The 174,399-nt window shown below is 68.9% G+C and carries 156 protein-coding genes and 3 pseudogenes; 107 read left to right on the top strand and 52 right to left on the bottom strand.

What is annotated here, in order from left to right; all coding sequences use genetic code 11:
• Positions 1-159 precede the first annotated feature (159 nt).
• Genes aroC through aroQ form a run of 4 tightly spaced genes read left to right on the top strand, consistent with a single transcriptional unit; the run spans position 160 to position 3,395 of the window.
• Entirely contained in the window at positions 160-1,365 is a 1,206-nt protein-coding gene (gene aroC / locus A5696_RS15760) for a chorismate synthase (RefSeq protein WP_067881046.1), read from the top strand.
• Positions 1,365-1,889: a shikimate kinase gene (locus tag A5696_RS15765; RefSeq protein WP_067880632.1), complete on the top strand. Its 525-nt coding sequence runs from the start codon at positions 1,365-1,367 to the stop codon at positions 1,887-1,889. The genes aroC and A5696_RS15765 overlap by 1 nt, the downstream gene beginning before the upstream one ends.
• Positions 1,886-2,974, top strand: a complete 1,089-nt coding sequence (gene aroB / locus A5696_RS15770) for a 3-dehydroquinate synthase (RefSeq protein WP_067880636.1) — start codon at positions 1,886-1,888, stop codon at positions 2,972-2,974. Before A5696_RS15765 ends, aroB begins: the two co-directional genes overlap by 4 nt.
• Positions 2,967-3,395, top strand: coding sequence for a type II 3-dehydroquinate dehydratase (gene aroQ, locus A5696_RS15775; protein WP_067880639.1), 429 nt, complete (start codon positions 2,967-2,969; stop codon positions 3,393-3,395). Before aroB ends, aroQ begins: the two co-directional genes overlap by 8 nt.
• Here aroQ and A5696_RS15780 read toward each other — a convergent pair.
• A complete protein-coding gene (locus A5696_RS15780) occupies positions 3,392-4,114 on the bottom strand; it encodes a B-4DMT family transporter (RefSeq protein WP_197516991.1) in 723 nt (240 codons plus the stop codon). The two genes, aroQ and A5696_RS15780, sit on opposite strands and share 4 nt — an antisense overlap.
• Before the next feature lie 33 nt (positions 4,115-4,147).
• On the opposite strand from A5696_RS15780, the gene A5696_RS15785 reads away from it, so the two are divergent.
• The 6 genes from A5696_RS15785 to A5696_RS15810 all read left to right on the top strand — a co-directional run bounded on the left by A5696_RS15785 (position 4,148) and on the right by A5696_RS15810 (position 10,270).
• Positions 4,148-5,248: a Xaa-Pro peptidase family protein gene (locus tag A5696_RS15785; RefSeq protein WP_067880644.1), complete on the top strand. Its 1,101-nt coding sequence runs from the start codon at positions 4,148-4,150 to the stop codon at positions 5,246-5,248.
• Positions 5,249-5,365: 117 nt separating this feature from the next.
• Positions 5,366-5,890: a PE family protein gene (locus A5696_RS28905; protein ID WP_067880647.1), complete on the top strand. Its 525-nt coding sequence runs from the start codon at positions 5,366-5,368 to the stop codon at positions 5,888-5,890.
• Between the two features lie 120 nt (positions 5,891-6,010).
• Positions 6,011-6,574 carry an elongation factor P gene (gene efp, locus A5696_RS15795; RefSeq protein ID WP_067880650.1) on the top strand — a complete coding sequence of 188 codons (564 nt, stop codon included), beginning with the start codon at positions 6,011-6,013 and terminating at the stop codon, positions 6,572-6,574.
• The gene (gene nusB, locus A5696_RS15800) at positions 6,571-7,035 is read left to right on the top strand and encodes a transcription antitermination factor NusB (RefSeq protein ID WP_067880652.1); all 465 of its coding nucleotides are present in this window, start codon (positions 6,571-6,573) and stop codon (positions 7,033-7,035) included. The genes efp and nusB overlap by 4 nt, the downstream gene beginning before the upstream one ends.
• Complete coding sequence (locus tag A5696_RS15805) at positions 7,032-7,430, top strand: antitermination protein NusB (RefSeq protein ID WP_067880655.1); 399 nt, start codon at positions 7,032-7,034, stop codon at positions 7,428-7,430. Before nusB ends, A5696_RS15805 begins: the two co-directional genes overlap by 4 nt.
• Before the next feature lie 5 nt (positions 7,431-7,435).
• On the top strand, positions 7,436-10,270 hold the full coding sequence (locus tag A5696_RS15810; protein WP_067880658.1) for an aminotransferase class I/II-fold pyridoxal phosphate-dependent enzyme: 2,835 nt from the start codon (positions 7,436-7,438) through the stop codon (positions 10,268-10,270).
• 5 nt (positions 10,271-10,275) lie between these two features.
• Here A5696_RS15810 and A5696_RS15815 read toward each other — a convergent pair whose 3' ends face one another.
• Complete coding sequence (locus A5696_RS15815; protein WP_067881048.1) at positions 10,276-10,482, bottom strand: hypothetical protein; 207 nt, start codon at positions 10,480-10,482, stop codon at positions 10,276-10,278.
• A gap of 17 nt (positions 10,483-10,499) precedes the next feature.
• Positions 10,500-10,808, bottom strand: a complete 309-nt coding sequence (locus tag A5696_RS15820; protein WP_067880661.1) for a hypothetical protein — start codon at positions 10,806-10,808, stop codon at positions 10,500-10,502.
• A 100-nt stretch (positions 10,809-10,908) separates the two neighbouring features.
• On the opposite strand from A5696_RS15820, the gene A5696_RS15825 reads away from it, so the two are divergent.
• Positions 10,909-12,294 carry an ATP-binding protein gene (locus A5696_RS15825; protein WP_231964344.1) on the top strand — a complete coding sequence of 462 codons (1,386 nt, stop codon included), beginning with the start codon at positions 10,909-10,911 and terminating at the stop codon, positions 12,292-12,294.
• On the opposite strand, the gene A5696_RS15830 is transcribed toward A5696_RS15825, so the two are convergent.
• Positions 12,276-12,944 carry a response regulator transcription factor gene (locus A5696_RS15830; RefSeq protein ID WP_067880667.1) on the bottom strand — a complete coding sequence of 223 codons (669 nt, stop codon included), beginning with the start codon at positions 12,942-12,944 and terminating at the stop codon, positions 12,276-12,278. The genes A5696_RS15825 and A5696_RS15830 overlap by 19 nt on opposite strands.
• A gap of 4 nt (positions 12,945-12,948) precedes the next feature.
• Positions 12,949-13,734 carry a hypothetical protein gene (locus A5696_RS15835; protein ID WP_067880670.1) on the bottom strand — a complete coding sequence of 262 codons (786 nt, stop codon included), beginning with the start codon at positions 13,732-13,734 and terminating at the stop codon, positions 12,949-12,951.
• Between the two features lie 259 nt (positions 13,735-13,993).
• On the opposite strand from A5696_RS15835, the gene A5696_RS15840 reads away from it, so the two are divergent.
• The 7 genes from A5696_RS15840 to A5696_RS15870 all read left to right on the top strand — a co-directional run bounded on the left by A5696_RS15840 (position 13,994) and on the right by A5696_RS15870 (position 22,003).
• Positions 13,994-15,226, top strand: coding sequence for an MFS transporter (locus A5696_RS15840; RefSeq protein WP_082969042.1), 1,233 nt, complete (start codon positions 13,994-13,996; stop codon positions 15,224-15,226).
• Between the two features lie 123 nt (positions 15,227-15,349).
• Positions 15,350-16,099 carry a GntR family transcriptional regulator gene (locus A5696_RS15845; protein WP_067880677.1) on the top strand — a complete coding sequence of 250 codons (750 nt, stop codon included), beginning with the start codon at positions 15,350-15,352 and terminating at the stop codon, positions 16,097-16,099.
• Entirely contained in the window at positions 16,096-16,323 is a 228-nt protein-coding gene (locus A5696_RS15850) for a ferredoxin family protein (protein ID WP_066972033.1), read from the top strand. Before A5696_RS15845 ends, A5696_RS15850 begins: the two co-directional genes overlap by 4 nt.
• A gap of 16 nt (positions 16,324-16,339) precedes the next feature.
• Positions 16,340-17,728: an ABC transporter substrate-binding protein gene (locus A5696_RS15855; RefSeq protein WP_067880680.1), complete on the top strand. Its 1,389-nt coding sequence runs from the start codon at positions 16,340-16,342 to the stop codon at positions 17,726-17,728.
• Positions 17,725-18,591, top strand: a complete 867-nt coding sequence (locus A5696_RS15860; protein ID WP_067880683.1) for an ABC transporter permease — start codon at positions 17,725-17,727, stop codon at positions 18,589-18,591. Before A5696_RS15855 ends, A5696_RS15860 begins: the two co-directional genes overlap by 4 nt.
• Complete coding sequence (locus tag A5696_RS15865; RefSeq protein ID WP_067880687.1) at positions 18,588-19,328, top strand: ABC transporter ATP-binding protein; 741 nt, start codon at positions 18,588-18,590, stop codon at positions 19,326-19,328. Before A5696_RS15860 ends, A5696_RS15865 begins: the two co-directional genes overlap by 4 nt.
• Positions 19,325-22,003 carry a fumarate reductase/succinate dehydrogenase flavoprotein subunit gene (locus A5696_RS15870; protein WP_067880690.1) on the top strand — a complete coding sequence of 893 codons (2,679 nt, stop codon included), beginning with the start codon at positions 19,325-19,327 and terminating at the stop codon, positions 22,001-22,003. The genes A5696_RS15865 and A5696_RS15870 overlap by 4 nt, the downstream gene beginning before the upstream one ends.
• Positions 22,004-22,009: 6 nt before the next feature.
• On the opposite strand, the gene A5696_RS15875 is transcribed toward A5696_RS15870, so the two are convergent.
• The gene (locus A5696_RS15875; RefSeq protein ID WP_067880693.1) at positions 22,010-22,549 is read right to left on the bottom strand and encodes a GNAT family N-acetyltransferase; all 540 of its coding nucleotides are present in this window, start codon (positions 22,547-22,549) and stop codon (positions 22,010-22,012) included.
• 4 nt (positions 22,550-22,553) lie between these two features.
• Positions 22,554-23,759: a serine hydrolase gene (locus tag A5696_RS15880; RefSeq protein ID WP_067881052.1), complete on the bottom strand. Its 1,206-nt coding sequence runs from the start codon at positions 23,757-23,759 to the stop codon at positions 22,554-22,556.
• 310 nt (positions 23,760-24,069) lie between these two features.
• Here A5696_RS15880 and A5696_RS15885 point away from each other — a divergent pair, with 310 nt between their 5' ends.
• The gene (locus A5696_RS15885; RefSeq protein ID WP_067880696.1) at positions 24,070-24,498 is read left to right on the top strand and encodes a cellulose-binding domain-containing protein; all 429 of its coding nucleotides are present in this window, start codon (positions 24,070-24,072) and stop codon (positions 24,496-24,498) included.
• 21 nt (positions 24,499-24,519) lie between these two features.
• On the opposite strand, the gene A5696_RS15890 is transcribed toward A5696_RS15885, so the two are convergent.
• Positions 24,520-25,797, bottom strand: a complete 1,278-nt coding sequence (locus A5696_RS15890; protein ID WP_067880699.1) for a DUF222 domain-containing protein — start codon at positions 25,795-25,797, stop codon at positions 24,520-24,522.
• A gap of 134 nt (positions 25,798-25,931) precedes the next feature.
• On the opposite strand from A5696_RS15890, the gene pyrR reads away from it, so the two are divergent.
• The 7 genes from pyrR (at position 25,932) to pyrF (ending at position 34,645) form a co-directional block, all read left to right on the top strand.
• Positions 25,932-26,489: a bifunctional pyr operon transcriptional regulator/uracil phosphoribosyltransferase PyrR gene (pyrR, locus tag A5696_RS15895; RefSeq protein ID WP_067880702.1), complete on the top strand. Its 558-nt coding sequence runs from the start codon at positions 25,932-25,934 to the stop codon at positions 26,487-26,489.
• The gene (locus A5696_RS15900) at positions 26,486-27,445 is read left to right on the top strand and encodes an aspartate carbamoyltransferase catalytic subunit (protein ID WP_067880705.1); all 960 of its coding nucleotides are present in this window, start codon (positions 26,486-26,488) and stop codon (positions 27,443-27,445) included. Before pyrR ends, A5696_RS15900 begins: the two co-directional genes overlap by 4 nt.
• A complete protein-coding gene (locus A5696_RS15905; protein WP_067880709.1) occupies positions 27,442-28,734 on the top strand; it encodes a dihydroorotase in 1,293 nt (430 codons plus the stop codon). The genes A5696_RS15900 and A5696_RS15905 overlap by 4 nt, the downstream gene beginning before the upstream one ends.
• A complete protein-coding gene (locus A5696_RS15910; RefSeq protein ID WP_067880712.1) occupies positions 28,731-29,228 on the top strand; it encodes a transporter in 498 nt (165 codons plus the stop codon). Before A5696_RS15905 ends, A5696_RS15910 begins: the two co-directional genes overlap by 4 nt.
• Positions 29,225-30,346: a glutamine-hydrolyzing carbamoyl-phosphate synthase small subunit gene (carA, locus tag A5696_RS15915; protein ID WP_067880715.1), complete on the top strand. Its 1,122-nt coding sequence runs from the start codon at positions 29,225-29,227 to the stop codon at positions 30,344-30,346. The genes A5696_RS15910 and carA overlap by 4 nt, the downstream gene beginning before the upstream one ends.
• Positions 30,347-30,443: 97 nt before the next feature.
• The gene (gene carB, locus A5696_RS15920) at positions 30,444-33,821 is read left to right on the top strand and encodes a carbamoyl-phosphate synthase large subunit (RefSeq protein ID WP_067880717.1); all 3,378 of its coding nucleotides are present in this window, start codon (positions 30,444-30,446) and stop codon (positions 33,819-33,821) included.
• Positions 33,818-34,645: an orotidine-5'-phosphate decarboxylase gene (pyrF, locus tag A5696_RS15925; protein WP_067880720.1), complete on the top strand. Its 828-nt coding sequence runs from the start codon at positions 33,818-33,820 to the stop codon at positions 34,643-34,645. The genes carB and pyrF overlap by 4 nt, the downstream gene beginning before the upstream one ends.
• Before the next feature lie 5 nt (positions 34,646-34,650).
• On the opposite strand, the gene A5696_RS15930 is transcribed toward pyrF, so the two are convergent.
• Entirely contained in the window at positions 34,651-35,073 is a 423-nt protein-coding gene (locus tag A5696_RS15930; protein WP_067880723.1) for a molybdopterin-binding protein, read from the bottom strand.
• A gap of 424 nt (positions 35,074-35,497) precedes the next feature.
• On the opposite strand from A5696_RS15930, the gene mihF reads away from it, so the two are divergent.
• From mihF to metK, 5 genes are all read left to right on the top strand, one after another.
• The gene (gene mihF / locus A5696_RS15935) at positions 35,498-35,815 is read left to right on the top strand and encodes an integration host factor, actinobacterial type (RefSeq protein ID WP_067880726.1); all 318 of its coding nucleotides are present in this window, start codon (positions 35,498-35,500) and stop codon (positions 35,813-35,815) included.
• Positions 35,816-35,873: 58 nt separating this feature from the next.
• Positions 35,874-36,497 carry a guanylate kinase gene (gene gmk, locus A5696_RS15940; protein ID WP_197516996.1) on the top strand — a complete coding sequence of 208 codons (624 nt, stop codon included), beginning with the start codon at positions 35,874-35,876 and terminating at the stop codon, positions 36,495-36,497.
• A gap of 67 nt (positions 36,498-36,564) precedes the next feature.
• Positions 36,565-36,888 carry a DNA-directed RNA polymerase subunit omega gene (gene rpoZ, locus A5696_RS15945; protein ID WP_067880732.1) on the top strand — a complete coding sequence of 108 codons (324 nt, stop codon included), beginning with the start codon at positions 36,565-36,567 and terminating at the stop codon, positions 36,886-36,888.
• Positions 36,889-36,902: 14 nt separating this feature from the next.
• Entirely contained in the window at positions 36,903-38,180 is a 1,278-nt protein-coding gene (coaBC, locus tag A5696_RS15950; protein WP_067880735.1) for a bifunctional phosphopantothenoylcysteine decarboxylase/phosphopantothenate--cysteine ligase CoaBC, read from the top strand.
• Positions 38,181-38,249: 69 nt separating this feature from the next.
• Complete coding sequence (gene metK, locus A5696_RS15955; protein WP_067880738.1) at positions 38,250-39,461, top strand: methionine adenosyltransferase; 1,212 nt, start codon at positions 38,250-38,252, stop codon at positions 39,459-39,461.
• A 12-nt stretch (positions 39,462-39,473) separates the two neighbouring features.
• Here metK and A5696_RS15960 read toward each other — a convergent pair whose 3' ends face one another.
• Both A5696_RS15960 and A5696_RS15965 read right to left on the bottom strand, forming a co-directional pair.
• Positions 39,474-40,952: an NAD(P)/FAD-dependent oxidoreductase gene (locus A5696_RS15960; RefSeq protein WP_067880741.1), complete on the bottom strand. Its 1,479-nt coding sequence runs from the start codon at positions 40,950-40,952 to the stop codon at positions 39,474-39,476.
• Positions 40,949-42,337 (bottom strand): cytochrome P450, encoded by a 1,389-nt coding sequence (locus tag A5696_RS15965; RefSeq protein ID WP_067880744.1) that lies wholly within the window; start codon positions 42,335-42,337, stop codon positions 40,949-40,951. The genes A5696_RS15960 and A5696_RS15965 overlap by 4 nt, the downstream gene beginning before the upstream one ends.
• A gap of 75 nt (positions 42,338-42,412) precedes the next feature.
• On the opposite strand from A5696_RS15965, the gene A5696_RS15970 reads away from it, so the two are divergent.
• The gene (locus A5696_RS15970; RefSeq protein ID WP_067880747.1) at positions 42,413-43,441 is read left to right on the top strand and encodes an AraC family transcriptional regulator; all 1,029 of its coding nucleotides are present in this window, start codon (positions 42,413-42,415) and stop codon (positions 43,439-43,441) included.
• 4 nt (positions 43,442-43,445) lie between these two features.
• On the opposite strand, the gene A5696_RS15975 is transcribed toward A5696_RS15970, so the two are convergent.
• Both A5696_RS15975 and A5696_RS15980 read right to left on the bottom strand, forming a co-directional pair.
• Positions 43,446-44,408 (bottom strand): alpha/beta hydrolase, encoded by a 963-nt coding sequence (locus A5696_RS15975; protein ID WP_067880750.1) that lies wholly within the window; start codon positions 44,406-44,408, stop codon positions 43,446-43,448.
• Positions 44,409-44,430: 22 nt separating this feature from the next.
• The gene (locus tag A5696_RS15980; RefSeq protein WP_067880753.1) at positions 44,431-45,387 is read right to left on the bottom strand and encodes an alpha/beta hydrolase; all 957 of its coding nucleotides are present in this window, start codon (positions 45,385-45,387) and stop codon (positions 44,431-44,433) included.
• Here A5696_RS15980 and A5696_RS15985 point away from each other — a divergent pair.
• From A5696_RS15985 to A5696_RS15995, 3 genes are all read left to right on the top strand, one after another.
• On the top strand, positions 45,386-46,141 hold the full coding sequence (locus A5696_RS15985) for a lysoplasmalogenase (RefSeq protein ID WP_067880756.1): 756 nt from the start codon (positions 45,386-45,388) through the stop codon (positions 46,139-46,141). The two genes, A5696_RS15980 and A5696_RS15985, sit on opposite strands and share 2 nt — an antisense overlap.
• A 63-nt stretch (positions 46,142-46,204) precedes the next feature.
• Positions 46,205-48,148, top strand: a complete 1,944-nt coding sequence (locus tag A5696_RS15990) for a primosomal protein N' (protein WP_067881054.1) — start codon at positions 46,205-46,207, stop codon at positions 48,146-48,148.
• 123 nt (positions 48,149-48,271) lie between these two features.
• Positions 48,272-48,760: a MarR family transcriptional regulator gene (locus tag A5696_RS15995; RefSeq protein ID WP_067880759.1), complete on the top strand. Its 489-nt coding sequence runs from the start codon at positions 48,272-48,274 to the stop codon at positions 48,758-48,760.
• A 9-nt stretch (positions 48,761-48,769) separates the two neighbouring features.
• On the opposite strand, the gene A5696_RS16000 is transcribed toward A5696_RS15995, so the two are convergent.
• Positions 48,770-49,597 (bottom strand): class I SAM-dependent methyltransferase, encoded by an 828-nt coding sequence (locus A5696_RS16000; protein ID WP_067880762.1) that lies wholly within the window; start codon positions 49,595-49,597, stop codon positions 48,770-48,772.
• Between the two features lie 223 nt (positions 49,598-49,820).
• Here A5696_RS16000 and fmt point away from each other — a divergent pair, with 223 nt between their 5' ends.
• The 4 genes from fmt to ribD are packed head-to-tail and all read left to right on the top strand — an operon-like array spanning position 49,821 to position 53,881.
• Entirely contained in the window at positions 49,821-50,753 is a 933-nt protein-coding gene (gene fmt, locus A5696_RS16005) for a methionyl-tRNA formyltransferase (RefSeq protein ID WP_067881056.1), read from the top strand.
• Positions 50,750-52,117 carry an RsmB/NOP family class I SAM-dependent RNA methyltransferase gene (locus A5696_RS16010; RefSeq protein WP_067880765.1) on the top strand — a complete coding sequence of 456 codons (1,368 nt, stop codon included), beginning with the start codon at positions 50,750-50,752 and terminating at the stop codon, positions 52,115-52,117. The genes fmt and A5696_RS16010 overlap by 4 nt, the downstream gene beginning before the upstream one ends.
• A 37-nt stretch (positions 52,118-52,154) precedes the next feature.
• The gene (gene rpe / locus A5696_RS16015; RefSeq protein WP_067880768.1) at positions 52,155-52,844 is read left to right on the top strand and encodes a ribulose-phosphate 3-epimerase; all 690 of its coding nucleotides are present in this window, start codon (positions 52,155-52,157) and stop codon (positions 52,842-52,844) included.
• Entirely contained in the window at positions 52,841-53,881 is a 1,041-nt protein-coding gene (ribD, locus tag A5696_RS16020; RefSeq protein ID WP_067880770.1) for a bifunctional diaminohydroxyphosphoribosylaminopyrimidine deaminase/5-amino-6-(5-phosphoribosylamino)uracil reductase RibD, read from the top strand. The genes rpe and ribD overlap by 4 nt, the downstream gene beginning before the upstream one ends.
• A 25-nt stretch (positions 53,882-53,906) precedes the next feature.
• Here the strand turns inward: ribD and A5696_RS16025 are convergent, their stop codons facing one another.
• Both A5696_RS16025 and A5696_RS16030 read right to left on the bottom strand, forming a co-directional pair.
• Positions 53,907-55,592 carry an MFS transporter gene (locus tag A5696_RS16025; RefSeq protein ID WP_067880773.1) on the bottom strand — a complete coding sequence of 562 codons (1,686 nt, stop codon included), beginning with the start codon at positions 55,590-55,592 and terminating at the stop codon, positions 53,907-53,909.
• Positions 55,589-56,302: an LppX_LprAFG lipoprotein gene (locus A5696_RS16030; protein WP_067880777.1), complete on the bottom strand. Its 714-nt coding sequence runs from the start codon at positions 56,300-56,302 to the stop codon at positions 55,589-55,591. Before A5696_RS16030 ends, A5696_RS16025 begins: the two co-directional genes overlap by 4 nt.
• 84 nt (positions 56,303-56,386) lie before the next feature.
• Between A5696_RS16030 and A5696_RS16035 the strand changes: the two genes are divergently transcribed.
• Complete coding sequence (locus tag A5696_RS16035) at positions 56,387-56,992, top strand: riboflavin synthase (RefSeq protein WP_067880780.1); 606 nt, start codon at positions 56,387-56,389, stop codon at positions 56,990-56,992.
• Positions 56,993-57,016: 24 nt separating this feature from the next.
• Here the strand turns inward: A5696_RS16035 and A5696_RS16040 are convergent, their stop codons facing one another.
• A complete protein-coding gene (locus A5696_RS16040; protein WP_156738422.1) occupies positions 57,017-57,310 on the bottom strand; it encodes a hypothetical protein in 294 nt (97 codons plus the stop codon).
• A 315-nt stretch (positions 57,311-57,625) separates the two neighbouring features.
• Here A5696_RS16040 and A5696_RS16045 point away from each other — a divergent pair, with 315 nt between their 5' ends.
• The 3 genes from A5696_RS16045 to A5696_RS16055 are packed head-to-tail and all read left to right on the top strand — an operon-like array spanning position 57,626 to position 59,834.
• Entirely contained in the window at positions 57,626-58,903 is a 1,278-nt protein-coding gene (locus A5696_RS16045) for a bifunctional 3,4-dihydroxy-2-butanone-4-phosphate synthase/GTP cyclohydrolase II (protein WP_067880786.1), read from the top strand.
• Complete coding sequence (ribH, locus tag A5696_RS16050; protein ID WP_067880789.1) at positions 58,900-59,379, top strand: 6,7-dimethyl-8-ribityllumazine synthase; 480 nt, start codon at positions 58,900-58,902, stop codon at positions 59,377-59,379. Before A5696_RS16045 ends, ribH begins: the two co-directional genes overlap by 4 nt.
• Complete coding sequence (locus tag A5696_RS16055; protein ID WP_067880792.1) at positions 59,376-59,834, top strand: PH domain-containing protein; 459 nt, start codon at positions 59,376-59,378, stop codon at positions 59,832-59,834. The genes ribH and A5696_RS16055 overlap by 4 nt, the downstream gene beginning before the upstream one ends.
• A 120-nt stretch (positions 59,835-59,954) precedes the next feature.
• Here the strand turns inward: A5696_RS16055 and A5696_RS16060 are convergent, their stop codons facing one another.
• Both A5696_RS16060 and A5696_RS16065 read right to left on the bottom strand, forming a co-directional pair.
• Entirely contained in the window at positions 59,955-60,164 is a 210-nt protein-coding gene (locus A5696_RS16060; RefSeq protein ID WP_369803357.1) for an excalibur calcium-binding domain-containing protein, read from the bottom strand.
• Between the two features lie 293 nt (positions 60,165-60,457).
• Positions 60,458-62,152, bottom strand: coding sequence for a PecA family PE domain-processing aspartic protease (locus A5696_RS16065; protein ID WP_067880795.1), 1,695 nt, complete (start codon positions 62,150-62,152; stop codon positions 60,458-60,460).
• Between the two features lie 133 nt (positions 62,153-62,285).
• Here A5696_RS16065 and uvrC point away from each other — a divergent pair, with 133 nt between their 5' ends.
• The 7 genes from uvrC to A5696_RS16100 all read left to right on the top strand — a co-directional run bounded on the left by uvrC (position 62,286) and on the right by A5696_RS16100 (position 71,251).
• Positions 62,286-64,229: an excinuclease ABC subunit UvrC gene (gene uvrC / locus A5696_RS16070; protein WP_067880799.1), complete on the top strand. Its 1,944-nt coding sequence runs from the start codon at positions 62,286-62,288 to the stop codon at positions 64,227-64,229.
• Positions 64,226-65,149, top strand: a complete 924-nt coding sequence (rapZ, locus tag A5696_RS16075; RefSeq protein WP_067880802.1) for an RNase adapter RapZ — start codon at positions 64,226-64,228, stop codon at positions 65,147-65,149. The genes uvrC and rapZ overlap by 4 nt, the downstream gene beginning before the upstream one ends.
• Entirely contained in the window at positions 65,146-66,204 is a 1,059-nt protein-coding gene (gene yvcK / locus A5696_RS16080; RefSeq protein ID WP_067880805.1) for a uridine diphosphate-N-acetylglucosamine-binding protein YvcK, read from the top strand. Before rapZ ends, yvcK begins: the two co-directional genes overlap by 4 nt.
• Positions 66,201-67,178: a DNA-binding protein WhiA gene (whiA, locus tag A5696_RS16085; protein WP_156738429.1), complete on the top strand. Its 978-nt coding sequence runs from the start codon at positions 66,201-66,203 to the stop codon at positions 67,176-67,178. The genes yvcK and whiA overlap by 4 nt, the downstream gene beginning before the upstream one ends.
• A gap of 21 nt (positions 67,179-67,199) precedes the next feature.
• Positions 67,200-68,588, top strand: coding sequence for a wax ester/triacylglycerol synthase family O-acyltransferase (locus tag A5696_RS16090; RefSeq protein ID WP_067880811.1), 1,389 nt, complete (start codon positions 67,200-67,202; stop codon positions 68,586-68,588).
• Between the two features lie 209 nt (positions 68,589-68,797).
• Entirely contained in the window at positions 68,798-69,982 is a 1,185-nt protein-coding gene (hsaA, locus tag A5696_RS16095) for a 3-hydroxy-9,10-secoandrosta-1,3,5(10)-triene-9,17-dione monooxygenase oxygenase subunit (protein ID WP_067880814.1), read from the top strand.
• Positions 69,983-70,000: 18 nt separating this feature from the next.
• Positions 70,001-71,251, top strand: coding sequence for a cytochrome P450 (locus A5696_RS16100; protein ID WP_067880817.1), 1,251 nt, complete (start codon positions 70,001-70,003; stop codon positions 71,249-71,251).
• 9 nt (positions 71,252-71,260) lie between these two features.
• Here A5696_RS16100 and A5696_RS16105 read toward each other — a convergent pair whose 3' ends face one another.
• From A5696_RS16105 to A5696_RS16120, 4 genes are all read right to left on the bottom strand, one after another.
• Positions 71,261-72,406 (bottom strand): Rieske 2Fe-2S domain-containing protein, encoded by a 1,146-nt coding sequence (locus tag A5696_RS16105; RefSeq protein ID WP_067880820.1) that lies wholly within the window; start codon positions 72,404-72,406, stop codon positions 71,261-71,263.
• Positions 72,407-72,617: 211 nt separating this feature from the next.
• Positions 72,618-73,883: an alpha/beta hydrolase gene (locus A5696_RS16110; protein WP_067880823.1), complete on the bottom strand. Its 1,266-nt coding sequence runs from the start codon at positions 73,881-73,883 to the stop codon at positions 72,618-72,620.
• A complete protein-coding gene (gene fadD12, locus A5696_RS16115) occupies positions 73,883-75,505 on the bottom strand; it encodes an acyl-CoA ligase FadD12 (RefSeq protein ID WP_067880826.1) in 1,623 nt (540 codons plus the stop codon). Before fadD12 ends, A5696_RS16110 begins: the two co-directional genes overlap by 1 nt.
• 3 nt (positions 75,506-75,508) lie before the next feature.
• Positions 75,509-76,318, bottom strand: coding sequence for a 1-acyl-sn-glycerol-3-phosphate acyltransferase (locus A5696_RS16120; RefSeq protein ID WP_067880829.1), 810 nt, complete (start codon positions 76,316-76,318; stop codon positions 75,509-75,511).
• Positions 76,319-76,777: 459 nt separating this feature from the next.
• On the opposite strand from A5696_RS16120, the gene A5696_RS16125 reads away from it, so the two are divergent.
• From A5696_RS16125 to A5696_RS16135, 3 genes are all read left to right on the top strand, one after another.
• Complete coding sequence (locus A5696_RS16125) at positions 76,778-77,083, top strand: hypothetical protein (RefSeq protein WP_231964345.1); 306 nt, start codon at positions 76,778-76,780, stop codon at positions 77,081-77,083.
• Between the two features lie 130 nt (positions 77,084-77,213).
• Entirely contained in the window at positions 77,214-78,932 is a 1,719-nt protein-coding gene (locus A5696_RS16130; RefSeq protein WP_067880835.1) for a DUF3556 domain-containing protein, read from the top strand.
• Positions 78,933-79,074: 142 nt separating this feature from the next.
• Positions 79,075-79,953, top strand: a complete 879-nt coding sequence (locus A5696_RS16135) for a L,D-transpeptidase family protein (protein ID WP_082969034.1) — start codon at positions 79,075-79,077, stop codon at positions 79,951-79,953.
• A gap of 87 nt (positions 79,954-80,040) precedes the next feature.
• Here the strand turns inward: A5696_RS16135 and A5696_RS16140 are convergent, their stop codons facing one another.
• Positions 80,041-80,793: a beta-xylosidase gene (locus A5696_RS16140; protein ID WP_067880838.1), complete on the bottom strand. Its 753-nt coding sequence runs from the start codon at positions 80,791-80,793 to the stop codon at positions 80,041-80,043.
• A 296-nt stretch (positions 80,794-81,089) separates the two neighbouring features.
• Here A5696_RS16140 and gap point away from each other — a divergent pair, with 296 nt between their 5' ends.
• From gap to secG, 4 genes are read left to right on the top strand one after another with little or no spacing between them, the layout of a single operon-like run.
• Positions 81,090-82,121: a type I glyceraldehyde-3-phosphate dehydrogenase gene (gene gap, locus A5696_RS16145; RefSeq protein WP_067880841.1), complete on the top strand. Its 1,032-nt coding sequence runs from the start codon at positions 81,090-81,092 to the stop codon at positions 82,119-82,121.
• Between the two features lie 2 nt (positions 82,122-82,123).
• Positions 82,124-83,350 carry a phosphoglycerate kinase gene (pgk, locus tag A5696_RS16150; RefSeq protein ID WP_067880844.1) on the top strand — a complete coding sequence of 409 codons (1,227 nt, stop codon included), beginning with the start codon at positions 82,124-82,126 and terminating at the stop codon, positions 83,348-83,350.
• Positions 83,351-83,379: 29 nt separating this feature from the next.
• Positions 83,380-84,165 carry a triose-phosphate isomerase gene (gene tpiA, locus A5696_RS16155; RefSeq protein ID WP_067880847.1) on the top strand — a complete coding sequence of 262 codons (786 nt, stop codon included), beginning with the start codon at positions 83,380-83,382 and terminating at the stop codon, positions 84,163-84,165.
• A 30-nt stretch (positions 84,166-84,195) separates the two neighbouring features.
• A complete protein-coding gene (secG, locus tag A5696_RS16160; protein WP_066929551.1) occupies positions 84,196-84,429 on the top strand; it encodes a preprotein translocase subunit SecG in 234 nt (77 codons plus the stop codon).
• On the opposite strand, the gene A5696_RS16165 is transcribed toward secG, so the two are convergent.
• Positions 84,416-86,452 carry an APC family permease gene (locus tag A5696_RS16165; RefSeq protein WP_067880850.1) on the bottom strand — a complete coding sequence of 679 codons (2,037 nt, stop codon included), beginning with the start codon at positions 86,450-86,452 and terminating at the stop codon, positions 84,416-84,418. The two genes, secG and A5696_RS16165, sit on opposite strands and share 14 nt — an antisense overlap.
• A 176-nt stretch (positions 86,453-86,628) precedes the next feature.
• On the opposite strand from A5696_RS16165, the gene ppc reads away from it, so the two are divergent.
• Both ppc and A5696_RS16175 read left to right on the top strand, forming a co-directional pair.
• Positions 86,629-89,439, top strand: a complete 2,811-nt coding sequence (ppc, locus tag A5696_RS16170) for a phosphoenolpyruvate carboxylase (RefSeq protein ID WP_067880853.1) — start codon at positions 86,629-86,631, stop codon at positions 89,437-89,439.
• Between the two features lie 16 nt (positions 89,440-89,455).
• The gene (locus tag A5696_RS16175) at positions 89,456-90,247 is read left to right on the top strand and encodes a DUF1206 domain-containing protein (RefSeq protein ID WP_067880856.1); all 792 of its coding nucleotides are present in this window, start codon (positions 89,456-89,458) and stop codon (positions 90,245-90,247) included.
• Positions 90,248-90,249: 2 nt separating this feature from the next.
• Here A5696_RS16175 and A5696_RS16180 read toward each other — a convergent pair whose 3' ends face one another.
• The 6 genes from A5696_RS16180 to tkt are packed head-to-tail and all read right to left on the bottom strand — an operon-like array spanning position 90,250 to position 97,138.
• Positions 90,250-90,630: an ATPase gene (locus A5696_RS16180; RefSeq protein WP_067880859.1), complete on the bottom strand. Its 381-nt coding sequence runs from the start codon at positions 90,628-90,630 to the stop codon at positions 90,250-90,252.
• A 23-nt stretch (positions 90,631-90,653) separates the two neighbouring features.
• Positions 90,654-91,391 carry a 6-phosphogluconolactonase gene (pgl, locus tag A5696_RS16185; RefSeq protein ID WP_067880862.1) on the bottom strand — a complete coding sequence of 246 codons (738 nt, stop codon included), beginning with the start codon at positions 91,389-91,391 and terminating at the stop codon, positions 90,654-90,656.
• Positions 91,388-92,299: a glucose-6-phosphate dehydrogenase assembly protein OpcA gene (opcA, locus tag A5696_RS16190; RefSeq protein ID WP_067880864.1), complete on the bottom strand. Its 912-nt coding sequence runs from the start codon at positions 92,297-92,299 to the stop codon at positions 91,388-91,390. Before opcA ends, pgl begins: the two co-directional genes overlap by 4 nt.
• A gap of 49 nt (positions 92,300-92,348) precedes the next feature.
• Positions 92,349-93,914 carry a glucose-6-phosphate dehydrogenase gene (zwf, locus tag A5696_RS16195; RefSeq protein ID WP_067880867.1) on the bottom strand — a complete coding sequence of 522 codons (1,566 nt, stop codon included), beginning with the start codon at positions 93,912-93,914 and terminating at the stop codon, positions 92,349-92,351.
• Complete coding sequence (gene tal / locus A5696_RS16200) at positions 93,911-95,032, bottom strand: transaldolase (RefSeq protein ID WP_067880870.1); 1,122 nt, start codon at positions 95,030-95,032, stop codon at positions 93,911-93,913. Before tal ends, zwf begins: the two co-directional genes overlap by 4 nt.
• Positions 95,033-95,047: 15 nt before the next feature.
• A complete protein-coding gene (gene tkt, locus A5696_RS16205) occupies positions 95,048-97,138 on the bottom strand; it encodes a transketolase (RefSeq protein ID WP_067880873.1) in 2,091 nt (696 codons plus the stop codon).
• 254 nt (positions 97,139-97,392) lie between these two features.
• Between tkt and A5696_RS16210 the strand changes: the two genes are divergently transcribed.
• The gene (locus tag A5696_RS16210; protein WP_082969035.1) at positions 97,393-98,379 is read left to right on the top strand and encodes a heme o synthase; all 987 of its coding nucleotides are present in this window, start codon (positions 97,393-97,395) and stop codon (positions 98,377-98,379) included.
• 77 nt (positions 98,380-98,456) lie between these two features.
• Here A5696_RS16210 and A5696_RS16215 read toward each other — a convergent pair whose 3' ends face one another.
• The gene (locus A5696_RS16215) at positions 98,457-99,434 is read right to left on the bottom strand and encodes a quinone oxidoreductase (RefSeq protein ID WP_067880879.1); all 978 of its coding nucleotides are present in this window, start codon (positions 99,432-99,434) and stop codon (positions 98,457-98,459) included.
• Positions 99,435-99,453: 19 nt separating this feature from the next.
• Here A5696_RS16215 and A5696_RS16220 point away from each other — a divergent pair, with 19 nt between their 5' ends.
• On the top strand, positions 99,454-100,098 hold the full coding sequence (locus A5696_RS16220; protein WP_067880882.1) for a hypothetical protein: 645 nt from the start codon (positions 99,454-99,456) through the stop codon (positions 100,096-100,098).
• On the opposite strand, the gene A5696_RS16225 is transcribed toward A5696_RS16220, so the two are convergent.
• The 4 genes from A5696_RS16225 to mptB form a co-directional block, all read right to left on the bottom strand.
• Positions 100,048-101,001, bottom strand: a complete 954-nt coding sequence (locus A5696_RS16225) for a heme A synthase (protein WP_067880886.1) — start codon at positions 100,999-101,001, stop codon at positions 100,048-100,050. The genes A5696_RS16220 and A5696_RS16225 overlap by 51 nt on opposite strands.
• Before the next feature lie 133 nt (positions 101,002-101,134).
• Positions 101,135-101,845 carry an ABC transporter permease gene (locus A5696_RS16230; RefSeq protein WP_231964353.1) on the bottom strand — a complete coding sequence of 237 codons (711 nt, stop codon included), beginning with the start codon at positions 101,843-101,845 and terminating at the stop codon, positions 101,135-101,137.
• A 77-nt stretch (positions 101,846-101,922) separates the two neighbouring features.
• Positions 101,923-102,876, bottom strand: coding sequence for an ABC transporter ATP-binding protein (locus A5696_RS16235; RefSeq protein ID WP_156738424.1), 954 nt, complete (start codon positions 102,874-102,876; stop codon positions 101,923-101,925).
• Complete coding sequence (gene mptB / locus A5696_RS16240; protein ID WP_067880893.1) at positions 102,873-104,573, bottom strand: polyprenol phosphomannose-dependent alpha 1,6 mannosyltransferase MptB; 1,701 nt, start codon at positions 104,571-104,573, stop codon at positions 102,873-102,875. Before mptB ends, A5696_RS16235 begins: the two co-directional genes overlap by 4 nt.
• A 114-nt stretch (positions 104,574-104,687) precedes the next feature.
• Here mptB and A5696_RS16245 point away from each other — a divergent pair, with 114 nt between their 5' ends.
• From A5696_RS16245 to A5696_RS16275, 7 genes and pseudogenes are all read left to right on the top strand, one after another.
• Positions 104,688-105,482, top strand: coding sequence for a metalloregulator ArsR/SmtB family transcription factor (locus A5696_RS16245; RefSeq protein WP_082956295.1), 795 nt, complete (start codon positions 104,688-104,690; stop codon positions 105,480-105,482).
• Positions 105,479-106,927 (top strand): Fe-S cluster assembly protein SufB, encoded by a 1,449-nt coding sequence (gene sufB / locus A5696_RS16250; RefSeq protein WP_067880900.1) that lies wholly within the window; start codon positions 105,479-105,481, stop codon positions 106,925-106,927. The genes A5696_RS16245 and sufB overlap by 4 nt, the downstream gene beginning before the upstream one ends.
• The gene (sufD, locus tag A5696_RS16255; RefSeq protein WP_067880903.1) at positions 106,924-108,075 is read left to right on the top strand and encodes a Fe-S cluster assembly protein SufD; all 1,152 of its coding nucleotides are present in this window, start codon (positions 106,924-106,926) and stop codon (positions 108,073-108,075) included. Before sufB ends, sufD begins: the two co-directional genes overlap by 4 nt.
• Entirely contained in the window at positions 108,072-108,878 is an 807-nt protein-coding gene (gene sufC, locus A5696_RS16260; RefSeq protein WP_067880906.1) for a Fe-S cluster assembly ATPase SufC, read from the top strand. Before sufD ends, sufC begins: the two co-directional genes overlap by 4 nt.
• A 2-nt stretch (positions 108,879-108,880) precedes the next feature.
• Positions 108,881-110,116 carry a cysteine desulfurase gene (locus A5696_RS16265; RefSeq protein WP_067880909.1) on the top strand — a complete coding sequence of 412 codons (1,236 nt, stop codon included), beginning with the start codon at positions 108,881-108,883 and terminating at the stop codon, positions 110,114-110,116.
• Positions 110,113-110,599, top strand: a pseudogene (gene sufU, locus A5696_RS16270) (Fe-S cluster assembly sulfur transfer protein SufU); the annotation flags it as partial. The gene A5696_RS16265 and the pseudogene sufU, both read left to right, overlap by 4 nt.
• Positions 110,577-110,924, top strand: a complete 348-nt coding sequence (locus A5696_RS16275) for a metal-sulfur cluster assembly factor (RefSeq protein ID WP_067880915.1) — start codon at positions 110,577-110,579, stop codon at positions 110,922-110,924. The pseudogene sufU and the gene A5696_RS16275, both read left to right, overlap by 23 nt.
• A 58-nt stretch (positions 110,925-110,982) precedes the next feature.
• On the opposite strand, the gene A5696_RS16280 is transcribed toward A5696_RS16275, so the two are convergent.
• A complete protein-coding gene (locus A5696_RS16280; RefSeq protein ID WP_067880918.1) occupies positions 110,983-111,723 on the bottom strand; it encodes a DUF5666 domain-containing protein in 741 nt (246 codons plus the stop codon).
• 211 nt (positions 111,724-111,934) lie between these two features.
• Between A5696_RS16280 and A5696_RS16285 the strand changes: the two genes are divergently transcribed.
• Positions 111,935-113,326, top strand: a complete 1,392-nt coding sequence (locus A5696_RS16285) for an APC family permease (protein ID WP_231964346.1) — start codon at positions 111,935-111,937, stop codon at positions 113,324-113,326.
• Positions 113,327-113,359: 33 nt separating this feature from the next.
• On the opposite strand, the gene A5696_RS16290 is transcribed toward A5696_RS16285, so the two are convergent.
• The 3 genes from A5696_RS16290 to A5696_RS16300 all read right to left on the bottom strand — a co-directional run bounded on the left by A5696_RS16290 (position 113,360) and on the right by A5696_RS16300 (position 117,070).
• A complete protein-coding gene (locus tag A5696_RS16290) occupies positions 113,360-114,157 on the bottom strand; it encodes a DUF5666 domain-containing protein (RefSeq protein ID WP_231964347.1) in 798 nt (265 codons plus the stop codon).
• Positions 114,158-114,220: 63 nt separating this feature from the next.
• Entirely contained in the window at positions 114,221-116,050 is a 1,830-nt protein-coding gene (locus A5696_RS16295; protein WP_067880920.1) for an acyl-CoA dehydrogenase, read from the bottom strand.
• An 81-nt stretch (positions 116,051-116,131) separates the two neighbouring features.
• On the bottom strand, positions 116,132-117,070 hold the full coding sequence (locus tag A5696_RS16300) for a PE family protein (protein WP_067880923.1): 939 nt from the start codon (positions 117,068-117,070) through the stop codon (positions 116,132-116,134).
• A 286-nt stretch (positions 117,071-117,356) separates the two neighbouring features.
• Between A5696_RS16300 and trxA the strand changes: the two genes are divergently transcribed.
• Positions 117,357-117,707 (top strand): thioredoxin, encoded by a 351-nt coding sequence (gene trxA / locus A5696_RS16305; protein WP_067880925.1) that lies wholly within the window; start codon positions 117,357-117,359, stop codon positions 117,705-117,707.
• A 9-nt stretch (positions 117,708-117,716) separates the two neighbouring features.
• On the opposite strand, the gene A5696_RS16310 is transcribed toward trxA, so the two are convergent.
• Positions 117,717-119,147, bottom strand: coding sequence for a condensation domain-containing protein (locus A5696_RS16310; protein ID WP_231964348.1), 1,431 nt, complete (start codon positions 119,145-119,147; stop codon positions 117,717-117,719).
• A 358-nt stretch (positions 119,148-119,505) separates the two neighbouring features.
• Here A5696_RS16310 and A5696_RS16315 point away from each other — a divergent pair, with 358 nt between their 5' ends.
• The 3 genes from A5696_RS16315 to A5696_RS16325 are packed head-to-tail and all read left to right on the top strand — an operon-like array spanning position 119,506 to position 122,709.
• Positions 119,506-120,216 (top strand): GAP family protein, encoded by a 711-nt coding sequence (locus tag A5696_RS16315; protein ID WP_067880931.1) that lies wholly within the window; start codon positions 119,506-119,508, stop codon positions 120,214-120,216.
• A 36-nt stretch (positions 120,217-120,252) separates the two neighbouring features.
• Positions 120,253-121,062: an enoyl-CoA hydratase gene (locus A5696_RS16320; RefSeq protein ID WP_067880934.1), complete on the top strand. Its 810-nt coding sequence runs from the start codon at positions 120,253-120,255 to the stop codon at positions 121,060-121,062.
• Positions 121,063-121,080: 18 nt separating this feature from the next.
• Positions 121,081-122,709: an ABC-F family ATP-binding cassette domain-containing protein gene (locus A5696_RS16325; protein WP_067880936.1), complete on the top strand. Its 1,629-nt coding sequence runs from the start codon at positions 121,081-121,083 to the stop codon at positions 122,707-122,709.
• Between the two features lie 140 nt (positions 122,710-122,849).
• On the opposite strand, the gene A5696_RS16330 is transcribed toward A5696_RS16325, so the two are convergent.
• The gene (locus A5696_RS16330; protein ID WP_067880939.1) at positions 122,850-123,464 is read right to left on the bottom strand and encodes a TetR/AcrR family transcriptional regulator; all 615 of its coding nucleotides are present in this window, start codon (positions 123,462-123,464) and stop codon (positions 122,850-122,852) included.
• Positions 123,465-123,476: 12 nt separating this feature from the next.
• Complete coding sequence (gene acnA / locus A5696_RS16335) at positions 123,477-126,287, bottom strand: aconitate hydratase AcnA (protein WP_067880942.1); 2,811 nt, start codon at positions 126,285-126,287, stop codon at positions 123,477-123,479.
• Positions 126,288-126,595: 308 nt separating this feature from the next.
• On the opposite strand from acnA, the gene A5696_RS16340 reads away from it, so the two are divergent.
• From A5696_RS16340 to A5696_RS16365, 6 genes are all read left to right on the top strand, one after another.
• Positions 126,596-127,144, top strand: a complete 549-nt coding sequence (locus A5696_RS16340) for a DUF6676 family protein (protein ID WP_067880945.1) — start codon at positions 126,596-126,598, stop codon at positions 127,142-127,144.
• A 239-nt stretch (positions 127,145-127,383) separates the two neighbouring features.
• The gene (gene ripA, locus A5696_RS16345; protein ID WP_067880948.1) at positions 127,384-128,817 is read left to right on the top strand and encodes an NlpC/P60 family peptidoglycan endopeptidase RipA; all 1,434 of its coding nucleotides are present in this window, start codon (positions 127,384-127,386) and stop codon (positions 128,815-128,817) included.
• A 24-nt stretch (positions 128,818-128,841) separates the two neighbouring features.
• Positions 128,842-129,576 carry an NlpC/P60 family peptidoglycan endopeptidase RipB gene (gene ripB, locus A5696_RS16350; protein WP_067880952.1) on the top strand — a complete coding sequence of 245 codons (735 nt, stop codon included), beginning with the start codon at positions 128,842-128,844 and terminating at the stop codon, positions 129,574-129,576.
• Between the two features lie 121 nt (positions 129,577-129,697).
• A complete protein-coding gene (locus A5696_RS16355; protein ID WP_067880955.1) occupies positions 129,698-130,828 on the top strand; it encodes a MoxR family ATPase in 1,131 nt (376 codons plus the stop codon).
• Complete coding sequence (locus A5696_RS16360) at positions 130,825-131,775, top strand: DUF58 domain-containing protein (protein WP_067880958.1); 951 nt, start codon at positions 130,825-130,827, stop codon at positions 131,773-131,775. Before A5696_RS16355 ends, A5696_RS16360 begins: the two co-directional genes overlap by 4 nt.
• Complete coding sequence (locus A5696_RS16365; RefSeq protein WP_067880961.1) at positions 131,772-132,779, top strand: VWA domain-containing protein; 1,008 nt, start codon at positions 131,772-131,774, stop codon at positions 132,777-132,779. Before A5696_RS16360 ends, A5696_RS16365 begins: the two co-directional genes overlap by 4 nt.
• Positions 132,780-132,861: 82 nt before the next feature.
• Here the strand turns inward: A5696_RS16365 and A5696_RS16370 are convergent, their stop codons facing one another.
• On the bottom strand, positions 132,862-133,704 hold the full coding sequence (locus A5696_RS16370; protein ID WP_067880964.1) for a hypothetical protein: 843 nt from the start codon (positions 133,702-133,704) through the stop codon (positions 132,862-132,864).
• A 149-nt stretch (positions 133,705-133,853) separates the two neighbouring features.
• Here A5696_RS16370 and fabG1 point away from each other — a divergent pair, with 149 nt between their 5' ends.
• From fabG1 to A5696_RS16385, 3 genes are all read left to right on the top strand, one after another.
• Positions 133,854-134,621, top strand: a complete 768-nt coding sequence (gene fabG1 / locus A5696_RS16375; RefSeq protein WP_067880967.1) for a 3-oxoacyl-ACP reductase FabG1 — start codon at positions 133,854-133,856, stop codon at positions 134,619-134,621.
• Positions 134,622-134,693: 72 nt separating this feature from the next.
• Positions 134,694-135,503 (top strand): NADH-dependent enoyl-ACP reductase InhA, encoded by an 810-nt coding sequence (inhA, locus tag A5696_RS16380; RefSeq protein WP_067880970.1) that lies wholly within the window; start codon positions 134,694-134,696, stop codon positions 135,501-135,503.
• 6 nt (positions 135,504-135,509) lie between these two features.
• Positions 135,510-136,526, top strand: a complete 1,017-nt coding sequence (locus A5696_RS16385; protein ID WP_067880973.1) for a ferrochelatase — start codon at positions 135,510-135,512, stop codon at positions 136,524-136,526.
• Positions 136,527-136,577: 51 nt separating this feature from the next.
• Here A5696_RS16385 and A5696_RS16390 read toward each other — a convergent pair whose 3' ends face one another.
• The gene (locus A5696_RS16390) at positions 136,578-137,495 is read right to left on the bottom strand and encodes a hypothetical protein (protein ID WP_067880975.1); all 918 of its coding nucleotides are present in this window, start codon (positions 137,493-137,495) and stop codon (positions 136,578-136,580) included.
• Positions 137,496-137,552: 57 nt separating this feature from the next.
• On the opposite strand from A5696_RS16390, the gene A5696_RS16395 reads away from it, so the two are divergent.
• From A5696_RS16395 to A5696_RS16405, 3 genes are read left to right on the top strand one after another with little or no spacing between them, the layout of a single operon-like run.
• Positions 137,553-137,987, top strand: a complete 435-nt coding sequence (locus A5696_RS16395) for an NfeD family protein (protein WP_067880977.1) — start codon at positions 137,553-137,555, stop codon at positions 137,985-137,987.
• A gap of 27 nt (positions 137,988-138,014) precedes the next feature.
• Entirely contained in the window at positions 138,015-139,154 is a 1,140-nt protein-coding gene (locus A5696_RS16400) for an SPFH domain-containing protein (protein WP_067880980.1), read from the top strand.
• 9 nt (positions 139,155-139,163) lie between these two features.
• Complete coding sequence (locus A5696_RS16405; protein WP_067880983.1) at positions 139,164-139,520, top strand: DoxX family protein; 357 nt, start codon at positions 139,164-139,166, stop codon at positions 139,518-139,520.
• Positions 139,521-139,559: 39 nt separating this feature from the next.
• Here the strand turns inward: A5696_RS16405 and A5696_RS16410 are convergent, their stop codons facing one another.
• Positions 139,560-140,057 (bottom strand): nitroreductase family deazaflavin-dependent oxidoreductase, encoded by a 498-nt coding sequence (locus A5696_RS16410; RefSeq protein ID WP_067880986.1) that lies wholly within the window; start codon positions 140,055-140,057, stop codon positions 139,560-139,562.
• A gap of 71 nt (positions 140,058-140,128) precedes the next feature.
• On the opposite strand from A5696_RS16410, the gene A5696_RS16415 reads away from it, so the two are divergent.
• The 6 genes and pseudogenes from A5696_RS16415 to A5696_RS27165 all read left to right on the top strand — a co-directional run bounded on the left by A5696_RS16415 (position 140,129) and on the right by A5696_RS27165 (position 144,272).
• Entirely contained in the window at positions 140,129-141,550 is a 1,422-nt protein-coding gene (locus A5696_RS16415) for an MFS transporter (RefSeq protein ID WP_082969036.1), read from the top strand.
• A gap of 59 nt (positions 141,551-141,609) precedes the next feature.
• Complete coding sequence (locus A5696_RS16420) at positions 141,610-142,170, top strand: hypothetical protein (protein ID WP_231964349.1); 561 nt, start codon at positions 141,610-141,612, stop codon at positions 142,168-142,170.
• Positions 142,167-142,826 (top strand): RES family NAD+ phosphorylase, encoded by a 660-nt coding sequence (locus A5696_RS16425; RefSeq protein ID WP_067880995.1) that lies wholly within the window; start codon positions 142,167-142,169, stop codon positions 142,824-142,826. Before A5696_RS16420 ends, A5696_RS16425 begins: the two co-directional genes overlap by 4 nt.
• 51 nt (positions 142,827-142,877) lie before the next feature.
• Positions 142,878-143,588 (top strand): response regulator transcription factor, encoded by a 711-nt coding sequence (locus A5696_RS16430; protein ID WP_067881000.1) that lies wholly within the window; start codon positions 142,878-142,880, stop codon positions 143,586-143,588.
• Positions 143,585-143,992, top strand: a pseudogene (locus A5696_RS16435) (two-component sensor histidine kinase); the annotation flags it as partial. The gene A5696_RS16430 and the pseudogene A5696_RS16435, both read left to right, overlap by 4 nt.
• Before the next feature lie 28 nt (positions 143,993-144,020).
• Positions 144,021-144,272: a hypothetical protein gene (locus tag A5696_RS27165; protein ID WP_082969037.1), complete on the top strand. Its 252-nt coding sequence runs from the start codon at positions 144,021-144,023 to the stop codon at positions 144,270-144,272.
• Here the strand turns inward: A5696_RS27165 and A5696_RS16440 are convergent.
• Both A5696_RS16440 and A5696_RS16445 read right to left on the bottom strand, forming a co-directional pair.
• The gene (locus A5696_RS16440) at positions 144,269-145,576 is read right to left on the bottom strand and encodes a HAMP domain-containing sensor histidine kinase (protein ID WP_197516993.1); all 1,308 of its coding nucleotides are present in this window, start codon (positions 145,574-145,576) and stop codon (positions 144,269-144,271) included. The two genes, A5696_RS27165 and A5696_RS16440, sit on opposite strands and share 4 nt — an antisense overlap.
• Before the next feature lie 99 nt (positions 145,577-145,675).
• Complete coding sequence (locus A5696_RS16445) at positions 145,676-146,416, bottom strand: TVP38/TMEM64 family protein (protein ID WP_067881009.1); 741 nt, start codon at positions 146,414-146,416, stop codon at positions 145,676-145,678.
• A gap of 179 nt (positions 146,417-146,595) precedes the next feature.
• Between A5696_RS16445 and mutA the strand changes: the two genes are divergently transcribed.
• The 3 genes from mutA to meaB all read left to right on the top strand — a co-directional run bounded on the left by mutA (position 146,596) and on the right by meaB (position 151,758).
• Positions 146,596-148,431 (top strand): methylmalonyl-CoA mutase small subunit, encoded by a 1,836-nt coding sequence (gene mutA, locus A5696_RS16450; protein WP_067881012.1) that lies wholly within the window; start codon positions 146,596-146,598, stop codon positions 148,429-148,431.
• Positions 148,432-148,436: 5 nt separating this feature from the next.
• A complete protein-coding gene (gene scpA / locus A5696_RS16455) occupies positions 148,437-150,692 on the top strand; it encodes a methylmalonyl-CoA mutase (protein WP_067881015.1) in 2,256 nt (751 codons plus the stop codon).
• Positions 150,693-150,777: 85 nt separating this feature from the next.
• Positions 150,778-151,758 carry a methylmalonyl Co-A mutase-associated GTPase MeaB gene (gene meaB, locus A5696_RS16460; protein WP_067881071.1) on the top strand — a complete coding sequence of 327 codons (981 nt, stop codon included), beginning with the start codon at positions 150,778-150,780 and terminating at the stop codon, positions 151,756-151,758.
• Between the two features lie 11 nt (positions 151,759-151,769).
• Here meaB and A5696_RS16465 read toward each other — a convergent pair whose 3' ends face one another.
• Positions 151,770-151,958: a hypothetical protein gene (locus A5696_RS16465; RefSeq protein ID WP_067881017.1), complete on the bottom strand. Its 189-nt coding sequence runs from the start codon at positions 151,956-151,958 to the stop codon at positions 151,770-151,772.
• Between the two features lie 251 nt (positions 151,959-152,209).
• On the opposite strand from A5696_RS16465, the gene A5696_RS16470 reads away from it, so the two are divergent.
• Positions 152,210-153,490 carry a serine hydrolase domain-containing protein gene (locus tag A5696_RS16470; RefSeq protein WP_369803359.1) on the top strand — a complete coding sequence of 427 codons (1,281 nt, stop codon included), beginning with the start codon at positions 152,210-152,212 and terminating at the stop codon, positions 153,488-153,490.
• 11 nt (positions 153,491-153,501) lie between these two features.
• Here the strand turns inward: A5696_RS16470 and A5696_RS29195 are convergent.
• Positions 153,502-153,713, bottom strand: a pseudogene (locus A5696_RS29195) (dodecin family protein).
• Between the two features lie 302 nt (positions 153,714-154,015).
• Between A5696_RS29195 and A5696_RS27700 the strand changes: the two are divergent.
• The 10 genes from A5696_RS27700 to A5696_RS16520 all read left to right on the top strand — a co-directional run bounded on the left by A5696_RS27700 (position 154,016) and on the right by A5696_RS16520 (position 166,454).
• Positions 154,016-157,228: a hypothetical protein gene (locus A5696_RS27700; protein WP_156738426.1), complete on the top strand. Its 3,213-nt coding sequence runs from the start codon at positions 154,016-154,018 to the stop codon at positions 157,226-157,228.
• Positions 157,229-157,504: 276 nt separating this feature from the next.
• Positions 157,505-158,422 carry a 2OG-Fe(II) oxygenase gene (locus A5696_RS16480; protein WP_082969038.1) on the top strand — a complete coding sequence of 306 codons (918 nt, stop codon included), beginning with the start codon at positions 157,505-157,507 and terminating at the stop codon, positions 158,420-158,422.
• Between the two features lie 127 nt (positions 158,423-158,549).
• A complete protein-coding gene (locus A5696_RS16485; RefSeq protein WP_067881025.1) occupies positions 158,550-159,551 on the top strand; it encodes a glycosyltransferase family 2 protein in 1,002 nt (333 codons plus the stop codon).
• Between the two features lie 11 nt (positions 159,552-159,562).
• Positions 159,563-160,060 (top strand): GtrA family protein, encoded by a 498-nt coding sequence (locus A5696_RS16490; protein ID WP_231964350.1) that lies wholly within the window; start codon positions 159,563-159,565, stop codon positions 160,058-160,060.
• Positions 160,061-160,062: 2 nt separating this feature from the next.
• On the top strand, positions 160,063-160,938 hold the full coding sequence (locus tag A5696_RS16495) for a glycosyltransferase family A protein (RefSeq protein ID WP_067881029.1): 876 nt from the start codon (positions 160,063-160,065) through the stop codon (positions 160,936-160,938).
• 300 nt (positions 160,939-161,238) lie between these two features.
• Positions 161,239-162,756: a glycosyltransferase family 87 protein gene (locus tag A5696_RS16500; RefSeq protein ID WP_067881031.1), complete on the top strand. Its 1,518-nt coding sequence runs from the start codon at positions 161,239-161,241 to the stop codon at positions 162,754-162,756.
• Positions 162,757-162,804: 48 nt separating this feature from the next.
• The gene (locus A5696_RS16505) at positions 162,805-163,809 is read left to right on the top strand and encodes a rhamnan synthesis F family protein (protein WP_156738427.1); all 1,005 of its coding nucleotides are present in this window, start codon (positions 162,805-162,807) and stop codon (positions 163,807-163,809) included.
• Between the two features lie 35 nt (positions 163,810-163,844).
• Positions 163,845-164,615 carry a methyltransferase domain-containing protein gene (locus A5696_RS16510; protein ID WP_231964355.1) on the top strand — a complete coding sequence of 257 codons (771 nt, stop codon included), beginning with the start codon at positions 163,845-163,847 and terminating at the stop codon, positions 164,613-164,615.
• A 77-nt stretch (positions 164,616-164,692) separates the two neighbouring features.
• The gene (locus tag A5696_RS16515; protein WP_067881077.1) at positions 164,693-165,454 is read left to right on the top strand and encodes a GAP family protein; all 762 of its coding nucleotides are present in this window, start codon (positions 164,693-164,695) and stop codon (positions 165,452-165,454) included.
• Positions 165,441-166,454 carry a glycosyltransferase family 2 protein gene (locus tag A5696_RS16520; protein WP_082969040.1) on the top strand — a complete coding sequence of 338 codons (1,014 nt, stop codon included), beginning with the start codon at positions 165,441-165,443 and terminating at the stop codon, positions 166,452-166,454. Before A5696_RS16515 ends, A5696_RS16520 begins: the two co-directional genes overlap by 14 nt.
• Here A5696_RS16520 and A5696_RS16525 read toward each other — a convergent pair.
• Entirely contained in the window at positions 166,407-167,744 is a 1,338-nt protein-coding gene (locus A5696_RS16525; RefSeq protein WP_231964351.1) for a hypothetical protein, read from the bottom strand. The two genes, A5696_RS16520 and A5696_RS16525, sit on opposite strands and share 48 nt — an antisense overlap.
• Positions 167,745-167,866: 122 nt before the next feature.
• On the opposite strand from A5696_RS16525, the gene A5696_RS16530 reads away from it, so the two are divergent.
• Complete coding sequence (locus A5696_RS16530) at positions 167,867-169,621, top strand: AMP-binding protein (protein ID WP_067881080.1); 1,755 nt, start codon at positions 167,867-167,869, stop codon at positions 169,619-169,621.
• 6 nt (positions 169,622-169,627) lie between these two features.
• On the opposite strand, the gene A5696_RS16535 is transcribed toward A5696_RS16530, so the two are convergent.
• Positions 169,628-173,329 carry an RND family transporter gene (locus tag A5696_RS16535; RefSeq protein WP_082969041.1) on the bottom strand — a complete coding sequence of 1,234 codons (3,702 nt, stop codon included), beginning with the start codon at positions 173,327-173,329 and terminating at the stop codon, positions 169,628-169,630.
• Positions 173,330-173,534: 205 nt separating this feature from the next.
• Between A5696_RS16535 and A5696_RS16540 the strand changes: the two genes are divergently transcribed.
• Positions 173,535-174,320 (top strand): phthiotriol/phenolphthiotriol dimycocerosates methyltransferase, encoded by a 786-nt coding sequence (locus tag A5696_RS16540; protein ID WP_082956413.1) that lies wholly within the window; start codon positions 173,535-173,537, stop codon positions 174,318-174,320.
• Positions 174,321-174,399 lie beyond the last annotated feature (79 nt).

Below are 174,399 nucleotides of genomic sequence, written 5' to 3' on the forward strand. Positions count from 1 at the left end.
GACCTCGCAATCGGATGACCACGCGGCATAGCAACCTCCAAAATCAGTGGATGTTGCGTTGACCGTATGAATCCGCGCGAGTAGGTCGCACGCTCACGTCGATCTCAATGCGACCTCTCGGATTTAAGTCCCCACTTGAGCCCGTGGGAGAATGACCGGGTGTTGCGCTGGATCACCGCCGGAGAATCCCATGGCCGCGCGCTGGTGGCCGTGGTGGAAGGCATGGTCGCCGGCGTGGGGGTCACCTCCACCGACATCGCCGACCAGCTGGCCCGGCGCCGCCTCGGCTACGGCCGCGGCGCGCGGATGAAGTTCGAGCGCGACGCGGTGACCATCCTGTCCGGCATACGCCACGGCGTCACGCTCGGCGGGCCCATCGCCGTCGAGATCGGCAACACCGAGTGGCCGAAGTGGGAAACCGTGATGGCCACCGACCCGGTCGACCCGGCGCAACTGGAACACAGCGCGCGCAACGAACCGCTCACCCGGCCGCGGCCCGGCCACGCCGACTACGCCGGCATGCTCAAGTACGGCTTCGACGACGCCCGGCCGGTCCTGGAGCGGGCCAGCGCGCGGGAGACGGCCGCGCGCGTCGCGGCCGGGACCGTCGCCCGGTCGTTCCTGCGCCAGGCGCTGGGCGTCGAGGTGCTCTCGCACGTCGTCGCGATCGGCCCGTCGGCGCCGTACGACGGCCCGCCGCCGCGCGTCGAGGACCTGCCCGCCATCGACGACAGCCCCGTGCGGGCGTTCGACAAGGCAGCCGAGGCGGCCATGATCGCCGAGATCGAGGCGGCCAAGAAGGACGGCGACACCCTCGGCGGCGTGGTCGAGGTCGTCGCGCTGGGCGTGCCGGTGGGGCTGGGGTCGTTCACCAGCGGCGACAACCGGCTGGACAGCCAGCTGGCCGCCGCCGTCATGGGCATCCAGGCGATCAAGGGCGTCGAGATCGGCGACGGCTTCGAGACCGCGCGCCGCCGCGGCAGCCGGGCGCACGACGAGATGTACCCGGGGCCCGACGGCGTCGTCCGCTCGACCAACCGGGCCGGCGGGCTGGAAGGTGGCATGACCAACGGGCAGCCGCTGCGGGTGCGGGCCGCGATGAAGCCCATCTCCACCGTGCCCCGGGCGCTGGCCACCGTCGACATGGCGACCGGCGACGAGGCCGTCGCGATCCACCAGCGCTCGGACGTGTGCGCGGTGCCGGCCGCCGGGGTCGTCGTCGAGACGATGGTGGCGCTGGTGTTGGCCCGCGCGGCGCTGGAGAAGTTCGGCGGCGACTCGCTGGCCGAAACCCGCCGCAACATCGAGTCCTACCGGCGCGCGGTCGCCGACCGGGAAGCGCCGGCCGCGCGCGGTACCGCGTGATGGCGCCCAAGGCGGTGCTCGTCGGGCTGCCCGGCTCGGGCAAGTCCACCATCGGGCGGCGGCTGGCCAAGGCCCTCGGCGTCGGCCTGCTCGACACCGACGCCGCCATCGAGCAGCGCACCGGCCGCACCATCGCCGACATCTTCGCCGCCGACGGGGAGCCGGAGTTCCGCCGCATCGAGGAGGAGGTGGTGCGCGCGGCCCTGGCGGAGCACGACGGCGTCGTCTCGCTCGGCGGCGGCGCCGTCACCACCGCCGGCGTGCGCGACGCGCTGGCCGGCCACACCGTCGTCTACCTGGAGATCGGCGCCCGCGAGGGGGTGCGGCGCACCGGCGGCGGCGCCGTGCGGCCCCTGCTGGCCGGGCCCGACCGCGCCGAGAAGTACCGCGCCCTGCTGACCGAGCGGGCCCCACTGTACCGGCGTGTCGCGACCATCCGGGTCGACACCAACCGCCGCAACCCCGGGGCGGTGGTCCGCCAGATCGTGTCGCGTCTGCAGGCGCCCAGCGAGGCCGCCCGGTGACCGACGACAGCGGACCCGTCACCGTGCACGTGGCCGTCGACGAGCCGTACCCGGTGATCATCGGCACCGGGCTGACCGGCGAGCTGGAACGCGTGCTGGCCGGCCGGCACCGGGTCGCGATCCTGCATCAACCGGTGCTGGCCGACACCGCCGAGGCCATCCGAAACGGGTTGGCCGACAAGGGGATTGACGCGCACCGCATCGAGATCCCGGACGCCGAGGCCGGCAAGGACCTGCCCGTGGTGGGGTTCATCTGGGAAGTGCTGGGCCGCATCGGAATCGGCCGCAAGGACGCCCTGGTCAGCCTCGGCGGCGGCGCGGCCACCGACGTCGCCGGCTTCGCGGCGGCCACCTGGCTGCGCGGCGTCGACATCGTCCACGTGCCCACCACCCTGCTCGGCATGGTCGACGCGGCCGTCGGCGGCAAGACCGGCATCAACACCGAGGCGGGCAAGAACCTGGTCGGGGCGTTTCACCAGCCGCTGGCGGTCCTCGTCGACCTGGCGACGCTGAAAACCCTGCCGCGCAACGAACTCGTCGCCGGCATGGCCGAGGTGGTCAAGGCGGGGTTCATCGCCGACCCGGTGATCCTGGACCTCATCGAGGCCGACCCGCAGGCCGCGCTGGACCCGCAGGGGAAGGTGCTGCCGGAGCTGATCCGGCGCGCGATCGCGGTCAAGGCCGAGGTCGTGGCCGCCGACGAGAGGGAGTCGGAGCTGCGCGAAATCCTGAACTACGGCCACACGTTGGGGCACGCCATCGAGCGCCGGGAGCGCTACCGCTGGCGGCACGGCGCCGCGGTGTCGGTGGGCCTGGTGTTCGCCGCCGAGCTGGCCCGGCTCGCCGGCCGGCTAGACGACGCTACCGCGGCGCGCCACCGCGCCATCCTCACCTCGCTCGGCCTGCCGGTCAGCTACGACGCCGACGCGCTGCCGCAGTTGCTGGAATACATGGCCGGCGACAAGAAGACCCGCGCCGGCGTGCTGCGGTTCGTCGTCCTGGACGGGCTCGCAAAGCCGGGCCGGCTGACCGGACCGGACCCCGCGCTACTGGCGGCGGCCTACGCGGCGGTGGCCCATGAGTAAGACCGTGCAGGTCATCAACGGCCCCAACCTGGGCCGGCTGGGCAGGCGCGAGCCCGACGTCTACGGGGACACCACGCACGACCAGCTGGCCGCGCTGATCGAACGCGAGGCCACCGCGCTCGGGCTCAAAGCGGTTGTGCGGCAAAGCGATAACGAGGCGCAGCTGCTGGACTGGATCCATGCGGCCGCCGACTCCGGCGAGCCGGTGATCCTCAACGCCGGCGGCCTGACCCACACGTCGGTGGCGCTGCGCGACGCGTGCGCCGAGCTGAGCGCGCCCCTGATCGAAGTGCACATCTCCAATGTGCATGCGCGCGAGGAGTTCCGGCGCCACTCCTACATCAGCCCGGTCGCGACCGGCGTGATCGTGGGGCTGGGAATCCAGGGCTACCTGCTGGCCCTGCGCTACCTGGCCGGCTAGCCCTTTTCCGGCTCCTCGCCCGGCTTGCCGTGCCTGGCGTCGTCGGTGCGGATCACCTCGGTCTTGGCGTCGTCGCCGGCGGTCGGGATGGCTTCGGTACGCGTCTCCCGCCCGGCGGTCGGGATGGTTTCCGTCGGCGCATCGCGTTCCGCGGTCGCGACCGAACCGGTGCGCTCCTCGGCCCGTGCCCCCGCGGCCGTCTGCGCGGGGATCTCGCCGGTGGGCGTCTCGTCGCCGCGGACGGCGGAGAAGACGTCGGTGTCGGCGCGCTCGTCGTCCGCGCCGCGCGGGCGGGGCGGCGGGTTGCGGTCGACGCGCCAGCGGCCCACCGCCACCCCGATGATCCCGGGCACGAAGACGAGCAGCGCGGTGAACGCCGCGAACGTCGTCACCTCGTTGATCAGCCCCCCGGTGTACAGGCCCTGGTAGAACAGCGCGATGAGCCAGCACACCGCGCCGCTGACGATGCCCGCGAACAGGCCGGCCAGCAGCCAGGTCATCGCCAGGTCCTGGCGGCGGTCCGGGTCCGGCTGCGCCTTGGCGTCGGCCCGGCCGTCCAGCACGCCCCAGATCACGACGCCGATCACGTACAAGATCAGCAGCACGACGCTGATCAGTCCCGCCTGCGTCTGCCACGCGTTGATGAGCGCACCTTGGAGCAGTCGAAGTACCACCATGGCCGCGGCGAACACCAATCCGCGCAGCATCCACGTCCTCATGGAGGAAAAGCGTAGCGAGTACCGTCAAGGGTCGTGACACATTCCCAGCGTCGAGACAATCTGAGAGCGCAAATCGGGGCCGCCGGCCTGGACGCGATGCTGATCACGGACCTGATCAACGTTCGCTACCTGTCGGGTTTCTCCGGGTCGAACGGCGCGTTGCTGGTTTTTGCCGACGAGCGCGGCCCCGTGCTGGCCACCGATGGCCGCTACCGGACGCAGGCGGCCGAGCAGGCACCCGATCTGGAGGTCGCCATCGAGCGGGCCGTCGGGCGCTACCTGGTCGGCCGGGCCGCCGAGGCGGCGGTCGGCAAGCTGGGCTTCGAGAGCAACGTGGTGACCGTCGACGGCTTCGACGCGCTGACCGGCGAGCTGGCCGAGCGCGGCGCGAACACCGAGCTGGTGCGGGCCGCGGGGACGGTCGAGGCGCTGCGCGAGGTCAAGGACGCCGGCGAGGTGGCGCTGCTGCGGCTGGCCTGCGAGGCGGCCGACGCCGCGCTGGCCGACCTGGTGGAGCGCGGCGGCCTGCGGCCCGGCCGGACCGAACGCGAGGTCAGCCGCGAGCTGGAGTCGCTGATGCTCGACCACGGCGCGGACGCGATCTCGTTCGACACCATCGTGGCCGCCGGGCCGAACTCCGCCATCCCGCACCACCGCCCGACCGACGCGGTGCTGGCCGACGGCGACTTCGTCAAGATCGACTTCGGCGCCCTGGTCGCGGGCTACCACTCCGACATGACCCGCACATTCGTGCTGGGCAGGGCCGCCGAGTGGCAGCTGGAGATCTATCAGCTGGTCGCCGAGGCGCAGCGGGCCGGCCGGGAGGCGCTGGAGCCCGGCGCCGACCTGCGCGACGTGGACGCCGCCGCCCGCCGGCTGATCGCCGACGCCGGCTACGGCGAGCAGTTCGGCCACGGTCTGGGGCACGGGGTGGGCCTGCAGATCCACGAAGCCCCGGGAATAGGGGCCACGTCGGCCGGAAAGCTGCTCGCCGGCTCCGTGGTCACCGTGGAACCCGGCGTCTACCTGCCCGGCCGCGGCGGTGTCCGCATCGAGGACACGCTGTTCGTGGCGGACGGCCGGCTCCCCGAACTGCTGACCCGATACCCGAAGGAGCTGGCCATTCTGACTTGACGGCGGATCCCGGGCCCCCGCCGGTGCTGAGGCGCACTGCGAATGCCCAAAAGTTAGCTTCCTGTTCAGTCGCGTCCGCGTAGCCGCGCGCTATGCTCACCGGATGAACGGGCCGACATGTTGAACCTGATCGCGACACCGGAATTAATCTCAAGTGCCGCAACCGATTTGGGCACTATCGGCGCGAACCTCAGCGCGGCGCACACGGCGGCGGCCGCCCCGACCCTTGCGTTGAACCCGGCCGCCGCCGACGAGGTCTCGGTCACCGTCGCGCACCTCTTCTCCCGGCATGCCCAGGAATATCAGGGGTGGGCCGGGCAGGCGGCGGCGTTTCAGGAACAGTTCGTCCAGCACCTGAGCGCGGGCGCCGGCTCGTATGCTTCCGCCGAGGCGGGCAACGCCGCGGCGCTGCAGCCCCTGGCCGCGAGCGCGGGCCCGATCGCCAACGTCATCGCCACCGTGGGGGGCGAGATTCAGAGTTTCCTCGACAACGCCCTCGCTTCATTCACCCAGTTGCTCAGTTCGTTGTCGGGCTTCTTGCTTCCGCTGATCCGCGAGGCGATCGCCTTGTCGGCCGCGTTGTTTTTCGTCTTCGTTCTTCCCACGATAGAAATCGCGCTCAATATTCTTGTGGCCCTCTAGGGAGGGCGGACGCGAGGCCGTCGGCGGCCGCGGCACGGGTAATCTCTACGGGGTGCCCAGGTCTGGGCAGGCAATCCCGGTTCCGGTGGAACCGGCCATCCCGTAGGAGATACACCGACCGTGGCAAGTACTGCCGACTTCAAGAACGGACTGGTGCTGGTCATCGACGGCCAGCTGTGGCAGATCGTCGAATTCCAGCACGTCAAACCCGGCAAGGGGCCGGCTTTCGTGCGCACCAAGCTCAAGAACGTCGTGTCGGGCAAGGTGGTCGACAAGACCTACAACGCGGGCGTCAAGGTCGAGACCGCCACGGTCGACCGCCGCGACACCACCTACCTGTACCGGGACGGCTCGGACTTCGTCTTCATGGACAGCCAGGACTACGAGCAGCACCACCTGCCGGAGTCCCTGGTCGGCGACGCCTCGCGGTTCCTGCTGGAGAGCCTGCCGGTGCAGGTGGCGTTCCACAACGGCGCGCCGCTGTACATCGAGCTGCCGGTGTCCGTCGAGCTGGAGGTCACCCACACCGAGCCGGGCCTGCAGGGCGACCGGTCGAGCGCCGGCACCAAGCCCGCCACGCTGGAGACCGGCGCGGAGATCCAGGTGCCGCTGTTCATCAACACCGGGGACAAGCTGAAGGTGGACACCCGGGACGGCAGCTACCTGGGCCGCGTCAACGCGTGAGCCGGGCCGCCAAGGGACGACATCAGGCGCGCAAGCGCGCCGTCGACCTGCTGTTCGAGGCGGAGGCCCGCGGCCTGAGCCCCGCGGAGGTGGTCGACGTGCGCGCCGCCCTGGCCGACGCGAACCAGGACGTCGCGCCGCTGCACCCGTACACGGCCGCGGCGGCCCGGGGGGTCAGCGAGCACGCCGCCCACATCGACGACCTGATCAGCTCGCACCTGCAGGGCTGGGCGCTGGACCGGCTGCCCGCGGTGGACCGGGCCGTCCTGCGGGTCGCGGTGTGGGAGCTGCTCTACGCCGACGACGTCCCGGAGCCGGTCGCCGTCGACGAGGCCGTGCAGCTGGCCAAGGAGCTGTCCACCGACGAGTCACCGGGCTTCGTGAACGGCGTGCTGGGCCAGGTGATGCTGGTGACGCCGCAGATCCGGGCGGCCGCCCGCGCGGTCCGCGACGAGTCATGACGCGGCTGGAGCTGCGCGTCGCCGTCGCCGCGTTCCTGGCGGCGACGGTGGTGCTGGGTGCCGTGGTGTGCGCCGCCTACGGGTGGACCATCGCCGCGTCGGCGCTGGCGATCTACGCGCTGGGCGTGGGCGCCTGGCTGTACCACTCGATCGAACGGCTGATCGTGGCCCGCCGCATCAGCACCGTCCGCTCGGCGGCCAGGCCGCTGCAGCCGCTGCTGCCGGTGATGGCCGCCATCATGGGCCTGACGCAGGCGGTGGTGCGGTCACTGACCGACGTCACCGAGCTGCCGGCCCGCAGCTGGGAGCTGCCGGTGCTGCGCTGGATGGACGCGACGCGGCCGAATCGGCGAACTCTGAACGGCGACGACGGAGGGGACGAGCGGGCACAATAGTCCAGATGGATCGAGACAGCGCCCGTCCGCGCCGGCTTCGTGTGTCGGCGCTGGCGGCAGTGGCCAACCCGTCCTACACGCGCCTGGACACGTGGAACCTGCTCGACGACGCCTGCCGTCACCTCGGCGAGGTCAGTCGCGCCGGGCTGGACATCGAACACGATGTGTGTCGGGTGCGGCGGCTGATGGATCGGCTCCGCGCTTACGAGCGGTACTGGCTATACCCGGGCGCAGCGAATCTGGCGAAGTTCCGCGGTCTCCTCGACAAGCTCTTGCCGTTGCGGCTGGCAGAGGAGGTGTCGCTGGCCGTGCGGCTGCTTAGTGAGTATGGCGACCGCGCAGGGCTTTTCGACACCTCGGCGCCGCTGGCCGAGCAGGAGCTGGTGGCGCAGGCCAAGCGGCAGCAGTTCTACACGGTGCTGCTCGCCGACGACGCCCCGGAGAACGCGCCCGACAGCCTGGCCGAGTGCCTGCGCGCCCTGCGCGACCCGTCCGACGGCGTGCAATACGAGCTGCTGGTGGTTCCCAGCATCGAGGACGCCATCACCGCGGTCGCGCTGAACGGAGAGATTCAGGCGGCGATCATCCGCCACGACCTGCCGCTGCGGTCGCGCGACCGGGTGCCGCTGATGAACACGCTGCTCGGTGCCGCCGAACACGACGACGTGCTGGCGACGGACCACCAGGACTGGGTGGAATGCGCCGAATGGATGCGGGAGCTGCGGCCACACATCGACCTCTACCTGCTCACCGACGAGTCGATCGCGGCGGAGACCGAGGACGAACCCGACGTCTACGACCGCACGTTCTACCGGCTCAACGACGTCACCGACCTGAACAGCACCGTCCTGGCGGGCCTGCGAAACCGTTTCGGCACACCGTTTTTCGACGCCCTGTGCGCCTACGCGGCGGCCCCGGTCGGCCAGTTCCACGCGCTGCCCGTCGCGCGCGGCGCCAGCATCTTCAACTCCAAGTCCCTGCAGGACATGGGCGAGTTCTACGGCCGCAACATCTTCATGGCCGAGACGTCGACCACCTCCGGCGGGCTGGACTCGCTGCTGGACCCGCACGGCAACATCAAAAAGGCGATGGACAAGGCGGCCGTGACCTGGAACGCCAGGCGCACGTATTTCGTCACCAACGGCACGTCGACGGCCAACAAGATCGTCGTGCAGGCCCTGACCCGCCCGGGCGACATCGTCCTCATCGACCGCAACTGCCACAAGTCACACCACTACGGCCTGGTGCTCGCCGGGGCCTACCCGCTGTACCTGGACGCCTACCCGCTGCCCGAGTATGCGATCTACGGGGCCGTGCCGCTGCGCACGATCAAGCAGGCGCTGCTGGACCTCGAGGCCGCCGGCCAGCTGGACCGGGTGCGCATGCTGCTGCTGACCAACTGCACCTTCGACGGCGTCGTCTACAACCCTCGGCAGGTGATGGAGGAGGTGCTGGCGATCAAGCCCGACATCTGTTTCCTGTGGGACGAGGCGTGGTACGCGTTCGCCACCGCGGTGCCGTGGGCGCGGCAGCGCACCGCGATGGTGTCCGCCGATCGCCTCGAGCAGATGCTGGCGTCACCGGAATACGCCGCGGAATACCGCGATTGGGTGGCATCCATGGAAGGGGTGGACCGGTCCGAGTGGGTCGAGCGGCGGCTGCTTCCCGACCCCGCCCGGGCGCGGGTGCGGGTGTATGCGACGCACTCCACGCACAAGTCGCTCTCGGCGTTCCGGCAGGCGTCGATGGTCCACGTCCGCGACCAGGATTTCCGGGCTCTGACCCGCGACGCGTTCGCCGAAGCATTTCTGACCCACACCTCGACCTCACCCAACCAGCAGCTGCTGGCGTCGCTGGACCTGGCGCGCCGCCAGGTCGACATCGAGGGCTTCGAGCTGGTCCGCAACACGTACAACATGGCGCTGGTGTTCCGGCACCGGGTCCGCAAGGACCGGCTGATCGGCAAGTGGTTCCGCATCCTCGACGAGTCCGACCTGGTGCCCGACGAATTCCGCGCCTCGTCGGTCAGCTCCTACCGCCAGGTCCGCCAGGGCGCGCTGGCCGAGTGGAACGAGGCGTGGCGCTCCGACCAGTTCGTGCTCGACGCCACGCGGGTCACCCTGTTCATCGGTAAGACCGGAATGAACGGCTACGACTTCCGCGAGAAGATCCTGATGGACCGCTTCGGTATTCAGATCAACAAGACCTCCATCAACAGCGTGTTGCTGATCTTCACCATCGGGGTCACCTGGTCGAGCGTGCACTACCTGCTCGACGTGCTGCGCCGCATCGCCACCGACTTCGAGCGCACCGAAAGCATCAGCGGCAAGGAGGATCGCGCCCTGCAACGGCGCCGGGTCGAGGAGATCACCGAGGACCTGCCGCACCTGCCCGACTTCAGCGAATTCGACGTCGCCTTCCGCACGGTCGACGCGTGCAAGTTCGGCGACATGCGGTCGGCCTTCTACGCCGGATACGAGGAGTCCGACCGCGAGCACGTCCTGATCGGCATGGCCGGGCGGCGGCTCGCCGAGGGCAGGACGCTGGTGTCCACCACGTTCGTGGTGCCCTACCCGCCCGGTTTCCCGGTGCTGGTCCCAGGCCAGGTGGTGAGCAAGGAGATCGTCTACTTCCTGGCCCAGCTGGACGTCAAGGAGATCCACGGGTACAACCCCGACCTCGGGCTGTCGGTCTTCACCGATGCCGCGCTGGCGCGGATGGAGGCCCAGCGCAACGCGGCTACGGCCGCGGTCGGCTCGGCGTTCCCGGCCTTCGAGCTGCCGGCCGACGCTTCGGCGCTCAACGGCGACGCCGCGCAGCCGGCCGCCGAACGCGCCTGACGGCGCTATCCGGTGACGGCGGGGAAGTCCGACAGGCCCTGCCGGATTCCGCGGGCGATCGCGTCCTTCTTGACGGGGCTTGCGGTCGGCGCCGCCTGCTGGCAGCTGCAGCTCAGCGTGCTGAACACGCTGGGGTCCGCGGCCGCCGACGCCGATGCGACGACGCCGGCGCCGACGGCGGCGGCCAGTGCGATCAGGATTTTGGTGGTCAAATTCGGCAAGCTGGGTATCACGGCGTCTCCTCGGCGCGGCTCGGCGCATCTTCGGCGTCGATCACCGTCGGCCACGCCGGCTCGGGACTGATGCCGACGACGCAGTCGTCGGATTGATGAAGGCTGCTGATCAGCAGCGCCTGGCAGTTGTCGGCGCCGTCGCGATGACAGGCGTAGAGGTAGCTGCCGGAGACCCGCCGGTCGATGTGCGCGGGCGCCAGGTACAGCGCGGCGTTCTCCATCCAGCCCATCGTGGAATCCTCGACGGCGATGGGCAGTTCGCCCGGAAGATCGGCGAGTACGCGACGCAATTCCTCGACGTTCATGGCGCCCCCAAGGCTAGGAGCGGGTCGCTGAGAAGCCGCTGAGAAACCCGCTGACCTGCGCGGTTTCCCGGCCCGCCCGCGGCTTGGAAGAATCGGGGACGTGCGGTGGTCTGCCGTGTGGCCGGTTCGGCGAAGCTTGGGCATCTCCGCTCGCTCGGCCGCGGTGTCCGCGGTCGTCGTCCTGCTGGCGCTGACGCTCGCCGGCGCGGGGCTGGACGCGCTGCTGTACCGGACGTTGCTGGGCGGCGTCGACGACGCCGCCGCGGGCCGGGTCCGCAGCCTCGCGGCGGCCCTGCGGTCGGGCACCGTCGACGACATCGACAGCGCGTTGCTGACCACCGGCCAGCGCATCGTCGCGATCCAGGTGATCGGCCCCGACGGCAGGGTGCTGCTGCGGTCCGGCTCCGCGCCGAAAACACCGCTGGTGCCCCCGGGCCAGTTCGACTTTCGGTTGCGCAGCGCCCTGCCCGACGACGCGGTGGCGGGCGACGACATGCGGGTCAGCGGTCAACGGGTCGCGACCCCGTCCGGTGACTACACGGTGATCGTCGGAGGGGGCAGCGAGGCGGTCGAGGCGACCGCGTGGGCCGTCGCGCTGCTGCTGGCGTGCGGCGCGCCGATCGTCGTCGGGGTGGCGGCGGGCGCGAGCTACTGGCTCGTCCGCCGCTCGCTGAACTCGGTGGACGCGATCCGCAGCCGGGTGGCCGAAATCTCCACCTCCGACCTGGCCGAAAGGGTTCCGGTGCCCAACAGCCGCGACGAGATCGCGGCCCTGGCGGTCACCATGAACGAGATGCTGTCCCGCCTGGAAGCCGGCCACCGCGCGCAACAACGGTTCCTCGGCGACGCCTCCCACGAACTGCGCAGCCCGCTGGCCACCATCATCTCCGGGCTCGAGGTCGGTGAGGCGCACCCCGAACTGCTCAACGCGGAGCTGACCGTCGACACCCTGCTGCCCGAGGCGCACCGCATGCGCACGCTCATCGAGGATCTGTTCCTGCTGGCCCAGGCGGACGAACGAAACCTGTTGCGGCACAAGGAGGAGATGGCCCTCGATGACCTTGCCGAGGTCGAGGCCGCCCGCGCGCGGCGGGCGACGGGGTGCGCGGTCCACACCGACATTCGCCCGGCGCGGCTGACCGGCGACCCGGCCGCCGTGTCCCGGATGATCCGCAACCTGGTGGACAACGCCGTCCGCCACGCCAACTCGAGCGTCGCGATCGAGGTCGGCAGCAGAAACGGAACCGCCACGCTCACCGTCAGCGACGACGGCCCCGGCATCGCCCCGGCCGAACGGACCCGCGTGTTCGAGCGCTTCGTGCGCCTGGACGCCGACCGCTCGCGCAGCGGCGGCGGCGGGGCCGGCCTGGGCCTGGCGATCGTCGCGGAGATCGTCGCCGCGCACGGCGGCACCATCACCATCGACGACCGGCCCGGCGGCGGAACCAGGATGATCGTGCAGCTCCCTCAGCACAACAGCCGGTAGCCGACGCCCCGGACCGTCTCGATGGTGTTGGTGCCGAACGGGACGTCGATCTTGCGGCGCACGTATCCCACATACACCTCGACGACGTTGTCCGGGCCCTGATGGTGCTCGTCCCACACGTTGCGCAGGATCTCGGCCTTCGTCACCACCACGTCCTTGTTCCGCATGAGGAACTCGAGCACCCCGTACTCGCGGGGGGTCAGCGCGATCGGGGTCGAGCCGCGCTGGACGGTGTGCCGGGCGGGATCGAGCAACAGCGATCCGGCCGTCAGCACCGCCGGGCGCTCGGGGGCGCCGCGCCGCACCAGCGCCCGCAGGCGCGCCACCAGCACGCGGAACGAAAACGGTTTGGTCAGATAGTCATCCGCCCCGAGGTCGAACGCATCGGTCTCGTCGAACTCGCCGTCTTTGGCGGTCAGCATCAGCACCGGCGTCCACACTTCCCGCGCCCGCATCCGGCGCAGCACCTCGTATCCGTTGTGGCCGGGCAACATGATGTCGAGGACCACGACGTCGAAGCCGTTCTCCGTCGCCAGCTGCAGGCCCTCGATGCCGGTGCCGGCGGTCACCACGGCGAAGCCCTCGGCCTTCAGCCCCATGGCCAGCGTCGCGGACAGTCGCGGCTCGTCCTCGACGATCAGGACTCGCATATCGTCACGCTACGTCGTGCGCGGCCTCCGCCTGGCCCGGGTGACGTCCGGGGCGCTGCGGCAGGACGATGAGCAGCGCCACGATGATCGCCGCGATGACCGCCGAGGCCAGCGGGCGGCTCAGGGCCAGGCCGCCGTCGGCGACGGGCTTGTCGAGGAAGTCGCCCACCGTCGCGCCCAGCGGGCGCGTCAGGATGAACGCGACCCAGAACAGGGTGACCCGCGACACCGGCGTCCAGAAATACAGGGCCACGACGACGGCCAGCGCCGCGGTGAACACCAGCGCGCCGCGTTCGTAGCCGAATCCGCGGGTATCGGCGAGCCAATCGCCCAGCGCGGTGCCCAGCGTCTGCGAGAACGTGATCGTCGCCCAGTAGAACGCCTCCACCCGGGGCGTCGACACGGTGTTCACCGACACCGTTCCCTCCGACCAGCGCCACAGCCCCAACGTGGCCAGCAGGCAGGCGAGCAGCAGCAGCGAACCGCCCGTGTATCCGATCCCCAGCTGCCGGTCGGCGAAATCGGCCAGCGTGGTGCCGAACGTCGTGGAGGCCACGATCGTCGCCCAGTACAGGGCCGCGTGGAAACGCTTGGCCAGGATCTGCGCGGCGACCAGCACTATCAGCGCGACGCCGAACAGCGCGACGCCGGCCAGGTAACCCCAATTCAGTGTCATCGTGACGGTGTCGCCGCCCGTCTCGCCCAGCGTCGTCGCCAGCACCTTGATCACCCAAAAGCCCAGCGTGACCGCCGGCACTTTGGTCAAGGCATGTTTCGCAACGTCATTCACAGGTATCGATCTTCCGGTGTCGTTGCTGTCCATGTCTACGGCAGCCCCGCTGAGAAATCGCTGAGATCGTCGCTGGGAGGCCGTTAAGCGTTGGCTGTGAACTCCGCTCATCGGCGGTTGCCCAGAAGTGGCACGCGCTCAACACGTTTCGCACGTCACGCCACGTCACGCCGATGACCGGATCTGATCGCCGTCTCGCAAATGCCTGAGATTTCAATAAGTTAAGCCGTTTTTGCGGTGCCACCATGTATGGATGTCGATGGAAACGGACCGCACGTTCGAACTCGGCGCGGGGGCGCGGTGGGCGATCATGGCCATCTCGTTGGGGGTGACGGCAAGCTCGTTCCTGTTCATCAATGGCGTTGCCTTCCTTATCCCTTCGCTGCAGGGTCGTGGCATCCCGCTGGCCGAGGCCGCGCTGCTGGCGTCCATGCCCAGTTGGGGCATGGTGGTCACGCTGGTGCTGTGGGGTTATGTGCTGGACCACGTCGGCGAGCGGATCGTGCTCACCGCGGGCTCGGCACTCACCGCGGCCGCGGCTTACGCTGCGGCGTCGGCCCATTCGCTGCCGATGACCGGCGTCTTTCTCTTCATGGGCGGGATGTCCGCGGCGAGTTGCAACACGGCCGGCGGGCGGCTGGTGTCCGCCTGGTTCCCCGCGCGGCAACGCGGGCTGGCGATGGGAATCCGCCAGACCGCGCAGCCGCTGGGAATCGCTTTGGGCGCGTTGATGATTCCCGAACTCTCCGAACGCGGCCCGCACCGCGCGCTGATGTTCCTCGCGGCGATGTGCACGCTGGCGGCGGTGGCCAGCGCGATCGGGATCGTCGATCCGCCCCGCAAACCCCGCGCGGCGGCCGCCCGCGCGGAACTCGCCAGCCCGTATCGCGGTTCGTTGGTGCTGTGGCGGATCCACGCGGTGGCCGGCCTGCTGATGATGCCCCAGACCGTGACCGTCACCTTCATGCTCGTGTGGCTGATCAACCGGCACGGCTGGTCGGTGGCGGCCGCGGGCGCCGTGGTCACGCTCACCCAACTGCTCGGCGCGGTGGGGCGAATCGCGGTGGGCCGCTGGTCCGACCGCGTGGGCTTGCGGATGCGTCCGGTGCGCACCATCGCGATCGCCGCCGCGCTGGCCCTGTTCCTGCTCGCCGTCACCGACGGCACCGGTTCGGGCTACGACGTGTTGCTCATGATCGCCGTGTCGGTGCTCGCGGTGCTCGACAACGGGCTGGAGGCCACCGCGATCACCGAGGTCGCCGGGCCCTACTGGAGCGGGCGCGCGCTGGGGCTGCAGAACACCACCCAGCGGCTGACGGCCGCCGCCGGGCCGCCGCTGTTCGGCGCGCTGATCATGGCGGCCCACTACCCGGCGGCCTGGGCGCTGTGCGCGCTGTTCCCGTTGGCGGCGGTGCCGCTGGTGCCGGCCGACCCCGAGCATTCGGCTCAGCCGGATCGCAAAGACGAATCTCTCGTCGGGGTGGCGCAATAGCGCTAGGGGCGCGGGTTTTTGCTGGTCGGCCCGCAAGGGTGCCCGGCGCAATACCCTGACCTGCCCCGACGGCCCCGGCTCGGCCGCCCGGAGGGGGCCGGTGAGCCGCGTTAGCGTGACGGCGTGGCGCACCCGATACCGATTCACGGGCCGCGGGCCGACCGGGCCCGCCGTGTCGCCGACGTGCTACGCCACCAGATCCACGCCGGCGCCTACCCCGACGGGCTGCCGGACGAACGCGAGTTGGCCACCGAATTCTCGGTGTCGCGCAACACCGTTCGCGAGGCCCTCGGCGTCCTGAAACACGAGGGGTTGATCGACCGCGGGCCCAAGGTGGGCACCCACGTCGCCCAGCGCAAGTACCCGCACGGACTCGACGCGCTGCTGGGGCTGAAGGAAACCTTCAAGGACCTCGGCGAAGTGCGCAACGAGGTGCGCGCCGCCATGTCGGTGACCGCCCCGCCCTCGGTCGCCCGCCGACTGCGGCTGCAACCGGGGGAGCCGGCGGTGTTCGTGGAGCGCCTGCGCTACCTGGGCGACCTGCCGCTCAGCCTCGACCTCACCTATCTGGTCCCGGATATCGGCAGCCAGATCCTGGACCAAGCGTTGGAGAACTCCCTGGAAAAGGAAGACATCTTCGCGCTCATCGAACAGGTGAGCGGGCGGCCGCTGGGCTCGGCGGCGCTGGCGCTGGAGGCCATCCCCGCCGACGCGCACTCCGCGGCCACTTTGCAGGTGCCCGACGGGGCGGCGCTGCTCATGCTGGAGCGGCTCACCAGCCTCGACGACGGCAGGCCCGTCGACCTGGAATACATCCGGATGCGCGGCGATCGAATCACCATGCGCGGGAGCCTGATAAGGAGCAAGCCATGACGCTCGTCAACAACCGCGCCGATGTGCCGGTCACCATCGACGAGTCGCTGTGCATCGACGGTTGCACGCTCTGTGTCGAGGTCTGCCCGCTGGATGCGCTGGCCATCAACCCGGACACCGGCAAGGCCTTCATGCATGTCGACGAGTGCTGGTACTGCGGGCCGTGCGCGGCCCGCTGTCCCACCGGCGCCGTCACCGTCAACATGCCGTATCTCTTGCGCTGAAACACAAAGGCCCACAATGAAAAAGCACGTCCCCCGGCTGCTTTCGGTCCTCGTCCTCGTCGTCGCGACGGTGTCCGGCTGCTCGCTCGAGTCCCTGTCCCAGTCCTCCGGCGTGGTCAACGTCGTGGTCGGCTACCAGTCCAAGACCATCAACACCGTCACGGCCGGCACGCTGCTGCGCGCGCAGGGCTACCTGGAGCGCCGGCTGGCCGACATCACCACCCGCACGGGGACCAGGTACGCGGTGCGCTGGCAGGACTACGACACCGGCGCCCCGATCACCGCGCAGATGCTCGCCGAGAAGATCGACATCGGCTCGATGGGCGACTACCCGATGCTGATCAACGGATCCAAGACGCAGGCGAACCCGCTGGCGCGCACCGAGATGGTGTCGATCACCGGCTACAACCCCAAAGGTGCGCTGAACATGGTTGTCGTGGCGCCGGATTCGCCGGCGACCACGTTGGCCGACCTGGCCGGTGCGAGGGTGTCGGCCAGCGTCGGCTCGGCCGGCCACGGCACGCTGGTGCGCGCCCTGAGCAAGGGCGGTGTCGCCGGCGTGGAGGTGCTGAACCAGCAGCCGCAGGTCGGCGCCTCCGCGCTGGAATCCGGTCAGGTGCAGGGCCTTTCGCAATTCGTCGCCTGGCCCGGGCTGCTGGTCTACCAGGGCAAGGCCAAGTTGCTCTACGACGGCGCCGAGCTGAACCTGCCCACCCTGCACGGCGTGGTGGTGCGGCGCAACTATGCGGCGGCGCACCCGGAGGTGCTCGGCGCCTTCCTGCAGGCGCAGCTGGACGCCACCGATTTCCTCAACGAACGGCCGCTGGAGGCCGCCCGCATCGTCGCCCAGGCGAGCGGGCTGCCGCAGGAGGTGGTGTACCTCTACAACGGACCCGGCGGCACGTCGTTCGACGCCACGCTGAAGCCGTCGCTGATCGATGCGCTGAAAAGCGATGTGCCCTACCTGAAATCGATCGGCGACTTCGCCGACCTCGACGTCGCAAAGTTCGCCGTCGACGAGCCGCTGCGCGCCGTGTTCGCCGCCCGCGGGCTGGACTACGACGCGGTGCGGGCGCGCGCCGCCAACCCGTCGACCCTGCGCGGTGACCCGGCTCTGGCGAGCGAGCTGTGGCTGGACGGCTCGGACGCGACGCAGACGATCGCGGATCCCACCGGCCTGCTGCAGGCGATCCGGGACGCGACCGCCCGCGGCGCCAGGGTCCGGGCGGCCTACGTCCCGGACGCCGAGCTGGGCACCCGGTGGTTCGCCGACAAGGCCGTCTGGGTGCGCGACGGGCAGGCGTATCACCCGTTCGCCACGGTGGCGGGCGCTCGTCGTTACGTCGCCGCACATCAAGGCAGCGTCGCCGTGGATTACCAACAAGCACTGGGAGGTTCGGTATGACCGCCGAGTTGAGCGAACTGGTTGCCGGGCCCGGCCTGCCCGCGCCCGCCACGGTGCCGGGGGCCGCCCCGCGACGACCGGTGTCGCCGTGGCGATCGCGGGTCGTGCGGCTGGTGTCGGTGGCCGCCGCCGTCGGACTGTGGCAGCTACTCACCGCCGGCAAGGTGCGGCTGCTGCTGCGATTCGACACGCTGCCCACCGTCACGCAGATCGTGCACGCGCTGCAGCGGCGGCTGGGCGCCTACGACTACTGGCTCGACCTGGCTCAGTCATTGCTGCGCATCCTCACCGGCTTCGGGCTGGCCGCGGTGGTCGGCGTGGCGACCGGTGTGCTGCTGGGCCGCTCGCGGGTGTTCGCCGACGTGCTCGGCCCGCTGACCGAGCTGGCCAGACCCGTCCCCGCGATCGCGCTGGTGCCGGTGGCGATCCTGTTGTTCCCCACCGACGAGGCCGGCATCGTGTTCATCACCTTCCTGGCGGCCTACTTCCCGATCATGGTCAGCACCCGGCACGCGGTGCGCGCGCTGCCCACGCTGTGGGAGGACTCGGTGCGCACCCTGGGCGGCGGCCGGTGGGCAGTGCTGAGCCAGGTGGTGCTGCCCGGCATCCTGCCCGGGGTGTTCGGCGGGCTGTCGGTCGGCATGGGGGTGGCGTGGATCTGCGTGATCTCCGCCGAGATGATCTCGGGCCGTCTCGGCGTCGGCTACCGCACCTGGCAGGACTACACCGTGCTGGCGTACCCCAAGGTATTCGTCGGCATCATCACCATCGGCGTGCTGGGGCTCGTGACGTCGGCGGCCGTCGAGCTGGTGGGCCGCCGCGTGACCCGGTGGCTGCCGCGCGCGGAGGAGAACCAGCGATGACCGTCGGAATGAGCCTCGAACTGGACCGGGTTCGCCTGTCCTACACCGGAAAACCCGTGATCGACGGGCTGAGCCTGGCCGTGCGGCCGGGAGAGATCCTGGTGCTCACCGGGCCGTCGGGCTGCGGCAAGTCCACGGTGCTGCGGGCCCTGGCAGGCCTGCTGTCGCCCGACGACGGCCGGGTGCTGGCCGACGGCCTGCCGGTGACCACCACCTCCGGCGACCGCGGCATGGTGTTCCAGGACAACGCGCTGCTGCCGTGGCGCACGGTGCGGTCCAACATCGAACTGGCGCTGCGGCTGCGCGGCGAGCCGCGCGCCACCCGGCGCGCCGCGGCCGAACGCTGGATCGACGAGCTCGGACTCGCCGGCTTCGGGCACTACCTGCCCAAGAGTCTGTCCGGCGGGATGCGCCAGCGCGTCCAGCTGGCGCGCGGCCTGGCCGGGGCGCCGCGCGCGGTGCTGATGGACGAGCCGTTCGGGGCGCTGGACAGCCGGACCCGCGCCGCCATGCAGCGGCTGCTGATCGACACCTGGCGCACCCATCCCACCACGATCGTGTTCGTCACCCACGACGTCGACGAGGCGCTGGTGCTGGGGGACCGGGTCGTCGTGCTGGGCCGGGCGGGCGAACCGGCGCGCGCGTCGCTGGACGTGCCCGATCCCCGCGGCGAAGGACCGCGTGCGGAATTGCGCGCGGAAATCATTGCCGCACTGACTGATTCGGTGGCCGCATGATGGACATCCCGGATCCGGCCGTTCCGCTTCGCCTGGACTGCGACGTGCTGGTCATCGGGGGCGGCACCGCAGGCACCATGGCGGCGCTGTCGGCCGCCGAGCGCGGGGCACAGGTGCTGCTGCTGGAGAAGGCCCACGTCCGGCACTCCGGTGCGCTGGCGATGGGCATGGACGGCGTCAACAACGCCGTCATCCCCGGCAAGGCCGAGCCTGAGGACTACGTCGCCGAGATCACCCGCGCCAACGACGGAATCGTCAACCAGCGCACCGTGTATCAGACCGCCAGCCGCGGCTTTGCGATGGTGCAGCGCCTCGAGCGCTACGGGGTGAAGTTCGAGAAGGACGAGCACGGCGAATACGCGGTGCGCCGGGTGCACCGCTCGGGCTCCTACGTCCTGCCCATGCCCGAGGGCAAGGACGTCAAGAAGGCGCTGTACCGCGTGTTGCGGCAACGATCGATGCGGGAGAAGATCCGCATCGAGAACCGGCTGATGCCGGTGCGGGTCCTGACCGATGACGGTCGCGCGGTGGGCGCCGCGGCCCTGCACACCCGCACCGGTGAATTCGTCGCGGTCGGAGCCAAGGCGGTGATCCTGGCGACCGGCGCGTGCGGGCGACTCGGCCTGCCGGCGTCGGGCTACCTGTACGGCACCTACGAGAACCCGACCAACGCCGGCGACGGGTACGCGATGGCCTACCACGCCGGCGCGGAGCTGTCGGGAATCGAGTGCTTCCAGGTCAATCCGCTGATCAAGGATTACAACGGGCCGGCCTGCGCCTATGTGGCCAACCCGTTCGGCGGCTACCAGGTCAACGCGCACGGCGAGCGGTTCGTCGACTCCGACTACTGGTCGGGGCAGATGATGGCCGAGGTGAAGAGCGAGATCGACTCCGCCCGCGGGCCGATCTACCTCAAGGTGTCGCACCTGCCCGACGAAACGCTGACCGCGCTGGAGAACATCCTGCACACCACCGAACGCCCGACCCGCGGCACCTTCCATGCCAACCGGGGCCACGACTACCGCACCCACGACGTGGAGATGCACATCTCCGAGATCGGCCTGTGCAGCGGCCATTCCGCGTCCGGGGTGTGGGTCGACGAGCACGCCCGCACCACGGTGCCGGGCCTGTACGCCGCGGGGGACCTGGCCTGCGTGCCGCACAACTACATGATCGGGGCGTTCGTGTTCGGCGACCTCGCCGGCACCCACGCCGCCGCGTCGCTGCCCGATGTCGTTGCCCCGCAAGCACTCCCGGAAGACCAGTTGTGCGCCTCGCACGAGCTGATCTACCGCCCGCTGCAGCACCCGGACGGGCCCCCGCAACCGCAGGTCGAATACAAGCTGCGGCGCTTCGTCAACGACTATGTGGCGCCGCCGAAGACGGCGGCCAAGCTGTCGATCGCGGTGCGTACCTTCGACCGGATGCGCGACGAGATCGCCGCGATGGGCGCCCGGAACCCGCACGAGCTGATGCGCGCCGTCGAGGTGTCGTTCATCCGCGACTGCGCCGAGATGGCCGCCCGATCCTCGCTCACCCGCACCGAATCGCGTTGGGGCCTCTACCACGATCGCGCCGACCTACCCGTGCGCGACGACCACCGGTGGGGTTATCACCTCAACCTGCGCAAGGGGCCCAACGGCGAGATGGCGTTCCTCAAGCGGCCCGTCGCACCCTATTTCGTGCCCGTCCCGGAGCTGGACGGTCTGCCCCCCGTCGACCAGACCGTGCAGGAGGTGGAGCAGCCGCCGCTCGTCGGCGGCCAGGCCCCGGCCACCGCCGGCTCCCGGATTCCCTCGGCCGCACCGGCTTTCGAGCCGCCGTCGCCGCGCATCGCCGAGGTGCTGGCCCTGGAGGAGCCTACGATCGCCGACCTGGAGCCGTATCTGGCCGACCCCGATCCCGGCGTGCGGCGCACCGCGGTGGCCACGCTGACCGAGCACATTCCCGACGGCTACGCCCCGGCCCTGTTCGCGGCGCTGGACGACGCCGACGCCGCGGTGCGACGCACCGGCGCCGAAGGCATCCGCGAACTGGTGGAGGTGCTGCCGGACCCCGCCGGCGCCCGCGCCCGCCTGGGCTCCCGCGACGCGGTGGTGCGCGCCGCCGCGGTTCACGTGCTGGCCGCGCGCCGGGCCGGCGATGCGGCCGAATACCGCCGCGCGCTGGCCGATCCGGAGCACCGGGTGCGGATCGAGGCGGTGCGGGCGCTGGTGTCGGTCGACGACGTGGCCGGGGTCGTCAAGGCCACGGGCGACGAGAGCCGGGAGGTCCGCATCGCGGCGGTCGCCGGCCTGGCGACGCTGGGTGACGGCGCGGGGACGGTGAGCGCTCTGCTCGCCGACCCCGACCCGCTGGTGCGCGCGGCCGCGCTGGCCGCGCTGGGCGAATTGGGTTGGGGGCCCGGCGATATCGCGGCCGTCGAGGCGGCGCTGCGGGCGCCGGCCTGGCAGGTGCGGGAGGGCGCGGCGAGGGCGCTGTCGGGTGCGGCGGCCGGCGTCGCCGTGCCGCTGCTGGCCGAGGCGCTGGGCGATGCCCATCTCGACGTGCGCAAGGCGGCCGTGCTGAGCCTGACCCGGTTCGCCGGCGAGCCGGTCGCCCGCGATGCGCTGGGCATCGCGCTCAAGGACGGCGACGCCGACGTGCGGGCCTACGCGCGGCGGGCGCTGGAGTAGGGCCGGTCAGCGCAGGATCTTCGCGTACAGCAGGGCGTCCCGGGGCTCGGGCCCGATGGTGGGATAGACGGCGTGGCGGGCCAGCCGCCCCTCCAACTCGAAACCGGCGCGCTCCAGCGACCGCGCCGACCGCTCGTTGTCCGGGCTGCACGTCGCCCAGACGCGATAGACCCTGCGGTCGGCATCCAGCGCGGCGAGCAAAAGATCGAGCACCTCGGACATGTAGCCCTTGCCCCACCACTTGCGGCCGAGGCAGTAACCGATCTCGACCGAGTGCGGCACCGGGCGCCGGCAGCTGGTCAGCCCGATGACGTCGCCGCTGTGCTTGAGCGTGATGGCCCAGGTCCGCTCGTCGCCGCCGACGTTGAGCTTCTCGGTGATCACCCGCCGCGTCGCCGCCACGTCGGGATGCGGCGCCCACAGCAGGTACTTGGTGACCTCGGCGTCGCGGGCGACCCGTTGGAAGAGCGCGCCCGCGTCGTCCAGCGTCGGCGGGCGCAGCACCAGCCGCGGGCCGGTCATGCGGTCGGGCGGGTAGTCCACCATCGCGCTACAGGCCGAGCGCCTGATAGGTGCGGCGGACAAACTTCGGTTGCGCCGTGCGGAGTTTCGCAAGCGACGTGTTGCCCGCGACGGCGGTGGCGGCGTCCACGGTCAGATCGGGCAGGTTCTGGATCAGATACAGCAGGATCAGGTCGTCCGACGGGTCGGCCTGCCACCATGTCCCATAGGCGCCGGGCCAACTGAACGTCCCGGGCCCGCCCGGCCCGAACAACGGGGCCGACCTCGCCGGGTCGGTCACCACCGACAGGTTCAGCCCGAAGCCGCGACCCACCCAGTACGGCGCGCCGAGGAAGTTGTGCCGCTTCTGCTCGTCGGTCAGCCGGTCCGTCCGCATCAGCCGGGCGGACTCGGGCGAGAGCACCCGCACGCCGTCGACCTCCCCGTCGCCGAGCAGCATCCGCACGAACCGCAGGTAGTCGTCGGCGGTCGACCACAACCCGCCGCCGGCGTTGCAGAACGAGGGCGGCTTGACGTGCGGTGGGCCCATGACGCCGTGCTGCAGCTCGTGGTCGTCGGTGAGCCGGTACATGGTGGCGGCGCGCCGGCGGGTTTCGGGGGAGACGAAAAAGCCGGTGTCGGGCATGCCGGCCGGTCCCAGCACCCGTTCGTCGAGAACCTGGTGGAACGGCTTGCCGTCGATGCGAGCGGCGATGACGCCCAACAGGTCTATCGCGTGGCTGTAGGTGACCTTCTCGCCGGGCTGATGCACCAGCGGCAGCTTGGCGAGTTCGGCCAGCCAGGCGTCGGGGCCCTGGTGGAACGGCAGCCGCATGTAGGCCTTGGCGATCGGCCCGGACACCGAGAACGCGTAGGCCAGGCCGCTGGTGTGGGTGAGCAGGTCCTCGATCAGGATGGCGCGGCCCAGCGGGTGCGTCCGGTCCAGCGGACCGTGCGGGTCGTCGAGCACCTGCACGCCTGCCAATTCGGGCGCCCAGCGCACGACCGGGTCCTTGAGCGCCAGCTTGCCCTCGTCGACCAGGCTCATCACCGCCGCGACCGTGACCGGCTTGGTCATCGACGCGATGCGGAACAGGGTGTCGCGCTGCATCGGCAGGCCCGCGTCGATGTCGCGGTATCCGATCTCGTTGACCTGCAGGAGTTCTCCGCGCTGCCAGACCATCGTCACCGCGCCGGCGAGCAGGCCCGCGTCGCACACCTCGCGGATGGAGGCCTGATTAACGTCCAGATTCATCGGGTTCAGGGTAGTGGGCGGGCCGGCGAGGCCGCGCACGCGTCAGCTGTTGCGGTGGGCGTGCAGCACGGCGTCGGTGAAAGCATCCGGGGCTTCCTGGGGCACGTTGTGCCCGGCCCGCACCGGGCGTACGTCGAGCAGGGCGGGGAAAGAGCACTATCGCGAACGCTTGGCATCCCCTCGTCGTGTTCAGGCCGACTTCCGCCTCCGGCGAGCCAAAATTTCATGACGGTTTCGGTTGAGCAAAGGTACTGCAGCGTACCCGCGTGCGCGGGCCGATATCGTTCGTTTGGCTTTAGTGTTGGCTGCCATGGCCGCACTGAGCAATCGCGTGAAGCGCTGGCGCACAGCGCTCTACGCCACCGTGTCGGCATTGATGGTCGCCAGCCTCGGACTCGTGATGACGCCGGTGGCTCATGCGGCCTCGGCCGCGGCGACGTTGTCGGTCGAACATACGTGGCAGACGGGCTTCATCGCCAACTTCACCGTCACCAACGCGAGCATGGCGCCGCTCAGCGATTGGAAGCTTGAATTCGACTTGCCGGCGGGAGAATCCGTCCTGCACACGTGGAACAGCAGCTTCACGCAATATGGCACGCACGTTGTTCTCACCCCCGCAAACTGGAATCGCGTGATTGCACCCGGTGGTTCGGCCACGGGCGGTTTCCGGGGCGCGCTGAGCGGTACCTACTCGCCGCCCGTGAACTGCGTGCTCAACGGGCAATACCGTTGCAGCTAGCGGCGGTGTGCCTCCGCCGGCTCAAGCCGCGTGGTACTCGACGAGCGCGACGATGATCCTGGCTTCCATCTCGCTGTCGAATACCTCGATCGTTCCCGGCGGCGGCGGTGCGCCCGAGCGGTAGCGCGCGCCGGTGGGTGTGGTGAATTCGGCCGTGTGAGTGCCGGTTTCATCGACCGCGGCCGTGACTCGCCAGCCGGGCGCTTCCTTGACGTAGTTACAGCGCTCACACGATCCGAGCCCGTTCGCCCCGCTGGTCGCACCGCCGCGGTGGTGCGGACGGGCGTGGTCGTGGTGGCGGATCGGGGCGTCGCAGTAGGGGGTGCGACAACGCTGATCGCGCAGGCCGATGAAGGCGGCCAGCCCCTTCGGGAAGCAACGCGACCGCGACTCCATGGCGACCAGCGACCCCGAGCGGGGATGCCGATAGAGCCGCCGCAGCGTCGCCCTCGACCGCTCGTCGCCGACCGCGTCGCCCACCAGGTGGCGGGCCACGGCGGCCGGTATCGGGCCGTACCCGTCGACCACGGCCGCCTCGTCGTCGTGACCCAGCAGCGTCCCGTCGGACATCACCAGGTTCACCGCGATGGGCTGGGCGACCTCGGCGGGCCGGCCCGTGACGCGCTCGACCAGCGTGTCGGCCATCACCTGGCCGCGGGTGCGGCCGTCGAACGTGGTGTCCGCGGCGCGCTTGAGCGCCGCGTACACCCTGACGCCCTTGGCCACCGGCAGGAGCGCCGTCACATAGCTCATGGTGTCGGGCGCCGGCCGAATCGTCACCGTGCGCTCGGATTCGGCCCTGGCCGCGCGCTCGACCACCGCCTGAGGGTCGAGCCGGTAGGCGATCGCCCGCGCCGCCGCCACGATCCGCGCGTCGCCCATTCCGTCCAGCTTGGAGCCGTCGGCGCACAACTCGGTGTCCAGCGTGCGCCGGTCCTCGACGTCCAGGCACGCCGACTCCCGCACGATCAGGGTGGCCCGCCACTCGGACAGCCGCCCGCACTCCAGCGCCGCCAGTGTGTGCGGCATCTCGTGTACCACCGCTTTGGCGAAGCCGAGATGTCGTCCGCCCCGGGCGGGGGCGTCTCGCCGTGCCAGGGCGATCTCGCTGGCCAGCCCGCGGCCGCGCTGCGCGGCCGGCACCCCGGCCGCGGCCTCGTTGGCGCGGCGCAGCGCCTCCAGCTGCACCGACGCGCGCGCCTGCTCGGCGGCGGCCGCCGACTTGACCGTCTCCAGCTCGGCGATCCGCGCGATCAGCGCGGCCTCGCCGGCGCGGGGATCGGTTTCCGATTCGAACATGCTTTCGATACTAGCCGGGGCCGCCGACACGTCCACCTTCCTGCCGGCCACTGCGGCGGAAGTGCTACGCTGCCGGGCAGTCGACATCCTTTAACGATCCGTCCAGAGAGGCGGAGAAGGAGGTCAAGTCTCGTATGTGCGCCGCGAACGACGCGGGCCGCGAATTGATGTCGGCGGCCGACGTGGGCCGCACCATTTCCCGGATCGCGCACCAGATCATCGAAAAGACCGCGCTGGACGGCCCCGACGCGCCCCGGGTGGTGCTGCTGGGCATCCCGACGCGCGGCGTCACCCTCGCCAAGCGCCTGGCCGCCAACATCGGCGAATACAGCGGCGTGGACATCCCCCACGGCGCGCTCGACATCACCCTCTACCGGGACGACCTGATGCAAAAGCCGCCCCGCCCGCTGGAGGCCACCTCCATCCCGGCCGGCGGCGTCGACGACGCGCTGGTGATCCTCGTGGACGACGTGCTCTACTCCGGGCGCTCGGTGCGCTCGGCGCTGGACGCGCTGCGCGACGTCGGGCGGCCGCGGGCGGTGCAGCTGGCGGTCCTGGTCGACCGCGGTCACCGCGAGCTGCCGCTGCGCGCCGACTACGTGGGCAAGAACGTGCCGACGTCGCGCAGCGAGAGCGTGCACGTGCTGCTGGGCGAACACGACGGCCGCGACGGGGTGGTGATCGCCAAATGAGCGCGCGCCACCTGCTGGCCGCCGGCGACCTGAGTCGCGACGAGGCCGTCGCCATCCTCGACGACGCCGACCGGTTCGCGCAGGCCCTGGTGGGCCGCGACATCAAGAAACTGCCGACGCTGCGTGGCCGCACCGTCGTCACGATGTTCTACGAGAACTCGACCCGCACCCGGGTGTCCTTCGAGGTGGCCGGCAAGTGGATGAGCGCCGACGTGATCAACGTCAGCGCGGCCGGATCGTCGGTGGGCAAGGGCGAGTCGCTGCGCGACACCGCGCTGACGCTGCGGGCCGCCGGCGCCGACGCGCTGATCATCCGGCACCCGGCGTCCGGGGCCGCGCACCTGCTCGCCGAATGGACTTCGGCTGCGACGGCAGCCACTGGCCCAGCGCCGTCGGTGATCAACGCCGGCGACGGCACCCACGAGCACCCGACGCAGGCGCTGCTCGACGCGCTGACCATCCGCCAGCGCCTCGGAGACATCGAGGGCAGGCGCGTCGTGATCGTCGGCGACATCCTGCACAGCCGGGTCGCCCGGTCCAACGTCATGCTGCTGGCCACCCTGGGCGCCGAGGTGGTGCTGGTGGCGCCGCCGACCCTGTTGCCGGTGGGGGTCGACGGCTGGCCTGCGACCGTGTCGTATGACTTCGACGCCGAGCTGCCGGCCGCCGACGCGGTGCTGATGTTGCGGGTGCAGGCCGAGCGGATGAACGGCGGCTTCTTCCCGTCGGTGCGCGAGTACTCGGTGCGCTACGGGCTGTCCGAGCGGCGCCAGGCGATGCTGCCGGGCCACGCCGTGGTGCTGCACCCGGGGCCGATGGTGCGCGGCATGGAGATCTCATCCACGGTCGCCGACTCGTCGCAATCGGCGGTGCTGCAACAGGTTTCGAACGGGGTGCATGTGCGGATGGCGGTGCTGTTCCATGTGCTCGTGGGGACGGAGGAAATCGCGGCATGAGCGTGCTGATCCGCGGTGTGCGCCCCTACGGCGAAGGCGACCGGGTCGACGTCCTGGTCGATGACGGGCAGATCGCCGACATGGGGCCTGACCTGGCGATCCCGGACACGGCCGACGTCATCGACGCGACGGACCAGATCCTGCTGCCCGGGTTCGTCGACCTGCACACCCACCTGCGCGAGCCCGGCCGCGAGTACGCCGAGGACATCGAAACCGGTTCGGCTGCAGCAGCTTTGGGCGGCTACACGGCGGTGTTCGCGATGGCCAACACCAACCCGGTCGCCGACAGCCCGGTGGTCACCGACCACGTCTGGCACCGCGGCCAGCAGGTCGGCCTCGTCGACGTGCACCCCGTCGGCGCCGTCACCGTCGGGCTGGCCGGGGCCGAGCTGACCGAGATGGGCATGATGGCCGACGGCGCCGCGCAGGTGCGGATGTTCTCCGACGACGGGGTGTGCGTGCACGACCCGCTGATCATGCGCCGCGCCCTGGAGTACGCCACCGGCCTGGGGGTGCTGATCGCCCAGCACGCCGAGGAGCCGCGGCTGACCGTCGGCGCCGTCGCCCACGAGGGACCGACGGCCGCCCGGTTGGGGCTGGCGGGGTGGCCGCGAGCCGCCGAGGAGTCGATCGTGGCCCGCGACGCGCTGCTGGCCCGCGACGCCGGCGCCCGGGTGCACATCTGCCACGCCTCCACGGCCGGCACGGTCGAGATCCTGAAATGGGCCAGGGAGCAAGGTATTTCGATCACCGCCGAGGTGACGCCGCACCACCTGCTGCTCGACGACAGCCGGCTGGCCGGCTACGCGGGCGTCAACCGGGTCAACCCGCCGCTGCGCGAGGCCGCCGACGCGCTCGCGCTGCGTCAGGCGCTGGTAGACGGGGTGATCGACTGTGTGGCCACCGACCACGCCCCGCACGCCGAGCACGAGAAGTGCGTCGAGTTCTCCGCGGCGCGCCCCGGCATGCTGGGGCTGCAGACCGCGCTGTCGGTGGTGGTGCACACGATGGTGGCGCCCGGGCTGTTGACGTGGCGCGACGTGGCGCGGGTGATGAGCGAGAATCCCGCCCGCATCGTCGGCCTGCCCGACCACGGGCGGCCGCTGGAGGTGGGGGAGCCGGCCAACCTGACCGTGGTGGACCCGGACGCCACCTGGACGGTCACCGGGTCGGACCTGGCCAGCCGGTCGGCCAACACGCCGTATGAGTCGATGACGCTGCCCGCCACCGTGACGGCCACCCTGCTGCGCGGGAGGGTCACCGCCCGGGATCAGAAGAGCCCGGCATGAACTCCGGCACGCTGGTGGGGTCGCTGATCTTCGCGGCCGTGCTGGTGGTGGTGATCGCGGTGCTCATCCAGCTGATGATGCGGGGCTGGCAGCGCCGCTCGCAGCGGCAGACCGAGCTGATCGGCGACCTGCCCGACGTGCCCGACAAGGTGGGCACCGCGAGCGTCACCACCCGCGGGCTCTATTGCGGCTGCACGATGGCGCCCTCCTGGAACGAGCGCATCACGGCCGGCGACCTGGGGTACCGCAGCAAGGCGGTGCTCACCCGCTACCCCGAGGGCATCCTGCTGGAACGCGTTCGCGCCAAACCTATTTGGATCCCGCGGGAGTCGATCACGGCCATCCGCGTGGAGCGCGGCATGGCCGGCAAGGTGGTCGCCCGCATCGGGATCCTGGCGATCCGGTGGCGGCTGCCGTCGGGCCCCGAGATCGACATCGGGTTTCGGGCGAACCACCGCGAAGAATACGACGCCTGGGTGAAGGAGTCCGCGTGAGTAGTAAGGCCGTACTGGTACTGGAAGACGGCCGGGTCTTCACCGGGACGCCGTTCGGCAAGATCGGCCAAACCCTCGGCGAGGCCGTCTTTTCCACCGGCATGTCCGGCTATCAAGAGACGCTCACCGACCCCAGCTACCACCGTCAGATCGTGGTCGCCACCGCGCCGCAGATCGGTAACACCGGCTGGAACGGCGAGGATGCCGAGAGCCGCGGCGACAAGATCTGGGTCGCCGGTTATGCGGTGCGCGACCCGTCGCCGCGCGCCTCGAACTGGCGGGCCACCGGCACGCTGGAGGACGAGCTGGTCCGCCAGAACATCGTGGGGATCGCCGGCATCGACACCCGGGCGGTGGTGCGGCACCTGCGCAGCCGAGGTTCGATGAAGGCCGGCGTCTTCTCCGGCGACTCGTTGGCCGAGCCGGCCGAGCTGGTGGACCGGGTACGAGGCCAGCAGTCGATGCTGGGCGCCGACCTGGCCGGCGAGGTCAGCACAGGTCAGGTCTATGTTGTGGAACCCGAAGGGCCGCAAAGGTTTACCGTCGCCGCGCTAGACCTGGGGATCAAGACCAACACCCCGCGCAATTTCGCCAGGCGCGGCGTCCGCAGCCACGTGCTGCCGTCGTCGGCGGCCTTCGACCAGATCGCCGACCTCGAGCCCGACGGCGTGTTCCTGTCCAACGGCCCCGGCGACCCCGCCACCGCCGACCATGTCGTCGCCGTCACGCGGCAAGTCTTGGCGGCCGGGATCCCGTTGTTCGGAATCTGTTTCGGCAACCAGATCCTCGGCCGGGCGCTCGGCCTGTCCACCTACAAGATGGTGTTCGGCCACCGCGGCATCAACATCCCCGTCATCGACCACGCCACCGGGCGGGTGGCGGTGACCGCGCAGAACCATGGCTTCGCGTTGGAGGGGGAGGCCGGGCAGTCCTTCGATACGCCGTTCGGCCCGGCGATCGTCAGCCACACCTGCGCCAACGACGGGGTCGTCGAGGGCGTCAAACTGGCTGACGGCCGGGCGTTTTCGGTGCAATATCACCCGGAGGCCGCCGCCGGCCCGCACGACGCGGAATACCTGTTCGACCAATTCATCGACCTGATGGCGGGCCACCAGTGACTCCACTACTTCTCGCGAGCGTGCGTGTCGGTACGGCGACACGCGGTAATCGGGGTACATCTGCGCACCTTCGCGCCCAGACAGGGAGGGGGCGCTAGTGCCGCGTCGCACCGATCTCAACCACGTGCTGGTGATCGGCTCCGGGCCGATCGTCATCGGGCAGGCCGCCGAGTTCGACTACTCCGGCACCCAGGCGTGCCGGGTGCTGCGCGCCGAGGGGCTGCAGGTCAGCCTGATCAACTCCAACCCGGCCACCATCATGACCGACCCGGAGTACGCCGACCACACCTACGTCGAGCCCATCACCCCGGCGTTCGTCGAGCGGGTGATCGCCCAGCAGGCCGAGCGCGGCAACAAGATCGACGCCCTGCTGGCCACGCTGGGCGGGCAGACGGCGCTGAACACCGCGGTCGCGCTGTACGAGAACGGGGCGCTGGAGCGCTACGACGTCGAACTGATCGGCGCCGACTTCGACGCCATCCAGCGCGGCGAGGACCGGCAGCGGTTCAAGGACATCGTCGCCAAGGTCGGCGGCGAATCCGCCCGCAGCCGAGTATGTTTCACCATGGAAGAGGTCCGCGAGACGGTCGCCGAACTCGGCCTGCCGGTCGTGGTGCGGCCGAGCTTCACCATGGGCGGGCTGGGTTCGGGGATGGCCGACTCCGCCGAGGCCGTCGAGCGGATGGCCGGCGCCGGGCTGGCCGCCTCGCCCAGCGCCAACGTCCTCATCGAGGAGTCGATCTACGGCTGGAAGGAATTCGAGCTCGAGCTGATGCGCGACGGCAACGACAACGTGGTCGTGGTGTGCTCGATCGAGAACGTCGACCCGATGGGCGTGCACACCGGCGACTCGGTCACCGTCGCGCCGGCCATGACGCTCACCGACCGGGAGTACCAGCGGATGCGCGATCTGGGCATCGCGATCCTGCGCGAGGTCGGGGTGGACACCGGGGGCTGCAACATCCAGTTCGCCGTCAACCCGAGCGACGGGCGGCTGATCGTCGTCGAGATGAACCCGCGGGTGTCGCGGTCCAGCGCGCTGGCGTCCAAGGCCACCGGCTTCCCGATCGCCAAGATCGCCGCCAAGCTGGCCATCGGCTACACCCTGGACGAGATCGTCAACGACATCACCAAGGAGACCCCGGCCTGCTTCGAACCGACGCTGGACTACGTCGTCGTCAAGGCGCCGCGGTTCGCGTTCGAGAAATTCCCCGGCGCCGACCCGACGCTGACCACCACCATGAAATCCGTCGGTGAGGCGATGTCGTTGGGCCGCAACTTCGTCGAGGCGCTCGGCAAGGTGATGCGGTCGCTGGAGACCGGGCGCGCCGGCTTCTGGACGAAGCCGGACGACGACGGGGACGTCGACGAGGTCCTGACCCGGCTGCGGACCCCGACCGAGGGCCGGCTCTACGACATCGAGCTGGCGCTGCGGCTGGGCGCGTCGGTCGAGCGGGTCGCGGCGGCCAGCGGAGTCGACCCGTGGTTCGTCGCGCAGATCGGCGAGCTGGTCGAGCTGCGCGCCGAGGTGTGCGGTGCACCCGTCCTCGAGGCCGACCTGCTGCGCCAGGCCAAGCACCACGGCCTGTCGGACCGCCAGATCGCCGCCCTGCGTCCGGAATTGGCGGGGGAGGACGGGGTGCGCTCGCTGCGCGAGCGGCTTGGCATCCACCCGGTGTACAAGACCGTCGACACCTGCGCGGCGGAGTTCGAGGCCAAGACGCCGTATCACTACAGCAGCTACGAGCTGGACCCGGCCGCCGAGACGGAGGTGGCCCCGCAGGGCGAGAAGCCCAAGGTGCTGATCCTGGGATCCGGGCCCAACCGGATCGGCCAGGGCATCGAATTCGACTACAGCTGCGTGCACGCTGCAACGACGTTGAGCGAAGCCGGTTTCGAGACCGTCATGGTCAACTGCAACCCCGAGACGGTGTCCACCGACTACGACACCGCCGACCGGCTCTATTTCGAGCCGCTGACCTTCGAGGACGTCCTCGAGGTGTTCCGCGCGGAGACGCTGTCGGGCGCGGGCGGCCCGGGGGTCGCGGGAGTGATCGTGCAACTCGGCGGCCAAACCCCGCTCGGGCTGGCGCAGCGGCTGTTCGACGCCGGGGTTCCGATCGTGGGCACCCCGCCGGAGGCCATCGACCTGGCCGAGGATCGCGGCGCCTTCGGCGACGTGCTGGCCACGGCCGGACTCCCCGCGCCGAAGTACGGCACCGCAACCACTTTCGCGCAGGCCCGCCGCATCGCCGACGAGATCGGCTATCCGGTGCTGGTGCGCCCGTCGTACGTGCTGGGCGGGCGGGGCATGGAGATCGTCTACGACGAGGAGACGCTGCAGGGCTACATCACCCGCGCCACGGCACTGTCGCCCGAACACCCGGTGCTGGTCGACCGCTTCCTCGAGGACGCGGTGGAGATCGACGTCGACGCGCTGTGCGACGGCGCCGAGGTGTACATCGGCGGCATCATGGAGCACATCGAGGAGGCCGGCATCCACTCCGGGGACTCCGCGTGCGCGCTGCCGCCCGTCACGTTGGGCCGCAGTGACATCGAGAAGGTGCGCCGCGCCACGGAGGCCATCGCGCACGGCATCGGCGTCGTGGGGCTGCTCAACGTGCAGTACGCGCTCAAGGACGACGTGCTCTACGTGCTGGAGGCCAACCCGCGGGCCAGCCGCACCGTCCCGTTCGTCTCCAAGGCCACCGCCGTCCCGCTCGCCAAGGCGTGCGCGCGAATCATGTTGGGCACCAGTATCTCCCAGCTGCGCGACGAGGGAATGCTGGCGCGCGAGGGTGACGGTGCCCACGCGCCGCCGCAGGCTCCGATCGCCGTCAAGGAGGCCGTGCTGCCGTTTCACCGCTTCCGCGGCCTCGACGGGGCCGCCATCGACTCGCTGCTCGGTCCGGAGATGAAATCGACGGGCGAGGTGATGGGCATCGACCGCGACTTCGGCACCGCCTTCGCCAAGAGCCAGACCGCCGCCTACGGGTCACTGCCGGCCGAGGGAACGATATTCGTGTCGGTGGCCAACCGGGACAAGCGATCACTGGTGTTCCCGGTCAAGCGGCTGGCCGACCTGGGCTTTCGCGTGCTGGCCACCGAGGGCACCGCGGAGATGTTGCGCCGCAACGGGATTCCCTGCGACGAGGTGCGCAAGCACTTCGAGCCGCCGCAGCCCGGACGCCCCGCGATGTCCGCGGTCGACGCGATCAAGGCCGGCGAGGTCGACATCGTGATCAACACGCCGTTCGGCAACTCCGGCCCGCGCATCGACGGCTACGAAATCCGTTCGGCCGCGGTGTCGGTCAACATTCCGTGCGTCACGACGGTGCAGGGCGCGTCGGCGGCCGTGCAGGGCATCGAGGCGGGGATCCGCGGCGACATCGGCGTGCGGTCCCTGCAGGAGCTGCACAGCGCAATCGGTGCGCACAGCGCCGGGGCGATTCAGCCCCCGGGCAACCCCCGATGACCGGCTTCGGCGCGCGGCTGGCCGCGGCCAAGGACAGTCGCGGGCCGCTGTGCCTGGGCATCGACCCGCACCCCGAGTTGCTGCGGGCCTGGGACCTGCCGGTCACCGCCGACGGGCTGGCCGCGTTCTGCGACGTCTGCGTCGAGGCGTTCGCCGGATTCGCCGTCGTCAAGCCCCAGGTCGCGTTCTTCGAGGCGTACGGGGCCGCCGGGTACGCGGTGCTGGAACGCACCATCGCCGCGCTGCGTTCGGCCGGGGTGCTGGTGCTCGCCGACGCCAAGCGGGGCGACATCGGGACGACCATGGCGGCCTACGCCGCCGCGTGGGCCGGTGATTCGCCGCTGGCCGCCGACGCGGTGACCGCCTCGCCGTATCTGGGGTTCGGCTCCCTGCGGCCGCTGCTGGAGGCCGCCGCCGCCACCGACCGTGGTGTGTTCGTGCTGGCCGCGACCTCCAACCCGGAGGGCGGCACGGTGCAGCGCGCGACGTTCGACGGCCGGATGGTGTCCCAGCTGATCGTCGACCAGGCGGCGGTGGTCAACCGATCCGCCACGGGGTCCGGGCCGGGTTACGTCGGCGTGGTCCTCGGCGCGACGGTGTTCGGGGCGCCGGACGTGAGCGAGCTGGGCGGACCGGTGCTGGTGCCCGGCGTGGGGGCGCAGGGCGGGCGCCCCGAGGCGCTTGGCGGCCTGGGCGGCGCGAAGCCGGGGCAGCTGCTGCCGGCCGTGGCGCGCGAGGTGCTCAAGGCCGGCCCCGGCGTGGCGGACCTGCGCGCGGCCGGCGAGCGGATGCGGGACGCCGTCGCGTACCTGGGAGCGCTTTAAGCCGCTCAGTCCGCGGCTACCGGCTCTCCCGGCCGCGCCGTCTCGACGATCACGGTGGTGGCCTTGACGACGGCCACGGCCACGCTGCCGGGCTGCAGGTGCAGCTCCTCGGCGGCCTCGGTGCTCATCAGCGAGACGACGGTGTGGGGACCGCACTGCATCTCGACCTGGGTCATCACCTTGTCGCTGATCACCCTGGTGACCAGGCCGACGAACCGGTTGCGGGCCGAGCTGCCGATGCTGAGCGGTTCGGGCGGCGGATTGGGTGCGTTGGAACGCGAGAACTCGGCCAGATCCTTGCTGGCGATGACTTTGCGGCCGGCCGCGTCGTGGCTGACCGACAGGGTGCCCTGGTTGATCCACCGCCGGACGGTGTCGTCGCTGACTCCGAGCAGCTCAGCCGCCTGACGGATGCGCAGGTTCGGCACGGCTCGATGGTAACCCGCCGACCTGGCGGCGGGCGCCGGGCGCGACACGCGCGACACGCCACGGAAAAATGCGTGATCCCCCGCACCTCGACCGCGGGCCGCGCACCGCGGGCATCCGTGGCGCTCGCGGCGGCGCCGGGCGGCATCCGCCCTCAGACGTAAAACCGCAGTTCAAAAGGCATATCGCCGGGCTTGCGGCGCCGATTTCGCGCCGGAATGGGCAGCTCGTCCGGCCGGTCTCCGCGACGCCCCGCGGACCGCGCAACCGCCTCGGCCGCGCGGCGCACGCTGCACATTTGCACAATTAACCAGGGGGGCGGGTTAGATTTCGTCAGGAAGGCTGAGTACGGTCATCTCCGCTGGCTGAAGTACCCGGCAGAGACAAAACGAGATCGATTGACGATTGATCAGATACGGAGGAATCGTGGCCCTTCCCCAGTTGACCGACGAGCAGCGCGCGGCCGCTTTGGAGAAGGCGGCTGCCGCTCGTCGCGCGCGAGCAGAGCTCAAAGACCGCCTCAAGCGGGGCGGCACCAATCTTTCCCAGGTGCTCAAGGACGCCGAGAGCGACGAAGTCCTGGGCAAGATGAAGGTGTCTGCGCTTCTCGAGGCGTTGCCGAAGGTGGGCAAGGTCAAGGCGCAGGAAATCATGACCGAGCTCGAGATCGCCCCCACCCGCCGCCTGCGCGGCCTCGGCGACCGGCAGCGCAAGGCCCTGCTGGAAAAGTTCGGCTCCGCCTAGCCTGCCGACGATGCAGGCCGAAAGGCCTGAAGAGGCAGGCACACCGGCACAGCCGCCGGTGAGCGCCGGAGAGGGGCCGGACGTCGCACGGGCATGCCCCGAGCCAACCGGCAAGGGGCGTGTGGTCGTGCTGTCCGGTCCCTCGGCGGTCGGCAAGTCAACCGTGGTCCGATGTCTGCGCGAGCGGATCCCGAACCTGCACTTCAGTGTCTCGGCCACGACCCGGGCCCCGCGGCCCGGCGAGGTCGACGGGGTCGACTACCACTTCGTCACCCCCGCCCGCTTCCAGCAGCTGATCGACGACGGCGCCCTGCTGGAATGGGCCGAGATCCATGGCGGGCTGCACCGGTCGGGCACCCTGGCCGCGCCTGTGCGGTCCGCCACCGAGTCGGGGCTCCCGGTGCTCATCGAGGTGGACCTCGCCGGCGCCAGGGCGGTGAAGAAGGCGATGCCCGAGGCCGTCACGGTGTTCCTGGCCCCGCCCAGCTGGGAGGACCTAAAGGCCAGGCTGGTCGGCCGCGGCACCGAGACACCGGAGGCCATCCGCCGTCGCCTCGACACCGCCCGCGTCGAAATGGCGGCCCAGGACGACTTCGACGAGGTGGTGGTCAACAGTCGATTGGAGTCTGCGTGCGCCGAATTGGTATCCTTGCTGGTGGGAACTGCGCCGGGCCCGGCATGAACTGCCTGGCCGGACCAGCAGCCAGACCAGATTCCATCGACTCCAATCCGCCAGGAGATAGACCTACGTGAGCATTCCCCAGTCCGACGCGTCGCTGACCGCCGTGGACCAGTTCGATCCGTCGGCAGGCGGACAGGCCGCCTACGACACCCCGCTGGGCATCACCAACCCGCCCATCGACGATCTGCTGGACCGCGTGTCCAGCAAGTACGCCCTGGTGATCTACGCCGCCAAGCGGGCCCGCCAGATCAACGACTACTACAACCAGCTCGGCGAGGGCATCCTCGAATACGTCGGCCCGCTCGTCGAGCCCGGGCTGCAGGAAAAGCCACTGTCCATCGCGCTGCGTGAGATCCACGCCGACCTGCTCGAACACACCGAGGGCGAATAGCAGCCGGGCGCGCTGTGGACGGCAAGCGGACCCCCAACCAGGTCGCCAAACAGGTCGTAGTCGGCGTCTCCGGCGGCATCGCCGCCTACAAGGCGTGCACGGTGGTTCGCCAGCTCGCCGAGGCCGGCCACGAGGTCCGTGTCATTCCCACCGAATCCGCGCTGCGATTCGTCGGGGCGGCCACCTTCGAGGCGCTGTCGGGTCACCCGGTGCGCACCGGTGTCTTCGACGACGTCCCGGAGGTTCCCCACGTCCAGATCGGCAAGCGGGCCGACCTGGTCGTGGTGGCGCCGGCCACCGCCGACCTGCTGGCCCGGGCGGTGCACGGCCGCGCCGACGACCTGCTGACCGCGACCCTGCTGACCGCCCGGTGCCCCGTGCTGTTCGCGCCGGCGATGCACACCGAGATGTGGTTACACCCGGCCACCGTCGACAACGTGGCCACGCTGCGGCGCCGCGGGGCCGTGGTGCTGGAGCCCGCATCCGGGCGGCTCACCGGCACCGACAGCGGTGCGGGGCGGCTGCCGGAGGCCGAGGAGATCACCACGCTGGCCCACCTGCTGCTGGACCGCCCTGACGCGCTGCCCTATGACCTCGCCGGCTGGAGGCTGCTGGTGACCGCCGGCGGCACCCGCGAACCGATCGACCCGGTGCGCTTCATCGGCAACCGCAGCTCCGGCAAGCAGGGCTATGCGGTGGCGCGGGTCGCCGCGCAGCGCGGCGCCGACGTCACGCTGATCGCCGGGCACACCGCCGGCCTGATCGACCCCGCGGGCGTCAACGTGGTGCAGGTCAGCTCGGCGACGCAACTCGCAGAGGCGGTGTCCAAGCACGCGCCCGAGGCCGACGTGCTGGTGATGGCGGCGGCCGTCGCCGACTTCCGGCCGGCACAGGTCGCCGCCGCGAAGATCAAGAAGGGCCCGGACGAACGGGACGAAGCGCCGACGATCCAATTGCTCCGCAACGACGACGTGCTGGCCGGCACGGTGCGGGCGCGGGCCCACGGGCAGCTGCCCAACATGCGCGCAATCGTGGGATTTGCCGCCGAGACCGGCGACGCCAACGGCGACGTGCTGTTCCACGCCCGGGAGAAGTTGCGGCGCAAGGGGTGTGACCTGCTGGTCGTCAATGCCGTCGGCGACAACAAGGCGTTCGAGGTGGACAGCAACGACGGGTGGCTGCTGGCTTCCGACGGCACCGAGTCGGCGCTGCCGCACGGCTCGAAGACGCTGATGGCCAGTCGTATCGTGGACGCGATCGTCGCGTTTTTGCACGGCGAGGGCGGCGGGTAGCGGTCCCGGTTTGCGCCGCGATGCCAGCCGATATGATTCGGCTGACTAACTATTGGAAGGATTGAGGCTGTGAGCGAAAAGGGTCGGCTGTTTACCAGTGAGTCGGTGACCGAGGGGCATCCCGACAAGATCTGTGACGCGATCAGCGACTCGGTCCTCGACGCGCTGCTGGCGGAGGATCCGCGCTCACGGGTGGCGGTCGAGACGCTGGTGACCACCGGCCAGGTGCACGTGGTGGGCGAGGTGACGACGACGGCCAAGGAGGCGTTCGCCGACATCACCAACACGGTTCGCGAGCGCATCCTCGAGATCGGTTACGACTCCTCGGACAAGGGCTTCGACGGGGCGTCGTGCGGGGTGAACATCGGCATCGGCGCGCAGTCGCCCGACATCGCCCAGGGTGTGGACACCGCCTACGAGGCCCGGGTCGAGGGCGAGCGGGACCCGCTGGACGCGCAGGGCGCCGGCGACCAGGGGCTGATGTTCGGCTACGCGATCGCCGACACGCCCGAACTGATGCCGCTGCCTATCGCGCTGGCCCACCGCCTGTCCCGGCGGCTGACCGAGGTGCGCAAGAACGGCGTGCTGCCCTACCTGCGCCCGGACGGCAAGACGCAGGTCACCATCGAATACGAGGACAACGTCCCGGTCCGGCTGGACACCGTGGTGATCTCCACCCAGCACGCGGCCGACATCGACCTGGAGCACACCCTGACCCCCGACCTTCGGGAAAAGGTGGTCAACACCGTCCTCGACGACCTGGCGCACGACACGCTGGACACCTCCTCGACGCGGCTGCTTTTCAACCCGACCGGCAAGTTCGTCCTGGGCGGCCCGATGGGCGACGCGGGGCTGACCGGCCGCAAGATCATCGTCGACACCTACGGCGGCTGGGCCCGCCACGGCGGCGGCGCGTTCTCCGGCAAGGATCCGTCCAAGGTGGACCGCTCGGCCGCCTACGCGATGCGCTGGGTGGCCAAGAACATCGTCGCGGCGGGGCTGGCCGAACGGGTGGAGGTGCAGGTGGCCTACGCCATCGGCAAGGCCGCACCGGTCGGCCTGTTCGTCGAGACGTTCGGCACCGCGACGGTCGACCCGGTCAAGATCGAGAAGATCGTGCCCGAGGTGTTCGACCTGCGCCCCGGCGCGATCATCCGCGACCTGGACCTGCTGCGCCCGATCTACGCCCAGACCGCCGCGTACGGGCACTTCGGCCGCACCGACATCGAGCTGCCCTGGGAGCAGCTCAACATGGTCGACGAGCTCAAGCGCGCCGTCTGAGGGCGCAGGTGGCTAGGCGGTGAACCGGTAGTCGTCGAGGTCGAACCGCCGGCTGCGCCAGTAGGTCTCCAGCGTGGTCGCCGGGCGTAGCGGCACGTCGCCGTTCTTGTCGAAGTAGTAGCTGTTGGCCAGCTTGCAGCTGTCCTGCCAGAAGATCTGCCGGTGCCGCTTGCGCATCATCTCGGCGAAGTACCGCTCGTTGGCCTCCTTGGTCACCTCGACGCGCGTCGCGGCGACGCGCCGGGCCCGTTTGAGGCACCGCACGATGTGGTGCGTCTGGGTCTCGATCAACGCGAAATACGAAGAGCCGACGTACCCGTACGGCCCGAAGACGGTGAACATGTTGGGAAAGCCGGGAACTGAAACCCCCTCGTAGGCCTGCAGCCGGTGCTCGTCCCAAAACCGGCTCAGGGACACCCCGCCGGCGCCGGTGACCGCGAACGTGGGGACGTTGTCGGTGTCCATCACCTTGAAGCCGGTGGCCAGGATCAACACGTCGACCTCGTGCGCCTCGCCGTCGGTGGTGGCGACCGCGTCGGGCGTGACCTTGTCGATCGGCTCGGTGACCAGCCGGACGTTGTCGCGGTTGAAGGTGGCCAGGTAGTCGTTGTGGAAGCCGGGCCGCTTGCAGCCCACGGCGTAGCGGGGGGTGAGTTGCTCACGCACCGTCGGGTCGGTGACCTGCTTTCGCAAATAGGCGAGCCCGGCCGACCTCATCCGCTCGGCCAGCGGGAAGACCGTGAAGTACTGGGCAGCGATGGTGAAGCTCAGCTCGACGAAGGCCTGGCTGAGCAGCCGCTGCACGACCTTGCCGCCGGGTATCCGCATCGCCCAGCGGATCGGCGCCGGCAGTGGCACGTCGAACTTGGGGAAGCACCAGATCGGGGTGCGCTGAAACACCGTGAGCTGGGAGACGATCGGCGCGATCTCGGGGATCACCTGCACGGCCGAGGCGCCGGTGCCGATGATCGCGACGCGCTTGCCGGTCAGGTCCTGGCCGTGGTCCCACCGCGCGGTGTGCATGGTGATGCCGGCGAAGGAGTCCACGCCGTCGATGTCGGGCAGGTTCGGCACGGTCAGCACGCCGCACGCGCTGACCAGGAACCGGGCGGTCATCACCCCGCCGGGGTCGGTCTGCACGCGCCACAACGCGTGCTCGTCGTCGAACTCGGCGGACAGCACCTTGGTGTTGAAGCGGATCCGCGACCGGATGCCGTATTTGTCGACGCAATGCTCGGCGTAGGCCTTGAGCTCGCGGCCGGGCGCGTAGGTTCGCGACCAGCGCGGGCTCTGTTCGAAGGAGTACTGGTAGGAGAACGACGGAATGTCCACGGCGATACCGGGATACGTGTTCCAGTGCCACGTCCCGCCGACGCCGTCGCCGGCCTCGAGCACCAGGTAGTTGGACAGCCCGGCCTGGTCGAGCTTGATCGCGGCGCCGATGCCGGAGAATCCCGCGCCGACGATGAGGGTGTGGTAGTCGGGTCTCATGGGCGGCTCGTTCCGATCATGTGCAGCCCGTGCCTGGGCCGCAACGTCAGCGTTGCCTCCGGTTCGACCGGGTGGCCTGGGGCGAGGTCGAAGACGTGCCGTTGGCTCATGATCGCCGTGATCAGCACCATCTCCATCAACGCGAAGCTCTGCCCGATGCAGATCCGCCGGCCGCCGCCGAACGGCAGGTACGCCGACCGCGGCCGCGCCCGGTCGGGGACGAGAAACCGATTGGGGTCGAAGGCTTCCGGGTCGCGCCACCAGCGCGCGTCATGGTGGATGTGGTGGATCGGGATCACGACGGTGGTGCCGGGTCGGATGTGGTGGTTGCCGATGACGTCGTCGGCCACCGCCCTGCGCGCGATCACCCACACCGCGGAGAAGTAGCGCTGCGACTCCTGCAGGCACGCCGACGTCCACGGCAGCCGGCCCAGGTCGTCGGCGGTGGGCCGGCGGCCGCCCAGCACGTCGTCGACCTCGGCGAGCATCCGCTCGCGGGCCGCGGCGTTGCCGGCCATCAGGTACCAGAACCACGACATGGCGTTGGCGGTGGTCTCGTGGCCCGCGAGCATGAAGGTGAGGGCTTCGTCGCGGACCCGGCGGCGTGGCCACCGGCCGCCGTCCGCGCGCAGCAACACGTTGAGGAAGTCGGCGGATTCGGTGGGGTGCGCCAGGCGGTGGTCGATGATGGCGTTGACCGCCGCGTCGAGCGTCAGCACGATTTCCTGCATGTCGCGCAGCGGCGGCGGCATGCGGACTCCCGAGAACACGCACCGGTTCAGGGCGTCGTAGACCGGGCGCGGCATCAGGCCCCAGAGCGCGAGCCGCTCCAGCTTCTCCGCGTGCCGCATCCCGCGCGTCGCCAGGTCGTTCATGCTGTGCACCAGCGGCCCGAAGTCCTGGCTGAACAGGGAATTGGCGACCACGCGCAGGGTCGCCTCGACCATCGTCTCGTGCATGTCGAATCGTCGTCCCGCGGCCAGGCCGTCGGCGATGTCGGTGATCGGATCGATCATCAGGCCGACGATCTCGTTGAGGTGCCGCCGCGCGAACGTGGGGTTCAGCAGACCGCGGTGGGTGGCCCAGGAGTCGCCCTCGTCGGTGAGGAGATTGACCCCCGCGGTGGCCCGGATCGGCTCGTACTCATCGGACTTGACGTAGCGCAGCCGCGCCGAGTGCAGCACGTGGTCCACGTAATCGGGATGGCTGATCGACACGAAACGTCTTCCACCGCAGCGGAACCGGACAATGTCGCTGCCCCGGGCCCGGCCCAGGAACCCGTCGCCGACGTCGAAGCCGACGGTGAGGGCCTCGCGCGTCATGGTCCACGCGCTGAGGCGCTTGGCGGGTGTTCCGGGTAGCCGCTCCACGGTGAGGGTCGCCATGCGTCAACTGTAGGGGCGAGGCGCCCGGTCCATAATGAGAGAATCGGACAGCGAGTTGGGACTTTAGGACAGGCCATGCGGCAGCGGCTCCCGATCGAGGTGAGCCACCCGGTCTACGCGACGCGGGTGCTGTGCGAGGTCGCCAACGATCGGGGGGTGCCGACCCGCGACGTTCTCGCGGGCACCGCGATCGACCCGGCCCAGCTCACCGATCCCGACGCAGTGGTGAGCGCGCTCGACGAAATCCGGGCCGTGCGCCGGTTGCTGGCCCGGCTCCCCGACGAGGCCGGCCTCGGCGTCGACGTCGGCAGCCGGTTCACGCTGACCCACATGGGGCTGTTCGGGTTCGCCGTGATGTCATGCGGCACACTGCGCGAGCTGTTCTCCATGGCGATGCGCTACTTCGCCCTGACCATGCTGCACATCGACCTCAAGCTGTTCGAAACCGCCGACGACTGCGTGATCGAGATCGGCGCGGCGCACCTGCCGGAGGATGTGCGGGGCTTCTTCATCGAACGCGACATCGCCGGAATCATCTCCACCACGGTGACATTCACGCTGCCCGTGGCCGAGAAGTACGCGCAGGAGGTGTCGGCCGAGCTGGCGGTCAACGAGGCGCTGCTGCGGCCGGTGCTGGCGCTGGTACCCGTGCACGATGTCGCGTTCGGGCGGGCGCACAACCGGTTGCACTTCCCGCGGGCCATGTTCGACGAGCCCCTGCCGCAGGCCGACCGCCACACGATGGAGCTGTGCATGGCGCAGTGTGACGTGCTGATGCAGAACAGCGAGCGCCGCCAGGGCATCACCGCGCTGGTGCGCAGCAAGCTGTTTCGGGATTCGGGCGTGTTCCCCACGCTGTCCGACGTCGCGGCGGAGCTCGACATCCACCCGCGGACGCTGCGCCGCCGGCTCGCCGAGGAGGACACGTCGTTCCGTGCGCTGTTGAACGAGGCGCGTTCGACGGTGGCCGTCGACCTGCTCCGCAACGTCGGCCTGACGGTGGAGGAGGTGTCCACCCGCCTGGGCTACACGGAGGTCTCGACGTTCTCGCACGCGTTCAGGCGCTGGTACGGCGTTGCGCCCAGCGCATATTCGCGACGCTGAATCTTCAGCCGTGCAGCGCCTTCCGCAACGCGGCCAGCCCGCGGTTGGTGGCCTCGGCGGCGGCCGGAATCACCAGGGCGAAGCTGGCGTAGCCGTGCACCATGTTCGGCTCGTTACTCAGTTCGGCGGGCACGCCCGCGGCGTTGAGCAGCTCGGCGTAGACGGACCCGTCGTCGCGCAGCGGGTCGTGTTCGGCGATCCCGATGAAGGCGGGCGGCAAGCCGGACAGGTCGTCGGCGTTGGCCGGGGCCAGCGTGGTCGGCAGGGCCTTCGGGTCGGTGATGTCCAGGTTCGGCAGGTACCAGGACAGGAAGGCGTCGATCACGTCGCGATCCAGGATGGGCGCATACGCGTTCTCGGTGTGCGACGGCAGCGACAGATCGGCGGTGACCGTTGGGTACCACAGCAACTGGAACTTCAGCGTCGGTCCGCAGTTATCGCGGGCCAGGTGCGCCATGACGGCGGCGAGGTTGCCGCCGGCCGAGTCACCCGCCACCGCGATGCGGTCCGGGTCGCCGCCCAGCTCGGCGGCGTTCTCGGCGACCCACTGCAGCGCGGCCCAGCAGTCGTTCACCCCCGCGGGGAATGGGTGTTCGGGGGCCAGCCGGTAGTCGACGGACACGACGATGGCCTCGGCGCCGACGGCGTGCGCGCGGGCGACGGGGTCGTGGGTCTCCAGGTCGCCGAGGCAGAATCCGCCGCCGTGGTAGAAGACGACGATGGGCAGCGCCTCGCGATCGCTGGCGGGCCGGTAGATCCGCACGGGAATGTCGGTCAACTCGCCGTAACCGATCGTCCGCTCTTCGGTGCGCATATCCGGAAGCAGTTCGGGGGGCACCTTGAGCTGGCGCAGCCTCGAGCGCGCGACCTCGACACCGTCGGCGGCGTTGAAGGTGACCGTGAAGGCGTCGAGCAGCGTCTTCAGCGTCGGATCGATGGTCGGTCGAGCGAGGGTCGGCTCAATCATTAGTACAAAATACGCCTGGCGTTCATCTGTGCAGCGCATTCCGCAACGCCGCGAGCCCGCGCTCCATGGCGGATGTGGCCGCCGGCACGACGCCGGCGTAGCCGAGGTAGCCGTGCACCATGGTCTCGGCGTTGTGCACCTCGACCGGGACGCCCGCGTCGGCCAGCAACTCGCCGTACCGGATGCCGTCGTCGCGCAGCGGGTCATGACCGGCGACGCCGATGTAGGCCGACGGCAGGCCGGTCAGGTCCTTCGCCCGCCCCGGCGCCATGCCCGGCGGCGGATCCGACGGGTCGACTTCGCCTGCGTACCAACGCGAGAACGCGGCGACGGCCCTGGTGTCCAGGATCGGCGCGGTCGCGTTCTCGGTGAACGACGGCAGCGACGGGTCCCAGAGCGTGGAGGGATACCACAACAGCTGGAACGCGATCGGCGGCCCGCCGCCATCGCGGGCCCGCTGGGCGGTCGACGCGGCGATCGTCCCGCCGGCCGAATCGCCGGCGACCGCGATCCGCGTGGTGTCGGCACCGAGCTCGGATCCGTGCTCGGTGACCCACAGCGTTGCGGCCCAAGCGTCTTCGACGGCGGCGGGGTAGGGGTGCTCGGGTGCCAGCCGGTAGTCGACGGACACCACGATCGCCTCTGCGGCGACCGCGTGCTGGCGGGCCGTGCCGTCGTGGGTGTCGAGGTCGCCCACGACGAAGCCGCCGCCGTGGAAGAACAGCACCACGGGCGCGGCCGGCCCCGGATCGGCTGAGGGCCAATAGATCCGGGTGCCGAGGGGGCCGCCCGGCCCCGGGATGGTCCGGTCCTCGACCCGCAGCTCGGGGTGCAGTGGGCGGCGGGGCAGGTTCCGGAACCGTTGCCGCGCCGCGTCGACACCATCGTCCGTTGATAGCCGGAAGGGAACCGCATCCAGTACCTTCTGCAAGATGGGGTCGATACCAGGGTTTTCCTCCGCCGTGTCCAAGCTGGGCATGGAAGTACCGTACGCACCTCGCCTGGTGTCCGGCGGCTGGGTGGTGGCCGGGTGGGCGGGCCTCGCGTACGGCGTCTACCTGACCGTGCTCGCGTTGCGCTCGCCGCCGGGAACGAGTTTGACGGGGCACTGGGTCCTGCAGCCGGCGTTCAAGGCGTCGATGGCGGTGCTGCTGACCGTCGCCGCGGTGGCGCACCCCATCGTCCGCGAGCGGCGCTGGCTGATGCCGGCGCTGCTGTTGTCGGCCGTCGGCGACTGGCTGTTGGCCATCCCGTGGTGGACGATGTCATTCGGCTTGGGGCTGGCGGCATTCCTGTTGGCGCACTTGTGTTTCCTGGGCGCACTGATTCCCCTGGCCCGCGCGTCGCGGCCGCGCCTGGCCGCGGTCGTCCTGATGTGCCTCGTCTCGGTGTCGTTGTTGCTGTGGTTGTGGCCCCACCTGATCCGCGACAAGCTGACCGTTCCGGTGGCGCTCTACATGATCGTGCTGACCGCGATGGTGTGCGCGGCCCTGCTGGCCGATTTGCCGACGATCTGGACCGCGGTGGGTGCGGTGTGTTTCGCGGCGTCGGACGCCATGATCGCGATCGGCCGGTTCGTCCTGTACAACGACGCGCTTGCGGTGCCGATCTGGTGGCTCTACGCCGCCGCCCAGGTCCTGATCACGGCGGGATTCTTCTTCGGCCGCGAGGAGCCCGACTACGAGTACGAGGGCGACTACGACGATTACGAGCCCGGGCCTGACGAAGGCTAGTTGTCGGTTCCCTTGGCCAGCAAGGTAACTCCCGAGGTCGAACCGATCGCGCGGGTGCTGCCCATGCTCTCGGTGCCGCACCTGGACCGCGAGTTCGACTACCTGGTGCCCGCCGAGCAGTCCGACGACGCGCAGCCCGGGGTGCGGGTGCGGGTGCGGTTCCACGGCCGGCTGGTCGACGCGTTCGTGCTGGAACGCCGCAACGACACCGATCACAGCGGCAAGCTGGGCTGGCTGGACCGCGTCGTGTCGGCCGAACCGGTCCTCACGCCGGAGATTCGCCGACTGGTCGACGCGGTGGCGGCGCGCTACGCCGGGACCAGGCCCGACGTGTTGCGGCTGGCGGTGCCGCCCCGGCACGCCCGGGTGGAGCGGGAACCGGCGGGCGTCCTCGCGCTGCCGGTGGTCGCGCCCGTCGACCCGTCGCGCTGGGAGGCCTACGGCCGCGGCGGGCAGTTCCTGGCCGCGCTGGCCGAGTCGCGCGCCGCCCGGGCCGTCTGGCAGGCGCTGCCGGGCGAGCCGTGGGCGGACCGCTTCGCCGAGGCGGCCGCGCAAACCGTCCGGGCGGGGCGGGCGGCGCTGGCGATCGTGCCCGACCAACGGGACCTGGACACGCTGTGGCGCGCCGCGACCGTCCACATCGACCCGGAGTGCGTGGTGGCGCTGTCGGCGGGACTGGGCCCGGCCGCGCGCTATCGGCGTTGGCTCGCGGCGCTGCGCGGCACCGCGCGGCTGGTGATCGGCACCCGCAGCGCGGTTTTCGCGCCGCTGTCCGACCTGGGCCTCGTCATGGTGTGGGCCGACGCCGATGACAGCCTCGCCGAACCGAGGGCGCCGTACCCGCACGCCCGCGAGGTGGGGATGCTGCGCGCGCACCAGGCGCGGTGCGCGGCGCTGATCGGCGGGTTCGCTCGGACGGCCGAGGCCCAGGCGCTGGTGCGCAGCGGATGGGCGCATGACATCGTCGCGGTGCGGCCGGTGGTGCGCGCCCGCACCCCGCGGGTCGTCGCCCTCGACGACCGCGGCTACGCCGAGGAGCGCGACCCGGCCGCGCGCACCGCGCGGATTCCGTCCATCGCGCTGCGCGCCGCCCGCTCGTCGCTGGAGGCGGGTGCGCCGGTGCTGGTGCAGGTGCCCCGGCGCGGGTACGTCCCGTCGCTGGCGTGCGGGCGCTGCCGCACCATCGCGCGGTGCCGGTACTGCACGGGCCCGCTGGCGCTGCAGGAGCGTGGACCGGGTGCGGTGTGCCGCTGGTGCGGACGAGCCGAACCCCAGTTACGTTGCGCGCGTTGCGGATCCGAAGCGGTGCGCGCGATCGTCGTGGGGGCCAGGCGCACCGCCGAAGAGCTCGGCCGCGCCTTCGCCGGCACGCCGGTCGTCACCTCGGCGGGCGACGCCGTCGTCTCGGAGGTGGCCGCCCGCCCGGCGCTGGTGGTCGCGACGCCGGGCGCCGAACCCCGCGCGGAGGCCGGGTACGGCGCGGCGCTGCTGCTGGACACCTGGGCGCTGCTGGGCCGCCAAGACCTGCGCGCCGCCGAGGACGCGCTCTGGCGCTGGATGAGCGCCGCGGCGCTGGTGCGTGCGCGCGGCGACGGCGGCGTCGTGCTGGTGGTCGCCGAATCAACAATTCCCACAGTGCAATCGCTGATCCGTTGGGACCCGGTGGGGCATGCGGATGCCGATCTGACGGCGCGCGCCGAGGTCGGCCTGCCGCCCAGCGTGCACATGGCGGCCATCGACGGCGGGGCCGAAGCGGTGGCGGCGCTCCTGGAGGAGGCGCGGTTGCCCGACGGGGCCGATGTGCTGGGTCCCGTCGACCTGCCGCCGGGCGTGCGCCGGCCCCCGGGGACGCCCGCGGACGTGCCGGCGATCAGGATGCTGGTGCGCGTGCCCCGCGAGCACGGCCTGGCGCTGGCCGCGTCGCTGCGCCGCGGCGTCGGGGTGCTCAGCGCCCGGCAGAACCACGAGCCGGTGCGGGTGCAGATCGACCCGCTGCACATCGGTTAGCGGCCGGCCGGGCAAACCGTTCCCTGCGGCGATAGTATGTCTAGGAAACTATCCCGGATCTCGATACTAGAAGGCTGTTACACTTTCTACTCTCCAGCTCTGATGGCCCGAAGGGAAGGCGCGATGGCGGCGGACAACGCGACCACGGCTGACGAGTCACTGGACGTGATCACCGATGCGTTGCTGACGGCCTCGCGTTTGCTGGTGGCGATCTCGGCCCGCTCGATCGGGCAGGTCGACGAATCCATCACCATTCCGCAGTTCCGGACCCTGGTGATCCTGTCCAACCGCGGCCCCGTCAACCTGGCCACGCTGGCCGGCCTGCTCGGCGTGCAACCCTCGGCCACCGGCCGGATGGTCGACCGGCTCGTCGCCGCCGGACTGATCGACCGCCTCCCGCACCCGACCTCCCGCCGCGAACTGCTGGCCGCGCCGACCAAGCGCGGACGCGAGATCGTCCGGCGGGTCACGGCGTACCGGCGCGCCGAGATCGCCGCGATCGTGGAGAAGATGCCGGCGCCGGAACGTCATGGGCTGGTGCGGGCCCTGACCGCGTTCACCGCCGCCGGCGGCGAGCCCGACGTCCACGTGGACGCGGACCTCGACGTGTAGCCGCCCGACTCACCGCTTTTCAGCGGTGACCAGCAGGTACTCCCAATGCATGGCGCCGTCGGCCAGGTACTGGTGTGCCAGCTCGACGAGTTGCGCGTCGAGCTCGGTGGACAGGATGCGGTTGTGGCCGATGTTCGCGTACGCCTCGATGGTGGGGCCGTAGTGATCCTTGAAGTAGCGGTGCACGGCCTCGGCGCTGTCGAACCGGTTCACCGGCAGGTTGCCCCGCACCGTCGTGACGCGGCCGACCCGGTCGCCCAGCAGCCCGGCGACGTAACCCTCGCGCCCCCACATCGCCGCCGGGGCCACCGCCGGTGACAGGCTCGGGCGGTACGGCCGCAGGGTGGCCAGCATCCGGCCGAAGAATCCCTCCGGGGTCCAACTGATCACGCCGATCGTTCCGCCCGGCCGGCAAACCCGGATCAGCTCGTCGGCCGCGCGCCGGTGGTCGGGCGCGAACTGCACGCCGATCGCCGAGACGACGGCGTCGAACTCACCGTCGCCGAACGGCAGCGCGTGCGCGTTGGCTTCCCGATAGTCCAGCACCAACCCCTGCGCCGCGGCCCGCGCCTGCGACCGCTGCAGCAACTCGGGGGTGAGGTCGGTGGAGACGACGTCGGCGCCGGTCCTGGCCGCGGGCAGTGAGATGTTGCCGGACCCTGCGGCGACATCGAGCACCCGCACGCCAGGGCCGATGCCGGTTGCGGCCACCAGTACCGGCCCCAGCGGGGCCATCACCTCCTCGGCCATCAGGGCGTAGTCGCCCAGCGCCCACATCGCGCGATGCGTCGCCGCGACGTCGTCGGGAACGGTGCTGTCGAGGGCGTCGAGAGTCATGAGACCTCCTGCGATAGGAACGGACTGGCTGCCCGACCTCGTCGTCGTGGGCGTCACGGGTTGAGGGACCCGCGACCATTTCCGTCAGAAACAATAGCTATTGGCAATAGTAAGCTGGCGCAACTGTATGAAAGCTGGGCGTGTCCTGCGGAGATCCGGTGCTTGCTCGCCCAGGTCCGTGCGTCGGTCCGATCACGAGCGGCCCGCTCCCTAGACTGTGCCGGTGCGTCTCGTCTTCGCCGGCACTCCCGAACCCGCGTTGCCCGCGCTGCGTCGCCTCATCGATTCGCCGCGGCACGATGTGGTCGCGGTGCTCACCCGCCCCGACGCCGCCTCGGGCCGGCGCGGCAGGCCGGAGCCGTCCCCGGTGGCGCGTGAGGCGCTCGACCGCGGCATCCCGGTGCTGCGGCCGGCGCGGCCCAACTCGCCGGAATTCGTGGCCGAGCTGGCGGACTTCGCGCCGGACTGCTGCCCGGTGGTGGCCTATGGCGCGCTGCTGCGCGACGAGCTGCTCGCCGTGCCCCCGCACGGCTGGATAAACCTGCACTTCTCGCTGCTGCCGGCCTGGCGCGGCGCCGCGCCGGTGCAGGCCGCGATCGCCGCGGGCGACGCGATCACCGGCGCGACCACCTTCCGGATCGAGCCGAGTCTGGACTCCGGACCGGTGTACGGGGTGGTCACCGAGGCGATCCGGCCCACCGATACCGCGGGGGATCTGCTTGAGCGGCTGGCGATTTCGGGGGGTGAGCTGCTGTCCGCCACGCTGGACGGCATCGCCGACGGCACCCTGACGCCACGGCCGCAGCCGGCCGACGGGATCAGCATCGCGCCCAAGATCTCCGTGGAGGAGGCCAGAGTGCGCTGGGACCTGCCGGCGCCCGTGGTGGAGCGCCGCATCCGGGCCGTCACCCCCAACCCGGGCGCCTGGACGCTGATCGGTGACCTGCGCGTCAAGCTCGGGCCCGTGCGGATCGAGCCAGGGTCGCCAGAACCTTTGGGGCCCGGCGTGATTCACGTCGACCGCAACGGCGTGTGGGTCGGCACCGGCTCGGAACCGGTGCGGCTGGGGCAGATCCAGCCGCCCGGCAAGAAGCTCATGAACGCCGCCGACTGGGCCCGCGGCGCGCGGCTCGACGCCGCCGCGCGGGCCTCATGAGCGGCAAACCTCAGCGGCGGCGCAAGCCGCTGGACCCGGCGCGCGCGGCCGCGTTCGAGGTGTTGCGCGCCGTCAGCGAGCGCGACGCGTACGCGAACCTGGCCCTGCCCGCGCTGCTGCGTCAGCGCGGAATCGGCGGCCGCGACGCCGCTTTCGCCACCGAGCTGACCTACGGCACCTGCCGCACCCGCGGGCTGCTCGACGCGATCATCGGCGCGGCCGCGGGGCGCCCGCCGGCGGCCATCGACCCGGTGCTGCTCGACCTGCTCCGCCTCGGTGCCTACCAGTTGCTGCGCACCCGGGTGGGCACCCACGCCGCGGTGTCCACCACGGTGGAACAGGCCGGAATCGAATTCGACTCGGCCCGAGCCGGTTTCGTCAACGGTGTGCTGCGGACGATCGCGGGCCGAGACGAGAAGTCCTGGGTCGACGAGCTGGCGCCCGACGCCGCGCGGGATCCCATCGGGCACGCCGCGTTCGTGCACGCGCACCCGCGCTGGATCGCTCAGGCCTTCGCCGACGCGCTCGGCGCGGCCGCGGGGGAACTCGATGCGGTTCTGGCCGGCGACGACGAACGGCCCCAGGTGCACCTGGCGGCGCGCCCGGGTGTGCTGACCGCCGCCGAACTGGCCGACGCGGTCGGTGGCACCGTCGGCCGTTATTCGCCGTACGCGGTGTACCTGCCGGGCGGGGATCCCGGGCGGTTGGCGCCCGTGCGCGACGGCTCGGCGCTGGTCCAGGACGAGGGCAGCCAGCTGGTGGCCCGGGCGCTGACGCTGGCCCCGGTCGACGGCGACACCGGCCGGTGGTTGGACCTGTGCGCCGGCCCCGGCGGCAAGACCGCTTTGCTGGCGGCGCTGGGTCTGGACTCCGGGGCTCGCGTCACGGCGGTGGAGCCCGCCCCGCGCCGCGCCGACCTGGTCGCGGAGAACACCCGCGGCCTGCCCGTCGAGGTGCTGCGCGTCGACGGTCGGGAGACCGGCCTGGAGCCCGGCTTCGACCGGGTGCTCGTCGACGCGCCCTGCACCGGGCTGGGGGCGTTACGGCGCCGGCCGGAGGCCCGCTGGCGGCGCCAGCCGGCCGACGTGCCGCCGCTGACCAAGTTGCAGCGCGAGCTGCTGGCGGCCGCGATCGCGCTGACCCGTCCCGGCGGCGTGGTGCTCTATGCGACCTGTTCGCCCCACCTCGCGGAAACCGTCGGGGTGGTCGGCGACGCGCTGCGCCGGCAGCCGGTGGAGGCGCTGGACACCCGGCGGCTTTTCGAGCCCGTCACCGAGGGATTGGGGCCGGGGCCCTACTCGCAGCTGTGGCCGCACCGGCACGGCACCGATGCGATGTTTGCGGCCGCGCTGCGCCGCGCCTGAGGTGAGTCCGGCCGCCGGGCTCAGTAGTGTGGCGCACATGCCCGGCCACACCGGTAGACCGCTGATCGCGCCGTCGATCCTCTCCGCCGATTTCGCCCGACTCGCCGACGAAGCGGCCGCCGTGAACGGCGCCGACTGGTTGCACGTCGATGTGATGGACAACCACTTCGTCCCGAACCTGACCATCGGGTTGCCGGTGGTGGAGGCGCTGCTGGCCAGCACCGCCATCCCGATGGACTGTCATCTGATGATCGAGGATCCGGATCGGTGGGCGCCGCCGTACGCCGAAGCGGGCGCCTACAACGTCACCTTCCACGCCGAGGCGACCGGCAATCCCGTCGGGGTGGCCCGCGACATCCGCGCCGCCGGCGCCAAGGCCGGGATCAGCGTGAAACCGGGGACCCCGCTGGAGCCCTACCTGGAAATCCTCCCGCACTTCGACACCCTGCTCATCATGTCGGTCGAGCCCGGCTTCGGCGGCCAGAGCTTCATCCCCGACGTGCTCGGGAAGGTCCGCACCGCCCGCAAGATGATCGACGCCGGGGAGCTGACGATCCTGGTGGAAATCGACGGCGGCATCAACGCGGACACCATCGAGCAGTCCGCCGAAGCCGGCGTCGACTGCTTCGTCGCCGGGTCGGCGGTGTACGGGGCGGAGAACCCGGAGGCCGCGGTCGAGGCGTTGCGGCGGCAGGCCGCCGCCGCGTCCGCGCACCTGCGCGCATGAACCAGCCCACGAACCAGCCCCAGTCGGTCGACAGCCTCGAGGCGGCGATGCGCCTGGCGATCGAACACTCCTACCAGGTCAAGGGCACCACGTACCCGAACCCCCCGGTCGGGGCCGTCATCGTGGACCCGCAGGGTCGCGTCGTCGGCGTCGGTGCCACCGAGCCGGCCGGGGGCGATCACGCCGAGGTGTTGGCCCTGCGGCGGGCCGGCGGCCTCGCGGCCGGCGGCATCGCGTTCGTCACCCTCGAGCCGTGCAATCACTTCGGCAAGACGCCGCCGTGCGTCAACGCGCTGATCGAAGCCAGGGTGGGCACGGTCATCTACGCGGTCCCCGACCCGAACGCGATCGCGGGCGGGGGCGCGGGCCGGCTGCAGGCGGCCGGCATCCAGGTGCGGTCCGGGGTGCTGGCCGACCAGGTGGCCGCCGGGCCGCTGCGGGAGTGGCTGCACAAGGTGCGGACGGGCCTGCCGCATGTGACGTGGAAGTACGCCAGCAGCATCGACGGCCGCAGCGCCGCCGCCGACGGCAGCAGCCAGTGGATCTCCAGCGAGGCCTCCCGGTTGGACCTGCATCGCCGCCGCGCCCTCGCCGACGCGATCGTGGTCGGCACCGGCACCGTGCTGGCCGACGATCCGGCGTTGACCGCCCGGCGCGCCGACGGCTCGCTGGCGGACCGCCAGCCGCTGCGGGTGGTGGTGGGGATGCGCGAAATACCCTCGGAGGCAAAGGTTCTCAACGACGACTCACGCACCATGGTGATCCGCACCCACGATCCGATGGAGGTGATCCGGGCGCTGTCGGACCGCACCGACGTGCTGCTCGAGGGCGGCCCCACCCTGGCCGGCGCCTTCCTGCGGGCCGGTGCGGTCAACCGCATCCTGGCCTACGTCGCGCCGATACTGCTGGGCGGGCCCATCACGGCCGTCGGCGACGTCGGGGTGCCCACCATGACGCGCGCGCTGCGCTGGCAGTTCGACGGGATCGACCGGGCCGGCCCGGACGTGGTGCTCAGCCTGGTGCCGCACGGCGGTTAGCGCCGGTGACGGCGACTCGCGAAGCTCAGGGCGCGGGGACGACCGCGGGTTCTTGTTCGGGCACTTCCGGTTCCTCGGCGTGCTCGGTCCGGCCGCTGATGAGCAGGCCCAGCAGCGCTCCCACCACGCAGACCCCCGCGGTGATGGTGAAGATCTCGCCGTACATGGCCGCGAACGAGGGGAGGACGTTCTGCGCCTGGGCGATGGCCCGGTCCGGCTTGCTCATGCCGCTGGGCAGGGCTGTGTTCTTCTCGTTGAGGATCTGGTAGAAGCGGTAGAGCCCCCAGGCGCTGAGCGCGGCCACACCGATCAGCATGCCGGTCATCCGGGACACCACCACCGCCGCCGAGGCGATGCCATGCTCGGCCGCGGGCACGACGCGCAGCGCGGCCGACGTCAGCGGCCCGATCACCAACCCGAGCCCCAAACCGGCGATCAACAGATCATTGTTGACCGCGACGCCGCCGAGCTTCAGGCCGTTGTCCACCGCGGGCACCGAGAACAAGCCGAAGAAACTGTGCTGGTAGTGCATCAGGTCCACCGGCCAGTGCGCGATCAGCAGGTAGCCGCCGGCGGCGATCAGCAGCCCGACCAGGGCAACAGCGCGGTCGCCGACCCGGGTGGCGATGAAGCCCCCGAGCAGCGCGCCCACCGGCAGCGCGATCAGGAACGACGTCAGCATCGCGGCCGCCTTGGTCTGGTCCAGGCCCAGCACGCCCTGACCGAACAGTTCGACGTCGACCAGCGTCACCATCAGCGCGGCGCCGGCGGCGAACGACGCGCCCATCGCGGCCAAAAACGGCCGGAACTGCACTCCCGCCGGGTTGATCAGCCGGGTCCGGGCGAAGCGTTCCCAGAGCAGGAAGATGACCGCGAAGACGGCCGCGGCGATCACCAGGGGCAGCCCGTAACTGGGCAGCGCCTCCTGACCGTTCGGGTTCGGGTTGTACAGGCCGATCACCGCGAGACCGAGGGTGATGGCCAGCAGCAGGCCGCCGACCACGTCGATCTTCTCCGGCGCCTCGCTGCGGTCGTGCGGCGGCAGGCTGATCTGGATCAGCGCCATCGCGACCAGGGTCAGCGGGACGTTGATCCAGAACACGTCGCGCCAATCGCGGAACAGCCAGACGATGAAGATGCCGTACAGCGGGCCCAGCACGCTGCCGAGTTCCTGCGCGGCGCCGATGCCGCCGAGCACGGCGGCGCGGTTGCGCTGCGCCCACAGATCGGCGCCCAGGGCCAGGGTCACCGGCAGCAGCGCGCCGCTGGCGATGCCCTGGATGGTGCGGCCGGCGACCAGCACGTGCAGCGTCTGCACGTGGAAGTTCTGTATCGGGTAGCCGAGAATCACCAGGTCCCGGAGCGGGTGGCCGAAAATCTCCACATTCATGCCGGCCACGTCGAAATTGCCGATCGCCACCGACAGCGCGGTGACCACCGAGCCGACCATGAACGTCGCCAGGCTGACCTGAAGCAGCCGCTTGCGGCCGAACCGGTCGGACGCCTTGCCCAGCAGCGGCATGGCCGCGATGTAGCCCAGCAGGTACATCGTGACGATCGGGGTGATCCGCTGCAGCTGGTTAATCGGAATGCCGACGTCGTGCATGATGTCGCGCATGATGGTGACCACGACGTAGGCGTCGAGGGCACCCAGCAGCACCGCCAGGCTGCCGGCTCCGATCGCGACCCGACGTCCCGCCAGCCTGCTCATGAGGCCGCGGGCTTGTTGATCTGCACCGGCTGGTTCCAGTTCGACAACGCCATCTGGACGCTGTTGCCCGGGCTTTGTTGGAGCTGCACCTGGGCCAGCTGGTGATCACCGTTTTCCACGATCCACACCGTGGCCGGCACCGGTTTGGTCGCCTTGAAGGGAGACGCGATCTTGTTCACGGCGTCCGCCGAGACGTTTCCGCTGATGCGGACGGTGGTCTGGCCGCTGATCTGGTCGCGCCCCTCGGCCTTGGCGTCGGTGAAGTTCGCGAGCACGTTGGGCAGGCCGGTGTCCGGGCTGAGGATCGCCGAGGGGTCGTAGACCTGGGAGGCCGGACCCACGTCGGTCATCGTCTTGTCGCCCGGGTTGAGGGCGTTGGTGTACAGGTCACCGCCCACGACGACGAAGTCGGCGCTGATGTCCTGGCCGCCGAGAGTGATCTGGGCGTTGCCCTGCGCCGCGGTGCTCGGCGACGTGGTGAGGTCACCGGACAGACTCCGCACGGCCAACCCCGGGATCTTCCCGTTCACCGTCAGCACCAGGTGCGCGCTCTTTAGGTTCTTGGTGGCGTCGGTGGACTGCTTGACCAGCGTGGCACCGTCGGGCAACGGGCCGCCGCTTTTCGACGAGCTGAAGGAGCAGCCCGCAACCAGGGCGGCGGCGAGGCCTAAGAAGGCAAGGACGGCCGACAGACGGTGGGGGGTTTGCATACCCTGCATCGTAGAGGGTGCTGGTGACCGGCTTTCGGAACGCGGGGCCCGCTTCGGCGCTGATCGGCCCGTTAACCTGGTGCAATGTTCACCGGAATTGTCGAGGAGCTCGGGGAGATCACCGGCAGGGACGTCCTGGCGGACGCCGCGCGGCTGACCATTCGCGGGCCCGTGGTGACCGCCGACGCCGGCCACGGCGATTCGATCGCCGTCAACGGCGTGTGCCTGACGGTCGCCGAGCTGAAGCCGGACGGCCAGTTCACCGCCGACGTGATGGGCGAGACCCTCAACCGGTCCAACCTCGGCGAGCTGAAGGTCGGCAGCCGGGTGAACCTGGAGCGCGCCGCGGCCATCAACAGCCGGCTGGGCGGGCACATCGTGCAAGGCCACGTCGACGGCACCGGCCGGGTGGTGGACCGCACACCGTCCGAGCACTGGGAGGTGGTGCGGATCGAGGTTCCCGCGTCGGTGGCCCGCTACGTCGTCGAAAAGGGGTCGATCACGGTGGACGGGATCTCCCTGACGGTGTCCGTCCTGGGATCCGAGCCGCAGGAGTGGTTCGAGGTGTCGCTGATCCCGACGACGAGGGAACTGACCACCCTCGGCCGGGCCCCGGTCGGCACGCGGGTGAACCTCGAGGTCGACGTCATCGCCAAGTACGTCGAGCGGTTGCTGCAGGCAGGCCGCTGACGGCGGCCTGCCTGCAGATCGCTATTACAACGAGCGCCAGACGGGGCCGTCCCAGTAACCCCAGTCGTTCGCACCGGGGTTCCACACGACCTGGGCCCAGGGTGCCCACGGCGGAGGCGGCGGCATCGGCCGCGCCCACGGCGGGGGCGCACCGTAACCGGCCGGGCCGCCGTAGTTGTCGTCCCAGTCACGGCAGTTGTTCCAGTTCTGGTAGGGGCCCCACCCAGGGTCCCACTGGTCGCCCGGGCACCAGTGGTGGTGATACATCGGTGCCGGGGGAGGAGCCGCCTGGGCGACGCCCGAGGCCAGCCCCAGCATGGATGCGGATATTGCACCGGCAGCCGCCGTGCCCACGCACAGGCGACGCCACAATGGTGTCTGCGTTTTGGTATTCATGCCTCTCAGACTTCCCTTAAAGAAGAAGCCGAAAACGCCTCGCACCGCCGAGCCCCGCATCTCACACGTTCTACCCAGCCGCGGCACACGTGCGGCTTACGTCGCGCGCCGCTCACCCACCGATCGCGACCACCCTTCGCCAGGGAAAACCGTGGCAATAACCGCGCCGCCGCGGTGGTTCATACTGAATGCAACACTTGGGCTTCCCGGTGGGCCCCTACGAGAGCAGGCAGCAACGTGACGAGGTTGGACTCCGTCGAGAGGGCGGTTGCCGACATCGCGGCCGGCAAGGCCGTCATCGTCATCGACGACGAGGACCGCGAGAACGAGGGCGACCTGATCTTCGCCGCCGAGAAGGCGACGCCGGAGCTGGTGGCGTTCATGGTCCGCTACACCTCGGGGTACCTGTGCGTGCCCCTGGACGGCGCGATCTGCGACCGGCTGGGGCTGCTGCCGATGTACGCGGTGAACCAGGACAAGCACGGAACCGCCTACACTGTCACAGTCGATGCGAAAAACGGTGTAGGAACGGGGATTTCGGCCTCCGACCGGGCCACGACGATGCGCCTGCTCGCCGATCCGGCCAGCATCGCCGAGGATTTCACCCGGCCCGGTCACGTGGTTCCGTTGCGCGCCAAGGACGGTGGGGTGCTGCGCCGGCCGGGCCACACCGAGGCCGCCGTGGACCTCGCCCGGATGGCGGGGCTGCAACCCGCGGGCGCGATCTGCGAGATCGTCAGCCAGAAGGATGAGGGCTCGATGGCCCAGACCGACGAGTTGCGGGTCTTCGCCGACGAGCACGACCTCGCGCTGATCACCATCGCCGACCTGATCGAGTGGCGGCGCAAACACGAGAAGCACATCGAGCGGATCGCCGAGGCGCGGATCCCGACCCGGCACGGCGAGTTTCGCGCGATCGGCTACGCCAGCATCTACGAGGACGTCGAGCACGTCGCGCTGGTGCGCGGCGAGATCGCCGGGCCGAACGCCGACGGCGACGACGTGCTGGTCCGCGTGCACTCCGAGTGCCTGACCGGGGACGTGTTCGGCTCCCGTCGCTGCGACTGCGGGCCGCAACTCGACGCCGCGATGGCCATGGTCGCCCGCGAGGGGCGCGGCGTGGTGCTGTACATGCGCGGCCACGAGGGCCGCGGCATCGGCCTGATGCACAAACTGCAGGCCTACCAGCTGCAGGACGCCGGCGACGACACCGTCGACGCCAACCTGAAGCTCGGATTACCGGCCGACGCAAGGGATTACGGTATCGGCGCGCAGATACTCGTCGACCTCGGGGTGCGCTCGATGCGGCTGCTGACCAACAACCCGGCCAAGCGGGTCGGGCTGGACGGATACGGGCTGCACATCATCGAGCGGGTGCCGCTTCCGGTGCGCGCCAACGCGGAGAACATCCGCTACCTGATGACCAAGCGGGACAGGATGGGGCACGACCTGGTGGGATTGGACGACTTTCACGAATCGGTGCATCTGCCGGGCGAATTCGGCGGTGCTCTGTGAGCGGTGGCGGGGAGCCCGAGCTACCCGCGCTCAACGCGTCCGGCCTGCGGGTCGCCATCGTGGCCAGTACCTGGCACGCCCAGATCTGCGATGCGCTGCTGGCCGGCGCGCGCAAGGTGACCGCCGAGTCGGGCGTCGAGGACCCGACGGTGGTCCGCGTGCTCGGTGCGATCGAGATCCCGGTGGTGGCGCAGCAGCTGGCCACCAATCACGACGCCGTCATCGCCCTGGGCGTCGTAATCCGCGGTGAGACACCGCATTTCGAGTACGTCTGCGATGCGGTGACGCAGGGGCTGACCAGGGTCGCACTGGACGCGTCGACGCCCGTCGCCAACGGGGTGCTGACCACCAACACCGAGGAGCAGGCGCTGGCCCGCGCCGGGCTTCCGGCGTCGGCCGAGGACAAGGGGGCCCAGGCCGCCGGTGCCGCGCTGACCGCCGCGCTGACCCTGCGTGACCTGCGCGCCCGGTCGTGAGCGCGCCGGACGGCTGGGATGTGGAGCTGCGCCCACACCGGACTCCGGTGTTCGTCTATGCCGCGGCGTTTCTGATCGCGGCGGCGCACATCGTGGTGGGCCTGCTGCTCAAGATCAAGTCCAGCGGCGTCATCTTCCACACCTCCGACCAGGTGGCCATCGCCGTGCTCGGCCTGGTGATCGCCGGGGGTGTGCTGCTGTTCGCGCGGCCGCGGCTGCGGGTGGGTCCGGCCGGCCTGGCGGTGCGAAACCTGTTCGGCTACAGGGTGATTCCCTGGGCCGACGTGGTGGGTGTGTCGTTTCCCGCGGGGAGGCGGTGGGCGCGCGTCGACCTGCCCGACGACGAGTACGTTCCCCTGATGGCGATCCAGGCCGCCGACCGGGAACTCGCCGTCGACGCCATGGACACCGTGCGGTCGCTGCTGGCGCGCTACCGGCCGGACCTGCGGGCCTAGCGTTTCAGGCGTCGGGGGGGCAGCCGTGTGGGTGTCCAATACTTTCGTGCTGGGTATTGGTTGGTGTCGCAACACAGTGCGGCGTGAATGTTTTGCTTCGAGTGGTTGTAGAAGCCGGACTCAGCCTTCGCAGGCGATGCCGTCGTTGTCCCGGTCTAGCTTCTGCTGGTAGGCGGGGTCGCCCCTCGGAATGTTGTACCGGCCATCCTTGTGGGCCTCGGTGCAATTCTTGTAAGGCGGCTCGGCCGGGGCTGTAGGTGCGACGGATACGCCGATGCCGACGATTGCGGCTACCGCACCCATACTGGCCATGAGCTGGCGAAATGTCATTGGGCTCCATGCTCTCTTCCGTTAATGATCGATGAGGAGCTTAGGAAGGGGTTTGATTGTCGGTGGGGCGGAGTCTGCGATCTCATATGACACTCATAGAAGTTCGTGGCCGACCAAACTCGGTGCGGCCGGCGGGCCATGTCGGCGTGAACGAACGTGACTACGCAGAAGCTTGGAAGGGAATTCCGGTTTCCTCTGAAAACCAGGAGATGGCCACGAGGCCGAAGCCTATCCCGAAATATGCTGCACAGCAGCATGCTTCGAGTGATTCTCGTTCGCGGCCTTCGAAGACCTCAGGCGTCGTAGAACAGCGTCCCGGTATTGAGCGGGCTGTACGAGAGGTAGATCGGGATGGTCTCGAATGGCGAATTGCCGGTATTGAATAGGCCGTTCGCCCCGCTGACCACAACCGGGGCCGTGGGGGCGGCGCCGACCGTTTCGTGGTAGATGGCGACGTTGTTGGCGGTGTAGACGGTCAGCGTCGTTCCCTGCGGAACGTAGCCGCCCACCGAGCCGGTGCCCAGCGACGCGGGGATGTCTCCCCACAGGCCACCGGAATCCACGAACGCGTCGTTGACGGTGACCGCGGTGCCGCCGTTGACCGACACCTTCAGCGTGGTCACGGGCGCCCCCGACGACGAGGTGAGGGCGGTCAGCGGGTTGGCGCCGAACTGCGCGCTACCCGCGGGCTCGTTGAGGAGCACACCCTGGCCGAGGGTGTCCGGCAGGGCTTGCACGGGGCTGGTGGACAACGGCCCGACCAGATTGCTCCCGCCGATGCCCAGAACGGGAAGCCCGTCGGTGACCGGCAAATTCGTTGACATGCCGTTCTGCGTCTGTGTCACGGAGGTGACGACGGCAACCTGGGTCGGCTGGCTGACGATGCCGTTCCCGAAATTGACGGATGCCGAATACGTTGTGTACTTCTCGGTCAGGGTGTTTCCGCCGTCGCCGTAGGTGACGGTGCCGGTCCCGGTGGGCGTGCCCAGGGTCGCGAAATTGACGTCTTGTGGCGGAACGACCAGACCTCGAGATCCGGTGTCGAAGATCACCTGCGAGTTCGGCCCGCCGGCGATGGAGACGTCGACGTAGGGTCGGTTGATTTGCTGGTCCACCTGCACCGGGATGGTGGGCGCACCGCCGGTGCCGCCGGCGGCTCCGGGCAGGCCCAACATCCCGGCGGCGCCGCCGGTGCCGCCGGGACCGCCCGCGACCCCGCCTGGGCCGCCGGAAACCCCGCCGGTCCCGCCCGCGCCGCCGTTGCCGACGAGCGAGCCGCCGCGGCCGCCGATACCGCCGAGGCCGCCGAGCTCCCCGCCCAATCCGCCGGGGCCGCCGTTGCCGAACCACACCGCGCTGCCCCCGGCGCCCCCTGTGCCGAAGGGGCCGCCGATCCCGCCCGCGCCGCCGTTGCCCCAAAGCAGGCCGCCGGTGCCGCCGGGCCCGCCGGGCGCGTCCCAGCCGCCCATGCCGCCGGTGCCACCGAAGCCGATCAGCCCGGCCGGACCGCCTGGGCCGCCGGCTTGCCCGGTCGTTCCCGACCCGCCGCTGCCGCCGCTGCCCAGCAAGATCCCGGCCGGCCCGCCGGCCTGCCCCGTCCCCGGCGCCCCGTTGAGGCCGTTGCCGATCAGCGGGCGTCCCACCAGCAGCTCGGTGGGCAGGTTGATCGCCCCCAGAACGTCCTGCCCGAGGAGCTGCAGCGGGTTGGTGCCGGCGGCCTCGGTCGCCGCATACGCGCCGGCGCCCGTGCTCAGCGCCCGGACGAACTGGGCGTGAAACGCCGCCGCCTGCGCGCCGAGCGCCTGATAGTCCAGGGCGTGGCCGGAAAACAGCGACGCGAGGGCGGCCGACACCTCGTCGCCGGCGGCCGCCACCACGGCGGTGGTCGAGGCCGCCGCCGCCCGGTGGGCCGCCGCCACCGACGATCCGATGCCCGCCAGGTCGCCGGCCGCATCCGCGACGAGTGCCGGCTCGATCAGCAACGACATTCTTCGACCCCCAGCGCTACCGGCCGCCCAGCGATACGCGGATGGTAATCCGCCGCAGCGACGAATTTCGCAGTTTTCACGGCCTGCCGCCGGGCTTTCCCGGTGCCCGTGCGACGGCTACTAGCCTGGGAACGTGCCAGATCCCGCAACGTATCGCCCCGCGCCCGGGTCCATCCCGGTCGAGCCCGGCGTCTACCGGTTCCGGGACGCGCACGGGCGGGTCATCTACGTCGGCAAGGCCAAGAGCCTGCGCAGCAGGCTGACGTCCTACTTCGCCGACATCGCCGGCCTGCATCCGCGAACCCGGCAGATGGTGACCACCGCGGCCAAGGTCGAGTGGACGGTGGTCAACACCGAAGTCGAGGCGCTGCAGCTGGAATACAACTGGATCAAGGAGTTCGATCCGCGCTTCAACGTCCGCTACCGCGACGACAAGTCCTACCCGGTGCTGGCCGTCACGCTGAACGAGGAGTTTCCCCGGCTGATGGTCTATCGCGGCCCGCGCCGCAAGGGTGTTCGCTATTTCGGCCCGTACTCCCATGCCTGGGCGATCCGCGAGACGCTGGATCTGCTCACCCGCGTCTTCCCGGCGCGTACCTGCTCGGCCGGAGTCTTCAAGCGGCACAAGCAGATCGACCGCCCGTGCCTGCTCGGCTACATCGACAAATGCTCGGCCCCCTGCGTCGGCCGGGTCAGCGCCGAGCAGCACCGGCAGATCGTCGAGGACTTCTGCGACTTCCTGTCCGGCAAGACCGACCGGTTCGCGCGCGACCTGGAGCAGCAGATGAACGCCGCTGCCGAGGAACTCGACTTCGAGCGGGCCGCGCGGCTCCGCGACGACCTCGGCGCGTTGAAGCGGGCCATGGAAAAGCAGGCGGTGGTGCTCGGCGACGGCACCGACGCCGACGTGGTCGCCTTCGCCGACGACGACCTGGAGGCCGCGGTGCAGGTATTCCATGTCCGCGGCGGCCGGGTGCGCGGCCAGCGCGGCTGGATCGTCGAAAAGTCCGGGGATCCGGGCGAATCCGGCGAGGAGCGGTTGGTCGAGCAATTCCTGACGCAGTTCTACGGCGAGCAGGCCGAACTGGACGGGGCCGCCGACGAATCCACCAATCCCGTGCCCCGGGAGGTGCTGGTGCCGTGCCTGCCGTCCAACGCCGACGAGCTGACCGCCTGGCTGTCCGGGCTGCGCGGGTCGCGGGTCGCGCTGCGGGTCCCGCGGCGCGGCGACAAGCGCGCGCTGGCCGAAACCGTGCAGCGCAACGCGAAAGAGGCGCTGCAGCAACACAAGCTGAAGCGGGCCGGCGACTTCAACGCCAGATCGGCTGCGCTGCAGAATATTCAAGAGGCGCTGGGGCTGGCGGATGCGCCGCTGCGCATCGAATGCGTCGACATCAGCCACGTGCAGGGCACCGACGTGGTGGGCTCGCTGGTGGTGTTCGAGGACGGCCTGCCGCGCAAGTCGGACTACCGCCACTTCGGCATCCGGGAGGCCGCCGGGCAGGGACGCTCCGACGACGTGGCCTCCATCGCCGAGGTCACCCGCCGCCGGTTCGCGCGGCACCTCAACGAGCAAAAAGACCCCAATATGCTTTCCCCGGAAGGGAAATCGCGCCGCTTCGCCTACCCGCCCAATCTGTTCGTCGTCGACGGCGGTGCGCCGCAAGTCAACGCGGCATCGGCCGTGCTCGACGAACTCGGCATCACCGACGTCGCCGTCATCGGCCTGGCCAAGCGGCTGGAGGAGATCTGGGTGCCGTCGGAGCCCGACCCGATCATCATGCCCCGCAACAGCGAGGGCCTCTACCTGCTGCAGCGCGTGCGTGACGAGGCGCACCGGTTCGCCATCGCCTACCATCGCAGCAAGCGATCCAAGCGAATGACCGCCTCGGCGCTGGATTCGGTGCCAGGATTGGGGGAGCATCGCCGCAAGGCGCTGGTAACCCATTTCGGATCGATAGCCCGCCTCAAGGAGGCCACCGTCGACCAGATCACCGCCGTTCCGGGCATCGGCATGGCCACCGCCACGGCCGTCCTCGAGGCGCTGCGACCCGAGCCACCGGAAGTCGCCGAATGACAAGCCAGGACGAGTTCACCGACAACCACCCGGGCGACGCCTACCCCGAAGACGGGGCCGGCATCGACGTCGTGCTGGTGACGGGGTTGTCGGGCGCCGGGCGGGGCACGGCGGCCAAGGTGCTCGAGGACCTCGGCTGGTACGTGGCCGACAACCTGCCGCCCCAGCTGATCACCCGGATGGTCGATTTCGGGCTGGCCGCGGGTTCGCGGATCACCCAGCTGGCGGTGGTGATGGACGTGCGGTCGCGGGGATTCACCGGCGATCTCGACGAGGTGCGCACCGAACTGGCCACCCGCAACATCACCCCGCGCGTGGTGTTCATGGAGGCCTCCGACGACATGCTGGTGCGCCGCTACGAACAGAACCGCCGCAGCCATCCGCTGCAGGGCGAGCAGACGCTGGCCGAGGGCATCGCCGCCGAACGCCGGATGCTGGCGCCGGTCCGCGCCACCGCCGACCTGATCATCGACACCTCGACGCTGTCGGTGCGGGGCCTGCGGGAGAGCATCGAGCGGGCGTTCGGCGGCGAGACCGGCGCGTCCACCAGCGTCACCGTCGAGTCCTTCGGCTTCAAGTACGGCCTGCCGATGGACGCCGACATGGTGATGGACGTCCGGTTCCTGCCCAACCCGCACTGGGTCGACGACCTGCGCCCGCTCACCGGCGAGCATCCCGCGGTGCGCGACTACGTGTTGGGCCAGCCCGGCGCGGAGGAGTTCCTGGACGCTTACCATCGTTTGCTGAACCTGGTTGTCGACGGCTATCGCCGGGAGGGCAAGCGTTACATGACGGTCGCCATCGGCTGCACCGGCGGCAAGCATCGCAGCGTCGCGATCGCCGAGGCGTTGATGCAGCTGCTGCGGGGCAACCCGCAGCTGGCCGTGCGGGTGCTGCACCGGGATCTGGGTCGCGAATGAGCTCGGCGACAAACAAGGGCATCGTCGCGCTGGGGGGTGGGCACGGCCTGTATGCGACGCTGTCGGCGGCGCGCCGGCTGACGCCCCACGTCACCGCGGTCGTCACCGTCGCCGACGACGGTGGCTCGTCGGGCCGGCTGCGCAGCGAACTGGAGGTGATCCCGCCCGGCGATCTGCGAATGGCCTTGGCGGCGTTGGCATCCGACAGCCCGCACGGGCGGCTGTGGGCGACCATCCTGCAGCACCGATTCGGCGGCACCGGCGCGCTGGCCGGGCACCCGATCGGCAACTTGCTGCTGGCCGGCCTCAACGAGGTGCTCGCCGATCCGGTCGCGGCCCTCGACGAGCTCGGCCGCATCCTCGGCGTGAAGGGCAGGGTGTTGCCGATGTGCCCGATCGCGCTGCAGATCGAGGCGGACGTGTCCGGCCTGGAGACCGACCCGCGGATGTTCCGCCTGATCCGCGGCCAGGTGGCGATCGCCACCACGCCGGGCAAGGTGCGGCGGGTGCGGCTGTTGCCGCCCAACCCGCCGGCGACCCGGCAGGCCGTCGACGCCATCATGGCCGCCGACCTGGTGGTGCTGGGGCCCGGATCCTGGTTCACCAGCGTGATCCCGCACGTGCTGGTCCCCGGGCTGGCCTCGGCGTTGCGGGCGACCACCGCGCGGCGGGCCCTGGTGCTCAACCTGGTCGCCGAGCCCGGAGAGACGGCCGGCTTCTCGGTGGAACGCCACCTGCACGTGCTGGCGCAGCACGCGCCCGGATTCACCGTGCACGACATCATCATTGACGCCGAACGGGTGACCGGTGAGCGCGAACGCGAGCAACTGCGCCGGACCGCGACGCTGCTGGAAGCCGAGGTCCACTTCGCCGACGTGTCCCGACCTGGTACACCTTTACATGACCCGGGCAAGCTCGCGGCGGCGCTCGACGGGGTCCGAGCGGGCCACACATCTGGTTTACAAGGTGGCCCGAAAGGCCCGGGAGCCCCTTCGGCGACCACCACGAACGAGATCCGCGTCGACGGCGAGAGAGGTGACGACGCGTGGCGATGACGACCGAAGTCAAGGACGAGCTGAGCCGCCTGGTGGTGAAGTCGGTCAGCGCGCGGCGCGCCGAGGTCACGTCGCTGCTGAGGTTCGCCGGCGGGTTGCACATCGTCGGCGGCCGGGTCGTCGTCGAGGCCGAGGTGGATCTGGGCAACGTCGCGCGCCGGCTGCGCAAGGACATCTTCGAGCTCTACGGGTACAACGCCGTCGTGCATGTGTTGTCGGCCAGTGGAATTCGCAAGAACACGCGCTACGTGCTGCGGGTGGCCAACGACGGCGAGGCGCTCGCCCGGCAGACCGGTCTGCTCGACATGCGGGGCCGTCCGGTGCGCGGGCTGCCCGCCCAGGTCGTCGGCGGCAGCATCGCCGACGCCGAGGCGGCCTGGCGGGGCGCCTTTTTGGCGCACGGCTCGCTCACCGAGCCGGGACGTTCGTCGGCGCTGGAGGTCAGCTGCCCCGGCCCGGAGGCCGCGCTGGCGCTGGTCGGTGCGGCGCGCCGGCTGGGGGTCAGCGCCAAGGCGCGCGAGGTGCGCGGTGCCGACCGGGTGGTGGTGCGCGACGGCGAGGCGATCGGCGCCCTGCTGACCCGGATGGGGGCCCAGGACACCCGGCTGGTCTGGGAGGAGCGCCGGATGCGTCGCGAGGTCCGCGCGACGGCCAACCGGCTGGCCAATTTCGACGACGCCAACCTGCGCCGCTCGGCGCGCGCGGCGGTCGCGGCGGCCGCCCGGGTGGAGCGCGCGCTCGAGATCCTCGGCGATACCGTCCCGGAGCATCTGGCCTCGGCGGGCAGGCTGCGCGTCGAGCACCGGCAGGCGTCGCTGGAGGAGCTGGGCCGGCTGGCCGAGCCGCCGATGACGAAAGACGCTGTGGCCGGCCGCATTCGGCGGCTGCTGTCGATGGCCGACCGCAAGGCGAAAGTCGAGGGCATCCCGGACACCGAGTCGGCGGTGACGCCCGACCTCTTGGAGGACGCCTGATCGGGGGGCTACGGTTCTCCCATGAAGCGGCTTTCGAGTGTCGACGCGGCGTTTTGGTCCGCGGAAACTGCGGGCTGGCACATGCATGTGGGCGCGCTCGCGATCTGCGATCTCACTGATGCACCCGACTTCAGCTTTCAACGCGTTCGCCAGCTGATCATCGAGCGCCTGCCCGAGCTGCCGCAGTTGCGCTGGCGCGTCACCGGCGCACCGCTGGGGCTCGACCGGCCGTGGTTCGTCGAGGACGAGGAACTCGACGTCGACTTCCACATCCGGCGCATCGCGGTGCCCGCGCCGGGAGGCCGGCGCGAGGTCGACGAGCTCGTGGGTCGGCTGATGTCTTACAAGCTCGACCGCTCGCGACCGCTGTGGGAGCTCTGGGTCATCGAGAATGTAAAGGGCAACCGGGTCGCGACGCTGACCAAGATGCACCACGCCATCGTCGACGGCGTCTCTGGCGCCGGGCTGGGCGAAATCCTGCTGGACGTCACCCCCGAGCCGCGGCCGCCGAAAGAGGAGACGGTGGGATCGCTGGTGGGATTCCAGCTCCCCGGCATCGAGCGGCGCGCGGTGGGTGCTCTGGTCAACCTGGCGGTGAAAACGCCGTTTCGGATCACCAGGCTGCTGGAGCAGACGGTGCGCCAGCAGATCGCCGCTCTGGGCGTCACCAGCAGGCCGCCGGGCTACTTCGAGGCGCCCAAGACCCGATTCAACGCGCCGGTGTCACCTCACCGGCGGATCACCGGCTGCCGCGTCGAGCTGGACCGGGCCAAGGCTGTCAAGGACGCCTTTGGTGTCAAGCTCAACGACGTGGTGCTGGCCCTCGTGGCCGGGGCCGCCCGAGAGTACCTCCTGAAACATGACGAGTTGCCGGCCAAACCGCTCATCGCGCAGATCCCGGTCTCGACGCGCACCGACGAAAGCAAGAGCGACGTCGGCAACAAGATCAGCTCGATGACCGCATCGCTGGCCACTGACATCGAAGACCCCGCCGATCGGCTGAGGGCCATCCATGAAAGCACCCAAAGCGCCAAAGGTATGGCCAAAGCGCTTTCGGCGCACCAGATCATGGGCCTTACCGAGACCACGCCGCCGGGATTGCTGCAGCTGGCCGCCCGGGCCTATACCGCCACCGGGCTGTCGCGCAACCTGGCCCCGATCAACCTGGTGGTGTCCAATGTCCCCGGCCCGCCCATGCCTCTTTACATGGCCGGCGCCAAACTGGAGTCGCTGGTGCCGCTCGGCCCGCCCGTCATGGACATCGCTTTGAATATCACCTGCTTCTCGTACGAGAAATACCTGGACTTCGGATTTGTCACCACCCCCGAAGTCGCCAATGACATCCACGAGATGGCCCGCGCCGTCGAGCCGGCGCTGACCGAGCTGGAGAAGGCCGCCGCGCGGGAGTGATCGCCGGCAACGTCCGGTAGCCGAGCGGGCTTTTCGCGATCACCCACGACATGTCGGGACTTTCTGCCCTAGTGCCTGCCCGCCCCGAGGCCGTAACTAGAACAAGTTACAGTTCGCATTTTATGCCGCTGTACAGCAGGAACAATGACATATTGGCCGAGATTGCAACGTTCTCTAGCCTTGTGACCAGCTCGCCCCGGAGGTAAGCAGTGACGTCCATTCAAGTACTCGATGCTCAATCCGTCTTGGCCGCCATCGACGACCTGCTGCCCAAGCTGAGGCAGCGCGCGCCGGAGACGGAGGAGCTGCGGCGGCTGCCGGACGCGACGGTCAGCGAGCTGCAGGAGATCGGCTTCTTCCGGCTGCTGCAGCCGGCGCAGTGGGGTGGCATGCAGTGCGATCCGACGGTGTTCTTCGAGGCCGTCCGGCGGCTGGCCAGTGCGTGCGGGTCTACCGGGTGGGTGGCATCGATCCTCGGCGTGCACAACTGGCACGCGGCGCAATTCGACCAGCAGGCCCAGCAGGACGTGTGGGGCGAGGACCCGAACGTGCGGATCTCCTCGTCGTACGCCCCGATGGGCGCCGGTCAGGTGGTCGACGGCGGTTATCTGCTCAATGGCTCGTGGCACTGGTCGTCGGGTTGCGACCACGCCACGTGGACCTTCGTCGGCGGCCCGGTGATCAAGGACGGCCAGCCGGTCGACTTCGGCAGCTTCTTGATCCCCATCGGCGATTACCACATCGACGACGTCTGGCACGTCGTCGGCCTGAAGGGCACCGGCAGCAACACCCTGGTGGTCAAGGACGTGTTCGTGCCCCGGCACCGGTTCCTGTCCTACAGGTCGATGAATGACCACACCGCCGGCGGGCTGGTGGTGAACACCGATCCGGTCTACCGAATGCCATGGGGCACCATGCATCCCACCACGATCACCGCCCCCATCGTCGGGATGGCCTACGGCGCCTACGACTCCCACGTCGAACATCAGGGGAAGCGGGTGCGCGCGGCGTTCGCGGGTGAGAAGTCCGCAGAGGACCCCTTCGCCAAGGTGCGCATCGCCGAGGCGGCCAGCGACATCGACGCCGCGTGGCGGCAACTGATGGGCAACGTCGGCGACGAGTACGCGTGCCTGCTGGCGGGTCGGGAAGTCCCGTTCGAGCTGCGGGCCCGGGCCCGTCGCGACCAGGTGCGTGCCACCGCCCGCGCGATCGCCGCGATCGACCGCTTGTTCGACGCCTCGGGCGCCACCGCGCTGGCCAACAGCAGCCCCATTCAACGGTTTTGGCGCGACGCGCACGCCGGCCGGGTGCACGCCGCCAACGATCCCGAGCGGGCCTACCTGATCTTCGGCAATCACGAATTCGGGCTGCCGCCCGGCGACACGATGGTCTGACACCCACAGGAGACAGCGATGACCTGCCCGCACCTTCCCCCCGGTTTCGACCCGACCGACCCGGACATCTACGCCGAGCGCCTGCCCGTCGAGGAGCTCGCCGAGTTGCGCCGCAGCGCGCCGATCTGGTGGTGTGACCAGCCCATCGGCAAGGGCGGTTTCAACGACGGCGGCTTCTGGGTGGTGACGAAGCACAAGGACGTCAAGGAGGTGTCGCTGCGCAACGACGTCTTCTCCAGCTGGCTCAACGGCGCCATCCCGCGTTTCGCCGACGACATGAGCCGCGAGGACATCGACTTGCAGCGGTTCGTTCTGCTCAACATGGACCCGCCGCACCACACCCGGCTGCGCAGGATCATCTCCCGCGGGTTCACGCCGCGCGCGATCGGCCGGCTGCGCGACGAGCTCAACGAGCGGGCGCAGGTCATCGCCAAGACCGCCGCGGCGGAGGGCACCGGCGATTTCGTGGAGCAGGTCGCGTGCGAGCTGCCGCTGCAGGCCATCGCCGGGTTGCTGGGGGTGCCGCAGGAGGACCGCGGCAAGCTGTTCCGGTGGTCCAACGAGATGACCGGCGCCCAGGATCCGGAGTACGCGCACATCGATCCCAAGGTGTCGTCGGCGGAGGTGCTGGCCTACGCGATGAAGATGGCGGAGGTCAGGGCCGAGAACCCTTGCGACGACATCGTTTCCACGCTGCTGCAGGCGGACATCGACGGCGAGAAGCTTTCCGACGACGAATTCGGGTTCTTCGTGATGATGCTGGCGGTCGCCGGCAACGAGACCACCCGCAATTCGATCACCCAGGGCATGATGGCGTTCGCCGACTTCCCGGCCCAGTGGGAGCTGTACAAGAAGGAGCGCCCGGAGACCGCGGCGGACGAGATCGTACGGTGGGCCACCCCGGTGACGGCGTTCCAGCGCACCGCCAAGGAGGACACCGAACTGTCGGGGGTGACGATCAAGAAGGGGCAGCGGGTGTTGATGTTCTACCGCTCGGCCAACTTCGACGAGGACGTGTTCACCGATCCGTTCGAGTTCGACGTCTTACGTAACCCCAACCCGCACGTCGGATTTGGCGGCACCGGCGAGCACTACTGCATCGGCGCGAACCTGGCGAAGTTGACGATCAACCTGATGTTCAACGCCATCGCCGACCACATGCCCGACCTCACGCCCGTCTCGAAACCGGAGCGGATTCGGTCGGGATGGCTCAACGGCATCAAGCACTGGCACGTCGACTACACCGGTGGGTGCCCCGTCGCGCACTGATCGGTTCGGCTACCGGGGCTGCTCGACCTTCGTCCGCAGGTTCTCGTCCACCTCGGTGTGCCAGTGCTTGTTGGCGGCCGTGGTGTCGACCTCGTACTCGAAGCGGTCGGTCATCTCCGGCGTCACGTCGGCCGCATCCACATAGAACTGCTGATACCAGCGGCGCAGCTGATAGACCGGGCCGTCCTCTTCGACCAGCAACGGGTTTTCGATGCGGGTCTTGTGCTTCCAGATCTCGACGTCCTGCAGGAAGCCCATGCTGACGCCCTCGGTGAACGCCTTGGACAGCTTCTCGGTGTCGGCCTCGTCCATGCCCGCGGGCTTTTTCACGATGATGCCCCAGTGCAGCATGAAGGAGTTCTGCGTGACGGGGTAGTGGCAGTTGACCAGGATCGACTCGACTTTGTAGCCGCCGTAACTGTTGTGCAGCCAGTTGATCATGAACGACGGGCCGAAGTAGGAAGCCTCGGAATCGAGCAACTGCTCACCGGTGTAGTGCGACCCGCCGAGGTGCACGTCGGGCCGGCCGACGGTGCGCAGGTATTGCGACGCGATGTGGCCCTCGAAGACGTTCTTGAAGTACGTCGGGAAGCCGTAGTGCACGTAGAAGAAGTGCGCCATGTCGACGATGTTGTCGACGATCTCGCGGCAGTTCGAGCCTTCGATGAGCTCACTGCGCCATCGCCAGTCGGTCCATGCGTCACTGGCGGCCTCGGGGATGTCGGGGATCTGTAGTTCCGGTGACGGTGGGTTGCCCTCGTGGTCATGCCAGACGAACAACAGACCGTTATGCACCTCGGTGGGCCAGGTGCGGGTGCGCGCCATTCGCGGGGTGCGCTTGGCGTACGGCACCTCCTTGCACCTGCCGTCGCCGCCCCACCGCCAGTCGTGAAACGGGCACGCGACGGTGTCGCCCTTGACGACGCCCTGCGACAGGTCACCGCCCATGTGACGGCAGTACGCGTCGAGGACCCGCAGGTTGCGTTCGGTGTCGGCGAAGACGACCAGCTTGGTGCCGAAGATGTTGACCGCGTGGGGCTTGCCGTCGAGGAAGTCCTTGGCCACGCCCAGGCAATGCCACCCGCGGGCGAACCGGGTCGGCAGCGTGCCGACGTCGATTTCCCGGACGCCGACCCCGGCGGTATCGATACTCACTTCGCGCCTCCACGTGCTCAGCGACTAGAACACGTTATAGTTTCGCCTCTGCGATGCGAACATCGATGCAGGCGAAAGCCCCTAAAGATGTGACTTATGGCCCTAGGTGATCACCGCGTGGGACTCGGCCTCCCACCGCGCCGAGCGTGGGGGTTATGCACGGCTTTCCCGAAATTTTCGTCCATATCACCCACGCTCGGCGGATGAAGTCCTAGTCGCGTTCGGGCGGGTTCGTCGCGTACACCCACGACAGGAAGCGCCCGACGGCCTCGGCGGAGCGGTGCGCCCGCGGGGAACTGAAGATGTCGAAAGCGTGTTGGGCGTGCGGCAATTCGGCGTACGCGACCGGGGACTTCGACACCGCGCGCAATTCCTCGACGAACTCCTGCGCCTCCCCGACGGGGATCAGCGAGTCGTCGCGGCCGTGCAGCACGAAAAACGGCGGGGCGTCGGCCCTGAGCTCGCGGATCGGCGACGCGTCGTGGTAGATGTGCCGGTGCGTGGCGAATTTCCGCTTGACGACGAACTTTTCGAGCAGCCCGACGAACTCGGGACGACCCTCGCCCTGGGTGGAGAACCAGTCGTAGCGCCCGTACACCGGAACCGCGGCGGTCACCGAGGTGTCGGCCTCCTCGAAGCCCGGCTGGAATTTGGGGTCGTTGGGGGTCAGCGCCGCCAGCGCGGACAGGTGGCCGCCGGCCGAGCCGCCCGTGATCGCGACGAAGTTCGGGTCGCCGCCGAAGCGGGCGATGTTCTCCTTGACCCAGGCCAGCGCCCGCTTGACGTCGACGATGTGGTCGGGCCAGGTGTGCACGGGGGACACCCGGTAGCCGATCGACACGCACACCCAGCCGCGGGCGGCCAGGTGGCTCATCAGCGGGTAGGCCTGGGGACGGCGCATCCCGATCACCCAGGCGCCGCCGGGGACCTGCAGCAGCACCGGCGCCTTACCGTCGCGCGGCAGGTCGCGGCGCCGCCAGATGTCGGCCAGGTTGGCGCGCCCGTGTGGGCCGTAGGACACCACGTTCGTCTTCTCGACATAGCGCCGGCGCGCCACGGTGTTGCCCAGCGGCAGGCTGCGCCGACCGCTGCGGGTGGGCTTCGTCTGCGGCAGCGCCTCCAGCGCCTCGGTGTAGTCGTGCCCCAACTGCTCGCGCAGGCCGGCCTCCAGCACCGGGCCCGGCGTGGTGATGCCGCGATAGCGGATCACCCCCAGGATGGCCCAGGACGCGGCCGTCATCGCCAGCGCCGCCTTGCCGCGCCGCCCGGCGAAGTCGCCACGACGCCCCCGTCGCAGCGCGTCCACCAGCGAGGCGGAAAAGTAGACCCCCGGCACCTCCGAAGTCGGCCAGCCGAACCAGAACACCAGCACGGTGCTGTACCCCTTGCGGGCCAGCGGGCGTAATCCGTTGGCGGCGTTGGCCAATTCCAGTGCGGCGCGCGCCAGCGGCCTCGGCTGCCTGAAGTTGAATCGCATCAGCCGCCGACCCGGGCCTGCAACTCGTTGCGGAGGATCTTGCCGGTGCTGCCGCGGGGCAGCTCGTCGAGGACGGCGATCTCGCGGGGGACCTTGTAGTTGGCGAGGTTGTCCCGGACGTGCTGCTTGAGCGTGTCGGTGGTGGCGTCCGCGCCCGGGGCCAGCACCACGAAGGCCGCCAGCCGCTGGCCGTAATGCTCGTCGTCCACGCCGATCACCGCGGCCTCCGCCACGTCAGGATGCGCCGCCAGCGTCTTCTCCACCTCGATCGGGTAGACGTTCTCGCCGCCGGACACGATCATCTCGTCGTCGCGGCCGACCACGAACAGCCGCCCGGCGTCGTCGAGGTACCCGACGTCACCCGACGACATGAAGCCGTCGTGGAAGTCTTTGGTGGTGCCGGACGTGTAGCCCTCGAACTGGGTGTCGTTGCGCACGTAGATGGTGCCGACCTCGCCGGTGGGCAGCTCGTTGAATTCGGGGTCCAGGATGCGGATTTCGGTTCCCTCGGCGGGCCGGCCCGCGGTGTCGGGCGCCGCCCGCAGGTCCGCCGGGGTGGCGGTGGCGATCATGCCGGCCTCGGTGGCGTTGTAGTTGTTGTAGATCACGTCGCCGTACTGGTCCATGAACGCGATGACGACGTCGGGGCGCATCCGCGAGCCGGACGCCGCGGCGAACCGCAATGACTTGCAGTCGTACCGGTTTCGCACCTCGGCGGGCAGCTCCATGATGCGGTCGAACATCACCGGCACCACGGCCAGGCCCGCCGCCCGGTGGCGGTCGATGAGGTCCAGGGTGGCCTCGGGGTCGAATTTGCGCCGGGTCACCACGGTGCACGCCATCGACGCGGCGAAGATCAACTGGGAAAAGCCCCACGCGTGGAACATCGGCGCCACGATCACGACGGTCTCTTCCGCCCGCCACGGCGTGCGGTCCAGGATCGCCTTGAGGGTGCCGACCCCGGCGTTGCCGCCAGTTTGGTTGGCGCCCTTGGGCGTTCCGGTGGTGCCGGAGGTCAGCAGGATCATCCTGCCCTTGCGTGCGGTGCGGTGCGGCCGTTGGCCGGCGTGATCGGCGATGAGCCGCTCGACCGTCGGCTCGCGCGCCCCGCCGTCGGTCCACGCCAAGATGCGGGTCGCGTCCGGCTTGTCGGCCAGCGCGCGGTCCACCGTCTCGGTGAACTCCTCGTCGTAGACCACGGCGTCGACGCCTTCGCGATTGACCACGTCGGCCAGCGCCGGCCCGGCGAACGACGTGTTGAGCAGCACCACATCGGAGCCGATCCGCGCGGCGGCCACCACGGCCTCGACGAAGCCGCGGTGGTTGCGGCACATGACCCCGACGACCTTCGGTTGGCCCGAGGGCAGGCCCTGCAGCGCCGCGCCGAAGGCGTTGATCCGCTCGTCGAGCTGCCGCCAGGTCAGCGTGCCGAGTTCGTCGATGAAGCCGGGACGGTCCGGGCAGCGCGCCGCCGCGCTGGCGAAGCCCACGGTCATGCCCAGGCCCTCGCGGCGCATGGCGGCGGCCATTTTCAGGTAGCGGTCGGGGCGCATCGGCGCGATCATCCCTGCGCGCCACAGGGTGCCCAGTACCCCGAGCGCCTGATTGATGGGGGATGCCACGGCTCAGCCCAGGATCGGGAAGCGTCGCTTGGCGGCGAGCTCGGTGAGGGCCTGCTGCATCACCGACCGCACGTGCTCGTCGACCTCGTCGACGTCGGGGTCGTCACCGAACCGCGCGGCGATGTCGATGGGTTCCAGCACCCGCGTGACGATCTTGGTGGGCAGCGGCACGTTGGGCGGGACGACGGCGCTCAGCCCGAACGGGAAGCCGAACGACACCGGCAGAATTGCGCTGCGCAGCAAGCGCTTGACGCCCAGCCGTTCGGCCAGCCAGGTGCCGCGGGTCAAGTAGAGCTGGGTCTCCTGACCGCCGATGGACACCGCGGGGACGATGGGCACCCCGGCCTCGATGGCCGTGCTGACGTATCCCTTGCGGCCGTTGAAGTCGATGACGTTCTCCGAGAGCGTCGGACGGTAGGCGTCGTAATCGCCGCCGGGAAACACGACCACCACGCCGCCGGACCGCAGGGCCTTGGCGGCGTTCTCCCGGTTCGCCCGGATGTAACCGGTGCGCCGAAAGAGCGAGGCCGTGGGGCCGGTCATGAGGATGTCGTGGCTGAGCGTGTAGACCGGCCTGTCGTAGCCGAATTTCTCGTAGAAGTGAACGCTGAAGATCGGGACGTCCATGGGGAACATGCCGCCGGAGTGGTTGCCGACCACCAGCGCGCCGCCCGGCGGGAATGAATTCAGGCCGTGCACCTCGGACCGGAAGTACGTCTTCAAAAACGGGCGCATCACGCCCATCAGGCGCCGGGTCAGACCGGGGTCGAACTTGTCGATGTCCTCGATGTCTGGGCTGTCGCTGTCGCTCACATGTCTCCTTGTGGCTCCGGCGGGGCAGCATCGCCCCGTCGAGTCCCTCGATGGTAACGACCGAGGCGGGGGCCGCCGGCGTGATGTTTTGCCCGATTTAGTACCCAAGGCGGGTTTGGGCCAACCTACCGCGGAGGTATCCACTGCCCGGGCAGATGGTGCCGGTCGGAACGGGGGGAGGCCAATTCACGATGCGGTGTTGGGGAAACGTTCGTTTTCTGGCCTGTATTGCGTCCGGGGCCTATGGCGCCGGTGCGATCGGGGGGTTATTGTTACCTCTCGCCAAACACCCAACTGCCAGCTGAAAGGGCCGAAATGGACGTCGCCGGTTTGTCCGACGAGCGCGGCACCCGCTTGGCTGCTGGGCACGGTTCGAGCGGTGTTCGGGACCGACGCGGGGGCAGGCCCCGCAGCAGCGCGGTCCGCCCAGGCCCCGTCAATGTCCGTCAAGGAGGGGCCATGCCTTCGGTGACCATCAACCGACCCGCCCGCGATGTCATGTCGCCTGCGGCGGTCGAGACGGCGGACCACCGCCAGGCCGACTACTTCCGCCGGTTGCTCGCCCAGAGCCGCCGCCACATCGACCACCGGCTCGGTGAGTACCAGAAGGCGATCGTGACCGCCGAAGCCGCCGGGGACGCGGAGGGCGCCGGCAGCCTTCGGCGCATGGCGCGGGCCGAAGAGCAGGATCGCCGAACCCTGGACGACCTGCTGGAAAACCTGCAGCGGCGATTCCCGCATCGGGCGCGGCCCGCATCCCGGTAGCGCCGGGGCCGTCGGCGCCCCGATCAGGTTGCGCGGCAGCGATTCTCATTGACCCATACCGTCGGGTGCAGCGCTGCCGATAGATTGTATCCGCCAGCTGGTTTCACCTCCGACGGGAATGAGGCCGCCCATGGGATTCATGTCACCGGAGCTCCCGGACGTCGACCCCGACACCTGGCGGGCGTTGCCACGGGCAACGCGACTGCAGGTGGTGACCCGGCATTGGGCGGAACACGGCTTCGGCACCCCGTCCGCGGTGTACCTGCTGTACCTGCTCAAGATCGCCCTGTACGTCGCGGTGCCCGCCGCGATCATCTCGCTCACCCCGGGGCTGGGTGGGCTGGGCCGCATCGGCGACTGGTGGGCGCAGCCGATCGTGTATCAGAAGTTCGTCGTCTTCACGCTGCTGTTCGAGGTTCTCGGCTTCGGGTGCGGGTCGGGCCCGCTGACCGGGCGGTTCATGCCGCCGGTCGGCGGATTCCTCTACTGGTTGCGGCCCAATACGATTCGGCTGCCGCCCTGGCCGGGCAAGGTGCCGTTCACCGGCGGCGACACCCGCACGGTCGTCGACGTCGTCCTCTATGCCGTTGTGCTGGGCGGCGGGGTGTGGGCGTTGCTGTCGCCCGGCCCGCTGATCGACCCCGTCCGGGTCGCGCCGACGATCGTCGCGCTGGCGGTGTTGGGTCTGCGCGACAAGACCATCTTCCTCGCCGCCCGCGGCGAGCACTACTGGCTGAAGCTGATCGTGTTCTTCTTCCCGTTCGCCGACCAGATCGCGGCATTCAAGATCATCATGCTCGGGTTGTGGTGGGGCGCGGCGACTTCCAAGCTCAACCACCATTTCCCCTACGTCGTGTCGGTGATGACGAGCAACAACGCGCTGCTGCGGAGCAGGCTGTTCAACCCGCTCAAGCACGCCCTGTACCTCGACCCGGTCCACGACCTGCGGCCGTCGTGGTTGCCCAAGGTGATGGCGCACGTCGGCGGCACCACGGCCGAATTCCTGGTCCCCGGGATCCTGGTGTTCATCGCCGACGGGCACCCGTGGCGGTGGTTCCTGATCGCGTTCATGGTGATCTTCCACCTCAACATCCTGTCCAACCTCCCGATGGGCGTGCCGTTGGAGTGGAACGTGTTCTTCATCTTCTCGCTGTTCTACCTGTTCGGTCACTACGGCGGGATCCACGCCGTCGACCTTTCCTCGCCGCTGCTGCTCGCCATTCTGATCGTCGCGCTCGCCGTGGTGCCTATCGCGGGAAACCTGTTCCCGCAGAAGATTTCGTTCCTCCCGGCGATGCGCTACTACGCGGGGAACTGGGCCACGAGTGTGTGGTGCTTCCGCGCGGGCGCCGAGGACAGGATCGAGGCAAGTGTCGTGAAGAGCTCTGCGCTGGTGGTGAATCAGCTGGCCAAGCTCTACGACGCGAACACCGCCGAGATCATGAGCGACAAGACGGCCGCCTTTCGCGCGATGCACACTCACGGCCGCGCGCTCAACGGATTGCTGCCGCGCGCGATCGACAACGAGGCCGACTACAGCATCCGCGAGGGGGAGATCGTCGCCGGGCCCCTGGTCGGATGGAACTTCGGCGAAGGCCACCTGCACAACGAGCAGCTGCTCGAGGCGGTGCAGCGGCGCTGCGGATTCGCCGACGGGGACGTCCGCGTCATCGTGCTCGAGGGCCAACCGATCCACATCCAACGGCAGTGGTACCGCATCCTGGACGCCAAGGCCGGGCTGATCGAGGCGGGCTACGTCGAGGTCGCGGACATGCTGACCCGCCAGCCGTGGCCCGAGCCCGGTGACGAGTTCCCCGTCCACACCGCCACGCAGCGCGCCGCCCGTTGACGGTCGATCGGCTGTGGCGGCTCGCCGTGGCCAAACCGTGACAGAGATTTGACCAATTACGTACGCGCCCTTGCCCTTCCGCTGGTCACGGCACGTTTAGCATCCCTATTACAACTGTGTCAGTTGAAAGGGAATGTGAGCCATGCGGGCGGTTGTTCGGTGTGCGCTTGCCGTCGTCGGGATCGCTGCCAGCGTGGCTGCGGGGCCCGCCGACATCCGCTTCACCGCGGCGAGCCGGCCGTACGGCTCGGCCATCGCGTCGATATTGCCCGCGCGGGGCTCCGTGGTGGGGGTGGCGCACCCCGTGGTCGTGACCTTCAGCGCGCCGGTCGCCAACCGGCATGCCGCCGAGCGCGCCGTCCACGTCGCATCGGCGCCCCCGATGACCGGCAGGTACGAATGGCTCGACGACGACGTGGTGCGGTGGGTTCCCGACCGGTACTGGCCGGCGCACAGCACGGTGGCGCTCTCGGTGGGCGGCGTGGCCACGCAATTTCAGACGGGGCCCACCGTCCTCGGCGTCGCCAACATCGCCGATCACACGTTCAGGGTGAGCATCGACGGGGTCGACTCGGGACCGCCGCCGTCGCTGCCGGCGCCGCACCACCGGCCCCACTGGGGTGAAGCGGGCGTGCTGCCTGCCTCGATGGGCAGGCCGGAGTACCCGACGCCGGTCGGCTCCTACACCGTCCTGTCCAAGGAACGCACGGTGATCATGGACTCGAGCAGCGTCGGTATCCCCGTCGACGATCCCGACGGTTACCGGATTCCGGTGGACTACGCCGTCCGCATCACCGGCCGCGGCCTCTTCGTCCATTCGGCCCCGTGGGCCGTCAACGCGATGGGACTGGAGAATGTCAGCCACGGCTGCATCAGCCTGAGCCCCGAGGACGCGGAGTGGTACTTCAACACCGTCCACGTCGGGGATCCGGTGATCGTCGAGGACCGCCAACAGCCGGCCCCACAACCGGACCCGCAACGGCAGAAGCCGCCGCTGCTCTGGGAGGCTCCGCCCAGCTGACGTGCGAATGCGCGCGTTGCCGGACCCCCGCATACGAAACGGACCCGCTGTAGCTAACCAGCGGGTCCGTCAGGCGCGGAACCGACCTCAGTGCGCGGGGCCGGGTGCGATCGGCTGGCCGGGCGCGGGACCCCCGGCCGGCGGCGCGGCGACCGGGTCGCCCTTACCGGTCCCGGCCATGTCGATGATGGGAGCAGCGGCCGGCGCCGCGCCCTCGACGGGACCACCGGCCAGCGCGATCAGCGGAGCGCCGACCGGGACGACCGGCACCGGCGCACCCACGGGGATCGGCGCACCCACGGGAATCGGCGCACCTATCGGAACGGGCGCACCCACGGGGATGGGGGCGCCGACCGGAACCGGCGCACCCACCGGAACCGGGGCACCCACGGGCACCGGCGCACCCACGGGCACCGGCGCGCCGACGGGCACGGGCGCGGCGGCAGGCACCGGCGGCCCGAGCGCGATCAGCGGAGCACCGGCCGGCACCACCGGAACCGGCCCGGGCGCGACCACCGGAACACCGGACATGTCAGTGAGCGGGGCGCTACTCGTGCAGACCGTGGCGGCCGGTGCCGGTCCGCCGGCCGCGGGTGCGCCGGCCGCCGTTCCGCCCGCCGCGGGTCCGACCGCTCCCGGCGCGCCCGCGACCAGCGGTCCACCGGCGGCCGCCGGGCCGTGCGCTGCGGGCGCGCCCGCCTCGCCCGACTGTCCCTGGATGCACGCGTAGCCACCGGTTTTGAGCGGGGCGGCCGCCACATCCGGGCTCAACGCTATAGCGGCCCCGCACAGCCCGGCGATGGCGCCAACCGTGATGTTGAACCGATCAAAGCCCGTCATCAACCTCGACTCCTTAAGCATTCGCAATCAAATCCGGCAGCGTGACCGCACAGCCACACCGCGGCCGTGTCGAATGTATGGCTTGCCGTCGCTATTGGACACGCGACGATTCGGGGGCTTATCGAACCGATACAAAGGAGACACGCTCCGGTGACCGCAGCCGAGTGAACCTGGCCAGGGGCGGTGCAGGAGCCCGCGCTGTTACCGGCGCGCGGCGGCGCTTCCTGCTGATCTAGGCTGACGACGAGCGCGTAATCAGCGGACTCACGAAGACATCAGACGACAGGGAGAGACCAGTGACTGTCCGAGTAGGGATCAACGGCTTCGGTCGAATCGGACGCAACTTTTACCGGGCCCTTCTGGCTCAGCAGGAGCAGGGCTTGGGCAGTCCGGGGGCCGATATCGAGGTGGTGGCGGTCAATGACATCACCGACAACGCCACGCTGGCGCATTTGCTGAAGTTCGACTCGATATTGGGCCGCCTGCCCTACGACGTCACGCTGGAGGGCGAGGACACCATCGTGGTCGGCGCCACCAGGATCAAGGCGCTCGAGGTGCGCGAGGGTCCGGCGGCCATGCCGTGGAGCGACCTCGGCGTCGACGTCGTCGTGGAGTCCACGGGGTTGTTCACCAACGCGGCCAAGGCCAAGGGGCACCTGGACGCCGGCGCCAAGAAGGTGATCATCTCCGCGCCGGCCACCGATCCCGACATCACCATCGTGCTGGGCGTCAACGACGACAAGTACGACGGCAGCCAGAACATCATCTCCAACGCCTCCTGCACGACCAACTGCCTGGCGCCGGTGACCAAGGTGTTGCAGGACGAGTTCGGCATCGTCAAGGGCCTGATGACCACCGTTCACGCCTATACCCAGGACCAGAATCTGCAGGACGGCCCGCACAAGGACCTGCGCAGGGCGCGGGCGGCGGCGCTGAACATCGTGCCGACCTCCACGGGGGCGGCCAAGGCGATCGGGCTGGTGATGCCCGAGCTCAAGGGCAAGCTGGACGGGTATGCGCTGCGGGTGCCGATCCCCACCGGTTCGGTGACCGACCTCACCGTCGAGTTGTCCAAAGCCGCCGGCGCCGAGGACATCAACGCCGCGTTCAAGGCCGCCGCCGAGGGACGGCTCAAGGGCATCCTGAAGTACTACGACGCACCGATCGTGTCCAGTGACATCGTCACCGACCCGCACAGCTCGATCTTTGACTCCGGGCTGACCAAGGTGATCGACAACCAGGCCAAGGTGGTGTCCTGGTACGACAACGAATGGGGCTACTCCAACCGCCTCATCGACCTGGTCGCGCTGGTCGGCAAGTCGCTGTAATCGTGTCTGTACCAAGCCTGGAGGACCTTCTGGCCGAAGGGGTTTCGGGCCGCGGCGTGCTGGTGCGCTCCGACCTGAACGTCCCCCTCGACGAGGACGGCGCCATCACCGACGCCGGCCGCATCAGCGCGTCCGTGCCGACGTTGCGGGCGCTTCTCGAGGCCGGCGCCAAGGTCGTGGTCACCGCGCACCTCGGCCGTCCCAAGAACGGGCCCGACCCGAAGTTCTCGCTGGCGCCGGTCGCCGCGGCGCTCGGCGACCAGCTCGGCCGGCACGTCCAGCTGGCCGGCGATGTCGTCGGAGGTGACGCGCTGGCCCGTGCCGAGGGGCTGACCGACGGCGACATCCTGCTGCTGGAGAACATCCGCTTCGATCCGCGAGAGACCAGCAAGGACGACGGCGAGCGGTTGGCGCTGGCCCGGCAACTGGCCGAATTGGTCTCGCCCGACGGCGCTTTCGTCTCCGACGGCTTCGGGGTGGTGCACCGCAAGCAGGCTTCGGTGTACGACGTGGCTACCCTGCTGCCGCACTACGCCGGCACGCTGGTGGCCGAGGAGATCCGGGTGCTGGAGCAGCTGACCAGCTCGACCAAGCGCCCCTACGCGGTGGTGCTCGGCGGGTCGAAGGTGTCCGACAAGCTCGGCGTGATCGAGTCGCTGGCGACGAAGGCCGACAGCATCGTTATCGGCGGCGGCATGTGCTTCACTTTCCTTGCCGCACAGGGTCTTTCGGTGGGCACCTCGCTGCTCGAGAACGAGATGGTCGACACCTGTCACAGGTTGTGCGAGACGCACGCCGACGTGCTGCACGTACCGGTGGACATCGTCGTGGCGGAGAAGTTCGACGCCGACTCGCCACCCAAAACCGTGGCGGCTGACCGGATTCCGCAAGACAGGATGGGCCTCGACATCGGCCCCGAATCGGTCCGGCGGTTCGCGGCCCTGCTGTCCAACGCGCAAACCATCTTCTGGAACGGCCCGATGGGCGTGTTCGAGTTCCCGGCCTTCGCCGCGGGGACCAGGGGCATCGCCCAGGCGATCGCCGAGGCGACGCGCAAGGGCGCGTTCAGCGTGGTGGGCGGCGGGGACTCCGCGGCCGCGGTGCGCGCGCTCGGCATCCCCGAGGGTGACTTTTCGCACATCTCCACCGGCGGCGGCGCGTCGCTGGAGTACCTGGAGGGCAAGACGCTGCCGGGCATCGAGGTGCTGGGCCGGCCGCAGCCTTCTTGAAGCCAAGTTGAGCCAAGCGAAGGAGACTCGTGAGCCGCAAGCCACTGATCGCCGGCAACTGGAAGATGAACCTCAATCACTTCGAGGCCATCGCGCTGGTGCAAAAGGTCGCGTTCGCGCTGCCGGACAAGTACTACGACAAGGTCGACGTCACGGTGCTCCCGCCGTTCACCGACCTGCGCAGCGTGCAGACCCTGGTGGACGGCGACAAGTTGCGGCTGACCTACGGCGCCCAGGACCTGTCGCCGCACGACTCGGGCGCCTACACCGGTGACATCAGCGGCGCCTTCCTCGCCAAGCTCGGCTGCAGCTTCGTCGTGGTCGGGCACTCCGAGCGGCGCACGTACCACCACGAGGACGACGCGCTGGTGGCCGCCAAGGCGGCCGCCGCGCTCAAGCACGAGCTCACCCCGATCGTGTGCATCGGCGAACACCTCGACGTCCGGGAAGCCGGCAATCACGTGCCGCACTGCGAGGAGCAGCTACGCGGCTCGCTGGCGGGCCTGGCGGCCGAGCAGCTCGGCAAGGTCGTCGTCGCCTACGAGCCGGTCTGGGCGATCGGAACCGGGCGGGTGGCCAGCGCGTCCGATGCTCAAGAGGTGTGCGCGGCGGTCCGGAAGGAGTTGGCCTCGCTGGCGCCGCCGGAGGTCGCCGACGCCGTGCGGGTGCTCTACGGCGGCTCGGTGAACGCCAAGAACATCGGCGACATCGTCGCGCAGGCCGACATCGACGGCGCCCTGGTCGGCGGCGCGTCGCTGGACGGCGAGCAGTTCGCGACGCTGGCCGCCATCGCCGCCGGCGGGCCGCTCCCGTGACGGCGCGGCGGCCCCGGTAGGCTTGCCCCCATGCAATTGGCTCTGCAGATCACCCTGGTGGTCACCAGCATCCTGGTGGTGTTGCTGGTGTTGCTGCACCGCGCCAAGGGTGGCGGCCTGTCGACGCTGTTCGGCGGCGGCGTGCAGTCGAGCCTGTCCGGGTCGACGGTGGTGGAGAAGAACCTCGACCGGCTGACGGTGTTCATCGTGGGCATCTGGCTGGTGTGCATCATCGGCATGGCCCTGCTGATCAAGTACCGCTGACCCCGCTGGCCGCGCGCGCTTCGCTCGACGCGGCGCGGTCGATCCCGCTGCGGACGTCGCCGGCCCGATATTCGATGCGGGACAGATCCCGGCGCTCGGACGAACGCAGTTGCCACGGCACGCTGGTGACCATGACGCCCGGCTCGAAGAGCAGGCGCCCCTTGAGCCGCCACGAGCTCTGGTTGTGCAACAGGTTCTCCCACCAACGGCCGACGACGTATTCGGGGATGTACACGTTGATGACGTCCCGGGGCGCGCCGTTGCGCAGCCGCTTGATGTAGTCGACGACGGGTCGGGTGATCTCGCGATAGGGCGATTCGATGACCTTCAGCGGTACGTCGACGCTCAGGTTCTCCCAATCCTCGACCAACGCCGTGGTATCGGGTTCGTCGACCTTCACCGTCAACGCGGTGAGCGTGTCGGGATTGGTCGCCCGGGCGAACATGACCGCGCGCAGGGTCGGCTTGTGCCAACTCGAGACCAGCACGATCGCATGCACCCGGCTCGGCCGGACCTGCTCGTCTTCGTCCTCGATGCGCAGCTCCGAGCCCACGGCGGCGTAATGCCGTCGGATGCCCGTCATCAGCAGGCACAGCACCGGGATCGCGATCACCACCAGATAGGCGCCATGGGTGAATTTGGTCACCATCACCACGACCAGGACGACACCGGTGAGGCAGGCGCCGAACGCGTTGATGGCCCGCGCGCGGTAGACCTTGAGCCGTTGCGCTCGGGTGTCGGCGTCGCGCAGTGCGCGGTTCCAATGCCACACCATGCCCGTCTGGCACAACGTGAAAGAGGTGAACACGCCCAGGATGTAGAGCTGGATCAGCCGGGTCGTCGAACCATCGAACGCGTAGATCAGCCCGCCGGCGATCGCGGCGAGCAGAAGGATGCCGTTGGAAAACGCGAGCCGGTCACCGCGGGTGTGCAGTTGCCGCGGCAGGTAACGATCCTGCGCGAGGATCGAGCCCAGGAGCGGAAATCCGTTGTAGGCGGTGTTGGCGGCGAGGATCAGGATCAGCGCCGTCGCGGCCTGCAGGTAGTAGAACATCACGCTGTTGTTGCCGAACACCGCGGCGGAGATCTGCGCGATCACCGTGCGCTGCGGGTCCCGGTTGCAATCGCCGTGAAACCCGACGAGATCGCAGGTGTTTTCCACGACACGCGTGTGCGCGATCAACGCCAGCGCGGTCACGCCGACAAACATCGTGATCGCCAGCGCTCCCATCGCGGACATCGTCCGTGCGGCGTTGAGCGCCTTGGGTTTCCGGAACGCCGGCACCCCGTTGGAGATCGCCTCCACGCCCGTGAGCGCGGTGCACCCGGACGAAAACGCGCGCAGCGCCAGCAGGGCGATCGCGAGCAGGGTGAGGCCCGACTGCTCGGCGTGGATGCCGTAGTGTGCGCTCTCGGCCTGCGGCGCGTCGCCGAGAAGAGTGCGAACCACGCCGATGACGATCATCAGCAGCACGCCGGCGACGAAGGCGTAGGTCGGCACGGCGAAGGCCCGGCCGGACTCGCGGACGCCACGGAGGTTCATCGCGGTCAACACCAGGATGAACCCCAAGTTGACCGCCACCCGGTACGGATTCAGTTCGGGCACAGCGGAAATGATGTTGTCCACCCCCGCCGCGACGGACACCGCCACCGTCATGACGTAGTCCACCAGCAGCGCAGCCGCCACCACCAGCCCCGCGCGCGGCCCCAGGTTCCGGGAGGCGACCTCGTACGACCCGCCACCGCTGGGATAGGCCTGCACCACCTGCCGGTAGGACAACACCACGACGGCGAGCAGCAGCACCACCGCGGCGGCGATCCACGGTGTCAGGTACAGGTAGCTGAGGCCGCCGAGGGTCAGGATCAACAGGATCTCTTGTGTGGCGTAAGCCACGGAGGACAACGGGTCGCTCGCGAAGATCGCCAAGGCGATTCGCTTGGGCAACAGCGTGTGGTGCAGTCGGTCGCTGCGAAAAGGCCGACCCACGATCAGGCGCTTGACCAGCGAAGTCGGTGACGACACGGTAGGAGCGTAGTGGCGAATCCGCGCACGCGACCGCCGAGAGCCGTAGAGATTCCGTAAAAGTTCGGCCCGGGACCGTCTAGCTTTCGCAAGCGCCACCGACGCGGGCCGGGCCGCCGTCGTAGCATGCGCCGCCTCGGCGGGCGCACGACGTGTTTCGCACCGATACTGGACGCATGGCTGAGGGTCCCGACACCGCGCTGGAACCGATCGGCGCCGTCCAGCGCACCCGGGTGGGCAGGGAGGCGACCGAGCCGATGCGCGCCGACATCCGGCTGCTGGGCACGATCCTCGGCGACACCGTGCGAGAGCAGAACGGTGACGAGGTGTTCGATTTGGTCGAACGCGCGCGGGTGGCGTCCTTCCGGGTGCGGCGCTCCGAGATCGACCGGGCGGAGATGACGCGGATGTTCGACGGCATCGACATCCACCTGGCGATCCCGATCATCCGGGCGTTCAGCCACTTTGCGCTGCTGGCCAACGTCGCCGAGGACATCCACCGCGAGCGCCGGCGGAAGATTCACGTGGCCGCCGGCGAGCCCCCGCAGGACAGCACCCTGGCCGCGACCTACGCGAAACTGGATCTGGCCGAGCTGGATTCGGCGACGGTGGCCAACGCCCTGCGGGGCGCCCTGGTGTCGCCGGTGATCACCGCCCATCCCACCGAGACCCGCCGGCGCACCGTGTTCGTCACCCAGCACCGGATCACCGAGTTGATGCGGCTGCACGCCGCCGGGCACACCGAGACCGATCACGGCCGCAACGTCGAGCTCGAGTTGCGCCGCCAGGTGCTCACGCTGTGGCAGACCGCGCTGATCCGCCTGTCGCGGCTGCAGATCACCGACGAGATCGAGGTCGGCCTGCGCTATTACCCGGCCGCGCTGTTCAAGGTGATCCCGCAGGTCAACGCCGAGGTGCGCGGCGCGCTGCGCACCCGCTGGCCTGACGCCGACCTGCTCGCGGCGCCCATCCTGCAACCCGGCTCGTGGATCGGCGGTGACCGCGACGGGAACCCGAACGTGACCGGTGACGTCGTGCGGCGCGCGACCGGCAGCGCCGCGTTCACCGCGCTGGCGCATTACCTGGCCGAGCTCACCGAGCTGGAACAGGAGCTGTCCATGTCGGCGCGACTGATCACGGTCACCGCCGGGTTGACCGCGCTCGCCGAGGGCTGTGACGACAAGGCTCGTGCCGACGAACCCTACCGGCGGGCGCTGCGGGTGATCCGGGGCCGGCTCACCGCGACGGCCGCCGAGATCCTGGACCGCCGACCGCAGCACGAACTCGACCTGGGCCTGCAGGCGTACTGCGCGCCGGGCGAACTGCGGGCCGACCTGGACGTGGTCGACGCCTCGCTGCGCACGCACGGCGCCGGTCTGCTGGCCGACGATCGGCTGGCCCGGCTGCGAGAAAGCGTGCACGTCTTCGGGTTTCACCTGTCGGGTCTGGACATGCGGCAGAACTCCGACGTGCACGAGCAGGTGGTCGGAGAGCTGCTGGCCTGGGCCGGGGTGCACCCGGACTACGGCTCGTTGGCCGAGGACGAACGCGTCGGGCTGCTGGCCGGGGAGCTCGCCATCCGGCGCCCGCTGGTCGGCGACCGCACCGCCCAATTGTCCGAGCTGGCCCGCGGCGAGCTGGGCGTCGTCGCGGCGGCGGCCCGCGCGGTCGAGCGTTACGGCCCGGCGGCGGTGCCCAACTACGTCATCTCGATGTGCCAGTCGGTGTCGGACGTGCTGGAGGCCGCGATCCTGCTCAAGGAGGCCGGCCTGCTGGACGCCTCGGGTCCGGAAACCTATTGCCCCGTGGGCATTTCACCGCTGTTCGAGACGATCGACGACCTGCACAACGGGGCGTCGATCTTGCAGGCGATGCTCGACCTTCCGCTGTACCGGTCGCTGGTCGACGCCCGCGGCGGATGCCAGGAGGTCATGCTCGGCTACTCCGACTCCAACAAGGACGGCGGCTACCTGGCCGCCAACTGGGCCGTCTACCGGGCCGAGTTGACCCTCGTCGAGGTGGCCCGCAAGACCGGTATCCGGTTGCGGCTCTTCCACGGTCGCGGCGGCACCGTCGGCCGCGGCGGCGGCCCCAGCTACCAGGCGATCCTGGCGCAGCCGCCGGGGGCGGTGAACGGGTCGCTGCGGCTCACCGAGCAGGGCGAGGTGATCGCCGCCAAGTACGCCGAACCGCAACTGGCGCGGCGCAACCTGGAGAGCCTGGTGGCGGCCACGCTGGAATCGACGCTGCTGGACGTCGAGGGCCTGGGCGAGGCCGCGGAGCCGGCCTACGCGGTGCTCGACGAGGTGGCGGCCCTGGCGCACCGGGCTTACGCCGAATTGGTCCACGACACACCGGGTTTCGTCGACTACTTCAAGGCATCCACCCCGGTCAGCGAGATCGGGTCGCTGAACATCGGCAGCAGGCCGACCTCGCGTAAGCCCACCGAATCCATCTCCGACCTGCGCGCCATCCCGTGGGTGCTGGCCTGGACGCAGTCGCGGGTGATGCTGCCGGGCTGGTACGGCACCGGATCGGCGTTCGAGGAGTGGATCGCGGCCGGCCCGGAAAGCGAAGGCGAGCGGGTGAAGGTCCTGCACGAGCTGTACGAGCGGTGGCCGTTCTTCCGCAGCGTGCTGTCGAACATGGCGCAGGTGCTCGCCAAGAGCGACCTGGGCCTGGCGGCCCGCTACTCCGAACTGGTGGCCGACGAATCGTTGCGGCGCCGGGTGTTCGACAAGATCGTCGACGAGCACCGGCGCACCATCGCCATGCACAAGCTCGTCACCGGCCACGACGACCTGCTCGCCGACAACCCGGCGCTGGCCCGGTCGGTGTTCAACCGCTTCCCATACCTGGAGCCGCTGAACCACCTCCAGGTCGAGTTGCTGCGCCGCTATCGATCCGGCGACGACGACGAATTGGTGCAGCGCGGCATCCTGCTGACGATGAACGGCTTGGCGAGCGCGTTACGCAACAGCGGATGACGGGCATCCACGTGGAATGGAACCGGCACAGGTGGCGCAGAACACCGTCTTCGAACGACTCGCCCGGGCCGGGTATGTCGTCAACGGGCTGCTGCACCTGATCGTCGGCTACCTCGCCTTCCGGATGGCCTTCGGCGACGGCGGCACGGCCGATCAGACCGGTGCGCTGGCGACGCTCGCGGCCAAACCGGGCGGTCCGGTCGCGCTCTGGGTCGCCGCGGCCGCCCTGCTGACGATGGGCCTCTGGCGGCTCGTCGAGACGGCCCTCGGCCGGTCCTACGACCGCAAATCCGAGGACGCGTCGTCAAGCGTGTGGGACCGGGCGAAGGCCTTCGGACTGGCCGCGGTCTATCTCGCGTTCGCCTATTCGGCTTTCGGGTTCGCGCGGGGTGCGGGAAGGCCGGCCGATCAACAGAATTCGAGCATCAGCGCCCGCCTGATGCAGACCACCGCCGGCACCCTTGCGCTGATCGCGTGCGGCGTGATCATCGTCGGCATCGGCGCCTATCACGTCTACAAGGGCGCGAGCCGCAACTTCGTCGGAGACCTCAAGGGCAAGTCGGGTGGCCTGGTGCGACGGCTCGGCGCGGCCGGCTATGTCGCAAAGGGCACGGTGATCGCCGTCACCGGGGCGCTGATCGTCGTCGCCGCCTGCCGCTCGGAACCGAAGAGGGCCACCGGGCTCGACGGGGCGCTGAAAACCCTCGGCGCGCAGCCCTACGGGGCGGCGTTGTTGATCGCGGCCGGCGCGGGAATCATCACGTACGGCCTGTACAGCTTCGTCATGGCCCGATCCACCAAGATGTAGGGCTAGCGGTTGCGCAACCGGTCCAGCATGCCGCGCACGGCGTGCTCGGTCATCGACAGCGGCGACATCATCGTCTCGCCCACCTTCACCATGTCGTCGATCCGCTGCACGATGGCCTCCACCGGCTCGACCAACACGATCAGCCGCTTGGCCAGATCGTCGAGGCTGGCCAGGGTCCCGTCCAGGTGATCCAGCCCAGCCTCCATGCGCTCCACGGTGGCGTTCAGGTTCGACAGCGAGCTGTTGAGCTCCGTCATCGTCCTGCTCAGGCCGTCGAGGACGTCCTCGACCTGTTCGACGGTCTTGTCGGCGTTCAGGGCGGCCTGGGTGAGGGTCTTGATCCGGCTTCGCTCGGACCCACCGCGCACGGTTCTGTCTGCCATGACTGAATTATGACTCCGACGCCTCAGCCGGGAAGCTTGGACGCGGCCTCTCGGTCGAGCAGCCAGAGCGTGGTCTCGCGCCCGATGGCTCCGGCCGCGGGCACCGACGCCGGCGCGGCGCCGCCGATGGCGGCCGCCGCCGCCTCGGCCTTGCCCGCCCCGGACACCATCAGCCACACCTCGCGCGAGCGCTGGATCGCGGGCAGCGTCAACGTGATTCGCTGCGGCGGCGGCTTGGGGGAGTCCTCGACGGGAAGCACCATGCGCGTCGTCTCCCGCACTGCGGGCGTGTCGGGGAACAGCGAGTTGATGTGGCCCTCGGGCCCCATCCCCAGCAGGTGGACGTCGAAGTTGGGCACCGGCTCGCCGGTTTCGGCGTTGGCGGCCAGCAACTGCTCGTAGGCCAGCGCCGCGGCGGCGAGATCGGCGCCGAACTCGCCGTCGCTGGCGGGCATCGCGTGCACTTGGCTCGACGGGATGTCGATGTGATCGAGCAGGGCTTCCCGCGCCTGCTTGTCGTTGCGCTCGTCGTCGTCCTCGGGCACGTAGCGCTCGTCGCCCCAGAACAGATGGACGGTGGACCAGTCGATCGGCTGATCTCTGAGGTGTCTCAGCAGCCCGATGCCGTTGCCGCCGCCGGTCAGCACGATCAGCGCCCGTCCCCGGGCCGTCACGGCGGAGTGAATGGTATCCACCAGGCGTCCGCCCGCGGCTTCGACCAGGGCGCCGCCGTCCGGAAAAACCTCGACTTCGGGACTCATACGTACTGCACCTTCTCGATCCCTTCGAGCGCGGCAAAATAGATTTCGTCGGCGTCCAGCCGCCGCAGGTCCTCGGCCAGGCATTCACCGGTTTCCCTGCGCGCCAACGGAACCAGTGCGTCCGGCTTGGCGGTCCGGCTGAGCGTGGCCGTCCTGCCGTCCTGCGGCCTGCTCAAGACGACGGTCTCGCTCTTGCGTGTCAGCTCGACCTTGAGGTCGCCCACCGCGCGGCGCACCGGGCCGTCGATCCGGCTGGCGAGCCAGCCCGCCATGATGTCCAGGGCGGGCTCGGACTTCAAACCCGACACCAGGGCCGACTCGATCGGTTCGTGGGGCGGCTGGTCGACGGTGGAGGTCAGCAGCGCCCGCCAATAGGTGACACGCGCCCAGCACAGGTCGGTGTCGCCGGCGGTGTATCCGGGCAGCCGGCTCTTGATCGCCGACAACGGGTCGACGCCGTTGGTGGCGTCGGTGATGCGGCGGATCGCCAACTTGCCCAGCGGGTCTCGGGCGGGCACCTCCGGGGCGATGTCGGGCCACCACGCCACCACCGGGATGTCGGGGAGCAGGAAGGGAATGACCACGCTGGACGCGTGGCCGGCCAGCGGACCGGACAGCGTCAGGATCACCACCTCGCCGGCGCCGGTGTCGCCACCGGCGCGCAGCTGCGCGTCCAGCCGGGCTTCGTCGGCGTACGGATCGCCCCGCATCGTGACGATGATCCGGCTGGGGTGTTCGTGGCTGGCGGCGTTGGCCGCGGCGAGCGATTCCTCAAGCATGTCTTCGCTGTCGGGCACGATGATCAGCGTCAGCACCCGCCCCATGGTGACGGCGCCCACCTTCTGGCGAAGCTCGTCAAGTTTCTTGTTGACCGCGTTGGTGGTGGTGTCGGGCAGATCGACAATCATTGGCGCCGCTCCTCAGCATCACTGCGTTCTGCATCGTCGCCGGCGCGGATCATGGCCGCCGCCATTCCCGGCCCGTGCGGCGCAGCATCTCGAACGCCGACTCCGGACCCCAGGTGCCGGCCTCGTACGGGTCGGGCTTGCCGTGCGACGCCCAGTTCTCCAGCACGGGATCCAGTATCTCCCAGGCCAATTCGACCTCTTCGTTCACCGGGAACAGCGACGGCTCGCCCAGCAGCACGTCGAGGATCAGCTGCTCATAGGCCTCCGGTGATTCCTCGGCGAATGCCGAGCCGTAAGAGAAGTCCATGTTGACGTCGCGGACCTCCATCGCGGTGCCCGGCACCTTGGAGCCGAACCGCAGCGTTGTGCCCTCGTCGGGCTGCACGCGGATGACCATGGCGTTGGCGCCCAGCTCGTCGGTCATCGTGGCGTCGAACGGCAGGTGCGGCGCGCGCTTGAAGATCAGGGCGATCTCGGTCACCCTGCGGCCCAGGCGTTTTCCGGTGCGCAAGTAGAACGGCACGCCCGCCCAGCGGCGGGTGTCGACCTCGAGCGTGATCGCGGCGAACGTCTCGGTGGTGGAGTCTTTGGAAAACCCCTCCTCGTCCAGCAGCCCGACGACCTTCTCGCCGCCCTGCCAGCCGCCGGTGTACTGGCCGCGGCTGGTGGTCTCGTCGAGCGGTTCGGCGAGCTGCGTCGCCGAGAGCACCTTGATCTTCTCGGTCTGCAGCGCAGCCGGATTGAAGCTCACCGGCTCCTCCATCGCGGTCAGCGCCAGCAGCTGCATCAGGTGGTTCTGGATGACGTCGCGGGCGGCGCCGATGCCGTCGTAGTAGCCGGCCCGGCCGCCCAGCCCGATGTCCTCGGCCATGGTGATCTGCACGTGGTCGACGTAGTGGGCGTTCCAGATCGGGTCGAACAACTGGTTGGCGAATCGCAGCGCCAGGATGTTGCGGACCGTCTCCTTGCCCAGGTAGTGGTCGATGCGGAACACCGCCTCCTCCGGGAAGACGGCGTTGACGGTTTTGTTCAGCTCGCGGGCGCTATCCAGGTCGTGGCCGAACGGCTTTTCGATGACCACCCGGCTCCACCGGTCGCCCTGCGGCCGGGCCAGACCGGACTTGTGCAGCTGCTCGCACACCACCGGGAAGGCGTTCGGTGGGATCGCCAGGTAGAAGGCGTGGTTGCCGCCGGTGCCGCGCTCGGCGTCGAGCTTCTCCAGCGTCTCGGCGAGCCGGGCGAACGCCTCGTCGTCGTCGAAAGCGCCCGGCACGAAACGGAATCCCTCGGCCAGCCGCTCCCAGTTCTCCTCCCGGAACGGCGTGCGGCAGTGCTCCTTGACGGCCTGGTAGACCACCTTGCGGAAGTCCTGGGTCTGCCAGTCCCGGCGGGCGAAGCCCACCAGCGAGAAGGTCGGCGGCAGCAGCCCGCGATTGGCGAGGTCGTAGATCGCCGGCATCACCTTCTTACGGGCCAGGTCGCCGGTGACGCCGAAGATCACCATGCCGCACGGGCCGGCGATCCTGGGCAGACGCTTGTCCTGCTTGTCCCGCAACGGGTTCCGCCACGGCGTGGCGCCCCCCCGAGGGCCCGCTTTCGAGTTCGCAGGCGTCATTTGCCGTTGGAGTCCAGTTGCTTCTGTGTCTCTTCCAGCAGCTCCGACCAGGACTCCACGAACTTGTCCACGCCCTCTTTCTCCAGGACGATGAAGACATCGGTCAGGTCGACGCCGACGCCGGCCAGCTTGTCGAACACCTCCTGAGCGGCCGAAGCGGTGCCGGTGACAGTGTCGCCCTTGATGTCGCCGTGATCGGCGACGGCGTCAATCGTCTTCTCCGGCATGGTGTTGACCGTGTTCGGCGCTACCAGCTCGGTGACGTAGAGCGTGTCGGAGTAGTCGGGGTTCTTGACGCCCGTGGAGGCCCACAGCGGGCGCTGCACCCGCGCGCCGTCGGACTTGAGCGCCGCGTAGCGATCACCGCCCTTGAAGACCTCCTCGTAGGCGGCATACGCCAACCGGGCATTGGCCACCCCGGCCTTGCCGCGCAGCCCGAGCGCCTCCTCCGATCCGATCTTCTCCAGCCGCTTGTCGACCTCGGTGTCCACCCGCGACACGAAGAACGACGCCACCGAATGGATCTTGGACAGGTCGTGGCCGGCTTCGCGGGCCTTCTCCAGCCCGGCCAGGTAGGCGTCCATCACCGCGCGGTGCCGCTCGACGGAGAAGATCAGCGTGACGTTGACCGAAATCCCTTCCGCCAGAACGGAAGTGATGGCCGGGATGCCGGCTTCGGTCGCCGGGATCTTGATGAACAGGTTGGGCCGATCGACGATCTTCCACAGCTCGACGGCCTGCGCAACGGTCTTGTCGGTGTCGGCGGCCAGCCGCGGGTCGACCTCGATGGACACCCGGCCGTCGACCCCGTCGGAGCCCTCCCACTGGGGACGCAGCACATCGCACGCGCTGCGCACGTCGTCGGTGGTCACCGTGCGCACGGTGGCGTCGACGTCGGCGCCGCGCTCGGCGAGCTCGGCGATCTGACCGTTGTAGGAATCGCCCTCGGCGAACGCCTTCTGGAAGATCGACGGGTTGGTGGTCACGCCGACAACGCTCTTGGTGTCGATCAGCTCCTGCAGGTTGCCCGACTGCAGCCGCTCGCGCGACAAGTCATCCAGCCACACCGATACTCCCGCCGCGCTCAGCGCCGCGAGGTTAGGGTTCTGACCGGCCATGTGAATCACCCTTTCTCAGTTGTCCACTACCTGTTCCGCGGCGGCAGCGACGGCTTCGGCGGTAAAGCCGAATTCACGGAACAACGTCTTGTAGTCGGCCGATTCGCCGTAGTGCTCGATCGACACGATCCTGCCGGTGTCGCCGACCAGCTTGTGCCAGGACTGCGCGACCCCGGCCTCGACGGCCACCCGCGCCGACACCGACGGTGGCAGCACGCTGTCCCGGTACTCCTCGGGCTGCGACTCGAACCACTCCACGCACGGCATCGACACCACGCGGGCGACGATGTCCCTGTCGGCCAACAGGTTTCGCGCCTCGACCGCGAGCTGAACCTCGGAGCCGGTGCCGATCAGCACGACGTCGGGCTCGTCGCCGCCGTCGTCGCCGAGGATGTAACCGCCCCGCCCGACGCCCTCGAAGCTGGTGCCCTCCAGCACCGGGACGCCCTGGCGGGTCAGGATCAGGCCGACCGGTCCGCTGCCGTTGCCGCGGGCCAGGATCGTGCGCCAGGCGTAGGCCGTCTCGTTGGCGTCGGCCGGGCGCACCACCGACAGGTTCGGGATGGCGCGCAGCGCCGCCAGGTGTTCGATGGGCTGATGCGTCGGGCCGTCCTCGCCCAGGCCGATCGAATCGTGGGTCCAGACGTAGATGGTGTCGATGTCCATCAGCGAGGCCAGCCGCACCGCCGGGCGCATGTAGTCGGAGAACTGCAGGAACGTGCCGCCGTAGGCGCGGGTCGGGCCGTGCAGCACGATGCCGGACAGGATGGCGCCCATCGCGTGCTCACGAACGCCGAAGTGCAGGGTGCGGCCGTACCAGTCGGCGGTGTAATCCTTCGTCGAAATCGACGGCGGCCCAAACGATTTGACGTTGTCCATGGTGGTGTTGTTGCTGCCCGCCAGGTCGGCCGAGCCGCCCCACAACTCGGGCAGCTTCGGGCCCACCGCGTTCAGCACCTTGCCGGACGCCGCGCGGGTGGCCAGGGGCTTGTCTTCCGGCGTCCAGGCCGGGACGTCCGCGTCCCAGCCGTCGGGCAGCTGCTCGGCCGTCAACCGGTCCAGCAGCGCCTTGCGGTCGGGTTCGCGCTGCGCCCACGCGTCGAACTCGGTTTGCCACTTCTCGTGAGCTTCCTTGCCCCGGTCCACCAGCTTGCGGGTGTGGGCGATGACGTCGTCGCGCACCTCGAAGTTCTTGTCGGGGTCGAAGCCCAGGATCTTCTTGACGGCCGCGACCTCCTCGTCGCCGAGGGCCGCGCCGTGGGCCTTCCCGGTGTTCATCAGCTTGGGCGCCGGGTAGCCGATGATGGTGCGCAGCTCGATGAACGACGGCCGGTCGGTGACGGCCTTGGCGTTGGCGATGGCCTCCTCGATGCCGACGACGTTCTCGCCGCCCTCGACCCGCTGCACGTGCCAGCCGTAGGCCTCGTAGCGCGCCGCGGTGTCCTCGCACAGCGCGATGTTGGTGTCGTCCTCGATCGAGATCTGGTTGTGGTCGTAGAACACGATGAGGTTGCCCAGCTGCTGCACGGCCGCCAGCGACGACGCCTCGGACGTCACCCCCTCCTCGATGTCCCCGTCGGAGGCGATCACGAAGATGAAGTGATCGAACGGGCTGGTGCCCGGCTCGGCGTCCGGATCGAACAGGCCGCGCTCGTAGCGCGACGCCATCGCCATCCCGACCGACGACGCCAGGCCCTGGCCCAGCGGGCCGGTGGTGATCTCAACGCCCTTGGTGTGCCGGAACTCCGGGTGCCCGGGCGTCTTGGACCCCCAGGTGCGCAGCGATTCGATGTCCGAGAGCTCCAGACCGAACCCGCCGAGGTACAGCTGGATGTACAGCGTCAGGCTGCTGTGCCCGGCCGACAGCACGAACCGGTCGCGGCCCAGCCAGTAGGTGTCGCTGGGGTCGTGGCGCATCGTGCGCTGAAACAGGGTGTAGGCCAGTGGGGCCAGGCTCATCGCCGTCCCCGGATGACCGTTGCCGACTTTTTGCACCGCGTCGGCGGCGAGCACCCGGATCGTGTCAACCGCAGCCGAATCGATCTCGGTCCAGTCGTCGGGCAGGTGCGGTTGGGTCAGCGTGGAGATCTCTTCGAGTGTGGTCAAGACTCTGTCCTTGGGGTCATCGAGCTGATCAATCCCACCCTAGTGCGGGAGCGCCGGCTAATGCAGTGCAGGATCCGGGTACCCGCGGCCGGGCGGTGCGAAAATACGCGCCCGTTGCCTGCGCTTTGCAATTCGTTCGGAATTCTCGGAAGAATCTGCCTGAATGGACCCTGCGGGTCGGCTGCCGGTGGCCCGCGGTCTACCATCGTGCGTAGTAGATGCTGCGCGCTGCTGCGACCCCGAGGAGTTAATGCGTGAGCGTTCGCGGGCGCGTCGCGCCGAGTCGAGAAGCACCGAGCCGAGGCCATGGCGCCGCCCGGCGACAAGCCGGGCCCGAGAGCGGCCCGGTGCGGGGCGGGGCCATCGGCACAGTGCTGGCGTACCTGGCGCTGACCAAGCCGCGCGTCATCGAACTGCTGCTCGTCACCGCGATACCCGCCATGCTGCTCGCCCACCGCGGGACCGTGAACCCGCTGCTGATCCTCGACACCCTGATCGGCGGAATGCTGGCCGCCGGCGGCGCCAACACGCTCAACTGCGTGGCCGACGCCGACATCGACAAGGTGATGAAGCGCACCGCGCGCCGGCCGCTGGCGCGGGCCGCGGTGCCGACGCGCAACGCCCTGGTGCTGGGGCTGGTGCTCAGCGTTGGTTCGTTCTTCTGGCTCTGGTGGACGACGAACCTGCTGTCCGGGCTGCTCGCCGTCGCCACCATCGCGTTCTACGTGTTCGTCTACACGCTGTTGCTCAAGCGCCGCACGTCGCAAAACGTCGTGTGGGGCGGGGCGGCCGGTTGCATGCCGGTGATGATCGGCTGGTCGGCCGTCACCGGCACCATCGGTTGGCCGGCGCTGGTGATGTTCGCGGTCATCTTCTTCTGGACGCCGCCGCACACCTGGGCGCTGGCGATGCGCTACAAGGACGACTACAAGGCGGCCGGGGTCCCGATGCTGCCCGCGGTGGCGACCGAGCGTCAGGTCACCAAGCAGATCCTGATCTACACCTGGCTGACGGTGCTCGCGACGCTGGCGCTCGCGCTGGCGACCGGCTGGCTGTACGCGGCGGTCGCCTTCGTGGCCGGGGCGTGGTTCCTGGCGATGGCCCACCAGCTCTACGCGAGCGTGCGCGGGGGCGAGCCGGTCAAGCCGTTGCGGCTGTTCCTGCAGTCGAACAACTACCTGGCGGTGGTGTTCTGCGCGCTGGCGCTCGACTCCGTCGTCGCGCTGCCGACGCTGCTCTAGTCGATCGCCGAGCAGTCGCAAAAGCCCCTCATTCCGTCCCGAAAAGGGGGCTTTTGCGTCTGCTCGCGCTCTGAAAGCTAGGGCAACAGCACGATCGAGCCCGTCGTCTTGCGGCCCTGCAGGTCCTGATGCGCCCGGGCCGCTTCGGCCAGCGGGTACCGGCCACCCACTTCGATCGTGAGGCCGCCGGCGGCGATCGCGTCGAAGAGTTCGCCTGCGCGCCAATGAAACTCGTCGCCGGTCCGGATGAAGTGCGCCAGCGACGGCCGGGTCAAGAACACCGACCCGGCGGCGTTGAGGCGCTGCGGGTCGAAAGGCGGGACGGGCCCGCTGGCCGCACCGAACAGCGCCAGGGTGCCGCGGACGGCCAGGCTGGCCAGGCTGGCGTCGAACGTGGTCTTGCCCACACCGTCGTACACCGCCGCCACCCCCGCGCCGCCCGTCAACTCGCGGATCCGCTTGCCGAACTGTTCCGCGTCGTCGGGGTAGGAGAGCACCTCGTCGGCGCCGGCCTCCTTCGACATCCGCGCCTTCTCAGGCGTGGAGACCGTGGTGATGACCCGCGCGCCGAGCAGCCGGGCCCACTGCGTCAGGATCAGCCCGACGCCCCCGGCGCCGGCGTGCACCAGCACCGTGTCCCCGCTTTGCACCGGATACACCGACTTCAGCAAATAGTGCGCCGTCAGGCCCTTCAGCATCACCGAGGCCGCCACGTCGGACGTCACGCCGTCGGGCACCTTCGCGGTCAAAGACGCCGGGGCGGTGGCGAATTCGGCGTATCCACCGGACATTGCGGCGGCGGTGCCCACCCGGTCGCCCGCGCTGAACCCGTCGACCCCGTCGCCGGTGGCGACGACGGTGCCGGAGGTCTCCTGGCCGAGGATGAACGGCAACTCCCGCGGGTACTGACCGGAGCGGAAATAGGTGTCGATGTAGTTGACGCCGATCGCCTCGGCCTTGATCAAGACCTCGCCGGGACCGGGCGTGGGTTCGGGGACGTCGACGTAGCGCAGGACTTCGGGGCCGCCGGTTTCGCTGATTTCGATTGCGTGCATGGGGATATCATGCCCGGGCATGAAGCTGGCCCGACCGGACGTCTTCCATCCGCGGATCGTGCTGGCGGCCGGTCCGCGATACCGCGACGACGCCGGGCTGCCGGCCGCGCTGCGAAAGCGCGGGCTGCACGCGCGCTGGCTGCCCTGGGACGATCCCGACACACTCGGCGCCGACCTGGTGATACTGCGCGCCACCGCCGGCGATCGGCGCGACGAATTCCTCGGCTGGATCCGCCGCGTGCGCCACCTGCTCAACCCGCCCGACGCCGTCGCGTGGAACCTCGGCGTGCGCTACCTGCGCGACCTGCAGGACGACGGCGTGCCGACGACCCCGGGCGGGACGGCGGACTCGGCGTTGATCTTTCTGAGCGGGGAGCGGTCGCACGCCTGGCCGGTCGAGCCGGAGTTCGAGTCGTGGGACCTCGGTTACGCCGCGATCGCCTCGGCCGCGCGACGCTGCGGAATGCAAACGCCTGAGCTGCTGTACGCGCGCGCCGACCTGGCGGGCGATCGGCTGGTGAGCCTCGACCTCGTGGCGCCGTCGCTGGGTTGGTCGCACCTTGACATCGACACGCGTGAGCACGCCCAGCGCGAGTTCGCGCTGGGCGTGGAGTCAGCCTGCGAGCGCCTGGGGCTGGGCCCGCTCTCGCATCGAGGCCCATAGCGCCGCCGTCGCGGCGGTGCAGGCCGCCGCACCGGCGACGTGCACCGCGACGAGCGCGGCGGGCACGCCGGTGAAGTACTGCGCGGTGCCGACCGCGGCCTGCGCGCACACCAGCGCGAGCAGCACGCCGAGCCGCAGCAGGATGGGCCGGGCGGCGCGCACCGCCAGCAGCCCGAAGCCCAACCCGACCAGCAGCGCCAGGTATGAGACCAGCAGCGACGAGTGCGCGTGCACCAGCGTGGTGATCTCGACCTCGAGCCGCGGCACCGTCCGGCTGGGGCTGCGGTCGCCGGCGTGCGGGCCGGCGGCGGTGACGAGCGTGCCGGTGACCAGCACGGCCGCCAGGTTCAGCGCGCTCAGCGCGGTCAGCGCGCGCAGCGGCCGCGCCACCCGGTCGCGGGCCACCCCAGCGTCGGGTTCGCCGACCTTGACGTAGAGCAGCACCGACAGCCACACCATCGTCATCGACGTCAGCAGGTGGATGGCCACCGTCCACCACAACAGCCCGGTGCGGACGGTGATGCCGCCGATCACCGCCTGCACCACCGTCGACACCGGCATCAGCCACGCGTAGACCAGGACCTCGGTGCGACGGCGAGCCCGGGTCACGGCCAGCACGGCCAGCACGGCGGCGATCACCACCGCGAAGGTGATCATCCGGTTGCCGAACTCGACGGCCTGATGAATCCGCGGCACCTCCGCGTGGGCCACCGGGGTGAAGCTGCCCGGAAAGCACTGCGGCCAGGTGGGGCAACCCAGGCCCGACGCGGTGACGCGCACGATCGCGCCGGTGACGGCGATGCCGCCCTGGGTCAGGATGACGAGCGCGGCGACGGCCCGCTGGACGCGCAGGCTCGGGTCGGGGAGCAGGTCGACCAACCGCCGCAGCGTTCGTCCGGGCACCGCCCGATGGTAAGCCAACGAAAACTACGGGCTGTAGTACGGTCCGCCGGCGCCCAGATATAAACCTCGCACACGCGCGCCGGCGTTTCGTCGCAAACGTTTACGTGTCGCGGCCACGCGAGCCGCCCCCGCGTCAGGTGAAGCGGAACCAGCGCCGCGCGGCCAGCGCCGCCGTCGCGCCCCACACCGCCAGGACGACGACGCCGAACCAATCCACCGACAAGGCCATCGCCTGCGACAGCGCCTCGGTCAGCGCGCCCGACGGGGTGAGCCGGGCCGCCCACTTGACCCCGGCCGGGATCATCCCGGTTTCCAGGGTCAGCGCGCCCAGCCCCGCGAACACGAACCACATCAGGTTGGCGACCGCGAGCACGATCTCGGCCCGCAGCGTCCCGCCGAGCAACAGCCCGAGGGCCGCGAAGCCCGCGGTGCCCAGCGCGATGACCGCCGCGCCCAACAGCAACGCCGCCGGGGCCGGCCGCCAGCCTAGCGCAAACCCGATGGCGCCCAACAGGATTGCCTGCAAGAACACGACGGTCACCACCGCCAGTGACTTGCCCGCGATGATGCCCCAGACCGGCAGCGGGGTGGCGCCGAGCCGTTTGAGCGCCCCGTAGCGGCGATCGAACGCGACCGCGATGGCCTGCCCGGTGAACGCGGTCGAGATGACGGCCAGGGCCATGATCGGCGGAACGAAGGTGGCGGCGCGGTTGTGCCCGAACGAGCCGAAGGGCAGCAGCGTCAGCCCGATCAGCAGCGTGATCGGGATGAACATGGTGAGCAGCAGTTGCTCGCCGTTGCGCAGCAGCAGCTTGAGCTCGAGGCCGTACTGCGCGGCGAGCATCCGGGGCACCGCGTTGGGCCGCGGGTCGGGGGTGAAGGTCCCCGCGGGAAAGACGCCGGTTTCGGTCTTGTTGTCTGTCAAGGCCGCAACTTCCTGCCGGTGAGGTCGAGGAAGACGTCCTCGAGGCTGCGTTGCTCGACGCGCATGTCGGTGGCCAGCACGTCGATCTGCGCGCACCACGCCGTCACCGTCGCCAGCACCTGCGGGTCGACCGGGCCCTCGACCAGGTACTCGCCCGGGGTCACCTCGGTGACCTTGTAGTCCTCGGGGAGGGCGGAGGCCAGCAGGGTCAGCTCGAGGCGCGGGGGCGCGCTGAACCGCAGCTGGTCTTTGGCGCCGGCGCGCATGAGCTCCGTCGGTGTGCCCGAGGCGACCGTCACGCCGTGGTCGATGATGACCAGGCGGTCGGCGAGCTCCTCGGCCTCTCTGAGCTGGTGTGTGGTCAGCACCACCGTCACGCCGTCGCGGCGCAGTGCGTCGATCAGCTCCCAGACCAGCAGCCGCGCGTGGGCGTCCATGCCCGCGGTGGGCTCGTCGAGAAACACCAGTTCGGGGCGGCCGACGAGCGCACAGGCCAGCGCGAGCCGTTGCTGCTGGCCGCCGGAGAGCCGCCGATAGGTGGTGCGGGCCGCGTCGGTGAGGCCCAGCGTGTCGAGCAGCCACGCCGGATCCAGGGGGTCGGCGGCGTAGGAGGCCACCAGGTTGAGCATTTCGCCGGCGCGCGCCGCGGGATAGCCGCCGCCGCCCTGCAACATCACCCCGATGCGTGCGCGAAGGCGGGCGTTGTCGGCGATCGGGTCCAGGCCGAGCACCTCGATGGTGCCCGCGTCGGGGCGCACGAAGCCCTCGCACATCTCGACCGTCGTGGTCTTGCCGGCGCCGTTGGGGCCGAGCAGCGCGAGCACCTCGGCCGCGCGCACCTCCAGATCGAGGTTGGCGACGGCCTCGATGGCGGCCGCGCCGGACCCGTAGCGCTTGGTGACCCCGCGCAGCCGCACCACCGTGTCGGGCGTTCCGGGGAGCGTGCTCACGTGGAATCAGCGTAGGCGTCGGGTGCCGCTTCGGAACTGGGGGTCTCGGCGGCCACCGGGGCGGGTGGCGCAATGACCGCCTCCCCGTTGCTGTCTGGGCTCATCGGCGGGAGCTGGCGCCACGGCAGGCGGGTGTAGGTCAGTGCGATCAGCCCGAGCACGATGACGCTGCTCGCCAGGGTGGCGTCCACGATCTGAAACAGCGCGAACCGGTCGCCGTTGGCGGTGGGGCCGAAGATTCCCACGATCAGGGTGATCACGATGACCGCCACGCGGAAGCCGGTGCGGGTGGCCCACGCGGCCAGCGGGATGATCGCCCACAGCAGATACCACGGCTGCACAACGGGAAACAGCAGCACGGTGATGCCCAGTGCGACGCCCAGGCCGCCGATCGGGTGCAACCGGCCGCGGAAGACCGCCACCAGCAGCCAAGCCACCATCACGGTGATGATCAGCACACCGATGGCACGGGTGAGCCCCAGCACCGCGGTGGTGTGGTCGCCCAGGCCCAGGAGAATCCCCACCTGCCCGGTCCCGAGCGCCAGCAGCGTCGGCGGCGACATCCAGCTGCGCACGACGTTGGCGGTGCCCAGGGTGTAGATCCAGCCGAACCCGAGCCCGCTGGCCCAGCCGACGAGGGCCGTCACGGCCAGCGACAGCCCCGCCATGGCGCCGCCGGACAGCAGCAGGGCCCGCACGCTGCCGCCACAGCGGTAGGCCAACGCCATCGTGACGAAGCCGAGCGCCAGCAGCGACGGCAGCTTCACCTGCGACGACAGCGTGATCAGGATCGCTCCGAAGAGGAGCATCGCCAGCGGTTCCCAGCCCGAGCCCGGCCGCCACGACGCGGGAAACAGCCGCGGAGAGTCAATGCCGCGCAGCGCGAACTCGGCGCCGGCCAGCATCAGTCCGAGCATCAGCGCCTCGTTGTGCACGCCGGCGACCAGGTGCATGATCAGCAGCGGATTGGCCGCGCCCAGCCACAGGGCGCTGACCTCGGCGACGCCGCACCGCCGGGCCAGCCGGGGGGTGGCCCAGACGATCAGGCCCACGCCGGCCAGCACGACGATGCGGTGGCAGAGCACCGCGGCGACGATGTTTTCCCCGGTGATCGACGAGATCCCGCGTCCGATCCACAGGAACAAGGGACCGTAGGGCGCCGGCGTCTCGCGCCACAGGGTGGGGACCGACAGCGTGAACACGTGCCCCAAGCCGAGCCCCGAGGCCGGACCCACCTTGTACGGGTCGAGCCCCTCCAGCGAGATCTGGCTCTGGGCCAGGTAGGAGTAGACGTCCTTGCTGTACATCGGCGGCGCGGGCAACAAGGGCAGCACCCACAGCAGCAGGGTGCGGTCCAGGTCGCCGCGCGACATCCGCCGTTTGCCGAGCGCGAACCGGCCGAGCATCAGCCAGGCGAGGGCCATCATGACCGCCCCGGTCGTCGTCATCGTCAGCGACACGGTCTGGATGCGCGACGGCAGGTTGAGCAGCCGGACCCCGAAGGTGGGGTCCTGCACGACGGGCCGGGCCCCGGCGCCCAGCGCGCCGATCGCCATCAGGACGGTGCCGGTGGCGCCGAACAGCCGGGTGCGGCGCAGCGTGGTGAGCTCGGTATCGTTCAGCGGCGAACCCACCGCTTGCTCGTCGCCGTGCAGGCTGGCGATCGACGAGCTCAGCGTGTGGTGGCGCGCTGCCATCAGAGCAGCGTAGCCGTCCGGCCCTGCGGCGATTGCAAGCGCGGCGTAGCCGGGCGCCGCGGGTCGCCGAGCGTTGCACGAGTGTGACCAGCGCAACGTGCGGACAGGGGAGCCTTGGTAGACCGATCCCCGGAATTGCGTCACACTGGTGTTGTGAAAATCCGAACCAGCCTCGACGAGGCAACCGCGGCCGGCGCCGCGGTTCCGGATGGTCACACCCGGCGCGCCATCGTGCGCCTGCTGCTGGAATCCGGATCCATCACCGCCGTTGAGATCGGCGACCGGCTGGGCCTGACGCCCGCCGGCGTGCGCCGCCACCTCGACGCGCTGATCGACGCGGGGGACGCCGAGTCGGTGGCCCCCGCCGCGTGGCAACAGGCGGGCCGCGGGCGCCCCGCCAAGCGCTTCCGGCTGACGGCGGCGGGCCGGGCCAAGCTCGACCACGCCTACGACGACCTGGCGGCCGCGGCGATGCGCCAACTGCGGGAAATCGGCGGGGAGGACGCCGTCCGCACGTTCGCCCGGCGCCGCATCGACGCGATCCTGGGCGACGTCCAAGCGGCGGACAGTCCCGACGACGCGGCGGTCGAGGCCGCCGCCGAGCGGGTCGCCGGCGCGCTGAGCAAGGCGGGCTACGTGGCCACCACGGCCCGGGTCGGCGGGCCGATCCATGGGGTGCAGATCTGCCAGCACCACTGCCCCGTGTCGCACGTCGCCGAGGAATTCCCCGAATTGTGTGAGGCCGAGCAGCAGGCCATGGCCGAGGTGCTCGGAACCCACGTGCAGCGGTTGGCGACCATCGTCAACGGAAACTGCGCCTGCACCACCCACGTACCACTTACTGTTCCGGTTTCCAAGGCGCCCAGCCCGCGTCGCGAAACCACCAGCATCGAAGGAGCGTCGTTATGACCCTCACGCCCGAGGCCAGCAAGACTGCAGCCGCGCCGCTGACCCAGGAGGAGGCCATCGCCTCCCTGGGCCGGTACGGCTACGGCTGGGCGGACTCCGACGTCGCCGGCGCCAGCGCGCAGCGCGGGCTGTCCGAGGCGGTGGTGCGCGACATCTCGGCGAAGAAGAACGAGCCCGAGTGGATGCTGCAGACCCGGCTCAAGGCGTTGCGGATCTTCGACCGCAAGCCGATGCCGACGTGGGGCTCCAACCTCGAGGGCATCGACTTCGACAACATCAAGTACTTCGTGCGCTCCACGGAGAAGCAGGCCGCGACGTGGGACGACCTCCCGGAGGACATCCGCAACACCTACGACCGGCTGGGCATTCCGGAGGCCGAGAAGCAGCGCCTGGTGGCCGGCGTGGCGGCCCAGTACGAGTCCGAGGTCGTCTACCACCAGATCCGCGAAGACCTTGAGGCGCAAGGGGTTATCTTCCTCGACACCGACACGGGCCTGCGCAAGCACCCGGAGATCTTCAAGGAGTACTTCGGCACCGTGATCCCGGCGGGGGACAACAAGTTCTCCGCGCTGAACACCGCGGTGTGGAGCGGCGGGTCGTTCATCTACGTGCCGCCGGGCGTGCACGTCGACATCCCGCTGCAGGCCTACTTCCGGATCAACACCGAGAACATGGGCCAGTTCGAGCGGACCCTGATCATCGCCGACGAGGGCTCCTACGTGCACTACGTCGAGGGCTGCACGGCCCCGATCTACAAGTCGGACTCGCTGCACTCGGCGGTGGTCGAGATCATCGTGAAACCCAATGCGCGCGTTCGCTACACGACCATCCAGAACTGGTCGGGCAACGTCTACAACCTGGTCACCAAGCGGGCGCGGGCCGAGGCCGGCGCCACCATGGAGTGGGTCGACGGCAACATCGGCTCGAAGGTGACCATGAAGTACCCGGCGGTCTGGATGACCGGCGAGCACGCCAAGGGCGAGGTGCTCTCGGTGGCGTTCGCCGGCGTGGACCAGCACCAGGACACCGGCGCCAAGATGCTGCACCTGGCGCCCAACACGTCGAGCAACATCGTGTCCAAGTCGGTGGCGCGCGGCGGCGGGCGCACCTCCTACCGCGGCCTGGTGCAGGTGAACAAGGGCGCGCACGGGTCGCGCTCGAGCGTGAAATGCGATGCGCTGCTGGTCGATACGATCAGCCGCAGCGACACCTACCCCTACGTCGACATCCGCGAGGACGACGTCACCATGGGCCACGAGGCCACCGTCTCGAAGGTCAGCGAGAATCAGCTCTTCTACCTGATGAGTCGCGGCCTGACCGAGGACGAGGCGATGGCCATGGTGGTGCGCGGCTTCGTCGAGCCGATCGCGAAAGAGCTGCCGATGGAGTACGCGTTGGAGCTCAACCGGCTGATCGAGTTGCAGATGGAGGGCGCGGTCGGATGACCGCTGCGATCAACAAGGGAGAGCTGTTCTCCTCGTTCGACGTCGACGCATTCGAGGTTCCGCACGGACGCGACGAGCTCTGGCGGTTCACCCCGCTGCGCCGGCTGCGCGGGCTGCACGACGGCTCGGCCAACGCCACCGGCAAGGCGCGCATCGATGTCAGCGAACAGCCCGGTGTCCACATCGAGACCGTCCGCCGCGGTGACGAGCGGCTTGGGCTGGGCGGTGCTCCCGCCGATCGGGTTGCGGCCCAGGCGTTTTCGTCGTTCAACTCGGCGACACTGGTCACCGTCGGCCGCGACAAGCGGATCGCCGATCCGATCAACGTCACCGTCACCGGACCCGGCGAGGGCGCCGTAGCCTACGGGCATCTGCAGATCCGCGTCGAGGAGCTCGCCGAGGCGGTGGTGATCATCGACCAGCGGGGCAGCGGAACCTACGCCGACAACGTCGAATTCGTGGTCGACGACGCCGCCCGGCTCACGGTCGTATGGATCGCCGACTGGGCCGACGACATGGTGCACCTGTCCGCCCACCACGCGAGGCTCGGCAAGGACGCGGTGCTACGGCACGTCGCGGTGACGCTGGGCGGTGAGATCGTGCGGATGTCGGCCAATGTGCGGTTCTCCGGCCCCGGCGGGGACGCCGAACTGCTGGGGCTGTACTTCGCCGACGACGGGCAGCACCTCGAGTCGCGGCTGCTGGTGGACCACGCGCAGCCCGACTGCCGCTCGAACGTGCTGTACAAGGGTGCGCTGCAGGGGGATCCGGACTCCGCGCTGCCCGACGCGCACACCGTGTGGGTGGGTGACGTGCTGATCCGCGCCGAGGCCACCGGCACCGACACCTTCGAGGTGAACCGCAACCTGGTGCTGACCGACGGCGCGCGCGCCGACTCGGTGCCCAACCTCGAGATCGAGACGGGGGAGATCGCCGGCGCCGGGCACGCCAGCGCCACCGGGCGTTTCGACGACGAACAACTGTTTTACCTGCGTTCGCGCGGCATCCCGGAGGACCAGGCGCGCCGCCTGGTGATCCGCGGGTTCTTCGGGGAGATCATCTCGAAGATCGCGGTGCCCGAGGTGCGCGAACGCCTGACCGCAGCCATCGAACACGAACTGGCCCTTACGGAGAAATCACCCCTATGACGACCCTGGAAATCAAGGACCTGCACGTCAGCGTCGACGACCCCAACGCGCCGGAGGGGGAACGGGAGATCCCCATCCTGAAGGGCGTGGACCTGACCGTGAAATCCGGTGAGACGCATGCGTTGATGGGACCCAACGGTTCCGGCAAGTCGACGCTGTCGTACGCCATCGCCGGGCACCCCAAGTACCGCGTGACGTCGGGCTCGATCACGCTGGACGGCGAGGACGTGCTGGCGATGAGCGTCGACGAGCGCGCCCGGGCCGGCATCTTCCTGGCCATGCAGTATCCCGTAGAAGTGCCCGGTGTATCGGTGTCGAACTTCCTGCGCTCGGCGGCCACCGCCGTGCGCGGCGAGGCGCCGAAGCTGCGGCACTGGGTCAAAGAGGTCAAGGGGGCGATGACGTCCCTGGAGATCGACCCGGCGTTCGCCGAGCGCAGCGTCAACGAGGGCTTCTCGGGCGGCGAGAAGAAGCGCCACGAGATCCTGCAGCTGGAGCTGCTCAAGCCCAAGATCGCGATCCTCGACGAGACCGACTCCGGTCTGGACGTCGACGCGCTGCGGGTGGTCAGCGAGGGCGTGAACCGCTATGCCGAGTCCGAGCACGGCGGCGTCCTGTTGATCACGCACTACACCCGCATCCTGCGCTACATCCACCCCGAGTACGTGCACGTGTTCGTCGGCGGCCGCATCGCCGAATCCGGCGGACCGGAGCTGGCCGACGAACTCGAGCAGAACGGCTACGTTCGCTTCTCCCCCGCAAGCGGGAGGGACCCCCAGCAAGCGGCGGCAACAGGGGCGTAGCCATGCTGGATGTTGCGGCGATTCGCGCCGACTTCCCGATCCTGAAGCGGGTGATGCGCGGCGGAAACCAGTTGGCGTACCTGGATTCCGGTGCGACGTCGCAGCGCCCCGTGCAGGTGCTCGACGCCGAACGGGAATTCCTGCTCACCTCCAACGGCGGGGTGCATCGCGGCGCCCACCAGCTGATGGAGGAGGCCACCGACGCCTACGAGCAGGGCCGCGCCGACATCGCGGCCTTCGTCGGCGCCGACGCTGAAGAGCTGGTGTTCACCAAAAACGCCACCGAGGCGCTCAACTTGGTGTCATATGTGCTGGGCGACAACCGTTTCGAGCAAGCCGTCGGGCCCGGCGACGTGATCGTCACCACCGAGCTCGAGCACCACGCCAACCTGGTTCCGTGGCAGGAGCTCGCCCGGCGCACCGGCGCCGCATTGCGCTGGTACGGCGTCACGGACGACGGCCGCATCGACCTCGACTCGCTGCAACTCGACGAGCGTGTCAAAGTCGTTGCCTTCAGCCATCATTCCAACGTGACCGGCGCCCTCGCGCCGGTCGACCAGCTGGTTGCCCGCGCCCGGGCGGTGGGCGCGTTGACCGTGCTGGACGCGTGCCAGTCGGTGCCGCACCGGCCGGTCGACTTCCACGCGCTCGACGTCGACTTCGCGGCGTTCTCCGGACACAAGATGTTGGGCCCCAACGGGATCGGGGTGCTGTACGGCCGCGGCGAGCTGCTGTCGACGATGCCCCCGTTCCTCACCGGCGGGTCGATGATCGAGACGGTGACCATGGCCGCCTCTACCTACGCCCCGACGCCCCAGCGCTTCGAGGCAGGCACTCCGATGACCTCGCAGGTGGTCGGATTGGCGGCCGCCGCAAGATATCTCGCGGCGATCGGCATGGACGCCGCCGAAGCCCACGAACGCGAACTTGTCGCCGCGACCATCGAGGGTCTGTCCGGCATCGACGCCGTGCGCATCATCGGCCCCACCTCGCTGGAGAACCGCGGCTCGCCGGTGTCGTTCGTGGTCGACGGCGTGCACGCGCATGACATCGGGCAGGTGCTCGACGACGACGGCGTCGCCGTGCGCGTCGGGCACCACTGCGCGTTGCCGCTGCACCGCAGGTTCGGGCTGGCGGCCACCGCGCGGGCGTCCTTCGCCGTGTACAACACCGCCGACGAGGTCGAGCGCCTCGTGACCGGCGTGCGACGGGCCCTGGATTTCTTTGGGAGAGACTGACGTTGCGCCTCGAGCAGATCTATCAGGACGTGATCCTCGATCACTACAAGCATCCGCAGCACCGCGGGCTGCGGGAGCCGTTCGATGCCCAGGTGCACCACGTCAACCCGGTCTGCGGTGACGAGGTCACGCTCCGGGTGACGTTGTCCGACGACGGCGAAACCGTCGCCGACGTCTCGTATGACGGGCAGGGCTGTTCGATCAGCCAGGCATCGACCTCGGTGCTGACCCAGCAGGTGATCGGTCACAGCGTCGGAGAGGCGCTCAAGACCACCACCGCATTCACCGAGATGGTGTCCTCCCGCGGCACCGTCGAGGGCGACGAGGACGTCTTGGGCGACGGCGTCGCGTTCGTCGGGGTCGCCAAGTACCCGGCGCGGGTGAAGTGCGCGCTGCTCGGGTGGATGGCGTTCAAAGACGCGCTGGCCCAGGCCAGCGCAAGCTTCGAGGAGGACCAGAAATGAGCGAAACCACCGCACCGGGCGACGAATTCCTCGCCGATGTCGAGGAGGCGATGCGCGACGTCGTCGACCCCGAACTGGGCATCAACGTCGTCGATCTGGGGCTGGTCTACGGCCTGAACGTGGAAGAGGGCGACGAGGGAACCGTCGCCCTGATCGACATGACGCTGACGTCGGCGGCCTGTCCGCTGACCGACGTGATCGAAGACCAGTCGCGCAGCGCGCTCGTCGGCAGCGGCCTGGTCGACGACCTGCGGATCAACTGGGTGTGGAACCCGCCGTGGGGCCCGGACAAGATCACCGAGGACGGCCGCGAGCAGCTGCGCGCCCTCGGCTTCACCGTCTGATCCGGCCGCCGCTGAGCCGATGGCGCCGGACGGCTTCGCCTGGCTGCGCCGCGCCCGTCTAGAGGTGGAAGGGCAGGTGCGGTAGGTGCGGCAGGTGGTGATGCGGGTGCCCCATCGGCGGGCAGGCCTCGAGGCTGATCGTCATCGCGTGCAGCACGCCGGCGTCCTGGGTGCCCTGGGCGCCCATGCACTTGCCGTTCGTGATCGCCTGGGAGTCCGACTGCGTCTGCTTCTGGTAGGACGTCGAGTTCGCGACCGTCACGGTCGTGGGTGTCGGTTGGGGACCGATGCCGTTGACCGCGATGGTGTTACCCGACACCGAGCTGACCGTGCCGTAGAACCCGGCCGGTGGCGGGCACTTGCCGTCGACGGCTGAGGTGACGGTCACGGCCTGCGCGGTGATCGAGCCCCCCGTGGGCGCGCTCTGCGGGGTGGCGCGCACGTTGACGCAACTGCCGGGCGTGACGTCGGTCAGCTGAGCCGGGGTGACCTCGACCACCCTCGTCGAGGGGGAGAAGTCCACCGTGGCGGACCCCGTCCGCGTCCTGAGCTGGATGGTGCCGCCCGACACCGACTCGACCAGGCCCTCGACGTAGTCCTTCGGGGCGGGGGGCGGCGGGGGAGCCGGCGGCGAGGGCGTGCCCGGCGCGGGGCCGGGCGGCAACGCCGTCACAGTCGGCTTGTTGCTGTTGCTCGCGGTGTTATCGGAGTGGCACATGGCGACGCTCAACGCGATAACCGCGATGACGCCGACGATCGCGACCTGCGCCAGGCGAGGCTTGACCGTGCTGGCAGACATCGACGTGGCTCCGATCGTGAGTTGTAGGCCTTATTGGATACCCACGGGAAACTCGTTTCCATGAGTTCATCCGAGATTTGTGGTGTGAATCTCGGGCCGCCGGGCAAAGGGCAAGAAAGGGCTTTGGCCCCTAAGGAATGTGAGGGGCACGCACTTACCGTCATAGCGGCGCCGACGCTAGGAGAAGCCGCTCAATGCCGATCGTGACCCCGTGGCCGTCTTCGCAACCGGGTCTCCCGGCGCACAGCCGAAAGAACGCGTGCCGCGCATGAACGCCGCGACGCCCGGCCCGGCACCCACGCGCAAAGGGGCGATCACTGTCGCCGGCGCGACAGCCATCGGCGTCGGCGGGATGATGGGCGCCGGGCTCTACACGCTGCTCGGGCTGGCGTCGACGACCGCAGGGGTATGGCTGCCGGTCGCCTTCCTGATCGGCGGCGTCGTGTCGATGTTCAGCGTGTACTCCTACGCCAAGCTCGGGGCGCGATACCCCAGCCGCGGAGGCGCGGCGCAATTCCTGGTCCGCTGCTTCGGCGACGGCGTGATCGCGGGCGGCCTCAATATCTTTCAGTTCCTCGGCTGGATCATTGCGATGGCGCTGTACGCCGCGGGGTTCGCCGGCTACGTCCGGGCCCTGCTGCCGTGGGACATCCCGGGCTGGTCGGAGAAGGCCATCGGCATCGGGCTGATCGTCGTCGTGGTGCTCGTCAACCTCGTGGGCAGTAAGTTCGTGGGCCGCTCGGAGCTGTTCGTTGTCAGCATCGAGCTGGCGATCCTGGTTGCCTTCGTCGGCTTCGGACTGGCCAAGAGCGATCCGGGGCGCTTCGGCCACAACGATGATCACAGGTTCATCGGCGTGCTCTTCGCGGCCGGCCTGCTCTATGTCACCTATGAGGGCTTCGGCGTCGTGACGAATTCGGCCGGCGATATGCGCGACCCCGCCTGGGAGCTGCCCCGGGCGATGTTCTCGGCGCTGGGCATCGTGATCACGGTCTACCTACTGGTCAGCGCGGTGGTGGTGATGACGATGACGCTGCCGGCCATAGAGGCCAATTCCGGACATGTGTTGTCCGAGGCCGGCCGCGAGGTTTTCGGCCGGGCCGGATTCATCGTCATCGGGCTCGCCGCGCTGCTTGCGACCGCTTCCGGCGTCAACGCCACCATGTTCGGCGACACCAACCTGGCATTCGTCGTGGCCCGGACCGGCGAGCTGCCGCGCGGCTTTGCCCGCGGCGTGTGGCACGGCGGCACCGGTGGACTGTTCATCGCCGCCGCGCTGACCGCGGCGTTCGTGCTGTTCTTTCCGCTCGCCGCGGTGGGCCAGATGGCCAGCCTGGCGTTCTTGATCGTCTACGGCACCGTCAGCGCAGGACACCTGCGGGTGTGGCGCGACACCGGCGCCAAGAGGTGGCTGCTCGTCACCGCCGTGGTGCTCAACCTGGGCCTTTTCCTCCTGCTGCTGGGCTACAGCATCCACACCGGCCCGCCGAGCACCTGGATCACGCTGATAGCCGTCCTGGCGACCAGTTTCGTCGTCGAGTATGGCTACCGGCGGCGCACGGGTCGCCGCCTGAAGCTGGATGCAGCCAGCCAACCGGCCTAACCACGACTCCCGTCGCGGCGCCCACCACCGCGGTCACCCGTGCGGCTTGCCCCCGCACTTGCCGTCGTTGGCCGCGCGCACCGTGATGCTGGTCGCCTGCAGCGCTCCGGCGTTGTCCATCGTCCCGCGGGCGTTGAGGCACTTGCCCTGGGTGACCGCGTCGGGGGTGGCGGTGGTCATCTTCGAGTACTTGGTCTTATCGTCGACCGTCACGGCCGTCTGGGTGGTGTTACCGCTGGCGTCGCTGCCCGCGACGCTGATGGTGTTCCCCGTCACGGACGCGACTGAGCCGCGCACGGGCTGCGGCTTCGGGGGCGCCGGCGTCGGCGAGCCCGAGGGTGCGGGCTCGCTGGAACCGGGGCCGGACGCCGGTCCGGGTTGCTTGGGCTTCGGGCAGGTGCCGTTGACGGACGGGCTGACCCTCACCGATGCCGCGGTCACCGGCTGCCCGTTTTGGGCTTCCCGGGTGGGCTGCACGGTGACGCAGCTGCCCGAGGTGACGTCGCCCAGCGTGGCCGGCGAGACCTCGGTGATCTTGGTCGTCGAGGTGAAGTTGACGGCGGCGTTGCTCTTGTCTTCCTTCGTGACCTGGATCGAGTTCCCCGCGACGGACGCGATCAGGCCGCTCACCTTGGCCTCGTTCTGGGCCTGCGCCGGCGAGGTGGTGGTGGAGGTCACTGTGGACGTGGATGTCGACGTCGACGTCGGAGCCGATTTGTTCGACGAGCCGCACGCCGCGACGGACAAGGCGGTGACGCCCGTGACCGCGAGGATGGCCAGCCGGGTGAGCCGGGGCGCGGGACAGCTTGCTGAGATCAACGTTTCCCCCATTCGTGAGTCGGACCACGAAAAGATGTACCCGATGGAGCTGTGGCCGAGCTGTGTAACGCGCGGTCAGAACGCGTCTTCGGGGACGCGCATGATGTCGTTGTCGATGGACTCGATGACCCTGCGCTGCGCGGCCAACCTGGGCAGCACGTTCTTGGCGAAGAACGTGGCGGTCGCGACCTTGCCCTGGTAGAAGTGCTTGTCGCTGCTCGACGTCGTGTCGGCCAGCGCGCGGCGCGCGATGCCGGCCTGGACCAGCAACCGCCAGCCGATGAGCAGGTCACCGACCGCGAGCAGGTAGCGCACCGATCCCAGCCCGACCTTGTAGATCTCGGTGGGGTGCTGGGAGGCCGACATCAGGTATCCGGTCAGCGCGCCCGTCATCGCGGTAACTTCGTCGAGTGCGGCTTGCACCAACTCGGCCTGCGGCTTCAGCTCCTCGTCACAGGTGTCGATGGTGCGGCTGATCTGAGCCGTCAGGAATTGCAGCGCATGGCCGCGGTCGCGCACGATCTTGCGGAAGAAGAAATCCAGCGCCTGGATGGCGGTCGTGCCCTCGTAGAGCGAATCGATCTTCGAGTCGCGGATGTACTGCTCGATCGGATAGTCGACCAGGAAGCCCGAACCCCCCAGCGTCTGCAGCGATTCGGTCAGCACCTCGTAGGCCCGCTCGGAGCTCACGCCCTTGACGATCGGCAGCAGCAGGTCGTCGATGCGATGCGCCATGTCCGGATCGGCACCCGAAACCCGTTGCGCCACATCGGGATCCTGATGGGCGGCGGCATACATGTAGAGCGCCCGCAGGCCCTCGGCGTACGCCTTCTGGGTCATCAGGCTGCGACGCACGTCGGGGTGATGGATGATCGTGACCCGCGGGGCGGTCTTGTCCGCCATCTGGGTGATGTCGGCGCCTTGTACCCGCTCCTTGGCGAACGCCAGGGCGTTCAGGTATCCGGTGGACAGGGTGCCGGCGGCCTTCACGCCGATCGTCATGCGGGCCTGCTCGATCACCGTGAACATCTGCGCGATCCCGTTGTGCACGTCGCCCACCAGGTAGCCGACGGCGGGCACATCGCCGTCGCCGAAGGTCAATTCACACGTCGGCGAGGACTTGATGCCCATCTTGTGTTCCAGCCCGGTCGCGAAAACGCCGTTGCGGGAACCGAGTTCGAACGTCTCGGGGTCGAACAGGTACTTGGGCACATAGAACAGGCTCAACCCTTTGGTGCCCGGGCCGGCGCCCTCCGGCCGGGCCAGCACGAGGTGGAAGATGTTCTCGGCGGTCTCGCCGACGTCACCGCCGGAGATGAACCGCTTGACGCCCTCGATGTGCCATGTGCCATCGGGTTGCTGGATGGCCTTGGCGCGGCCCGCCCCGACGTCGGACCCGGCGTCGGGCTCGGTGAGCACCATGGTGGCCTGCCAGCCGCGCTCCACGCCCGCGGCCGCCCACCGCCGTTGCTGCTCGTTGCCCTCTTCGTAGAGCGCCTGGGCCATGAACGGGCCGAAGTTGAAGAAGTTCGCCGACGGGTTGGCGCACAGGATCATCTCGTTGACCGCCCAGGCCAGCGGGGGCGGCGCCGGCATGCCGCCGATCTCCTCGGCCAGCCCCAGCCGCCACCACCCGGCCTCCTTGATCGCGTGCACCGTCTTGGCCAGCTCGTCGGGCACGCTGATCGTGTGCTCAGCGGGGTCGAAGACCGGCGGATTGCGGTCGGCCGCGGCGAACGATTCCGCGACCGGGCCCTCCGCCAGGCGAGCGGCTTCGGCCAAAATCGTGCGGACGGTGTCCTCGTCGAGGTCGCCGTAGCGTTCGGTGCCAAGGACGGCGCCGATTTCGAGAACGTCGAACAGGTTGAACTCGAGATCGCGGACGTTAGCGATGTAGTGGCCCAACGCGATTCCCTCCCGCCCGATTGGTCAGCGCCAAGTCTGTAGGACGCGGGAAAACGTACGCAACCGTAAGTAGGAGGGCCGCTACCCGGGCGCGCCGTGCGCGCCGAACAGGAGCCCGCCCGTGCCGCCGACACCGGGGTTGTGGGGAGGCACGGCGCCGGGGGCGTTGCCGCCGTTGCCGCCGTTGCCGACAAGTATCGCGTTGCCCCCGTTGCCGCCATCGCCAGTCACCGCTCCGCCGGGGCCGCCGTTGCCGCCGTTGCCGAACAACCCGGCCTGGCCGCCCGTCCCCCCGTTGCTCGTGCTTCCGCCGCCGCCACCGGCGCCGCCGTTGCCATAGAAGAACCCGGCGTTGCCGCCGGCGCCACCGCCGCCGAAGGACAGCGAGTCACCGCCGGTGCCCCCGAAGCCGAACAGGAGCGCCCTGCCGCCTGCGCCGCCCCCGGCGGCTCCGGCGCCGCCCGCACCGCCATTGCCCCACAGCAGCCCGCCGTTCCCGCCGGCCCCGCCGGTCCCGCCGGGCACGCCGGCGCCGCCGATGCCGCCACTGCCGAGCAGGCCGGCGTCGCCGCCCCTGCCGCCCGGCCCGCCATTACCTCCGTTTCCGAACAAGATTCCGCCACCCTCGCCGGCCTGGCCGATCGCGGTGCCGTTGTTTCCGTTTCCGATCAGGGGGCGGCCGATCAGCAGTCGGGTGGGCTCGTTGATCAGGTTGAACAGCGGCTTCAAGGGGTTGGTGCCGGCCGCTTCTGTGGCGCCATACGCTGCCGCGCCGCCAAGCAGGTTCTGCACGAATTGGTCGTGAAACGCCGCGGCCTGGGCGCTCAGCGCCTGATAGGTCTGGGCGTGCGCGCCGAATACGGCGGCGATTGCGGCCGACGCCTCGTCGGCCCCCGCGGCGGCCACGGTGGTCGTCCGGGCCGCCACGGCCGAATTAACCTCATTGATTGTCGAACCGATGCGCGCCAGATTCCCGGCGGCCCCCGACAACAATTCCGTGTCCGCGACCAAAAATGACATCCCGCACCTCCTGCTGAAGCGGCGACGACGGCAAAAGCCTAACGCGATTTTGCAGCTGTGGGCGGTCTTTATTTGTCATCTGTTTAACTGGTGAATTCGATTGCACACGTATACATTTCACACAGTGTCGAATTGCAATCGAGGGGAGCCGAGGACCGCCGTAAATCGGGTGGTTCGACCGATGTAGCGATCGTTCTCGTCGCTGTGCCACCCGGTCGGGGCACGCTGGCCGACCGGCCCCTGCCGATATGGGAACATCGTGCCCACGAGCGACGTTAGGGGACTTGTGACAACACGCGATCTCACTGCTGAGAAGTTCAACGAAACCATCGAGGGCAACGACATCGTCCTCGTCGACTTTTGGGCGTCTTGGTGCGGTCCGTGTCGCCAGTTCGCGCCGACCTTCCAGGCGTCATCGGAGCAGCACCCCGACATCGTCTACGCCAAGGTCGACACCGAGGCCGAGCAACAGCTCGCGGCGGCCGCCCAGATCAGGTCCATTCCGACGCTGATGGCCTTCAAGAAGGGCAAGCTGCTGTTCAACCAGGCCGGAGCGCTGCCGCCGGCGGCCCTGGAAGACCTGGTACAGCAGATCAAGGCCTTCGACGTCGATGCCGCCGAGGCCGAGCAGGCCTGACCGGTCCGGCTACAGCGCGGCGCCGCTGCACAGCGGCGCCAGCGCGGTGCGGCCCTCGGCAACGCGGACGTAGAGGGATTTCAGCGTCTCGAGGTAACGGGTGACCGACTCGCGCGCGACCGGGTTGTTGGGGAAGAACACCATGGCGTGCGTCTCGTTTTCGTAGCGGTTGACCCGCAGGTCGAATCGAGCCGGCACCCCGCCGTCGTGGTGGATCTTGATGTTCGACCCGCCCCACTCGGACTTGACGATGGTGGACAGCGGAGGGCTGCTGGCGTCGAGGTGGAAGAGCAGCGGGACGCGCCTGTCGGGCATCCGCAGCCACGGCGCCAGTTCCAGCACACGACTGAACGGGACATTCGCCAGGGCTTTGCCCGAATCAAACGACTTCTGCGCGGCGCGGGCGGTGTCGCCGAACGATGATGCGTTGACCGGGATGGTGATCGGGACAAAGCCGGTGAACCACCCGATCGTCAGGAACTCCGCCCGGCTGCTGCGGGTGTCGCACGCGACAAGGCCGTAATACGTTTCGGCACCGGTCAATTCGTATTGGGCGAGCGCAGCGCACGCGAACACGCCGCCGCTGAAACGCGCGCCCGCGGCGATACAGGCGGATTCGAAGTTGGCCGTCTGCCGTTCGTCCATCACCGGCACGAACATCAGGTCGCAGGACCCCGAACCGTCGCCGAGCGATACCGGACACTCCGGAAGGGTTCCGTCATTGCTTTCGAAGAAGTCGACCCAGCCACGCACTTGCGGGGAGTCCAGGGTGAGGGCGGACGTGTACTCGTGTTGCCGCACACAGTAATCCGTGTAGCTACCCGGGGTGGGCAGCGCCGGCGGCGCCCCGCCGGCGAGCAGGGACGTGTACATCAGATAGAGCTCGAGGCGGATCGCGCCGAGGAACTGCGCGTCGATGTAGATGTGGTCGATCGCAAAGCAGAAGGTGAAGTGGTCGGCGCGCTGAATGATCGCAAACCTGAAGCAATCCCAGTCCAGGGGCGTCGGCGTGGCAACGATGTGCTCCCGGAAATCCTCCGGCGTCATCTCGCCGTGCCTGATCGGAACGCATTGAATGTCGCCGGGATTGGGAAGCGTGTGCCGAACGATGCGGTCGCCATCGGCAAACTCGAACCAGCTGTGATAGGTGTCATGCCGCCGAAGGTGCGTGTTGATGACGTAGGTGAGGACTCGAATGTCGCACTTGCCGGGCATGTCCCAGCTGCCGATGCACAGCCGCGACATATCCACCCCGCGGCTGGCGTGGTCGACGAAGTTATGCAGGTGCCGGGCTTGCTGATGGCTGGCCGGCACGGCGCTTACCGGAGCTCGCCGGATCTTGGCAAGCGAGGCGGGTGAGGGATGCCAACAGACAACCGAACCCGGCTCCGGCGCCCATTCGTCGAGGGCCCCGAAAGCCTCTTCTCCTGGGATGAACACATTCCCTCCCTATCGCTTCACCGCCTCGGCATAGCGGATTCATAGACTCGCCGACATTCGATTATTCGCGCACCCACCTCCACTGGTCGGAACTTGTTGCAACCCAGCGCATTCCACGCCAACGTCCGTGTCACTGTCGCGCGCGCGGCCCACCCCGGCCGTGTCGGCGAGCCATAGCCGACACGTATCCAACGGTGGCTAAAGGTAGCAGACCAAACGAACCCACGTGGGGCGTTTCGAAGACATTTAATGTAGGCGCCCACCGCCGTCACCACGACCCGGTTGCTCGCCACGCACGCCGGCCCAATCGCCCGGAACCGGAACCGCGACCCACCCCGGTCGCGGTAAAGTCGCGCCCATGTGGGGCACCGTGCTGGCATTGGCGCTGGTCGCCGGTGTGGACCCGGGACGCATCGGCATCGCCCTGCTGCTGTTCTCGCGGCGACGGCCGGTGCTCCATCTGGTCGCATTGTGGCTGGGCGGGCTGGCGGTCGGCGTCGCCCTTGCCCTGGGCGCGCTGTTCGGGTTGCACGACGTCGTGCTCGGGGTCATGGACAGGGTGGAGCTCGCCACGTCGAACTCCACGGCCGGCCGCATCCAGATCGCGATGGGCGTGTTCGCGCTGGTGCTGGCCGCGCTGATAGCGATCGGCTTTTCGGTGCGTCAACCGGCGGCGCCCGCCGGCGGCCCGTCGCAACCGGCCGGCTCGACGGCGCTCGCGCGGTTGTCGACGCGCGCCCTGGAGGCGCTGCGCGCCGGGCCGCCCTGGATCACCTTCCTGGTCGGGGTCGGCATCACGACCGATTTCCGGTACCTGGCGGCGCTCACCGTGATCCTGGCGTCGGGCGCCGCCCTCGGCACCCAGGTCACCGCGGCCGCGGCATACACGCTGGTCGGGCTGGCGTTCGCCGAAATCCCCCTGGTCTGCCACCTGGCGGCGCCGGAGCGGACCGGCGCGGTGATGTCGCGCGTGCACGATTGGGTGCAGGCCCGCAGGCGGGCCGCCCTGGGGCTCGTCGTGGCGGCGCTGGGCGTTTTCCTGATGACCGCGGGCCTGGGCCACGTCTGAGCCCGGGGGCGTTCGGGCACGCGTTACCTTTCACGGGTGAGTCTGGTACTGGTAGAGCAACCGCGGCCCGGTGTCGCGCTGATAACCCTCAATCGGCCCGAGCGGATGAATTCCATGGCGTTCGACGTCATGGTCCCGCTCAAAGAGGCCCTTGAGCAGGTCACTTACGACAATTCCGTGCGCGTCGTCGTGTTGACCGGGGCGGGTCGCGGATTCTCTTCCGGCGCCGACCACAAGTCCGCGGGCACCGTGCCCAACGTCGACGGGTTGACCCGCCCGACGTATGCGCTGCGGTCCATGGAGGTCCTCGACGACGTCATCCTGGCGCTGCGGCGCCTGCATCAGCCCGTGATCGCCGCGGTCAACGGCGCCGCGATCGGCGGTGGGCTGTGTCTGGCGCTGGCCGCCGACATCCGGGTGGCCTCGACCAGCGCTTACTTCCGCGCCGCGGGCATCAACAACGGCCTGACCGCCAGTGAGCTGGGATTGAGCTACCTGTTGCCCCGGGCCATCGGGTCGTCGCGCGCGTTCGAGATCATGCTGACCGGCCGCGACGTCACCGCCGAGGAGGCAGAGCGGATCGGGCTGGTGTCGTGTCAGGTGCCGGAGGGGCAGCTGCTGGACACCTGCTACGCCATCGCCGCACGAATCGCGGCTTTCTCACGGCCGGGGACCGAGTTGACCAAGCGCACACTGTGGAGCGGGCTCGACGCCGGTAGCCTGGAGGGGCACATGCAAGCCGAAGGCCTGGGACAGCTCTTCGTCCGCCTGCTCACCGCCAACTTCGAAGAAGCGGTTGCCGCGCGCGCAGAGAAGAGGCCGCCGGTGTTCACCGACGACAAATAGCCAGCTAGGAGAGCAATCGTGATCACGGCCACGGACCTCGAGGTCCGCGCTGGTGCGCGCATTCTGCTCTCCCCGGACGGACCGGACCTGCGCGTGCAGCCCGGTGACCGCATCGGGCTGGTCGGCCGCAACGGCGCGGGCAAGACCACCACCCTGCGCATCCTGGCGGGCGAGAGCCAGCCGTATGCGGGATCGGTGGTCCGCAGCGGCGAAATCGGTTATCTGCCACAGGATCCCAAGGAAGGCGATCTCGACGTGCTGGCCCGCGACCGGGTCTTGTCGGCGCGCGGATTGGATGTGCTGCTCACCGACCTGGAGAAGCAGCAGGCGCTGATGGCCGAGGTCGCCGACGACGACGCGCGGGACCGGGCGATCCGTCGCTACGGGCAGCTGGAGGAGCGGTTCGTGGCGCTGGGCGGGTACGGCGCGGAGAGCGAGGCCAGCCGCATCTGCGCCAGCCTCGGCCTGCCGGAACGCGTGCTGACGCAGCAGCTGCGGACGCTGTCCGGCGGGCAGCGCCGCCGGGTGGAGCTCGCGCGCATCCTGTTCGCCGCGTCCGACACCGGCGCCGGATCGTCCACCACGCTGCTGCTGGACGAGCCGACCAACCACCTCGACGCGGACTCGATCGGCTGGCTGCGGGACTTCCTGCGCGGCCACAGCGGCGGGCTGGTGATCATCAGCCACAACGTCGAGCTGCTCGCCGACGTCGTCAACCGGGTGTGGTTCCTCGACGCCGTGCGCGGCGAGGTCGACGTCTACAACATGGGCTGGCAGAAGTACCTGGACGCCCGCGCCACCGACGAGCAGCGCCGGCGCCGGGAACGCGCGAACGCCGAGCGCAAGGCCGCGGCGCTGCGCACGCAGGCCGCGAAGCTCGGCGCCAAGGCGACCAAAGCCGTTGCGGCCCAGAACATGTTGCGCCGCGCCGACCGGATGATGGCCGCGCTGGACGAGGAACGCGTCGCCGACAAGGTCGCGCGCATCAGGTTCCCGACCCCGGCCGCGTGCGGGCGCACACCGCTGACGGCCTCGGGGTTGAGCAAGGCGTACGGATCGCTCGAGGTGTTCGCCGGTGTCGACCTGGCCATCGACCGCGGCTCCCGCGTGGTCGTGCTGGGCCTCAACGGGGCGGGGAAGACCACCCTGCTCCGCATCCTGGCCGGCGTCGAGAGCCCCGACACGGGGGCCGTCGAGCCCGGACACGGTTTGCGGATCGGCTACTTCGCGCAGGAGCACGACACCCTCGACAACGACGCGACCGTGTGGGAGAACATCCGGCACGCCGCGCCCGACACCGGCGATCAGGAGTTGCGCGGCCTGCTCGGCGCCTTCATGTTCAGCGGTCCGCAGCTCGACCAGCCCGCGGGGACGCTGTCCGGCGGCGAGAAGACCCGGCTCGCGCTGGCCGGTCTTGTGGCGTCCACGGCCAACGTGTTGCTGCTCGACGAGCCGACCAACAACCTCGATCCCGCGTCGCGCGAACAGGTGCTCGATGCGCTGCGCAGTTATCAGGGCGCGGTGGTGTTGGTGACGCACGACCCGGGCGCGGCCGAGGCCCTCGACCCACAACGCGTCGTGCTGTTGCCCGACGGCACCGAGGATCACTGGTCCGACGAGTACCGGGATCTCATCGAGCTGGCCTGACGCCAATTTCGACCAAAGCCGCCCGCGACCGGCAACGGCTTCTTACGCTATGTGCCTGGGGGCGCAGTCCGGGGGCGGAGGGTCTCAACCACACTTCGGCTCGGCGCGCGAGTCCACGCGAGCGTAGCGTCACTGCGAAATCAAGTCCCCTCATTCGCAGTGGCGTTGCGTTTGCGCCCCGGATTACCAGAACCGTTGCGCCGCACGGACTTTTCCACCAGGTCGAGGACGGCGGCCAGTCGCCCGGGGTCCTCGCCGGACGCCAGCCGGGCCACCAGGCCGTCGAGCACCAGTTCCAGGTAGCACTGCAGGACGTCGCCGGGGACGTCGTCGCGCACCCGGTGCGCCTCCTTCTGCCGGCGCAGCCGATCGGTGGTCGCCGCCGCCAGTTCGGCGGAGCGCTCCGCCCAGCCCCGGCTGAACACCGGGTCGTTGCGCAGCTTGCGGGCGATCTCCAACCGGGTGGCCAGCCAGTCGAACTGGTCCGGCGCGGCGAGCATGTCGCGCATCACCTGGATCAGACCCTCGCGGGACGCCACCTCCGCCATCCGCTCGGCGTCCTCGTGCGCCAGCGCGAAAAACAAAGCGTCCTTGTCCCGGAAGTGATGGAAGATCGCGCCCCGCGACATCCCGACCGCCTTTTCCAGCCGACGGACCGTGGCCTTGTCGTAGCCGTACTCGGCGAAGCAGCGACGGGCACCGTCGAGGATCTGGCGGCGGCGAGCCGCCAGATGGTCCTCGCTGACTTTGGGCACAGGCGCTGTCGGCTATGACTTGAGCATGTTGCGCAGCACGTACTGCAGGATGCCGCCGTTGCGGTAGTAGTCGGCCTCGCCGGGCGTGTCGATGCGCACCACCGCGTCGAACTCGACCGGATCGCCGGACTCCTTGGCGGCCTTGACATGCACCGTCTTCGGCGTCTTACCGTCGTTGAGCGCCTCGATGCCGGTGATGTCGAACACCTCGGTGCCGTCCAGCCCGAGGTCTCCCGCCGTCTTGCCCTCGGGGAACTGCAGCGGGATGACGCCCATGCCGATCAGGTTGGAGCGGTGAATGCGCTCGAACGACTCGGCGATCACCGCCCGCACGCCCAGCAGCAACGTGCCCTTGGCCGCCCAGTCGCGCGACGAACCGGACCCGTATTCCTTGCCGCCCAGCACCACCAGCGGAATGCCTTGTGCCGCATAGTTTTGCGCGGCGTCGTAGATGAACGCCTGCGGGCCGCCGTCCTGGGTGAAGTCGCGGGTGTAGCCGCCGGCGACGTCGTCGAGCAATTGGTTGCGCAGCCTGATGTTGGCGAACGTGCCGCGGATCATCACCTCGTGGTTGCCGCGCCGCGAACCGAAGGAGTTGTAGTCCTTGCGGTCGACGCCGTGCTCGTCGAGGTACTGTGCCGCCGGGGTGCCCGGCTTGATGCTGCCGGCGGGCGAGATGTGGTCGGTGGTCACCGAGTCGCCGAGCAGGGCGAGCACGCGGGCGCCGGTGATGTCCTTGATCGGCTCCGGGTCGGCCGACATGCCCTCGAAGTAGGGGGGCTTGCGCACGTACGTCGAGTCCGGGTTCCACTCGAAGGTGTTGCCGCTGGGCGTCGGCAGGTTGCGCCAGCGCTCGTCGCCCTTGAACACGTCGGCGTAGTTCTTCGTGAACATCTCCTGGCTGATCGCCGACGCGATGGTGTCCGACACGTCCTTCTGCGACGGCCAGATGTCCTTGAGGAAGACGTCGTTGCCCTCCTTGTCGGTGCCGAGCGGCTCGCTCTCGAAGTCGAAGTCCATGGTCCCGGCCAGCGCGTAGGCGACCACCAGCGGCGGCGACGCCAGGTAGTTCATCTTCACGTCCGGGTTGATGCGGCCCTCGAAGTTGCGGTTGCCGCTCAGCACAGCCGCCACCGAAAGGTCGTTGTCGTTGATCGCCTTGGAGATCTCGTCGGGCAGCGGGCCGGAGTTGCCGATGCACGTGGTGCAGCCGTAGCCGACCAGGTAGAAGCCCAGCTTCTCCAGGTAGGGCCACAGGCCGGCCTTGTCGTAGTAGTCGTGCACCACCTGCGAGCCGGGCGCCATCGTCGTCTTCACCCACGGCTTGGAGGTCAGCCCCTTCTCCACGGCGTTGCGGGCCAGCAGGGCCGCGCCGAGCATCACCTCCGGGTTGGAGGTGTTGGTGCACGACGTGACCGCGGCGATCACCACCGCGCCGTGGTCGAGCACGAACTCGCCCCGTTCGTCGGACTTGACCGTCACCGGGTTGCTCACCCGGCCCTTCGCGTGCCTGGCGGCCGACTCCACCTTGGGCGCGTCGTCGGCATGCCCGTTCTCCAGCGCCCCCGGGTCGCTGGCCGGGAACGACTCGTCGACCGCCTCGTCCAGCTTCGAGTAGTCCTTCTTGTCGGGGTCGTCGCCGACGTAGCCCGGAATCTGTTCGCGGAACGTGGCTTTGGCGTCCGACAGGGCGATGCGGTCCTGCGGTCGCTTGGGCCCGGCGATCGACGGCACCACGTCGGACAGGTCGAGTTCGAGGTACTCGGAGAAGGCGGGCTCGCGCTTGGGGTCGTGCCACATGCCCTGCTCCTTGGCGTAGGCCTCGACCAGCGCGAGCTGCTCGGGCTTGCGGCCGGTGAACTTCAGGTAGGAGATGGTCTCCTCGTCGATCGGGAAAATCGCTGCGGTGGAACCGAATTCGGGGCTCATGTTGCCCAGGGTGGCGCGGTTGGCCAGCGGTACCTCGGCCACGCCCTCGCCGTAGAACTCGACGAACTTGCCGACCACGCCGTGCTTGCGCAGCATCTCGGTGACGGTCAGCACCACGTCGGTGGCCGTGACGCCGGCCTGGATCTCGCCGGTCAGCTTGAAGCCGACGACCCGCGGGATCAGCATCGACACCGGCTGACCGAGCATCGCGGCCTCGGCCTCGATGCCGCCCACGCCCCAGCCCAGCACCCCGAGGCCGTTGACCATCGTGGTGTGGGAGTCGGTGCCCACGCAGGTGTCGGGGTAGGCCACCCCGTCGCGCTCCATCACGACGCTGGCCAGGTACTCGATGTTGACCTGGTGCACGATGCCGGTGCCCGGCGGCACCACCTTGAAGTCGTCGAATGCGCCTTGGCCCCAACGCAAGAACTGGTAGCGCTCGCCGTTGCGCTGGTATTCGATCTCGACGTTGCGCTCGAAGGCGTCGGCCCGGCCGAACAGGTCGGCGATCACCGAGTGGTCGATGACCAGATCGGCCGGCGCCAGCGGATTGACCTTGGCCGGGTTGCCACCGAGGTCGCCGATGGCCTCGCGCATGGTGGCCAGGTCGACGATGCACGGCACGCCGGTGAAGTCCTGCATGACGACGCGCGCGGGCGTGTATTGGATCTCAATGCTGGGCTCCGCCTTGGGATCCCAGTTCGCGATGGCCTCGATGTGGTCCTTGGTGATGTTGCTGCCGTCCTCGTTGCGCAGCAGGTTCTCCGCCAGGACTTTGAGGCTGTAGGGGAGTTTCTCGGTGTTGGGGACGGCGTCGAGCCGATAGATCTGGTAACTCTTGTCGCCGACCTCGAGGTTGTCGCGGGCTCCGAACGAGTTCACAGAATCAGTCACTTCAACTCCCAAGGATTAAGTTCTCCCGCCGACGGGCCATGTCGGCGGCGGTGCTACTTTAACAGTACGCTTGTCCTGCATTACGGGCGGCACCCCATGGTCCAGTCTTGTCGCGTGCGCCGCGCGTTTAAACCCCTGGAACCGAAGTCGCGTACGGGCGGGCCGCTCGCCGAGACATAACACACCGCGACCGGGATCGGCGCGTCGTGTGCGAGGTTTACGTGTCGTGGAAAGCCGCGCGCGATGCGGCCGGGTGAAGTCGCGTACGGTGCCTGTAGCGCTGGGGTGCCAACGGGCAGGAGGGACACATGACCGGTCACGATTCCGTCGTGCTGCCGCTCTACATTCCGCAGGACGTCGACATGACGGCGATCAAGGCTCAGGTCGCCGCCGCCGGCGTCAGCGCGCCACCCGAGGCCATGCCCGGCCTGCTCGATGTGGTCAACCAGGCGCACGCCGACGGCATCAACCTCAAGATCGTGCTGCTCGACCACAACCCGCCCAACGACACGCCGTTGCGCGACATCTCCACCGTGGTCGGCGCCGACTACCACGACGCCACGGTGCTGACCCTCAGCCCCAGCTACGTCGGCACCTACAGCACGCAATTCCCGCGCGTCACCCTCGAGGCCGGCGAGGACATCGCCAAGACCGGTAATCCGGTGGTCTCGGCGCAGCACTTTTTGCACGAGCTGCAGTCGCCGGAATTTCCCTGGACAGGCCTGACCATATTTCTCTTGATCGCCGTCTTCGCGGCGGCCGCCGGCACCCGCTTCCTGCAGTTGCGCAGCCGCCGCGCAGCAACGCCGGCCGGTGCCCCCGGAACAACGGAGCAAGCGCCCACTAACGGCGCCTGACACGGGCATCCGGGTCGGGCCACCGCCTCGATCGGACGCCCGCGGCCCCCCGCGGCAAACGGGCCAGGTCACCATTCGGTCACATTAAACGCACGTCCAGAGTGCAGTTTGTGACTAACGTTTCCACGGCGTCTTATGTGACGTACGGTGCAAATGATGCCCGTGTTGTTCCTGGCGCTTTCTAGATATCCCTGCCTGGCGCCGCCCGTCCGCGTTGAGCCGTAGGAGACCTGAGCCGAATGAGACGTACCCGCTGGGGCTTCTCCTCGCGACCGGCCGCCCGGCTGGTCCGGCCGGTCGTACCGTCGCTGCTCAGCGTGGCGATGCTGGTGTGCACACCGGGCCTGGCGGACGCCGACCCCGCCGCCGACAGCCTGGCCGCCCTGATCGCCAACGTGGCCAAGGCCAATCAGCGCCTGGAAGACCTGACGGCCGAGATTCAGACGGAACAGGAAAGCGTCAACAAGGCCCTCGTCGACGTCGAGACCGCGCGGGACAACGCGGCCGCCGCTCAGCACGACCTGGAGGCCAGCCAGCGGTCGGTCACCGACGCCAACGCCGCGATCGCCGCCGCGCAGCACCGGTTCGACACGTTCGCGGCGGCCACCTATATGAACGGCCCGTCGGGCGGCTACCTGTTGGCGAGCAGCCCGGAAGACATCATCGCGACCGAATCGGCCGCCCGGACCCTGACCGCCAGTTCCCAGGGGGTGATGGACAAGCTGCAGCGGGCCCGCACCGAGCAGGTGAACAAGGAGTCCGCGGCCCGGCTGGCCAAGCAGAAGGCCGACAAGGCCGCGGCCGACGCCAAGGCCAGTCAGGACGCCGCGGTGGCGGCGCTCACCAACTCCAAGCAGAAGTTCACCGAACAACGCGAGCAGGCCGCGCGCCTGACCGCCGAGCGCGATGAGGCGCAGGCCAAGCTCGAGGCGGCCAAGCTGCAATGGTCGGCGGGCAAGGGCGGCGCCGCTGTCCCCGCCTCGGGCGACCGGTGGGATCCGGGCGCCCCGGCCGGTGCGTCGCCCGGTCGCGGACGGCAGTGGGACGGGCTGTGGGACCCGACGCTGCCGATGGTGCCCAGCGCCAACGTGCCCGGTGACCCGATCGCGGTGATCAACCAGGTGCTGGGCATCTCGGCCACGTCGACGCAGGTCACCGCCGGCCTGGGCCGCAACTTCCTACAACAACTCGGCATCCTCAAGCCCGACGACACCGGCATCACCAACGCCAACCCGGGCGCGACCGCCGGGCGGATCCCGCGGGTCTACGGGCGGCAGGCCACCGAGTACGTGATCCGCCGCGGCATGTCGCAGATCGGCGTGCCCTATTCCTGGGGCGGCGGCAATGCGGCCGGGCCGAGCAAGGGCATCGACTCCGGCGCCGGCATCACCGGGTTCGACTGCTCGGGCCTGGTCCTCTACTCGTTCGCCGGCGTGGGCATCAAGCTGCCGCACTACTCCGGTTCGCAGTACAACCTGGGCCGCAAGATCCCGTCGGCGCAGATGCGCCGCGGCGACGTCATCTTCTACGGCCCGGGCGGCAGCCAGCACGTGACGATCTACCTCGGCGACGGTCAGATGCTCGAGGCCCCCGACATCGGTTTGAAGGTCCGCGTTGCTCCCGTGCGCACCAGTGGGATGACGCCCTACGTGGTCCGCTACATCGAATGGTGACGACCGAGTACTGAACGAGGAGCTATGCGGCACAAGCGTTTTCGCCTGATAACCCTGGCCTGGGTCACCGCGATGGTGGCCGGGCTGATGTTGGCTGTCGCCGCCCCGGCACCCCCGGCCGTCGCCGATCCCGGGCAGTGGGACCCGACGCTGCCGGCCACGATCAGCGCCGGCGCCCCGGGCGATCCGCTCGCGGTCGCCAACGCGTCCTTACAGGCCACCGCCCAGGCCACCCAGACCACGCTGAACCTGGGTAAGCAATTCCTCGGCGGCCTCGGGATCAACCTCGGCGGCGATCCCGCCCCTGCCGCGGCGACCCCCACCAATCCCGGCGGCAAGATCCCCCGCGTCTACGGCCGGCAGGCGATCGAGTACGTGATCAAGCGGATGGGGTCGCAGATGGGCGTGCCGTATTCGTGGGGCGGGGGTGCGCTGGACGGGCCCAGCAAGGGCGTCGGCGATGGGGCCAATATCAACGGGTTCGACTGCTCGGGCCTGATGCGGTACGGCTTCGCCGGGGTCGGCGTGCTGATCCCGCGGTTCTCCGGTGACCAGTACAACGCCGGACGCCACATCCCGCCCAACGAGGCCCGGCGCGGCGACCTCATCTTCTACGGGCCGAACGGTGGCCAACACGTCACGATGTATCTCGGCAACGGCCAGATGCTCGAGGCGTCGTCACTGGCCGGCAAGGTCACCGTGAGCCCGGTGCGCAAGCCGGGCATGACGCCGTTCCTGACTAGGATCATCGAGTACTGATCGCGGCGCCGGCGAGCCATCAGCCGGGCGAGCGTCGACGGAAACCGGCAGGCCTGGAATAGTTGGACGAGGGCACGTCGCTGCCCGGCAGTCGTGTCCGAATGAGCGTGGAGGGTTCTTGATGACATCAGCAGGTGGGCCGCCCCCGGGCGCCAGCAGTTACCCGGGCCAGGGCGGGCCCTCCGGCCCGCCCGCCCACGAAGCGCCTCCCGGCGGCGGTAATGGCCTGGCCGCCGAGGTGCACACGCTGGAGCGGGCCATCTTCGAGGTCAAACGGATCATCGTCGGCCAGGACCAGCTCGTCGAGCGGATGCTGGTGGGCCTGTTGTCCAAGGGCCACGTCCTGCTCGAGGGCGTGCCCGGCGTCGCCAAGACGCTGGCCGTGGAGACCTTCGCGAAGGTGGTCGGCGGGACGTTCGCCCGCATCCAGTTCACCCCCGACCTGGTGCCCACCGACATCATCGGTACCCGGATCTACCGGCAGGGCAAGGAGGAGTTCGACACCGAGCTCGGGCCCGTGGTGGTCAACTTCCTGCTCGCCGACGAGATCAACCGCGCGCCGGCGAAGGTGCAGTCGGCGCTGCTCGAGGTCATGCAGGAGCGCCACGTGTCGATCGGCGGCAAGACCTTCTCGCTGCCCAACCCGTTCCTGGTGATGGCGACGCAGAACCCGATCGAGCACGAGGGCGTCTACCCCCTGCCGGAGGCGCAGCGCGACCGCTTCCTGTTCAAGATCAACGTCGGCTACCCGACGCCCGAAGAGGAGCGGGAGATCATCTACCGGATGGGCGTCAAGCCGCCGGTGCCCAAGCAGATCCTGAACACCGACGACCTGCTGCGGTTGCAGGACATCGCGTCCAACGTGTTCGTCCACCACGCGCTCGTCGACTACGTCGTGCGCGTCGTCACCGCCACCCGTCACCCCGAGCAACTCGGCATGAACGACGTCAAGACCTGGATCTCGTTCGGCGCCTCCCCGCGTGCCTCGCTGGGCATCATCGCGGGCGCGCGCTCGCTGGCGCTGGTCCGGGGCCGCGATTACGTCATCCCACAGGACGTCGTGGAGGTCATTCCCGACGTGCTGCGGCACCGGTTGGTGCTCACCTACGACGCGCTCGCCGACGAGATCTCGCCGGAGATCGTCATCAACCGCGTGCTGCAGACGGTGGCCCTGCCTCAGGTGAATGCCGTTCCGCAGCAAGGCCATTCGGTGCCGCCGGTGATGCAGACCGTGGCGGCCAGCGGTCGGTGACCGATGACAAGCCGGCGGTGCGCCATCCGCCCTCGTTCCAGCGGGGGCAGATCGACGACCCGAAGCTCACCGCGGCGCTGAAGACACTCGAGCTCACGGTCAAACGCAAGCTCGACGGGGTGCTGCACGGCGACCACCTCGGCCTGATCCCGGGGCCGGGCACGGAGCCGGGGGAGTCGCGCGAGTATCAGCCCGGCGACGACGTCCGCCGGATGGACTGGGCGGTGACCGCCCGCACCACGCACCCGCACGTCCGGCAGATGATCGCCGACCGCGAGCTGGAGACGTGGATGGTGATCGACATGTCGGCGAGCCTGGACTTCGGCACCACGGTCTGCGAGAAGCGCGACCTGGCGGTGGCGGCCGCGGCGGCGATCACCTACCTCAACAGCGGCGGCGGCAACCGGATCGGCGCGCTGGTCGCCAACGGCGCGACGATGACCCGCATCCCGGCGCGTTCCGGGCGCCAGCACGAGCAGACGCTGCTGCGTACCATCGCGACGACGCCCAAGGCGCCGGTCGGGGTTCGTGGCGATCTGGCGACGGCCATCGATGCGCTGCGCCGGCCGGAACGCCGCCGCGGAATGGCCGTCATCATCAGCGACTTCCTCGGCCCGATCAATTGGATGCGCCCGCTGCGGGCGATCTCGGCCCGACACGAGGTGCTGGCCATCGAGGTGCTCGACCCGCGCGACGTCGAGCTGCCTGACATCGGCGACGTGGTGTTGCAGGACGCCGAAACCGGCGTCACGCGGGAGTTCACCATCGACGCGCAGTTGCGTGACGACTTCGCCAACGCGGCCGCGGCGCACCGCGCGGAGGTGTCCCGCACGGTCCGCAGCTGCGGGGCCCCGGTGCTGACGCTGCGCACCGACCGCGACTGGATTGCCGACATCGTGCGCTTCGTGGAATCCCGTCGGCGGGGGGCGCTGGCGGGGCGGCAGTGACGTTGCCGCTGCTGGGCCCGATGTCGCTGTCGGGCTTCGCGCACTCGTGGTTCTTCCTTTTCCTTGTCGTGGTGGTCGGGTTGGCCGCGCTGTACATCGTGCTGCAGCTGGCGCGGCAGCGGCGGATGCTGCGGTTCGCCAACATGGAGCTGCTGGAAAGTGTTGCCCCGCAACGGCCGTCGCGATGGCGGCACGTGCCGGCGATCCTGCTGGTGACCTCGCTGGTGCTGTTCACCATCGCGATGGCGGGGCCGACGAACGACGTCCGGATTCCCCGCAACCGCGCGGTGGTGATGCTGGTGATCGACGTGTCGCAGTCGATGCGCGCCGCCGACGTCCCGCCGAACCGGATGGCGGCCGCTCAGGAGGCCGCCAAGCAGTTCGCCGACGAGCTGACCCCGGGAATCAATCTGGGGCTGATCGAGTACGCGGGCACCGCGACCGTGCTGGTGTCCCCGACGACCAACCGGGACGCGACCAAGAACGCGCTGGACAAGTTGCAGTTCGCCGACCGCACCGCCACCGGGGAGGGCATCTTCACCGCGCTGCAGGCCATCGCCACGGTCGGCGCGGTGATCGGCGGCGGCGACACGCCGCCGCCGGCCCGGATCGTGCTGTTCTCCGACGGCAAGGAGACTATGCCGACCAACCCGGACAACCCGAAGGGCGCCTTCACCGCCGCGCGCACCGCCAAGGACCAGGGCGTGCCGATCTCGACGATCTCGTTCGGCACGCCGTACGGGTTCGTCGAGATCAACGACCAGCGCCAGCCCGTTCCGGTCGACGACACCACCATGAAGAAGGTCGCCGAGCTTTCCGGTGGGAATTGGTACAACGCCGCGAGCCTGGCAGAGCTGAAGGCCGTCTACGCGTCGCTGCAGCAGCAGATCGGCTACGAGACGATCAAGGGCGACGCCAGCGCGGGCTGGCTGCGGCTTGGCGCGCTGGTGCTGGCGCTCGCGGCGCTCGCGGCGCTGCTGATCAACCGGCGCCTGCCGACCTGACGTTTCCCTCTCGCCGAGCGTCTTGCTCGGGTCCGCGAGCGTAACCAGGTTGCGGTTTCTGGCTTTGGTTTTCGCGGTGTGGTTACGCTCGCGAGGCGCGCGCGTCGGCCACGCGGTGGATTATGTCGACGGGGTGGTCCTCGGCGACGACCCTGACCACAATCCAGCCGTAGCGGCGCTCCAATTTCTCAAGCCGGTGGATGTCCTTGACGTAGTGGTAGCGACTGGATTGGTGTTGGTCGCCTTCATACTCGGCGGCGACCTTCAGGTCCTCCCAACCCATGTCCAGATAGGCGTCGGGCCAACCCCATTCGTTGCGAACCACGATCTGGGTCTGCGGCCGCGGGAAGCCCGCTCGCACCAACAGCAGGCGCAACCATGTCTCCTTCGGTGACTGCGCTCCGCCGTCGACGAGCGGGAGAGCCAGTCGTGCCGCCTTCATGCCCCGCCGGCCCCGGTACCGATCGACCAATTGGTCGATGTCGATCATCTTCAACTCGGTCGCCTGCATGAGGGCGTCGACGGCGGCGATGGCGGTGTCGGTCGGATGCCGGCGCGCGAGGTCCAGCGCCGTCCGGGCCGGCGTCGTCACCCGAATGCCGCCGACGACGGCGATCTCGTCCGGCTCGATGCGCTCGTCCCAGACCCGCACGCCCGCGAAACGGCGATGGTTGGTGTGAATGATCTCGGCGGGCCGCGAAGCGTCGATCCACTTTGCGCCGTGCAGCGCGGAGGCGGAGAAGCCGGCAAGGACGCCGCGCCGTCGCGAACGCAGCCAACATGCCTTGGCCCGCAGTACGGCCGTCAGCTCGGCATCTCTCGGCACATAGACGTCTTTGTGCAGCGACACATACCCGCTGCGCAGCTCGTAGGGAGTCAATGCGCCGGCGGCCAGGGCCTCACTGCCCAGGAACGGATCTTTCATGGCCGAGAGTGTGCTGAGTCACACCGACAAAGCCTCGCGAGCGTAACCGCACTGCGAGAATCCGGCCCGAAATTCGCAGCCCGGTTACGCTCGCGGGCTGGCAGGGGGGAGATGTCGGCTGCGCGTAACCCAGGCGATAGGTTGGCGGGGTGACTGATACAGCCACCGAGAACAGCACCGAAAGTGCTCCCGACTACGGCAGACCCGCATTCGTATCCCGTTCGGTCCTGGTCACGGGCGGAAACCGGGGGATCGGTCTGGCGATCGCGAAGCGGCTCGCCGCCGACGGCCACAAGGTGGCCGTCACGCACCGCGGATCCGGGGCGCCCGAGGGCCTGTTCGGCGTCGAGTGTGACGTCACCGACAACGACGCCGTCGATCGCGCCTTCAAACAGGTCGAGGAGCACCAGGGCCCGGTCGAAGTGCTGGTGTCCAACGCCGGCATCTCCAAAGACGCCTTCCTGATCCGGATGACCGAGGAGCGGTTCGAAGAGGTCATCAACGCGAACCTCACCGGGGCATTCCGCGTCGCCCAGCGGGCGTCGCGCAGCATGCAGAAGAAGCGGTTCGGCCGCATCATCTTCATCGGGTCGGTGTCCGGCATGTGGGGGATCGGTAACCAGTCCAACTATGCGGCCGCCAAGGCCGGCCTGATCGGCATGGCGCGCTCGATCTCCCGGGAGCTGTCGAAGGCCGGGGTGACGGCGAACGTGGTCGCCCCCGGCTACATCGACACCGAGATGACCCGCTCGCTGGATGAGCGCATCCAGGCGGGCGCATTGGAATTCATCCCGGCGAAGCGGGTCGGCACCGCCGCCGAGGTCGCCGGGGCGGTCAGCTTCCTGGCTTCCGAGGATGCGACCTACATCGCCGGCGCGGTCATCCCGGTCGACGGCGGCATGGGCATGGGCCACTAGGTTGTGGGCGGCGACCCCCAGCGCCCGACGCCGCCGGGCTTGTGATCGCCACTGAGGAACGATAGGACGGACATGGCAGGACTGCTCGAAGGCAAACGAATTCTGGTCACCGGGATCATCACCGACTCGTCGATCGCTTTCCACATCGCGCGGGTGGCCCAGGAGCAGGGGGCCGAACTGGTGCTCACCGGGTTCGACCGGCTGCGGCTGATCCAGCGCATCGCCGACCGGCTGCCGAACAAGGCCCCGCTGATCGAGCTCGACGTGCAGAACGACAAGCACCTGGAGACCCTGGCCGACCGGGTGACCGAGGTCATCGGCGAGGGCAACAAGCTTGACGGCGTGGTGCATTCGATCGGCTTCATGCCGCAGACCGGGATGGGCATCAACCCGTTCTTCGACGCGCCGTACGAGGACGTCGCCAAGGGCATCCACATCTCCGCGTATTCGTATGCCTCGCTGGCCAAGGCGCTGCTGCCGATCATGAATCCCGGCGGCGGCATCGTCGGCATGGACTTCGACCCGTCGCGCGCGATGCCGGCCTACAACTGGATGACCGTCGCCAAGAGCGCGCTGGAGTCGGTGAACCGGTTCGTCGCCCGCGAGGCCGGCCGGTACGGCGTGCGCTCGAATCTCGTTGCCGCGGGCCCAATTCGGACGCTGGCGATGAGCGCGATCGTCGGCGGCGCGCTCGGCGAGGAGGCCGGCGCCCAGATCCATCTGCTCGAGGAGGGCTGGGATCAGCGCGCGCCGCTGGGCTGGAACATGAAGGACGCGACACCGGTCGCCAAGACGGTGTGCGCGTTGTTGTCCGAGTGGCTGCCGGCCACGACCGGGACGGTCATCTACGCCGACGGCGGCGCCAGCACCCAATTACTGTAAGCCGCAATGAACTTCGACGCGGTCCTGCTGCTGTCCTTCGGCGGGCCGGAGGGGCCCGAGCAGGTGCGGCCGTTCCTGGAGAACGTCACCCGGGGCCGCAACGTGCCGCCGGAGCGCCTCGACGACGTCGCCGAGCACTACCTGCATTTCGGCGGGGTGTCGCCGATCAACGGGATCAACCGCGCCCTGATAGCCGAGCTCGAGCAGGAGCTCGACGTGCCGGTGTACTTCGGCAACCGCAACTGGGAACCATACGTCGAGGACACCGTCAAGGCGATGCGCGACGAAGGCATTCGGCGCGCAGCCGTGTTCACCACATCGGCGTGGAGCGGGTACTCCGGCTGCACCCAGTACGTCGAAGACATCGCCCGGGCCCGCCGGGCGGCCGGGCCGGACGCGCCCGAATTGGTCAAGCTGCGGCCCTATTTCGATCACCCGCTATTCGTCGAGATGTTCGCCGGCGCGGTGGCGGCGGCCGCGGCCACCACGCCCGGCGACGCGCGGCTGGTGTTCACCGCGCACTCGGTGCCGGTGGCCGCCGACGAGCGCTGCGGTCCCCGGCTGTACAGCCGCCAAGTCGCCTATGCCGCAAGGCTGGTCGCGGCCGCCGCCGGATACGGCGATTACGACCTGGCCTGGCAGTCGCGATCGGGGCCTCCCCAAGTCCCTTGGCTGGAGCCCAGTGTGGAGGACCACCTGTCGACGCTCGCCGGATCGGGTACCAAGGCCGTGATCGTCTGCCCGATCGGGTTCGTCGCCGACCACATCGAGGTGGTGTGGGACCTCGACCGCGAGTTGGCCGCTCAGGCCGAGGCGGACGGGATGGCCTTCGCCCGGGCCGCCACCCCCAACGCCGATCGTCGCTTCGCCCGGCTGGCCGCGGATCTGGTCGACGAACTGCGCTCAGGCCGGGCGCCGACCAGGGTCAGCGGACCCGACCCGGTGCCGGGCTGCCTCGCCAGCGTCAACGGCGCGGCGTGCGCTCCGCCGCATTGCGTTGCGCGGCAACAGGACCAGGCTTAGCGGCGATCGCGAGCGCGGCGAGCCGGGCGAAGCGGGTCGCCGCCATCAGGCTTAGTCCGCCCAGGCCGAGTGCAGGATCGCGGTGACCGCGGCCATCCGCGCCGAGCGCACCACCGTGGTCAGCGGTCGCAGCGCATCGGTGGCGATCCGCGCCTGCGACGACGATTGCGCACCGATCCCCGCGACGATGCGATCCGTCGGGGACTCGGACACCCGGCTGAGCCCGGCGCTGACCGCGATGATGGCGTCGACGTGCGCGGCGTTCTCCAGCACCCGCAGCGCGCGCGACGGCGCATGATCGGGAATGCGGTGTTGCCGTGACGATTCCAGCAACTGCTCGACGAGTCCCCGTGGATCGTCCACATCGGATGCGGCGGCTCCCACCCCGATCGCGCCGAGCGCATCGGCGGCCGACCGCACGGCCGAGCGCAGCGAGTACTCGGCGTCGCCGAGTTCGTGGTGTTCCAGCACCGGCGCACCGGGCAGGGAGTACACCGTCCAGGACAGCCCGCACAGTTCGGGCAAGCCCGCGTCGTCGGCCTCGTCGAGGTCGCCGTAGCTGAACTCCGGAACCAGGCCGACGGCGGTGGCCGGGTCGTCGGGATTGGCGATGATGACCGCCTCGCCGGCGGCCAGGGCGTCGGATTCGAACTGGGTTCCCGGGGCCAGGCCGCGCACGTCGCCGGGCACCGGCAGAACGATGTTGACGGTCCCCCGCAAACGGTCGGGGGCCGACGACCCCGCCGGCCGGCCGACCGCCGCGCGCAGGGTTTGCAGCAGCGTGACGGTGCCGGCGTCGTGGACATCGGGCCACGGCAGGCCGGTGTGGCCCGCGGCGACCGCATCATACGCGGTGACCGATTGCTTTGGCGCCCAAACGGATAACGCGTCCAAGACGTCGTCGGGCGCCGCCTTGCCCGCGAGCCAGGCGTTGGCCCACAGGGACAGCGAGACACTGGGACACCACATGATCTCGGAGTGTAGTTGTTCGATCCGGCAAAGGCGGATTACGCGTATTCTGACCGCATGCCCGCCGCGGTGATCTGGCTCATATTCGCGCTGGCGCTCGCCGGTGGGGAGGCGCTCACCGGCCATATGTTCTTGCTGATGCTGTCCGGCGGCGCGCTGGCCGCCGCCGGGAGCAGCTGGCTGCTCGGCGGGCCCGTGTGGATCGACGCGGCGGTGTTCCTTGTGATCTCGGTTCTGCTGCTGGTCGTGGTGCGGCCGGCGCTGCGGCGGCGGCTGACCCCGCCGAGGGTGTTGCCGACCGGCATCGAGGCGCTGCAGGGCAAGAACGCGCTGGTGCTCGAGCGCGTCGCACGCGATGAGGGCCAGGTGAAGCTGGACGGCCAGGTGTGGACGGCGCGGCCGGCCAACGAGGACGACGTCTACGAACCCGGCGACCGGGTGACCGTCATGCAGATCAATGGCGCCACGGCCGTGGTGTTCAAGGGCATGTAATACCTCTGGAGAAAACGGGAGGAAGCGATGGCTGGAATTGCTCTGCTGGTGGTGGCGCTGGCGCTGGTGATCTTCGGGATCATCGTGGTGGCGAAGTCGGTCGCGCTGATCCCGCAGGCCGAGGCCGCCGTGATCGAACGCCTGGGTCGTTACAGCCGCACGGTCAGCGGGCAGCTGACGCTGCTGGTGCCGTTCATCGACCGCGTCCGCGCGCGGGTGGACCTGCGCGAGCGGGTGGTGTCGTTCCCGCCGCAGCCGGTGATCACCGAGGACAACCTGACCCTCAACATCGACACCGTGGTCTACTTTCAGGTCACCGTCCCGCAGGCGGCCGTCTACGAGATCAGCAACTACATCGTCGGCGTCGAGCAGCTCACGACCACCACCCTGCGCAACGTGGTCGGCGGGATGACCCTCGAGCAGACGCTGACCTCCCGCGACCAGATCAACGGCCAGCTGCGCGGCGTGCTGGACGAGGCCACCGGGCGCTGGGGCCTGCGGGTCGCGCGCGTGGAGCTGCGCAGCATCGACCCGCCGCCGTCGATCCAGGCCTCGATGGAAAAGCAGATGAAGGCCGACCGGGAAAAGCGGGCGATGATCCTGACCGCGGAGGGCATGCGCGAGTCGGCGATCAAGGAGGCCGAGGGCCAGAAGCAGGCGCAGATCCTGGCCGCCGAGGGCGCCAAGCAGGCCGCCATCCTGGCCGCCGAGGCCGACCGGCAGTCGCGGATGCTGCGCGCCCAGGGTGAGCGCGCCGCGGCGTATCTGCAGGCGCAGGGCCAGGCCAAGGCCATCGAGAAGACGTTCGCCGCGATCAAGGCCGGCCGGCCCACTCCCGAGATGCTGGCCTACCAGTACCTGCAGACGTTGCCGGAGATGGCACGCGGCGACGCCAACAAGGTGTGGGTGGTGCCCAGCGATTTCAGCGCCGCGCTGCAGGGCTTCACCAGGCTCCTGGGCACGCCGGGCGAGGACGGCGTGTTCCGGTTCCAGCCTTCCCCCGTCGACGACGTGCCCAAGCACCAGGCCGACGACGACGCCGACGTCGCCGACTGGTTCTCCACCGAGACCGACCCGGCCATCGCCCAGGCGGTGGCGAAGGCCGAGGCGATAGCCCGCCAGCCCGTGGACGGCCAGCCGGGGACGCCGCCCGAGTTGACCCAATAGGCTGGGCGCATGAGTGCGCTGACTTCACCGAAAACCTATGCGGGACTTGCCGCCTTCCACGCCGTCGACGCGGTTGCCTGCGGATTTCAGGTGGCCCCCATCAAGAAGGTTCTGGACGACCTCGGAGTCCCCGACGAGATCCGCCCCGTCCTGCCGGTGGTGAAGGCGGCCGCCGCGATCGGGTTGCTGTCCGTCACCCGTTTCCCCACGCTGGCAAGGCTGACGACGGCGATGCTGACGTTGTACTTCACCCTGGCCGTCGGTGCGCACATCCGGGCGCACGACAAGTTCGTCAACACCATCCCGGCGGCGGCGTTCCTGGCCACCTTCGCGGTGATGACGGTCAAGGGCCCGGATAACAGCTGAGTCCGATGGTGGCGACCCGCGACGCCCGGCTTCGCCGCGCTAGCGATCGCCACCGACGCAACGCAATTCGACCATCGGCAGTGGGCTTCCGGTGTCGGTGATCGGCGCGCCGAGCGTGCTTTCCAGCACCGGGCGGAACCGCTCCCACGCCCCGGGATGGCGTTCGCGGTAGGCGGCCAGCGTGCGGTCGGTCTCGGCTTGGCCGAGCACGCGCGCGGTGGCGCGCCGCGGCGCACGGCTTCCGACGTAGACCCGGACCCGTGGGTTGGCCTCAATGTTGCGGAACCACTGGGCTTTTCGGCCGAAGCCCGACGCGACGACATAGACGTCGGTGGCGGGACGATCGACGACCTCCAGCACCGCGTAGCGCGGCGTGCCGGACTTGCGGCCGATGTGTTCGAGCATCAGAATTCGCGAGCCGAACAGCGCACCCGCGCGGGCCTGGTAGATCCAGACCGGCGCGCGCACAAAGCGGCGGGAACGCAGCAGCCGTGCGCCGATCGCGGTGAAAATCGATCCGTCTGCAGTCCGCCCCATGGCCGCGATTGTCCTCCACATGGCGGGGTCGTCGCATAGTTGCGAAGCGTTGGGGGTAAGTCATGTAGCCAATGAGTCGAAAAGCGGGTGACGGACGCGGCGGGGCCACGGTGGCCGATGCCCGCGCCACGCATCGGTCGATCCAGGGCACCGCGATCGGCAACTTCATGGAGGCCTACGACTTCACCCTGTTCAGCCTCGTCGCCACCATCTTGGCGCAGAAGTTCTACCCGGGAGAGAACTCCGGCGCGGGCAACCTCATCGCCACCTTCGGCACGATGACGGCGGGCTTCGTCGTCCGGCCCTTGGGCGGCTTCATCTTCGGACCGCTCGGCGACCGCATCGGGCGCAAGCCCGTGCTGGTGATGACCATCTCGCTGATGGCGGTCTGCGGTGCCGCGACGGGTGCCCTGCCCGGCTACCACACCATCGGGGTCTGGGCGCCGATCCTGCTCACGGTCGTCCGCGTCGGCCAGGGGCTTTCCTCCGGTGGGGAGTACGCGGGCGCGATGACCTTCATCGCCGAGCACGCCCCGGACCACAAGCGCGGGATGCTGGCCGGATTCCTGCCGGTGGGCACGCTGGGCGGCTTCGTGGTGGGCGCCGCGCTGGTGACGGGCCTGCAGACGGCCTTGCCCGCCGCCGACATGCTGAACTGGGGCTGGCGCATCCCGTTCCTGCTGGCCGCGCCGTTCGGCCTGGTCGCGGTGTACCTGCGCTCGAGAATCGACGAGTCGCCCGGCTACGAGAAGGTGCACAAGGTCGCGCTGCCCGTCTCCGTCCGCACCCAGTTCGTGCTGACCGTCGTGCGGCAGTGGAAAGGGCTGCTGATCTGCCTTGGCGTGGAGCTCGCGGTCACCGACACGAGCTACATGGTCAGTGGTTACGTGCCCACGTACCTGAAAAAGACCGCGGGCGTGGGGGACACCGCGGCGCTGGTCATGGTCCTGATCGTACTGGCGGCCTTGACGGTCGGCGTGCTGTTCGTCGCGATGCTCTCCGACCGCATCGGCATCAAACCGCTGATGTGGACGGGGTGCGGCTTGCTCATCGCGGTGTCGCTACCGGCCTTCACCCTGATGCGGTTCGGCGGGGCGTATCCCACCAAGTTCGCCGGTGTGCTGCTGGTCGGCCTGCCCATGATGTTCTTGAGCAGCCTCGAGCCGGCGATCCTGCCCGCGCTGTTTCCCACCAACGTGCGCTACGGCGCGGTGTCGATCGGGTTCAACATCGCCGTGTCGGCCTTCGGCGGCACCACCCCGCTGATCGCCGAGACGCTGGTCACCGGCACCGGCAACCCGATGATGCCGGCGTACATGCTGATGTTCGCCGGAGGGGTCGGCGCGGTCACCCTGATCTTCGCCCCGGAGGTGGCCGGCAAGCCGCTGCTGGGCTCCGGGGCCGTCGACCTGATCGGAACCCGGCGCGGCGGCGGGGGCAAGGGCGCGGCGGGTGTGGGCGCCGCGGTGCCCGACACCGGCGGGGCCGGCTAGACGCCACCCGGCCTGTCCCGGCGAAAGTCGCTTGACGTGCTTGACGGTGTAGCATTGTCATGCTTGACGCGATCTCGAGACCGGGAGTGGCGATGACGGACCTGGCGGTGCTGGAGCGGGAGATCATGCGGTCGGTCAGTCGCAAGGTGCATGATCGGCTGCGCAAGGCCGCCGCGGCAGAAGTGAGTCCCGAGGCGTTCGGCGATGCGGAAGCCATCGCCGAAGCCATGGTGGCGGCGCTGCCGTTGGGCCACGTGTTCGATGAGGTGTCCGGACCCTTTTACGACACCGCCGGGCTCGCCCGCTGGCTGGGGGTGTCGCGGCAGGCGCTGCACCAGAAAATTGCGCGCCATGCGCTGCTGGCCTGCCCGCTGGCCGACGGCGGAGTGGTGTATCCGGTATGGCAGTTCCTCGAGAGCGGCGCGACGATTCCGTCGCTGGGCGAGGTGCTGACGACGCTTGCGCAGGGCACCGACGACGCCTGGATGATGGCGTTGTGGATGCGCGCGCCCAGCGATCAGCTCAACGGCGAGCGCCCGAGTGAGTGGTTGCGCGAGGGGTGTGACCCCGAGCGGGTGATCGCGATGGCGCGCGAGGTGGCGGCGGGCTGGCGCGCGTGAGTGGTTCGCGCCAGCGGCCCGCGCTCGGCCTCCCGCCGCCGGCGCTGTCGGCGTTCCCCCGGACGCGGCTGAAGGACGACGTGCCGCTGTATCGGGCACACGCCGTCAACAAGTCTCCCTGGTGGTTTTCCTCCGACCTCTCGGGCCGGTTCGATCTGCCCTCGCCCAACGGAACCTGTCACCTCGCAACGGATTTGGCGACTTCCCTGCGGGAGCGGTTCGGCCACGACCTGGTGCGCCAGGGGCTGGTCACGTTCAAAGCGGCTGCGGGAACCCAGGTTTCGCGGCTCCGGATGCCGGCGCCACGCTGGCTTGCCAATACCTGCGCGCGGAATGCCGTCGACTTCGGCATGACCCGCGAGATCGGAACATGCCCGAACTATGACATCCCGCAGGCCTGGGCCGCGGCCTTCTGGGACACGGGCAGGCACGCGGGCGTCCGGTATCAGACCCGGTTCACGACCGGGCCGACGCCCAACGCGGTCGCGTTGTTCGACGACGCGGGCCAGCACACCTGGCCCGCCGACCCTGCCGCGCTCGGCGGTGTGCAGGCATGCGTTCAGGCCGGCATCAAAGTGGAGCATCCGCCCGGCCGGCGGCAGGTGCGGATCGTGCCACCGCCGACGACTCGGCGGCGGAATGTGAAGCGAACCTGAAGAAAGCGGCTTGCCGGGTCGGTCGCGCCAACGCGACGCTCACAATGGGGCATGGCGAGTTCCCCGGGCGCGGCCAGGCGTCCCAGCGTCGGCATTCCGCGCGTGCTGGTGGTCGAGGATTCCGAGACCATCCGCGAAATGGTCCGCGAGGCGCTGACCGACGCCGGCTACCACGCCGACGCCTGTCGCGACGGCGACGGTTTGGAGGAGGCGCTCGACGGCCTGCGCCCGGATCTGGTGGTGCTCGACGTGATGCTGCCGGGGCGCGACGGGTTCGAGCTCATCGACGTGGTCCGGGATTGGGGCGACGCCGGGATCGTGCTCATCACCGCCCGCGACGGGTTGCACGACCGAGTGCGTGGCCTCGACGGCGGGGCCGACGACTACGTCGTCAAACCGTTCGAGCTGGCCGAGCTGGTGTCGCGGGTGGGCGCGGTGCTGCGCCGAAGGGGACGGCTGCCGCGGGCGCTGCAGGTCGGCGACCTGGTGCTGGATGTCGACGCCGGGGTCGCGGTGCGCGCGGGTCACGAACTGGACCTGACCGCCACCGAGCTGCGGCTGCTGCACTTCCTGGTGCAGCAGCGCAGCCGGATCGTGAGTGCCGGCCAGATCCTGAACGCGGTGTGGGGCTACGACGCCTACGACCCCAACCTGGTGCAGGTGCACATCAGCGGGCTGCGGCGCAAGCTCGAGGCCCACGGCCCGCGGATCGTGCACACCGTCCGCGGGATCGGCTACCGCGTGCAGGCCCGTCCATCATGACGGCCGCCGCCGACCCCGTGACGCCGACGCCGTCGCTGCGGCGGCGGGTCGTCGTGGTCGTCATCGGGCTGCTCGCCGTCTTGCTGGTGATCCTCGGGGTCGTCATCGACATCGGCCTGCGGGCTCAGGCCCGGCGCGACCTCCACGACCGGCTGCTGGCGGCCACGTCGCGCGCCGACGCGCTGGCGGTCGCGCGCACCCCGCCGCAGCAGATCGCCGCCCAGCTCAACGGCGGCGGGGTACGAGCGCTCGTGATCACCGCCGACGGCACCGCCTACGGCGACCCCGCGATCAGCCCGGACGCCACGGCAGGCGCATTCGTTCCGCCGCCCGGGCCACCGCCGCCACCCGGCATCCCCGCTTCCCCCGGCGGGTCCGGGACGCCCCCGTCGCCGCCCGCGCCAACCCGATGAACGAGCAGGAGAAAAGATCATGAAAATCAAGCGACTCATCGCCGCTTCCATGCTCGCGGGCGCCCTGGGGGTTGCCGCGACGGGCTTCGGTGCCGCCGTGGCCACGGCCGATCCCCCGCCGCCGCCACCGGCCCCGGGGCAACCCGGCCCGCCGCCGCCGGGGCCCGGGGGTCCGGGTGGACCGTTCGGCGCGCCGCAGCCGGGACCGGCTGCACCGGGCGGACCGTTCGGGCCGCACCCGGGCGGACCGCCCCCGGCCCCCGGGTTCTAGACCCGCTGCGCGACGGCCGCGCCCACCGGCAGGCTGAGCCGGAACTGCGCCCCGCCCTGGTGGGGAAGGCACGTCAGCTCGCCGCCGTGGGCGCGCGCCAGCGCGCGGGCGATCGGTAGGCCCAGCCCCGCGCCGCCATGGTCGCGGGATCGCCCGGCGTCCAGGCGCACCAGCCGTTCGAAGATGCGGTCACGCTCCTCGTCGGGAACCCCCGGGCCGGTGTCGGTCACGGTCACCTCGGCGGTGTGGCCGCTCGCGGACAGGTCGATGGTGATGGCCCCGCCCGCGGGGGTGTACCGGCGGGCGTTGTCGAGCAGGTTGGCCAGGATCTGCGCCAGCCGGTGCGGGTCGGCCCTGACCTCGAGCCCGGCCAGGCCGGTCCGTACGACGGTGACTCGTGGCGCCAACAGGGCCGTCCGGTCGGCCTCGGCGTCGACCAGGGCGGCGAGGTCGGCATCGTGCAGGTCAAGCGGCAGCCCGGCATCGATGCGGCTGAGATCCAGCATGTCGCCCACCAGACGTCCGGCGCGGCGGGCGTCGGACAGCAACAGGTTGGCGCGGCGGTGTTGAGCGCGCGCCTCGTCGCCCAGGTCCTGTGCGGCGTTGCTGACGAGTTGTTCCGCGGCGACCTGGATCCCGGCGATCGGGGTGCGCAGCTCGTGGGCGGCGTCGACGAGAAATCGCCGGGTGGCCGCCTCGGCGCGCCGGGCGTCTTCGGCCGCGAGCCGGGCCCGTCGCTCGGAGGCTTCCAGCGCTTCCAACATTCCGTCGAAAGCGCTTGCGGCGCGGCCCAATTCGGTGTCGGTGCGCTGGGGGCGCAATCGCCGGCCACGATCACCGGTCGCGATGTCGGTGGCCAACGCGGTCAGCCGGTCCAACGGCCGCAGCGCAACCCGGCTCACCGCCATCAACAGCAGCGCCGCCACCAGCAGCGTGACCAAACCCGCACCGATCATCAGCTGACGCAGCTGGCGGGTCACCTGGGTGGTCTGCGTCGTGTCGGCCACCAAGATCAGCCGGCTGCCGGCGGGCAGGGGATGCACCAGCTCGGTGGCGGTGGCATCCGGTGGCATGGGCGGTGCGCCCGCCGGCGGGGTCGGCGGAAAACCGATGCCCGGCGGCGGAGGGGCCCAAAGGCCGATCAGGGTGGCGGCCCCGAAGGCCCCGACGACGAGGCCGGCCAGCCCGGTGCCGACCGCGACGCCGACGGGATGCCGGTGGAGGACCGACGACGCGGGCGCCGGTTCCGGATAAGGCGCCGGGGTTGCCGGCTCGGGGGTGTGGGTGGATTCCTCGGCGGTCAATGTGCCTCCTTGTCGCTGACGTGATGCCGGCGACGCTAGGAAGCGGAGCTGAAGTCAAGCTGAAGAGCGGCGCTCGGGGCGCGGATCTTCAGGCCGGCTTCAGAATTGGGCGGGCACGGGGGGATTGCGCCGGTGGTGCTGCCGGTAGTGACGGATCTCGAAGAGCAGCCCGGTCACGCCCAGGCTGCCCGTGCACAGCGACACCAGGAGCAGCATCGGGCTGGGGTGACCGGCGAGGGCGTCACCGAGGATCACCACGGCGGCGGTGCCGGGCAGCAACCCGGCCACCGTGGCCAGCGTGTAGGGCGCCAGGCGGACGGCCGAGGCGCCGGCGGCGTAATTGATCACCGAGAACGGCACGGCGGGGATCAGCCGCAGCGACAGGATGGCCAGCCAGCCGCGGGCGCGCAGGCGTTCGTCGACGGTGTGGATCGATCGGTGCCGAACCAGGCGGTTGAGCTGCCAGCCGGCCGCGCGCACGAGCAGCAGGGCCAGCACCGCGCTGGCGGTGCTGGCGACCACCGCGATGCCCACGCCCAACAACGGCCCGAACAGCAGCCCGGCCGCCAGGGTGAACGCCGTGCGGGGGACCGGCACCACCGTGGCCACCACGTGCGTGCCCAGGAAGGCCAACGGGAACCAGGGACCCACCGATTCCGCCCAGTCGCGCATCTGCACCGGCGTCGGCAGCGGAAGCCAACTCGCCGCCACGATCAAGACTGTGATACCGACCACTGCCGCCAGCGCCCGCGGTCGGGCCAGCTGCCGCGCCGCCGCGCCCAACGCGGCGCGGAGATCACGCAGGGTGCCGGTGATTTTGCAGGTGGCGGAAGCCGTCACGCCTGTCAAGGGTACGGGCCGGAGGTGAATTATCCGTTTCCCGAGACGGGTGTTTCACGTCCGTCCCGGGACAACGCCCTCGGGGCCCGTTCCCGCGCGGTTTTTAGCCGGGAGCCCCGATCAATTAGCCTCATTAGTACGTGGCAGAGCCCCATTTGCTGGGAAAAAGGGAGCAATCGGTGTCCATTGATGTACCCGAGCTCGCCGACCTAGAACAGGTTCGCGGGCGTTGGCGCAACGCGGTCGCCGGTGTGCTGGCCAAGAGCACCCGCAAGGATCCCGAGCAGTTGGGGGACGAGCCGGAGCGCCTGCTGGAGACCCCGACGTACGACGGGATCGCAATCCGCGCGCTCTACACCGCGCTCGACGAACTGCCCGAAGCGCCGCTGCCCGGCGCGTGGCCCTACGTGCGTGGCGGCGACGCGCTGCGCGACGTCAACGCGGGCTGGAAGGTGGCCGAGGCGTTCCCCGTTGCCGGCGGCGTCCCGGACAACGATGCGGTGCTGGCCGCGCTGAACGAGGGGGTGGGCGCGCTGCGGATCCGGGTGGGGAAGCCCGGGGAGCTCGCGCGGCTGCTCTCGGGTGTGTACCTGGACCTGGTGCCCGTGATCCTCGACGCCGGCGCCGACTACCCCGAGGCCTGCGACGCCCTGCTGGCGCTGGTCGACCAGCTGGGCACGGACCAGCGCAAGGCCCTGTCCGTCGACCTGGGCGCCGACCCGCTGACCGCGACGCTGAGCGGCCGCGAGACCCCGCCGGTTGAGCAGGTGCTCGCGGTGGCGAGGCGTGTGGCCGGAAGCCACGGCGTGCGGACGATCACCGTCGACGGTCCCGCCTTCCACAACCTCGGCGCCAACGCCACCTGGGAGCTGGCCGGCTGTATCGCGGCCGCGGTGGCCTACCTGCGGTTGCTCACCGACTCCGGGATCACCGTCGCACAGGCGTTGCGGCAGATCAGCTTCCGGCTGGCCGCCGACGACGACCAGTTCCTGACGATCGCCAAGCTGCGCGCCGCGCGCAGGCTGTGGGCGCGGGTCGCCGAGGTGGTGGGCGACCCCGACGGCGGCGCGGCCGTCGTCCACGCGGAGACGTCGCTGCCGATGATGACCCAGCGCGATCCGTGGGTGAACATGCTGCGCGGCACCGTGGCCGCCTTCGGCGCGGGAGTCGGCGGCGCCGACACCGTGCTGGTGCTCCCGTTCGACACGGCCATCCCGGGCGGGTTTCCCGGTGTGGCGAACGGCTTCTCGCGCCGCATCGCGCGCAACACCCAGCTGTTGCTGCTGGAGGAGTCACACGTCGGGCAGGTGCTCGACCCGGCCGGCGGGTCGTGGTTCGTCGAGGACCTCACCGAGCGGCTGGCCGACCAGGCGTGGCAGCAGCTCCAGGACATCGAGGCGCGCGGCGGGTTCGCCGACGCCCGCGACCACGTCGGCGAGCAGATCGCCCGCGTCGCCGCCCGGCGCGCCGACGACGTCGCGCATCGGCGCACGGCGATCACCGGCGTCAACGAGTACCCGAACCTCGAGGAACCGCCTCTGAAGCAAGGGGATTCGTCATCGGCGGTCCGGCGCTACGCCGCCGAGTTCGAGGCGCTGCGGGACCGGTCGGACGCGTACCTGGCCCGCACCGGCGCGCGCCCGAAGGCGCTGCTGCTGCCGCTGGGCCCGTTGGCCGAGCACAACGTCCGGGCGACGTTCGCGGCCAACCTGCTGGCCTCGGGCGGCGTCGAGGCGATCAATCCCGGGCCGGTCGACGCCGCCGGCATCGCGGCGGCCGTGGCGGCAGCGGGATCGCCGGCGGTGGCCGTCATCTGCGGCACCGACAAGCGCTACCACGACGAGGCGGCGGGCGCAGTCGAGGCGGCCCGGGCCGCCGGTGTCGCGACGGTCTACCTGGCCGGACCCGAGCAGGCGCTGGCAGACGACGCCCCCGACCGCCCGGATGAGTTTTTGACCGCGAAAATCAATGCGGTGCAAGCCTTGTCGGACCTGCTCACGCGATTGGGGGCGTAGCCGCTATGACGATGACGACACCCGCGATCGGCAGCTTCGCCGACGTCCCGCTGCGCGGCGAACGCGACGTGCCGCGGCCCACCGAGTCCACCGTGGAAGAGCAGGTCGCCGCGGCCGCGTCGGCGCACGGCTATGCGCCCGAGCAGTTGCGGTGGCACACGCCCGAAGGCATCGACGTCAAGCCGGTGTACATCGCCGAGGACCGCGCCGCCGCGGTGGCCGAGGGCTACCCGCTGAACAGCTTCCCCGGCGAACCGCCCTTCGTGCGCGGCCCCTACCCGACGATGTACGTCAACCAGCCCTGGACGATTCGCCAGTACGCCGGGTTCTCCACCGCGGCGGATTCCAACGCGTTCTACCGGCGCAACCTGGCCGCCGGCCAGAAGGGGCTGTCGGTGGCCTTCGACCTGGCCACCCACCGCGGCTACGACTCCGACCACCCCCGCGTCCAGGGCGACGTCGGAATGGCAGGCGTGGCAATCGATTCCATCCTCGACATGCGCCAGCTGTTCGACGGCATCGACCTGTCCGCGGTGTCGGTGTCGATGACGATGAACGGCGCCGTGCTGCCGATCCTGGCGCTGTACGTGGTGGCCGCCGAGGAGCAGGGCGTGCCGCCGGAGAAGCTGGCCGGCACCATCCAGAACGACATCCTCAAAGAGTTCATGGTGCGCAACACCTACATCTACCCGCCGAAACCGTCGATGCGCATCATCTCCGACATCTTCGCCTACACCAGCGCCAAGATGCCGAAGTTCAACTCCATCTCGATCTCCGGCTACCACATCCAGGAGGCAGGGGCCACAGCGGATTTGGAGCTGGCCTACACGTTGGCCGACGGCGTCGACTACATCAAGGCGGGACTGGACGCCGGCCTGGACATCGACAAGTTCGCGCCGCGGCTGTCGTTCTTCTGGGGCATCGGCATGAACTTCTTCATGGAGGTCGCCAAACTGCGGGCCGGCCGGCTGCTGTGGAGCGAACTGGTCGCCGGGTTCGGCGCCGAGAACCCCAAATCGCTGTCCCTGCGCACGCATTCGCAGACCTCGGGCTGGTCGCTGACCGCCCAGGACGCCTTCAACAACGTCGCGCGCACCTGCATCGAGGCGATGGCCGCCACCCAGGGCCACACCCAGTCGCTGCACACCAACGCCCTGGACGAGGCCCTGGCGCTGCCCACCGACTTCTCCGCGCGGATCGCGCGCAACACCCAGTTGCTGCTGGCGCAGGAGTCGGGCACCACCCGGCCGATCGACCCGTGGGGTGGCTCCTATTACGTGGAGTGGCTGACCCACCGGCTCGCGCAGCAGGCCCGCGCGCACATGGCCGAGATCGCCGAGCACGGCGGCATGGCGCAGGCCATCGACGACGGCATCCCCAAGATGCGCATCGAGGAGGCCGCCGCGCGCACCCAGGCCCGCATCGACTCGGGCCAGCAGCCCGTGATCGGGGTGAACAAGTACCAGGTCGACGAGGACCAGGAGATCGAGGTCCTCAAGGTCGAGAACAGCCGGGTGCGCGCCGAGCAGCTGGCCAAACTGCAAGAGCTGCGGGCGAATCGGGACCAGAAGGCCGTCGACACCGCGCTGGCGGAGCTGTCCCGCGCCGCTGCCGCCACCGGACGGGCGGGCGAGGACGGGCTTGGCAACAACCTGCTGGCGCTGGCCATCGACGCGGCCCGGGCCAAGGCGACCGTCGGGGAGATCTCCGACGCGCTGGAAAAGGTGTATGGCCGTCACCAGGCGGAGATCCGTACCATCGCCGGGGTCTACCGTCACGAAGCCGGAAAGGCCACCAACATCGCCACCGCCACCGAATTGGTCGAGAAATTCGCCGAGGCCGACGGGCGCCGGCCGAGGATTCTGGTGGCCAAGATGGGTCAGGACGGCCACGACCGCGGCCAGAAGGTGATCGCAACCGCGTTCGCCGACATCGGGTTCGACGTCGACGTCGGGTCGCTGTTCTCCACGCCCGAAGAGGTGGCCCGCCAGGCCGCCGACAACGACGTGCACGTCATCGGGGTGTCCTCGCTGGCGGCCGGGCACCTGACGCTGGTGCCGGCGCTGCGCGACGCGCTGGCCGAGGTGGGACGGCCCGACATCATGATCGTGGTCGGCGGCGTCATCCCGCCCGGCGACTTCGACGAGCTCTACGCCGCCGGGGCGGCCGCGATCTTCCCGCCCGGCACGGTGATCGCCGACGCCGCAATCGGCTTGCTGCACAAGCTCGCCGAGCGGCTGGGCTATGACCTGAGCCAGTGACGTCGTCAATGCTTCGCGCGAACGTGACGTCATGGCGGGAATCGGCCCGTTTTTTCGCCGTGACGTCACGCTCGGCGCGTGCCACATGAAGGGCTCCGTCGAGGACTTGGCCAAGGCCGTTCTCGGCGGCGACCGCGCGGCCCTGCCGCGGGCCATCACGCTGCTGGAGTCCACCCGCGCCGACCATCACGAGAAGGCGCAACGGCTGCTGCTCGAGTTGACGCCTCACTCCGGCAACGCCCACCGTGTCGGCATCACCGGGGTCCCCGGGGTAGGCAAGTCCACCAGCATCGAGGCGCTCGGCATGCACCTGATCGACGAGGGCCACAAGGTGGCGGTGCTGGCCGTCGACCCGTCGTCGACCCGCACCGGCGGCTCCATCCTGGGCGACAAGACCCGGATGGCGCGGCTGGCGGTTCACCGCGACGCCTACATCCGCCCATCGCCGACGTCGGGCACGCTGGGCGGGGTGGCGAAGGCCACCCGGGAAACCATCGTGCTGCTGGAGGCCGCGGGGTTCGACGTGATCCTGGTGGAGACCGTCGGCGTGGGCCAGTCCGAGGTGGCCGTGGCGAACATGGTGGACACCTTCGTGCTTTTGACCCTGGCGCGCAGCGGCGACCAGCTGCAGGGCATCAAGAAGGGCGCGCTGGAGCTGGCCGACATCGTGGTGGTCAACAAGGCCGACGGGGAGCATCTGGCCGAGGCCCGGAAGGCCGCGCGTGAACTGTCCGCGGCGATCAGGCTGATTCATCCCGGCGAAACCCTGTGGCGGCCACCGGTTCTCACGATGAGCGCACTCGAGGGAACCGGCCTGGCCGAGCTGTGGGAGACCATCGAGCGCCATCGGCGGGTGCTCGCCGACGCCGGGGAACTCGACGAGCGCCGGCGGGCCCAGCAAGTCGACTGGACCTGGCAGATGGTCCGCGATGCTGTCCTGGACCGGGTGTTGTCCAACCCGGACGTGCGCAAAATCCGCGCCGACGTGGAACGCCAGGTCAAGGCGGGGGAGCTCACCCCGGCGCTGGCGGCGCAGCAAATACTCGAGGCCGCGTCGGATCGGTAGCCGCCCCGATCTCAGTCGCTCGGTGGGTTGGGACCTTGGTCCGTGACGATCGTCTGCAGCAAGTCGATGATCTGCCGTTTCCCGGCGGCCGGCGCGTCGAACTTGCCCCGCATCTCGCTGACTCCCCGGTCGACGTGCTCCCGGAGGCCGCCGAACTCGAGAGCGGTGACGCGGCGGGATTCAAGATTCCCGGAGTCCACAACCGGAGCGTATCCCTATCCGCGGGTACCCCACGTCCCCTTTTCCCCAGATCTCGGCCCCGGCGAGGAGATGGCGCCAGCCCCTGCGCAAAATCCGCGCCGACGCGCCGTGCCAGGTCACGGCCGAGACGGCGGGCCCACTCGGGGATTCCGCAAATAAAGACCATCTCGCGGGGTCTAACGGAAAGGTAACTAAGTGGCTTTTTGCCCTACAGAAGGTATGAATTCTTAGTAACTTTAAGACTGTGACAATGGAGTCCCGGGTTGATCGCCGCGCGGTCCCTGTCCACGATGGTCCCGACGCAGGTCATCGTGTGTCCGGCGCGGCGGACCCACATTTCGGGTGCGTCGTTCGTGCTTTTTCCACCATGTTCCCCGCCCGCCGGTTCGGCGGCGGGGCGCTGGCCGTGTACGTCGACGGTCAACCTGCCGTGGACGTATGGACCGGCTGGGCCGACCGGGGCGGTCAGGTGCCGTGGTCGGCCGACACCGCGCCGATGGTGTTCTCGGCGACCAAAGGCATGGCGGCCACCGTCATCCACCGGCTCGCCGACCGCGGGCTCATCGACTACGAGGCCCCGGTCGCCCTGTACTGGCCGGAGTTCGCGGCCAACGGCAAAGCCGAACTGACCGTGCGACAGCTGATGAGGCACCAAGCCGGGCTGTCGGGCCTGCGCGGCGCCACTCAGGAAGACCTGCTGGACCACGTCCGGATGGAAGAGCGGCTGGCGGCGGCGTCGCCGGGACGCCTGCTCGGCAAGTCCGCGTATCACGCGCTGACCTTCGGCTGGCTGATGTCCGGGCTTGCCCGGGGCGTGACCGGCAAGGGTATGCGCACGCTGATCCGCGAGGAGCTCGCCGAGCCGTTGGGCACCGACGGGATGCACCTGGGCCGGCCGCCGGCCGAGTCCCCGACGCGGGCGGCGCAGATCATCATGCCGCAGACCATCATCGACAACCCGGTCCTCAACTACGTGACGCGCAAGGTCGCCAACGAGCTGTCCGGCGGATGGCGGTCCATGTACTTCCCGGGCGTGATCGCCGCCGTCCAAGGCGATATCGCGCTGATGGATGGCGAGATCCCGGCGGCCAACGGGGTGGTGACCGCGCGGGCGCTGGCGCGGATGTACGGGGCGATCGCCAACGGCGGCGAGATCGACGGCACCCAATTCCTGTCCCGTGAACTGGTTGCCGGCCTCACCGGCCGGCGAAGTCTGCGTCCGGACCGAAACCTGTTCGTGCCGTTGGCTTTCCACTTGGGTTACCACAGCCTGCCGATCGGCAATGTGATGCCGGGATTCGGCCACGTCGGGCTGGGCGGGTCGGTCGGCTGGGCCAACCCCGCGGAAGGCGTGGCGTTCGCGCTGGTGCACAACCGGCTGCTGACCCCGTTCGTGATGACCGATCACGCCGCGTTCGTCGGGATCTACAAGCTGATCCGCGACGCCGCCGCGAAGGTACGCAAGCGCGGTCTGCAGCCGGTGACCGAATTCGGGGCGCCGTTCTCAGAGCCGGGCGCAGTCGCCGGCTAAAGCTCTACGGCCTAGGAATCCCCCTGGCGGAAGCCGACTTTCATGGCCGCCGTGGTGTGGTTGACGTCATCCTTCCCAGATGGCCACGGATCGACTTCACCTTGAACTAGTCTGGGCCGCGCATAGTCTCCGGTGCCCGAGCTGGACCGCTCCGGATAGCCGCGTCAACGCCGTCCGGCGAGGTACCGACGATCTCGATCACGCGGAAGGCGTGATTGTTCATCGCGTCCCTTTCGGGGCTGCGTTTGCAGCGCGAGTTACGGCACGCATGCCTGGCTCAAAAATCCGTAAACCACAGAGATCTGTCTATGCGTCAGTCCGGGTTATACGTAGCGGGGCTGGTCCGACTGCGAACCGATGCGCCGCGCCTTCGATTTAGCCTGCCCCGCTTGCCGAAAACGTCCATGTTCAGACAGGCACCTCTCGTACGCTCGAGTCATCGGGCCGTATATGTAAGGCATTCGCCCTTCTCTCGGTTGAACCCTTGGGTCGGGTTTTGAGGCAGGGGCTGAGGGGGCGTCCCGCATGGTCGGTCAACACGGAGCCGTAACCGTTCAGGAACGGACCGCACACGCCGCGGTCAATTTCGACCAGAACCAGTCGGTCTCGATGAAGGCGCCAACTGGGGCGCTGCCGCGGCGGAGCCACACGTTCACGGTGCTTGCTGCGGTTGCCTGTACGGTTCTTGGCGCCAAGCTCATCGCGATTTCGGCATTTGGTTCGCCCACACCTTTGGTGGATCAGTGGGACGGCGAGGCAGCGAATCTCTACTCGCCGTATCTGAACGGCACCCTGTCTTTCGCAGACCTCTTCGCCGCGCACAACGAACATCGCATCTTCCTCACCCGTGTGCTCACTTTGGCGCATTTAGAGCTGGCCGGAGAGTGGAACACACGCTTGGAGATGATCCTCTGCGCCATTCTGCACACAGCGTTAGTCGGCTGCCTTACCGCGCTGCTAATTCCGCTTGTCGCGCCGCGACGCCGAACGCTCTTCGTTTGTTTCGTGGCATTTTTGTTCGTGTTTCCCATCGGCTATGAGAACACGCTTTTGGGATTCAACTTCCACTTCTACCTGACATTGTTGTTCGGCGTAGCGTCACTGGCTGCGTTCGCCGCCGCAGGCCCATTCTCCTGGCGCTGGTTCGGCGGACTGGTCGCCGCCGTCCTGAGCTACCTGTCGCTTGCGTCGGGCGTGGCCACCATTTTGGCCGCCGCGGTGCTAGTCGGGCTGCAGATGGCAACGAATGCAAGAAAGCGGTGCGGTCGCGAGTACGCGGGCGCTGTCGTCATGGCATCAATCGCTGTGGCGATGATGCTGTCGGAAGCGTCGATCGCGAAGCCGATGTCTAGCATGTGGACATTCATCCAAGGACTGTTGCTGCTCGCCGCAATGACAATCGCTGGACTGGTGCCGACGGTCTGGTTCACCCGGCAAACGCTTGCAAGGCATCCAGCGATTTTGGATCGCGCCTGGGTGGCAGTCGGAATTGCGGGGTGGGTCGCCGCGCAACTGGTGCTCGTCGCGTACGGCCGAGGAACCGCCATCGCTGTGAGGTACATGGACATCGTCCTGCTGGTCTATCCGCTGGGATCAGTGGCGGTGTTCGCGTTCGTCGATAAGGTGCACGCCGGGCGACTCAGTCGGCTTGTCAGACCAGGCGCGGTGGCATGGGGGTTGTGTGTTGTCGCAGCCTTCGCAGCAGCGGGTTACGCTTCTGTGCTCGGTTCAACGGCGTGGCGCACGTCGGCACACCAACAGCTAGTCAATGTCCAGGCCTACTTCGCCACCGGTAACGTTGACAAGCTCAAAGTGAAAGGTGATCCCGGCCTCAAGGCCGATCTCACCTATCCCAACCCGCAGCGGTTGGCCGCCGTCCTTCGAGATCCCGCTGTCAGGGCGATCCTGCCACGCGAGATCCGACCCGCGGACGCCGACAATGCGTGGGCCCGAAACCGCATGTGGCTCAAGGGATCTCTCGCCGGTGCCACCGCCGCCGCGGTTCGGCTCGCGCTCCAAGCGGGCCCCATATTGGTGGGGCTCGGGGTAGCATTACTCTTCGCTGTCGCGGCACGAGGGCGCATCCGCGCCGCCCGAGGCCTACGTCATATGACGTCACGCGACCTAACGCAACATGATGACGCGGACTCGGCTGCACCCTGCGTCCCGTCGCGTCTAATGCCGAACTCTGGTTGGTTTATCAGGCTAGCGCCGCGAGTGGTGCGCTCGGCAGTTCGGCGGCGCTGCTCGGCAGCTGCCGACATATCCCCGAGAGCGCTCCTCCTCAGCAGCGTCTTGCTAATGTCGGCTCTTTCAGCAGCGATCTGCTTTGTTCTCGCCCAGTATTTCTCCGTCGACACGTTTTCCTCTCTCGTCTACCTCCCAGATGACTGCTGGCTGGATTGGGGTATGAACGTCGGACGTCACTGTTTCAGTGATTACGCAATGCCGGTGACCGTCGGTGCACTGCCCAATCCATGGAAGCCTTATCCGCTGTTCATGTACCCGGACTATCGGCCCTTCATGAACAACTATCCCGCGGCCGGGATGGTCCCGCAGATGACCTTTGCACTCCTGGGTAAGGGTCTTGGCGCGCCCAGGATCGGGTTGTTCGGGTACTTGCTTGTCTTGGCGATCGCGGTCGTTAGCCCCGCTTGGTGGGCGGCACGCGGCGCACGTGGGCTGGACCGGATCGTCGTCTTCGTTGCTTGCGGCGTCGCGGCAGTCCCGGCATGGACGACTGTTGACCGTGGTAACTCAGTGGGATTTTTCGTTCCGATCGCCCTCGTTTGCCTAGTGGCGCTGCGCCGACAGCGCTGGGGTCTCGTCGCCATCATGGTGGTACTCGCCGCACTCATAAAACCCCAGTTCGGCATACTTGCCGTCGCTCTGCTTGCGGCACGGAAGTGGCGCCTTGGCGGAATCACGATTGGTGGAGGGTTGATCTGCAATCTTGGCGCATATGCGCTATGGCCGGCGGACTTTCCGGCCACGGTGATGCAGTCGGTGCACAATACCCTCGGATATGGTTCGCCCAGTTCGAGCATGGGACTACTAAACGTCTCTTTCGCAAAGGGGCTGCTTGCGATTCCGGACGGCATCGAAGGGCTGAGGAGTGGGGGCACGTTGCCCAACGGCTTCCTGGCAGGCCCACGATCCGTGCTCGGGTATGCCATTCTCGTCCTGGTTGTTGGATCTATATTGCTCCTTGGGCGCCGCATACCACCGGTTGTGGTAGGCATTGCGCTGCTGGCAGCCGTCTCGCTCTTCCCCGCCGTGACCAACAGCTACTATCTGGTGTTCGTGTTGCCCGTCGCCGCCGTCTTGATCCGGGATCCCAGTGGGGCATCCGGATGCGGAATTTTTGATCGACTCGAACCTCTGGCGACTCCTCGTCGTACAGTCGGTATTTGCGTGAGTCTGGCCACGGCGCTCAGCATCGCCCAGGTCGCGGCGCCGTGCGCGCCGTTCCAGATGCTGACCCTCGGGCCTGGGGGAGCTGTCGTTGGTACGACGGCGGTCGTACGCACCAGCGTGGTCCTCGCGCCGATCTTCTGGCTTATTGCCTGTGCGGTAATCATCATCTCGTTCGCGCGTAGGCCGGCCGTCGGCGATCAAGTGGATATCGTCACCGCGTCGATGCCAGCCGAATCAACGCTTGCGGCGGCCGGACACCCTAGGCCTTCGGGGCTTGATCTGGGTCCTCCGCAAGCTGCCGCTACCTCGAATCCAACCTAGAATTGATATCCAAATATGCCCGGGGTGGCACCCTTTTCAATGACCTCGAGACTAGTTTGCGCCAAGGCACGGCCCTCTTGAGAGGACAACTGTTCCAAAGGACTGTTGTTGGCCTTGGCGGACACGATCAAGGATAGTTGGGATCAGCAGGTCGATCTGGGCGTTGCGATGCGGGGGAATCCCCTTGACGCCGCGCTTGCGAGTTGATGACGTGACCCAGATCCGTCGCGACGAACAATTCTGGGAACTACCGTGTCGTAGTCTCTATCTCGTTGTATGGTCACGGTGTTGAGGCGAGGAGACAACCGGGGGACTGCCGTGGCGGATGATGTTTTCAACATAGAAGAACTTGAGCGGAACGCGCCGGACCTGAAATATGTGTTCGAGGCAGCGGAGCCGTTCCCGCACCTAGTCATTGACGACCTCGTGCGATTGTCTCCGTTGGAGGCGAGCTCTTTCCCCGGCATCTCTTGGCCGGGGTGGAACGAGTTGGGCGACCGCTACCAGCAGAACAAACGGGCATGTGCGGATATCGACAGCATCCCGGAACCGTTCAGAGCGCTGATCAGGCAGCTTTCCGAACCGCGGTTCCTAAGGGTCCTTGAGCAAGTAACCGCCATCAAGAATCTCCTGCCGGACCCATACTTGGCCGGGGGTGGTCTGCACCTGAGTGGTTCTGGTGGAATCCTCAGCCCCCACACCGACTTCCACTACTACCGTGCCCTGAACCTTTACCGCCGTATCAATGTCCTCGTCTATCTGAACGAAGATTGGTCTCTGCGGGACGGCGGTTGCCTATCGCTGTACGACAAGCAGGGCCACGCGATTAAGACCATAGTTCCTGAATGGGGCAGGGTCGTCATCTTCCGCACTGACGACGAGTCGGTGCATGGGTTCCCCGTCCCAATCGCTGCGGACAAGTGGCGACGCTCGGTAGCACTTTACTACTACACCGCTGCTCCAGCTGAAAATTTCAGTGGCGACGAGACGACTTACTGGAGAGAACACGGGGAACAGTCTGGTGTTGTGCGGAGGGTTCGATTCCTCATCTACCGCGGTCTACTGAACCTCAGCCGCGCGATCAGTATCGCGGCCCACGTAGCGAACCCAAACCAGGGCCTAGGTCTGGTGAGGACGGCTCTGACGAACCGCCGGAAGGCTAAGCGGAACGGCGACGAACCAGCTGGTCAATAACCGTCGTTCTACCGCACACCGTACCGGTAAGCCGGCCGCGACCCGTTGCGTTACAAGTTGTTGAAATCGATACGTGAGAATCGCGAAAGCCGCACGCAGACCGAAGCTGAGACTTACATTAGCGCCTATGACGTTGGTGTGTCGCCCGGCAGTCTCGGTGGTGGCGCCTTGCTTTGACGAGGAAGACGTGCTGCCGCTGTTTCTGAAACGGGTTGAGAGCGTGTTGGATTCGTTGGGCGGGACCAGCGAGCTGGTTCTGGTTGACGACGGTTCGAGCGATCGGACTTGGGAAATCATCGAGAAGGCAGCCGTGGAGGATCGGCGCGTCGTTGGTGTGCGGTTAATGCGGAACCATGGGCATCAGCTTGCTCTCACTGCCGGCCTGAGTGTGTGTCGCGGGGAGCGTGTACTGATCATTGACGCTGACCTGCAGGATCCGCCAGAGCTGTTGCCCGACATGATGGCTTTGATGGACGAGGGCGCCGATGTTGTCTACGGGCAGCGTCGTCGGCGCGACGGTGACGGCGTGCTGAAGCGCGCGACGGCGGCACTCTTCTATCGCGTGATCGGCCGCATGACTGATGTTGATATTCCTTGTGATACAGGCGATTTCCGGTTGATCACGCGTCGGGTGCTGGATCTCTTGGTCGCTATGCCAGAGCGGCACCGTTTTGTACGAGGGATGGTGTCGTGGATTGGCGGCAAGCAGGTTCCTCTGTTATATGACCGCGACGCGCGTGCGGCTGGCCAGAGCAAGTATCCCTTCGCCAAAATGTTGCGGTTTGCCGCTGATGCCATCACGTCGTTTTCCATGGTGCCGTTGAGGTTGTCAGTGATCTTGGGCTGGGTGATGGCGTCCATTGGTTTTGCTGCGGCGATCAACTCGATTTACGGCGCGCTTTATGGTCACACGGTTCCGGGGTGGAGTTCGCTCATGGCTGCGATCGGCCTGCTGACGGGGACTCAATTCCTCATGCTTGGAATCATCGGCGCCTATTTGGGTCGACTCTATGACCAGAGCAAGGGCAGGCCGCTGTTTATGATCCGCGAGATGATTTCGAGTGGAGAAGCGTCGGCGGCGGAGCCGGTCAGTCACGAGGTTGCCTCGCCGGTCCAGCTTTCCGCCTAGGCAGGTTGGCCATGGTTCTTGATGCTTTTGATCAGAAAGCGCGCCCGCCGGCGGGAATGACCGGTGTGCCCGGCCCGCTGTTCCGGTTGGTGCGGGACCAGCGCGTCGCCTTCCTCATCGTGGGCGGCATGAACACAGTTATTGGCGCGGTCTGGTTCGTCTTTTTGCTGTGGCTCTTCCCTTCTGGTGTCGTCGGTTACCTGGGCGCGTTGCTTTGCTCGAACACAGCTGGTGTGCTCTGCGCCTTCGTGCTCTACCGCAGATTCGTGTTTCGGGTTACGGGTCACGTATTACGCGATTTGGTTCGGTTCGAGCTGGTCAATCTCTCCACGCTGAGTTTTAACGTTGCCGCGCTGCCGCTGTTGGTGGAAGCGTTCGGCTGGCCGGTGTTGCTTTCTCAAGTGGTCATCACCGGAGCGACTGTTGTTTACACGTGGTTTGCTCACCGCGGTTTCTCGTTTCGCCGTAGTCCAGCTGAGCTCGGCCTGGCCGAGCAACAGCAAGCCTAGTCGTGACGCCGCGGGTATCGGTTGTCGTTCCGGCCTACAACAGCGTTGGCTTCATCGGATCCACCATGCGCTCAATCCTGCAGCAGAGCTTCAGCGATTTCGAGCTGGTGGTTTCCGACCATACGTCCACCGACGGCACCTGGGAGATGCTGCAACGTTTCACCAACGACCCCCGGGTTCGCCTGAGCCGGTTGGCTTCTGGTGGAGGCGCGCCGGCAAATTTTAAGGCCGTCACTGATCTGGCAACCGGCGAATTCGTCAAATTGGTCTGCGGCGACGACCTGCTCAAGATGGAGAGTCTGGCGGAACAGGTGGCGGCGTTAGACGCGCACCCGGCGGCGGTGATGGCCGCGAGCCCGAGGGACGTCATAGATGCCGCGGGGACACCGGTGTTGCGCAACCGCGGATTAGCCGGACTCCGTGGGGAGGTTGACGGTGAGGAAGCTATCCGGCGGACGGTGGCAGCAGGTACGAACATCTTCGGTGAGCCGGCGGCGGTGTTGTTCAGGCGCGAGGCTTTGGCCGATGCGGGCGGTTGGGACGATCGCTTCCCTTATCTAATCGATCAGGCGACTTACTGCGCGGTACTGCTCCGGGGAACGCTTGTTGCAGTCCCTCGCTCGCTGGCCGCGTTCCGGGTCAGCCAAGCCCAATGGAGTGTGCAGTTGGTGCGCGCGCAGGCCGAGCAGTCCATTGGCTTCAACCGCGAGTTCGCTGCGGCGAATCCCGGCCTAATTGCTAGGCACCACCTGCTGGCCGGCGAGATGAGGGCTCGCGCTAATGCCATCGGCCGCCGCGCCGTCTATCGTTGGCTCGGCTGGCGGATGCGCCATGTGGCCCCTGACGGGGGCCAGATGGCGTTGGATCCGCGGAGGTAGGCAAGGCAACACGATAGCCAGATCGTCGACGTATCACTACCACAACTTAATTGATATCCGTGCCCCGACTGCTGTGCGAATTTTGTAGCAGCACGACAACTTTCCGCAGGATGCACATCAGCGTAACGCCACTGCCAGGTCGGCGTCCGATTTCGTCCTGACAGCCTGCCGAATCCCTCATACGCCCGTCGTCGGGGACGGAACTGGGTTAAACTTCCGAGCGGCTGAGGTGGGCGGCGGACTCTGCTCCCGTGCTGGTTGGAGCAGACCCAAGGAGATTCATTGAAGCGACTCCTCGACATGTTGCAGAATGCAGTTTCGTCGGCTCGGAAGCTGCTTGTGGCGGTTTCCGGTCAGTCGGAGCGCACCATCTTGGTCAGCACAGTCCTGCTGGCCTCAACGGTCTCGTTGGCGACGGGCTTTGTTCTCGCACAGTACTACTCGATCGACGCCCTTTCCTCCCTTATTGTTTTCGTCCCGGATGACTGCTACCTCGACTGGCCCACGAAGGTTGGTCGACACTGCTTCAGTGATTATTCGATAACCGTGGGCGTCGGGATGGCCGCCAACCCATGGGATCCGTACCCGCTGTACTTCCCCCCAGACTTCAAGCCGACCCACTTCAATTACACGGCGGCCGGCATGGTGCCACATATGATCTTCGGGTTGGTGGGGAAATGGCTGGGCGCCCCGCGACTGGGATTGTTCGGCTACTTGGCCGCTTTGACGATGGCCGTCTTTACGCCCGCCGTTTGGGCGGCCCGCGGTGCCCGGGGTCTGGAGCGGCTAGTGGTTTTCGTGGCGTGCGGCGCCGCGGCGATCCCGGCGTGGGTGGTGATCGATCGAGGCAACTCCATCGGGTTCGTGGCGCCGATCGCGCTTGTTTTCTTGGTCGGGTTGTGCCGGCGGCGCTGGCGCCTCGTCACAATCGTGGTGGTCTTGGCCGCGCTGGTGAAACCGCAGTTCGCCGTTCTGGCTGTCGCGTTATTCGCTTGCCGGCAATGGCGGTTGGGAGGTCTTGCGGTGGCCGGAACCGTCGTTTCCAATCTCGCCGCATATGCGCTGTGGCCGCGAGACTTTCCGGCGACAATCGCCCAGTCGATCCGCAACGTCCTCGGCTACAGCAGTGGGTCGTATCAAGCGCTTGCCGCGAACTCCAATGTGTCGTTCGGGAAGATATTCCTCGCGATTCCCGACGGCCTCAAGGCCCAGGAAACGGGGGGCACAGTACCGGAGGGCTTCCTTGCCGGTCCGCGATCGCTGATCGGGTATGCGGTGCTCGTTCTGGTCATCGTCGCGGTTCTGGCTCTCGGACGGCGCATCCCGCCGGTCATGATGGGGATCGTGCTGCTGGCCGCGGCTTCCCTCTTCCCCGCCTTGACTAACCCCTACTATCTGATCTTCGTGTTACCGGTTGCCGCCCTGGTGGCGCGCGATCCCGACGGACCGCCGGGGACTGGGATATTCGACCGGCTCTCGACTGTCGGCGGCCGGCGTCGCGCAGTCGGTATCTGCGTGAGTCTGGCTGCGGCACTCTGCATCGCCCAGATCGCGCTGCCCGGTCCGCCTTATCACGTCGCAGATGTTGTGGGACAGATGGGGGGCCCCCACACGAACACCGTGGTTGTCAGCAGCACAGTATTCCTTGCTCCGCTCCTCTGGCTGGTCGCGTGTGCGGCGACTCTTGTCTCCTACATGCGGCGCCCGGACCAGTCGTCGCACCGCGACCCGGAACCAGCACGGCCAGCACGGGAAGCTGCTAGCGCATCCGCCGCATCGCGTACGATCGCGGAATTGTCGCCACAACGACCGGCGTGATCTGCGAAACTTCTTGCAACGGTACGCATCAGACGCTACGGAGTGATCTTGAAACGCCTGGAAAACCTGCTTACTGCCTCCGAGCGCGCGAAGGCCGCGATGCTCTACCGCTTCGGCGGCGACGCATTGGATTTCATTTGTGAAACCCACCTGGAACTCCCGGCGCAGCCTCCGCTTGATCAGCGCACGCTGGTTTTCTTCGCGCACTTCGATCCGCAGGGTGTCGTCGACCCGTACGTCGCCTATTACCTGAAGGCGCTCCATCGCCTGGGAGCGGCGATCGTCTTTGTGTCGGGCTCGCCGACTCTCGCGCCTGATTCGGTCGCTCCGATTCTCCCGTTGTGCGCCGGCATCTACACACGTCGCACTCTTTCACTCGACTTCGGTTCTTGGCACCTCGCGTGGCGTATTCAGCAGGAGTACGGCTGGTCGCTCGATCAGTTCGACCGCTTGACTTTGGCCAACGACAGTGTGTTCGGACCACTTTTTCCGATCGAAGAGATGTGGAGCGCGTTCCACGACGCCGACATGTACGGCGCTATCGAGAGTGCCGAGTCCGGCCCCCATCTGCAGTCCTTCTTCCTGTCGTGGGACCTCAACTCGCGTACTCGTGCATTCCTTGACGACTTGTGGAATGACTTTCGATACATCGTCGACAAGCAGCGGTTGATCCGGCGATACGAGATCGGTTTGTCGAAGCGCGCGCGTGTAGAAGGACTTAGCATCAAGCCGTTCCTCTCGGCCGCTGCCGTGAAAGCAACATATGGGCGCTCACCGGCGCATCAGTGGACAAGCAGGTTCTCCGGACCACCGGTCAACAACACCCTTTACTTCTGGGATGGCCTCATCGAGCACCTCCGGTTCCCGTTCCTCAAGACCGTGCTGCCGCGATACAACGACCCCCGTCATGACTCCATGTCGCACCTGCGCGACTTCATCGAGCGTCACACCGAATACCCCTACGAACTGATCCAATCCAACGTAGACAGGCTTGGCTGCGGAGCCCCGTTCTGGGCCAAGCCATCGGCCGCGCCGTCCCGTCGGCGCGTGTGATATATGAGGAAGAAGTGTCCCGAGCAGTGAAAGAAATGCTGGCTTCAAGATCAATGACCGACCTCTACTTGAATCTGAGATTCGCTCCAGTTCGACTGCACCGTCGGCGCAAGTATTACTCGTTGGTCGAGAAGAAGTACGGCATCGAGATCGGTGGCCCGAGTTCACTTTTCAAGACCGTACTGCCCCTTTATCGAATCGTTGGAGGCCTGGATGGCGTCAACTTCTCGACGGACACCATTTGGGAAGGAAATATCCAAGCCGGCGATAGTTTCAACTACTATCGCGAGAAGTCCGGCCGCCAATTCATCGCTGATGCGACAGACCTGAGCGAAATCGGCGATGCATGCTACGACTTTCTGCTCTCCTCGAACTGCCTTGAACACGTCGCCAATCCCATCAAGGCCCTCAAGGAGTGGAGACGAGTTATCAAAGCCGGTGGAGTGATGGTACTCGTACTCCCAAGGAAGGAAAGCAATTTCGACCACCGCCGTCCGGTGACCAGTATCGAACACCTGATGGACGACTTCGCGGCCCAGGTGGAAGAGGACGACCTCACCCACCTAGAGGAAATCTTGGCGCTGCATGACTTAGGCAGAGATCCGCCCGCGGGTGATTTAGAGCATTTTAGGCAACGAAGCCTGAACAATCTCCAGAACCGAACGCTTCACCACCATGTTTTCGATGTCGCACTGATTGAAGCAATGCTCGCCGGTCTGGAGTTCGAGATCCTGGATGTCACGACGACCAGAACCGATTTCTTCGCACTCGCCAGGAAGGCTGAGAGCGATCTCGCTGCCGGGTAAGCGCACGTGAGTCCCCTATCCTGCGGATTTGCCGGTAACGCCGCGAGGCGTGCCGTGGCAAGGTAACGTCCCCAGTGATGTGGACTGGCGTGCTGTTAATCGGGGTGGGGATGGCGCTCGACCCACTCCGTCTGGGGTTCGTCGCGGTGATGATGTCGCGGCGGAAACCCATCGTGAACCTGTTGGCATTCTGGCTGGGCGGCGTTGTTACCGGTGTCATCGTCGGGATCGGCGTACTGGTGCTGATGCGCGACGTCGCTTTGGCAGCTGTCCGAAGCGCCGCCTCCGCGATCACGGAAGTCAGGTCCGCTGTCGTCTTTTTGGCCGGCCCCCGTCTTCAGCTCACCCTGGGTCTGCTCATGCTCCTCCTTGTCGTGGTCATCACGGCTCGAGCGAGGGCGGCCGGGCGAGTGCCGACGCCGCAGCCGACCACCGGCGGTGGCACGGCGACCCTTGTCAAGGAAGACCGCCCGCGCAATCCGTTCGTATGGCTCGCGGGCCGCACCAAGGAAATGCTGGACTGCGATGTCGTATGGCCGGCGTTCGTGGTGGGTCTTTCGTCGACATTTCCGCCCTACGAGGGCGTGGTGCTGCTTGCTGTGATCATGGCGTCGGGAGCCACTGTAGGTGCACAATTCTGCGCATTCATCATCTTCACTCTCTTGGTGAATGGGCTCGTCGAGATTCCCCTCGTCGGATACCTGCTCATGCCGGAGAGGACCGAGGCCGTGATGCTGCGGTTCCACAACTGGGTGCGCACATACCGTCTACAGATCACGCAGGTCATGTTCGGCGGTACGGGCCTGATAATGCTGACGCAGGGTCTTGCCGCCCTCTGAGACTGCTACTGACGGCGCGGTATCGGTGAATCACGACCAGGCTGACGGGCCGCCTGGAACCCTGCTGGTCTCGGTGTGCGTGCCGATGTACAACAACGCCGGCACGATCGAGCGCTGCCTGCGCAGCATCCTGGCCCAGGACGGTGTGGACTTCGAGATCGTCGTCGTCGACGACGACTCGTCCGACGACGGGCCCGCCATCGCCGCGTCGCTGCTGCGGCCGGGGGACCGGCTGGTGAAGAACCAGCCCCGCCTCGGGCTCAACGGCAACCACAACAAATGCCTGGAACTGGCCCGCGGCACCTGCGTGCAGTTCGTGCACGGCGACGACTGGCTCCTGCCCGGTGCGCTGGCGACGCTCGCCGGGTATTTCGAGGACCCGGCCGTCGGGCTGGCGTTCGCGCCGCGCAAGGTGGTGGGCGACGACGAGCGGTGGCAGCGCCGATACGGCAGGATGCACACCCGCTTTCGCAACCTGCAGGAACGCAACGACGGCGCGTCGCTGGTGCGGCAGATCGCCGCGCGGGGCGCGAAGGAGAACTGGGTGGGCGAACCGACCAGCGTCATGTTTCGGCGCCGGCTGGCGCTGGAGGCGGGGGGCCTGCGGAACGACATCTACCAGCTCGTCGACGTGGACTTCTGGTTGCGCCTGATGCTGCGATCGACGGTGTGCTTCGTTCCAAAAGAACTGTCGGTGCGCAGTCACATGAAGGGGACGGAAACGACCCACGTCATGAGCACCCGACGCTACGTGCTCGACCAGCTGCGCATTCTCAGTTGGCTGGCCGTCGATCCGGTCTCACCCCGTTCCATCCGGATCCTGGCGCGGCTCTGGTGGTTTCCCGCGTGGCTGGCGCTGGTGGTGGAGATCGCGGTGTTCGGGCCCCAGCGACGGGTGCACCTGAAGGCGTTGGCGCGGGCGCCCTTTCGGGAGTTCTCCTACGCCCGCAGCCTAGCCGTGGATCTCTGCGGTCAGGCCGAACTCGCCGAACGTGCGTGAGACGTCCTCGCGCAGCGCGTCTTGCGAGTTTGTCCGGCCGGCGAGATAGGCATTGACGGTGATCCAGATCTTGTTGGCGCCGCGCCCAGACACCACGAATAGCTGGCCACTCATGCGTTCGAGGGCGCGCCTGTTGATGGCGGGTTCGATCAACCGCCCGGACGCGTAGTCGGCGTCGGTGCCGTCGGGGCGCATCACCGCGGGGGGCATGTCGCCGACGTTGGAGCAACCGATGGGCAGGGCCGCCGCGCCGAGCCCCATTCCGGCGGCCCTGCGGGCCACCCACTTCGGGGTCAACGAGGTCAACGGCAGCGGCCCCAGCAATTCCTCGGTGAGCTCGGCCAGGTCGGCGAAAGCCTGCTTGAACTTGAGACGGGCCTCGCCCAGGTCGGACGCCAGGTGCGTCGGGTCGACCGACACGGTGGGGAACACCACCGCGTTGCCGCGGGTGTCGGCTTCGGTGCGATCGCTGACGGGAAACGCCAGGGTGACCGTGCCGTCGCCGCAGACGCGTCCCATGCGCACGCCGAGCCTGCCTGCGAATCCGGCGAGAAGCGTGAAGCCGTTTCCGCCAATGCTTTTCGCGCGCGCATCCCACTCCGCCAGGTCGACGTAGGCGGTCACCGACGGCACCACGACGGGCGGCTGATCACCGGCGCGCCGCGGCGCCGGTGGTGCCGACCTCATCGAGGCGGCGACGTCGGTGAACCTGTGCCGGGCGATGCGCGCCGTCGCGGCCACCGCCCGCGCCAGTTCCGGTGCGGACGCGAGGGTTTGCCGTGCGTCCTGCATCATGGCCCGCCGGCGGGCGCGCGAACGCGGATAGGGATAACCCAGGTAGCGGGTCCGTCCGTCGGCCGCGTCCGCGATCGCCTGCAGGATCCCGAGCCCGTCGACGAGGGTGTGCGAGGTGGTCAGGCAAACCGCGGTCCCGCCGTCGTCCAGTGGCAGCACCCCGATGTGCCGGCCGGGCCCGTACTCGGGATCCAGCGGCAGGCAGGCCCGCTCATGCAGCCAGGCGTTCAGGTTTGCCCGGGGGCGTGCAGTCCGGGCGACCTCGATGTCGTCGGGCCCCCGGGATATCACCCACCGATCACGAGCGAACGGCAGCGGAGACGGTTCGACCAGCCGCCCCAGCAGCCCATAGCCGAGATTGCGGTGGAAACGGCGCAAACCGTCAAGATCTGCCGGGCGGTTGTAGATCCAGACGAACTGCACCAGCGCGCCGTAGCCAAGCGCCCGCAGGCCCAGGAAAGAGGCCTGGTCCATGTGTGCGAGTCGGTTGTCCACCGCGCTCACGGTAGTTTATTTGCCGGTTGGGCGGGTCGCTACGGCCCGCACGGCCCGTTGGTACGGTTGTAACCTCGCCGTTCCAGGCCGGAAAGGCTTCCGACGAAGGTAGTGTGTTGTCCGTGGTTCAGTCTTCGATCCCTGCCGTGCTGCGCGAACGCGCGAGCCTGCAGCCCAACGACCCGGCGTTCACATTCCTTGACTACGAGCAGGATTGGGAGGGTGTCACCCACACCCTGACGTGGTCGCAGCTGTATCGCCGCGTGGTCAACCTCGGTGAGCAGCTGAGGGCCAGCGGGTCGACCGGTGATCGGGCACTCATCCTGGCCCCGCAGGGGCTCGACTACGTCCTGGGCTTCCTCGGTGCCCTGCAGGCCGGGCTTGTCGCGGTTCCGCTTTCCGTTCCCTACGGCGGCGCGCACGACGAACGCACCATCTCGGTGCTCGCCGACACCTCACCCGCCGTCGTCCTCACGACCTCCGCGGTCTCGGACATGGTCAACGCCTCCGTGGGATCGCAGCAGGGCCAATCCGCGCCCGCCATCGTCGAAGTCGATCTGCTGGACCTCGAGACCCGGCAGCGTCCCGCGGGGCCCAGACCCCGGCCCGGCGCCACCGACGGCTCCGACTTCATCTATCTGCAGTACACCTCCGGGTCCACCCGCACGCCCGCCGGTGTCATGGTCTCCAACAAGAACGTCCTCGCCAATTTCGAGCAGATCATGGGCGATTTCTTCGCGCCCGAGGGCGGGATCGCGCCGCCGGACTTGACGGTGGTGTCGTGGCTGCCGCTCTACCACGACATGGGCCTTCTGTTGGGGATCATCATGCCGATCCTGGCCGGCGTGCCCACGGTGCTGTCCAGCCCGGTCGGGTTCCTGCAGCGGCCGGCCCGCTGGTTGCACATGATGGCAAGCAAGCCATGCACGATCTCTGCGGGACCGAACTTCGCCTACGAGCTCGCGGTGCGCAAGACGTCGAACGAGGACATGGCCGGGTACGACCTGGCCGGCGTGCACACGATCCTCAACGGCAGCGAGCGCGTGCAGCCGGCAACCCTGAAGCGTTTCGCTGACCGGTTCGCCCCCTTCAACTTCGACACCCGGGCGCTGCGGCCGTGCTACGGGATGGCCGAGGCCACGGTGTACATCGCGACCCGCCAGGTCGGCAATCCGCCCGAGATCGGCCACTTCGACGCCGAGAAGCTGCCTGGCGGCGAGGCGCAGCGGTGCGAAACCGGAAGCGGCACACCGCTGGTCAGCTACGGCGACCCGAAATCGATGCTGATCCGCATCGTCGACCCGGACACCGGTCGCGAGTGCCCCGACGGGAAGGTCGGCGAGATCTGGGTCCACGGCGAGAACGTCGCCGCCGGCTATTGGCAGAAACCCGAAGAGACGGAGCGCACCTTCGGCGCCAAGATCGTCGAGCCGTCGCAGGGCACACCCGAGGGTCCGTGGCTGCGAACCGGTGACTCGGGTTTCTTCTCCAGCGGCGAACTGTTCATCATCGGCCGCATCAAGGACCTCTTGATCGTCTACGGCCGCAACCACTCTCCCGACGACATCGAGGCGACGATCCAGGAGATCACCGCGGGCCGTTGCGCGGCGATAGCGGTTCCCGACAAGGGGGTGGAGAAGCTGGTCGCGATCATCGAGATGAAGAAGCGCGGCGACACCGAGGAGGAAGCCGTCGACCGCCTGCGGGGCGTGAAACGCGAAGTCACCTCGGCGATTTCGAAGTCCCATGGGCTGAAAGTTGCCGACCTGGTTCTGGTGTCACCGGGCTCGATCCCGATCACCACCAGCGGCAAGATCAGGCGATCGCAGTGTGTCGAGCTCTACCGGCAGGACGAGTTCGTCCGCCTGGACGCGTAGGGGCTGCTAGAGCAGCGGGTGTTTCCCGCGCCCGTTGCCGTTGCTGCCCCGAGTTGACGGGACGTCCGCACCGAACAGCGGCAGCGAATTGTCGTCACGGTCATCCGCGGCCGCTGGTTCGCCGTGCCCATTGCCGTTGGTGCCGTTCGCGTGCCCGTTGCCGTTGGCGCCGACGGTGATTGGCCGACGGGCCAGCAAGTCCTGCCCGAACAGCGGTAGCGACTGAGCGAGATCGTCGTCGCTGTCCCGCTTGCCATGGCCGTTGGCGGCGGGCGCGGCATCCGATGCCGAATCGAAAAGATCGTCGGTCACGTGATCCGGCAGACCGCTGAGGTCGAACAGGGGCAGGGCGTGTTCGGGGAGGCGTGCGCCCGACCGCTGGCCATTCTTGGCGGCCGGCGCGGCCTTGGCGACGCCCGTCCGCCGACGCGACTTGTGGCCGGGCGGAACGAGTTTGAGGCGGACGAGCAGATCGTCGGGGATCCACGGCTGGCCCGCGCCGTTCGTCGCCGGGGAATCCGCCGCCGGGGCCAACGCCTCCCGGCTGGGAATCACCTTCATCCGGACCAGCTGGTCGGCCAACTGGTCGAGCTGTTGCTTCTTGCGCTGGTGGGCCGCGTATACCTGGGCCGGGCTCTTGCCGAGATTGGAGGGCCACCAGTTCTTCTGGCCGATCAGCGCGGCCATGGCCGGCACCGTGATCGAGCGCACCAGGAACGTGTCGATCAGTATGCCCATCCCCAGGATGAAGCCGGCCTCGGCCATGGTGTAGATGCTGGCGCTCATCAACCCGAACATCGAGGCGGCGAAGATCAGGCCGGCCGACGTGATCACGCCCCCGGTCGAACCCACGGTGCGAATGACGCCGACCCGCACGCCGTGCGGGGACTCGTCGCGGATGCGCGAGATGAGCAGCATGTTGTAATCCGCGCCGACCGCGACGAGCAGGATGAAGGACAGGCCGGGCAGGCTCCAGTGCAGGTTCTGCCCGAGGATCATCTGGAACACCAATACGCCCAGACCCATTGCCGACAGATACGAAAGCAGCACGGAGCCAATGAGATACAGCGGCGCGACAACCGCCCGCAGCAAGCCGACCAGGATCAGGAACACGATCATGATCGTGGCGAACACGATGTAGCCGATGTCGTTGTTGTAGTAGTCACGGGTGTCGGCGAGCCCGCTCGGCACACCGGCCACCTGCACCGTGGCGTCCGACAAATCGGTGTTGGGCTGCGCCGACTGCGCGGCCTTGATGATCTTCGGGATCTGATCCATGGCGGCGGTGGAGAACGGGTTGAGCGCGCTCTGGATCAGGTAGCGCGCCGCGTGCCCGTCGGGGGACAGGAAGATCGCGGCGCCCTGCTTGAATTCGTCCCTGGTGAGGATCTGCGGGGGGATGTTGAAGCCGGACATCGACGGCTTGTTGTCGGTGTCGTGCTTCATGGTCAGCAGGAATTGCGACGCCTCGTTGAGGCCGCTGCCGATCTGTCTGGTCGAATCGACGAGTTGTTTCACCCCGCCGGCGATGGCGCGGCTGCCGTCGGCGAGGGCGTTGGCGCCCTGCTGCGCATTGGCCATCGTGGACTGCAGGTCCCGGATCGTCCTCATGGCGCTGGCGGCCTGAGTCAGGGTTTGTTGGGCCGTGTTCAGCGTCTGCCCGACCGTCTGCGCCTTGCCGGCCGATTGCAGGTTGTGGGCCATGATCTTGATCGAGTTGAGGGTGCCGTCGTTGTTTGCCTGCACCATCGCGGCCAACCCCGAACGCGAGCTCACGCACCCCGGATCGGCGTTGCAGTCGGGGCTGTTGTTGAGGGCGTTCAACATCGGGGTGGCCCACGCCGCGATGTTTTCGGCGTTCACGGTGGACGTGTTGAGGTTGTCGCCGAGCGTCTTCATCTGCCCGGTGAGGGAGGCGCCCTGGTCGAGCGCGGCGATGGTGCGATCGCCGCCCGCCATTTGTTCCATCGCCGTCAGCGCCGAGACCGCCGGGCCGAGGCTGGTAAGGGCGCCGCTGACCTGATCGCGCAGCATCGCCAGGGCGTCGGCCAACTGGTTGGAGCCGTTGACCAGCCGGTCCAGATCGCTCCCGTGCTCGGTGATCTGGCGGGATCCGTCGTCGAGCTTGCTGCCGACCTCACCGGCCTGGAACGAGATCTTGGTCTGCTCCAGCGGTTCGCCGTTGGGCCGCGTCAATCCCCGCACCATCGTGATGTCGGGCAGCTGGCTCACCCGGGCGGCCATCTGCTCCAGGTCGGCGAGCGCGGCCGGCGTCCGCAGGTCGTGGGACGGCGACTTGATGAACAGCACCATGGGTGTCAGCGCGTTCGCCGGGTAGTGGCGGTTCATCACGTCGTAGCCCTTGGAGCTGTCCACGGACGCGGGCATCGTCTTGAGATCGTCGTAGTTGAAGCGCATCACGGCGGTGCAACTGGCCAAACTGATGAGCACGATGAGGCTGCCGATCAGGTGGATCTTCGGCCGGCGCACCACGCGCGTTCCCATGATCCGCCACATCCGAGTGGTCAGGTCGCGCCGGGGCTTGATCCAGCCACGACGTCCGGCCAGCACCAACAAGGCGGGCAACAGGGTTACCGAGCACAGGAATGCCACGATGACCGAAATCGAAATCGCCGGTCCGACAGTCGAAAACACTTCCAACTTGGTGAAGACCATCGCCAGGAATGCGACCGCGACGGTGGCCGCCGACGCGGCGATCACCTTGCCGATCGACATCAGCGCCATCTTCACCGCTTCGTCGGACGTGTGGCCGCGCCGCACATAGTCGTGATATCGGCTGATCAGGAAGACGGCGTAGTCCGTCCCCGCCCCGACCATGACTGCGGTCATCAGGACGAGGGTCTGGAGGGCGAACGGCAGGCCGATCTCGCTCAGCCCGGACAGGACGCCCTGCGAGGTTCCGATGGATGCGCCGATGTTGATCAGCGGCACCAGCATCGTGACGATGTTGCGGTAGATCATGAAGAGAATCAGCAGCACGGACACCACCGTGCCGATCTCGATGAAGTGCGCGTCCTCCAGCGCCATTTCGGTCGCGTCGGCGATCGTGGCCATCGGTCCGCTGACGTGAGCGGTCAGCGTGGTTCCCGCGGTGACCTCTTTGGCGAGCTCTTTGACGTGGTGGTAGGCCGCGATCGTCGACGGCGCGGTGCCCGCACCGGGGAACGAGATCGGCAGGATGAAGGCTTTGCCGTCCTTGCTGGCCAGGACCTCGCGCATCTGCGGGTTGGTCAGGAAGTCCTGCACCGTGAGCTTGTCGGCCTTGTCTTGGCGAAGCTTGTCCACCAGCTTGGCGTAGACCGCCTCGTCGGCCGGCGTGATGCCGTTCTCGTCGCTGAGCAGGATCATCAGCAGGGAGCCGCCGCCGCCCAACGGATTGTCGCCGCCGCCCTCCCCGGCGGCGTCCGGGGCCTTTTTGGCGTCCCCGCCGGCCTTGGGGGCACCGGGCATGGCGAAGGCCTTGGCCATTTCCTGGTTGACGACCACCGTCGGAGCGTTGTCGGGCAGGGCCTTCGGCTCGCGTTTACTGGCCTGTACCGGCAGCGGCGGAAAGACCAGCGCCAGGGTGACCGCGACTCCGATCCAGCCGGCGATGACAAGCAGGGGCCACCGCACGACGATGTCGCCTATGCGGTCGAAGATTCCCCCAGGCTTGGCTGCCTCGCCCGTGCCAGTCCGGCTCGACACCCAAACAACCCTACAAGTTAGCCCGCGGTCGTGTGGCCTAATCACGATCTGGGCGGTGACCGTGATCCCGCCGTGATCTTGACAGCGATTCCGCTGGTCAGCGCGTTGCTACGCGGCGAGTGAGCGGGCCGATAAGCCGTCCCGGCGACGGGGTCAAGACGCCCATTCGGCGTGTGGCGCCGTGGATCCGTGTAACACTCTCCCCATGGCCATCGGTTACCGCCTGCAATCCAACCCGCTCGTCGGCAAACTCACCACGAAGTACTTTCTGCCGCTCGGCACCCGCCAGGTCGGCGACGACGTCGTTTTCTTCAATTTCGGCTACGAAGAGGACCCGCCGATGGGCCTGACGCTGGCGGCGTCCGACGAGCCCAACCGGTACTGCATTCAGCTCTACCACGTGACCGCCTCACAGGTGGATCTCACCGGCAAGAAGGTGCTGGAGGTCAGTTGCGGGGCCGGCGGGGGAGCGTCGTACATCATGCGCAACCTGGGCCCGGCCTCCTACACCGGGCTTGACCTGAACCCCGCCAGCATCGAGAAGTGCCGGGAACGGCACCAGCTGTCGGGCCTGGATTTCGTGCAGGGCGACGCCCAGAACCTGCCCTTCCCCGACGAATCGTTCGACGCGGTGATCAACGTCGAGGCCTCCCACCAGTACCCGGACTTCCCCGGTTTCCTGAAGGAGGTGGCGCGCGTGCTGCGCCCGGGCGGGCATTTCCTGTACACCGACTCCCGCCGGGCCCCCGTCGTCGCCGAATGGGAGGCCGCGCTGGCCGACGCGCCGCTGCGCAAGGTCTCCGAAAGGGACATCGACAAGGAGGCCAAGCGCGGGCTGGACGCCAACACCCGACGGACCCAGCAGCAGATCAGTGGCCGCCTGCCGGGATTCGTCAACTCCCTGATCCGCTACGGCGTCGGCGTGATGGACTGGGACCTGCGCCGCGCCGGCGGGTTCTCGTACCGCGTCTACCACTTCGTCAAGGATTGATGCGGGGTCAAGGATTGATGCGGGTCCAGCGCGCACCGGAAGCGAAGGGCCGGACTCCGTCATGAAGTTTGCCTTGGCG

Source organism: Mycobacterium sp. E2699, assembly GCF_001666745.1.
GTDB lineage: Bacteria > Actinomycetota > Actinomycetes > Mycobacteriales > Mycobacteriaceae > Mycobacterium.

Coding starts and splice junctions, on each gene's coding strand:
- A5696_RS15765 (WP_067880632.1), top strand. CDS start 1,365: ATGGCGCCCAAGGCGGTGCTCGTCGGGCTGCCCGGCTCGGGCAAGTCC.
- aroQ (WP_067880639.1), top strand. CDS start 2,967: ATGAGTAAGACCGTGCAGGTCATCAACGGCCCCAACCTGGGCCGGCTG.
- A5696_RS15780 (WP_197516991.1), bottom strand. CDS start 4,114: ATGAGGACGTGGATGCTGCGCGGATTGGTGTTCGCCGCGGCCATGGTG.
- A5696_RS28905 (WP_067880647.1), top strand. CDS start 5,366: ATGTTGAACCTGATCGCGACACCGGAATTAATCTCAAGTGCCGCAACC.
- A5696_RS15805 (WP_067880655.1), top strand. CDS start 7,032: ATGACGCGGCTGGAGCTGCGCGTCGCCGTCGCCGCGTTCCTGGCGGCG.
- A5696_RS15810 (WP_067880658.1), top strand. CDS start 7,436: ATGGATCGAGACAGCGCCCGTCCGCGCCGGCTTCGTGTGTCGGCGCTG.
- A5696_RS15820 (WP_067880661.1), bottom strand. CDS start 10,808: ATGAACGTCGAGGAATTGCGTCGCGTACTCGCCGATCTTCCGGGCGAA.
- A5696_RS15830 (WP_067880667.1), bottom strand. CDS start 12,944: ATGCGAGTCCTGATCGTCGAGGACGAGCCGCGACTGTCCGCGACGCTG.
- A5696_RS15840 (WP_082969042.1), top strand. CDS start 13,994: ATGGAAACGGACCGCACGTTCGAACTCGGCGCGGGGGCGCGGTGGGCG.
- A5696_RS15850 (WP_066972033.1), top strand. CDS start 16,096: ATGACGCTCGTCAACAACCGCGCCGATGTGCCGGTCACCATCGACGAG.
- A5696_RS15855 (WP_067880680.1), top strand. CDS start 16,340: ATGAAAAAGCACGTCCCCCGGCTGCTTTCGGTCCTCGTCCTCGTCGTC.
- A5696_RS15860 (WP_067880683.1), top strand. CDS start 17,725: ATGACCGCCGAGTTGAGCGAACTGGTTGCCGGGCCCGGCCTGCCCGCG.
- A5696_RS15865 (WP_067880687.1), top strand. CDS start 18,588: ATGACCGTCGGAATGAGCCTCGAACTGGACCGGGTTCGCCTGTCCTAC.
- A5696_RS15870 (WP_067880690.1), top strand. CDS start 19,325: ATGATGGACATCCCGGATCCGGCCGTTCCGCTTCGCCTGGACTGCGAC.
- A5696_RS15875 (WP_067880693.1), bottom strand. CDS start 22,549: ATGGTGGACTACCCGCCCGACCGCATGACCGGCCCGCGGCTGGTGCTG.
- A5696_RS15880 (WP_067881052.1), bottom strand. CDS start 23,759: ATGAATCTGGACGTTAATCAGGCCTCCATCCGCGAGGTGTGCGACGCG.
- A5696_RS15885 (WP_067880696.1), top strand. CDS start 24,070: ATGGCCGCACTGAGCAATCGCGTGAAGCGCTGGCGCACAGCGCTCTAC.
- A5696_RS15890 (WP_067880699.1), bottom strand. CDS start 25,797: ATGTTCGAATCGGAAACCGATCCCCGCGCCGGCGAGGCCGCGCTGATC.
- pyrR (WP_067880702.1), top strand. CDS start 25,932: ATGTGCGCCGCGAACGACGCGGGCCGCGAATTGATGTCGGCGGCCGAC.
- A5696_RS15900 (WP_067880705.1), top strand. CDS start 26,486: ATGAGCGCGCGCCACCTGCTGGCCGCCGGCGACCTGAGTCGCGACGAG.
- A5696_RS15905 (WP_067880709.1), top strand. CDS start 27,442: ATGAGCGTGCTGATCCGCGGTGTGCGCCCCTACGGCGAAGGCGACCGG.
- A5696_RS15910 (WP_067880712.1), top strand. CDS start 28,731: ATGAACTCCGGCACGCTGGTGGGGTCGCTGATCTTCGCGGCCGTGCTG.
- pyrF (WP_067880720.1), top strand. CDS start 33,818: ATGACCGGCTTCGGCGCGCGGCTGGCCGCGGCCAAGGACAGTCGCGGG.
- A5696_RS15960 (WP_067880741.1), bottom strand. CDS start 40,952: ATGAGACCCGACTACCACACCCTCATCGTCGGCGCGGGATTCTCCGGC.
- A5696_RS15965 (WP_067880744.1), bottom strand. CDS start 42,337: ATGGCGACCCTCACCGTGGAGCGGCTACCCGGAACACCCGCCAAGCGC.
- A5696_RS15970 (WP_067880747.1), top strand. CDS start 42,413: ATGCGGCAGCGGCTCCCGATCGAGGTGAGCCACCCGGTCTACGCGACG.
- A5696_RS15975 (WP_067880750.1), bottom strand. CDS start 44,408: ATGATTGAGCCGACCCTCGCTCGACCGACCATCGATCCGACGCTGAAG.
- A5696_RS15985 (WP_067880756.1), top strand. CDS start 45,386: ATGGAAGTACCGTACGCACCTCGCCTGGTGTCCGGCGGCTGGGTGGTG.
- A5696_RS15980 (WP_067880753.1), bottom strand. CDS start 45,387: ATGCCCAGCTTGGACACGGCGGAGGAAAACCCTGGTATCGACCCCATC.
- A5696_RS15990 (WP_067881054.1), top strand. CDS start 46,205: ATGCTCTCGGTGCCGCACCTGGACCGCGAGTTCGACTACCTGGTGCCC.
- A5696_RS15995 (WP_067880759.1), top strand. CDS start 48,272: ATGGCGGCGGACAACGCGACCACGGCTGACGAGTCACTGGACGTGATC.
- A5696_RS16000 (WP_067880762.1), bottom strand. CDS start 49,597: ATGACTCTCGACGCCCTCGACAGCACCGTTCCCGACGACGTCGCGGCG.
- A5696_RS16010 (WP_067880765.1), top strand. CDS start 50,750: ATGAGCGGCAAACCTCAGCGGCGGCGCAAGCCGCTGGACCCGGCGCGC.
- rpe (WP_067880768.1), top strand. CDS start 52,155: ATGCCCGGCCACACCGGTAGACCGCTGATCGCGCCGTCGATCCTCTCC.
- ribD (WP_067880770.1), top strand. CDS start 52,841: ATGAACCAGCCCACGAACCAGCCCCAGTCGGTCGACAGCCTCGAGGCG.
- A5696_RS16025 (WP_067880773.1), bottom strand. CDS start 55,592: ATGAGCAGGCTGGCGGGACGTCGGGTCGCGATCGGAGCCGGCAGCCTG.
- A5696_RS16030 (WP_067880777.1), bottom strand. CDS start 56,302: ATGCAAACCCCCCACCGTCTGTCGGCCGTCCTTGCCTTCTTAGGCCTC.
- A5696_RS16035 (WP_067880780.1), top strand. CDS start 56,387: ATGTTCACCGGAATTGTCGAGGAGCTCGGGGAGATCACCGGCAGGGAC.
- A5696_RS16040 (WP_156738422.1), bottom strand. CDS start 57,310: ATGCTGGGGCTGGCCTCGGGCGTCGCCCAGGCGGCTCCTCCCCCGGCA.
- A5696_RS16060 (WP_369803357.1), bottom strand. CDS start 60,164: ATGACATTTCGCCAGCTCATGGCCAGTATGGGTGCGGTAGCCGCAATC.
- A5696_RS16065 (WP_067880795.1), bottom strand. CDS start 62,152: ATGTCGTTGCTGATCGAGCCGGCACTCGTCGCGGATGCGGCCGGCGAC.
- rapZ (WP_067880802.1), top strand. CDS start 64,226: ATGACAAGCCAGGACGAGTTCACCGACAACCACCCGGGCGACGCCTAC.
- yvcK (WP_067880805.1), top strand. CDS start 65,146: ATGAGCTCGGCGACAAACAAGGGCATCGTCGCGCTGGGGGGTGGGCAC.
- whiA (WP_156738429.1), top strand. CDS start 66,201: ATGACGACCGAAGTCAAGGACGAGCTGAGCCGCCTGGTGGTGAAGTCG.
- A5696_RS16090 (WP_067880811.1), top strand. CDS start 67,200: ATGAAGCGGCTTTCGAGTGTCGACGCGGCGTTTTGGTCCGCGGAAACT.
- A5696_RS16100 (WP_067880817.1), top strand. CDS start 70,001: ATGACCTGCCCGCACCTTCCCCCCGGTTTCGACCCGACCGACCCGGAC.
- A5696_RS16110 (WP_067880823.1), bottom strand. CDS start 73,883: ATGCGATTCAACTTCAGGCAGCCGAGGCCGCTGGCGCGCGCCGCACTG.
- A5696_RS16125 (WP_231964345.1), top strand. CDS start 76,778: ATGCCTTCGGTGACCATCAACCGACCCGCCCGCGATGTCATGTCGCCT.
- A5696_RS16130 (WP_067880835.1), top strand. CDS start 77,214: ATGGGATTCATGTCACCGGAGCTCCCGGACGTCGACCCCGACACCTGG.
- A5696_RS16135 (WP_082969034.1), top strand. CDS start 79,075: ATGCGGGCGGTTGTTCGGTGTGCGCTTGCCGTCGTCGGGATCGCTGCC.
- A5696_RS16140 (WP_067880838.1), bottom strand. CDS start 80,793: ATGACGGGCTTTGATCGGTTCAACATCACGGTTGGCGCCATCGCCGGG.
- secG (WP_066929551.1), top strand. CDS start 84,196: ATGCAATTGGCTCTGCAGATCACCCTGGTGGTCACCAGCATCCTGGTG.
- ppc (WP_067880853.1), top strand. CDS start 86,629: ATGGCTGAGGGTCCCGACACCGCGCTGGAACCGATCGGCGCCGTCCAG.
- A5696_RS16175 (WP_067880856.1), top strand. CDS start 89,456: ATGGAACCGGCACAGGTGGCGCAGAACACCGTCTTCGAACGACTCGCC.
- A5696_RS16180 (WP_067880859.1), bottom strand. CDS start 90,630: ATGGCAGACAGAACCGTGCGCGGTGGGTCCGAGCGAAGCCGGATCAAG.
- pgl (WP_067880862.1), bottom strand. CDS start 91,391: ATGAGTCCCGAAGTCGAGGTTTTTCCGGACGGCGGCGCCCTGGTCGAA.
- opcA (WP_067880864.1), bottom strand. CDS start 92,299: ATGATTGTCGATCTGCCCGACACCACCACCAACGCGGTCAACAAGAAA.
- zwf (WP_067880867.1), bottom strand. CDS start 93,914: ATGACGCCTGCGAACTCGAAAGCGGGCCCTCGGGGGGGCGCCACGCCG.
- tal (WP_067880870.1), bottom strand. CDS start 95,032: ATGGCCGGTCAGAACCCTAACCTCGCGGCGCTGAGCGCGGCGGGAGTA.
- A5696_RS16215 (WP_067880879.1), bottom strand. CDS start 99,434: ATGCACGCAATCGAAATCAGCGAAACCGGCGGCCCCGAAGTCCTGCGC.
- A5696_RS16220 (WP_067880882.1), top strand. CDS start 99,454: ATGAAGCTGGCCCGACCGGACGTCTTCCATCCGCGGATCGTGCTGGCG.
- A5696_RS16230 (WP_231964353.1), bottom strand. CDS start 101,845: ATGCTCGCCGCGCAGTACGGCCTCGAGCTCAAGCTGCTGCTGCGCAAC.
- mptB (WP_067880893.1), bottom strand. CDS start 104,573: ATGGCAGCGCGCCACCACACGCTGAGCTCGTCGATCGCCAGCCTGCAC.
- sufB (WP_067880900.1), top strand. CDS start 105,479: ATGACCCTCACGCCCGAGGCCAGCAAGACTGCAGCCGCGCCGCTGACC.
- sufD (WP_067880903.1), top strand. CDS start 106,924: ATGACCGCTGCGATCAACAAGGGAGAGCTGTTCTCCTCGTTCGACGTC.
- sufC (WP_067880906.1), top strand. CDS start 108,072: ATGACGACCCTGGAAATCAAGGACCTGCACGTCAGCGTCGACGACCCC.
- A5696_RS16265 (WP_067880909.1), top strand. CDS start 108,881: ATGCTGGATGTTGCGGCGATTCGCGCCGACTTCCCGATCCTGAAGCGG.
- A5696_RS16275 (WP_067880915.1), top strand. CDS start 110,577: ATGAGCGAAACCACCGCACCGGGCGACGAATTCCTCGCCGATGTCGAG.
- A5696_RS16280 (WP_067880918.1), bottom strand. CDS start 111,723: ATGTCTGCCAGCACGGTCAAGCCTCGCCTGGCGCAGGTCGCGATCGTC.
- A5696_RS16290 (WP_231964347.1), bottom strand. CDS start 114,157: ATGGGGGAAACGTTGATCTCAGCAAGCTGTCCCGCGCCCCGGCTCACC.
- A5696_RS16300 (WP_067880923.1), bottom strand. CDS start 117,070: ATGTCATTTTTGGTCGCGGACACGGAATTGTTGTCGGGGGCCGCCGGG.
- A5696_RS16315 (WP_067880931.1), top strand. CDS start 119,506: ATGTGGGGCACCGTGCTGGCATTGGCGCTGGTCGCCGGTGTGGACCCG.
- A5696_RS16340 (WP_067880945.1), top strand. CDS start 126,596: ATGACCGGTCACGATTCCGTCGTGCTGCCGCTCTACATTCCGCAGGAC.
- ripA (WP_067880948.1), top strand. CDS start 127,384: ATGAGACGTACCCGCTGGGGCTTCTCCTCGCGACCGGCCGCCCGGCTG.
- ripB (WP_067880952.1), top strand. CDS start 128,842: ATGCGGCACAAGCGTTTTCGCCTGATAACCCTGGCCTGGGTCACCGCG.
- A5696_RS16355 (WP_067880955.1), top strand. CDS start 129,698: ATGACATCAGCAGGTGGGCCGCCCCCGGGCGCCAGCAGTTACCCGGGC.
- A5696_RS16370 (WP_067880964.1), bottom strand. CDS start 133,704: ATGAAAGATCCGTTCCTGGGCAGTGAGGCCCTGGCCGCCGGCGCATTG.
- inhA (WP_067880970.1), top strand. CDS start 134,694: ATGGCAGGACTGCTCGAAGGCAAACGAATTCTGGTCACCGGGATCATC.
- A5696_RS16385 (WP_067880973.1), top strand. CDS start 135,510: ATGAACTTCGACGCGGTCCTGCTGCTGTCCTTCGGCGGGCCGGAGGGG.
- A5696_RS16390 (WP_067880975.1), bottom strand. CDS start 137,495: ATGTGGTGTCCCAGTGTCTCGCTGTCCCTGTGGGCCAACGCCTGGCTC.
- A5696_RS16395 (WP_067880977.1), top strand. CDS start 137,553: ATGCCCGCCGCGGTGATCTGGCTCATATTCGCGCTGGCGCTCGCCGGT.
- A5696_RS16400 (WP_067880980.1), top strand. CDS start 138,015: ATGGCTGGAATTGCTCTGCTGGTGGTGGCGCTGGCGCTGGTGATCTTC.
- A5696_RS16405 (WP_067880983.1), top strand. CDS start 139,164: ATGAGTGCGCTGACTTCACCGAAAACCTATGCGGGACTTGCCGCCTTC.
- A5696_RS16410 (WP_067880986.1), bottom strand. CDS start 140,057: ATGGGGCGGACTGCAGACGGATCGATTTTCACCGCGATCGGCGCACGG.
- A5696_RS16415 (WP_082969036.1), top strand. CDS start 140,129: ATGAGTCGAAAAGCGGGTGACGGACGCGGCGGGGCCACGGTGGCCGAT.
- A5696_RS16420 (WP_231964349.1), top strand. CDS start 141,610: ATGCTTGACGCGATCTCGAGACCGGGAGTGGCGATGACGGACCTGGCG.
- A5696_RS16430 (WP_067881000.1), top strand. CDS start 142,878: ATGGCGAGTTCCCCGGGCGCGGCCAGGCGTCCCAGCGTCGGCATTCCG.
- A5696_RS27165 (WP_082969037.1), top strand. CDS start 144,021: ATGAAAATCAAGCGACTCATCGCCGCTTCCATGCTCGCGGGCGCCCTG.
- scpA (WP_067881015.1), top strand. CDS start 148,437: ATGACGATGACGACACCCGCGATCGGCAGCTTCGCCGACGTCCCGCTG.
- meaB (WP_067881071.1), top strand. CDS start 150,778: ATGAAGGGCTCCGTCGAGGACTTGGCCAAGGCCGTTCTCGGCGGCGAC.
- A5696_RS16470 (WP_369803359.1), top strand. CDS start 152,210: ATGGAGTCCCGGGTTGATCGCCGCGCGGTCCCTGTCCACGATGGTCCC.
- A5696_RS27700 (WP_156738426.1), top strand. CDS start 154,016: ATGGTCGGTCAACACGGAGCCGTAACCGTTCAGGAACGGACCGCACAC.
- A5696_RS16480 (WP_082969038.1), top strand. CDS start 157,505: ATGGTCACGGTGTTGAGGCGAGGAGACAACCGGGGGACTGCCGTGGCG.
- A5696_RS16485 (WP_067881025.1), top strand. CDS start 158,550: ATGACGTTGGTGTGTCGCCCGGCAGTCTCGGTGGTGGCGCCTTGCTTT.
- A5696_RS16490 (WP_231964350.1), top strand. CDS start 159,563: ATGGTTCTTGATGCTTTTGATCAGAAAGCGCGCCCGCCGGCGGGAATG.
- A5696_RS16500 (WP_067881031.1), top strand. CDS start 161,239: ATGTTGCAGAATGCAGTTTCGTCGGCTCGGAAGCTGCTTGTGGCGGTT.
- A5696_RS16510 (WP_231964355.1), top strand. CDS start 163,845: ATGCTGGCTTCAAGATCAATGACCGACCTCTACTTGAATCTGAGATTC.
- A5696_RS16515 (WP_067881077.1), top strand. CDS start 164,693: ATGTGGACTGGCGTGCTGTTAATCGGGGTGGGGATGGCGCTCGACCCA.
- A5696_RS16540 (WP_082956413.1), top strand. CDS start 173,535: ATGGCCATCGGTTACCGCCTGCAATCCAACCCGCTCGTCGGCAAACTC.